This window comes from Mycolicibacterium sediminis, from assembly GCF_010731735.1.
Taxonomy (GTDB): domain Bacteria; phylum Actinomycetota; class Actinomycetes; order Mycobacteriales; family Mycobacteriaceae; genus Mycobacterium; species Mycobacterium sediminis.
The window spans coordinates 4,218,965-4,449,650 of record NZ_AP022588.1 but is presented as its reverse complement, the minus strand read 5'-3'; the positions used below and the strand labels follow the sequence as shown (position 1 = coordinate 4,449,650).

Below are 230,686 nucleotides of genomic sequence, written 5' to 3'. Positions count from 1 at the left end.
GTCGGGGTCGCGGCAGCGGTCACCCCCTACGTCGCGTTCTGCGACGACGACTCGTGGTGGGCGCCCGACGCCACCACTCGCGCCGAGGAGATCTTCGCCCGGCACCCGACGCTGGCGCTGCTCGCGGCGCGCACGGTGGTCCTGCCCAGCGGCCGCGTCGACGAGTTGTCCGACCTCCTCGCCGACAGTCCGCTCGGGCAGGATCCGGCACTGCCCGGCCCGTCGATCCTCGGATTCCTCGCGTGTTCGTCGATCGTCCGCAGGGACGCGTTCGAGGCCGTCGGCGGGTTCATCCGCATCCTGCACTTCCGCGGCGAGGAGGGATTGCTCGCGCTCGACCTCGCCGCCGCCGGATGGGACCTGTGCTTCTCCCCCGATCTGGTGGCCTACCACCAGCCGTCCTCGGTCCGTCCGCCCGACGCGGCGCAGCGGGCCCGGAGTCTGCGCAACGACGTGCTGACGACCTGGCTCCGGCGGCCGTCCGGCGAGTGCGTCCGCGCCGCCGGTCGACTGGCCCGGGCAGCCGCGCATGACGAGGCGCACCGCAGGGCGATGGCCGAGGCGCTGCGCCTGCTGCCCAGCGTGTGGCGGGGGCGGCGACGGCTCCCCCGCGACGTCGAACGATCGCTGGCGTTGCTCGCCGATACGTGACCACGGGGTCGCCCCCGCGGTGAGACTCGCCCGGTTCGACTCTGCGACGTCGACGGTGGGGCCGGTGCGGCCCTACGGGGGTTTGCGTCTCAGGGTCGTGGTTCTGCCGGCCAGTAGGTGATTCCACGACCATGACGCCCGTCTTCGCGTAGGGCCGTCGATGTTCACGCGATGAGACTGCGTCCAGGGTCGTGCTCGTCGCGCGACCACGACCCTCGGCGCAGTCTCGATGCAACGCGACGGGCTCAACGCCAACGAAGCCCCCTCCCCCCGGGGATGGTTTCGGGGAGGGGGCTCCGGTCCGAGGGGCGGCCGGCGTCAGCGGACGTCGGTGCCGGTGAGGTGGGCGATGTAGGCGGGGCCGTGGTTGCCGTGCCAGCCGGGCTTGGCGGTCGGCGCGGGGTGGGCGTGGGTCTGGGGCGCGTAGGAGTAGCCGGGGCCCGAGGGCTGCTGGCCGCCGGGGCCTGCGGTGGCGTTGGCGGCGCCGGCGAGGCCGAGGGCTGCGGTGCCGAGGATTCCGGCGGTGAGGATGGGCAGTGCGGCGAGGCGGATGAGGTTCGTCATGTCGAGTCCTTCTGTCTGGGTGGAAATTTGGTGTCGGTGGCCGGTGTGCTCCGGCGATGACTCAACTATTTCGCGGCGGGGGCCGGGAGTCTGTCCGGTGACCGGTGGATCGCCCGGATGAACGCGATGTCCACCGATCGGTGGATGAATCGGGGTGTCGCTCGCCCAGGTACTATGTATGATGCTCTACATAACGCCTCGCGAAGGAGGGTCGCACGTGGTCACCCCACGGGAACGCATGGTCATCTCGACCGCTCTGCTGATCCGCGAACGAGGAGCGCACTCGACGGCGATCTCCGACGTCCTCGAGCACAGTGGCGCCCCACGCGGGTCGGCGTATCACTACTTCCCGGGTGGACGCACGCAATTACTCTGCGAGGCAGTCGATTACGCGGCAGACTTCACGGCCGACAGGATGGCGACGGCAACCGACAGCCTTGGCGCCGTCGACGTCGTCTTCGAGGGCTTTCGCAGCCAACTCCTCAAGACCGACTATCGCGCCGGCTGCCCGGTGGTGGCGGTCGCGGTCGAGGCGGACAACCAGCCGGTGCTCGACCGGGCGGCGGCGGCGTTCGCCCGCTGGACCGCCCTGATCGAGCAGCGACTAAAGACCGACGGCGTCCCCGCGGAGCGCGCGGAGGAGATCGCGATGCTGGCGATGGCGTCCATCGAGGGAGCCCTCGTCGTCGCGCGGACGGCGCGCGACGTCAGGCCGCTCGACCTCGTCCACCGTCAGTTGCGGGCGATCGTCGCAGCAGCCATCAGCCTCGACGACGACCACGGGAGAACCTCGCCATGACCAGTGACCCGACCGCCGAATGGCAGCCGACCGCCTGCATCCTGTGCGAGTGCAACTGCGGCATCGTGGTGCAGACCCGCGATCGCACGATCGCCAAGATCCGCGGTGACAAGGCCCACCCGACGTCCCAGGGATACACCTGCAACAAGGCGTTGCGGCTCGACCACTACCAGAACGACCGGAATCGCCTGACCTCCCCGTTGCGCCGCCGATCCGACGGCAGCTACGAGGAGATCGACTGGGACACCGCGATCGCGGAGATCGCCGCGGGCTTCGCCGGCATCCGTGACGAGCACGGCGGCGACAAGGTCTTCTACTACGGCGGCGGTGGCCAGGGCAACCACCTCGGCGGTGCCTACAGCGGGGCGTTCCTCAAGGCCATCGGGTCGCGCTACCGCTCGAATGCCCTGGCGCAGGAGAAGACCGGCGAGCACCTGGTCGACCGGTACCTGTACGGCGGACACACGCGAGGCGAGTTCGCTCGTGCCGAGGTGTCGGTGTTCGTCGGCAAGAACCCGTGGATGTCGCAGAGCTTCCCGCGTGCCCGTGTCGTCCTCAACGAGATCGCCAAGGATCCCGGGCGATCGATGATCGTCATCGACCCCGTGGTGACGGATACCGCCAAGCTCGCCGACTTCCACCTGCGGGTGCGGCCCGGCACCGACGCCTGGTGCCTCGCCGCGCTCGCCGCGGTCCTCGTGACCGAGGACCTGTGCGACGAGACGTTCCTGGCCGAGCACGTCAGCGGAGTCGACGAGGTGCGCGACGTCCTGCGCGAGGTCCCCATCGACGAGTACGCCCGGCGGTGCGGGGTCGACGAGTCCCTCATCCGTGCCGCCGCCCGGCGGATCGGCGCGGCGGCCAGCGTGTCGGTGTTCGAGGACCTCGGCATCCAGCAGGCACCGAACAGCACGCTGTCCTCCTACCTCAACAAGCTGCTGTGGGTGCTGACCGGGAACTTCGCGAAGACCGGCGCGCAGCATCTGCATTCGATGTTCGCCCCGCTGTTCAGCGCGAGCGGTGTCGGACGGACGCCCGTGACGGGTAGCCCGATCATCGCCGGACTGGTGCCGAGCAACGTGGTCCCGGAGGAGATCCTCACCGACCATCCCGGCCGGATTCGCGGAATGATCGTCGAGAGCAGCAACCCGGCGCACTCGGTGGCCGACTCGGCCACGGTGCGCGAGGCGCTCGGCTCACTGGAACTGCTCGTCGTGATCGACGTCGCGATGACCGAGACCGCCCGGCTGGCCCACTACGTGCTGCCCGCGGCCAGCCAGTTCGAGAAGCCCGAGGCTACCTTCTTCAATCTGGAGTTCCCGCACAACACCTTTCACCTTCGCCACGCGCTGTTCGAGCCGCTGGCGGGAACGCTGCCTGAGCCCGAGATCTGGGCACGACTGGTACGCGCGCTGAACGTGGTGTCCGACGACGACCTGCGTCCGCTGCGGCAGGCGGCAGCCCAGGGCCTCGACGCGTACGCCGAGGCGTTCCTCGTCGCGGTCAGGACCAATCCGGCCCTCGGGCGGGTGCTGCCGTTCGTCCTGTACGAGACGCTGGGCCCCGCACTGCCCGACGGGCTCGCGGGTGCCGCGGCGCTGTGGGGGCTGGCGCAGAAGACGGCGATGCAGTACCCCGAGGCCGTCCGGCGCGCAGGCCACGTCGACGGCAACGCACTGTTCGAGGCGATCCTGGCGGGCCGCTCCGGGGTGACGTTCTCCGAGCACGAGTACGTGGACGACTTCGACCTGATCACGCACGAGGACAAGCGAATCCGGCTCGCGATGCCCGAAATGCTGGCCGACGTCCGCGCGCTGCACGCGGACACCCCGCTACTAACGAGCGACGAGTTCCCCATCGTGCTGTCCGCCGGCGAGCGTCGCGCCAACACGGCGAACGACATCATGCGGGACCCCGCGTGGCGCAAGGGTGACGTCGACGGTGCGCTTCGCATCAGCGTCGAGGACGCCGCGGCGATCGGTCTCGTCGACGGCGGTCGCGCACGCATCGTCACCGCAGCGGGGTCGGCGGAGGCGACCGTCGAGGTGAGTGAGGTGATGCTGCCGGGCCACGTGTCGCTGCCCAACGGCTACGGCGTCGACCACGTCGACGCCGACGGGCTCTCGCACACGCCGGGGGTCGCGCCGAATGCGCTGACGTCGACGCAGTGGCGCGACGCCCACGCGGGAACCCCGTGGCACAAGCACGTGCCGGCGCGGGTGGAGACGTTGCCGGCGGTCTGACCGCCGACCGGCTACGGCAGGGGCGGCGCGGGAACCGGCGCGGCCGGCGCGTCCGGTAGCACGGGCGCCGGGGGCGGCACCGGTGCGCCTGGCGCCGGCGGGGCGGCCGGTGCCGGCGGACCGGCGAGCTGAGGTGCGTTGCCCGGGGTGAGCGGAACGTTGGGGCCTGCGGCCTGCGTTGGGTACGGAGTGTTCATGCCGCGCTGCGCGAGGCCCATGATGAGGGCCTCCTTGCCGCTGATCTCGTGGTTCTGGACGGCCTGCCACAGGTCCTTCAGGTAGCTGACGTTGGGCCCCTCGGCGCCCTGCGTGGCTTCGTCGAGCGTGGCGCCCGGCGGCAGCGCGTCCGGGCTGGCGAGGTGCGGGGTGCCCTCGACCGGGGCGGCGGTCGGGTCGGGTGCGGCCGCCGGGGCCGCCTGACCGGGTGCCGCTGCGGTCTCGAGGGGCATCGTGACGGCCCTGACGGGTCCGGTGACGACGGCGACCGGCGCCCGGCCTGGCTGGGCGGGCTGAACGTTCTGGACGGGCGCAGTGGGCGACACGATCGCGGAGCCCACGACCGGCGGTGGCGGCGGGTCCGGCACGACGGGGTTCGCCGACGCGGGAGCGGCCACGCAGACCGCAGCGATCAGCCCGGACGCGCCGCACAGTGCGGCGGTCAGAAACCTGCGTGTGTCGTCAACCATCACGGTGGCCTCTCGGAAGGTGGTGCGGATGGGTCGAATGATAACGGTGCTTGCTTGGAGTGTTCCGAATCCGGCCCGGTTTCGTTACATGGCCTTCACGCCGAGCCCGGCGTGCACGGAACGAGAACACGTGTCACTCGGAAGTTTCACCAACCCGCCGCGGTGCCTGCGATCTGTGGTGTAGCAATGCCATACGCCACTAGACCACCTCGTGTGAGGAGCGTTTCGAATGCCGAGCAGTGCGACGAGCCCCAACCTTCCCGCCGGTTTCGACTTCACCGACCCGGACATCTACGCGACGCGGCTGCCCGTCGACGAGCTGGCCGAGATGCGCAAGGTCGCCCCCATCTGGTGGAACGACCAACCGAATGGCGTCGGCGGGTTCGGTGACGGCGGGTACTGGGTGGTGACCAAGCACAAGGACGTCAAGGAGGTCTCCCGACGGAGCGACGTCTTCTCGAGCCTGCAGAAGACCGCGCTGCCGCGGTACAAGGACGGCACGGTCGACTCGCAGATCGAGACGGGCAAGTTCGTCCTGCTCAACATGGACGCACCGCACCACACCCATCTGCGCAAGATCGTCTCGCGCGCCTTCACTCCGCGCGCGGTCGAGCAGTTGCGTGCCGACCTGGCCGAGCGGGCCCGGGCGATCGCCGACGAGGCCGCCGCCGAGGGCACGGGCGACTTCGTCGAGCAGGTGTCCTGCGAACTGCCGCTGCAGGCCATCGCCGGCCTGATGGGCGTGCCGCAGGAGGACCGGATGAAGCTCTTCCACTGGTCCAATCAGATGGTGGGCGACATGGATCCGGAGTTCGCCGGCAACGATGCGATCAGCGCATCGGTCGAGCTGATCACCTACGGCATGCAGTTGGCCGCCGAGCGCGCGAACACTCCGGGCGACGACCTGGTGACCAAGCTGGTGCAGGCCGACGTCGAGGGCCACAAGCTCAGCGACGACGAACTCGGCTTCTTCGTCATCCTGCTCGCGGTCGCCGGCAACGAGACCACCCGCAACTCCATCACCCAGGGGATGATGGCGTTCACCGACTTCCCCGACCAGTGGGAACTGTTCAAGCGCGAGCGCCCCGGCACGACCGCCGACGAGATCGTCCGGTGGGCCACGCCCGTCACGTCCTTCCAGCGCACCGCCCTGGAGGACACCGAACTCGCGGGCGTCCAGATCAAGAAGGGCCAGCGGGTGGTGATGATGTACCGCTCCGCGAACTTCGACGAGGACGTCTTCGACGACCCGTTCACCTTCGACATCCTGCGGGACCCCAACCCGCACGTCGGCTTCGGCGGCACCGGTGCCCACTACTGCATCGGCACCAACCTGGCGCGGATGACGATCGACCTGATGTTCAACGCCATCGCCGACGCGATGCCGGACATCACCTCACTGGCCGAACCCGAGCGGCTGCGGTCGGGCTGGCTCAACGGCATCAAGCACTGGCAGGTCGACTACACCGGCCACTCGGCCAACGGCGCGGCGCACTGAGTCCCCGCCACGGACGCACGTTCGGCGGCGGCACCTTCCGCGAAGCGACGAGTCCGCCGCGCGGTCAGGCCTGGACGATGATGGGATCCCCCACGCTGACGGTGTTGTAGTACCAGTCCGCGTTGTCCGCGCTGAGGTTGATGCACCCGTGGCTGACGTTGGAGTTGCCCTGGGCGCCCGTCGACCACGGCGCGCCGTGGACGTAGACGCCGCCCCAGGTCACCCGCACCGCGTCGTAGACGGTGAGCTTGTAGCCCTCCGGATCGCTGAGCGGGATGCCGATCGTGCGCGAGTCCATCACGACGACGTTCTGCTTCTCCAACGCAGTGAACGAGCCGATGGGCGTCGGGAACTTCGACTTGCCCATCGAGGCGGGCATCTCCCGCGCCGTCACCCCGTCGATGCTGACGGTGAACGTGTGCGCGTTGACGTCGGCCACGCCGAGCACGGCGGCGCCGGTCTGGAAGCTCGTCTTGGCGCCTCCGACGGACAGCGCGATGGTGGAGTGCGCGGGGAGGTAGCCCGCGGTCGGCTTCCACTGCAGGACGTCGTCGCCGAGCCACGAGAACTCGCCCGCGGGCATGCCCGCCGAGGTGAAGCGCACGCTCCGCTGCGCCGCCGCACGGTCGGCGACCGGCTCCGCGAAGGTGATGGTCACCGGATGGGCCACGCCGACGACGTCGCTGGGCGCAGGTGACACCGACGCCATGGGCGCGACCGGCACGGTCGCCTGCCCGGCATTGCCGAGAGCGCTCGACGTCGTCAACAGCAGCACGGCCATTCCAGACGCTGCAAGCACGCGTCGCACGGTTGTGGACAAGGTGATCCTTAAGGGTAGGCCGGTGTTCTTCATGGTAGATCGGCGCGGAGGCGCTAAGTGTTAGCCGAACCCCTGCGCGCCAGCGCCACCAGCAGGTAGCCGAGCACCAGGAACCCGCCGGCCATCAGCGCCACGTTGACCAGGACGGTCACTCCCCCGACGCTCGCCGGGTCCAGGAAGTAGTACGGCGCCCGCCTGCCGAGGCCGTTCAGCACGATCAGCGCCAGGGCACCATAGGCGGCCGGGTACGCCAGCCACGCGATCGGCTGCCACCAGCGCACCGCCGCATCGCCCCGGCCGACGGCCAGCCAGTCGATCACCGCGAGGACCGGGACGACGACGTGCAGCAGGAAGTTCGCCGGCGTGTACCCCATGCTGCGGCCGGTCAGGAAGAGGTTCCAGACCAGTCCGGCGACGGCGACGTAGAGCACCACGGCGCCGCGCAACCCGGTGCGGCGATCGGCTCCGGGCGACACCAGCGTCCACGCGTAGTAGGCGGCGGCCAGCAGATTTGCCTGGTAGGTGAAGGTGATCAGCCGCCACAGCACGCCGGACCTGGACGTGAGTTCGACGAGGACGACGGCGAGGAGCACGGCGAGCACGATCGTGACGCGCAGGGCGATCCGCAGGGTTCCGCCGGAGACCCGGTCGGGCGTGGTCACGGGCGGCGGCTACCGCATCGGGGAGACGTGTCGCGCCTCGGAGCTAATTGCCGTCACCGATCCGGAGCTTGTCGCGGATCCGGGTCAGGATGCCCGGCTTCTTCGTCTGGACCGGCGGCACGTACGCGGGCGGGGGTGCGGCCACGGGAGGCACGTAGGCGGGTGGGGCGTAGGCAGGTGGGACGTAGGCGGGCGGCGCCAGTGCCGGGTCGGCGGCCGGCGCGTCGGCCACCGGGTATTCGGGCACCTGATCGGTGGCCGGCGCCTCGGGGACGTATCCCCGATCGGGCAGCGGCGCGACGTCTGCGGGCGGCGCCTCGACGATCGGTGGCGTCTCGGCCACGGGAACCGTCTCGGCGACCGGCGGCAGCGCGGCGGGTGACGGCGGGACCGCCACCGGCGGCGCCAGGACGGATGGGTTGGCCCGCGCCGCGACCGGAGCCTGCGGCACGTCCGCGGCCGCGGGACTGGCCGAGGTGGAATCGTCGCGCGGCACCAGCTGCATGCTGAGTGCGACCGACGCGGACACCACGAACGTGAGCACGCCGGCGACGAGCACTGCGGTGACGCCCATGGACGTCCGGCTGCGCGGTGTTTCCGCGACGCGTGACGGTGCGGCGAACGCGGCGAAGTCGCCGCCGAGGTCCAGCGGGCCGTCGATGCTCTGCGCCGACGCGAGCGCGGCACCCCTGGCGAGGGCGAGCTGCGCCTCCTCGGGGGCGAACACCGAAACCCCGAGTGCGTCCTCGAGGCTGCCGACGATCGACTCGAAGCCGCCCGCGGAGCCGACCAGGACCAGTGCCTCGGGCTGCCAGTCCGCCTTGGCGAACACCACGCTCAACCAGCCGATCAGGCTCTCGTCGGAGTCGATGGCGTGGTTGAAGACCGTCTGGACGGCACCGTCGCCGGTGTGCACGATCAGCGCGATCACGGTGTCGGGTTCGATGACGCACACCGCGGTGGTCTCGTGGCCGATCACCGCGGCGATGCCCCGGGCCAGGGCCTCTGTCGCCTCGGGCATGCGGATGGGGACGACGTTGTCGAAACCGGAGTCCGAGAGCGACTTCATCAGCACCGACGCCTCGACGTCGGCGTCCTCGCTCCACGTCACGCCGATGGAGTGCAGGCGGACCCCACGGGTGGCCGCGAGTTCCTCGGTGCGCCGCACCGCTTCGGCGGCCTGTTCGGACGTCGTGAACGAGTGCACGTCGAATGCGTTGCCGTCCATCGTCGCGCCCTCGGCGTCCACGCCCTCCACCAGGACGAGGCCGACGGACGTGGGTGTCATCGACAGCCCGAGTACCGCGTCCACATGAATCCCTTCGACCCGCGCGGTGACCGCGCCTGCCGGCGCCGCTGCGGTCCATGGGACCCGGCGCCGCTCGAGGCACGCGCGAACGCGCCTCGTCGGGGTTGGCCAACCTTTCGGCCGACACTACCGCGACCGACCGGCGCGGGCTCGTCCGGGCAGGCGCGGGATCGCCCGCCGGGACCCGCGGTGACGGTCCGGTTCGCGTGGCATCGGGGCGCGGCGACCGCACCGGCGCGGAGCGTCAGCCGACGAGGATCTCCGCCATCAGCGCAGGTTCGACGTTGCCGCCGGACAGCACGATCACGGTGCGACCGCGCGGCGTGGCCGTGCTGCGGTAGGCCGCCAGGGCGACGGCGCCACTGGGCTCCGCGACGAGGTGCGCCCTCAGCGCCAGCTCACGCGAGGCGGCCCGAATATCGTTCTCCGACACGGTGATCAGATCGTCCAGCACCCGTCGGAGATGGTCGAAGGTCAACTCCGACGGCTGGGACCGCAGACCGTCGGCGATGGTGCGGTTGCGGTCCTGGATCGGCCAGTCCACCCGGTGGCCGACGCGCAGCGCCTCGGCGGTGTCGGCGGCCAGTTCCGGTTCGACGCCGATGACCCGGGCGCGGGGGCACAGCGCCCGCAGCGCCGTGCCGATGCCCGAGGCCAACCCGCCGCCGCTGACGGGTATCAGCACCGTCTCGACGTCCGGGAGGTCCTCGGCGATCTCGAGGCCGATGGTGCCCTGACCGGCGATGACGTCGGGATGGTCGAACGGTGGGATCAGGACGCCGCCGGTCTCGGTGACCAGTCGGGCCGCGACGCGTTCGCGCTCACCCGCGCCGCACAGGACCACCGTCGCGCCCCACTCCCGGGTGGCGGCCACCTTGACGTTCGGCGTCTCCTCGGGCATCACGATGTGCGCCGCGATCCCCCAGCGCGACGCCGCGTAGGCGACGGCCTGGGCGTGGTTGCCGCTCGAGTAGGCGACGACCCCGCGGGCGCGGGTGTCGTCGTCCAGCGCCGCGATCGCGTTGAACGCGCCGCGCACCTTGAACGCCCCGACGGCCTGCAGGCTCTCCGGCTTGATCCACAGCGGCCGTTCGGGATCACCCCAGCCCGCCGGGATCAGCGGCGTCCGCAACACCGAACCCCGGATCCGATCGGCGGCCGCTCGGATGTCCTCGATGGTCACCTGCTGCATGGCTCGAGCCTAGTGTCGGCCGACGCGGGGTCGATCGGCGCCGCCGGACGGCGGGAGGGCACAGTGACGGGCGTGAGTGAGCCGTTCTCGTTGCCGGTGGTACCGCGTTACGCCGAGATCGACCAGCAGGGCGTCGTGTTCAACGGCCACTACCTGACCTGGTTCGACGAGGCGTCGACGGCGTACTTCGAGGGGCTCGGGATCTCGTTCGCCGACCTGAACGCCGACCACTACGACCTCAAGGTGCGGAGGGCCGAGGTGGACTACCTCTCCTCGGTCCGCTGGCGGGACGAGGTGCGCGTCGCGGTGAGCTGCGCGGCGGTCGGGACGTCGAGCATCACCCTCGAGTTCGAGGTGTGGCGGCGCGGCTCCGAAGACGCGGACGTCGAGGTCTGCGCCGTGACGGGCCGCAACGTCTACGTCGTCGTCTCGACCCGGGACTGGGCGAAGCGCCCCATCCCGGACGCGTTGCGCGCGGCGATCACTCGCCCCTGAAGCCGCCGATCCCGTTGTCGTCCAACGGCTGCCGACAGGCGGTAATGTCGGCCCATGAGTCACGGGCACGAGCACGGTCCACAGCGCGACCTCCCGCCGGGCATGGCCGAGCAATTGGACCTGCCCTACTCGGGCCTGGCGACCTTCGGGCACCGCCCGTTCCTCACCGAGACCGAGCAGCTCGACGCGTGGCAACCCGACGTCGCGATCGTCGGCGCGCCGTTCGACGTGGGGACCACGAACCGGCCCGGCGCCCGATTCGGCCCGAGGGCGATCCGGGCCACCGCCTACGAGCCCGGCACGTACCACATGGATCTGGGTCTGGAGATCTTCGACTGGCTGGAGGTCGTCGACTTCGGTGACGCCTACTGCCCGCACGGCCAGACCGAGGTGTCGCACGCCAACATCAAGGAGCGGGTGGCGGCGGTCGCCTCCCGCGGCATCGTGCCCGTCGTCCTCGGCGGCGATCACTCGATCACGTGGCCGTCGGCCACGGCGGTCGCCGACGTGCACGGCTACGGCAACGTCGGCATCGTGCACTTCGACGCCCACGCCGACACCGCCGACATCATCGACGGCAACCTGGCCAGCCACGGCACGCCGATGCGCCGGCTCATCGAGTCGGGCGCGGTCCCCGGAACGCACTTCGTCCAGGTCGGTCTACGGGGCTACTGGCCGCCGCAGGACACGTTCGAGTGGATGCAGGAGCAGGGCATGGTGTGGCACACCATGCAGGAGATCTGGGACCGCGGGTTCAAGGCCGTGATGGTCGACGCCGTCGGGGAGGCCCTGGCGAAGGCCGACAAGCTCTACCTGTCGGTCGACATCGACGTGCTCGACCCCGCGCACGCGCCGGGGACCGGCACCCCCGAACCGGGTGGCATCACCAGCGCCGACCTGCTGCGCATGGTCCGCCAACTCTGCTACGAGAACGACGTCGCGGGCGTCGACGTCGTCGAGGTGTCGCCGGCCTACGACCACGCGGAATTGACCGTCAACGCCGCCCATCGGGTGGTGTTCGAGGCACTTGCGGGGATGGCCGCCAGACGTCGCGACGCCGCGGGCGCCAAGGCGGGTCCGCCGGCATGGCCGGGGTCCTGACCAGGGCGGGGCCGGTCAGCCCTTCTGCATCGTGAACTGTGCGATGTCGGTGTAGCCCTCGTTGAACAGCTCAGCGCAGCCGGTGAGGTAGCGCATGTACCGGTCGTAGACCTCCTGGGACTGGATCGCGATGGCCTCGTCGCGACGTGCCTCCAGGGCGGCGGACCAGATCTCCAGCGTGCGGGCGTAGTGCAGACGCAGCGGCTGGACGCGGCTGATCTCGAACCCGGCGGCCGTCGCGTGCTTCTCGACGCCGGCCACCTGCGGCAGGTCACCACCGGGGAAGATCTCGTCCATGATGAACTTGAAGAACCTGATCTTGTTCATCGTCAGCGGCAGCGCGCGCTCCGCGAACTCCTCGTTGCTCGGCTTGATGATCGTGTGCAGGAGCATCGTGCCGTCGTCGGGCAGCACCGAGTACGCCATCTTGAAGAAGTCGTCGTAGCGGGCGCGGCCGAAGTGCTCGAAGGCGCCGATCGACACGATGCGGTCGACGGGCTCGTGGAACTGCTCCCACCCCGCGAGCAGGACGCGCTTGCTGCGCGGGCTGTCGGACTGGTCGAGGAGCTTCTGCACGTGCGCCTGCTGGTTGCGGCTCAGGGTCAGGCCGACGACGTTGACGTCGTACTTCTCCAGCGCGCGGTTCACCGTGGCGCCCCACCCGCAACCGATGTCCAGCAGCGTCATCCCCGGCTCGAGGCCGAGCTTGCCCAGCGAGAGGTCGATCTTGGCGATCTGCGCCTCTTCGAGCGTCATGTCGTCGCGCTCGAAGTAGGCGCAGCTGTACGTCTGCGTCGGATCGAGGAACAGACGGAAGAAGTCGTCCGAGAGGTCGTAGTGCGCCTGCACGTCTTCGAAGTGCGGCGTCAGGTCGGCGTTGTCGCTGGTCGTGTCTGGCAAGTCCATGGCCTTCGGCGTCGGTGGTACTCGTTGTCTCGTGGGCTCCGCGGGGCGTGGCGAAGCCCCTCCCGTACGTCTGGAGCGATCACTGCAGACTACCGACCGGCAATATCGGAACCAAAAACGGTCGCGATCGCGTCGGCCGGGCGTCCGGTGGTCAATTCTCGCGGGGCACGAGTTCGACGGCGAACCGGTCGACGAACTCGTCGAGGCGCCCGTCCCCCGCCAGTCGGACGACGAACTTCGACAGCCCCTCGGCCACGTAGCGGTCGATGCGGCGGTGCAGCTCCTGCCAGCCGTCGGCGACCAGTTCGGTCGGGTCGACGTCGGGACGGCGCCGGCGCACCGCTGCGGCGAGACCGTCGTCGAGCCCGTTCTCCGCCACCGCGAGGTTGATGCCGAAGTGGTCGTCCTCGATCTCCCGGCCTGCCTCGGCGGCGGCCGCCTGAATGCTGCGCCGCGCAAGCCCGGCCTCGTCGGGGGTGAGGAAGCTGCCGAGCCAGCCGTCGGCGTAGCGACCGATGCGTCGCAGGCCCGCGGGTGCGGAGCCACCCAGCCAGATGTCCAGCGGTCTGGCGGGACGCGGTTCCACCGCGGTCGCTCCGACGGTGAAGAACTCGCCCGAGAACGCCGCTCCGTCCCCGTCGAGTGCCGAGCGCAGCAGTCGCAGCGACTCGTCGAACACGGCGGCGCGTCTGCCCTCCGGCACGACGAACACCTCGCGCTCGGCGGGTAACGCCGAGCGCAGGCCGAAGACGGGAAGCACCCGACGCGGTGCGAGCGCGGCCAGCGATGCCAGCTGCTTGGCCACCAGCACGGGGTGACGTCCGGGCAGGACGACGACCGACGTGCCGACCTTGAGCCGGGTGGTCCGCGCCAAGGCGTACGACATCCCGACGAACGGATCGACGGCCTGGCTGTACACCAGCTCGGAGAACCAGAGGGAGTCGATGCCGAGGGACTCCAGCCGGTCCACCAGCCCGGGCAGCGCGTCCGGTGCGGTGTCCCCCGCGAGACCGACGCCGAAGCGAATCTTCATCGCTTCAATTCTGCGCGCATCTGCGTGAACCGGAACAGACCGGGTCGGCCCGCGACGGGTTCGTAGGCGTCGACGAGGTCGGTGACGAACTGCTCGCGGTCCGCGCCGTCGAGGCGGTCCGTCCACGCGGTGCAGCCGACGGCGCACCAGCGCAGGAAGTCGTCGCGCGAGCCGAAGTCCCACTCCCGATCGGTCACGGAGAGCCGCCGCACGGTGAGCCCGGCGGACCGGGCGAGATCGCCGAAGGCGTCGGGGTCGACGTGCACGAACGGCGGCTCGAACCCGTCGAACCACCGCCGCCAGCGCCCACTGGCCGCCACGTCCATCGCGACCGATTCGAGGCTGCGTCGCGGTCCCGCGCAGACGACCTGGATGGTGGCGCGGCCCGCCGGCGTCAGCGCCGCCGCGATCTGCGCGAGCGCCTCGTCCTGCCGCGGCACCCAGTGCAGCGCGTTGAACGAGACGGCCACGTCGAAGGCCGCCGTGAACGGCAGCGCGCGGGCGTCGGCCGCCACGTAGCGCGGCTCGTCTGGGCCCCGATCCACACCCGCGTCGGCGGTCGCGACCATCCGCGGTGACGCGTCGACACCGACCGCGAGGCCCCCGGCGAGCCGCTCCGCAATGATCCGGGTCAGATAGCCGTCGCCACAACCGATGTCGAGGACCCGCTCCCCCGGCTCGACCTCGAGGTCGGCGAGCGCGTCGACGATCATCGCGCGCTGCAGGCCACTCACCTCCGCGTAGTCGCGGCCACTCCAGTCCACCACGCGTCACAGTCAACGCCATCGCGGACCGCGCCGCAGCCGCTCGGCGACTACTCCACGACGAAGTCGCCCGGGTCGAGGGTCCGCGTCCACGCCCAGTAGTCGACCAAACGCCACGGGCTCAGCGTGTAGACCTCGCCGTCGGCGTTCTTGTAGAAGGAGTGCTCGACCGACGGGTGCGCCCACACCATCGTGGCCATCTCCTCCTGGCTGCGTCGCACCCAGTCGTCGCAGCGCTCCTGGCGCGGCTCCATCGCTCGGTGACCGCCGCCGACGAGATGCTCGAGACACTGTGCGATGTAGCGCATCTGGCACTCCGAGTGGAAGATCAGGCTGCCGCCGCTGGCGAGGTTGGTGCCGGGGCCGTACATGCAGAACAGGTTGGGGTACCCCGGAACGGTGATGCCGAGGTAGGCGACCGGCCGTTCCCCCCACCGCGCGCCGAGGTCCACGCCGTCGCGGCCGACGATCGACATCGGCCACAGCACCTTGTTCGCCTCGAAGCCGGTGGCGTAGACGAGGACGTCCACCGGATGGCGCCGGCCGTCGTCGGTCACCACCGCGTCCGGCTCGATCCGCGCGATGGGCGTGCGCACCAGGTCGACGTCGTCACGCGTCAGCGTGGTCAGCCAGCTGCCGTTGTCCTGCAGCGTCCTCTTGCCGGTGGCCGGATAGTCCGGCACCACCTTGGCTGCCAGCTCCGCGTCGTCGCCGATCTGGCTGGTGATCCAGTCGGTGAACATCAGGCGGGTGATCTCGTTGATCTCGCTGACCGCCCGCGTCTGGTCGGGATAGTCCGGGTCGACGCGGGCCGCAGCGAGCCCCTTGTCGCAGCCCGGCCAGAACAGCAGGAAGCGGTTTCACCTGCCGTAGAACGGAAGGTGGCGCAGCGCCCATCGCACGCCCGGCCCGACGTCGGCGTGGTAGTTCGGGTTGGGGAACATCCACTGCGCGGTCCGCTGGAAGACGGTGAGATGGGCGACGTCGTCGGCGATGGCGGGCGCGATCTGGAAACCGCTCGCCCCGGCGCCGATCATCGCGACCCGCTTGCCGCGCAGATCCACCGAGTGGTCCCACTCCGCGGAGTGGAACGCCGGACCCGCGAACGTCGCCCGGCCCGGCAGATCGGGCACCTTCGGCCTGTTCAGCTGGCCGACGGCGCTGATCACCGCCCGCGCGGTGAGGTCGGCGACCGTGCCCTCACGATCGACGGTCGTCACGGTCCAGGCGGCGCTCGCGTCGTCCCACCGCGCTGCGGTCACCTCCGTCCCCCACCGGACGTGCGGGCCGATGCCGTGCCGGGTGAGCACGCCCTCGAAGTACGCCTGCAGTTCGGGCTGCTCGGCGAAGTAGTGGGTCCACTGATCGGTGGGCTCGAAGCTGTAGCAGTAGAAGTGATTTCCGACGTCGACGCGGGCTCCGGGGTAGGTGTTCTGGTACCAGGTGCCGCCCACGCCGTCGTTGCGTTCCACGATGGTGAAGGGAATCCCCGCCTCCTTCAACCGGATTCCGGCCAGCAGGCCGGATTCGCCGCAGCCGATGACGACCACCGGGAAGTCGGCGCGCGCACCTGCGTCCGGCGGCTGGGACACCGCTCGTTCGTCGCGGCCGTCGAGCTCCATCTCCTCGAGCAGCATCGGCACGTACTCGTCGGGCACGGGTTCACAGACCAACCACTCCATCATCTCCTTGAGCAGCTCTGGGCCGACCGGCGCCGGTTCCGGGCAGCCGCGGTCGCGGTAGTCGCGGAGGACGTCGAGCGCCAGCAGGCGGGCCGTGGCCTTGTCTTCCTCGGACATGTAGCCCTGCACTTCGTTGAGGAAGAGACCGGCAGGCTTCAGTGCACCGCGGATCAGTTCCGGATCGCCGGACACGTGCACCAGCGACAGCAGCAGCGTCGGGATGCTGACGTCGAGCAGCGCCTCGACGATGGCCTCGTCGGAATCCGTAAACGGTTGTCCGGCATGTGGGTTGCGCACCGCTTGAGTGCTACCACGTTTTCAGGGTCCCGGGGCGGGTATCTCGCATCGGTGACCGAGTCAGCCCGCGACGATCAGCCCGCCGACCACGACCGCACACTGCCCGACGACGTCACCGACGAGACGGTCGAGGCGGTCGGCGCGGTGTCAGAGGCGCTCGAGTGGGTCGAGCGGGCCCGCGGGCACCTGTACTCCTTCCACCAGCTGATGGGCCACGCCGACCTCGCGCTGGGCGACGCCTGCGACAAGCTCCGGGACGCCGGCCACCCCGCGGTGGCGGACCGGCTCGAGACCGAGCTGGTGGGACGCAACGTGCTCACCGGGCGATGGACGTTCCAGATCGTCGAGGAGTTCGACGACGGGTACTGGAGCGAGTTCCGCGACCACGAGCGGCGGGTGCGCGACGAACTGCAGCACGGCCATCGGCACGTGTTCGAGGCCCGGATGAAGGAGGACCGTCGCACCCACGGTCGTGCCGGACACGAAGGGACGCCCTGACGAGCGCTACGCTCGTCGCATCTGGTCCTTCGACGATGAAGGGGGCAACGTGGAGATCGCGGCCCGGGTCAACGGCGCACCGCCCCCCGACGTCACGCGCTCGGAGATCGACCTCGGCTCCTGGGACTTCTGGGCCCTCGACGACGACCTGCGCGAGGGGGCCTTCGCGACATTGCGCCGCGAGGACCCCGTCTCCCTGCATCCCGAGTTCGTGCAGGACGGGTTCGAGGGCGGGCGCGGACACTGGGCGGTCACCCGCTACGACGACGTGTTCTACGCCAGCCGTCACCCGGAGATCTTCAGCTCCGCGCAGGGCATCACGATAGGCGACCAGACCCCGGAGCTCGCCGAGTACTTCGGCTCGATGATCGCGATGGACGACCCGCGCCACACCCGCCTGCGCAACATCGTCAGGAGCGCCTTCACGCCGCGCGTCCTGTCGATGATCGAGGACTCCGTGCGGGATCGGGCGCGCCGACTGGTCGCCGACATGGTCGCCAACCACCCCGACGGCCGGGCCGACCTGGTCGAGGAACTCGCGGGTCCGCTTCCGCTGCAGATCATCTGCGACATGATGGGCATCCCCGAGCAGGACCACGACCGGATCTTCCACTGGACCAACGTGATCCTCGGTTTCGGCGACCCCGACATCACCAGTGACTTCGACGAGTTCTTCACGGTGGCGATGGACATCGGTGCCTACGCGACGGCGCTCGCGGACGATCGCCGCGGGCGCCCGGGCGAGGACCTGACGACCAGTCTGGTGGAGGCCGAACTCGACGGCGAGCGGCTCACCTCCAGCGAGGTGGCGTCGTTCTTCATCCTGCTCGTCGTCGCGGGCAACGAGACCACGCGCAACGCGATCAGCCACGGCGTGCTGGCGTTGAGCCGGCACCCCGAGGAGCGCGACGCCTGGTGGGCCGACTACGACGCCATCGCCCCGACCGCGGTCGAGGAGGTGGTCCGCTGGGCGTCACCGGTGAGCTACATGCGGCGAACGGTGACTAGGGACGTCGAACTCAGCGGCGTCCGGCTCGGCGCCGGGGACAAGGTCACGCTCTGGTACGGGTCCGCCAACCGCGACGAGTCCAAGTTCACCGACCCGTGGACCTTCGACGTGCGCCGGAATCCCAACCCGCACCTCGGTTTCGGGGGCGGCGGTGCGCACTTTTGCCTGGGCGCGAACCTCGCCCGCCGGGAGATCACCGTGGCCTTCGAGGAGGTGCACCGGCAGGTCCCCGACCTCGTCGCGATCGGGGAACCGGACCGTCTGCAATCGGCCTTCATCCACGGCATCAAGCGCCTACCGGTCGGCTGGACGCCCCGGCGCTAGCGACGGTCAGCGGGCGGGGCGCTCGTCGGCTCGGTGCCCGTGGACGTCCTGCACCCGAACGTCGTTGGCGTCGACACCGTCGCGCACCTGGTTGCGATTCGTCTCGTCGAACCGGTCGCCGTCGGCGACGTCGGTGGACTTCACCCGCGGATCCAGGGAGTCGGCGTGCTCGCGGCGCTCGTCGAGGTCCGAGCGCGTCGCATCGACGACCTCGCGGTGACTACTCGCCCGATCGCGGAGACGTGCCGCCTCCGCGGCCTTGGCCTCGGCCTCCGCCGCGGCCGCGCGGGCCTTGGCCTCGGTCTCGGCGGCGATCGCCTCACGCTTCTCGAGCCCTTGCCCCTCGACGTGCACCTCTTCCCGGATGCGGTCGGCCTCGGCGGCGCGCTTGCGGTGAGTGGCCTTGCGGGCGACGAACGCGGCGACGAGGATCACCGCCAGGACGACGACGGCGAGGATGATCCAGGTGGTGGTCGTCATGGCGACTCCTTCGCTCGGTGGCGCGCCAGCGGGTATTGACGCACCGGACATTTTCGAGTGCCCGAACCGCACGTCGTTCAAACGTCGGCGTCACGACCTGCTCAGGTAGCGCTGCCTCTCCCAGTCGCTGACGTGCCCGGAGTACTCGACCCACTCGCTCTGGGCGATCGCGGCGAAGTCGAGGACCGACTCGACGCCGAGGATCTCGCCGATCGTGTCGTCCTGGGTGGCCAGCGCGATGGCGACGCCGAGTGACTCGGGCAGCGGCGTGCCGACGCCGTAGAGGTTGCCGCCCTCCGCCAGCGGCGGCCGGCGCCCCGCCTCCAGTCCCGCGATCACCGCGGCGAGCGCGCTCGCGACGAGCCAGTACGGGTTGGCGTCCGCGCCGCCGGTGCGCAACTCGATGCGGGTGGCCTCGGGGGCGTCCTCGATGAGTGACCGGACGGCGGCGCTGCGGTTGTCGCGGCTCCACGTCACCGTGGCCGGCGCGAACGAGTCGGCCACGAACCGGCGGTAGCCGTTCACCGAATGTGCGCCGAACAACGTGATCGACGGAAGGTGTTCCAGGAGACCGGCGATCGCATGCAGGGTGACGTCGTTCTCGTTACCCCCGTCGGCGGCGAAGGCCGGCTGATCGCCCCGCCACAGTGAGACGTGCAGATGCCCGGAGCTCCCCGAGTGCTCAGAGAACGGCTTGGGCATGAAGGTCGCGACCTTGCCGTGCCTGCGTGCCACCTCCTTGGCGGCGTACTTCAGCCGCACGCTGTCGTCGGCCGCCTCGAGCGCGTCGGTGTAGACGAGGTTCGCCTCGACCTGCCCCGGCCCGTACTCGGTCTGCACGCCCTCCAGCCGGGTGAACGCCCCGAGCGTGTCCTGCAGGTCGGAGAGGATCGGGTCGAGGGCGTTGGCGTTCTCCAGCGAGTAGGCGTGGATGTCCTCCTGGAACGGCGTGCCGTCCGGGTTCAGCAGGTAGAACTCGAGTTCGACGCCGATCTTCGCGGTGTAGCCGAGTGTTTGCAGGCGGGACAGCACGCGCTTGAGCACGCCTCTGGGGTCCAGCGGCGACGGGTGGCCGCCGTGGCGCAGGACGTCGGAGATGACGTGTCCGACCCCGGGCCGCCAGGGCAGGGTGCGGAACGTCGCGAGGTCGGGGACTGCGCGCACGTCGGGATAGCCGCTCTCCCAGTTGGTCTGACGCAGTGAGTCGATGACGGTGCCGTCGACGTTCCACCCGAGCGCGGCCTCGCAGAACGCGAATCCGGTTCCGCGGGCGCGGGCGAGGAAGGTCGACGCCGGTATCCGCTTGCCGGCGGCGTGGCCGAACGGGTCGCTCCACGCCACCTCGATCTCGCGCAGGGCGCCCTCGTCGAGGAGGCGGAGGAGTTCGAGTTCGGCGGCCGACGGGTTGCGCCGGTCCACGGTCTGGGTCACGACGACCCGACCCGGGGGCCGTGCTCCATGGTTCCGGACATGACAGGACCGCCCTTCGTCGACGCCGACCTCGGCTCGACGCAATGTATGGCCGGTCCGGGCACCGGCACCACCTCTTGGGTCAGCACGAGCGGAAGGGCGGGCGGCACCTCGCATTCGGACATGTCGATGGCGACGACGATGACGTTGCCGGTCTGCCCGGTGGCGAACACGCCACCCCGCACGTACGACGGGGGGACGGGAGTGCGCGGCGGCGCTAGCCGACGTGCGCGGCGAGCCAGCCCTGAACGCGCTGCCACGCGTCCGCGGCGGCGGTCGGGTCGTACCGCTCCCCCGTGTCGTTGAAGAAGGCGTGGTCGGCGCCCTGCTCCACGACCAGCTCGTGCACGTTGCCCGCCTCGGTCAGCGCCCGCTCGGCCGCCTCCCGGGTGGCGTTGACGCGGGCGTCCTTCTCGCCGTAGAAGCCGAGCACTGCCACGTCGCGCGAACCGCGCAGGTCCGCGCCCTCGGGCAGCGGGCCGTAGAACGGGAACGCCGCGGCGAGCTGGGGTTCACCGGCGGCCAGGAGCTGCCACACCAGACCGCCGCCCATGCAGAAGCCGATCGCCGCGAGCTTGACGCCCGGTGCCCGCCGGGCCACCTCGCCGACGCCGGAGCGCAGGTCGGCGACGAACTGCTCGGGGGTGATCTTGCTCAGCGCGGCGGTGGCCTGGGCGGGGTCGTCGAACGCACCCGTGCCGCCCTGGCCCGACAGCAGGTCGATGGCGAGCGCGGAGTAGCCGATGCCGGCGAACCGCCCGGCCACCGACGTGGCCCACTCGGTGAGGCCCTTGTTCTCGTGGATGACCAGCAGCGCGCCCTTGGGGTTCGGCGCGGCGGCCCAGGCCCCTCGCAGTTCGCCCGCCGGGCCGGCCCACGTGACCGGTTCGGTGTCCAGCTGCGTGTCGGAGCCCGGGGCGTTCCGGTCGACGGGCGCGGCTGTCGGCGACGGCGTCGTGGTGTCGCTCGAGGCGGCGGTCTGGCCGCGGTCCTCGCCGCACGCGGCGATCAGGGCGCCGGCCGCGGTGGCGCCGACGCCGATCAGCGCCATCCTGCGCAGCGCCTCGCGACGCGACATCAGCCCGTCGACGTGGTCGGTGGCGATCTCCTCGGCGATGTAGCGCTGCAGCGGGGTCACCCCCGCGAGTATGCACGGGTCTGCTCAACTGCTGCTGAAAACGCCGGTCGACAGCGAATACTGTGCGCATGGCCCATCCCGCACTCGTCGCGACGACACCGGACCTCGGTGGCCGCGTCGCGGTGGTCGCCGGTGCAACGCGGGGGGCGGGCCGGGGCATCGCCGCAGCGCTCGGCGAGGCGGGTGCCACGGTGGTGTGCACGGGCCGCACCAGTGAGACCGTCGCGATGGCGTCCGACTACGACCGCCCCGAGACCATCGAGGAGACCGCGCGCCTGGTCACCGAGCTCGGCGGGACCGGCATCGCGATGGCCGTCGACCATCTCGACGTCGCTCAGGTGAAGGCGCTCGCCGACCGTCTGCGCGCGGACTTCGGGGTCATCGACGTCCTGGTCAACGATCTCTGGGGCGCCGAGATCCTCAAGGGACCGCCGCTGTCCTGGAACCGCCCGATCTGGGAACACGACCTGGACGACGGTCTGCGCATCCTGCGGCTCGGCGTACACACCCACCTCATCACGTCGCACTGCCTGCTCCCGCTGGTGGTGACGCGGCCCGGCGGACTGCTGGTCGAGGTGACCGACGGAACCGCCGAGTTCAACGCGAACCACTACCGGGTGTCCGCGTTCTACGACCTGGCGAAGGTGTCGGTGAACCGGCTGGCCTACAGCCAGGGTCACGACCTCGCGCAGTACGGGGCGACGGCGGTGTCGGTCACCCCGGGCTGGTTGCGGTCGGAGATGATGCTCGCGAACTACGGTGTGACGGAGACCAACTGGCACATGTCTATGGACCACGGCCGCACCGACGGGTATCCCGTGGCGCCACCCGGATTCGAGGCCTCGGAGACACCCCGCTTCGTCGGTCGCGGGGTCGTCGCCATCGCGGCGGACCCGGGCCGTGCCCGCTGGAACCAACGCTCGGTCTCGTCGGCCGACCTGTCCCGGGTCTACGGGTTCACCGACACCGACGGCCGCCGGCCGGATGCGTGGGCGGAGCAGTAGCGGACCCGCCGTCGACCGGCATGTAGACAAATCGTCGAATCTGTTCACGATGTCGTTGACACCGTGGGGCCGGGCGCGGTTCCATGGCGTGGTGACCCACGCCACGAGCTACGACACCATCATCCGCAACGGCCTCTGGTTCGACGGCACGGGTGGGCAGGCGGCCGTGCGCAACCTCGGCATCCGGGACGGCCACGTCGTCGCCATCTCACCCGACGACCTCGACGAGACGGGGTGCCCCAACGTCGTCGACGCCTCCGGCAAGTGGGTGCTGCCCGGCCTGCTGGACATCCACACCCACTACGACGTGGAGGTCCTCGTCGGCCCGGCGCTGACCGAGTCGCTGCGCCACGGCGTCACGACGATCATGCTCGGCTCGTGCTCGCTGTCCACGATCCACGTCGACGGAACCGACGCCGGCGACCTCTTCGGCCGCGTGGAGGCGATCCCGCGCGAGCACGTCATCGACGCGGTGGACACGCACAAGACGTGGTCGTCGTGCGACGAGTACGTCGAGGCCCTCGAGGACCGGCCGCTGGGCCCGAACCTGGCGGCCTTCATCGGGCACTCCGACATGCGGACCGCGGTCATGGGCCTGGACCGGGCCACCCGCAAGGACGTCCGCCCGACGCGCGGTGAGCAGACGCGGATGGAGCAGATGCTCGCCGAGGCGCTGCGGGCCGGGTTCGTCGGACTCTCGTCGCAGCAGCTGCTGTTCGACAAGATCGACGGTGACGTCTGCCGGTCGCGGACCCTGCCGTCGACGTACGCGAAGGCGCGGGAGCTGCGCCGCCTGAAGTCGTTGCTGCGCAAGTCCGGTCGCGTACTGCAGTCCGGGCCCGACATCCAGAATCCGGTCAACCTGGGCTCGCAGCTGCTGCAGTCCCTCGGCATCGTCCGCAACCCGCTCAAGACCAGCCTGCTGTCGGCCGCCGACGTGAAGTCCAACCCCTACGCGATCATGCTGATGGGTCCGCTGTCCCGGTTCGTCAACACCCTGGGCGGTAATTTCCGCTGGCAGCACCTGCCGGTCCCGTTCGAGGTCTACGCCGACGGCATCGACCTCGTGGTGTTCGAGGAGTTCGGCGCCGGCGCGGCGGCGCTGCACCTCGCCGACGAGGTCGCGCGCAACGAGTTGATGCGCGACGAGGGCTACCGCCGCCGGTTCCGGAAGGACTACGAGAGCAAATTCGGCCTGCGGGTCTGGCACCGCGACTTCTTCGACGCCCACATCTCCGAGTGCCCCGACGCCGACCTCGTCGGGTTGTCGTTCGGCGAGGTCGGCGAGCGCCGCGGTCTGCACCCCGTCGACGCGTTCCTCGACCTGGTCCTCGAGCACGGTCGGGCGTTGCGGTGGCACACCACCATCTCCAATCACCGGCCCGAGGTATTGAAGAAGATGGCCCGCGAGCCCGGGATCCAGATGGGGTTCTCGGACGCGGGCGCGCACCTGCGCAACATGGCGTTCTACAACATGGGGTTGCGGCTGCTTCGGCACGTCCGCGACGCCCAACTGGCCGGCCAGGAGTTCATGACGATCGAGGCCGCGGTGCACCGGCTCACCGGTGAACTGGCGGACTGGTACCGCCTCGACGCCGGGCACCTGCGCATCGGGGACCGGGCCGACATCGCGATCATCGATCCCGAACGGCTGGACGAGTCGCTCGACGCCTACTCGGAGGCACCGGTCGAGGAGTACGGCGGCCTGTCCCGGATGGTCAACCGCAACGATGACACCGTGACCGCGGTGTTCGTCGGCGGTCGGCAGGTGTTCGCCTCGGGCGTGCCGAGCGATCTGGTCGGCAAGCAGCGGACGGGCCGGTTCCTGCGCGCGGCGCACCGAGCCCCCGCGCTTCCCACGCAGAAGGACGAGCTGACCAGTGTCGGCTGACACCATGACCGTTCAAGACGTGGTGCTCGGGCTCTGGCAGGCGCTTTCTGCCCGCGACTGGGACGGCGTCAAGGCCCATCTGTCCGACGACTGCATCTACCTCGACGTCCCGGTGGGTCCCGCCGCGGCCGCCAAGGGTCCCGACGACATCGTCAAGCGGCTGAAGATCGGGCTGGAACCGTTGGCGTCCTACGAGAACTTCAGCGGCCTGATGGTCGACGACGGCAGCAACGCGATGTACGAGCACCACGAGGAATGGCATTGGGCCACCGGTGAATCGGCGGTGCTGAAGTTCGTCTCGGTACACCGCGTCGTCGACGGCAAGGTGTCCCTCTGGAAGGACTACTGGGACATGAGCGCGCTGGCCAACCACGCACCGCCCAGCTGGCTCGAGGACTTCGCCACCGCCGACATGTCCTGGGTCTACGACGCCACCGGCGAGGTCTGACTGCGCCGACCCGCGGGGTGCCGGGTGAATCCCTAGACGCTCCAGGCCATCCGGAACCTGTCCGCCAGCTCGTCGGGCGTCGACTCGCCGTAGGTCTCGAACTCGTACCGCCGCACCGCCACGGTCGCGTCGACGGCCGGGCTGCCGAGGATGGTGCGCAGGGTCGCGGACGCCGCGAGCGCGTCGAGGATCTCCGGCTGCGACGAGGGCAGTTCCCTGACCCCGGCCGTCTCGCGCTGTTCGTCGGTCAGGTCGGCGGGGTCGACGTCGACCTCCGCCGGGATGGGCAGCGCGCGTTCGATGCCGTCGAGAGCGAGCCCGAGGATGGCGGCGGAGGCGAGGTACGGATTCGCCGACGGGTCGACGATCTTGACCTCGACGTTGGCGCCGTGTGGGTTGCCCGGGCCGCCGGTCAGGAACCGGATGGCTGCCTCGCGGTTCTCGGTCCCCCAGCACAGCGTCGCGCCGGACCAGTGACCCGGCTGGATGCGCTGGCCCGACAGGATCGAGCCGCTGAGTACGCCCTGCGCGGCGGGAAGTCCGTCGAGGAGGCCCGCGACGGCGGACTCACCCTCCGGCGTCATCCCGCTGGCGCCGGTGCCGCCCGAGAACACCGGCTCCTTTCCCCGCCGGAGCGAGAAGTGCTGATGCGCACCGGAACCGACGGAACCGGCGAACGGAACCGGCGACAGGCTGACGCGGACGCCGTGCGCGCGGGCGACCCGTGCGACGACGATCTTGGCCAGTACCAGGGCGTCGGCCGCGGCGACCGGCGTACGCGGCGCCAGCGACATCTCGAACTGGTTGGCGCCGTACTCCGGATGCAGCTGCTCGATGAGCACTCCGGCCGATGCCGCCGCCTCGGTGACGTCGCGCACGAAGCCCTCGAACTCGAGGACACCGGCCAGGCCGTACTGCGCCCACAGGTGCGACGGCAGCCGGCTGCCGTCGGGTGCGACGAGGACGAACTCCATCTCGTGGCCGACGAGCGCGGTGAATCCTGCTGTCGCCAAACGCTCTTCGATGCGCCGCAGGACGCCGCGCGTGCAGTACGGATCGGGCGCGCCGGACTGGTCGAAGAACGAGCCGGGCGCCCAGGCCAGGCCGTCGCCGAGCACGTGCAGCTCGTCGAGGTCGATGCGGATCCTGCGGTCCCCCACCACGCCGGTGTCGGGGCCGAACACGATGCCGCTCTGGTCGACCGCGAAGACGTGCCAGACCGGGCTCGCACCCAGGCCGGGGTCTGAGAACGCGTCGATGCGCTGCACGGGAACGGTCTTCGCGTGGATCAGGCCCGCAGGGCTGACCACCGTGCCGAGGATCGTCGAGACGTCGTGGGCCGCGAGGTCGGAGACGCGATTGGCTGACATCCGGCCATTGTGCCGGTTGCGGTGGTCGGTTACAGCGTGATCTTGCAGGCTTGTCCGATGTCGAGGGTGCGCAGCATCCGGCCCATGCCGATCCACATGGCACACGACAGGGCGAGGTCGGTCAGCAGTTCGTCGCTGAACTGCCGGCTGCAGCGGTCCCAGAAGTCCTCGTCGTCGCGCAGCGCGGTGTGGTCGGCGGCGAAGCGCTCGGCGAACTCCGCGGCGATGCGCTCCTGCTCGTCGTAGCCGGGCCAGGTCCGCCACTCGGCAGCGTGGTCGTAGAGGTCCTCGTCGACGCCGGCCGCGGCGCCTTCGGAATCGCGAGTGTTCTGGCAGACGACGCACTCGTTGTCCAGGGCGATCACCATGCGCGCCAGTTCGCGGACCCGCATCGGCAAGCGGCTCTTGGTGTAGACCGCGTGGGTGAAACCGGCCATCGCGGTACCGATGTCGGGTGACTTGACGATCCAGGCGGCGGCATCGTCGGCGGCGAAGGATCCAATCCGGCTCATGCTCGGATGGTACGCCCGCCGCCGCGAAAGTGGAACACGTTCTAGTTCTCGGTGGGCACGCCGACCTGCCGCGGTCGCGTCCTAGGTCTCGGTGCGCTCGAGTGAGCGCACCGAGACGTCAGGAGGCGAAGCGAGGGGCCTACGCGCCGCCCTCGCTGTTGCTGCCCGGGGGGCGCGAGACGCACTGCGCCGCGTACAGCTGGTCACCGAGCTTGTCCATGAGCTGCAGCTGGGTCTCGAGGTAGTCGATGTGCAGCTCCTCGTCGGCCAGGATCGTCTCCAGCAGCTTCGCGCTGGTCTGATCCTCCTTGGCGCGGCACATCGTCACACCCGGCCGCAGCCGCTCCACGACCTCGTATTCGATGGCGAGATCGGACTCGAACTGCTCGCGCAGCGTCTGGCCCACCCGCAGCGAGAACAGCCTCTGGTAGTTCGGCAGCCCGTCGAGAAGCAGGATGCGGTCGGTGACGGCCTCCGCGTGACGCATTTCCTCGAACGATTCATCGCGCGTGTGACTCGCCAATTCGGTGAATCCCCAATTCTCCTGCATCTTCGAATGGAGGAAATACTGGTTGATCGCCGTGAGTTCACTCGTCAATTGCTCGTTGAGTAGCTTCAGGACTTCGGGATCGCCTTGCATGAATCGCTCCTTGGGCGCGAGCCGGACTGGGCTCCGACGCCGAGATCGTCGGTACGTCAGAGGCTGTCTGACGCCCCCAATCTAGTGCACCCGCGTGCCCGCGACAGCGCGGATCGCGGGGCATTTTCACCGTTTTACGTGCAGCGTTGGTTAGGCAAACCTAGGAATCGGGCCATCGGCGTGTGACCCTCTGGACTGGCTACCCTTAGTAAGGTTAGACTGGGCTAACTTCACGACCGCGGTGTCGCCGTCCGGCGGCATGCGCGCCCGACCCGAGGCGGTGACGGTGACCGAAAGCGGAATTCCCGTCGTCTCCATTCGGTCCCGGCAATTCCACGTGGTCGCGCCGTCTACGACGTCCGGAATGGCGGACCGGCACGCGTCGCGGCGCCATTGCATCGCATCGCAATGCGCCATTTCCGACGAGCGGATGCACTGATGTTCGTCTGCCTGTGCACCGGTGTGACCAGCCAGGTGGTCACCGATCTGGTGGCGTCGGGTGCGTCGACGTCGCGTCAGATCGCCGACGCCTGCGGCGCGGGCTCGGACTGCGGGCGCTGCCGGCGGACCGTGCGCGCCATCATCGCCGCGTCGGCGACCCAGAAGTGCCCGATGCACGCCGCGAGCTGACTCAGTCCGACTTCCGGTCGGCGAACTCCGCGAGCGCCTCGGCGTTGGCGATCCCGCCGAGAAGCACCTCGAACTGCGCATACTCCCGTTTCGCCGCAGCGGCGATCTCGTCCCGCGTCGGGTCCACGATCGTCTGCTTGACCGCCATCAGGCTCGGAATCGACCGCGACGCAAGCACTTTCGCGTGTCGATCGGCCTCAGCCAGAAGATCGTCGGGTTCGCATACCTTCCACGCCAGGCCCATGCGCAGCGCCTCCTCGGCCCCCACCCACTCCGACGACAGCAGCATCCACGCCGCGTTCTGGCGACCGATGAGACGGGGCAGCAGGTAGGACGACGCAGCCTCCGGTGCCACCCCGAGGCTGGTGAACGGGCACTTCAACCGGGCGGTCGAGGACATGAAGACGAGGTCGGCATAGCCGAGGATCGTCGCGCCGATGCCGACGCCGAGGCCGTTGACCGCGAGGATCAGCGGCTTGCGCAGCGCCGTGAGCGCCTCGATCATCCCGGGGAAGCCGTGCTCGCCCGACGCGAAGTCCGGATCGGTGATGCGGGCCTGCATCTCGACGAGGTCGTTGCCCGCCGAGAACGCGCGGCCGGTGCCCGTGAGCACGACGACCGCCACCGACGGGTCGGCGTCCGCCTCGAGCAGCGCCACGGTCGTGGCGTCGTAGAGGGCCTCGTTGAACGCGTTGAGCGCTTCCGGGCGGTTCAGGGTGAGGGTGCGTACGCCGTCGGCGTCGTCGATCGCTACGAGCACGCCACGACATTAGGTCACGAACGCCCCGGGTCGTGGGTTCACGTGCCGTAGATGCGCGTGGGGGCGACGAGCACGACGGTGCGGCGCTGCTCGGCCATCGTCGCGTCGTAGGCGTCCCAGTCGTCGTGCGTGCCGCCCGCGGCACGGAACACCTCGCGCAGCAGCAACCGCAGCGCATCGGGGTCGGTGAGCCAGGGCTGCGGATCGTCGGGTCCGACGAGTTCGGCCGTGCCCTCGACGGTGGCGAACCGCCAGCCGCTGCGGAAGGTCACGGCGGTCTGCGGACGCGCCCGCAGGTTCGTCAGCTTGACCCGCCCGTAGGTGACGTAGGCGAGCACCTCGGCGCCCGACACGGGATGCGGGATGACCCCGGCGTTGATCAGCGACGACTGGATCGTCTGGTCGCCCCGAAGCGTCGCGACCACGGCGAGTCCGCTGTCTGCGGCGGCCAGCGCGTAGGCGTCCTGAAGTGTCGTCACGGGGATCGCTCCTGGGAGAAGGGGGTGCGGAGGAGGTAGCGGCTGGTGGGCACCGTGTCGACGTTCTCGTTGGCGCCGAAGGCCGTGGTGCTGGCGATCATGCGGGTCATCCGGTCGCTCAGGTCGGCGTCGTCGGCGGCACCGAAGAAGGCGTGCAGATCGCCGGTGGCCTCGATCGGGAAGTTCTCCTCGACGATGGCGGAGACGACGGGGGCGTCCGGCGTCAGCGCCCGCACCACGGTGTTCTGGGTGTACCCGAACGTCGACTGCGTGGCGAGGGCGACCGGGGTGTGGTCCACATGCCAACGCGCCAACCAGGTCTCGACGTCGAGCGACACCGGCCGCCGTAGCAGGGCGACGTTGGCGAAGCCCGCGGTGCGCTCGCCGAGCACGTCCGGAGGTGGCAGCGGGACCGACTCGGTGACCAGATACGCGGCCGGCGAGTCGGCCTCGCGGCCGAGGAGGTCGAGCGCCGCGGCGGTCTGGTCGCCGTAGTACTGCTGCGTCCACAGCGTCACCAGGGCCACCACGGGCGGGTCGAGCGTCGTCAGGGTCATCAGCGAATCCCGCACCGCGCCGTCGCGGACGTTGACCGCGAGGCCCGGCACGCCGAGCGCGAGCAGCTCCCCCGCGACCTCGCCGCGAAGACGCGCACACCATGCCTCGTCGGCCTCCGAACGGCGCAGCGTCACGATCACCTTCTCCACGACACGAACCTACTCACCTCAGAAGATGGGCGACGGCGCGCGGTCGGGGTACAAAAGGGGCGTGTTCAAGGCTCTGGCGGTCCGGCCCGCCGCACCGGACGTCGGCGCGGTGGTGCGGAGCCTGCTGGGCGTCCTCGTCGCCGCCGGACTCGGCCTGTATCTGCTCGGTCCCTCGGCGGCACTGGCCGCGGGAGGCGCGGCGGCGATCGCCGGCGCCGCAGCGCTGCAGGACAGTCCGCACGGTCGCTTCCCGATCGTCGTCGGGGTCTCGGTCGCGATGGGTGCGGCCGTCCTCCTCGGTGCGTCCACCTCCGCCTACTGGCCGGTGTTCGTCGTCGCGGTCGCCATAGGCTGCTTCCTCGCCGGGCTGGCGTGGGCGGCGGGACGGAACGCCGGCCTGCTCGCCGCCGCGGGCTGCGTCCTGCTCGTCATCGCGCCTCCGACGCCGCCGTCCTGGGCGGGCGTGGTGGGATCCGCGGCGCTGGCGGTCCTCGCCGGGCTGGCCCAGGCGGCGATGATCGCCCTGTGGCCGCGCCGGCGGTGGCAGGTGCAACGCCAGGCGTTGACGGTCGCCTATCGGTCGCTGGCCGCGGACGCGCGTGCCCTGGCCGAGGATCCGAGCGGCGAGATAGCCGCCGCACCGCTGCGGCGCCTGCGCGAGGTCTTCACCTTCACTCCCGAGCAGGCCGTCCGCCACCCGCTCGCCTACCGCGCCTGGTACCGGCTGCCGGAGCGGATCGGCGTCACGCTGGCCGCGCTCGCCGGCCGGTCGAACGTCGACCACGGGCTGTCCCCCATCCTGGCCGCGGCGGCCGACGTGCTCGATGCGGTGGCTCGCCCGACGCGGGCCAACGCGAAGGTCACCGGCTACGCGATGGGCCGCTTCGACGCGGTGGCGGCCGGTGCGTCGGACCTCGAGTCGCCCCTGATCCGCAGGCTGTCCGCCCAACTGCGGGACGCGGCCGCGCTGCGCTACGGCGAGGCCGCACCGGACACCGCAGAACTGGCGCAGCGCCGCCGGCCGGGCCTGGTCGGCACCGCGGCCCAGGCCGCCGCGCTGATCCGTGGGCAAGTGGACGCCGATTCGCCGGTGATGCGCCACGCGATCCGGCTGTCGGTCGCCGCGGGCTGCGGTGTCGCCATCGCACGGGTGGCCGACGTCGCGCAGGGCTACTGGATCCCGTTGACCATCGTGATGGTGCTGCGGCCCGAGACGGCCCACACCTACACGCGGTGCGTGGGACGCGTCGCGGGCATCGCGGCGGGGGTGGCGGTGGCGACCCTCATCACCCTGGTGCTGCATCCGGCCGGACCGTTCGCGGCACTGTGCGGCGTGCTGCTGCTGGGTGCGGTGTACGCGGTCGCCGGCCGCGGATACGTGATGGTGACGGCCGCGCTCTCGGCGGCCCTGGTGTTCCTCGTCGATGTCTCGGGCGTCGCGGGTCTGGTGACCATGGGCGACCGGGTGATCGCGGCACTGATCGGCGGCGTGCTCGCGATCCTCGCCCACGTCGTCCTGCCCGACCGGACGTCGGTTCGACTGCGGCAGCGCGCCGGAGAACTGCTCAAGGCCGAGATCGACTACGCGGCAACCGTGCTGCGCGCGTCCGTGCACGACGTCGAGCGGCCGGGTGAGCAGATGGCGGCGGCGTGGGACAGGGCCCTGCGCGCCCGGGCGGCGTTCGAGGCGTCGGCGGCGACCGGTCTGATGGACGATCGGCAGCTTCGCCGGTGGCTGAGTTCCTACCGCGCCGGCCTCAACGCCGTCACCGCGTCCTGCGCGGCGCTCGAGGCGAACCTCCCAGCCCGGCGCGCGGCCGAGACGTCGACCGCGCTGGCCAGTGCGGTCGACGAGTACGTCGAGGCGCTGCGTGGTGATCCGCAGACGGCCGGCCTCGCGTGGACGCTCGACGTCACCACACTCGTCGCCGCTGCGGGTCGCGTGCGGGCCGAACTCGCCGGCGTCGACGACGGGTCCGCCCGGGTGCTGCTCACCGAGATCGAGGCCGTCACCGGCCATCTGGTGCAGATCGGGTCGCTGCAGCGCGTCAGCGAGCCCACTTCGGGCTGATGAACACGCCCTCGGCCTCCACCGTCACCCCGGACGCATCCGAGAGATGCCCGACGGCGTAGGTCTTGATGCCCTCGCTGCGGACGATCCTGGCCTCGACGTGCAGGTCGCCCAGCGGCGTCGTCCGTAGGTAGCGCATGGAGATGGTGCCGGTGAGCCGGGGATGGTCGGCGCTGCTGGCGGCCTCTCCCAGGACGTGGTCGAGGATCAGGGCCGACATCCCGCCGTGAACGTGCCCGGGTGGGCCCTCGTAGGCCGCGCCGAGATGGAAGTCGGCGTACTTGCCGCCGTCGGGCGCGCGGTGCAGGACCAGCGGTGGCGCCACCGGATTGCGCAGCCCGATCACCGGGTTGCCCCACGGCATCTGCCCGCCCTCGGAGAGCCGCACCCCGAACGCTCCGTCGAGCTGTCGGCTGCGCAACCGGGCCGTCGCGGCGTCGATCTCGGCCTTGGCGACCGCGACGACGTCTGCGTCCACCTCGGTGCGGATGGTGGCGTCGATCAGGTCGCGCACCGACTCGGTGAGCGGCCCGAAGATCCCGCGCAGCCGCTCGACGTCGGCGGAATCAAGGCTCTCGATGGTGAACTCGACCACGGCTGCACTAGAACACGTTCTAGTGCTCGGTGTCGAGTCGTCGACGGATCACAGCGCGGTGGGCGCCTCGTCGAGGAGGAGCTGCCGGACGACGGGCCGCGCCCAGCGGATCAGTTCGTCGTGGCTGAGCATGACGACCGCGGGGTTGTTCAGCACGTAGCGGGTGGTGGCCAGCCCGATGATGAACGCGCCCATGAGGCCTGCGCGTTGGGCGGGGTGGTCGGGTGTGACCGCAGCCAGCGTGGGTGCGACCTGGGTGGCGAACACCTTGCGCATGGTGTCGGCGGCGGTCGGGCTGGTCATCGCCGCGCGCAGCAGGGCGACGAACGTCGTGTCGTCCTCCCACACGGCGAAGAACTTGGGCAGCAGGACGTCGGCCACCTCGTCGGGGTGCACGCCCGTGAGGTCCGGCAGGTCGAGGGTGAACTCGGCGGCCGCGGCGAAGAGGTCCTGCTTGCTGCCGAAGTACCGGATCACCAACGCGGCGTCCACGCCGACGTCGGCGGCGATGGCACGCAGCGTGGCGCGGTCGTAGCCGTCGCTGCCGAAACGCGAACGCGCGGCGGCGAGAATCTGGGCTCGAGTGTCCGCGGCATTGCGGGCTCTGGTGGTGGCCATGCCCTCCAGGGTAAGTCACCCATCGTTGACACCCTCGGAGGACGAGCCTAGGGTTCAAGTCATCAACTGTTGACTTACTCCCGGAGGCCGCGATGACCATGCACCCCGTCCTCGTCGTCGGTGCCGGCCCCACCGGCCTCACCGCCGCGTTCGAACTGGCCCGGCTCGGTGTCGACGTCCGGATCGTCGACCGAGCGACCGCGCCGTCCACCACGTCGCGCGCCCTCGGGGTGCAGGCCCGGACCCTCGAACTGCTGCGCCCCCGCGACGTCGCCGACGCGATGCTGCTCGAGAGCAACCGCGTGTACCGCACCGCGCTGCACGCGGACGGGAACCGGATCGCCGGCATCCACTTCGACGGCATGCCCAGCGAATACGACTTCATCCTGATGCTCGCGCAATCCGAGACCGAGCGGCTGCTCGCGTCGCGTGCCGCCGAACTCGGCGTCACCGTTGAGCGCGGCGTCGAGTTCGTGGCCCTCGAGCAGGACGACGACGCCGTGCGGGTGACGTTGCGGCACAGCGGCGGTCGGGTGGAGATCGCGACGGCCTCCTACGTCGTCGCCGCGGACGGTTCGCACAGCCCGGTCCGCAAGGCGCTCGGCGTGTCCTTCGAGGGTCGGTCGCTGCCGCAGAACTACGTCCTCGGCGACGTACACCTCGCCGGAGCGATGCCCGAGGACCAACTTTCGATCTTCCTCGCCGCCAACGGCTTCCTCGCCGTCTTCCCGATGGGTGGCGGCCGGTTCCGCTTCATGGCCACCGACCCGGACGGCGTCACCGGCGACGACGCCGAGCCGACGCTTGCCGACCTCCAGACGCTCTACGACCGGACCGTCCACGTCCCGGCCCAAGTGCACGGGCTGAACTGGAGTTCGCGCTTCCGGATCAACAGTCGGGTCGCCGGCACCCTGCGCCGCGGGCGGGTGTTCCTCGGTGGCGACGCCGCACACGTGCACAGTCCGGCGGGTGGGCAGGGCATGAACGCCGGCATCCAGGACATGATCAACCTGGCGTGGAAGCTCGCGCTCGTCCTCGACGGGACCGCCACGCCCGACCTGCTGGACACCTACGAGGCTGACCGGCTCCCGGTGATCCGTGCGCTCGTCGCGATGACCGAACGGGCCACCGCGGTGTTCAACTCGACCAATCCCCTCGCGCACGCCGCGCTGACCAGGTTCGCGCCATTCGTCCTGTCGCGGCGGGCCGTCCGGCGCACGGCCCCGGCGCGACTCGGTCAGCTCAGCGCGACGTACCGGCTCGGGTCGCTCGCCGCAGGCGGCGGTGGGCTCGGCGGCCTGCGGGCGGGCGACCGGGTTCCCGACGTGGCGCTACCCGCCGGTCGTCTCTACGACCTGGTCAACGGAACCAGGCCGACGCTGCTGCTGGTCGGCGAAAACCCGGCGATCGAGGCGGTGCGGCGCGACTGGGCGGGTGTCCCGGTCGTCCGGGTGGCCTCGCTCGCCGACCTCGCCCCCGCCGGCGGCTGGCTGCTGATCCGGCCCGACGGGTACGTCGCCGCGGCTGGGACCGATCGCGACGGACGCCGGCTGACGGCGTGGCTGGACCGCTGGCTCCTACCCGTGTTGTCCCGCGAGCAGACGCAGAGTCCCCTCTTTAGCAGGAAATAAGGGGACTTCGTGTCTGCTCGCGAGAAAGATCGGCGGGCGTGACCTAACACGATCGACACACGACCGTCCCGAGATCGGCATCAACGTGTCGACAATCAACGGGTATGAGTCGTGACGCCCGTGGGCCGTCCATAGGTCCCTCGGTCGCCGAGATCCTGACCTCCCATGCGGGCGGCACCGGGTCGCCGACGAAGACCGCGACGCGGGTGGCCGACGCGATCGCCGCTCGCGGCGACGACGGCACGTGGCTGTCCACCGTGCCGCGCGACCAACTGCTCGCCGCGGCCGCCGAGATCGAGGACCGGCCCGGTGCGAGGACGCTGCCGCTCTACGGAGTTCCGTTCGGCGTCAAGGACAGCATCGACGTCGCGGGCGTTCCGACGACGCTGTCGTGTCCGGACTACGCCTACGTCGCGGAGTCGACGGCGCCGGCCGTCCAGCGACTGCTCGACGCCGGTGCGCTCTACGTCGGGAAGACCAACCTCGATCAGTTCGCCACCGGCCTCAACGGGACGCGGACCCCGTATACCGTGCCGCGCAGCGTGTTCGGCGGTGACATGATCTCCGGCGGTTCGAGCTCCGGCTCCGCGCTGGCCGTCGCGCTCGGTCAGGTGCCCTTCGCCGTCGCCACCGACACCGCGGGATCGGGCCGGGTGCCCGCCGCGCTCAACGGCGTCGTCGGGGTCAAACCGTCACGCGGCCTGATCAGCACCGTGGGACTGGTCCCGGCCTGCAAATCGCTGGACTGCATCAGCGTGATGGCGGGCAGCATCGACGACGCCGACCGCGCCCTCGACGTGATGATCGGCCGTGACGACGCCGACCCCTGGTCGCGGAATCGGGGTCCGCGCTACGACGGCGCGACCATCCGCGTGGGCCTGCCACCGGTCGGCGACCTGGAGTTCTTCGGCGACACCGACATGCGCGACGCGCACCTCGGGTTCCGCGAGCATCTGGCGAAGCTCGTGTCGCCCACCGAGGTGTCACTGCAGCCGTTCCTGGCCGCCGGGACACTGCTCTACCAGGGGCCGTGGGTGGCCGAGCGACTCGTCGAGTTCGGCGACTTCCTCGCCGACCACCCGGCCTCCATCCATCCGGTGGTGCGCGACATCCTCCGCAGCGGCGAGAAGTACACCGCCGTCGACGCATTCGCCGCGCTGCAGCGACTGAAGGAACTCACCGCCGAGGTCGGGCGCATCTGGGACCACCTCGACGTGCTCGTCGTCCCGACGATTGGCACCACCTTCACCGTCGGCGAGGTACTCGCGAACCCCATCGGCTGCAACACGATGCTCGGCCACTACACCCACTTCGGCAACCTGCTCGACCTGATCGGCGTCGCCGTGCCACTCGGCGTCACCGCGGGCGGTCGTCCCTACTCGGCGATGCTGCTCGGCCCGGCGCTCGGCGACGACACCGTCCTGCAACTCGCCGCGCAGATCCTCGACGAGCCGCGCTCCACGACGTCCGCACCCCTCCCCGCCACGGCTCAGTCCTCCAACCTGTTTCAGGAGCACCAGTGACACCGACCATCAGCGTGCCCGCCGAACCGACGCCGTTCACACTCGTCGCCGAACGGACGGCGCTCATCGTGATCGACATGCAGCGAGACTTCTTGCTGCCGGGCGGATTCGGGGAAAGCCTGGGCAACGACGTCGACAGGCTGCTCGCGGTGGTCCCGCCGCTGGCGGCGCTGATCGCGGCCGCCCGCGAGGCCGGCGTGATGGTCATCCACACCCGCGAGGGGCACTCCCCCGACCTGTCCGACTGCCCACCCGCGAAGCTCAACCGCGGCGCGCCGTCCCAACGCATCGGCGACGACGGGAAGTACGGCCGGATCCTCATCCGCGGCGAGTACGGCCACGACATCGTCGACGAACTCGCTCCCATCGACGGCGAAGTCGTCATCGACAAGCCGGGCAAGGGCGCGTTCTACGCGACCGAACTCTCCGAGGTCCTGACCGCCGCGGGCATCACCTCGCTGATCGTCACCGGCGTCACCACCGAGGTGTGCGTCCACACGACCACGCGTGAGGCCAACGACCGGGGTTACGAGTGCCTCGTCGTATCCGATTGCTGCGGTTCGTATTTCGCCGACTTCCACCGCGTCGGTCTCGAGATGATCGCGGCGCAGGGCGGCATCTTCGGGTGGGTCGCCGACAGCGCCGCCGTCATCCCCGCACTGCACCAGCTCGCCACGTCTCCGTCACTGCCCTGAGAGGACCCGCCATGTCGACCGAGATCAGCGACCCGCCGGTGGAACCGGCCGCCGACAAGCCCACGTCGATCCCCTGGTGGACGCGCGGCGACACCAACGCGTTCTTCGGGCTCGGCTTCAACATCCTGGTCAACGTCCTCACGCTGACCGGGTTGATGATCGGCGTGGTCAACGTGCCGGCGGGCGACGTGCTCGGCACCGTGCTGCCCGCGCTCGGCGTGGCCCTGATCCTCGGCAACCTGTACTACACGTTCCTCGCCCGTCGACTTGCGTCGCGCGAAAACCGTTCGGACGTCACGGCTCTGCCGTACGGGCCGAGTGTGCCGCACATGTTCATCGTCGTCTTCGTCGTCATGCTGCCGGTCTACCTGAACACCGACGACGCGATGGCGGCCTGGCAGGCGGGCCTCGCATGGGCGTTCATGATCGGCATCATCGTGATGATCGGCGCGTTCGTCGGCCCGTACGTCCGCAAGCTGACACCCCGTGCGGCGATGCTCGGCACCCTGGCGGGCATCTCGATCACGTTCATCTCGATGCGCCCGGCCGCCCAGATGTGGGAGGTGGCCTGGATCGGGCTGCCGGTCCTCGCGATCATCCTGATCGGCTTCTTCACCGACGTGAAGCTGCCCTTCGGCATCCCCATCGGCCTCGCCGCGCTGCTCGTCGGCACCGCCATCGGGTGGATCGGTGGCTACATGTCGGCACCCGACGTGAGCCAGGCCGTCTCCGACATCGCCATCGGAGTCCCCGACCTCCGCATCGACATGCTGCTGTCCGGCCTGTCCAACCTCGCTCCCCTGCTCGGCACCGCAATTCCGTTGGGCGTGTACAACTTCACCGAGGCGATGAGCAACGTGGAGAGCGCCGCGGCCGCCGGTGACGACTACAACCTGCGCAGCGTGCTGCTCGCCGACGGCGCGGGGGCCGTGATCGGCTCGGCATTCGGGTCGCCGTTCCCGCCCGCGGTGTACATCGGGCATCCCGGCTGGAAGGACGCCGGAGGTCGCGCGGGGTACTCGCTCGCCAGTGGCGTCGTCATCGGGATCCTCTGCTTCGTCGGGTTGTTCGGCGTGCTCGACGCGCTGCTGCCGGTGCCGGCGATCGTGCCGATCCTGCTCTACATCGGCCTGCTCATCGGCGCCCAGGCATTCCAGGCGGTGCCGCGACTGCACGCGGTGGCGGTGGTCGCGGCCATCCTGCCCAACCTCGCCCAATGGGCGCACGGGCTGATCGACAACGCGCTCAACGCGGCGGGGACGTCGGCGACCGAGGTCGGCATGGAGGCACTGAACGGGGCGGGCGTCGTCTACGAGGGACTCAAGACGCTCGGCGAGGGCGCGGTGCTCGTCGGCCTGGTGCTCGGCACGATGGTGACGTTCATCTTGGAGAAGAAGTTCCTCTACGCGGCGATTGCCTCGGTCGTCGGTGCGGCGCTGTCGTTCATCGGCCTCATCCACGCCCCCGCCGTCGCGTGGGCCGCCAACCCCGCGGTGGCGCTCGGCTACCTGTTCTTCGGTCTCGTCTGCGTGCTGTTCTGGTTCTTGCCCGGCGCCCGCCTGCCCGTCGTGGTCGACGAGGCGGACGTCGTCGCCGGCCACTAGGGGGTCAGTTCCTCCCCGGACTTCTCCGCGCGAACAGACGCGAACTCCCCTCTCGGGTTGTGAATAAGGGGATTTCACGTCTGCTCGCCGGGTTGGGGGCCGCTCACCGGCGACGGGGGTCACACGCGCCCGAACACGTGCCATAGATCATCTATGTTTTCGTGGTCATGTGTCTACGAACGGTCGTAGACTCATCGCATGGCAGCCAGGACGAACAGCGTGGACCCCCGCGCCGAACGCGTTCGCGCGCTGTTGCGCGACGCCGCGTTCGACCTCGCGCACGAGCGACCCGTCGACCAGATCACCGTCGCCGACGTGGTGGCCCGTGCAGGTGTGAGCCGCCAGGCGTTCTATCAGCACTTCGCCGACCGCGACGATGCGGTCGGCTCGGCGTTCGACGTGGCCTTCGCCGCGGCGACCGCCGACATCGACGGCGCGCCCCGCGAGCGCATCCTGCGTGTCTTCGACCGGGCCGCCGAACACCGCGCGATGTACCACAACGTCGTGCCCAGCGCGGTCACGCAGCGAGTGGTGACGGCGTTCCGCGCCGCACTCCTGCCCGCCTGCGAGGAGATGGCACGGCGGGCGATGCCCGTCCTCGGCTCCGTGTCGGCGCCGGGACCGGACGCCGTCAGCCGGTTCCTCGTCGGCGGCTTCCAGGAGGTGCTGCGCTCCTGGATGGCCGAGGACGACGCCACCGACCTGCGTGCCCGGGTGACCGCGGCGCTCGACACCGTCGACGCGCTGATCGGCCGTCCGGTCAGCCTCGACCACCCCGACACGACCAAGTAGAGAGGCCCCACCATGGGCAAGCACCACACTCCCCAGGACGTCACCCCAGCGACGCCGAAGAAGCCGTCGCGCACCGACGTTCGCAACATGGCGCTCGTCATGGCGGCGCTGGCCGTGTTCGTCATCGCGATGATCGCGAGCTACTCCGGCGCCTTCGCCAAGCCCACGCTGCACCACCTGAACGTCGCCGTGGCGGGACCGCAGCAGCTCGTCGACGGGCTCAGTGGACAGGATACGCTGACGGTCACGCCCGTCGCCGACGAGGCCGCCGCCCGCGCCCAGGTCTACGAACGCCGCGCCGACGCCGCGTTCGTCGTGTCGGCGCCCGGACACCTCGACGTCCTGGTCGCGGGCGGCGGTGGGCGCAGCGTCGCCAACGCCGCACAGACCGTCGGGCAGGGTGTGGCCGAGAAGGCCGGCCTGGTCGCCACCGTCACCGACGTGGCCCCGCCGACGGCGGCCGATCCGCAGGGCACGGTCGTGTTCTACGCCGTCATCTTCCTGTCGATCGGCGCATCCGTCGGAGCGACCGTGTTCAACCGGATGATGGGCAGCGTGCGGCATGCCTCCACGCTGGCGTGGCGGACGTTGAGCCTAGCCGCCTACTCGGCCGCGCTGGCCGGCGGCGTCACGCTGTACGTCGACGTCATCCTCGGCGCGCTCACCGGGCACACCTGGCAGGTCTTCGGCGCACTGTTCCTGTACGCGTTGGCCGTCGCGGGCGCCGTCACCGGCGTCGCCGCGGCCTTCGGCACCATCGCCTCGGCGGCGCTGACGGGGTTCCTGGTCATCGTCGGCAACGCCGCCGCGGCGGGCCCGGTGGGGCTGCCGCTGCTGTCGGGCTTCTACGTGACGTTCAACGCGATCGTCCCGCAGGGCTCCGGCGTCGCGCTGCTGCGCAGCGTCGAGTACTTCGGCGGCCACGGCGCGGTGACGCCTCTCGTCACGCTCGCCGTCTGGGCCGCCGCCGGCTGCGTTCTGGCGATAGGCGCCACGGTGATCCGATCGGGAGCGTTGCGGTCGGCGCTCAATTATCGTGCTCGACGTGACGACACCGACGGCTTCGACCGAGCCGTACTACGACCTCGGGTCACATCACCGGCCGGTTGACACCCCTGCGCCCGACGCGCAGACGTGGTTCGACCGGGGACTGGTGTGGGCGTACGCGTTCAATCACGACGAGGCGATCGCCTGCTTCGAGCGGGCGCTCGACCTCGATCCCGACCTCGCGATCGCGCGGTGGGGCATCGCGTACGCGATCGGACCCAACTACAACAAGGCGTGGGAGGCGTTCGACCCGGCAGACCGCGCACAGTCGCTGGCCCGGGCGCGCCAGGAACTCGACCTGGCCGGCCGCGGCCGGACGTCGGACGCCGAGCGCGACCTGATCGCGGCGCTGGGCGCCCGCTTCGCGACCGACGACCCGTCCGACGTCGACGCGCTGGCCGCGGCACACAACGGTTACGCCGATGCGATGGTGGCACTCGTCGACCGCCACCCCGGTGACGTCGACGTCCAGGCACTGGCCGCCGATGCCCTGCTGAACGTCACCGCCTGGGCGCTGTGGAACGCCACCGGCGATCCCGCGCCGGGCTCGCGCGTTCTGGAGGCGAAGGCGATCCTCGACGCGGCGCTCGGTACGCCCGCGGGCCGCCAGCATCCCGGCGTGCTGCACCTCTACGTCCACGCGATGGAGATGTCCGCCCACCCCGAGGAGGCACTGCCCGCGGCGGACCTGCTGCGCGGCCTGGTCCCCGACGCGGGCCACCTGCAGCACATGCCGAGCCACATCGACGTGCTCTGCGGTGACTACCGGAGCTCGATCGTCGCCAATCAGACGGCCGTCCGCGCCGACCGCCGGTTCGTCGAGCGCTCCGGCCCGCTGAACTTCTACTCCCTCTACCGCGTACACGACCTGCACTTCATCGTCTACTCCGCGATGTTCGAGGGGCAGTACGCGACGGCGCTGGCCGCCGCGGGTGAACTGTCGGCGCAGCTGACGCCGGAGCTGCTGGCGATCGAGGCGCCTCCGATGGCCGACTGGCTCGAGGCGTTCGTGCCGCTGCGGATCCACGTGCTGGTCCGGTTCGGCCGGTGGTCCGACCTGATCGCCGAACCCCTGCCCGACGACACCGACCTGTACTGCACCACCGCCGCGACCATCCACTACGGCCGCGGCGTCGCTCACGCCGCCACCGGGGACCTCGCCGCCGCGCGCGCCGAGCGGGACGCCTTCGCCGCCGCCTACGAGCGCATCCCCGAGTCCCGCTACCTGTTCAACAACACCAGCCGCGACATCCTGGCCATCGCCGCGGCGATGCTCGACGGCGAGATCGCCTATCGCGCCGGTGAATTCGACGTTGCGTTCCACGCGCTCCGGACGGCGATCGAGCTGGACGACGCGCTGCCCTACGACGAACCGTGGGGCTGGATGCAGCCCACCCGCCACGCCTACGGGGCGCTGCTGCTCGAGCAGGGCAGGGTGGAGGAGGCCGCGACGGTGTACGCCGCCGACCTGGGGCTGGACCCGACGCTGGCCAGGTCGTGCCAGCATCCCGGCAACGTGTGGAGCCTGCACGGCTACCACGAATGCCTCACCCGCCTGGGCCGCGACGCGGAGGCGGTGATCATCGGCAAGCAGCTGGAGATCGCCTCGGCACGCGCCGACGTCCCCGTCGTCGCGTCCTGCGCGTGCCGCATGGACGTCACCTGAGGAGTCGGCAGGGCATCGCCGCGTCGACCCGACCACCCGCCTGCGTAAACTCGCGCTGGTGTCGATCACCGCCGACGATCTCCAACACCTGCGCCGCTGCGTGGAACTGGCACGCGAAGCACTGACCGACGGCGACGAGCCGTTCGGATCGCTGCTGGTGGATGCCGACGGCGCCGTGCGCTTCGAGGACCGCAACCGCACCTCCGAAGGCGACGCCACGCGGCACCCCGAGTTCGCGATCGCGCGGTGGGCGGCGACGAATCTCGCTCCGGTGCAACGGGTCCGGGCCACCGTCTACACCTCCGGGGAGCACTGCCCGATGTGTGCCGCGGCGCACGCCTGGGTGGGGCTCGGCAGGGTGGCCTACGCGGCGTCCTCGGAGCAGCTGATCGCGTGGCAGACCGAATGGGGCACCACCCCGGCGCCGGTGCTGCCGCTGCCGATCACCGCCGTCGCCCCCAAGGTTCCGGTCGACGGACCCGCGCCCGAACTCGAGGCGGAGATGAAGGCGCTCTACGAGGAGAAGTTCAAGCCATGAGTCCGTCTTCGCACGAACCCGACTGGGTCGCCCACGCCATCTGGTGGCAGGTCTATCCGCTGGGCTTCGTCGGCGCCTTCCCCGCCGAGCCCGCACCGACCGCCGACGAGCATCGGCTGAACCGGGTGACCGACTGGCTCGACCACCCCGTGGCTCTCGGCGCGTCCGGCATCGCGCTCGGGCCGGTGTTCGCGTCACGTACCCACGGCTACGACACCACCGACCACCTCCGCATCGACCCCCGCCTCGGTGAGGACGCCGACTTCGACCGGCTGGTGGCCGAGGCGCGCGGACGCGGGCTGCGCGTCCTGCTCGACGGGGTGTTCAATCACGTCGGCACCGACTTCGCGAAGTACCGCGAGGCGGTCGACGGCGGGCCCGACCATCCCTCGTCGTCGTGGTTCCGCCTGCGCGGCAAGCAGTCTCGCTTCGAGACGTTCGAGGGCCACGACGGCCTCATCGCCCTCAACCACGACAGTCCCGAGGTCGTCGACTACGTGGTGGACGTCATGTCGCACTGGTTGGACCGCGGGGCCGACGGCTGGCGGCTCGACGCCGCCTACGCGGTGCCGGACCGGTTCTGGGCGGCGGTGCTCCCCCGGGTGCGGCAGGCGCATCCCGACGCCTGGTTCGTCGGCGAGGTCATCCACGGCGACTATGCGGCGATGGTCGACGCCGCGACCTTCGACTCGGTGACGCAGTACGAGTTGTGGAAGGCGGTGTGGAGCAGCCTCAACGACGGGAACTTCCACGAGCTGGACCACGCCCTGCGGCGGCACGACGAGTTCCTCGAGACGTTCGTGCCGATGACGTTCGTCGGCAATCACGACGTGACGCGCATCGCGAGCAAGCTGGACGACCCGCGCCACGTCGAGCACGCACTCGCGCTGCTGTTCACGATCGGCGGCACCCCGAGCGTGTACGCGGGCGACGAGTGGGGCTACCGCGGCGTGAAGGAGGACCGCTTCGGCGGGGACGACGCCGTCCGCCCCGAGTTCGACCCGGTGCCGCCGGAGACGAACCTCGGCGACGACGTGCGCCGCACCCACCAGCACCTGATCGGCCTGCGGCGGCGTCATCCCTGGCTCCACGCCGCGCGCACCACCGCGCTGACGCTGACCAACGAGCAGTACCTGTACCGGGTCGGCGACGGCGACCACGCCCTCTACGTCGCCCTCAACGTCGGCGAGGAACCCATGCGGGTGGCACCTGCCGAGCACGGCGGCCGCAACGGGCGCATCGTCGCGGGTTCCGGAGCGCCGGCCGACGACGTCGTGTCCGAGACCACCGTCGCACCGCACGGCTGGGCGATCGTCGAACCCGCGGACTAGTCCGGGAACGCCTCCCAGATGCGCACGGTCCGTTCGTCGCGATCCCCGGCGTAGAACCGGTCGAGCACCGCGACGAACGCGGGATCGTCACCGGTGGCCAAGGCGAACAACGTCATCGACGACTTGAGCTTGAGGTCGTCGGGGGTGCCGAACACCTCGCGTGCCGAGGCATCGCGGATCGCGTCGACCAGACCGGCACACTCCAGCAGCCGAGCGCCCAGCACCGGATGGGCGACGTAGGCCGTCGCCTCCGCGCGCGACGCGATGCCGTAGTGCACGGCCGTCGGGCTGCTGCCGAGTCCGCGAACCTGCGGGAACGTGAACCACATCCAGTGACTGCGCTTGCGCCCGCGGCGCAGTTCGGCGAGCACCTCGTCGTAGGAACCTTCCTGGGCGGCGACGAAGCGGTGGAGGTCGTGGGGATCGTCCGGGGTCACGTGAACACGGTCGCACCGCAGGTGGCGTGATGGCAACGATTCACCTACAGCACTGCCGCCGTCGTCGTCCGCGGGATATCGTTCGCACTTCCATGACCACGACACTGCAAAGACCGTGACCAGCACCGAGCCGGAGCCCGCGGACGACCCGCGGCCCGCGCCGCGGCAGCGGCGACTCCCCCGTCGCGTCGCCTCCCGGATCAGCATCCAGTCCAAGCTCCTGATCATGCTGCTGATGACCAGCGTCCTGTCGGCGGCCGTCGTCGGCGCCATCGGCTACCAGTCCGGGCAGTCGTCGTTGCGGGCCTCGGTCTTCGATCGGCTCACGGAGATCCGCGCGTCGCAGTCCCGGCAGCTGGCGGCCCAGTTCGACGACCTGAAGAACTCCCTGGTCGTCTACTCCCGCGGCGCGACCGCGACGCAGGCGCTCGAGGCATTCACTGCGGGCTTCGACCAGCTGGCGGGAGCGACGATCGCACCGGCACAGCAGCAGGCCCTCGTCGACTACTACACCAACAGGTTCGCGCGTGACGAGTACGCGCAGACGGGCATGCGGGTGGACGTGGCCTCCGTGCTGCCCACGTCGAACGCCCAGCGCTACCTGCAGGCCAACTACACGGCCCCGTTCACCGACTGGACGAAGGCGATCGCGTTCGCCGACGCCGGCGACGGCAGCGCCTGGTCGGCGGCCAACGCCCGCTACAACGACTTCTTCCGGCAGATCGTCGAGCGCTTCAGCTACGAGGACGCCCTGCTCCTCGACACCCGCGGCAACGTCGTCTACAGCGCCTACCGGGGAGTCGACCTCGGCACGAACATCCTGACCGGGCCATTCAAGGGCAGCAACCTCGACGAGGCGTACCAGAAGGCGCTCGACACCAACGCCCTCGGGTACGTGGGCGTCACGGACTTCAGCGACTACGAACCGGCCGACGAACCCACGGCGTGGCTGGTCTCCCCTGTCGGGCCGGAGGGGCGCGCCGAAGGCGTTCTGGCGCTGCAGTTCCCGGTGTCCAAGATCAACAACCTGATGACCGCCGACAAGCAGTGGGAACAGGCCGGCATGGGTGCGACGGGTGAGACGTTCCTCGTCGGTCCGGACAACCTGATGCGTTCGGACTCGCGGCTGTTCCTCGAGGACCCCGAGGCGTTCAAGCGCGACGTGGTCGACGCGGGGACGCCGCCCGAGGTGGCGGAGGACTCGATCCGTGAGGGCGGCACCACACTCGTCCAGCCCGTTGCGACGGAGGCGACGCGGGAGGCGCAGCGCGGGCAGACCGGATCGCTGATCGCGCTCGACTATCTCGGCCACGAGACGCTGCAGGCGTACGCCCCGGTCGACCTGCCGGGGCTGAACTGGTCGATCCTGGCCAGCATCGACACCGACGAGGCGTTCGCGCCGGTCTCGGCGTTCACCCGCACGCTCGTGCTGTCCACGGCCGGCATCATCTTCGCGGTCTGCGTCGCGGCGATGCTGCTCGCCCGGTTGTTCGTTCGGCCGATCCGGCGGCTCGAGGCCGGAGCCCAGCAGATCAGCGGCGGTGACTACACCGTCTCGCTGCCCGTGCGCACCCGCGACGAGTTCGGCGACCTCACCGTCGCGTTCAACGAGATGAGCCGCAACCTCGCCATCAAGGAGGACCTGCTCGAGGAACAGCGGCGCGAGAACGACCGACTGCTGCTGTCCCTCATGCCCGAACCCGTGGTGGCGCGCTACCGCGAGGGCGAGGAGATCATCGCCCAGGACCACCAGGACGTGACGGTGATCTTCGCCGACATCGTCGGACTCGACGAACTCTCGACCGACATGTCGTCCGACGCGGCGCTCGCGATCGTCAACAAGTTGATGCGGCAGTTCGATGCCGCCGCAGAGAATCTGGGCGTCGAGCGCGTCCGCACCCTGCGCAACGGCTACCTGGCGAGCTGCGGGTTGAGCGTCCCCCGACTGGACAACGTCCGGCGCACCGTCGACTTCGCCGTCGAGATGCAACACATCGTGGACCGCTTCGCCACCGAGTCGGGACACGATCTGCGCCTACGGGCCGGCATCGACACCGGTACCGTCAGCAGCGGACTGGTGGGCCGGACCAGCCTGGCCTACGACATGTGGGGCGCCGCGGTGAACGTCGCCTACCGCGTGCAGAGCGGATCGGCCCAGCCCGGCGTCTACGTCACCTCCCGGGTGTTCGACGCCATGCGGGACACGCGCAGGTTCACCGAGGCGGGCGAGGTGGGCACCGACGACGACGCCGAGACGATCTGGCGGCTGGTGGAGCGCCAGCAGTGACGGGCCTACTGGACTCGCCCTGGTTCTACTGGGCCGTCGGGGTCGCCATCGGATTCCCGATCCTGCTGATCGTCCTGACCGAGGCCCAGAACGCGCTGCGGCGGCGCAACAGCTTCCTGGTCCGTCCCGTCTACCTGCTGCGGGTCTACATCCTGCCGCTCGGCGCACTGCTCCTGCTGCTGGTGCAGGGCATCCAGGTGTCCGGCGAGACCACACCGGTCCGGATCGTGGCGACGGTGTTCGGGTTCGTCGTCCTCGTCCTGCTGCTGTCGGGGTTGAACGCCACCCTGTTCCAGGGCGCGCCGGAAGGCACGTGGCGCAAGCGGATTCCGTCGATCTTCCTCGACGTGGCGCGCTTCGCACTGATCGCCATCGGCGTCGCGCTGATCTTCGCCTACATCTGGGGCGCCAACGTCGGCGGACTGTTCACGGCGCTGGGCATCTCGTCGATCGTCCTCGGCCTCGCGCTGCAGAACTCGGTGGGACAGATCATCTCCGGCCTGCTGCTGCTGTTCGAGCAGCCGTTCCGCCTCGGCGACTGGGTGGACACTCCGTCGGCGCGCGGCCGGGTGGTCGAGGTCAACTGGCGCGCAACGCACATCGAGACGGTGTCGGGTCTGCAGATCACGCCGAACTCGGTGCTCGCCGGCGAGTCGTTCACCAACCTCAGCAGGCCGCCGGGGGCGCACGTCATCGCGATCTCGACGGTGTTCGCGCTCAACGACCCGCCCGACGACGTGTGCGACCTGCTGACCCGTGTCGCGGCGACGCTGCCCCACCTGCGTCCGGGTTCCGAACCGTCCACGCTCCCCACCGGCGGGACGAACTACACCACGACGATCCCGGTCCGGTCCCCCGCCGACGACGCGTCGGCACGGTCGATGTTCCTCCGGTGGACGTGGTACGCCGCGCGCCGCGCCGGCCTGCACCTCGACGAGGCGGACGACGACTTCGCGACCGGTGAGCGGCTGACGTCGGCGCTGCGGGTCATCGCGCCGACGCTGCGGCTGAGCGCCGGCGACGAGTCGCACGTCCTGGGCCACGCACGGCTCGCGCGCTTCGCCGCCGAGGAGACACTGCAGTTCGCGGGAGAACTGCCGACCAGGATGTCGTTCATCGTCGACGGTCAGGTGAGGCTCTTCGTCAGCGCCGACGACGGGGCCGTCATCCCGGTCCGGACGCTCGGCGAGGGCGACTTCATCGGGCAGACCGCGTTGACGCGCGAGACGGTGTCGACATCGGCACGCGCCGTCGGCGAGGTGACGATGGTGCACATCGACCGGGAGTGCATAGAGGAGCTGGTGGCGCGAAATCCGTTGCTGCTGCAGGACATCGGCCGCACCATCGAGGAGCGTCGCGCCAACGCCCGCAAGGCACTGGCGGCCGCCGGCGAATAGTGGCCGCTTCGGCGGCTACAGCCGCAGCGCGTCGGCGATCAGCGCGGCCTGGGCGATGACGGCGTCCTGCCAGGGCTGGAGTTCGTGTGCGGGTGAGGCGTCGAAGCTCTGGCCGAAGGGATCCACCACGCCGGTGTCGTGTCCCGTGAGCGCCTCGAGTACCGCCAGCCCGCAGAACGGTACGTGCACCGGCGAATAGCCGCCCTCGTGGGAGAAGACGATCCTGCCGCCGCAGGCATTCTCGGCCAGCTCGACCAGCCGTGCCGCCATGTCCTTGAAGCCGCCCGAGGTGACGGTCATGCACCCCAGCGGGTCGACGGGGCTGGGGTCGAATCCGCTGGACACGAACACGATCTCGGGAGCGAACGCGGTGACGGCGGGCACGGCCACGCGTTCGATCGCGGCCAGGTAGGCCCCGTTGCCGGAGCCGGCGGGCAACGGCACGTTGATGTTCGTGCCGTCGGCGGTGTCGGTGACGGCACCGGTGTCCTGCGGGAAGAGTCGGTCCTGGTGCAGGGAGACGGTCAGGATGTCCGGGTCGTCCCAGAAGATGGATTCCGCGCCGTTGCCGTGGTGGACGTCGTAGTCGACGATCGCGACGCGCCGTACGCCGAGGTGCGCGCGCACGTATTCGATGGCGACACAGACGTTGGAGAAGATGCAGTAGCCCATGCCCATCTCGCGGCGGGCGTGGTGCCCCGGTGGGCGCACCAGTGCGTAGGCGTTGTCGACGTCTCCGGTCAGCACCGCTTCGGCGGCGGCGATGGTGCCACCGGCGGCCAACCGGGCGATGTCGTAGGAACCGCGACCGAACGGGGTGAAGCCGTCGCCCCCGTCTCCGCCGCGATCGGCACTCTCGCGTTCGATGCGGTCCACGTGCTCGGCGGTGTGCACGCGCAGGAGGTCCTCGCGGGTGGCCATCCGTGGTCTCACCCGGACCAGTTCGTCGACCATGCCGGACACCTCCACCAGCCCGGCCATCCGCGACTTCGACTCTGCGCTCTCGAACGTCATGTGCGGCTGGTTGAAGCCACCGGCGGGGAAGATGCCGACGTGGGTGCCGGTGTCGTGCCAGGCGTACCGCTCGTGCCAGACGTACCCGGTCCGTCGTCGTGCGCTCATCGTGGTTCCGCCCTCTCGGTGATCTGCAGGGAATCGAAGAGTTCGTCGACCCGGCGCGTCTCGTCGGCGCCCGGCGAGACCGCGTAGGACACGGCGACGTAGACGACGACGTTCACGGCGAGTGCCGCCACCCCGGAGGTCATGCCGCCCAGTGCCGGGATGGCGATCGGGTACAGGACCTGGAGCACGCAGGCCGTGGCGAAGCCCGACACCATCGCGGCGCACGCGGCGGCGGCGGTGCCTCTGCGCCAGAAGATCCCGAGGAACACCGTCGGCGCCAACTGCACGATGCCCTGGTAGGACACCTGCGCCAGCGCGACCATTCCCGATGAGAGGACGTTGGTGGTGGTCACCGCGACGGCGCCGGCCAGCAGCGTCAGCACCCCGACGGAGACCTTGCCCCACCGCGGGTCTTCGACGCGGGTGCCGCGGGCCACCCCGACGACGTCGTTCGCGATCTGGGCGCCGAGGGCCTGCAGGTTGGCGCCGACGTTGCCCATGGTCGCCGCCAGCACGCACAGCCCGGCCAGGGTCAGGACGACCGGCCCTCCCACCGAGGCGGTGATGAACCAGACCTGGTCGGGCGCATCGGCGACACCGGGCAGCGTCGATGCGGCCACCGCCAGCAGACACAGCGACGAGCCGAAGATCAGCAGCAGCGGTGATGCCATCACAGCAGCCCGCTTGATGGTGTGGGTGCTGTTGGAGGCGAAGAGCCGCACGAAGATGTCCGGCCAGCACCAGCCTCCGAGCGCACCGGTGGCGATGAGCGAGAAGAGGTAGAGCGGCCCGTCGACGCTGCCCGGGCCGGGCAGGGTGAAGAACGCCGGGTCGACCTCGCCGAAGCCGTGCCCGTTGGTGAGCAACCACGTCAGCAGCCCCAGGATCAGCACGGTACCGAACAGGTAGGCGACGATGCCCTGCACGAAGTCGCTGATCACCAGGCCGCGAGCACCGAGTCGGACGGTCCACCACTGCCGCACCACGAGGACGCCGATGCCAATCAGCGCCGCGCCCGCGGCGGGAACCGCGCCGAAGGACAGGTATTCGAAGACCAGCGTCAGCGACTGCATTCCGAGCACGATCCAGGGGAACGACGCGATGACTCCGATGAGCGCGGCGACCACGCGCACCGGGGTGGAGCCGTACCGCAGGCCCAACAGGTCGGCCTGGGTGCGCAGGTCGAACCGGCGACCCCATTCGTGCACCGGCTTGGCGAGCAGGAACATGAGCACCACGGCGAGGATCGAGTAGGCGACGAAGTAGAACCCGATGGCGCCTGCGCTCGCGGCGTAGCCGGCGAACGCGATGAAGATGGTGCCGGGCAGCCACGTGTTGACGAATGCCATCGCCGAGAACATGGGGCCGAACGAGCGTCCGGCGGTGGCGTATTCGCTGAAGTCGGCGCTCGCCTTGGTGCGCTGAAGCACGACGAACAGCACGATCAGGAAGACGACGACCCCGCCGTATCCGATGAGGATCTCCACCTCAGCCCTCCCCGGACGAGCTGTCGACGCGGTACATCACCAGCAGTGAGACGACACCGATGACGCCGGTGACGAGGAAGAACCAGACCCCGCCCTGGCCGAGGTACCACGTCAGCGGAGGGAACAGCAGGATGGCGAAGTTCAGGATCGCGAGCGCGACGACGATGGTCGCGTTTCGCCGCGTCGGTGGACGTGGGGCCTCGTCGGGCATCAGCCGTCTCCTGTCGTGCCGGAACGTTCCGGCACAACTGAGACTGAGGCCACACCGCGGCCTTGTCAAGACGTGGGACGCCGGCCGGGCGCTGGCTACGATGACCGGATGTCGGCGCGACGGGTGACGATCGTGGAGATCGCCCAGCACGTCGGGCTGTCGAAGACGACGGTGTCCGATGCGCTGCACGGCGGCGGGCGTGTCTCCCCCGCGACGGCCGCGAAGGTGGCCGCCGCGGCCCGCGAACTCGGCTACGTCACCAACCGCGCCGCCCGTCAGCTGCGTGGTCGCAGCGTCGGCGCGCTCGGGATCTACATCCCGCCCATCGCCCGCAACTTCAACTTCTACATGGAGTTCGCGTTCGGCGCGGCGCACGGTTCCGCCGAGCACGACGCGGATCTCGTGCTGTTCGCGCGCGACGCCGACGTGGGGCCGCGGCACTTCCAGGTCGACGGGGTGATCGCCGTCGATCCACTGCCGGGCGATCCGATGCTCGAGCGTCTCGTCGATGCCGGCATCCCGATGGTGACGGCTGGCCGTCCTCCCGAGGCGTTGGCGGATGCCGTGTCAGCGGTGATCGAGGCCCCGCACGGCGACCTCACCCGCCTCGTCCTCGACCATCTGTGGGAAAGTGGCTACGCACGACCGGCTTTCGTCGGATCTGATCGGCGGTTCTACTCGTCGTGGGCCGACGACGTACGGCGGACCTACGTGGAGTGGTGCGGTGCCCACTCGGTCGCGCCGTCGGCATTCGACTGTCCGCTGGACGCGACCGCCGACGAGCTGAGCACGGCGGTTCGGTCGGCGGTTCGGCCGTCCGACGTCGACGCGCTGGTATGCGCGCCACAGGGTTTCGCCGGACGGTCGATCGGTATCCTCGAGTCCCTGGGCGTCCACACCGGAACTGCCTTCGGCCTGGCGTCGTTGAGTAGCGATCCGACGACGGAACTGGGAAACCCGCGCATCACCGCGGTCGATCTCGCGCCGTGGACCTTCGGCCGCGAGTCGATCGTTCTGCTGGCCGCGGTGCTGGGCGGTGACCAGCACGACCACCTGAACCGGTTCGCCGACGTCGGCGTCCGGATCGCCGGTGAGACCACCACTCGGTCCTGGGAGTCGTTGCAGGCCTGAGGTTCTTCCGCACACCACGTCGCCCGGGGTGCGGTCACGGCGGCGAGTCCCGATCGTTAGCCAACCGCGACGTGGTCGCACGGCGTTGAGTCGGGGGTCGAATCACATCGACGTGATTCACTCGTCCGTGATGAGCGATGGAGATCGCTCGAAGGACATGGGAAGGCAGGTCGGCCGTCATGAAGGTCATCGGAAGGATTCGTGGGGCGTGGGTGCGTCGGATGGCGGTTCTCGCCGTCACCGTCGCCGCGCTGCCCGCGCTGATCGGTCTGGCGGGAGGGTCGGCAACCGCTGGGGCGTTCTCGCGACCGGGCCTCCCCGTCGAGTACCTCGAGGTGTTCTCCCCCTCGATGAACCGAAACATCAAGGTGCAGTTCCAGGGTGGCGGCCCGCATGCGGTCTACCTGCTGGACGGTCTGCGCGCACAGGACGACTACAACGGCTGGGACATCAACACCGCCGCCTTCGAGTGGTACTACGACTCCGGTCTGTCGACGGTGATGCCCGTCGGCGGCCAGTCCAGTTTCTACACCGACTGGTACCGCCCGTCCGAGGGCAACGGGCAGGACTACACCTACAAGTGGGAGACGTTCCTGACCCAGGAGCTGCCCGCCTACCTCGAGAGCAGCAAGGGCGTGTCGCAGAACGGCAACGCCGTGGTCGGCCTGTCCATGGCCGGCGGCACCGCGCTGACGTACTCCATCTACTACCCGCAGAAGTTCATCTACGCCGCGTCGCTGTCGGGCTTCCTCAACCCCTCCGAGGGTTGGTGGCCCATGCTGATCGGTCTGGCGATGAACGATGCCGGCGGGTACAACGCCGAGAGCATGTGGGGACCGTCGAGTGACCCGGCGTGGAAGCGCAACGACCCCATGGTCAACGTCGGTCAGTTGGTCGCCAACAACACTCGCGTGTGGATCTACTGCGGTACCGGTACGCCGTCGGATCTCGACGGTGCCGGTGACGGCGGCAACCTGATGGCCGCGCAGTTCCTCGAGGGGTTCACGCTGCGCACCAACCTCAGCTTCCGCGACAACTACGTCGCAGCGGGTGGCACCAACGGCGTGTTCAATTTCCCGCCGGCCGGGACGCACAGCTGGGGCTACTGGGGTCAGCAGCTGCAGATGATGAAGCCCGACATCCAACGAGTGCTCGGAGCGCAGGCCGTCGCCTAGGCGCACCAGCACGACCAGGGAGCCTGCCGCATCCCCCAGCGGCAGGCTCCCTTCGGTGCGCCTACCTCAGCCCTGCACCGTCGGCCGGATGGTGACGTCGCCGATCTCGACGTCGTCGGGCTGTTCGATGGCGAAGGCGATCACCCGTGCGACCGCCTCGGGGGGCAACCCGAAGTCGTCCATGCTGGAACGGATTTGGCTCCGCAAATCCGGGTCGTCGATCGAGCCGTCGAGTTCGGTGCGCACGAACCCCGGTGAGACCGAGGTGGTCCTGACGACGCCGTCGGTGGACTCCTGCCGCAGCGCCTCCATCACGGTGCGGACCGCGTTCTTGGTCGCCGCGTAGACACCCATGTCCGGCACGATCTTCAGACCCGCCGTCGACACCGTGGTCACGAAGTGACCGGAGCCCTGCCGTCGGAACACCGGTGACGCGGCGCTGATCCCGTACAGCACGCCGCGGACGTTGACGTCGATCATCGCCGACCATCCGTCGACGTCGCCGTCGCCGAGTGGTCCGATCTTGCTGATCCCGGCATTGCTCACCAGGACGTCGAGGCGGCCGAACTCCTCGACGGCACGAGCGACCAGGCCGTCGAGGTCCGCCCGGCGGGTGACGTCGGTAGCCACCGTCACGACCTCCGCCCCCCGGCGGCGGAGGTCGGCGGCGATCCCGTCGAGCCGGTCGGTACGGCGGGCGCCTATGACGAGGCGTGCGCCCCGGTCGGCCAGCAGGCGTGCGGTCGCCTCGCCGATGCCGCTGCTGGCGCCAGTGATCGCCACCACCTTGCCGGTGATGCCGGATGTCGTTGCGTCGTCGGTCATGTGGCCTACGACACAGGCGACCCACTGAGTATTCCCTGACAGCGAAACCACAGACCCCGGCCATACCGTCGGAGGGGTGATCGAACCGGACCGGAAGCCCCGCAGGTCGCTGTCGCCCGTCGTCCACACGGTGCTGCTCGACGTGGCGCCTCCGCTGGTCGCCTACTACGGTCTGCGCGCGGCGGGGGCGTCCGAGTACGTCGCGCTGATGAAGGCCACCGTCGTGTCCGGGGTGCGCGTGGCGTACGGCGTCGTGGCGACGCGGCGGCTCGATCCCTTCGCCATATATCTGCTGTGCACTTTCGGACTCTCGCTGGCCGTGGGGTTGGCCACCTCCGATCCGACCTCGATCCTGGTGGGCAACACCCTGGTCAATGGCCTCGGCGGCCTCGTCTTCCTCGGCAGTTGCGTGGTCGGCACTCCGCTGACCCAGGTCGTGGGCGCGCGCTTCCGGGATCCCGCGGACCAGCCTCCTACCGCCAACGAGGCCGCCCGCACCCACCGCGTCCACGTCGGGCTCTCGGCGATGTGGGGCGTCGGCCTCCTCGTCGAGGTGGCCGTTCGTCTCGTCGTCATCGCCCATCTCTCCGTGGACGCCGCCAACGCGGTGAACTCGGCGGTCACGCTGCCGGTCATCGGCGCGCTCGTCCTCGCGACCATCGTCGTCGGCCGCCGCAGTGCGACACCGGCGGCAGCGACCGCGTAGGCCGGGAACAATCCGGCTTCCCCGAAGGTTGAGCGCATCAGGTTCAACTTTGGAGGATTGATGGCTGAAGCTATCTCAGTGCCGGTGCTCTTCGTCAGCGAGCCGATCGTGCTGCCCGGAATGGTGGTGCCCGTCGAACTCGACGACGCCGCCCGCGCCGCAGTCGACGCCGCGCAGGCAAGCGAGTCCGGAAAGCTGCTCATCGCACCGCGTCTCGACGACCGCTACCCCACCTACGGTGTCCTCGCCTCGATCGTCCAGGTCGGGCGGGTCCCCGGTGGCGGTGCGGCCGCCGTCGTCCGCGGTGAGGTGCGCGCACACATCGGGTCGGGGACGACCGGACCCGGTGCCGCCCTGTGGGTCGAGGTGACCGAGGTCGAGAACGCCCCGGTCGACGACACCGTGAAGGCGCTCGCCGCCGAGTACAAGAAGCTGCTCCTGGCGATGCTGCAGCGCCGCGAGGCATGGCAGATCGTGGACGTGGTCAACAAGATCAGTGACCCGTCCGCGCTGGCCGACACGGCCGGCTACGCCGCCTACCTGACCGACGTGCAGAAGCGCCAGCTCCTCGAGACCGAGGACGTCGCTGAACGGCTGCGCGTCCTGGTCGAGTGGACCGGCGAGCACCTGGCGGAGACCGAGGTGAACGACAAGATCGCCGAGGACGTCCGCGCCGGAATGGACAAGCAGCAGAAGGAGTTCCTGCTCCGTCAGCAGCTGGCCGCCATCCGCAAGGAACTCGGCGAGGGCGAGCCCGAGGGGTCCGACGACTACCGGGCCCGCGTCGAGGCCGCCGACCTACCGGAGAAGGTGCGCGAGGCGGCGCTCCGGGAAGTCGGCAAGCTGGAACGCTCCAGTGACCAGAGCCCCGAGGGCGGCTGGATCCGCACGTGGCTCGACACCGTCCTGGACCTGCCGTGGAACGTGCGCACGGACGACTCGACGGATCTCGCGGGAGCCCGCGAGATCCTCGACGCCGACCACCACGGGCTGGACGACGTGAAGGACCGCATCGTCGAGTACCTCGCGGTGCGGGCGCGTCGCGCCCAGCGCGGCATGGCCGTCGTCGGTGGGCGTGGTTCCGGTGCCGTCATGGTGCTGGCAGGCCCTCCCGGCGTGGGCAAGACCTCGCTGGGCGAATCCGTCGCCCGCGCACTGGGCCGCAAGTTCGTGCGCGTCGCCCTGGGCGGCGTGCGTGACGAGGCCGAGATCCGTGGCCACCGGCGGACCTACGTCGGCGCGCTGCCGGGCCGGCTGGTCCGTGCGATCGGCGAGGCCGGCTCGATGAACCCCGTCGTGCTGCTCGACGAGATCGACAAGGTCGGGTCGGACTACCGAGGTGATCCGAGCGCGGCGCTGCTGGAGGTCCTGGACCCGGCGCAGAACCACACGTTCCGCGACCACTACCTGGACCTCGATCTGGACCTGTCCGACGTGGTGTTCCTGGCGACGGCCAACGTCATCGAGAACATCCCGCAGGCGCTGCTGGACCGCATGGAGCTGGTGCAGATCGACGGCTACACCGAGGACGACAAGGTGGCCATCGCTCGGGACTACCTGCTGCCCCGGCAGACCGAACGCGCTGCGTTGACGTCCGACGAGGTGACCGTGACCGACGCTGCACTGCACGAGATCGCGGCCAACTACACCCGCGAGCCGGGTGTGCGGCAGTTCGAGCGGCTGCTGGCCAAGGCGTTGCGCAAGGCCACCACCAAGCTGGCCGAGGGTGGCGAGTCGTTGGTCATCGACGAGTCGGATCTGGTTGCGTACCTGGGTCGTCCGAGGTTCACCCCGGAGTCCGACGAGCGCACCGCGGTGCCGGGTGTGGCGACCGGTCTGGCCGTCACGGGTCTCGGTGGCGACGTGCTCTTCATCGAGGCGAACTCGAACGAGGGCGACGCCGGACTGCAGCTGACCGGGCAACTGGGTGACGTGATGAAGGAGTCGGCGCAGATCGCGCTGTCCTACGTCCGTGCGCACGCCGAGCAGTTGGGCGTGGACCCGACGGCGCTGGATCGCCAGATCCACGTGCACTTCCCCGCCGGCGCGGTGCCCAAGGACGGCCCGTCCGCGGGTGTCACGATGGTGACGGCGCTGGTGTCGATGGCAACGGGCCGCAAGGTGCGCGGTGACGTCGGCATGACCGGTGAGGTCACGCTCAACGGCCGGGTGCTGCCGATCGGCGGCGTCAAGCAGAAGCTGCTGGCGGCGCAACGGGCCGGGTTGAAGACCGTCTTCATACCGCAGCGCAACGAGCCCGACCTGGACGAGGTGCCCGCCGAGGTGCTCGCCGCGGTGGACGTCCGCCCGATGACCGACGTGGCGGAGATCGTCGCGCTGGCTCTGGAGCCGGTGGCCGAGGCCGCGACCGTCGCTGCCTGACAACCGAATACCGCGAACAGTCCGCAAGCGGCTCCAGTGAAGTTCCCTCAATCCGCCAGATTGAGGGAACTTCGCTGGAGCCACGAAGTGGACTGTTCACCGAGGAAGGGTGACCAGTTCCATGCCACGACGCGGAGAACCGTTGCGCAAGCTCGGCTTCCTGACGATCGGCCGGTTCGACGCCGCCGACCCGAGACCGGGGATCGAGGAGACGCTTCAGACCATCGTGCGCGCCGAGGAACTCGGCTTCGACAGCGTCTGGCTGCGTGACCGGCACCTGCAGCCGGGCATCTCGTCACCGGTAGCGATCATGGCCGCGGCGAGCCAGCGCACCAGCCGCATCGAACTGGGCACCGCGGTGATCCCGCTCGGCCTGGAGAACCCGTTTCGCCTCGCCGAGGACCTCGCCACCGTCGACGTCATGTCCGGCGGACGCGTCAACCCCGGCGTTTCGGTGGGCACGCCCATGATGTACGACCACTACAAGACCGCCCTGTACCCGGAATCCCATGACGTGCAGGACTTCTCGAAGGAACGGGTGCTGCGCCTGCTGCGCTGCCTGCGCGGCGAGCCGGTCAGCGACTTCTCCGGCACGGTCGGCATCGAACAGTTCACCGACCACGTTCAGCCGCACTCCCCCGGTCTTGCCGACCGCGTCTGGTACGGCGGTGGCCTCGAGTCCGCGAAGTGGGCGGGCGAGCAGGGCATCAACTACCTCACCAGTTCGGTGGTCAGCACCGAGGGCAGCCAGTCCCGGGACTTCGCCACCATCCAGGGCGAGCAGATCGACGCGTTCCGCGCCCACCACCCACGTCCGGATCGGGCACGGGTGTCGCAGGGCCTGGTTGTGATCCCCACCGACTCGGCGACCGACGACCAGATCCGGCGCTACCGCGAGTACGCCGCGAGCCGCTTCGAGCGCACCACGGCGCCGCAGGGTCCCCGCGGCATGCTGTTCTCCCCCGACTACGTGGGCACGTCCGACGAACTCGCCGACCGGCTCTTCGACCACGCGGGCTTCCAGCGCGCCGACGAGGTGGCCTTCGCCCTGCCGTTCTCGTTCGGGCCCGACGACTACACCCAGATCATCGACGACCTCGCCCAGCACCTCGGCCCGCGACTGGGCTGGCAACCCGCCGGGTGAGAAACGCCGCCGAACGGGTATGGCGGCGCCGTGAAGTTCTCCCTCGAAGTGGACCTGCCCGAAACCCCGGACGCACACGCCGAACTCGGCCGCCTGCTGCGCGGTTGGGGTGACGAGATCACCGACCTCGGCGAACTGGTGCCCGGCGACAAGCAGGACGTCTACGACACCGAGTACAACCGGATCGGGTCGTGGTCGGTGGACGCCGTGGCGGAGTGAGCACCACGCCGTCGACGGAGTTTGTCGGCCGTCCGCGCGGGTAGGCACCGGCGGTGCCGACCAAAGAGACCAATGCCAAGGACGTCGTCAGGCGGCTGCTGAAGGAGGCGGGCACCACCTACGCCGACGAGGCGGGCATCACGCTCAAGGACAGCCCGATGCCCCTGTTCCAGCTGCTGACGCTGTGCATGCTGGCCAGCAAGCCGATCGACGCGGGCATCGCCGTCGCCGCAGCCCGCGAGCTGTTCCACTCGGGAATCCGGACCCCGGACTCCGTGCTCGATGCGGATCGCAAGACCATGATCGACGCGTTCGGCCGCGCGAGTTACGCACGCTACGACGAGAGTTCGGCCACCCGGCTCGTCGAGATGGCCCAGGCCGTCCGCGACGAGTACGGCGGGGATCTCCGCAAGCTCGCCGAGGCGGCCGACCACGACGCGGCGACGGCCGCGAAACTCCTGCAGCGCTTCAAGGGCATCGGCGAGACGGGCAGCGACATCTTCCTGCGCAAGGTGCAGGACACGTGGACCTGGGTGCGTCCCTACTTCGACGACCGCGCCACGACGACCGCGAAGCAACTGGGTCTGCCCACCGATCCCACGGAACTCGGCTCGCTCGCCGGGCGTTCGAACGCCGAACTGGCCGCAGCACTGGTGCGCGCATCGCTGGACGACGACGTCCGCGACGCCGTCGCCACTTGAGCGCGGACGCCGGTGACCGTCCGGATCGGTACCTCCGGGTGGTCCTACGACCACTGGGACGGCGTGCTGTACCCGACCGGCCTGCCGGTCGCCGGACGTCTCGCACGCTACGTCCAGGAGTTCGACACGGTGGAACTCAACGCGAGCTTCTACCGGTGGCCCAGGGATGCCACCTTCGAGGGGTGGAGCAGGCGGCTGCCCGACGGCTTCACCATGACCGTGAAGGCGCACCGGGGCCTGACGCACTTCCGGCGGCTGCGCGACCCGGAAGCCTGGGTCGAGCGGTTCGAACGCTGCTGGCGCGCGCTGGGCGAGAGGCGCGAGGCCATCCTGGTGCAGTTGCACCCGGCGATCGACCGCACCGACGACGCCGTCGGACTGCTCAACCGCTTCCTCGCCGACATGTCGGACTGGATCCCCGTCGCCGTCGAGTTCCGCCACCCGTCGTGGGATGCGGCGGACGTCTACGACCTCCTCGAACGCCACGGTGCCGCCTACGTCGTGACCAGTGGGCACGGCCTGCCGCTCGTGCCGAGGGCCACCAGCCGGCTCGTCTACGTCCGGATGCACGGCCCGGACGACAGGTTGTACGCGGGCTCCTACACCGACGACGCGCTCCGGTGGTGGGCCGACCGCATCGGCGAGTGGCAGGACGAGGGCCGCGACGTGCTCGTCTACTTCAACAACGACGGCGAGGGTCATGCGGTGCGCAATGCGCGCACGCTGAAGGGGCTGCTCGCCGGCGTGCCACCGGCCTAACATGCTTGATCGTGGCGTACGACGAGGACCTGGCCAACCGCATCCGGGAGCTGCTCGCCACCGAGCGCGGCGTCGAGGAGAAGCGGATGTTCGGGGGGCTGGCCTTCCTGGTCGCCGGGCACATGGCCGTCGCGGCCAGCGGACGGGGCGGGCTGATGGTCCGCGTCCCGCCCGCCGACGCCGAGGAACTGCTGTCCCGGGAGCACGTCACGCAGATGACGATGGCCGGCCGCCGGACGCGGGGGTGGTTGCTCGTCGGCGACGACGGGGTACGCACGACCCGCCTGCTCAGCGCGTGGGTGACACGCGGAGTGCAGTGCGCGAAGGCCCTCCCGCCCAAGTAGCCGACCCGTTTCGGTACGCGGGACGGGGGTAGCCGACAGGGGATGAGTGACTCGAGACATTCCGCGCGACGGCGCTTCGGGGAGGCGGGCCGGACCTTCTCCGAGGAGGCCGGCGTCCGCCTGAGGGACAGGCCGGCGCCGCTCTTCCGACTTCTGGTCCTGGCCATGCTCGTCGGCAAGCCGGTCGGCGCGGACGTCGCCGCACGCGCCGCACGCTCGCTGTTTCGGGCCGGCTTCCGGTCACCGCGCGCAGTCCTCACCGGAGACCGAGACCGGGCGGTGTCGGTGCTGAATCGTGCGGGATGTGCGCCCGAGGACGACGGCTCGGCCGCCGATCTGTGTGACGTCGCGAGGCGAGTCCAGGACGAGTACGACGGCGATCTGCGCAACCTCGGCGTGCGATCAGGCCAGGACCCCGCTCGACTCGTCGACGAGGTGATGAAGTTCGCAGGCGTCGGACGGCGAGGCGCGCAGGTGTTCGTGCGCGAGATCGCTGCGGTGTGGCCGTGGTTGCGGGGACGGTTCGACGACGACGTGACGGCCGGCGGATCGGACTCCCGATCGCGCGGACACGACGCGCTTCGATAGGTCCGGGTGCGCGGTCCACAGGTGCTTCCGGCAGGCTTGACCGCACGATGGGTGCCTACACACGCGTTGCGACGGTTGCCGCCACTCTGCTCTGTCTGGGATGTTCCGGTCCGGTGGTCGACACCGGTGAGAAGCCACCGGCCACCAGTACCAGCACCACGCCGGCGCCCCCGCCGCCGCAACCGAGCCTGGTCCACCTGGTGAACAACTTCGACTACGCCGCGGCGCAGGCCGACGGCACCACCGCCTACTACTTCACCAGTCCGAGCGGCCGGTGGCGGTGCGCGATCGTGCCGCGGGTGACGGCGGGCTGCCAGACGGCGAGCCAGTCGGCGCTCGGGATCACCGGTGCCCCGTCGACCGTGCCGGGCACGGACGGCGAGGCCTCGACCCCTAACGTCATCGAGGTCCCCAAGGAGGGTGAGCCGCGGTTCAGCGCGGTGCCGGGACCCGCCTTCGCGCGCCCCGACGGGACGCCCGTCGTGCTGCCGTTCAACCGGGTGCTCTCGGTCGCCGGCTTCCGCTGCAACGTGCAGGAGGAGTCGGGTGTGTCGTGCATGTCGGACAAGACGACCCGCGGCTTCACGTTCTCGCCGGAGGCGTTCACGTGGCAGTACGTCGACGTGCCCGCCGATGCGCCGTGAGCGCGCGCTGACGGGGAGCGACGCCCCGATTCCGACCCACCTGCCCACCAGGCGGGTGATCAGGCTCGCCGGTCTGACCGACCAGCAACTCGCGGTGGCCCTCGATCCGCTGCCCGACGGCGTGCCCGTGACCCTGCGATACGACCCGGCTCCCGACCGGCACACGGCGCAGGACGTCGTCGACGACGTCCTGGACCGCATGGAGGCCGTGGCGCTGGACCTGTTCCCCACCTGGCTGCCCGGCGCCGAGGGGATCACCCATGGCGGCGACTTCGACCGTCGCGTCGCCCGCGAACTGGCCCATCGGCACGCCGGGTCGAGCGCCCACTTCGGGCCGTTCCTCGCCGACGTCGCCGAGGCGGCACTGACCGGGAGGACTCCCGACCGCCGCCTGCCGCGAGAGGCTCGGGCGGACGGGCTTACGCGGATCATCGCGGACGGGTACGGGCGCGACGGCGTCATCCTCGTGGTCGCTCCCACCGACCCCGTGGACGACGACGTCCAGATCGCCCTGGCGCTCGAGTGGCTCGTCGGCCACGCGGCGATCGGGGTCTGGCTCGTGCCGGGCGCCCTGCCCGGCGTCGACCGGTACCCGACCTGGTCGCTGGCGGTCCCGCCCTACGTCGGCGCGATGAGACCGGCGGCACCCACCGTCGCGAGGACGCTCGAGTACCCACCGGTCGCCGGGATGCCGCACCCCGCGAGCGAGGCCGAACAGGCCCTGGAGCGGCGACTCGCCCAGTGCGACTGGGCGGTCGGCCGCAGGTGGAACCAGGTGTATGCGAGTCACTCGCTGGCTCCCCCGATCCGCGTCGACCTGATGTGGCCCGCCGAGCGATGCGCCGTGGAGATCGACGGACCGGATCATCGTGGCAGTCTCAAGTACGCGGCGGACAGACGGCGCGACAACGGCCTGGTGCTCGACGGCTACGCGGTCCTGCGATTCACCAACGACGACATCGCCGACGACCCCGTGCGGGTGATCGCGGACATCGAACGCCTGCTATCCAGGAAGAGAATCGACGAAGGGAACCTGCGGTGAGCGTGCCCCCGGACGAACTGACCGGCACCCAACAGGCGGTGTTGCTGGTTCTGATGGCCGAAGCGCGGGCCGTCCGCAACCCCGAGCTGGCCGAACTCGGACCCAAGCTGGACAAGCCCAACCGCGACGAACTGGTCCGCCGCGGCCTCCTCGAGGTGACCGTGGAGAGGCCCGCCATGCTGCTCGAGCTGACGGACGCCGGGTGGGTGACGTGTGCGGCGATCATCGGCGCCGACACGCCGGATCGGCCGTCGGGCCAGGGCAAGGCCCTGTACACCGTGCTCAAGGCGTTGCGCCGCTACGTCGATCGCCACGACCTCCCGATCAGCGACGTCTTCGGCCCGCCGGACGAGGACCCCGTCGTGCAGACCACCGGCCCGAACTCCGACGACGCCGTGAACCGGCGCGACCAGCCCGATGCGCCCGCAGGCGACGTCGAGGCGAGGGTCCGGGCCGCCTACGCCACGCTGGTGACCCGCCCCGGCGGCTGGGTCGACCTGGTGCGCCTGCGGCGAGAACTGGCCGACGTCGCCAGGCACGACCTCGACGCCACGCTCTCCCGGATGTACCGCATCCCCGGGGTCAGCCTGGTGCCCGAGGCCAACCAGAAGACGCTGAGCGCGGAGGACCATGCCGCCGCGATCTCCATCGGCGACCAACCCAAGCACGCGATCGCGATCGAGGACTGATGGAACCGTTGGAGAGGGAAGCTCTCAGCTCGCTGCGTCTGTCGTGGGCACCCACGGCAGACGACCTGTGGCACTCCCAGGGCGCACTGCACGTGCCGGGATTCAACGACAGGGCCCTCGACGAGGTCATGTCGGCGTTTGCCGATGCTGGCCGCGAACCGCAGTCCAGCCCGCTGGGCGTCGTCGTGCAGGGGCCCGCGGGTTCCGGCAAGACCCATCTGCTCGGCCAGGTGCGGGAGCGCGTCCAGGCCGCAGGCGGGTTCTTCTTCGTCGTCGAGCTGCTCGACGCCACGAGCTTCTGGGAATCCGCGCGCAGCAGCATCCTGCGCAGCCTGAACCGTCCCGCCGAGGGCCGCGAGACCCAACTCAAGGAACTGCTGTACCAGCTGTGCTCGGTGGCGCCGGTCTCCCGGGTGGACCGCAAGGCGATCATCGGCGACGACCCGTTGACCCCGGAAGTCCTGAGCCGCTTCATCAATGCCCTGCGCACCGCCGATCCGGCGACGGTCGGGCAGACGCGACACACGCTGCGCGCGCTGGTGCTGTCCGCAGCCATGGACTTCGACGTCCAGGACGTCGGACAGGCCTACCTCAACAACGCCGAGGACGTGGACGACTCGGGACGCAGGTTCTGGTCGATCGGCGTGTCGACGCTGTCCGCACAGGAACTCGTCCGCGACATCTCGTGGCTGGTCTCGCTGGCCGGTCCGGCGGTGCTGGCGATCGACCAGATCGACACGCTCCTCGCGCAGGGCGCGGACCGGATCGACTCCACCCGCGCGGATGGCACCACCAGCAACAGCGACGTCGAACACGTTGCGCACGGGCTGATGTCGATCCGCCAGAACATGCGACGGACCGCCGCCGTCGTCGCGTGCCTGCCCACGGCCTGGGAAGCCATCCGGCACCGCGCCACCGACACGGTTGCCGACAGGTTCCGGGAGGCGACGAAGCTGCAGGGCCTCCCCAGCGCCGACGTCGGGCGCGCGATCCTCGAGCGACGGTTCACGGCCAGCTACCGCGCCGTCGAATTCGACCCGCCGTACCCGAGTTGGCCCATCCTCCCGTCGGCGTTCGACGACGCGCCGGACTACACCCCGCGAATGTTGCTCAAGCGGGCCGACACTCACGTCCGCGCGTGCCTGGACCGCGGCGTCGTCGAGGAGCTGGCGCAGCTTCGCTCGTCCGCGACGGACGACCCCTACGAGCGCTCAGGCCGGGGCGAGGACGTCCCCGGGGACAGCACCGAACTGGACCGCAGATTCGCCGACTACCGGCGGCGCGCCGTGGGAGCCGCGGCGCTCGATCCCGAGGGCGAGGACACCACCGTGCCCGTCCTGCTGTCGGCCGCACTCGACGCGTGGATCACCGAACGGGGCGACGCCGAGCAGACGTTCCGGCTCGATCCGCCGCCACCGACCCGCCAGGCCCACCTGCACGGCAGGCTGCGGCAAAGCCTCGACGCCGGCGGCGACGACGAACGGCACTGGGGCTTCCGCGCCATCGCCAGCACCAACGCCGTTGCCACGCAGAGCCGCATCAAGAACGCGTACTCCGCCGCGGGCTTCGGGACGAACGTCGACAAGCGCAAGCTGTTCCTCCTGCGCAACATCCCGTGGCCGACCGGTGCGAAGACCTCCGCGCTGCTCGCGGACTTCGAGCAGGCCGGTGGCCGGACGCTCACCCTCACCGACGACGACCTCCGGACGCTGTCGGCTCTGCGGGACCTGATCGCCGACAACCACCCGGACCTGCCGGCCTGGCTGCAGGCGCGAAGGCCCGCGCACGGCTTGGCGTTCCTGCGCGACGCACTCGGCGACGTCGCCGGTCCTCCGCCGCCCAAGGCCCCGGATACTCCGGTGGAGGACATCGAGGAGGAGGACGAGCGGGACGACTCGGGCGACGACGGCCCTGAGGACGTCTCCCCCACCGCCATCCCGCTCGGCGTGGACGACGCATCGGGTGAGCGCCTGAACGTCGACCTGCTCGCGCTCCGCAAGCACACCGCCATCTTCGCCGGTTCGGGTTCGGGCAAGACGGTCCTCATCCGGCGGCTGGTCGAGGAATGCGCCCTGCGTGGTGTGTCGTCGATCGTGTTGGACGTCAACAACGATCTGGCACGACTCGGACTGCCGTGGCCGGAGAAGCCGAGCGGCTGGCGGTCGGCCGACACCGCGCGCGCCGAGGACTACCTGACCAACACCGAGGTCGTGGTGTGGACCCCCGGTCGCGGTGGTGGCAGGCCGCTGTCGTTCCGACCGCTCCCCGACTTCGCGAGCGTGGCCGACGACCCCGACGAGTACCACGAGGCCGTCGAATTCGCCTTCGCCGCAATGGAGTCGCACGCCATGATCGCCGGCAAGACGCCGAAGGCGAACCAGTCACGTGCGGTGCTCCGCGAGGCGCTGCAGTGGTACGGGCGGCAGCCGTCGCCCACGCTGCCCGGCTTCCTCGCCGCGCTCGCAGACCTGCCCGACGGCGTCAGCGTGATCAGCAACGCCAGGGACCGGGCCGGTGAGCTCAGCCAGAATCTGCGCGCCGCCATGGTCAACGACCCGATGTTCGGTGGCCGCGGCGCGTCGGCGGATCCGGGGGCGCTCATGACGCCGTCCCCTGGCTACCGGGCCCGGGTCTCGGTCATCAGCATGGTGGGGCTCCAGAACGACCAGCAGAAGGCCGGATTCGTCAGCCAGCTGCAGATGGCGATGTTCGCGTGGATCAAGCGCAACCCCGCCGGCGACCGACCGCTGGGCGGTCTCCTCGTCATGGACGAGGCGCAGAACTTCGCCCCGTCCGGTCGCAGCGTCGTGTCGCTGCAGAGCACGCTGGCGCTGTCGTCGCAGGCGCGCAAGTACGGCCTGGGCCTGGTGTTCGCGACGCAGTCCCCCCGGGGCCTGCACAACAACATCCCGGGCAACGCGGCGACGCAGTTCTACGGGCTGTTGAACTCCCCGAATCAGATCGCCATCGCGAAGGAGTTCGCCCGCGTCAAGGGCGGCTACGTGTCCGACATCAGCAGGCTGCGAGCGGGCAACTTCTATGCGGCGCTGGAGGGCAGCGCGTTCCACAAGATCACGACGCCGTGGTGCCTCTCCCATCACCCGCACAGTCCCCTCACCACCGAGGAGGTGCTGGAGCTCGCGCGTCGGCCGTTGCGGCCGCGCACCTGACCGCGAGTGCGGGCTCGAGACACGGATTCTGCGGAATCGGGTGTATCGACCCGCACACTCGGCAGCAGAGGCGTCAGTACTCGACGCGGAAGCCGCCGATCATGCGGACGAGGTTGCCGTCCGGGTCGGTGAGCGTCGCCAACTGGACGCCCTTGTTCACGTCCTCGACGTCGCCGACCCCCAGGCCGGCGGAGCGGGCCCGGTCGACGTGGGCCGCCAGATCGTCGACGGCGACGTTGACCAGGCCGTGACCGGCACGCTGCTCGTCGACGAACACCTGCACCCAGCCACCGGGGACCACCTGCCACTCGACGAGCGGTGGCATGGGGTTGTTGTCGGCCGGGCGGCCGAACAGCTTCTCGTACCACGCGCCCGACACCTCGATGTCGGACACGGGGACGACGGCCAGTACGTGTTCGAAGGACACGGTCCATCCTCTCGTCGGGTTCTGCACGGGTAGACCGCCGCAGGCGGCGGAACTCATCGCCAGACGAGTGTGGGCCCCGTGTCCACATCCTGGATCGAATGCGTACACGGGGCCCACCGTCGCCCCGGCGAGAGCCTGCCGGAACTCTCGATCAGGGCTGTTTCTGCCCCGGGATGCCCTCGTAGGCGATGTCGCCGGTCTCGAGGTTCTTCTTCGTCAGGTCCACCAGGCCGTCGAGGAACTTCTGCCGATCGGTCACCACGTGCTGGATCGCGACGTCGACGTTGTCCTTGGTGATCGCCGGCATCACGTACACCGGCTCGGTGTTCACCTTCTCGCCCTTGACCAGCGCGTTGGCCACGGCCAGGCCGGCCGACAGCTCGACGGTGCCGTTCTGCAGCGAGGTGCCGATGAACTCACCGCTCTTGACGGCGTTCAGGCCGTCCTCGATGCCGTCGATGCCCACGATCGGCACGTCGGTCCGGTTGGCCTCCTTGAGCGCCTGCAGCGCGCCCAGGCCCATGTCGTCGTTCTGGGCGACGACGCCGTTGATCTGCGGCCCGAAGCTGGAGATCCAGTTCTTCATCTTGTTGACGGCCTCGTCGCGCTTCCAGTTGGCCGTGTCCTTCGCGAGCACCTTGATGTCCGGGTACTTGGCGAGCACGTTGTCGATGCCCTTGCCGCGGTTGATCTCGCCGGAGCCGCCCAGCGGTCCCTGCAGGACCACGATGTTGCCCCGTCCGCCCAGGCGGTCGGCCATCATCTGCATCTCCTGCTCGCCGGCGGCGACGTCGTCGGGCTGCACGTTGCCCGCGAGGTCCGGGGTGTCCAGCGCCGCGTTCACGGCGAGCAGCGGAATGCCCTTCTCCTTGGCCGCGGCGACCTGGGGTGCCAGCGAATCAGCCTGCACGGGAACGACGATGATCGCCTTGACGCCCTGATTGATCAGCGAGTCGACCTGGCCGGCCTGGGTCGACACGTCGTTGTTGGCGGAGTTCCAGACCAGCTCGATGTCGTTGGCCTTGGCATAGGTGTCCATGCCCTCCTTGCCCGCGGTGATGAACGAGCTCATGTCGTACACCGTCACGCCGATGCGGGTGGTGTTGCTGTTGGCCTCGGTGTCGCCCGCACCGCACGCCGTCATGGTCAGTCCGAGCACGCCTGCCGCGGCGATCGCCCCGACCCGGGTGGACAGTCTCATCTGATGGTTCTCACTCTCTGCTTCGTGGAATCGGTTGCGTGACGCGGTGTCACGGTTGCTTCTGGCCGGGGATGCCCTCGTACGCGATGTCGCCGGTCTTGAGGTTCTGCGTGGTCAGCTCGGTCAGTCCGTCGAGGAACTTCTGCCGTTCGGTCACGACGTGCTGGATCGCGACGTCGACGTTGTCCTTGGTGATCGCCGGCATGATGTACACGGGCTCCTTGTTGACCTGCTCGCCCTTGGCGAGGGCGTTCGCGACGGCCAGGCCGGCGGACAGCTCGACGGTGCCGTTCTGCAGCGAGGTGCCGATGAACTCACCGCTCTTGACGGCGTTGAGCCCGTCCTCGATCCCGTCGATGCCCACGATCGGCACGTCGGTGCGGCCGGACTCCTTGAGTGCCTGCAGCGCACCGAGACCCATGTCGTCGTTCTGGGCGACGACGCCGTTGATCTGCGGCCCGAAGCCCGAGATCCAGTTCTTCATCTTGTTGACGGCCTCGTCGCGCTTCCAGTTGGCCGTGTCCTTGGCGAGCACCTTGATGTCGGGGTACTTGGCCAGGGTCTGCTCGATGCCCTTGCTGCGGTCGAGTTCGCCGGACTGACCGAGCGGGCCCTGCAGGATCACGATGTTGCCGCGACCGTTCAGCCGGTCGGCCATCATCTGCATCTCCTGTGCGCCGGCGGCGACGTCGTCGGGCTGGACGTTGCCCGCGATGTCGGTGCTGTCCAGTGCCGCGTTGACCGGCACGAGCGGGATGTTCTTGGCCTTGGCCGACGCGACCTGCGGCCCGAGCGAATCAGCCTGCACGGGAACGACGATGATCGCGTCGACGCCCTGGTTGATCATCGAGTCGACCTGGTTGGCCTGGGTCGACACGTCGAGGTTGGCGGAGTTCCACACCAACTCGATGTCGTTGTCCTTGGCGTACTGGTCCATGCCCTCCTTGCCGGCGGTGATGAACGAACTCATGTCGTACACCGAGACGCCGACGCGGGTGGTGTCACTGTTGGCCTCGGTGTCACCCGCCCCGCACGCCGTCATGCCGAAGCCCAGCACGGTGGCCGAGGCAACCGCGAACATCTTCGTTCCCAGTCTCATTGTGTTCTCTTTCCTTGGGTGGGGTTGAATCCGAAACTTCGGTGGCCCGCCGGGCGGGCGGTCACGTTCGTCGTCGTGAGGACCAGACGTCGACGGCGACGGCGGCGACGATCAGCACGCCCTTGATGACGTCCTGCCAGTAGGCGGGCACGACGAGGATGTCCAGACCGTTGTTGAGGGTCTGGATGATGAACAGGCCCAGCACGGTTCCCCAGATCGTGCCGCGACCGCCCATGAGGCTCGCGCCGCCGATCACGACGGCGGCGATGGCGTCGAGCTCGTAGCCCTGACCGAGGTTGGGCGGGCCGGAGATGACGCGCGACGCCAGCATGACGCCGGAGATCCCGGCCAGCAGGCCCGACAGCGCGTAGACGCTGAACAGCACGTTCTTGGCGTTGATGCCCGCGATCTCGGCGGCGTTGCGGTTGCCGCCGACCGCGTACACGCGCATGCCGTAGGTGGTCCGCTTCATGACGACCGCCAGCACGACGATACCGAGGATCATGACGAGCACGGGGATCGTGAGGCCGAGCACCTTGGTGTTGGCGATGGACCCGAACTCGGCGGGCAGACCGTTGATCGGGGCGCCGCCGCCGATGACGTACGCCAGTCCCGACCCGGCCGTCAACGTACCCAACGTCGCGATGAACGGTGGAACGTTGATGCGCGAGACCAGGATCCCGTTCACCGAGCCGACGACCAAGCCGACCAGCATGGCGACCGAGACCGTCATCCACACCTGTCCCGGGTTGGCCTTGGCGGTCGCGGCACCGGCCATCGCCGACACCGCGATGACGCTGCCCACCGACAGGTCGATGCCGCCGGTGAGGACCACGAGCGTCTGCCCGAGCGCAATGAGCGCGAACGGCGCCGCGGCGACGAGGATCGTGACCAGGTTGTCGACGGTTCCGAATCGCGCACTGCGGTAACTGAAGTACGCGATGACCAGCAGCATGATGATGACCATCGAGTACCGCAGCGCGATGCCGCCGAGCCATTCCCGGGAGAACAGCTTGACCGGTTCCCCGGTGATCGGCGACGTCACGACGGTCTTGGACGACTCCGGTGCGTCCTCGGTGTCGAGTGGGGTGCTCACTGTGCTGCCTCCGGTGAATCGGGCCGAGCCTCGGCCGTCGGGGTTGATGTGTCATGGCCGGGTTTCGGCCCGTCCAGGGCGGTCGCCATGCGGAACACGGATTCCTGAACCGTCGGATGATCGAGTGCGTCGCGGTCGAGTTCGCCGACGAACGCGCCGTCGCGCATGACGAACGCCCGGTGCGACAGCCCGATGATCTCGGGCATGTCCGAAGACGCCATCACGACGGCCATGCCGGCCTCGGCGAATTCGGTGATGATGCGGTAGATCTCGCTACGGGCCCCGACGTCGACGCCACGCGTCGGCTCGTCGAGCAGCAGCACGTTGACCTCGCCGGTGAGCCAGCGGGCCAGCACCACCTTCTGCTGGTTGCCGCCCGACAGCGTGCCGACGAGCTGGCCCAGCCCGCTGCTGCGCAGCCGGACCGACGTCATCACGTCCGACACGGCCTTCGAGCGCGCCTTGCCGCGCAGCCAGCCGGCCACGCTGAACGACGACAGCCGCGGCAGCGAGCCGTTGTCCAGCACGCTCATCGACAGCACGACCCCGGAGATCTTGCGGTCCTCGGGCACCATGGCCATGCCCTCGGTGATGGCGGCGGCGGGTGAATTGCGCTTCACGGCACGGCCGCGCACCACGATCTCCCCGGCCGAGGTGTGCCTGGCACCGAAGATCGCCTCGAGCAGCTCGGTACGGCCCGCGCCGACGAGCCCTGCCAGACCGACGATCTCGCCGGCCCGCACCGAGAACGACACCGGCTCCGATGCGCCGTCGACCTGCAGGTCGCGCACCTCGAGGACCGCGTCGGACTTCGGAGGGACGCGAGAGGGGAACAGTGCGTCGAGTTCGCGGCCGATCATCGCGGTGACGATGTCGTCGTCGCTGACGCGATCGATGGTCTCGTCGAGGATCAGCCCGCCGTCGCGCAGCACCACCACGCGGTCGGCGATCGCACGGATCTCGGCCATCTTGTGGGTGGTGTACACCATCGCCACGCCGTGCTCGCGGAGCCGACGGACGATCTTGTAGAGACCCTCGACCTCGCGTTCGGAGATCGCGGACGTCGGCTCATCGAGCATGACCACGCGGGCGCCGGTGCGTGCGGCCTTGACGATCTCGACGATCTGGCGCAGTCCCACGGGCAGGCTGCCCATGCGCGCGGTCGGCGGGATGGAGACGTCGAACACCGCGAGGGTGTCCTCGGCCTCGCTGATCATGGCCCGGCGGTTCAGGAACGGCCCGACCGTCAGTTCCCGCCCCACGAAAAGGTTCTCGTAGACGGTCATGTCCTCGATCGAGGCGAGCTCCTGGGGCACGATCGCCACGCCGTGCCGGACGGCGTCGCGGGTGTTGCCCGCCGCGAGGTGCGCACCCTGCACCGTGACGGTGCCCGAGTCGGCGGTGTACTGGCCGCTGACGATCTTCATCAGCGTCGACTTGCCCGCACCGTTCTCACCGGCGAGTGCGGTGACGGTGCCCGGCGCCAGGTTCAACGAGATGCCCTTGAGCACCGGGACGCCGCCGAAGCTCTTGCTGATGTCGGCGCATTCGAGCACCGTTTCGGTCACGACGAACCTCCTGCGCGGATGAGCACCTTGACGTTCTCGGGGTCCGCCGACGCGGCGAACGCCTCGGGGGCGTGATCGAGGTCGAACTCGGCGCTGACGATCTCGTCGACCGGGACCGTGCCGGACCGCAGCAGGTCGATCGCCGCCGTGAAGTCCTCGCGCACGTACATCAGGTTGCCGACCAGCGCGAGCTCCCGGTCCTGAATGAGGTTGAGCGGCACGCTGGTCGGGCCCTCGGCCACGCCGACGATCATGATCGCGCCACCCTTGTCGACGAGGTCGACGGCCTGGGCGACGGAACTCTCGAGGGACACGCAGTCGATGACCACGGCCGCGGGGCCGCCGAGCAGGTCGAGTGCGAGGGCCACCGCATCGTCGGCGGTGGGGTCGAAACTGCCGACCGCACCGAGGCGTTCGGCCCGTTCCCGCTTGGAGGCGAGCAGGTCGGCCACCACGACCCGCGCGCCCGCGTGCCGGGCGGCGAGCAGCGTGAACAGGCCGATCGGACCGGCGCCGATGACCACGACGGGCCGGTCGCGCAGGTCGCCGACGAGTTCGGCGGCACGGCGCACGGTGTGCACCGGGGTCGCCAGCGGCTCGATCAGGATGGCGTGGACGTCGTCGAGGTCGTCGGGGATCGGAACCAGGCGGTCGGTGGCCACCGTGAAGGAATCGGCCAGCGCGCCCGGGGTCTGACACCCGAACACCAGGAGCTCGCGACAGATGTTGTAGCGACCCGCCACGCACTGCGTGCAGTGTCCGCACGCGAGGTTGGGCTCGAGCGCCACGCGGCGGCCCACCCACTCCGGGTCGACGTCGGCACCGACCGCCTCGACGACCCCGACGGCCTCGTGGCCGGGCCGGTAGGGCAGGTCGATGAACGGGTGCCGGCCGCACGCGGCGTGCAGGTCGGACCCGCAGACACCCACCAGCGTCGTGGAGACCCTCGCCTCCCCCGCTGCGGGTTCGCCGCGGGAGACGGTCTCGAACACCACGTCGTCGAGGGCGTTGACGACGACGCGCCTGATGGTGGTGACGTCGTCGACGGTGGGCGTCACCATGCGGTGTACCCGCCGTCGGCCACCAGCACGGAGCCGGTGATGAACGACGCGGCGTCGCTGGCGAGGAAGACCACGCTCGGCGCGATCTCCTCGGGCATCGCGTACCGCTGCTGGGGTGCGTCGTCGATCCAGTGCCGCTTCAGGTCGGGGCGGTCGACCGGCGCCATCTCGGTCTTGCAGTAGCCCGGCGCCACGGCGTTGACCCGGATGCCGAGCGGGGCCCACTCCGCGGCAAGGGACTTGGTGAGGTGGTGCACGGCCGCCTTGGAGGCGTTGTAGGCGGGCTGCATCTGCGGGCGGTTGACGATGAGGCCCGACATCGAGCCGATGTTGACCACCGAGCCGCTGCCGCGCTCGCGCATGTGGGCGCCCACCGCGAGCGAGCACGCCCACAGCGCCTTCACGTTGAGGTCGAACACGTCGTCCCACTGCTGCTCGGTGACGTCCCAGGACTCGGCGTGGTAGCAGGTCCCCGCGTTGTTGACCAGGATGTCGACGTGTCCGAGGGCCGCGATGGCTTCGGCGGTCATCCGCGCGACGTCGTCCGCGCGGGTGATGTCGGCGGCGATCGGGTGGAACTCGTGGCCCTGCTCCGCAGCCTCGGCGACGACGACGTCGTTGCGTTCGGCACTGCGGCCCGCGATGGCCACGGTGGCGCCGGCCTCGGCGAGGCCGAACGCGAATGCCTTGCCCAGGCCCTGATTACCGCCGGTCACCAGTGCGGTGCGGCCGGTCAGGTCGAAGGGGGACGTCTTGGTAGCGCTCGCGGCGCCGGTCTGTGTCACTGGGGGCTCACTCAATTCGGACGGACGATGGACTTGAGGCTGTCGGGATCGGTGTCGCTCTCGAGGGCGTCGGCGGCGTGCTCGAGGTCGTAGCGACCGGTCACCATGGCGTCGAGGTCGACGGCGCCGCTGGCCACCAGATGGATTGCGGCGGGCCAGGTGTCGGTGTATCGGAACACCCCGGTCACGGTGATCTCCAGGTTCTGGATGTGGCTGACGGGCAGGGGGTACTCGTCGGCGCCCATGCCGACGAGCACGACGTGTCCGGCGGGACCGACCGCCTTGATGCCGGCGACGACGGCCACAGGGACGCCGCTGGCGTCGATGAAGGCGTCGACGGGGTCGATCGCCGAGACGTCGTCGGTCATCGGGTCGAGGACCTCGGTGGCGCCGAACCGCAGCGCGCCCTCGCGTCGCGAGGCGACGGGATCGCTGACGACGATGCGGGCCGCACCGAACGCCCGCGCGGCCTGCGCGCAGATGACGCCGATCGGTCCGGCACCGGCGATCAGCACCGAGGTGCCCGGCGCGACGCCGGCCTTGCGCATCGTGGTGATCGCCACCGACAGCGGCTCGAGCAGTGCGGCCGCCTCGTCGGACATGGAGTCCGGGACGGGGTGGGCCATGTCGTCGTCGATGGTGACGAAGCGGCAGAACGCGCCGTCGATCGGCGGCGTGGCGTAGAACTTCATCTCCGGGCACAGGTTGTAGCGGCCTGCCGTGCACTGCGTGCACCGTCGGCACGGGTGCTGCGGCTCGACGGCGACGCGCTGGCCGATGCGGCCGGGGTCGACGCCGTCGCCGACGGCGGCGATGCGCCCGGACAGTTCGTGACCGAGGATCATCGGGTCGTCGACGACGAAGTCGCCGATCCGGCCGTGGCGGTAGTAGTGCACGTCGGAGCCGCAGACGCCGACCGCGGCGACCTCGACGAGGACCTCGCGCGGTCCGGGCGTCGGCACGGGACGATCCTCGATGCGCAGGGTCTCGACCCCCGTCATGACGCTGGCCCGCATGGTGTCGGGCAATGTGTCGGTCACGTGGCTTCCCTTCGGTTGGAGTTCAGTAGTGCGCGGCCGACGACCATCTGCGTGACGCCGGCCGTGACGCACAGTGGCGCAATGACTTCGGTGACGCCGCCGTCGACCATCACCGGCAGCTCGGGGTGTCCGACGGTGCAGGCCGTGACCAGGTTCAGCCGCGCGATGCGGCAGCGGTCGGAGGTGCCCGGCTCGATGAGCATCACCAGGACGCCGTCGGGTGCCGCGGGCCAGTGCGGACCGTCGGTGACGCCGTCCCACTCGTCCCACACCGTGATCCACGCGCCGGCGTCCGCTGCCCGGATCGCTGCGGCGCGGCCATCGGTGAACGCGTCCCACGGCAGGATGACGCGCGCCGGCCCGGTGGCCAGGACGTCGTCGAGCACGTCGTCGACGAAGTCGGCGGACCCGATCAGGTGGACGTCGATCCGGGCGGGCAGGACGCGGTCGGCGGCGGCCCTGAGGTCGTCGAGGGCGACCCCCTCGGGCAGCCCCTCCCCGACGGCCATCAGGTCGGCGTGGATCGTCATGCCCGCGTGGGCGAGTGCGGTGGCTGCGGCGAGCCGGTCCCCGGGGGCGGCGGCGTACATCGACCCGGCGATCAGGCCGGGGTAGTCGCGGTGCCACGGTGCGAGCACGGCGGGTGCGGTCACGGTCGCCCTCCGCCGTCGAGCTGGGTCATGCGGGCGAGTTCGGCCCAGCGTCCGCGCAGCGCGGCGAGGTCGCGACCGGTGGTGCGGGGGGAAACCTGTTCGCGCACGGCGGGTTGCCAGCGCTTGGCGAGGTCGCGCAGACCCGCGACGTCGGTTCCGGCGGCGACGGCGGCGGCCTGGACGCAGGCGCCCCGTGCGGTGGCCTCGTCGGCGTCGAGCACGGTGACCTGCTCGCCCAGGAGGTCGGCGAGCAGTTGCAGGGTGGCCCGCGACCGGGTGCCGCCACCGACCGCGACGGGGCTGCCGTCGAGGTCGACGCCGCACGCGCGCAGATCGTCCCGAGCGCTCATCAGCGACAGCAGCGGGCCCTCGACGAATGCGCGGGCCAGTTCCTCGCGGGTCGTGTGGGAGGTGAGGTCGGCGACGGTGCCGTGGGCGTCGGGACGGTTGGGCTTGCGCTCGCCGTCGAGGTAGGGCACCAGGACCGGACCCCGTCGGTCGCCCGCGGCGAGGGCGAGGTCGGCGAGGGTGGCGAGGTCGGTGCCGAGCAGTCGGGCGGCGACGTCGCCGACGCGGGCGGCGTTGAGCGTGCTGACCAGCGGCAGGTACCCACCCGTCAGATCGGCGACCCCGTCGACCATGCCGGTCGGGTCGAAGATCGGCGCGCGGGTGGAGGTGGCGACGACGCCGGACGTTCCGATGCCGATGTACTGGTCGCCGTCGTCGAGTCCCAGTCCGAGGTAGGCCGCGTGCTGGTCGCCGCCGCCGGGTCCGACGAGGACGTCGGCGTCGTCGATGCCCAGGGCGTCGGCGGCCTCCGCGCGCAGCGTCCCGGCGGCCTCGCAGGGACCGAGCACGGTGGGCAGCATCGCGGGCCAATCACGGTGTCCTGCGGCCAGACTCAGGTACTCCGGAACCCACTGACGCGCCGCGGTGTCGAAGTAGCCGGTGCCAGAGGCCTCCGAGCGATCGGTGACGAGGGCTCCGGTCAGCCAGTACGTCAGGTAGTCGTGGGGCAGCACCATCGCCGCGGTCCGGTCGAACATGCCCGGTTCGTGCTCGGCCATCCACGCGACCTTGGCGATCGTGAACGCAGCGGTGGGCAGCGAACCGATGCGGCGGATCCACGGCTGGGCGCCGATGTCGTCGACCAGGCGCGCGAGGTTCGGCGCGCCGGTGGTGTCGTTCCAGAGCTTCGCGGCCCGCAGAGGGCGGCCGTGCTCGTCGAGCAGCACCAGTCCGTGGCATTGAGCGGCCACCGAGATCGCCCGCACCGCGGGGCGGCCGGGGCACCGGTCCAGCGCCTCGCGTGCCGCGGTCGTGAAGGCGGCCACCCAGTCTCGTGGATGCTGCTCGCTGCTCGGCGGATACGCCGGCGGGTGCGGCGCGGCGCCGGTGGCGAGGAGCCTTCCGGTGGCGAGGTCGCGGACCTCCACCTTGCACGACTGGGTCGAGGAGTCGACCCCGAGGACGCACGCGTCGGTCATGCCGACACCACCGGTGCGGCGTCGCCGGGCCTGCGGCCGCGGAAGCCGACGCCCCCGGCCGGGTGGCTGTCGACGACGTCGTCGAGGGTGTGACCGCGCAGCGCCATCGCCACCACCGAGACCGCGTCGCCCCAGGCGCCCACCACCAGCGTGCTGGCGGTCGCGATCATGTCGCCGGGGTCCGCACCCGACGGCGTCGCCGGCAGCGCGGCGACACTCGTCGCGGCCGCGGCGAACGGCGACTCGGGCGACTCGGTCACCGCGACGACGTGCACGCCCCGGCCGACGAGCCGGTCGACGAGCCGGGTGAGTTCCTGGGACTGGCCGGTCTTGGAGATGGCGAGGACGAGGTCGGTGTCGGTGATGGCGCCCATGCCGCCGTGCAGCGCATCCATCGCGGGCAGGTAGACGGCGGGCGTGCCGCACACCGACAGCAGGTGGGCCAGTCGTTCGGCCATGATCCCGGAGGTCCCGGAGCCGGTGGTGACGACCTTGCCGGCGATGGCGACCAGGCGCTTGGCGACGTCGACCACGCCGGCCTCGACGGTTCCCACGAGGGCGGCCACGGCGGCCGACTCACGTGCGAGGACGGCGCCCGCGACGGTGACGAGCGCCGTGTCGTCCATGCCCATGCGTGTCAGATCTCCGGGGTCCTCGGTGCGCGCGAGTCGCGCCGAAAGGTGTCAAAAACGTTGTGACGAGGATCATGCAACGCCTATGCTCATATGTCAACGCCGCTGCACATATGTGCAGTGGGCCGGTGAAGTGCTGGTCAGCAAGGGTGAGAGGGGGCCGCCATGGGACCCGATGAGCTGTTCCAGCGCGCGGTCATCGCGCGGCGCTACTACCTCGAGGGTCGCACCCGAATCCAGATCGCGGAGGAATTCGGGCTGTCCCGGTTCAAGGTGGCGAGGATGCTCGACGAGGCACTCGAGTCGGGGATGGTCGAGATCAAGATCAACAATCCCGGCTCCATCGACGTCGACCTGTCCACGGCACTGCAGCGCCGCTACGGTCTCGAGCACGCCTACGCCGTCGCGGCCGACTCGACGAGCGCGGCCGATCGCGTGGACGCCGTCGCCAAGGCGATGGCCGAGCTGCTGCAGTCGATCCTGCGCGACGGCGACGTCATCGGCGTGGACTGCGGTCGCACCCTGACCAACATCGCGCCGCACCTCACCTCCCTGCCCCGCTGCGACGTCGTCCAGCTCACCGGGATGGCGGGTGCAATCACGCACAGCGGCGTCGACCTGGTGCGCCGGATCAGCGAGGTCAGCGGGGGTGAGTCCTGGCCCCTCTACGCACCGCTCGTCGTACCGGACGCCCGGACGGCCGAGAGCCTCGGCGACAACCCGCAGATCCGCGAGACCGTCGCACACCACGGCAAGGTCACCTGCGCCATCGTCTCGGTGGGTGCGTGGGTGCCCGGCGCGTCGCAGGTGTACGGCTCGCTACCGCCCGCGGAGGCCGCCGAACTCGAGGCCGCGGGCGTGGTCGCCGAGACCTGCGCGCTCCTGCTCGACGACGACGGCGCACGCGTCGCCGGCCTCGATCAGCGCCGGATGGGCATCGACGAGACCCTCCTGCGCGCCATCCCGACCCGCATCGCCCTGGCCACGGGCCCCGAGAAGATCACCGCGACGCGTGCCGTGCTGCGCTCCGGTCTGGTCTCGTCCCTGGTCACCGACAGCGACATCGCAGCCGCGGTGCTCGCATGACCGAAAGGACACCACACGTGTCAACCCCGCAGGTGGACTTCGACTTCCGGCTCGACGGCAAGGTGGCGATGGTCACCGGTGCGGCCTCCGGGATCGGCGCGGCCATCGCACGCGCGTTCGCGACGAAGGGGGCGCGGGTCGCCGTCGTCGACCTCGACGGCGACGGCGCTGAGGCCACCGCGCGGGAACTGCCGGGTTCGGCCGGGTTCGCCTGCGACGTCGCCGATCCCGCGTCCGTCGACGCCGCGGTCGACGCGGTGGTCGGCCACTTCGGTGGGATCGACGTGCTGGTCAACTGTGCGGGCATCGCCGCGTTGGCGCCCGCGGAGGACCTGCCGCTGGACATGTGGACGAGAACCATCGCCATCAACCTCACCGGCACGTTCCTGGTCTGCCAGTCGGCGGGCATGCACATGCTCGCCGCCGGGCGGGGATCGATCGTCAACATGGCCTCTCAGGCCGCGTCCGTGGCTCTCGACGAGCACGTCGCCTACTGCGCATCGAAGTTCGGCGTGGTCGGCGTGTCGAAGGTGCTGGCCAGCGAGTGGGCCGGACGTGGCGTGCGCGTCAACACCATCTCCCCCACCGTCGTCCTCACCGACCTCGGGATCAAGGCGTGGGACAACCCCCGTGGGGAGGCGCTCAAGAAGCTGATCCCCACCGGCCGCTTCGCCCTCCCCGACGAGGTCGCGGCGGCCGCGGTGTTCCTCGCCTCCGACGCCGCGGGCATGATCAACGGCGCCGACCTGCTGGTCGACGGCGGCTACACGATCCGCTAACGCTCAGCCGAGCGCGGCCGTGCCGTCCGCCGCGACCGTCACCTTCGCGCCTGCGATGTCCTCGGTGACGCTGGCCAACGCGTCCGACGGGTCGGTGAGCACCGCGAGCGCACGGGTGTCGGCCGGTGTGCGGACGGCGACGAACGCCTTCTCCGGCGCGCCTTCCCGGGTGAACGGCGTCGTCCACGTCTCCACCGTCCCGGTGCCCGCCCAGTCGTCCTCGGCGACCCGCGTGAGCTCGGCGTCGACCTCGGACTGCACGTCCTGCCAACGGAATTCGCCCGTCGGCGGCTGGGCGCCGTACAGGCCGAAGCTGTGCTTGGTGAGATAGCCGCCGTTGGCGGTGATCAGGCCGACCGACTCGGGCTGCGCGGCGAGGCGCTCCGCCATCGTGGCGATCGAGTGCGAGACGTAGTCGTTCCAGGGCCCCCCGGCGAACGTCAACCCGCCCGTCACGGTGAGCGGTCGACGCGGATCGTCCAGCGGCAGACCGAGTTCGCGGGCGGCGACCTGCACGGCCGACGGGAAGCACGAGTAGACGTCGACGAGGTCGACGTCGTCGATACCGACGCCCGCGAGTTCCAGTGCACGCCGCCCGGCGATCCGGATCGCCGGCGATCGGTGGAACTCCGCGCGCTCACCGATCAGGTAGGTGTCGTGCGCGTCGGTGCCCGCGTACGGGAAGATCCACCGGTCCCGCGGGACGCCCAGCCGAGTCGCGTTCTCAGCGGACGTCAGCACCAGCGCGGCGCCCTGGTCCACCATGTTGTTCGAGTTCATCAGCTTCGTGTACGGCCAGCTGACCATCCGGTTCTTCTCCGACGGCTGCCAGATGTCCTCGGCTGCAACGGCTTCGGTGCTCCAGGCGTGCTCGTTGCCCGCGGCCACCTCGCTGAAGCGGGCCCACAGCTCGCCGATCCGCCTGCGGTGTGCGTCCGGGGTCTCCCCCGCGTCGATCCGGACGGCCTGCTCGAACATTGGGTACACGTACGACGGCCGATCCAGCTTGATGCGGATCTCGACCTCACCGGCCATGAGGAACTCGTCGTCGCCACCGGGCGGCACGGGCACCGAGTCGTCCTGCATGGTCCAGTCCAGGTGCTCGCCTGCGGACTTGACCCTCGTCCTGGTGCGCCACGTCTCGGCGCCGGCGATCAGGACGGTGTCGACCCGGCCGGCCTGGATGTCCAGGCACGCCTGGTTCACCAGGGACTGCGGCACGTTGCCCCCGATGCTCGTGTACCGGCCCTCGGCCCCCGACGCGCCGATCCGTTGCGCCAGAAGCAGTCCCGGGTTGCGGTACCGCCAGGACAGCAGGTTCACGATGCGGACCGAGTCCACGGCCTCGAGCACCCGCGGATCGGCGGCCGCGCGTGCGGCCGACTCCATCAGGTCGACGGGCTCGGTCGAGGGGTCGACGTCGCGCTGGTTCACCTGGCCGTAGCCGACGAGGACCGGCGTGCGGGGATCGATGGTCAAGGGGTGACCTCTCTGCTGGTGTGACCGGCTGGCCGGGTCACGGGGTGGACTCGAGGAGCGGGTGCTCGGAACCGGCCCAGGCGAACACCGCACCGGTGGCGGCCAGTGCGGCGACCTCCTCGGCGCTCATCCCGAGCACGTCGCGGCAGATCTCGGCGGTGTGCTCGCCGGGCATGGGTGCCGGACGGAGGTCCGCGTCGGGGACGTGGCGGAACGGTGCGGGGTGGATCTCGGTGGGCATCGGGGCGTCGAACAGCGGGTGGTCCATCCGGCCGAAGGCGGCGCGGGCCTCGAGCTGCGGATCGGTGAGGACGTCGACGGCTCGATTCATCGGCCCGGCGGGAATCCCCGCGGCCTGCAGCACGCGGGTGGCCTCCGACTTGTCCAGCGCCCCGGTCCACGTAGCCGCGGCGTCGACGAGGTCGGCGTCGTCGGCCGGCACCTCGGCGAGTCCGAGAAGGGTGGCCAGCGTGCTCCGGTGTGAGGCGTCGGTCAGCGAGACGACGCACCACTCGTCGTCACCCGCGCAGGGCAGAACGGCGTCGACCGCGTCGTCGGGCCGGACGTCGGCTCCGCCCGCGCGCGCCGCGTCGGCGACGAAGGACGCCGCAAGTTGGTTCACCGCCACCTCGGCCTGGGACACGTGCACCCGCGAGCCGACGCCGCGGCGGCCGATGAGCGCGGCCAGCGCGGCGATGGCGGTCAGCTTCGCCGCCACGTGGTCGGGGAAGATCGTGGTCGCGTCGCGGGGTTCCGACGACCCCGAGGCCACCCTGCCCGGATGGCGGTCCGACCACAGCCTGCTGACGCCGGTGGTGGCGCGCACCAGCGGGCCGTACCCCATCCGCTCGCTCCACGGTCCGGTCGCGCCGAAGGCGCTGCTCTCCGCGAGCACGATCCGGGGGTTGGCGGCGCGCAGCTCGTCGAGCGAGAAGCCGAGCGAATCCAGCGTCCCGGGCTTGAAGTTGGCGAACACCGCGTCGGCGGAGGCCACCAGACGTCGGAAGACGGCCGCGCCCAGAGGGTGTCGTAGATCGAGGCCCAGGCTGCGTTCGTTGCGGTGGGTGAGCGCCCACGACCGGCTCATCTGCTGGCCCGGGGCCGTCTGGCGCAGCCCGTCGGGGTACGCGGCGCTCTCCACCTTGATGACGTCCGCCCCGAGGTCGGCGAAGAGCCTGCCGAGTTCCCCGCCCGCGACGATCACCCCGAGGTCGAGGATCCGCAGTCCGGCGAACGGCCGATCCGTCTCGTCGGCCGTGCCGACGTCGGGTGCGGGGTGCGGCCTCGGTAGCCACTCGGTGCGGTCCCCGGCCGCGGCGGGTGCGGGGTGCCGCAGACCGGCGTGGGCGCCGTCGATCACGAAGGCCCCGACGGGCACGTCGAGCGGCGGGCCGTCGGCCAGGCGAACGGACCGCAACGCGCCCACCGCTCGGAGGTGTTCGCTCGCAAGGGCTTCCGTCGGAGACAGAACGGCGGCGATCGGTACGCCGCGTACCCGTCCCTCGGCCACCAGATCGTCCATCGACGCGTCGGCGAAGCGGGCCGCGATGAGGGCGTTCAGTTCCGCGGACGCGGCGTAGCGTGCCCCGATGGTGTCGAACGCGGGGTCGGCGAAGCGGGCGGGTTCACCGAGCCAGGCCCGCATCCCGCGCCACTGCCGAGCCGACAGCACGCAGAGTCGGACGTGTCCGTCGCGGCAGCGAAAGGTGGGGTAGATCTGCTGGTTGCGCGGTCGGCCGCGCCACAGCTGGTTTGAGGCCTTGAGCCCGACGGCGGCCTGGCCCTCGGAGCCGAACGGCGGGTCGAGGGTCTGCACGACGGCTTCGAAGCGCGCGAGGTCGACGGAGTCACCCCTGCCGGAGCGCAGGCGGTGGAAGTACGCGACCAGCACCGCCCAGGCCGCCTGTGCGGCCGCGGTCGTAGACGCGATGCCGTGCGGTGGCAGGACGGGACGGCCGACGGTCGGGCCCGACCGCGACAGCGCCGTCGACATCGCATAGAGCACCGAGTCGGTGGCCTCCCAGGAGGCGTACGGGCCGTCCGTGCCGAAGTCGGTCACCGACAGTGCGACCAGATGACCGAATCGATCGGCGAGTTCGGCTGCCGAGGTCCCGAAGGCCGACAGTCCGCCCGGTCGCCCGCCGTCGACGACCACGTCGGCCTCGGCCACCAGGTCGACCAGGCGGTCGCGATCCTCGGCGACCGCGGCATCCAGTTCAGCGCAGCGCTTGTTGGCGTTGTCGAGGGCGAACGGGATGCCGACTCCGGCCACCGCCGGGGGATGTCGTCGCGCCGACGACCCGCCCGGCGGCTCGATCTTGAGCACGTCGGCGCCGAGATCGGCCAACAGCCGACCGACGCCGTCGGATTCGGCTCCGCCGACGTCCAGCACGCGTAGCGACGCCAATAGCTGACACGTGTCAAGCATGATGATCAGTATCGTCCAGCGTCCGGCGCGACGACGTACGGGGTGGTCGCCGGACCGCGTTCGACGCGTCGACCTGCGACGTCCCCGCGCACCCCTACACTTGAGCGGTCATGATCGAGTCCAGCGCCGCCGTCGCGCCACCGCCGCACCCGCTGGTCGAGCAGCTCTCGGTCCTGCACCACTACCGCATGTACGTCGACATCGGCGTCGTGGTCACCGTGCTCGTCCTCACCAACCTGATCGCCCACTTCACCACGCCGTGGGCCAACGTCGTGACCGTGCCGCTCGCCGCCCTGGGACTGGTCGCGCTGGTCCGCTCCCGCGGGCTCGGGTGGACCGAGCTGGGGCTCGGCCGCGAGCACTGGCGGTCCGGTGCCGGCTACGCCCTGGCCGCGGTGGCAGTGGTCGCCGCCGTGATCGCGATCGGCATCGCGCTGCCCTGGACCCGGCCCATGTTCATGAACGATCACTACGCCACGCTCTCCGGTGCGCTACTGGCGTCGATGATCATCATCCCGCTGCAGACGGTGATCCCCGAGGAGCTGGCGTTCCGCGGGGTGCTGCACGGAGCGCTCACCCGGGCGTGGGGGTTCCGTGGCGTCGCCGCCGCGGGTTCGCTGCTGTTCGGGCTCTGGCACGTCGCCACCTCGCTCGGATTGACGAGCAGCAACGTCGGCTTCACCCGCATCTTCGGCGGCGGCGTCGCCGGGATGGTCGCGGGTGTCGTCCTCGCGGTGATCGCGACGGGCGCGGCCGGCTTCGTCTTCACCTGGCTCCGCGGCCGCAGCGGCAGCCTGATCGCGCCGATCGCCCTGCACTGGGCCCTCAACGGCCTCGGCGCTCTGGCCGCGGCGCTGGTCTGGCACGCGTCGACCTAGGTCCCCGCCCGGCGGCGTGCCCTGAACTCCCGGTTCTTCACCTTGTTCCCGCAGGTCGACATGTCGCACCACGTCCCGCCGTGGTTCCGGGAACGGTCGTAGAACACCCAGCGGCAGTCCTCGTTGGCGCATGCCTTGAGATGCCCCCAGGTGCCGTCGCGCTGCGCGTCGGCGACCACCGCCAGGAGGCCGGCGAGCCGATCGGCCACGGACTCCCCCGCCGGCGCCACCGTCACGGTCCCCGTGGGGTCGAGGTCGGCTCGCAGCCGCGCAGTGCGGGCGACGTCGCGCAGCGGACGCAGGACGGCGGCGTCGTGATTCGCACTCCCGCCCATTACGAGCGCGTGCAACGCCTCCCGGACCCCCACGACGAGCGCGAGGTGGTCGGCATCGAGCGTCGCACCTGTGGTCAGCAGCCCGGTGTCGGTGAGCCACGGGGTGGCGGAGTCCACGGTCGAGAGCCGGTCACGGCCGGACTCCCGGTCCACCGAGTTGATCAGTGCCTGGACCAGGCGCAGTCGACCCGGTGCGGGCTTGGCCTCGTCGTCGTCGACCGTCACGCCTCCACCCTAGCCGCCATGACCGCCTAAATCTCTTGACTGGTCACGCGTGACCACCGTAGCGTCGAAGGAAGTCACGACGACAGGAGAAGAGATGTCCGAGCACCTGCTCACCGACGAGCGCATCGCCCGCGCGTCCGTCGTCTCGCCGTCCTGGTGGTCCAGGACCCGGGCTCGCGTCGGGGCCCTGCGATACGACCGCGAACTCGAGGAGGGCCGCCGGGTCACTCCCGGGACGCCGCTGTCGGTGCACGCGGCGCGGTTGGCGTCCGTCCGGGAGCGTCGGGAGTTGGCGGCGTCGCTGTTCGCGGTCATGGACGACGCACACGACGGCCGACCCGAGCGGAACCGCCGGGTCCCGGTCGACGTAGCGGCCGTTCGACGCGCCGCCGACGTCGTCGACGCCGTGCTGGTGAGGCTCGAGCCCTCGCACCCGGCACGGATTCGCGGCGTGGCACGCCTGCGCATCCTGCTCGCCGACGGTCGGGGACCCCTCTACCGAGCGGGTGCGGGGAGCCTGGACGCCGCGATGCGCGGCGTCCTGGCCGCCCTGTGACCTAACGCTTGCGCACGGCTCCCACGATCGCCAGGAGGATCACCGAACCGAGGATCGCGGTGAACAGCGTGAACCACCAACCGCCGCCGGCCGTGTCGAGGAAGAAGCTGAGCAGGAAGCCACCGATGAGCGCACCGACGATGCCGATGACGATGTTCATCAGGATGCCCGAGCCACCGCCCTTGACGATCTTTCCCGCGATCCACCCGGCCAGCGCGCCGATGATGATGTAGCCGATCCAGCCGACGCTGGTCTGCGTGGTCGACCGTGCAAGGAACTCGGTAGCCGCGAACAATTCCATGAAGACTCCTGCCTCAAACCGGCCAGCGGGGCACTGGCTCGGTTCCGGTATACCCACGGCGGGTAACGGTTAAGGCAACGAAAGGGGCACGAACGGCGACCCGTTTACGCGCCACGGGTCAACGCGGCTGCATCTCCGGCGGTGCGTCGGTGACCGGAACCGGGACGCCGATGGCGGGACGGGCCGGCGGTGCGTTCGGGTCCGGCGGGGGCGCGTTGGGGTCCGGCGGTGCGTTGGGGTCCGGCGGCGGCGGAGGCGGCGGCGGGGTGTACGGCCTGATCGACTGGGCCAGCGTTGCGGCGGCGCCCTTGTCGACGGGGTTGTTGGCGGTGCCCAACCACACGACGAACCAGCGCTCGGGCGCGCGTTGCCCACGCGGCGCTCCCGGCGTCGGCGCGTTTCCGACGACACCGGCCCAGATCTGCCCGTTCGGCTTCGCCGCGTCGGTGAACTTCACCTCGTAGGACGAGAAGGCGCCCGGCATGCCCGCTGCGTCGAGCGCGCCCGACTCCTGGTTGACCCGGGTGCCCGCGAACGGCATGAAGAACTCACCCATGTCCGACGCGAGTCGGGTTGCGGCCTTGCCGTTGTCGGCCTCGGCGCCCGCGAACAGCTTGAGGTCGAGGCGGCCGAGCAGGACGCTGGTGTCGCTCGGCGACTGCTCGGTCCCCGGCGGCGGGATCTTGGTGAGAAGTGCCTGGCCGTAGGACAACTGGGTCTGATCGGAGATCTTCCACCCGGCGGGCACGACGTAGCTGAACCCGCCGGACGCGTTGTCGACGCGGCCGGGCTCGGGTGGCGCGGGTGCAGGCGCCGGTGGCGGCGCGTTCGGATCCGCGGGAGGCGCCGGCGGCGCGTTCGGATCCGCGGGCGGCGGGGCGGCCGGCGCCGGGGGTGGCGGCGCGTTCGGATCCGCGGGTGGGGGCGGCGCGGCCGGAACCGCCGGCGCCGCCGGAACCGCCGGCGCCGCCGGAACCGCGGGTGCGGGAGCCGGCGTCGGAGGAGGTGGTGCGGGTTCGGCGTTGGCGACGCCGGGCAGCACGAGGGTCATTGCCGTTGCGCTCGCGATGGCCAGCGCCCGGGACAGGTTCTGGCGCCGTCGGCTGCGTGGGTGTTGCATGGGGAAGAAACTACCGTGTTACGGCCGTGACGCAAGTGTGAGTTGCTCTTAGAGTGCCAAACGTGAAGGTTGCTGTCCGCGGCATATGCACTGCGGGCGACCTGTCGACTGGATTGCTCGCACGGCGGCACCCCGGTGGTCCCATGGCACCGGGTGGCGGACGTGTCACAGGGTTGATCGCCCGCCCGCGCCGGACCGTTACGCCCAGGTCGGCGCAACGGTGCGGCACACCCGACGTGCCCGCGAACCTGGCCCGTCGCGGCCCGCGCTCACCCCTCCGACGACACTCCCCCGCCTGCCCTGCGACACCCACGCGGATGCCCGCGTGGCGAATTTCGCGGCCTAGCTACCGTCCAGTAACATCAGGCACGACTCGCTGGGTTCAGCGTCGAACACGAGGAGGTCGTCATGTCCACCGCTTCACAAGAGGTGCTCGTCACCGGCGGCGACACGGATCTGGGCGGCATCATCGCCCGAGGTTTCCGCGACGCCGGCCACCGGGTGGTCATCGCCGGAGCCCGGCGGGACGATCTCGAGGTCGCCGCGAAGGAACTCGACGTCGACTACATCGTGGTCGACAACACCGATCCCGCGTCGCTGGAGTCGGTGCGCGGCGAATTCCCGCAGCACCTCGACACCATCATCAACGTGCCGTCCCCGCGCCACCCCGTCACCGGCGACCCGCGCACGTACAACCTGAGCGACCAGGCCGCCGCGTGGCGCTCCCACCTCGACGCAACGGTGCTGTCGGCAGTACTCACCGTGTCGATACTCGGGGACCAACTCAGCTCCGGCGGTGCGATCGTCAACGTCGTACCCGCCAACCCCGCCGAGAGCACCCCCGACGCCGCCATCAAGGCCGCCATGTCCAACTGGACGGCCGGCCAGGCGACCCACTTCGGCATCCGCGGCATCACCGTCAACACGGTGGCCGCGGGCAAGGGCATCGAGCCCGGCTACGACGGCATCGCCGACACCAGCCCGTCGGTCGCCGCCGAGATCACCCGTCTCGCGCTGTTCCTCACCACGCCCGCCGCACGACACATCACGGGCGAGACCCTGCACGTCAGTCACGGAGCGCTCGCGAACTTCGCCTGACCGCGGTTTATTCCGGCTTCGCGCCCAGCGAAACGGCGCGCGAGGCGCATCGCGGCGTGGTTATGGTCGGGTCCGTGACGATTCGACTCGGACTCCAGATCCCCAACTTCTCCTACGGCACCGGCGTCGCCGAGATGTTCCCCACCGTGATCGCTCAGGCGCGGGAAGCCGAGGCCGCAGGTTTCGACTCCGTCTTCCTGATGGACCACTTCTATCAGCTGCCGGGACTGGGCACGCCCGACCAGCCGATGCTCGAGGCGTACACCGCCCTCGGTGCGCTCGCGGCGGCGACCGAGCGCGTGCAGCTCGGCACGCTGGTCACCGGCAACACCTACCGTCAGCCCACGCTGCTCGCCAAGGCCATCACCACGCTCGACGTGATCAGCCAGGGCCGGGCGGTGCTCGGCATCGGCACCGGCTGGTTCGAACTCGAGCACGACTCACTGGGCTACGAGTTCGGCACCTTCACCGACCGCTTCAACAAGCTCGGCGAGGCCCTCGACATCATCCTGCCGATGCTCGCCGGCGAGCGCCCGACGGTGTCGGGCAAGTACTACAGGACCCAGGAGGCGATGGCCGAGCCCCGCTTCCGCGACCACGTTCCGCTGATGATCGGCGGCAGCGGTGAGAAGAAGACGATCCCGTTGGCCGCCAAGCACTTCGACCACCTCAACATCATCGCCGGCTTCGACGAGCTGCCCCGCAAGCTCCAGGTCGTCAAGGAGCGCTGCGAGGAGATCGGCCGCGACCCCGCCACCCTGGAGACCAGCATGCTCGTGGTCGCGATGATCGACGAGAACGTGACCGCCGACCTGATCCCGGAGGACTTCCGGCAGCAGGCCGTCTTCGGCAGCCCCGAGCAGGTCGCCGAGCAGGTCAAGGAGAAGGTCCTCGACGCAGGCGTCGACGGCGTCATCCTCAGCCCGGTGACCAGCATCAACGGCTACCAGCCGGGAGGCGCGACCGCCGTCGCCGAACTGCTGAAGCCGCACCTGGGCCTCTAGGCACGGGTGACCCGGGAAGAGGATCGGGCGCGGTGTGGCATCTCACCGCGCCCCCGGGATGTCCGCCGACTAACCTGAACGTTGTATTGGTCGTCAAAGCGGAACATCCGTCTAGGAGCAGAAATGAGCCACCCCGGAGCTACGGCGTCGGATCGGCACAAGGTCGTCATCATCGGTTCGGGGTTCGGCGGGCTGAATGCCGCGAAGGCACTCAAGCGCACCGACGTCGACATCAAGTTGATCGCACGCACCACGCACCACCTGTTCCAGCCGCTGCTGTACCAGGTCGCCACGGGCATCATCTCCGAGGGCGAGATCGCTCCGCCCACCCGCCTCATCCTGCGCAAGCAGGAGAACGCGCAGGTGCTGCTCGGTGACGTCACCCACGTCGACCTCGCGAACAAGACCGTCGACTCGGTGCTGCTCGGGCACACCTACCGCACGCCCTACGACAGCCTCGTCATCGCTGCGGGCGCCGGACAGTCCTACTTCGGCAACGACCACTTCGCGGAGTTCGCGCCCGGGATGAAGTCGATCGACGACGCCCTCGAGTTGCGCGGACGCATCCTCGGCGCCTTCGAGCAGGCGGAACGCTCGAGCGATCCCGAACGTCGCAAGAAGCTGCTCACGTTCGTCGTGGTCGGCGCAGGCCCCACCGGCGTGGAGATGGCGGGCCAGATCCAGGAGCTCGCCGACCAGACGCTCAAGGGCAGCTTCCGGCACATCGATCCGACGGAGGCGCACGTCATCCTCCTCGACGCGGCGCCGGCCGTGCTACCCCCCATGGGCGAGAAGCTCGGCCTCAAGGCGAAGAACCGGCTCGAGAAGATGGGCGTCGAGATCCAGCTCAACGCCATGGTCACCGACGTTGACCGCAACGGCATCACCGTCAAGGACAAGGACGGCAGCAGCCGTCGCATCGAGGCGGCGTGCAAGGTGTGGTCGGCCGGCGTGCAGGCGAGTCCGCTGGGCCGCGACCTGGCCAACCAGTCCGCCACCGAGGTCGACCGCGCGGGACGCGTGAAGGTCAACCCCGACCTGTCGATCCCCGGTCACCCCAACGTGTTCGTCGTCGGCGACATGGCGTTCGTCGAGGGCGTGCCCGGCATGGCGCAGGGTGCCATCCAGGGCGGCAAGTACGTGGCCAAGATCATCGACAACGAGGTGAAGGCCCGCGAGCACGGCACCATGCCGAAGCCGCGCGAACCGTTCAGCTACTTCGACAAGGGCTCGATGGCGACGGTGTCGAAGTACAACGCCGTCGCGCAGGTGGGCAAGCTCGAGTTCGGCGGCTTCATCGCCTGGCTGGCGTGGCTCGGACTGCACCTCATCTACCTGGTCGGGTTCAAGACCAAGATCGCAACCCTGCTGTCGTGGGCGGTGACGTTCCTCAGCCGTCAGCGCGGCCAGCTGACGATCACCGAGCAGCAGGCCTACGCCCGTACCCGCATCGAGGAACTCGAGGAGATCGCGGCCGCCGTGCAGGAGGAGAGGGCGAGCTAGCGGCACCCCGCGGGGCGGGCGGTCACAGCCGCTCCCCCTGCCAGGTCGCGATGCACCCGCCCGCCGCGAGTTCGAGCAGCGTGCCCGCTGCCTCGAACGTCGTTGCCGGATAACGCAATTCGCTGACGCAGGCGCGCGGCGCCCCCAGGGCGTCGTCGGCCACCGAGTCCGTACCGAGTTCCACCCGGTGCCGGAGCAGGGGCCCGCCGTCGACGTCGGCGTGCAGCGCCGCCGACCAGAAGCCGTGCCGTTCGAACGAGCGGCCGATCTGTGCCCGCTCGCGCAGCCGTACCGTCCCGTCCCCCGTGACCGCCAGTCGCGTATGCGTCACGTGCCGCGACCCACCTGCCACGATCGTCGGCTGCGGGTCCACGTCGAGGTCGCCGTGGACCTCGACGTCCCAGGTGGCGTGCGATTCCATGGTCCCGGTGCCGGGCAGCGCCATCGTCGCCGCGGCGCTGCGTATCCGAAGCCGCGCACCGCGCTCCACCACAACCCGGATCGCGATCGTGTCCCCGCCGAGCGGTGTCGCGGCCGCGGAGACGAGGTGCACGGTGTCGGTCTCGGTGCGCCGCGCGGCCAGCCCTCCGGCGCACTCGATGTGCGGTTCGCGACCGGGCCGGGCGACGAGGAGGACGTCGGAGCGCATCTACACCGGCACCCGGAGCTGGGTACGGACCCAATCCAGGACCGGACCCGCCGTCGGGTCCTCGGTCAGCGAGACCAGGACGAATGGGCGGTCGCCGCGGACCTTCCCGGCGTCGCGGCGCATCACGTCGAGGTCGGCGCCGACCATCGGTGCCAGGTCGGTCTTATTGATCACCAGCAGGTCGGAGAAGGTGACGCCGGGCCCGCCCTTGCGGGGCACCTTGTCGCCACCGGCCACGTCGATGACGAAGATCTGCACGTCGATCAAGCCGGACGAGAACGTCGCCGTCAGGTTGTCGCCACCGGACTCGACGAGGATCAGGTCGAGACGTGGGTTGCCCGCGACGAGGTCGTCGATCGCGTCCAAGTTCGCGGTGATGTCGTCGCGGATGGCGGTGTGCGGGCACCCACCCGTCTGCACCGCGGCGATCCGCTCGTCGGGAAGCACCGCGTGCCTGCGCAGGAAGTCGGCGTCCTCGGTGGTGTAGATGTCGTTGGTCAGCACCGCCAGCGACAGCTCGTCGCGCAGCTGACGGCACAGCGCCGCCACGAGCGCGGTCTTGCCCGAACCGACGGGCCCGCCCACGCCGATGCGCAGCGGCTCGCCGGGCAGGCGCTGCCTGCGCGGCCGGTCGACGTGCACGTGTGGTTCACCGTCGATGAGATGTGGTGGCACTGGCCCTCCTTCAGGACACGAACAGGGGACGGTCGCGTTCGACGTGTCGCTCGGCGAGCACGTCCAGCAGCGGGTCGGACAGGTCGGCGAGCTCCTTGGCCGCGGCGGACGCGGTCCGCTCGCACAGCGGCGACAACTCGAACGTCAGGGCGGCCACGTCACCGGGGTCCAGGGCCAGCAGTCGCTGTGCCGCGGTCGCGGAGCCGGTCATCGTCGTGTACGTCAGCGACAGCGCGGTCTGCTCGGGAGGCAGATCGGCCGCGGCGCCGACCGCGCCGGTGGCGACGGCGAGGTGCGGCTTGGCGCCCAACGTCGACCAGTCGTGGTCCGGCCACACCCGTCGCGCCAACCTGGCCAGTCCCCTGCCCTGCGCGCGGGAGGCGGTCCTGGCCGCCGGCGAGGGGGTCCGCGCGTCGGTCTCGGCGTCGGCCTCGGCGACGGCGAGGGTACCGCTGCACACCGCGGCCGCGATCGACGCCGAGACCAGACCGTGGGTGCGGACGCGACGGATCAGGAACGCGCGCAACGTGATCAGGTCGATCACCAGACCGCCGGTGATGGCCTCCTCGACGCCACCCGAGTGCACGTGGCCACCGGTCGGCAGACGTGAGTCCGACAGCACCAGCAGCGTGGCGAGATCGTTCATCAGAACAGGAAGTAGCGCTGCGCCATGGGCAGTTCCACGGCGGGCTCCTCGGCCCACACCTCGCCGTCGACGTGCACGGTGAACGTGTCGGGGTCGACCTCGATGCGGGGTAGTGCGTCGTTGAGCGGCATGTCGGCCTTGCCCACCGCGCGGACGTTCCCGACGGGTACCAGGCGACGGTTCACCGCCAGCCGGTCGGCCAGCCCGTCCTCGATGGCCTGCGGCGCGACGAAGTGCACCGAGGTGGCGGCGGCCGCGGCGGGGCTCGCCCCGAACATCGGCCTCGGCAGCACGGGTTGCGGTGTCGGGATGGACGCGTTGGCGTCGCCCATCGCGGCCCACGCGATCATGCCGCCCTTGATCACCACGTGCGGGCGCACGCCGAAGAACGCCGGCTCCCACAGCACCAGGTCGGCCAGCTTGCCCACCTCGACCGAGCCGATCTCGCGCTCCATGCCGTGCGCGATCGCCGGGCAGATCGTGTACTTGGCGACGTAGCGCCTGGCCCGGTTGTTGTCGGCGCGCCCGTCGCCCTCCAGGGCGCCGCGCCTGCGCTTCATCACGTGCGCGGTCTGCCAGGTCCGCATCACCACCTCGCCGATGCGGCCCATGGCCTGCGCGTCGCTGCCGATCATCGAGATCGCACCCATGTCGTGCAGCAGGTCCTCGGCCGCGATCGTCGACGGCCGGATCCGGCTCTCCGCGAACGCCAAGTCCTCCGGGACCGCGGGATTGAGGTGGTGACAGACCATCAGCATGTCGAGGTGCTCGTCGAGGGTGTTGATGGTGTGCGGACGGGTCGGGTTGGTGGAGCTCGGCAGGACGTTGCCATGCGAGACCACCGTCACGATGTCGGGCGCGTGACCGCCGCCGGCACCCTCGGTGTGATAGGCGTGGATCGCCCGCCCGCCGATGGCCGCGAGGGTGTCCTCGACGAAGCCGGCCTCGTTGAGCGTGTCGCTGTGCAGGTTCACCTGCACGCCCGCGGCCTCGGCCACGGTCAGGCAGGCGTCGATCGCGGCGGGGGTGGTCCCCCAGTCCTCGTGCAGCTTGAATCCCGCTGCGCCGCCGCGCAGTTGCTCCCACATCGAATCGGCCGACACCGTGTTGCCCTTGCCGAGCAGCGCCACGTTGAGTGGCCAGGTGTCGAGCGCCTCCAGCATGCGGGCGAGGTGCCACGATCCGGGGGTGACCGTGGTGGCCTTGCTGCCCTCGGCGGGACCGGTGCCGCCGGCGACGATCGTGGTGATCCCGCCGCCGAGCGCCTCCTCCATGATCTGCGGGCAGATCAGGTGGACGTGGCAGTCGATGGCTCCGGCGGTGAGGATGCGGCCGTTGCCGGAGATGACCTCGGTGGACGGCCCGACGACGAGATCGGGATGCACGCCCGACATCACGTCGGGGTTGCCCGCCTTGCCGATCCCGACGATGCGGCCGTCGCGGATGCCGACGTCGGCCTTGATGATTCCCCAGTGGTCGAGGATGACCGCCCCGGTGATGATCGTGTCGGGGGCGCCGTCGGCGCGAGTGGCGCGCGACTGCCCCATCGATTCCCGCAGCACCTTGCCGCCGCCGAACACGGCCTCGTCGCCCGCCAGACCCGGCCCGCCGCTGCGGTCCTCGGTGATCTCGATCAGCAGGTCGGTGTCGGCGAGGCGGATCCGGTCGCCGGTGGTCGGTCCGAACAGGGCGGCGTAGCGCTCGCGGGTCAGGTCGGTCATCGGCGTCGGTTCTTCGCGCAGGCGGTCATCGGGGGTCCAGCCTTCCCGGTGGGTTCAGTGACAGTCCGTACACCTCGCGGGTACCGCCCAGCGGAACCAGCGAGACCTGTTGCGCCACACCGGGTTCGAAGCGGACCGCGGTGCCCGCCGGGATGTCGAGTCGGTGACCGTGTGCCGCGGCGCGATCGAACTCCAGTGCCGCGTTGGCCTGGGGCAGGTGCACGTGGCTGCCGACCTGGACGGGCCGGTCCCCGGTGTTGACGACGCTCATCTCGATGCGGGCCGCACCCGCGTTCAGGGTGATGTCGCCCTCGCCGAGCAGGATCTCGCCGGGCACGATCGATGGTCGATCCGCACTGGTCATCGCTGCCTCACGGGATCGGGTGGTGGACGGTGACGAGCTTGGTGCCGTCGGGGAAGGTCGCCTCGACCTGAACGTCGTGCAGCATCTCGGGAATGCCGTCCATGACGTCGGCACGGGTCAGCACCCCGCGGCCGCTGACCATCAGCTCGGCCACCGTCCGGCCGTCGCGGGCGCCTTCGAGGACGTGATCGCTGATGAGGGCGACGGCTTCGGGGTGGTTGAGGCGCAGGCCCCGTGCCTGCCGTCGGCGCGCCAGTTCCGCCGCGTACGACAGGAGCAGGCGTTCCTGCTCGTGGGGGCTCAGACGCATAGTGGGCGATCCTGCCACGGCATCGCGCAGTCGGCAGCGCGTCCGGATCGGCAGGCCGCCGGGGCCCGGGTCAGCGCGGCGTGGACGCGGAAGTCACGCCCCCGGGCGGCAAGTCGCGCCAGGACCGCGCGAGGTCAGGCCTCGGGTGCGTCGGCGGGGAGGTTCTGCAGCCGCACCTGGCCGCGGGCGACGAGTCGGCCGTCGGCTCCGGCGATCTCGACCATCCACAGCTGCTGGCGGCGGCCACGGTGGATGGGCGTGGACGTCGCGGTCACGACGCCCGCGGTGATCGCGCGCAGGAAGTCGGTGTTGTTGTTGACGCCGACGACGTTGCGTCCGCCGCCCGCCGACTCCAGCCACACCCCGGCCGAGACGCTCGCGACGCTCTCCACGATGGAGCAGTAGACGCCGCCGTGCACGATGCCGTGCGGCTGGAGGAGCCCGTCGTGGATCAGCAGTTCGGCGCGGACCTGGTCGGGCGTCGCCTCGAGGTACGTCAGGCCGAGCACTTCGCTGAATCCGGAGTCGAAGGCGTTCATGTCCGAAGTCGTCACGACCATGGTTCTACACCGCTTCCCGTCGGTCCGGAAACGTGGGTCGGTCCGGAAATGCGGAAGGGCCCCGCACCGAAGTGCGGGACCCTTCCTTCGAATGGACCGGGGGTCTCTGCAGCCCTCAGGACTCCGGCTCGGTCCGGTGGTTCGGTTCAGTCGACGCCGTGGCGTGCCATGAGCATAGGCAAGGCTGCCCTAATTTTGCAAGACCTTCGTCGACGTGGCCCTGCCGGCACCCCGCACCGGCGCGCCGAACCCGACGAGCGCATCGAGAACCGCCTGCCCGCGGCGCATGCTCGTCAGCTCACTGGAACCGGCGAGCAACGGCACCTGCGTGGACGCACTGACGACGGCGCCGCCGACCAGGTGCCACATCGCGCTGACGGAGATGGCGCCGGCGCTGACGGCATGCAGCGTCTCGAACAGCGGCTCGAGTGCCCGGTGGCTGCGGTGGGCCACCCACGTCGTCAGGGCGGCCTCACTGGGCAGCGCGACGATCCGGTCCTGGGCGGCACGGCGGCGGCGCATCCCCGGCCGGCCGCCGAAGTAGGGATCCTCCGGCAGCGCGCGCAGCGTCGGATCGACGACGCCGACCCAGTCGATGGCGCCCTCGGAGTCCACGTGCACCCAGAGGTTCTCCAGGCCGGTGTCCCACGCGCGGCCCTCGAGCGCCAGCAGTGGGATCACCCGTCCGACCACCACGTGGGCGAGCGTCGCGGCGAGCTGCTGGGTCACTGCGGCACGGCTGTCCGTCTCGGCGGCGGCGGCGTCGAACATCGTCTGGAGACGATCGGTGGTGAGGATCTCCGCCAGCGGCCACCAGCGACGACGGGACAGGTCGCCCATCACGGCGACGCCGTACACGCGCGGACACTCGGGATAGAGGTCCCGCAGTCGTCGGCTGGATTCGTGCAGTGGAAGCGTCCGCCTGATCGACATGCGGGCGATCAGCGGGTCGTCGACCACGACCGTCATGGAGCCTCCTTCAGTTAGGTTAGCCTTACTATAGTGTGGCTCAAGATCGAGGCCACCCCTTGTGACTGGACTCACAACGTCCGGCGAACTGGGTGTTCACCGGCGATCCGATCCGGCGCGACTGCCGTCGCGGCACGAACGCGAACCGGATACGACGCTCGGTAGTAACCCCGTAGTACGCTGAAACGACTGCTCAGGAGAGTGACGGAAGATGGCCAAAGTGACGCGACTCGGGGAACTCGAACGCGAGGTGATGGATCACCTGTGGTCCACCCGCGAACCCCAGACGGTGCGCCAGGTGCACGAGGCGCTCGCGGCGAGGCGCGACCTCGCCTACACCACGATCATGACGGTCCTCCAGCGTCTCGCGAAGAAGAACCTCGTCGTTCAGCACCGCGACGACCGGGCCCACCGCTACGCCCCCACCCACGGCCGAGACGTCCTGGTGGCGGGGCTGATGGTCGACGCGCTGGACCAGGCTGCGGACTCCGGCAGCCGCGAAGCCGCCCTCGTCCACTTCGTCGAGCGGGTGAACGCCGACGAGGCCGCGGCGCTGCGCCGCGCGCTGGCGGAACTGGAGACCAAACACACCGCCGATTCGGCTGGTAATTCGGGCCTTCGCTAGGGAAGACTGGACGTGTGTCCGCGCTGGCCTTCTCCCTCGTGGCGCTGGCCCTCGTAGGCCCGGTGCCCGCACTCCTGGCGCGCGCGACGTGGCCATTGCGTGCACCGAGAGCCGCGATCGTGCTGTGGCAGAGCATCGCGCTGGCCGCGGTCCTGTCCGCGTTCAGCGCCGGCATCGCCATCGCGAGCAGGCTCTTCGTCCCCGGCCCCGACGGCAGGCCGACCGCCACCATCACCAGTGAGATCGCAGCGCTCGGGCTCCCGCTGTGGCTGCTCTACGTGGTCGTGCTGACGCTGACCTTGGTGGTCGGGGCCCGTCTCGTCGTGGCCGTGCTCCAGGTGGCCATCGCCACCCGGCGGCGGCGCGCCCACCACCGGATGATGGTCGACCTGCTCAGTACCTCGCGCTTCGCGGCGCCCGACGTCTGTACCAGGGCCAGCGGGCTGCGCATCCTCGACGTCGAGCAGCCGCTGGCCTACTGCCTGCCCGGAGTGCGCAGCCGCGTCGTCGTCAGCCACGGCACTTTGACCGCGCTGAGCGACGACGAGATCGCCGCGATCCTCAGCCACGAACAGGCCCACCTGCGCGCGCGCCACGATCTGGTGCTCGAGATGTTCACCGCCGTGCACGCCGCGTTCCCCCGCTTCGTCCGCAGTGCGAACGCCCTCGACGCCGTCCGTCTGCTCATCGAGTCACTCGCCGACGACGCCGCGGTGCGCACCTCGGGTCCCCGCCCGCTCGCCCGCGCGCTCGTCGCCTGCGCGGCGGGCCGCACACCCCGGGGTGCCCTCGCCGCAGGAGGCCCCACCACCGTGATCCGCGTGCGTCGGCTCGGCGGGAAGCCCAACAGCGTCGTGCTGGCCGTCGTCGCCTACGTCGCCGCCGCCGGAGTGCTGGTGGTTCCCACCATCGCGGTCGCGGTCCCCTGGCTCAACGAACTGACCCGTCTGTTCGCCGCACTGCCCTGACGCTCGTCCGGGCCGGTACCTTCACAACACCACAACGAAAGGCTGCCCGTGACCAGCTCGGATTCGAAGTCGGACACCACCGCTACAGCACAGATCGGCGTCACGGGGTTGGCGGTGATGGGTTCCAACATCGCGCGCAACTTCGCCCACCACGGCTACACGGTCGCCGTGCACAACCGCACGACCGCCAAGATCGACGCACTGCTCGAGGCACACGGATCCGAAGGAAACTTCGTGCGCGGCAACACCATTCCGGAGTTCCTCGCCACGCTGGAGAAGCCGCGCCGCGTCCTCATCATGGTGAAGGCGGGCGACCCGACCGACGCCGTCATCAACGAACTCGCCGACGCGATGGAGGAGGGCGACATCATCATCGATGGCGGCAACTCCCTGTTCACGGACACGATCCGTCGCGAGAAGGCCATCCGCGAGCGCGGCCTGCACTACGTCGGCGCCGGCATCTCCGGCGGCGAGGAGGGTGCGCTGAACGGGCCGTCGATCATGCCCGGTGGACCCAAGGAGTCCTACGAGTCCCTCGGACCCCTGCTCGAGGAGATCTCCGCCCACGTCGACGGCGTCCCCTGCTGCACCCACATCGGCCCCGACGGGTCCGGCCACTTCGTGAAGATGGTGCACAACGGCATCGAGTACTCCGACATGCAGTTGATCGGCGAGGCCTACCAGCTGCTGCGCGACGGGCTCGGCAAGTCCGCGCCCGAGATCGCCGACGTCTTCCGCGACTGGAACGAAGGCGACCTCGACAGCTACCTCATCGAGATCACCGCCGAGGTGCTCAAGCAGACCGACGCCAAGACCGGCAAGCCGCTGGTCGACGTCATCCTCGACGAGGCGGAGCAGAAGGGCACCGGCCGCTGGACGGTCAAGTCCGCGCTCGACCTCGGCATCCCGGTCACCGGCATCGCCGAGGCGGTGTTCGCCCGCGCGCTGTCCGGATCGGTGACGCAGCGCAAGGCGACCGTCGGTCTCGCGTCCGGCGACCTGGGCGGCAAGCCCACCGATGCCGACCGCTTCGTCGACGACGTCAGCAAGGCGCTGTACGCGTCGAAGATCGTGGCGTACGCCCAGGGCTTCAATCAGATCCAGGCCGGCAGCAAGGAATACGACTGGGGCATCACGCCCGGCGACATGGCGACCATCTGGCGCGGCGGCTGCATCATCCGGGCCAAGTTCCTCAACCGCATCAAGGAAGCCTTCGACGACGAGCCCGAACTCGCGACGCTGCTGGTGGCGCCGTACTTCCGCGAGGCCATCGAGGCGGCGATCGACAGCTGGCGCCGCGTGGTCATCACCGCCACCCAGCTCGGCATCCCGGTGCCCGGCTTCTCGTCGGCGCTGTCCTACTACGACGCGCTGCGCACCGAACGCCTGCCCGCCGCGCTGACCCAGGGTCTGCGCGACTTCTTCGGGGCGCACACCTACGGGCGCATCGACGCCGATCCCGCCGCGCGGTTCCACACGCTGTGGAGTGCCGACCGCACCGAGGTCGAGATCTAGTCCCCCTCGCCAACAGTCGCGAACTCCCCTCGTTCGCGAGAAATCAGGGGAGTTCGCGACTGCTCGCGCCAAGGAGGGGCGCCACGGAAACTAGGCTTGGGTCATGCGCTTCCTCGACGGTCACCACCCGCCGCACGACCTGACCTACAACGACGTGTTCGTCGTGCCCGGCCGGTCGAACGTCACGTCCCGCTTCGACGTGGACCTGTCCACCGTCGACGGCTCGGGCACCACGATCCCGGTCGTCGTCGCGAACATGACCGCCGTGGCCGGCCGTCGGATGGCCGAGACCGTCGCGCGCCGGGGCGGCATCGTCGTCCTGCCGCAGGACCTGCCGATCAGCGCCGTCCAGGAGACGGTCGACTTCGTCAAGAGCCGTGACCTGGTGGCGGACACCCCGGTGCTGCTGTCCCCCGACGACTCGGTGTCCGACGCGGCGGCGCTGATCCACAAGCGCGCGCACGGTGCGGCCGTGGTCGTCGCCGACGGCCTGCCGGTCGGGTTGGTCACCGAGGCGTCCTGCGCCGGGGTCGACCGCTTCGCCCGGGTACGCGACGTCGCGCTGAGCGACTTCGTCACCGTTCCCGTCGGCACCGACCCCCGAGAGGTGTTCGACCGGCTCGAGCACGCGCCGGTCGACGTGGCGGTCGTCACGAAACCGGACGGGACGGTGTCGGGCGTACTCACCCGGACGGGGGCGATCCGGGCCGGCATCTACTCTCCCGCCGTCGACGCCTCGGGCCGGTTGCGGATCGCCGCGGCCGTCGGCATCAACGGTGACGTGGGCGCCAAGGCACGGGCGCTGGCCGAGGCCGGTGCCGACCTCCTCGTCGTCGACACCGCGCACGGACACCAGGAGAAGATGCTCGACGCCATCAAGGTCATCGCCTCCCAGGACCTCGGGCTGCCGCTGGCGGCGGGCAACGTCGTCTCGGCGGAGGGCACCCGTGACCTCATCAGCGCCGGCGCCTCCATCGTGAAGGTCGGCGTGGGCCCCGGCGCGATGTGCACCACCCGGATGATGACCGGCGTCGGCAGGCCGCAGTTCTCCGCGGTTCTCGAATGTTCGCACGCGGCAAGGCAACTCGGCGGCCACGTGTGGGCCGACGGCGGCGTGCGGCATCCGCGTGACGTCGCGCTCGCGCTCGCCGCGGGTGCCTCCAACGTGATGATCGGGTCCTGGTTCGCGGGTACGTACGAGTCCCCGGGTGACCTGCTGACCGACCGCGACGGCCGGCTCTACAAGGAGAGCTACGGCATGGCCTCCAAGCGCGCCGTCGCCGCCAGGACCGCCTCCGACGGCGCGTTCGACCGGGCCCGCAAGGCCCTGTTCGAGGAGGGCATCAGCACCTCGAGGATGAGCCTCGACCCCGCCCGCGGCGGTGTCGAGGACCTGCTCGACCACATCACCTCCGGCGTCCGCAGCACGTGCACCTACGTGGGCGCCGCCACACTTCCCGAGCTGCACGAGATGGTGGTCCTGGGCGTGCAGTCCGCGGCGGGCTTCGCCGAGGGCCATCCGCTGCCGACCGGCTGGTGAGACGGCGAATGCTCGGCCGCTGAACGGGGTACGTCTCGGTTAACATGGTCCGACTCGTCCTCCACGAAAGGGAACACGTGCCACAGGCACCTGCCGAGGCCCCTGGCACTGAACCGGACGCCGGCTGCGAACCGGCGGCCCAGCAGCCCAGCGACGCCGAACCCTCCAGTAGGAGGCCGGGCCACGTGCCCGGCGCCCAAGGGGTGGGTCGCACGTGAGCCTCACCCTCACCCTGCTCAGCATCCTCGCGATCGTCGCGCTGACGCTGGGCACGGCGGTGTTCGTGGCCGCGGAGTTCTCCCTGACCGCGCTGGAACGCAGCACCGTCGACGCCAACGCGAAGACCGGTGGCTGGCGCGACGGCGTCGTGCAGAAGGCGCACAAGTCGCTGTCGTTCCAGCTCTCCGGCGCCCAGCTCGGCATCTCGATGACCACGCTGGCCACCGGCTACCTGGCCGAACCGGTCGTCGCCCGGCTGCTGCGTGGGCCGCTGACGGCGATCAAGGTGCCCGAGGGCATGCTCGACGGCGTAGCCCTCGTCCTGGCGCTCCTGATCGCCACCTCGATCTCCATGGTGTTCGGCGAACTCGTCCCCAAGAACCTCGCCGTCGCCAAACCCGCGCCCACCGCCCGCTGGGCCGCGCCGCCACAGTGGTGGTTCTCCCGACTGCTCACCCCGGCGATCAACGTCACCAACGGCACCGCGAACTGGATTCTGCGTCAGCTGGGTATCGAGCCCGCCGAGGAACTGCGCTCTGCCCGTTCCCCGCAGGAGCTGGTGTCGCTGGTCCGCAACTCCAAGCAGAGCGGATCGCTCGACGCCGGCACCGCCGACCTGGTCGACCGGTCGCTGAAGTTCGGTGAACGCACCGCGGAGGAACTCATGACCCCGCGGCCGAAGATCGAGTCCCTGGCCTCCGACGACACCGTCGCCGACCTGCTGGTCAAGGCGATGGAGACCGGGTACTCGCGCTTCCCCATCATCGAGGGCGACCTCGACGAGACCATCGGCATCGTCCACGTCAAACAGGTGTTCTCGGTGCCGGTCGCCGAGCGGTCCCGGACCCAACTGGCCGCGGTGGCGCTGCCGGTCGCCACAGTGCCGTCCACGCTCGACGGCGACTCGGTGATGACCGAGATCCGCGCGAACGGTCTGCAGACCGCCCTCGTCGTGGACGAGTACGGCGGCACGGCCGGCATGGTGACCGTCGAGGACCTCATCGAGGAGATCGTCGGCGACGTGCGCGACGAGCACGACGACGCGACACCCGACGTCGTCACCATCGAGGACGGCTGGCGGATGTCGGGCCTGCTGCGCATCGACGAGGTGCGTGCAGCGACGTCGTTCCGCCCGTCCGAGGGTGAGTACGAGACGATCGGCGGCCTCGTCCTCGAGGAACTCGGTCACATCCCCGAACCGGGCGAGACGGTCGAACTCACCGAGTTCGATCCGGACGGCCCGCTCGACGATCCGATCGTCTGGCAGGCCAAGGTCATCCAGATGGAGGGCCGCCGCATCGACCTGCTTGAACTGACCGAACTCGGCCGTCGCAGCGACCTCGCCCAGGACGAGGACGAGGACGGGAACGACGACGACGCGGACGGGGGTGGCCGGTCGTGACCACCGACCTGCTCGGCGTGCTGCTGACCGCCGTACTGCTGGGCCTCAACGCCTTCTTCGTGGGCTCGGAGTTCGCGCTGATCTCCGCGCGGCGCGACCGTCTCGAGGCGTTGGCCGAACAGGGCAAGAAGAGTGCGGTCACCGTGATCCGCGCGGGCGAGAACCTATCCCTGATGCTCGCCGGCGCACAGCTGGGCATCACGATCTGTTCCATCCTGCTGGGTCGCGTCGGTGAACCGGCCGTGGCGCATCTGCTGGAGAAGCCGTTCAGTGCCGTCGGGATCCCCGACTCCGTGCTGCACACCGTGGCGTTCCTCATCGCACTCGGCGTCGTGGTGACGCTGCACGTCCTGCTCGGCGAGATGGTGCCGAAGAACATCGCCATCGCCGGACCCGAGTCGACGGCCATGCTGCTGATCCCGGTCTACCTGGTCTACATGCGGCTGGCGAAGCCGTTCATCGCCTTCTACAACTGGTGTGCCAACAGCACGTTGCGTGCGCTCGGAGTGGAACCCAAGGACGAGCTCGACGTCACGGTGTCGACGGTCGAACTGTCCGAGATGATCGCCGAATCGCTGTCCGAGGGGCTGCTCGACCCCGAGGAGCACACCCGCCTCACCCGCGCCCTGCAGATCCGCAACCGAGTCGTGCGCGACGTCGCGATCCCCCTGGCCGACATCCGCGCGGTTCCGGTGTCCGCGCCGGGCGCGGGCCCCACGGTCGCCGCGATCGAGCGCGCGCTCGCCGACACCGGCTACTCCCGGTTCCCGGTGACCGAGGCCGACGGCGCCTTCATCGGCTACGTGCACATCAAGGACGTGCTGTCGCTGATCAACGACCCGGAGGCGGTCGTCGAGCCGGCCATGGTCCGCGCGCTGCCCACGGTGTCCGCGTCGCTTCCGCTGGCCGTCGCGCTCTCCCGGCTCCGCCGCGACAACAGCCACCTCGCGCTGGTGACGACCGACGACGAGGTGACGGCGATGGTCGCCCTGGAGGACCTGGTGGAGGACCTCGTGGGGACGGTCCGCGACGGAACGCACCGTGTCTGACGTCCTCGCCCGCGAGGTCACCGTCCTGGCCGAACCGGACTGGACCGCCCGCCAGGAGCGGCACGAGGTGCGGGCCGACCGCTTCGTCGGGCCGCACCGGGAACGGGCCGCCCGTGGCGTTCCCCACCCCGTGTGGGACTTCCTGTTCACCTACTACAGCCTGCGACCGCGCCAGGTGCGCCGGTGGCATCCCGGGTTCGGCACCCACCTCGACGGCCCGTCGGCGGCGTCGTTCCTGCGCCGCGGCGGGTACGTGCGCAGCGCGGCCGGGGTCGGGGTGTCCATCGAGTACGTCCGCTCGCGGATCGACGCGATCGCGTTCATCGGCGAGCTGCTGCGCGCCACGGCCGCACGACCGGCCCGGTTGAACTGCTTCGGCCTCCACGAGTGGGCCATGGTCTATCGCGCGCCCGAGGTCCGGCACGGTCGGGTACCGCTGCGGCTCGGTGCCGCGGACACCGATGCGGTCGTCGAGTCGGTGCCGTTGCGCTGCACGCACTTCGACGCGTTCCGGTTCTTCACCGACGCTGCGGCACCCAGGAACGCGCTGCCGCTGAGCCGTGCCGACCAGGTCGCCACCGAGCAGCCGGGTTGCATCCACGCCTCGATGGACCTGTACAAGTGGGCCTACAAGCTGGGGCCGCTGGTGGACGCGGCGCTGGTACTCGACTGCCTCGAGGTGGCCGCGAACGCCCGTGAGGTCGACATGCGGGCCAGCCCCTACGACCTGACCGACTATGGTTTCGACCCGATCGCCGTCGAGACGCCCGCGGGCCGGGCCGAGTACGTCCGGGCCCAACAGGACGTCGCCGACCGCGCGGAGCCGCTGCGCGCCGCGCTCGCAGACGCGTGTGACCTGCTGCTGCGGGCCGCGCACGGCGGTTAGCTGCGATTACCCACGGGTAAGCTTGATCGACGCTTCAGGAGGAGAGAGATGAACGAGACCACCGCTCCAGGAACCGACCGCGTGTCCGTCGGCAACCTGCGGGTTGCCAAGGTGCTGCACGACTTCATCACCAACGAGGCCCTGCCGGGCACCGGCCTGGATCCCGACAGCTTCTGGGCCGGCGTCGACAAGGTGGTCACCGACCTCGCGCCGAAGAACCAGGACCTGCTGGCCCGGCGCGACGACCTACAGGCCCAGATCGACAAGTGGCACCGGCAGCGCGTCATCGGACCGTTCGACGCCGCCGAGTACCAGCAGTTCCTGACCGACATCGGGTACCTGCTGCCCGAGCCCGAGGACTTCTCGGTGACGACGTCCGGCGTGGACGCCGAGATCACCTCGACCGCCGGTCCCCAGCTTGTGGTCCCGATCCTCAACGCGCGGTTCGCCCTCAACGCCGCCAACGCCCGGTGGGGATCGCTGTACGACGCGCTCTACGGCACCGACGTCATCTCCGAGGAGGACGGCGCTGAGAAGGGCACCAGCTACAACCGGGTGCGCGGCGACAAGGTGATCGCCTACGCCCGGAACTTCCTCGACGAGGCCGTCCCACTGGCCACCGGCTCGTGGGCCGACATCGACGGCCTGACGATCGACGGCGGCCAGGTCCTCGCCACCCTCGGTGACGACACGAGCGTCGGACTCGCCGACCCCGAGCGATTCGCCGGGTACCTCGGCGAGCCGGGCGCGCCGACCTCGGTGCTGCTCGTCAACCACGGTCTGCACGTCGAGATCCTGATCGACCCCGACTCCCCCGTCGGCTCGACCGACCGGGCCGGCATCAAGGACGTCGTGCTGGAGTCGGCGATCACCACGATCATGGACTTCGAGGACTCCGTCGCGGCCGTCGACGCCGACGACAAGGTGCTGGGCTACCGCAACTGGCTGGGCCTCAACCGCGGCGATCTGGCCGAAGAGGTCAGCAAGGGCGGCAAGTCGTTCACCCGCACGCTCAACGACGACCGCACCTACACCGGCCCCGACGGCGAGTCCGAGCTGAGCCTGCCCGGCCGGAGCCTGCTCTTCGTCCGCAACGTCGGCCACCTGATGACCAACGACGCGATCGTGGATGCCGACGGCAACGAGGTTCCCGAAGGCATCCAGGACGCGCTGTTCACCGGCCTCATCGCGGTGCACGGCCTGCGCGGTGCCGACGAGAACGACGGCGCCAACGGCCCGTATGCCAACAGCCGTACCGGCAGCGCCTACATCGTGAAGCCCAAGATGCACGGCCCCGACGAGGTCGCGTTCACCTGTGAGCTGTTCAGCCGCGTCGAGGACGTCCTGAACATCCCGCAGGGCACGCTCAAGGTCGGCATCATGGACGAGGAGCGGCGGACCACGCTCAACCTGAAGGCGTGCATCAAGGCCGCCGCCGATCGGGTGGTGTTCATCAACACCGGATTCCTCGACCGCACCGGCGACGAGATCCACACCTCGATGGAGGCGGGTCCGATGATCCGCAAGGGCGCGATGAAGAGCCAGCCATGGATCAAGGCCTACGAGGACGCCAACGTCGACGTCGGCCTGGCCACGGGACTGTCCGGGCGCGCGCAGATCGGCAAGGGCATGTGGGCGATGACCGACCTGATGGCAGACATGGTCGAGCAGAAGATCGGTCAGCCGAAGGCCGGCGCGACGACGGCGTGGGTCCCATCGCCCACCGCGGCGACCCTGCACGCGATGCACTACCACCAGGTCGACGTCGCCGAGGTCCAGCGGGAACTGGCAGGGAAGACCCGCACCACGGTCGACGAGCTCCTGACGATTCCGCTGGCCAAGGAGCTCGCGTGGGCGCCCGAGGAGATCCGCGAGGAGGTCGACAACAACTGTCAGTCGATCCTGGGCTACGTGGTGCGCTGGGTCGAGGCGGGCGTCGGCTGCTCGAAGGTGCCCGACATCCACGACGTCGCCCTCATGGAGGACCGCGCCACCCTTCGCATCTCCAGCCAGCTGCTCGCGAACTGGCTGCGCCACGGCGTCATCACCGAGGAGGACGTCACGGCCAGCCTGCGCCGGATGGCCGAGAAGGTCGACGAGCAGAACTCCGGCGCCAGCGACTACCTGCCGATGGCATCGGACCCCGAGGGCAGCGTCGCCTTCCAGGCTGCCCAGGAACTGATCCTGTCGGGCACCCAGCAGCCGAACGGCTACACCGAGCCGATCCTTCATCGCCGGCGCCGGGAGTTCAAGGCGCGTCACGCGGGGCAGTGACTAGACTTCGGCGGGACCGGATCACGAGTCACTCTGGTAACACCAAGGTGACCACCGAGCACGAGGAGTACAGGGGCTAGGGATGGGCAGGCACAGCGTTCCCGACCCCGACGACTCGGACGACCGTCGCCCACCGACCCCGGCGGGCGACGACGTCGGCGAGCCGGATCCGTCCGTCGAAAACCGCCCGGCCGACGATGATTTCGTTGCGCAGACCTACGGCGGCCCGGCCGAACCCGGTGCCGAGCCGGACTACCGTGACGACGCGTACTGGCACGGACAGCGCGATGCCCGCTACGAGGAGCCGACCGAGCGCCCCTCCGAGGACGTCGACGACTACGACGATCACGACGACGATTACGACGATTACGACGAGGACGAGGGCGATCACGGCCCCGCCGACGAGTCACCGACCCGGGCCTTCGCGTCCTCCCCACCCCGCCCACCGTCGGGTCCGCAACACGGCGGCGAGTGGGAGGGTGGCGAGTGGACGGGTAGCCACCGGGCCATCCAGCCCAAGCGACGCGGCGTCAGCGTCGGCGTCATCGTCGCGCTCGTCACGGTCGTCGTGGTCGTGGCCGGCGTCATCGTGTGGCGCTTCCTCGGCGATGCCCTCTCCAACCGGTCCCAGGTGTCGGCCGCCCGCTGCGTCGAGGGCGAACTGGTCGTCGCGGTGGTCGCCGACCCGTCGATCGCCGACCAGGTACAGACGCTCGCCGAGCAGTACAACGGCAACGCCGCGCCGGTGGGCGACAAGTGCGTCAAGGTCGACGTGCAGCGCGGCGACTCGAACCAGGTGATCGACGGCTTCGGTGCCGCATGGCCCGGCGACCTGGGCCAGAAGCCGGCACTCTGGATTCCCGCCAGCTCGGTGTCGGAAGCCCGCCTCGAGACCGCGTCGGGTGCGCAGACCATCAGCGACAGCCGTTCACTGGTGACCTCCCCCGTGATGCTCGCCGTCCGGCCCCAACTTCAGGCGGCTCTCGGACAGCGGACGTGGGCGGATCTGCCTGCTCTGCAGAGCAACCGGGCGGCACTGGACGGCCTCGGCCTGTCCGGCTGGGGTGGTCTGCGGCTGGCGCTGCCCACCGAGGGCGACGCGGACGCGACGTACCTGGCTGCCGAGGCGGTCGCCGTCGAGGCCGCTCCGGCCGGTGCACCCGCCACGGCCGGTGCGTCGGCGATCAACACCCTGCTCAACGGTCGTCCCGAACTCGCGGACGCCACGCTGTCCACGGCGATCGACGCCTTGCTGGCGGGCTCGAACGCCGCCGACTCCTCGGTGCACGCCGTCGCGACCACCGAGCAGCAGCTCTTCCAGCGGGGGAAGGATCTCCCCGACGCGAAGGACAAGCTGGCGGGGTGGTTGCCGTCCGGTCCGTCGGCCGTCGCCGACTACCCCACGGTGCTGCTGTCGGGCGACTGGCTGTCCCAGGAACAGGTGAGTGCGGCAAGCGAATTCGCCCGCTTCCTGCGCAAGCCCGAGGCGCTGACCGAGTTCGGGAACGCCGGCTTCCGCGTCGACGGCGCCACTCCGCCGGACAGCGACGTCACCGACTTCGGGACCGTGGGTGCGCCGGTGGCCGCCGGTGACGCCGCGACGCGCGCGACGCTCGCCGAGGCCGTCGCCTCCCCCGCCCAGAACCCGGCGGTCACGATCATGCTCGATCAGTCGATGAACGTCGACGAGGGCGGCCGCAGCCGCGTCGCGAACGTCACCGCGGGTCTGGCGGACAGGATCGGCGCGCTCCCGCCGACCGCCGCCGTCGGCCTGTGGACGTTCGACGGCGTCGCGGGTCGCAACGAGGTGGCGCTCGGCCCGCTGAGCGATCCCGTCGGCGGACAACCGCGGTCGACCGCGTTGACCGACAACCTGCGCGGCCAGGTCGCCTCGGGTGGCGGTGCCGTGTCGTTCACCACCATGCGCCTGGTCTACAACGAGGCGAACGTGAACTACCGCGAGGGCCAGCCGAATTCGGTGCTGGTCATCACGTCCGGCCCACACACCGACCAGTCACTCGACGGGCAGGGCCTGCAGGACGTCGTTCGCTCGGCCTTCCAGCAGGCGAAGCCCGTCGCGGTCAACGTGATCGACTTCGGCTCCGATCCGGACCGCGCCACGTGGGAGGCGCTGTCCCAGATCACCGGCGGCAGCTACCAGAACCTCTCCGCATCCACGGGTCCGGAGCTGCAGGCGGCGCTGACCAGCGTCGTGGGCTGATCGGCCGCCGTACTCCGTCTCCGCCGAACGTTGGTTACCGGCACGCGACACGCCGGTGAGGCGTGGCGGTAACCAACGTTCGCGGGCAGAGGACCCGTCAGGTCAGGCGAAGGCCTCGACCGGCGGGCACGAGCACACCAGGTTGCGGTCGCCGTAGGCACTGTCCACCCGACGAACGGGCGGCCACACCTTCGGCCGGAACGCCTTGCCGAGGGGGTAGGCGGCCTGCTCGCGGGTGTAGGGGTGGGTCCACTCGTCGACGAGCAGCGACGCCGCCGTGTGCGGTGCGCCGCGCAGCGGGTTGTCCTCCACCGGCCACGCGCCCGACCCGACCTGGTCGATCTCCGCGCGGATGGCGATCATCGCCTCGCAGAAGGCGTCGACCTCGTGCAGGCTCTCGCTCTCCGTGGGCTCCACCATCAGCGTCCCCGCGACGGGGAAGCTCATGGTGGGTGCGTGGAAGCCGAAGTCCGCCAGTCGCTTTGCGACGTCGTCGACCGTGACGCCGGTCGACTTCGTGATGCCGCGCAGGTCGAGGATGCACTCGTGGGCGACCATGCCGTTCTCGCCGGTGTAGAGCACCGGGTAGTACTCGTCGAGCCGGCGCGCCACGTAGTTGGCCGACGCGATGGCCGTCAACGTCGCCGCTCGCAGTCCCGGCGCGCCCATCATCCGGATGTACATCCAGGTGATCGGCAGGATGGACGCCGAACCGTAGGGCGCCGACGACACGGTGTAGGTGTCGGTGAGTTCCTCGGCCATGGGGTGACCCGGCAGGAACGGCGCGAGGTGCGAGCCCACCGCGACGGGACCGACGCCGGGGCCGCCGCCGCCGTGCGGGATGCAGAACGTCTTGTGCAGGTTCAGGTGACTGACGTCGCCACCGAACTTGCCCGGCCGGGCGAGGCCGACGAGCGCGTTGAGGTTCGCGCCGTCGACGTACACCTGACCACCGACGTCGTGCACCGCCGCACAGATGTCGGCCACGTCGTGCTCGAACACCCCGTGGGTGGACGGATACGTGATCATCAGCGCCGCAATGGAATCGGTGTGCTCGGCGATCTTGGCCCGCAGGTCGTCGAGGTCGACGTCGCCGTTCTCGCGACACGCGACGACCACGACGCGCATGCCCGCCAGGGCGGCCGATGCCGCGTTCGTACCGTGCGCGCTGGACGGGATGAGGCAGATGTTGCGCTGCTCGTCGCCGCGGCTCAGGTGGTAGGCCTGGATGGCGAGCAGGCCCGCGTACTCGCCCTGCGAACCGGCGTTCGGCTGCAGCGACACCGCGTCGTATCCGGTGAGCTGCGTGAGCCATCCCTCGAGGTCGGAGATCAGCCGTCGCAGGCCCGGGGTGTCCGAGGCGGGTGCGAACGGATGCTGACGGGCGAACTCGGGCCAGGTGATGGGCTCCATCTCGGCGGCCGCGTTCAGCTTCATCGTGCACGAGCCGAGCGGGATCATGCTGCGGTCCAGGGCGATGTCCTTGTCGGACAGCGACCGCAGGTACCGCATCATCTCCGTCTCGGTGCGGTAGCGCGTGAAGGCCGGGTGCGTCAGGAACGCCGACGTGCGCGTGTGGATCGACGGGCCGGGCTGGTGCTGTCCGCCGCGCGTGGCGCCGAAGGCCTCGAGCACCTTCTCGACGTGCTCGGCCGTCGTGGCCTCGTCGCACGCCACCGACACGTGGTCGGCGTCGACGACCCAGACGTTGATGCCGCGCTCCTTGGCGGCGGCACCGACCTCCTCGGCCCGGCCGGGGACCTCGGCGAGGACGGTGTCGAAGAAGGCGTCGTGCACCACCTCGACGTCCGCAGTGCGCAGTCCGGCGGCAATGCCCAGGGCGTTCCCGTGCACCCGGTGGGCAATCGCGGTGAGGCCGTCGGCGCCGTGGTAGCTGGCGTACATCGCAGCCATGACCGCGAGCAGCACCTGCGCGGTGCAGATGTTGCTGGTGGCCTTGTCACGCCGGATGTGCTGTTCCCGCGTCTGCAGGGCGAGGCGGTAGGCGGGCGACCCGTCCGCGTCGACGGAGACGCCGACGAGGCGGCCGGGGAGCTGGCGGGCCTGCTTGGTGTGCACGGCGAGGTACCCGGCGTGCGGACCGCCGAAGCCCATCGGCACGCCGAAGCGCTGGGTGGTGCCGAACGCGACGTCGGCGCCGATCTCGCCGGGAGGCGTGATCAGCGTCAGCGACAGCAGGTCCGCCCCCACCGCGACGAGTGCGCCGCGGTCGTGGGCCTGCCCGATCAGGGTCGACCAGTCGACGACGGCACCGCTGGCGCCGGGGAGTTGGACGATCACGCCGAAGAAGTCACCCTCGGGCAGGCCGTCGCGCAGGTCTGCGGTCACGATCTCGATGCCGAGCGGCTGCGCCCGCGTCTCGATGACCGCGGCGGTCTGGCGGTAGACGTCGGCGTCCACGGCGAGGCGGTTCACCGAGCCCTTGGCGGCGCGGTACATCAGCGTCATCGCCTCGGCGGCCGCGGTGCCCTCGTCGAGCATCGACGCGTTGGCCACCTCGAGGCCGGTCAGGTCCTCCACCATGGTCTGGAAGTTGAGCAGCGCCTCGAGCCGGCCCTGGCTGATCTCCGGCTGGTACGGCGTGTAGGCCGTGTACCAGGCGGGGTTCTCCAGGATGTTGCGGCGGAGCACGGCGGGGGTCAGCGTGTCGTAGTAGCCCTGACCGATCATCGACACCGCGACGGTGTTGGTCAGCGCGAGCGCGCGGAGTTCGGCGAGCGCCTGCTCCTCGGTCGCCGGCGGCGGCAGCTGATCGAGGCCCGGCGCCATGCCACCGGGGCTCAGCGCGTCGAGGATGCCGACCGGCAGCGCCTTCTCGGCGAGGACGTCGAGCGACTCGACGCCGATGACGTCGAGCATCGTGTCGATGGCGGCCGCATCGGGTCCGATGTGACGGTCTGCGAATCGTGGCTGGTGGTGCTCGTTGGCGGGGTGGACGGCGTTACCGGACACGTGGGCCTCATTTCGACAAGGGCAGGGGGATTGCCCAGAACCGCTCGCGGCCCTCCCCCTCTGTCGTCGACCCGAGACCGGGCGCCTGAGAGATTCGGCGACGGAGGCGGCTGTGCCTCGACGTTGCGTCGCCTTTCCCCATGGGCGGGCGCACCGGCCGTGGCCGGCGCACCGCTTTCCAGAGGCATCGGGGCCCCAGGCGGTCCTTGTGCCTGAGAGGTTGATGGAGAGGTATTGCTCCTTCGGCGTCCGCAGCTGGCAACCACGGAACTCTCCCGCAAGGGGACGATGCAGTTGCCAGTCTAGCGGCAGCGCGCAGCGGAGGTGACGTCAGCCGATCTTGCGGTCGCGATGCTTGCGGCGCGACGCCAGTTCGTCCTCGGGCGCGGCGATCGATTCGCCGCCGTCGGCTCGTTCACCTGGGAAGTCCGCAATGGCGCCGGTGAGTTCGCGCATGGCACCCGACACTGCGATGCCGAAGACGCCCTGGCCGCCCTGCAGCAGGTCGACGACCTCTTCGGCTGACGTGCACTCGTACACGGTGGTGCCGTCGGAGAACAGCGTGATGTTCGCCAGATCCTTCACGCCACGCTGCCGGAGGTGGTCGACGGCGACGCGGATGTTGTGCAGCGAGATGCCGGTGTCGAGCAGTCGCTTGACGATCTTGAGGACCAGGATGTCCTTGAACGAGTACAGCCGCTGGCTGCCGGAGCCGGCCGCGCTGCGGATGGAGGGGACGACGAGCGAGGTGCGTGCCCAGTAGTCCAGCTGCCGGTAGGTGATGCCCGCGATCTGGCAGGCGCTGGGCCCGCGGTACCCGACCAGTTCGTCGGGGACGGAGTCGTCGGGGAACAGTCCGCCCTGCACGGGTTCGGTGGCTGCCACCGGGGCCGCCGGTGTGTCACCGGAGGAGAGATCCAGTCGCCCTTGCCGTGGCGTGTCGCCCACCGTGCATCCTCTCGCCGAATTCAAGTCGCTTTCGTGCGCCGCAGCTTCAGACGCAGCGCGGTGTGCTCCAAGCTCGAGTGTGTCGAGCATACGCTTCCGGCCATGTGCGTGGCTGGCTGAATACCCTCGAATTATGGCTGCCCTGATCGCCGATCACGCAAACCTGACCCGCGTGTCGACACGTGGTCGACAGTTGAGACGCATCCGTGACACACCGGACCGAGGTCAGGTCGCCTTGAAGTCGTCGGGCGACACGCTGTCCAGGAACTCCTTGAACTTCTCGACCTCGTCCTCGCGGACGGGGCCCGAGCTGTCCTCGTCGCCCTCGTCGGGGATCAGCAGGCCGGCCTCGGCCAGCACCGCCTCCTCGACGTAGATCGGCACGCCCACCCGCAGCGCGATCGCCACGGAGTCCGACGGCCGAGCCGAGACCGTGACGTCGCGGTCGAACACCAGGTCGGCGTAGAAGGTGCCCTCCTGGAGGTCGACGATGCGGACCTCCTTGAGCGAATGGCCCAGGGCGGCAATCAGATCTCGGATCAGATCGTGCGTCTGCGGCCGGACCGGCTCGACACCCTGCTGCTCCAGTGCGATGGCACTGGCCTCACCCTGCCCGATCCAGATCGGCAGATACCGGTCGCCATTCGACTCGCGCAACAGCAAGACCGGCTGGTTCTGCGGCTGTTCGATGCGAATGCCGACCACACGAACCTCACCCATCTGTGTCTGCCCTCCGCAACCTCAAGATAGTGATCGCAAGTCTAGTCCTCAGCGTTCGAGAACGTCGCGCACGGCGGACTTGATCAGCGACGTGTGCAACGTGATCGCCAGTGCGGCGACCTCTCTGGCGAGATCGTCGGCACGGTCCTTCGCGCCTTCGCGTCTGGCCTTCTCGACCGGCCCGGCGATCTGGGCGATGAGGTCGGACTGGCGGTCGGCCGCCGATCGGAACGCGCGCAGGTGGCGCGGCTCGACGCCGTAGTCGGCGAGGGCCTTCGCGCACTGCGCGGTGACGACGGCGAACTCGTCGAAGAATCCCGCCGTCCCCGGTTTGATGACGCCGGCCTTGACCAGTGCGGAGAGGAAGCCCTCGTCCACACCGGACCGGACGAGCAGATCCTCGCGGCTCAACCGCACCTGCGTCCGCGGCACCACCGCGCCGACGTCGTCGGAGTCGTCCGGCACCGGGACCAGCCGCGGTGCGACGTAGGCGGATCCGATGGCAGGCAGTTCGCCGTCGGGTTGTTCGTCGAGTTGTGCCTTGATGACCTTCAGCGGCAGATAGTGATCGCGCTGCGCCGTCAGGACGAACCGCAGGCGAGCGCAGTCATAGGCGGTGAAGCGCCGGTACCCCGACGGTGTGCGTTCCGGCGTCACCAGGCCCTCGGTCTCCAAGAACCGGATCTTGGAGATCGTCACGTCCGGGAAGTCGGGTCGCAGCAGGTCCAGGACCGCCCCGATCGACATCCCGGCCAGCGCAGGGGTGTCGGGGGCGGTCATTACCCGGCCGAGCCGCCGTCGTCGGTCTTGGGTCCGGTCAGGAAGACCAACCGGAACTTGCCGATCTGAACCTCGTCGCCGTTGGCGAGCACCGCCGAATCGACGGGCTCCCGGTTGACGTAGGTGCCGTTCAGGCTGCCGACGTCGACGACCTGGAACTCGCCCGTCTCCAGGCGGAACTCGGCGTGCCGACGGCTCACCGTGACGTCGTCGAGGAAGATGTCGCTGTCGGGATGCCGGCCGGCCGAGGTGGTGGCCTGGTCGAGCAGGAAGCGCGAACCCGCGTTCGGGCCCCGCTTCACGACGAGCAACGCCGATCCCGTGGGCAGGCCCTCGACGCCCGAGACCGAACCCTCGGTACTCGTCGCGGCCGGGGCGTCCAGCTCGTTGAGGAAGTCGGCCCGGAAGACCGACGTGGTCTCGACCGTCATCTCCGTGGAATCGTCCGCCGAACTGGTGTCGTTGTCCGTCACCCGCTGCTCCTCACTGGCTGCTGTGGCGATGTCTGCCTGGCCGCCCGACGCTGCGGACGACCCTCTTTCGATCTACTCGACCGTACCGCGCGGCCCATGCCGCTGTGTTCACCCCCGCCGGATTCGGTCATTCGTCGAGGGTGGCGCGGTAGGCGTCGGCGTCCAGCAAATCGGCGGTGGCGGCCTCGAGGGAGTCGCCGCCGATCTGCAGGTCGATCAGCCAGCCGCCGCCGTAGGGGTCGGAGTTGACCAGTTCCGGCGAATCGGACAGGTCCTCGTTGACCGCAACGACTTTCGCGGTGATCGGGGCGTACAGCTCGGACTGCGACTTGGTCGACTCGACGTTGCCGAATTCGCCGCCGGCGGTCACCTCGTCGCCGACCGACGGCAGGTCCACGAACACCACGTCGCCCAGGGCCGCCTGGGCGTAGTCGGTGATCCCGACTCGCACGGTGTCGTCCCCGGTGACCCGGACCCATTCGTGGTCGGCGGTGTAGGACAGGTCAGACGGGGTTTCGCTCACGGCGCTCCTAGGTCGTTTCGCTCGGTGTCCGCTGCACGGCCGGCGGTATTCACTTGCCCGGCTGAGCGTATTGGCGGGGTTTCGGTTGCCGCAAGGCGGTCACGTTCACGGTGTCGGTCTGCTGCACGGTCATTGTGCCGCCGACGCGTTCGACGCTGTCCATCGCCCCGCCGGGGATGTTCATCGCGGCGGCCAGCGTCGGCGGATCCCCGATCGCGAGTACGGAATACGGCGGGGTGAGCGTCGTGCCGTCGACGATCAGCGCGCCGGGCGTGCCCACCACCCATGTGTCGACGCCCACCCTGATGGCGGCGCCGGTCGGGTCACTGATCTCCATGGCCTCGGCCCCGGCCGCCCGCAGCTCGTTGATCACGTCGAGCATGGTCTCCGGCGCCACCCCGGGCGCGGTGTCGGCGATGGTCAGCGTCACGCCCGGCCCGGTCGCGCCGACGGTGCCGATCAGGATCGACAGCGCGGCGAGTCGGTCGCGGGCGTTCTGGATGGCGGCTTCGTCATCACCGCCGGAGGCCTGCAGCGCGGTGAGGGTGCGCTGCAGATCGGCCACCTCGGTGTTGAGCGCGGCCTCCCGCTGCTGCAGGGAGTCGAGCAGTATCAGCAGGTCGGCGGGCCGCGCTGTCTCCAGCGAGTCGCCCGACTCCGTCTGCCGTGCCTGCGTCACGATCGCGACGCCGAGCACCAGGCACAGCAGGATCGCCAGGACGGAGAACCCGATCTGCGAGCGGCCGCGCCGGAGCATCCCACCGACACCCGCCGGTTGCAGGTCCCCGATCGGTCGGGCGTGCTCCTCGGGCGGGAGTTCGTGCCTGCCGTGCGGCTCGTTCACCCTCAGGCCCCGAACAGCCTGCGCCGCAGCGCTGCGGCGTTGCCGAAGATGCGGATGCCGAGCACCACGATGATGGCCGTGGACAGCTGCGTGCCCACCCCGAGCTGGTCCCCCACGTACACGATGATCGACGCCACCAGCACGTTGAAGACGAACGAGATCACGAACACCTTCGAGTCGAAGATCCGCTCCAGGTATGCGCGCAGCCCGCCGAACACGGCGTCCAAGGCCGCGACGACCGCGATCGGCAGGTAGGGCTGGATCGCGTCGGGGACGCTCGGGTGAAACACCAATCCCAGCGCGATGCCGACGACGAGCGCGACGATTCCGATCATGTACGTCCGATCCGTTCCGGTCTCACGGGTTGCATCATCATCGTCTCCCGATCACGGTCCCATCGGTCGGGCGAAGTTCAGGTCCCGCACCGGCCCGGCGGGGACGGACAGGTCGTCGCCGGCGGCGACCTCGACTCCCACGCCGTAGGACGCCTCGAGAAGCCTCAGCCGCTGCAGTCCCGGGCTGTGGTCGAACACGTCCTGCATGGCTTGGGGCGGCCCGATCGCGAGGACGACGTAGGGACTGGTGACGGGTTGATTGTCGACGAGGATTCCTCCGCCCGCGTGCCGGATGGTCACGTTGGGTCCGATCCGCACGCCGCCCACCGCGATCGCCTCGGCGCCGCTCACCCACAGCGAGTTGACCACCAGCTGCAAATCCCGGTCGAGCACGACCTGCGTGCTGCCGGCGACGCGCTGCGTGGAGACGTCCGAGAGGTCGCGGGCAGCTCCTGGCTCCGTGGCGGTGACGGTGAGTCCGGGCCCGTGGACGGGGGTTGCCGCTGCGGTGAACTCCGCGCCGTCGAGGTTTGCGAGCAGGGCGCGGCCCGCCGCGTCGCCCTCGAGCCGGCTTCGGCGCTCCGCCTCCACCTCCGAGGCGAGGCCGTCTCGACGCGTGACGGCCGCGCCGGTGGCCGACTCCGCGGCGCGGACGCCGTCGGCGAGCACCTGCTGGGTCTCCCGGGTCGCCGGGGCCACCGACCGCGCCTCGACGACCGCCGTCGACAGGACCGCGGCGATGACCAGCCCGGCCGTCACCTGCCAGGCCCAGTCGAGACGTCTCGGACGGACGCGTTTCGCCGCGGCGGCGTAGCCGGGATCGAGGTGGTCGGTCAGCAGCGAACGCAGCAGCGAGGGCAACGGGATCAGCGTCGGGGCGTCGGCCTCGTGGGCGTTGCGGCCCGCCTCCGGGCTGTACCCGCCGAGGGTCCGTTCGTGGTCCGCCACCGGGGTCACCCCCTCGGGGTGGCCGAGACTCGGGGCAGCACGCGCACCACCATGCCGACCTGGATCAGGTACAGCACGCCCGACCACAGGTACATGGCCATGCCCCAGATCGCGAAGGCCCATCCGATGGCCAGGATCACGCGACTCCACATCGCGTCCCACTGCCCGAGCAGGATCAGTGGGAACCCCGACATCAGGGCGAACGTGGCCGCCTTGCCGATGTAGGTCACCGGCAGCGCCGTCAGGCCCCGCCCGCGCAGCACGGGCAGCGTCCCGCCGAGGACGAGGTCGCGCCCGATCAGCACCAGCACGAACCACCACGGCACCATGCCGGCGAGGGCCAGCGCCACCGGCACGGTGATCATGTAGATGCGATCGACGGCCGGGTCGAGGAGCGCGCCGAGCCGAGAGGACTGATTGTCGAACAGCCGGGCGATCTTGCCGTCGGCCCAGTCGGAGAAGCCGCTGAACATCAGCACGGCGACCGCGGGGCCGTAGTCCTTCGACATCAGTAGGAGATAGAGGAAGACCGGGACCAGGATCAGCCGGAGCACGCTGAGCCCGTTGGGGATCGTCAGGATCCGGTCGCCCCGGGCCGGATCGCCGGGCCCGGGCGTGCGCGGACCGCCGTCGGGGTGAGACTCCCCGGTCGCTCCAGTCCCGCCCGCCGAGGCCACCATGGCCATGAACCTAGCGGAACACCCCGGGCAGGCTCAGCGCTGCCATCGAGTCGTCGGCGAGCGGGTTGTCGTGAATCATGTAGGTCCACGTCGACGTGGGCCGGGCGAGCTTCGACAGGTCGAGACCCTGCTCGTCCTCGGCCACGTTGGCGGTCTCGAACGTCTGCTGGGCCGCCTCGATCGCATCGGCTGCCAGCGAGGCGAACGCGTCGACGGCGAGCCGGTGGAACTCGTCGAGCGGGTCCTGCCTGCCGAGTGCACGCAGGTGGATGCTCTCCCGGATGTCGGCCAGGTACGCCTGGTGGTCGGCCCAGCCGCGGTCGAGGTGGTACAGCATGATCAGCCTGCTGATCCGCACCAGCGGATCGTCGCCGATCTGCTCGACGAGTTCCTCGTACCGCTTGGGTGAGCGTTCCTTCAGCTCGTCGCGGGCGGTCTCGGTGCGCAGCAGCGTGTCTCGGCGCTCGGAGATGATGGCGCGCTGCTGCGCCACCAACTGGTTGTAGCGCCAGGTGTTCGCGTGCACGTCGAGGAGCTTGCCCTCGGCGACGCGCTGCGCGTGGCCGAGGAGTTGCGCGGCCTTCTCGTTGACGATGCGGCCGTCCTCGTCGGTCTGCATCGGCAGCTTCTGCGGCTCGAGGTTGGCGACCACCACGTCGTCCTCCCAGCTGGCGAAGAAGACCGACGAACCGGGGTCGCCCTGACGTCCGGCGCGGCCGCGCAACTGGTTGTCGAGGCGCTCGGTGTGGTGGCGGCCCGTGCCGATGACGTGCAGGCCGCCGAGTTCGGCGACGGCGTCGTGATCGGCCTCGTCGGATCCGCCGAGCCGGATGTCGGTGCCGCGGCCCGCCATCTGGGTGGACACGGTCACCTTGCCGAGCATGCCCGCCTCGGCGATGACCTCGGCCTCCTCGGCGTCGTTCTTGGCGTTCAGCACCACGGCCGGGATGCCCGCCTTCACCAGGCGCTCGTGGAGTTCCTCGGACTCGGCGACGTCACGCGTGCCGACCAGCACCGGTTGGCCGGTCGCGTGCCTCGACTCGATGTGCTCGACGATGGCGGCGTTCCTGGCGGCCGCGGTGATGTACACGCGGTCCTCGTCGTCCTCGCGGATGTTCGGCGTGTTCGGCGGGATCGGCGACACGCCCAGTTTGTAGAACTGTCGGAGCTGTTCGCCGGCGGCCAGCGCGGTGCCGGTCATCCCGCACACCCGCGGGTAGCGGTTGATCAGCGCCTGCACGGTGATGGTGTCGAGCACCTCCCCCGTCTCGGTGGTCTCGATGCCCTCCTTGGCCTCGACCGCGGCCTGCAGGCCGTCGGGCCAGCGCTGCAGCGCGGCGATGCGACCGCGCGAGGCGTTGATCAGCTGCACCCGGCCGTCCCGGACGATGTAGTGCACGTCCCGCTGCAGCAGCACGCGGGCGTGCAGCGCGACGTTGACCTCGGTGAGCGTGGTGCTGACGTGCTCCTCGGAGTAGAGGTCGATGCCGCCGAGGGCCTTCTCCAACCGGCGCGCACCCTGGTCGGTCAGGTGCACGTTGCGGCGGTCGGCGTCGGTGTCGAAGTCCGTGACCGGCGTCAGACCGCCCACCAGCTCGATGAGTTCCAGCCGGGGCGTCTCGCGGTGCGACGTGCCGGCGAGGACCAGCGGGACGAGTGCCTCGTCGACCAGCACGGAGTCGGCCTCGTCGATCAGCGCGACGTCGGGGTGTGGGGACACCAGGTCGTCGACGTCGGTCACCAGCTGGTCGCGCAGCACGTCGAAGCCGATCTCGTTGACCGAGGCGTAGGTGACGTCGCAGGCGTAGGCCGCGCGACGCTCGGTGGGGGTCGACTCGGCGGTGATCCAGCCGACGGTCAGGCCCATCGCCTCGAGCAGCGGTCCCATCCACTCGGCGTCGCGTCGGGCCAGGTAGTCGTTGACCGAGATGACGTGCACGCTGCGCCCGGCGATCGCGTAACCCGCGGCGGCCACGGCGCCTGCGAGCGTCTTGCCCTCACCGGTCGCCATCTCCACGACGTCACCCGCGAGCATCCGCAGCGCACCCAGCAGCTGGACGTCGAACGGTCGCAGCGTGGTCGCCCGCTCCGACGCCTCGCGCGCGATGGCGAGGAACTGCGGGATGTCGGCCGACTCCGCGAGATCGTCCAGGTCGAGGAGCTTGGCGGCCTTGCGGAGCTTCTCGTCGTCGAGTGCCTTGGCCTTGTCGTTGAACTCCGCCGACGCGGTCACCTGGTTCAGGGAGGCGGACTGATCCTTGTCGGTGCTGGCGCCGAGGAGTTTCCAGAATCGGCTGCTCACGCGTCCCGACGTGCGGGTCTTCGGCTTGGGTGCTGTCTTGGCCACGTGTTCAAGGTACGCGGCTCAGCGGTCGGTCGATCCGACCCTCGGCGCGAAGTCGGCGACCAGCCAGTCCGACACGGGACGGAAGCCGATGGCGCGGTAGATCTTGTTCGACACGGGGTTGGCGAGGTCGGTGAACAGCACCACGTCCGCCGCGCCGAACTCCAGGGCGGTGGCGGCGGCCGCGGCGGTGACCGCGGAGCCGTAGCCGTGTCCGCGCTCGGCGTCGGGGGTGTACACCGGGCCGATCCGTGCGACGCCGGAGACCGGGCGGCGCACCATCGCCATGCTGACCGGGGTGGCGTCGTCACGGCACCACACCACGAAGCGCGCACCCGACCGCAGATAGTTCGTCACGAAGGCGCGATGGGCGATGGGCTGCGGGGTCACGCCGAAGGTCTCGACGAAGAACCGGCCGGACCAGTCGCCGAGCAGGTCGGTGTCCGAGTCGGCGTGCGCTCGGGCGCTGCCCGCGACGGCGGCCGGGGCGGCCAGGTCGCCGAGGACGTGCAGACGCTCCTCGGTGACGGTCCCGACGGCGGCGCCGGTGCGACGCTCCCACTCCGCGGCGAAGGCCGCGGCCACCTCCCGCGGACCGCGCACCGAGCGCAGGTCCGGGACGACGCCGGCCAGGGCCGTCACGGCGGGCTCGACCGCGGCGCGCGGGAGGCCGCCGCACACCAGCGGGTAGGGCGGGGTCTGGACGGCCGCCCCGACGAGGACTCCCCCGTCGGTCACCGTGACGAGGACGGCGTCGGCGGGCAGTTCGTTTGCGGTGAGCCCGGTCAGCTCGACGGTGTGCCCGATGGGGTACCGCCGGTAGAGCGGTTCGGCGAGCGCCCGGAACTCGGCCGCCGAGTCGTGGATCCGCACCTGCACCACGTCAGCTTGGACCCCGGGTGGTCGACGCGTCCACCGGGATCCGTCGACCGCGCCCATCAGCGAATGCGGTTCAACCCTCCGCGCGGCTGTCGGTGCGATGTCGGAGTACCTTGCCGGGGTGGACATGTTCACCGCGACGCTCGACTGGCGTACCGAAATCTGGACCTCGCTGGTGTGGATCGTCAAGGGTTGGGCCATGGCGTCGGTCGCGACGCTCGTCGTCCTCTTTCTGATCGGCCGCTTCACCAACTGGGGTAGGCAGTTCTGGCGCATCACCGGCGCCTTCTTCACCGGCCCTGACAGCGTGCGGATCTGGCTGTGGCTCGCCGGCCTGATGCTGTCGGTGATCGCGGGCGTGCGGCTGTCGGTGCTGTTCAGCTACCAGGGCAGCGACATGTCGACCAGCTTCCAGGTGGTCGCGTCCGGCCTCGCTGGCGGCGACGACGCCGTCCGGCAGTCCGGCGGCGACGGGTTCTGGTTCTCGATCTCCGTCTTCGTCGTGCTGGCCATCCTGCACATCGCTCGGATCATGCTCGACCTGTTCATCACGCAGCGCTTCATGCTCGCGTGGCGCGCCTGGCTCACCGACCGGCTGACCGGCGACTGGCTCGACGGCAGGGCCTACTACCGCGGCCGCTTCATAGACGACACCATCGACAACCCCGATCAGCGCATCCAGGCCGACATCGACAGCTTCACCGCAGGCGTCGGTTCACTGCCCAACACGCCCAACAACACCTCGTCGGCGACCCTCCTGTTCGGTGCCGTGCAGGCCGTCGCATCGATGGTTTCGTTCACCGCGATTCTCTGGAACCTGTCCGGGTCGCTGACGCTCCCCTTCGTCGGGGTCAACGTGCCCCGCGCCATGTTCTGGTTGCTGATCGGGTACGTCCTCTTCGCGACGGTCATCGCGTTCTGGATCGGTCGGCCGATCATCTGGCTGTCGTTCAACAACGAGAAGTTCAACGCCGCCTTCCGCTACGCCCTGGTTCGCCTCCGGGACGCCGCCGAGGCGGTGGCCTTCTACCGCGGCGAGACGGCCGAACGGTCCGCTCTGCGGCAACGCTTCTCGCTGGTGGTGGGCAACTACAAGCGCTACATCAACCGGATGATCGGGTTCTACGGCTGGAACCTGTCGATGGACCAGGCCATCGTGCTGCTGCCCTACCTGGTGCAGTTCCACCGCTTCTTCAACGGGGAGATCAAGCTCGGCGACCTCAGCCAGACGGCGTCGGCCTTCGGCAGCATCCAGGACGGACTGTCCTTCTTCCGCAACGTGTACGACCAGTTCGCCGGGTACCAGGCGGTCATCATCCGCCTGCACGGCCTGGTCATCGCCAACGAGGAGGCCCGCGAACTGCCGGAGATCGAGCTGGAGAGCTGTGTCGAGGGCACGGTCCAGCTGAAGAACGTCGAGGTCCGCACGCCGGACGGCAGGCAGCTGATCAACCCGCTGAGCCTGCACCTCGATCCCGGTGAGTCACTGGTGATCACCGGCGCGTCGGGCAGCGGCAAGACGACCCTGCTGCGCAGCGTCGGGCGGCTGTGGCCGTTCGCCACCGGCACGATGAAGTGCCCGTGCGAGACCAACGCGACGATGTTCCTCTCGCAGCTGCCCTACGTCCCGCTGGGAGACCTGCGCGCGGTGGTGTCCTACCCCTGCGAGGAGGGCACCCTCACCGACGAGCAGATCCACGACGTGCTGAACAAGGTGGCCCTGCCCCATCTGATCGAGCGGCTCGACGAGGTGCTGGACTGGGCCAAGGTGCTGTCTCCGGGTGAGCAGCAGCGCATCGCGTTCGCGCGCATCCTGCTGACCAAGCCCAAGGCCGTCTTCCTCGACGAGTCCACCTCGGCGCTCGACGAGGGGCTCGAGATGACGCTGTACCGCCTGGTGCGCAGCGAGCTGCCCAACATCATCCTGGTCAGCGTCAGCCACCGCAGCACCGTGGAGCAGCATCACGGGCGCCGGTTGCGTCTCCTCGGTGGCGGCGAGTGGTCGCTCGAGGACGTCGGGCAGGAATCCACGACGACCACGTCGTGACGCCTGGCCGGGAGTAGCTTCCCGGCATGGAGATGTTCACCCCGTCGCTGGACTGGGGTAGCGAGGTCCTCGGCTCGCTGCGGTGGGTCGCGAAGGCCTGGTTGATCAGCGCGGTCGCGACGACGACCGTGCTCGCGCTCGTCGCGCGGTTCACCACGTGGGGCCGGCAGTTCTGGCGGACCACCGGGGCGTACTTCGTTGGGCGGCAGAGCATTCCGGTGTGGGCGCTCCTCGGCGTGCTGCTGCTGTCGGTGCTGGTGTCGGTCCGGATGGACGTGCTGTTCAGCTACTACGCCAACGACCAGTTCACCGCCCTGCAGGTGGCGTTCGAGGGCGGCGGGGCCGGCGACGACGCCGTCCGGGCATCGGGCGTGCGCGGCTTCTGGCGGTCGATCGCGATCTTCCTGGTGTTGGTCACCGCAGACATCGTCCGCACCGTCGGGGACGTCTACCTGATGCAGATGTTCATCGTCCGGTGGCGGGTGTGGTTGACCCGGCGGCTGACGGGCGACTGGCTCGACGGCGGGGCGTACTACCGCGGCCGCTTCCTCGACGCGCCGATCGACAACCCGGACCAGCGCATCCAGCAGGACGTCGACGTGTTCACGACCGGCACGGGCCCGGAGACCAACACCCCGACCGTCGGGACAGCGCAGACGCTGCTGTTCGGTTCGGTCTACGCCGTGGTCTCGGTCGTCTCGTTCACGCCGATCCTGTGGAACCTCGCCGGGCCGTGGACGATCCTGGGCATCACCGTCCCGAAGGCGCTGTTCTGGATGGCGCTGCTGTACGTCGCAGTCACCACGGTGGTCGCGATCTGGATCGGCCGGCCGATCATCGGGCTCAGCTTCCGCAACGAGTCGACCAACGCCGCGTTCCGGTACGCGCTGGTGCGGGTGCGCGACGCCGCGGAGTCCATCGGGTTCTACCGCGGCGAGCGGGTCGAGCGCGTCACGCTGGCGGAGCGGTTCGCGCGCGTCATCGCGAACTACCGTCGACTGGTGGTCCGCGGCGTGGCGTTCCTCGGCTGGAACCGCTCGGTCAGCCAGCTCATCGACCCGCTGCCGCTGATCGTGCAGGCGCCGCGGTTGTTCGCGGGTGAACTGAGCCTCGGCGACGTCACCCAGTCGTCGAGTGCCTTTGCGTCGGTGGCGAGTTCGCTCAGCTTCTTCCGGGCGGTGTACGACGCGTTCGCCGGCTACCGGGCAGCCATCATCCGGCTGGACGGACTGGTCACCGCCAACGAGGCGGCCAGAGCGCTGCCGCGACTGACGGTGGAGGCGAGCGACGACGGCGTGGAGTTGGCCGACGTCACGGTGACGTCGCCGACGGGTATGCGGCTGGCCGACGACCTCGAACTCGTTCTGCCGCGCGGGGATTCGCTGGTGATCACGGGCCGGTCGGGGACGGGCAAGACGACGCTGTTGCGCAGCATCGCCCAGCTGTGGCCGCACGCGACGGGCACGGTCCGGCTTCCCGGGGACGGTCCGGATTCCGCAGGCTCCATGTTCCTGTCGCAGCTGCCGTACGCCCCGCTGGGCGAGCTTCGCGACGTCGTCTGCTACCCGGCCGCGCGAGATGCGTACGGAGACGACGCGATTCGCGACGCGCTACGCGCCGTGACGCTCGGCCACCTCGCCGGCCGGCTCGACGACCGCGCCGAGTGGTCGTTCGTCCTCTCCCCCGGCGAACAACAGCGAATCGCCTTCGCCCGCGTCCTGCTCGCCGCGCCGCGCGCGGTCTTCCTCGACGAGGCGACCTCGGCACTCGACGAGGGCCAGGAGTTCGAGCTGTATGAGACGTTGCGCCGTCGGCTGCCCGACTGCGTCGTCGTCAGCGTCGGTCACCGCCCGGCCGTCGAGCGCCACCACCGCCGCCGGCTCGAGCTGCTCGGCGACGGCGCCTGGAACCTCACCTCCCTCTCGCCGGTCACCGACCCCGGCGAGCAGACGTGAACTCCCCTGTTTCGAGACAATCGAGGGGAGCTGACGTCTGCTCGGCAGAGACTCGACCCCGGCGAGCAGACGTAAGTGTGCAGTCCGACCCGGCGTGTCGTGCACGTTTGCGTCTGCTCGGCGGAGAAGCCAGCCCGCGGGAGCAGGAAACCTACTGCGCGGGGGTGGCGTCCGCCCGTGCGCGAGTGGCGGCGTGCGCTCCCGCGCGGCGGCCGAAGAACGAGCCCTCGCCGAGCTGGGTGCCGCTCGCGTACCCCTTGCCGTCCTGTGCGATGTTCGCCGCGCAGGCGCCCGCGGCGTACAGGCCGGGCACCACACTGCCGTCGCTGCGCTTCACCTCGCCGTCGACGGAGACCGTCAACCCGCCCATCGTGAAGCCGGAGTACATGGCCACCCCCAGCGAAAGGTCGAAGGCAGCCCACGGTCCGGTGTCCTGTGCCGCAACGTAATCCGGCTGCTTGTGGAAGTCGGGGTCCTCGCCGGCGGCGGCATGGGCGTTGTACCTGTCGAGCGTCTCGGCGAGGCTGCCCTCGGGCAGGCCGAGCGCCGTCTCCATCTCGGCGATGGTCTCCCAGCCGTCGATGAACTTGATCAGCGGCATGTCGGGCATCTGCATGTGGGCCTCGTCGACGACGAGGTACGCCTGCTGGTCGGGCTGCTCGAGGACGAACGCCGACGTCCGCGAATGATAGGAGTCCTCGGCGACGAAGCGGTTGCCCCGGTTGTTGACGATCACCCCGGTCAGCAGGACCTCCGGCGGGTACGCCGCGGCGGTGATGAACAACCCGTCGAGGTTCTTCGCCTCGCCACCGGCCGAGACGCCCAGCCGGATGCCGAGGCCGTCGTCGTGCGGGTTGCCCAGGATGTAGGGCTCGACCTCGCCGTGGTGCTTGGTCTTCCGCTTCTGACCCAGGGCGGGCGTGTGCTCGGCCACCATGTCCGGGTTCATCGCGAAGCCGCCCGCCGCGATGACGACGGACCCGGCGCGGATCGACCCCGTCTCGCCGAACCTCTTCCAGCGCACGCCCACCACTGCGCCGGTGTCGTCGGTGATCAGGTGGGTGACGCCTGTCTCGTACCGGGTCTCGACGCCCAGTTCGGCGGCGCGCGCGACCAGTAGCTGGATGACCATGTCGGCACCGCCGAGTTCGCCAGGCACCGGCACGGAGTGTCCGCGCGGTGCCGGAGCGGCCTGTTCGGAGAACGGCCACACCTTCTCGTTGCCGGTGTAGGACAGTCCCTCGGTGCCGGGCGGGACGACGACCTTGCCCTTCCAGTACGTGCGCTCGAACTGGAACCCGAGCCCCTCCAGCCAGTCGAAGTGCTCGACGCTCTGGTCGCAGTACAGGCGGATCTTCTCGTGGTCGGGATCCTGGGCGACCGCGACGAGGTAGTCGTACATCGCGTCGGCGGTGTCGTCGTGCCCGGTCGCCCGCTGGACGGCGGTGCCACCACCGAGATAGAAGTGCCCACCCGCCATCGACGACGTGCCGCCCGCGGCGGCGGCGCGTTCCAGCACGAGGACGTTCGCGCCCGCCGCGGCCGCGCTGACGGCCGCGCAGCCGCCGGAGATGCCGAAGCCGATGACGATGACGTCGGGCCGGTCCTCGGACCAGTCCTCGACCGCGTCGACGTCGATGGTCGTCGGGATGTCAGTGCTCACAACTGCTCCTGCTTCACGTGGTCGAAGAACTTCTGGACGTCGGGTGGGATGTAGGCCAGTTCGATGCACGGGACGCCGGCGTCGGCGGCCGCGACGTAGGCGAACCGCATGCCGCCGGGCATGGTGCCGCGGCCGATGACGTCGATGCCGTCGCGTTCGGCGCCGACCACCATCGCCTCGAACGCCTCGGCATCCGGTGCGGCGAGGCAGACGTGGTGCAGGCCCGGGCCGGATGCGGCGAGGAAGTCGGAGTAGACCCCGCGCCCGGCGACCGGCTGGATGACCTCGAGCTGGGTGTCTCCCGCGTAGGAGAACGACACGTGCGCGGTGAAGTCGGCGGGCGCGCCGAGGTAGCTGCACGCCTCGGGCGCGAAGTGCACGTCGTTCATCCGCACCCACGAGCGAGCACCGAGCATGGCGCTGAGTGCGCCCTCGGTGACGTCCAGGTCATGGGTCACCCACGCAATCTGGACAGGTGTCTGATCGAGCATCACTGCCGAGGATATCGCCCAGCCGTTCCGCTGGCTAGAACGTGTTCTAGTTCGGTGTCGTCAGCCGGTCGCGGTCAGGAGGTCGATCAGGAGCCCGACTTGACCGTCGAACACCCGGCCGGCATCGCCGAACGTGTCCGCGCCGTATTGGCCGAACACCTCCAGGCTGATGGCACCGACCAGGCCGCCCCACAGCGTCAGACACTTCATCACCGCGGCGTCGTCGCCCGAGAAGCCGAATTCCGTGCGAATGCCGTCGAAGTCCGTCGCCGTCGATGCGGGAAGATCGATGGCGGACGGTGAGATGTCGCCGGCCGCAATGCCTTCGGCGATGGTCGCGAACAGCGACCCGACCACCCGGGTGCCCGGACCGACCGTCCGCTCCGACGGCGCGTGGTATCCGGGGACCGGGCTGCCGTACAGCAGTGCCCACCGGGCGGGATCGGCGACGGCCCAGGCGCGGGCGGCGCGAGCCTCGGCGGTCAACCGCGCGCGCCAGTCGGGGGCGCCGTCGCCGGCCTCGTCGACCGCGTCCGCGAGGTCGGTGTACGCGTCGATCAGCAGCAGGGTCAGTAGGTCGTCACGGCTGGCGACGTAGCGGTAGACCGCCGACGACACGAGGCCGAGGTCGCGCGCGATGGCCCGCAGGGACAGGCCTGCCGCACCGTGGGTCACGAGATGGGCGCGGCCCACCTCGACGATCTGGCGCTCGGTGCGCTCGCGCGCGTCCTGTCGCTTGCCCACGGACGGAGTCTGCCACATTCGAGAGCACCGCTCTTGCACTTCGTCGACAGACGTGCCAGGCTCGTAACGAGAGCAGTGCTCTCCAAAACCGAAGGAGCCACCATGCCCGACACCGTCAGGTACAACCGTCCCAATCGCGCCGCGCGGGCGTTCAACGAGGTACTCCGCTGGTTGGCGGAAGCCGGGATCAGCGTTGCCGGGTCGTGCGCGATCCGCGTTCGGGGACGGACGAGCGGTCAGATGCGCGGCGTCGTGGTGAACGTCCTCGAGGTCGACGGCCGGAGGTACCTGGTGTCGCCGCGGGGCAACACCCAGTGGGCCCGCAACGCCCGGGCGGCCGGCCAGATCGAGATGGGCTCCCGCCGGCGATCCCGCGTCGTCAACGTCACCGAACTCGCCGACGACGCGAAGCCCGCGATCATCGCGCCGTACGTCGACCGGTGGCACTGGGAGGTCAAGGGTCACGTGGCGGGGCTGACGCCCGAGTCGAGCGCGGCCGAGATCCGGGCGGCGGCGCCGTCGATCCCGGTGTTCGAGCTGACCTGAAACGGGACCGTCAGGAGCCGTCGCGCAGCAGCTTCGCGATGGTGTCCGCGGTGTCCTTGGTCATGTCGCCGGACAACTGGATCGACTGGCCGTCGATGGTGTCGGTGATGGACGGCGCGGCCAGCACCAGGCCATCACGCACGAACGCCACCTGCTTGCCCACGTTGGCCGTCGTGTACTTCGCGAACGCCGCGCTCGAGGGGCCGTCCATGACGATCTGGACGCCGTAGGTGTCCATCGTCGGCAACTTCAGCGCCTTGGCATTGGTCAGACCGATCACGATGGACACCGGCTCGAGTTGATAGTGCGCCTTGCGCGCGACGTCGCACGCAGCCTGCGGCTCGTTCGGCGGCAGCGGAGGCGGCGGCGGGTCGCACTGGCCGGGCTGCGCCTGGAACGCCTCGGTCACCATGCGGACCGCGAGCGGCTTGATCACCAGACGCGGTTCCGTGGCGGTGGGGGTCGCGGACGCCCTCGACGGCACGTCCGGCCGGTCGTTCTGCAGGAACGGCATCAACATGGTCGCGACGGTGGTGCCCACCAACGCGAGGATGCCCACCAACGCGAGGACCGCGATGGTGATCTTCCGGCGGGACCACCGGCTCGTTGACATCCCCACCTGCGCATCCTAAGAGCGCACGCGCGCAATTGGTTTCGCCGACACGCTACTCGGGCGCACCGGCCGAGGCCGCCGTCACGACGGACCCGCGGGCCTGCTGTTCGATCGTCGACCACGACACCGCCGCGGGCAGGGCACCCCAGGTGCTGTTGAACATGCCGACGATCACGGCACGACCGTCGTCCATCGGGACGTAGACGGGCCCGCCGGAGTCACCCCGTTGACTCACGACGCCATTGGTCATGGTGAACCAGCCGTTGTTGACCGACTCAATGGTGCCGCAGCTCTCGCCGGTGACGACGCCGAAGTGGCACACCCGCTGCCCCTGCGTGGGGGCCACGCCACCGTCGACGACCAGGGGCCGCCCACCGGGGAGCACGTTGTTGAGCGCAGCGTCCGGCGCGAACGAGATGGTCTCCCAGTCCGAGATCACGTGGTCGGTCGACACCGTGGCGCCGTTGGGGGTGTTGTCGGAGAACGCCGTCTGGCTGCCGACGAAGCCGCCGCCGCTGTTGGTCACCGCGCCGGATCCCCGGCAGTGCCCGGCGGTGTAGCCGGTGCGGGTCGCCACGTCGACGAAGCCGAGTGTGCAGAGGCTGGTGTCCTGTCGGATCTCCATGCCCGGGAACACCGGCGAACCGGGATCGGCGGCGGCCTGGGGGAGCGGCGCACACACGGCGGCGGTCACTGCTGCGGCGGCAAGTGTGAGAACTCGCAAACTCGGCTGACCCATCGCCGGCTCCGATCCGTGAGGTAGGGGGCATTACTACCCTACCCATACGCAAACGAGACCGAAGCGTTACATCGAAGCAGTAGGAAGTTCGCCTCTGCCGTATCAGGAATCGAAGCCGAGTCCTAGGGAGTCGAGGGTGCGCAGCAGGAGGTTGCGCCGTCCGGCCGAGTGGTCGGCGCGGTCCAGGGACCAGCGAGTGGCTTGAATGCCGATGGAGGCCAACGGTTCTGGCGGGAACGGCAGGGGCTTGCGCCGGACCATCTCCAGTTCGGTCCTGGCCGTCGGTGTCCCCGCCAGCAGGTCGAGACAGACGTCGGCGGCGAAGCGCGCCGCGCCGACGCCCAGGCCGGTGAACCCGTTGACGTAGGCCACCCGGCCCTCCCTCGCCAGACCCCAGTGCGCGCAGAACCTGGTGTTGGTGTCGATGGGCCCCGCCCAGCGATGACTGAACCGGACGTCGTCGAGTTGCGGGAAGGTGAGGAAGAAGTGCTCGGCCAACCTCCGGTAGGACTCGTCCCTGTCCTCGTAGGCGGAGTCCACCTTGCCGCCGAAGTTGTAGATCGCGTCGTATCCACCCCAGACTATGCGGTTGTCCATGGTGCGGCGGTAGTAGTGGAACTGGTTCGCGGCGTCGCCGATCCCCTGGTGATTGCGCCACCCCACCCGATCCATCTGGGCGTCGGTCAGCGGCTCGGTGGCGACGACGTAGTCGTAGACGGGAACGGTGTAGAGCCGGTTGCGCCGCAGCAGGCTGGTGTAGACGTTGGTAGCGAGGACGGCCTGCCGCGCGGTCACGACGGTGTCGGCGGCCTCGATGCGCACCGATCCGCCGTTGGTGTCGAGGGAACGGGCGTTGCTGTGCTCGAAGATCCGGACGCCGGCGTCGACGCACGCGCGGGCGAGTTCGAACGCCAGTTTCGCCGGATGGACGATGGCACACGTGTCGGGCTCGAACAGGCCGGCGCGGTAGGTCGGGGAGTCGATCTCGCCCCGCAGTTCCGCCTGGTCGAGGAACTTGCCGTCGCCCTCCTCGGCGGACGACTGGAGCCACGGCACCTGGTGGGGCTCGGTGGCGACCAGGAGCATGCCGCTGCGCTGCCACTCGACGTCGAGACCCAGTTCCGCGATCTCGGCCTGCATGCCGTCGAGGTTCTCCAGGCCCATCGCGGTGAGCGTGTCGAACTCCTCGGGCCACCGCGTGCGTCCGTTCTGGGCGCCGTGGGTGATGCTCGCCTCCACGAATCCGCCGTTGCGTCCCGAGGCCGCCCAGCCGATCCGGTTGGCCTCGAGCAGCACGACGCTGCGGCCGGGATCGCGGCGCGCGGCATGCAGTGCGGTCCACAGCCCGGCGTATCCGCCGCCCACCACGACAAGGTCGCAGGTGATCGGCGCGTCGAGTGCGGGATACGTCGGGCGGGGGACGTCGAGCCACACGGCCCCGGCGGCGCTGCCTGCCAGGGAGCGATCGACGAGACCGGGGTCGACATCGTCGTCGAAGACGGTTTTCACACCCCCAACCCTACTGGCACCTGCGAATCGGGGGTCGAAAAGGGGCTTAGGCGACGGAATCCGTCGTTCTAGTGGGTGGTGGCGGGTGCCGCGATGTCGGGCTGCACGGCCGCCGGCGGCGCCCATCCCGGCGGTCCGAACACGTAGCCCAGCCGATCCCGCCAGCGCGTGGCACGTCGGACGTCGCGGGCGATCGCCGCGTACTCGTGGGTCTGCAGCGTCCACACGTTGAAGGTGTCGACCTGCTTGGTCAGCCCGTAGTGCGGTCGGAACAGTTCGTCCTGGTAGGTGCCGAAGAGTCGGTCCCACAGGATGAAGATGCCGGCGTAGTTCTTGTCGAGATACTCCGCATCCATCCCGTGGTGCACCCGGTGGTGCGACGGAGTGTTGAAGACGAACTCGATCGGACGCCACATCAGCCCGATGCGCTCGGTGTGGACCCAGAACTGATAGATGAGGTTCACCGAGAAGCTCGCGAAGACCATCCACGGCGGTATGCCCAGCAGCGGCAATGGAATCCAGATCAGGATCTCGCCGCTGTTGTTCCACTTCTGGCGTAGCGCGGTGGCGAAGTTGAAGTACCGGCTGGAGTGGTGGGCCTGGTGGGTGGCCCAGATCAGCCGGACGCGGTGGGCGATGCGGTGGTAGGCGTAGAAGAGCAGGTCGACGCCGACGATGGCGAGCACCCACGTGTACCAGGCGGTCGACGACAGGTGCCAGGGCGCCACGTAGGCGAAGAGCGCGGCGTATCCGAGGAGCGCGACGAACTTCCAGAGCCCCGTCGTGGCGATCGACACCAGACCCATCGACAGGCTCGCGACCGCGTCGCGGCGCAGGTAGGCCCCCGACGGCGCGCGGTCGTCCTCGAGGTGGTCGAGCTTGCGGGCGGCGGTCCACTCGACGATCAGCAGCAACAGGAAGAAGGGGATCGCGAACAGCACCGGATCCCGCATCTGCGGCGGCAGCACGTCCAAGACGTCTCGTACCCGTGTCAGAGTGTCCACGCCGTCACCTCCCGGGGGCTGAGTTTAGCGGCCCGGAACTCAGCGGAAGCTCAGAACGTCCTCGCCCCAGGCCGTCCGGAGGAGTTCGTCGAGGTCGTGTCGAACGGCTTCGCGCTTGTCGATGACCAGCGTCGCGCGGTCCTCCGGCCGATACGGTCGCCACACCGGGTCGTCCTCCGAGCCCGACGGTTCTCCCGTGGCCGCGAAGCTGATCCAGCGTCGGCGGATGCGTTCGGACAGCGCCGTCCCGGCCTTGAGTCCGCCGAGCTTGAACGTCGGGTCCCGCGGACCCATCGTGAGATTGCCCCAGACGTAGGGCAGTTCGGTCGCGTGTGCCGCGCCGAGTCGGACCAGCCGCAACATCGGTGTCGCCCAGTCGAACCGGTAGAGGTAGACGGGAGCGACGGCGGCGTGGCCCTCGGCGAACCAGATCGACGGCATGCGGAAGCCGATGTCGCGTGCCACGCCCATCCCCGGTGTCTTGCCACGACCCCGGTAAGTCGATCCGAGCTGAGCCTCGGTGGGCAGCCGTAGGTCCGGCTGCTCGGCACCAAGCTGGTCGAACATCCGCTTGATCGCCTCGGGCGTGATCGGCATCAGCGGCGACTTCATGAACCGGAACAGCGCCGCCTCGTTCTTGTTGGTGCCGATGACGAGCGGCACCGGATGGGTCCGGCCCGCGCGGGCGGCGTCCACGGGATGCTCCGGAACCAGATCGCCGTCGACCGTCGGCGCGAAGCCCAGGGTGCCGGGTGTCTCGACGGGGACGTCGTCGAAGACCCGCTTGCTGGCCGCCAGCACGTCGGCCATGGGGAGGTCCGGAAGCCGGTCGACCTCGTCCTCGCCGATCCCCAGCGCGTCGAGGAACCGGCGGCCCACGGTACGGCCGCGCGCCGCGTCGTAGATGGACGTGACCGGGGAACTCTGCGCGATGGCGCCGTGGAACAGTCCGGCGGCCGCGGGACTCGCGAGCAGTGTCGTCACCGCACCACCGCCCGCGGATTCGCCGAACAGCGTGACGCGGCCGGGGTCTCCCCCGAACGCCGCGACGTTGTCCCGCACCCACTCGAGCGCGAACACCACGTCCCGCAGGCCGAGGTTGGTCTCGAACGTGGTCTCGGGCGTGCTGAACGCCGACAGGTCGAGGAATCCGAGGGCGCCCAGCCGGAAGTTCACGGTCACGACGATCACCTCGCCGCCCCGCGCGAGAGCGCCGCCGTGATACAGCGATTGGGCCGCGGACCCCAGGATGTACGCCCCGCCGTGCACCCACACCAGCACGGGCTTGGCGTCGCCCGGTCGGGTGTCCGACGACGCCCACACGTTGAGCGTCAGGCAGTCGTCGCCCTGTGGCGCACCGAGATCCAGCGGGATGCGGGGATCGGTGGGTTGCGGGCAGGCCGGGCCCACCTTGGTCGCATCGGCGGGCTCGGTCCAGGGTTCCGGTGGCCGGGGCGACCGCCAGCGCAGGGCGCCGACCGGAGGGGTCGCGTACCTGACGCCCTTCCAGACCTTGACCGTGCCGTCGTCGACGCCGCGCACCGGTCCGTACGCGGTGTCGACGACCGGGCCGCCCGTCACCGATTGCGACCCAGCGACGCCTCACGCTCATCCGGCGAGAAGCCCGGCGCGGCGAGCCCGGCGCGGCTGCGCCGCTGGCGCGAGACGTAGGCAGTGGTCGCGCTCATCGCCGACGCCACGCCCTCGTCGTTCGCCCCGTAGGTCATCGAGCGGGCCTGATCGAAGCCCATCTTCGAGGCGACGGCGACCGCGTCCATGTTCGCGCCGAGGAAGACGAAGTACCAGGAGTACTCCTTCTCCTGCCGCTTGATGGCGGCGCTGATCGCGTCGTGGGTCCACTCGACGCTCGAGTTCTCCATGCCGTCGGTCATGACGACCACGATCACGTGGCCGGGCCGCACGTCCTCGGGGCGGGCGGCGAGTTCGGCGCCCACGTCGGTGATCAGCTTGCCGAGCGCGTCGTACAGCGCCGTGCCGCCCCGGGGCTGCAGTTCGAGCGGCGGGACGTCGGCGATGGGCCGGTTCTGGTAGACGACGTCGTAGTGCGTGTCGAACTGCGCGAGCGTCACCAAGGCCTCCCCCGGTTCCTTGCGCTGCTCGGCGATGAAGGCGTTGAAGCCTCCCTCGGTGTCGGTCCTGATGGACTCCATGGACCCGGAGCGGTCGAGTAGAACGGCGACGAGGGTGCGCTGGGGATCGGTCATGTGGACTCCTTCGCAAGGCCGGAACGGGGTGCCGTTCACTGTGGTCCAGGTTACCCGTCGGCACTGACAACCCCGCTGAACAGCGGGTTCGCCGGGAGCGGCCGGGCAAACACCTGACGGCCGACGGCGATGCGTGCCGACCCGTCACCTCGACCGGGGACTAGGTTGGGGCGGTGCGGAAGTGGGTGCTGTTGGCTGCGGCCATCGTCAGTGAGGTCGCCGCGACCCTGTCCCTGCGCGCCTCCCAGGAGCAGAGCGCGTGGCTGGTCGTGGTGGTCGTCGGCTACCTCGCGTCCTTCGCCTTCCTGACCCTGGTCCTGCGCGCGGGCATCGCGATCGGCGTCGCGTACGGGATCTGGGGCGCCGCCGGGACGGCGGCCACAGCCGTCCTCGCCGCGCTCGTGTTCGGCGAGGCGTTCACGTGGGTGATCGCCGCAGGCATCGGGCTGATCATCGTGGGCGTTCTCTTCGTCGAACTGGGTTCGCACCCGGCGACGGAGGAGTCGGCGCCGTGACGTGGGTCGTGCTGTTCTGCGCCATCGGCATCGAGGTGTGCGCCACGCTGGCGCTGCGCGCGTCGGACGGCTTCCGCAGGAAGGTCTGGATCGCACCGGTCGTGCTCGGCTACCTGGCATCCTTCTACCTGCTGTGGCTGACGCTGTCGCTCGGCTTGCCGGTGGGCATCGCCTACGGCGTGTGGACGGCCTGCGGCGTCGCACTCGTCGCGGTCGTCGCGCGCTACCTCTTCGGCGACCCACTGACGGTGAAGATGCTCGTCGGCATCGGGTTCATCGTGGCGGGCGTCCTCGTCATCGAACTGGCGAGCGCCGCCCACTGAGGGCCCCGGAGGCCGCGACGACGACGAGGCCGACCACGGGCACGATGAGCAGCGCCGCCCGCAGGCTGGTGGCGTCGGAGAGCGCGCCGACCAGTGGCGGCGCACCGACGAAGCCCACCCGCATCAACCACGCGACCACGGTGAGCCCGCTCCCGGGGCGCAGTCCGGGTAGCCGGTCGGCGCCGTGCATCGCCGCGGGGATGACGGTGGCGATCCCGATGCCGGCCGCGGCGAACCCGGCGATCGTCGACGGCACGCTGGGGAACAGCAGCGCCGCGCCCATCCCGATCGTCACGATCAGGCCGCCCGCACGGGCGACGGCACGCTCGCCGAAGCGGTCGACCACCCGGTCCCCCACCATCCGGCCCACGAACTGGAACGACAGCAGCGCGATGTAGCCCAGCACGGCGACGGCGCCCGCCGCGCCGAGGTCGTCCCGTAGGTAGAGCGTCGCCCACGAACTGCCGGCGTCCTCGACCACCGCGCCCGCCATGGCGAGCAGCACCAGCAGCACCAGGATCCCGTAGACCCGCCGCCCTGCCCCGCCGGCCCGAGCGGCGGCGGCCGTCTCCTCCCCGTCGGCGTCGGAGCCCTTCAGCAGAAATCGGTAGCCGACCGCGGCGACCGCGGTGAACAGCACCGCGGTCACGGCGAGGTGTATCTCGCGCGGCACGGCCAGCGCGATCGCGGCGGCCGCCATCGCGCTGCCCAGCACCGCGCCGATCGACCAGATGGCGTGCAGCGAGTTGATGATCGATCGGCCGTAGCTGCGCTGCACCCGCAGTCCCTGCGTGTTCTGCGCGACGTCGGTGATGGCGTCGCAGGCCCCGCCGAGGAACAGCGCGACGGCCACCAGCACCGCAGACGGCGAAACCGCCGCGACCGCCGTCATCACCGCGATTCCCGCGGTGCCCGCGAGCGCCATCCGCGCCGAGGTGAACCTGCGGATCAACGCACCGGCGGTGAGCCCGGCCGCGAGCGCACCGGCCGGGAACGCAGCGACGACGATGCCGTAGGTCGTGTTCGACAGCGCGAGGTCGGTCTTGATCTCGGGTAGGCGCGGCGCGAGGTTGGCGAACAGTGCGCCGTTGGTGAGGAACTGGGCGGCGGTGGCCATCCTGGCCCGACGGGTCATCCTGTCCTGCGTCGCGTCCATCCCGTCGCCGGCCACGTCCGCCGACGATACTGGGGAGGTGACGAATCAGTTCGCCCCGGCCGACGACGACCTGCTCAGCCTCTTCCCGCCGGGTTCGCGGCTCGCCGACGACGGCACGCTGGTCGTGGGCGGGTGCCGCCTCGACGACGTCGCCGAGGAGTTCGGCACCCCCGTCATCGTCGTCGCCGAGGACGCACTGGAGCAGCGGGCTCGGGACTACCTCGGCGCCTTCCGTGGCCGCTGGCCGCGCGCCGACGTGGCCTTCGCGTCGAAGTCGTTCCCCTGCACCGCCGTTCAGCGGGTGATGGTGGGCCAGGGGCTGCACCTCGACGTGGCCGGCGCCGGAGAGGTGCTCAGCGCGCTGAAGGCGGGGGCCGATCCGGGCCGGCTGATCCTGCACGGCAACGCCAAGACCGACGAGGAGATCGCCCTGGCCGTCGAGGTCGGGGTGGGTCTGGTCGTGGTGGACAACTTCGACGACGTCGACCGGCTGGAACGCACCGCCACCGCCGACCGACCGCAGAGCTGTCTGGTCCGCGTCATCCCCGGGGTCGAGGCGAGCACGCATTCCTCGCAGGCCACCGGCCACGCCGGCTCGAAGTTCGGCCTGTCGCCGGCGCAGGCCCGCCGGGCGATCGACCGGATCGAGCGCAGCCCCGTACTGCGCATGGCCGGAGTGCACACGCACGTCGGGTCTCAGCTGCTCGACGTGGACGAGCTGGCGGCGGCGGTCCGCCCGATCGCCGAACTCGGCGAGTTCGACACCTACGACCTGGGCGGCGGGCTCGGCGTGCGCTACACCTACGGCGAGCAGGCTCCCGACCTCGATGCCTACGCCGACGCCATGATCACGCAGGCGCGCGAGCTGCTCCCGGCGGGCTGTCGCATCATCGTCGAACCGGGTCGCAGCATCGTCGGCTCGGCGGCGTGCACCGTGTACCGCGTGACGACCGTCAAGCGCGACGTCATGACCCACGTCGCGGTCGACGGCGGCATGGGAGACAACCTGGAGGTGTCGCTGACCGGCCAACGCTTCGAGGCGGCCATCGTCAACCGGGTCCGCCCGGCCGGCGAGACCGTCTCGGTGGTGGGCAGGCACTGCGAGTCCGGCGATCAGCTCATCGACGGCATCGCGCTGCCGGACCCCGCGGTCGGAGACCTGCTCGCCGTCCCCGTGACCGGGGCGTACGTCTACACGATGTCCAACCAGTACAACGGCGCGCGGCGCGTCCCGGTGGTGTTCGTCCGCGACGGCGTCGCCCGGCTGGTGGTCCGCCGCGACACCTGGGAGGACCTGCTGTCCCGCGACGTCGAGCCCTAGGCTCGGACTCCAGACGACGCCTCCGTGGCGATGAACCGGCAAGATCATCTCCCATGAGCGAGCTGCCCCCGGCATTGGTGGAACTGGCGAACCGGTACGGCGTGGCCACCCACTTCGACGACTGGGTCGGACGGCGGTGCGTGGTCCGGCAGTCCACCCTCGTCGCGGTGCTCGGGGCGCTCGGCGTTTCGGCGGCCGACGAGGACGAGTGCACGGCGTCGCTGGCAGCGCACGACCGTGCGCACTGGCTGCGGTGCGTGGCACCCACGATCGTCACCCGATCCGATCGGACGTCGTCGTTCTGGGTGCACGTCGATCACGGCGCCGCGGTGGGCGTGTGGATCCGGCTGGAGGACGGGTCCGTGCGCACGGGGCTGCGGCAGCTGGTGAACGACACGCCGCCCTACGACCTCGACGGGCGGGCGATCGGCGAGGCCACGTTCGAGCTGCCCGCCGACCTGCCGCTCGGCTACCACCGGCTGCACGTGCGTGCCGGGGACCGGGAGGAGGCCGCCACGCTCGTCGTCACGCCCTCGACGGTGCGTATGCCGCCGCGCCTGGGCGCAGGCCGGGCGTGGGGACTGGCCACCCAGCTCTACAGCGTCCGGTCCGAGAGGTCCTGGGGCATCGGCGATCTCACCGACCTGACCGACCTGGCCACGTGGTCCGCCGGGGTGCACGGCGCGGGCTTCGTCCTGGTGAACCCGCTGCACGCCGCCGCGCCGACGGCACCGATGGAACCGTCGCCGTACCTGCCGACGTCCCGCCGCTTCGTCAACCCCATCTATCTGCGCGTCGAGGCGATCCCGGAGTACGCCTACGCCCGCAACCGCGGCAAGTTCCAGAAGTCCCGCATGGCCACCCAGGCCCGCGCGGCGGCCCGCGACCTGATCGACCGTGACACGACCTGGAAGAGCAAACGACGCGCGCTGGCCAACGTGCACCGGGTTCCGCGTTCGGCAGGTCGCGAGCTCGCCTTCGCGGCGTACCGCGACCGCGCCGGCAGCAGCCTCGCCGACTTCGCGACCTGGTGTGCGCTCGCCGAGCGGCACGGCAACGACTGGCACCGCTGGCCGGAGGCGCTGCGGCACCCGTCGAACCCGGCCGTGGCGGACTTCGCGGCCGCACACGCCGACGTCGTGGACTTCCATTGCTGGCTGCAGTGGCAACTCGACGACCAACTGACCGCCGCGCAGGCCACCGCCCTGCAGGCCGGGATGGCGCTAGGTGTCATGCACGACCTCGCCGTCGGCGTCGACCCGAACGGCGCCGACGCGTGGGCGCTGCAGGACGTCCTCGCCCTCGGAGTGGCCGCCGGCGCCCCGCCCGACGAGTACAACCAGCTCGGCCAGGACTGGTCGCAACCCCCGTGGCGGCCGGACCGGCTCGTCGAGACGTCCTACGAACCGTTCCGCGCGGTGGTGGGCGCCGTCCTCCGCCACGCGGGCGGGGTGCGCATCGACCACGTGATCGGCCTGTTCCGGCTCTGGTGGATCCCGCGCGGCGTGCCGCCCACCGAGGGCACCTACGTGCGCTACGACCACGAGGCGATGATCGGCATCGTCGCGCTCGAGGCGCACCGCGCGGGGGCCGTCGTCGTCGGCGAGGACCTCGGCACCGTCGAACCCTGGGTGCGGGACTACCTCCGCGAGCGCGGCCTGCTCGGGACCTCGATCCTCTGGTTCGAGGAGGACGGTGACGGCTCGCCGCTGCCCGCGGACCGCTGGCGGGAGTACTGCCTCTCCTCGGTCACCACCCACGACCTGCCGCCCACCGCCGGGTACCTGGCGGGCGAGCACGTCCGCATCCGCCGCGAGCTCGGCCTGCTGACCCGCCCGGCCGAGGAGGAACTCGCCGACGACCGGGTCGAGCAGGCGGCGTGGCTGGCCGAACTCCGCCGGACCGGCCTGCTCGACGCGTCGGAGGCACCGTCGGTGGACGACGTCGTGCGCGCGCTGTACGCCTACCTCGGGCGGACCCCGTCACGGCTGTTGGCGCTGGCGCTGCCCGACGCAGTCGGGGACGTCCGTGCCCAGAACCAGCCGGGGACGGTGGACGAGTATCCGAACTGGCGGGTTCCGCTGGCCGGGCCGGACGGCCGGGCGATGCTGCTGGAGGACCTGTTCGCCGACGCCCGCGCTGCGGTTCTGGCGCACGTGATGCACGATCAGGTAACGGCTGCGGGTGAATGACCGAAGTTCCCGTTGGGACTCGACTGCGATAGGTTCGCAGCGCACCGCGATACCTGGAGGTCACGTGAAGAAACTCGCCGTCATGGGCGCAGGCGCCATCGCCGCCGCCACGGTAGCCCTGATCAGCCCCGGCGTCGCGGACTCCCAGCCCGCGAGCGCCGCGTCGCTCAACGTCGTCGGCGAACCCTTCGGAAAGGCCGTGGCGATCCTGCGCAGCCAGGGCGTCAAGGCGTTCTTCGGTGGCTCGGTGGGCAGCGACTACCCCCAGCAGGAGTGCATCGTCTCCCAGCAGAAGATCACCAAGAACAACCGCGTCCTGCTCAACGTCGACTGCACCGAGACCGCCGTGCTCAACGCCACGGACAACACGCCGGCTGGTGCCGGCGGCGGCGGTGGACCGCGCGTCGGCGGCAACGGCGTCACGACCGTGACGGCCACTCCGGTCGGCCCGCAACCCGGGATGCCCTGACGCCGGACACGGCGTTACCCGCTACCCGCGGTCTCAAGTAGCGCCGTAGACTTCTCGGATCCGCCCGTCCGACGAGGAGTCTTGTGAGAATGCTGCGTCCCCAGCGGTTCACCACCGAGATCGATCCCGGCCCCGTGCAGATCCAGGCCCGGCAGGTCGACTTCGACGTCACGGCCACCGAACTCGACTGGATTCCCGGTCACCCCGTGGCCTCCCACATGATCAGCCTGCTCAACATCGTGCTGCCCGCCGCCGAGCGCTGGTTCGTCGCCACCTACAACGAGGCACTGCCGCTGGTGAAGGACCCGAAGCTCGCCGAGGACATCCGCGGCTTCATCGGCCAGGAGGCGATGCACGCCGAGACGCACGACCGGGTGCTCCACGAGTTCATGGAGGCCAACGGCGTCGACGTCGCGCCCATGCTGGAACTCGTCGACTACATCTTCGAGAAGATGCTCGCGCCGACGGACTCCACCGACCCCAAGCGCAAGATGAACGACCTGTGCGACCGGCTGTGGATGATCGCGGCGATCGAGCACTACACCGCCGTGCTCGGGGACTTCTCGCTGAACTGCACGTGGGACGACCACGGCGCCGACCCCACCCTGGTTGACCTGTTCCGCTGGCACGGCAGTGAGGAGGTCGAGCACCGGATGGTGGCGCACGACGTCGCCGCCTACTTCCACGACAGCTACGTCGACCGCATCCGCGCGATGGCGATGGCCGTCGTGATGATGGTCGCGTTCTTCCAGCGAGGCACCTGGTACCTGGTCGAGAACGACCCGAAGGCGCGCATCGGGTGGTGGCGCACGCAGCGGGAGCGGATGCGCGACTCGAAGTTGGGCCTGCTGCCAAAGTACCGGGAGTTGTTCGGCTCCAACACCTTTGCGTACTTCCGACCTGGCTTCACGCCGGAGCGGATGGGCTCGACGGCGCAGGCGGTGGCCTACCTGGCCAGTTCGCCCGCGGCCCGGGCCGCACACCTCTGATGGGCCTGCGCGACCGGGTGCGTGAACTCCCGTCGGCGCCGGGTGGGCGGGGCCGGGCGTGGTCGATGGGTTTCGCCCACGCCGCCGTCCACGGACTCTTCGCGCTGTCCGGTGCCATCCGGAACATGGCTCCCCTGCCCGAGGTCGACCGGCGGATCCCGCTGATCGTGGCGGACCGCACGGTCGTCGCCCACGACCAGGACGTGATCGCCCTGCGGCTGACCGCACCCGACGGCGGGGAGCTGCCGCAGTGGCATCCGGGTTCACACATCGACGTCCACCTGCCCAGCGGCCGACTCCGGCAGTACTCGCTGTGCGGTGATCCTGCCGATCGACGGGCCTACCGGATCGCCGTGCGACGGATCCCGGCCGGCGGTGGAGGGTCGGTCGAGATCCACGACGAACTCTCCGTCGGCGCCCGTGTCACCACCAGCGGGCCGCGAAATGCATTCCCGCTCAGCGTGCCCGGCTACGGGTCGCCCGCCCAGCGGGTGCGGTTCGTCGCCGGCGGCATCGGCATCACGCCGATCCTGCCCATGCTCGCCGCGGCCGAAGCCCTCGGCGTCGACTGGTCGATGATCTACGTGGGGCGCAGCACCGACAGCCTGCCGTTCCTCGACGAGGTTGCCCGGTTCGGCGATCGCATCCAGATCCGCACCGACGACGACCACGGCGTGCCGACGGCCGCCGACCTCGTCGGTGACTGCCCGGACGGCACGACCATCTACGCCTGCGGGCCGGCCGCGCTGCTGACGAGCGTGCGTGCCCACGTGGCCGGCCGCGACGACGTCGAACTCCACTTCGAGCGGTTCGCCGCGCCACCGGTGGTGGACGGTCGTCCGTTCGCCGTGACGGTCCCGTCGATGGCCGCCCCGGTGGACGTGGCGGCCGACGAAACGCTGCTGTCCGCGCTGGTGCGGTCGGGCGTGCATGTGCCCTACTCCTGTCAGCAGGGCTTCTGCGGAACCTGCCGCACGCGTGTGCTGGCCGGCGGGGTCGACCACCGGGACACCCTGCTCACCGACCCCGAACGGGACGCAGGTCTGATGCTGGTCTGCGTGTCCAGGGCGTCCGATCGGGACGGTCTGATCCTGGACCTCTGACCGTCGGCGGCGGTCTACTATTCGCCCATGCCGCTGGCCGAAGGTACCTCGTTTGCCGGCTATACGATCGTGCGGCGACTCGGTTCGGGTGGCATGGGCGAGGTCTATCTCGCCCAACATCCGCGTCTCCCCCGCCAGGACGCGCTGAAGATCCTGCGCGCCGAGGTGTCCGCCGACCGGGAGTACCGCGAGCGATTCCACCGCGAGGCCGACATCGCCGCCTCACTGTGGCATCCGCACATCGTCGGCGTGCACGACCGCGGTGAGTTCGCCGGGCAGCTGTGGATCTCCATGGACTACGTCGACGGCACCGACGCGGGCAGACTGCAGCGCGAGGAGTTCCCCGACGGCCTCCCGCCGGAACGGGTCGCGGAGATCGTCATCGCGGTCGCCGGAGCGCTCGACCACGCCCATCAGCGCAACCTGCTGCACCGCGACGTCAAGCCCGCCAACGTCCTGCTGACCACTCCCGACGACGGAGAGCCCCGAATACTGCTGGCGGACTTCGGGATCGCACGATGGGTCGACGATCCCAGCGGTCTGACCGCCACGAACATGACCGTCGGCACCGTGGCCTACGCGGCGCCGGAGCAGCTGATGGGCGAGGCGCTCGACGGCCGGTCCGATCAGTACGCGCTCGCCGCGACGGCGTACCACCTGCTGACCGGGGCGCCGCCGTTCTCGAACTCCAATCCGGCGGTGGTGATCAGTAGGCACCTGACGTCGGCCCCGCCACCGGTGGGCGACCGGCGCCCGGATCTGGCCGCTCTCGACCCGGTGCTCGCCAAGGCCCTGGCGAAGGATCCGCGGGATCGCTTCGAGCGGTGCGCCGACTTCGCCCGCGCGCTGGCCCACCGACTCGACGGCGTCACCGACCCCGACGAGACGCGTCTGTCACGTGTCACCACACCGGCACGACGCTCACCGGTGCGAGCGGGCGTCCTCGTGCCCGCGATACTGGCCGTCCTGCTGGTGGTGGCGGTCGCCGTGGCCGCCGTCGAGTTCACCAGGGCCGACGACGAGCGCAGCGCCGCCCCGGCCTCGTCCACCGAACCGGTGCCGCCGCCGACGTCTGCAGCAGCTCCACCGACCACCACCGCGGCACCTACCACCACCACCGCGCCACCGACCACCACGGCGGCACCGTCCACCACGGCCCCACCCAGTACGGCGGCCGCCGCGACCACGGTGGTGATCGGTGCGAACTGCACGCCCCAGGGGTCCACGGCCACCACGGAAAGCGGTGCCACCGCCTACTGTTCGCCGCTGGAGGGCAGTGGGACGACCATCTGGTCGCTCGTTCAGGGGACGGTGTCGAGCCCCACGGTGACCACCGAGTCCACCGATCCACCGCTGCCGGTCGCCGAGGAGAACCCCGTGCGCGTCTGCATGGAACAGACCGGTCAGACGCGGTTCCGGTGCCGGGAGGACATCCGGCGCGGCAACGCCGTCCCCTGACCGTCTTCTCGGTGACTCACCGCTGATCGAGGCGCTCGAGCAGTCCGTCGAGCAGGAGCAGCTGGCCCTTCAGCAGCTTCACCCGCGCCGCGTCGACGGAAAGCCATGCCACGCGGTCGATTTCGGGGAACTCGCGGAACCGTCCGGATCCCCGCGGCCACTCCAGCTCGAAGGTGTTGCTGACGCTCTCGGTGACGTCGAGGTCGCCGAGCACCGCGAACGCCGTCACCACCTTGCCGCCTGCCTGCCTGACCGGCGGCAGGTCGATGCGCGGCCCGTCGGGAGCGTCGAAGCCGATCTCCTCGCGGAACTCGCGCCGGGCGGCCGCCCATGGGTCCTCGGCGGGGTCGTACTCACCCTTCGGGATCGACCAGGCGCCGTCGTCCTTGCGGGCCCAGAACGGCCCACCGGGATGTCCGAGGAGCACCTCGACGCCATCGTCGACGATCCGATACAGCAGCAGCCCCGCACTCAGCTTCGGCACGTCGAGCCACTCCCTTCCTCGTCCCCGAGACTGCGGTGACACCGGGTTCTCGGCCCTGCCGCGCGACGCCCCATCGGGGTCGGCGTCCTCACCTGCACGACTTGGCGCTCCCCCGAGGATGCCGGATGCTGGAACGGTGACGCGTCCCGGCCCGTCCCGTCGCCGGGATTCGCTCCGCGCACTCGACGTCCTGACCAACACCGGGGTCGCCGCAGCTCATCTCGGCGTCTTCGCCACCCTGCGCCGCCTGGTGATCGGCAGGCGGCTCGTGGTGCGGACGGCCGACGGGGACCTGACGCTCGTCGTCGACGAACTGATGTCGCGGCCGGGAATGCGCAGCATCGCCGCGGGCCGGCTCGGCGACGTCCGGCTGAGCGCGCGCGACGTCCGGTGGCAGGGGCATGGCTTCGACCGCGCGACCGCACTGCTGCACGACGTTCGCCTCCGCGCCACGGTGCCCCCAGTTCTGGTCGCCGGGCCGGTCGAGGTGACGGTGGACGTGCCCGCACCCACCCTCGCGAACCTGATCCACGGGGCCGCGCCGCGGTGGTCCGGCCGGGTCGACGACGACGGGATCGCGACGGTGGGGTTCGCCCGCGGAGCCACCGGCAGTCGGGTGGAGATCGAGACGCGTCTGGAGGGCACCACGCTGTGGCTGATCCCGCGCGCCTTCGTCCGGCGCCGGCGTTGGGCCCTGCCCGCCCGCACGCCTTCCTATCCGGTTGCGCTGCCGGACTTGCCGCGCGGCACGACCATCTCGGGGGTGGAACTGCTGCCGGGGACGGTCCGCGTCAGCGGGGTCCTGCCGCAGTGGCAGGCCGACGTCCCGCGGGCCCGGCTGGACGACCTCGTCGCCCAGTTGAGCGCGGTGGGGCGTCCGCTCACCCTGATCTGGCCCGCCAAGGAGCGATGACGCCCGCTGCCGTCAGAAGCCGAACAGGCCGAACGGGATGGGGTTCTGGCCGTTGCCGAGTGCGGCCACGGCGCCGGGGCAGAACATCGAGATGGCGAGGCCGGTGAACATGGTCGCGGGCCCCATCGACATCCCCGCGGCGTCCGCGACCTGCGCGGCCGCGTCGGCGGTGGTCTGACCGGGCTGCGACAGCATCGGGCACACCGACTGCCCGAGTGCGACGGCGTCGCCCGGATTGGTGTCCGTCATGGCGACCCCGGCGGTGCCCAGCGCGTCGAGGAACGCGTCGTCGACCGGGTCGGCGTGCGCGGGGGCCGCGGCCAGGATCGCGGTGGCGGCGATGCCGAGGGTGGCGACGGTCAGGCGGGCGGGTGCGAAACGGCGAGACACGAGGCGAGCGTACGGGGAGTGCGGCGCACCGCCCAATCAGACGCCGGTCCAGGTCTGGTCCAGCTGCTCGGCCACGTCGATGACCTTGGCCCGGTGCGACTCCGGGCTGTCGATCTCGCCGGACACGTGTGCGGCGATGAAGCGCTTGATCTCGGCGTCCACGCCTCCGACGATGCGGACCACCTCGGCCCGCAGCGACTTCGACGTCACGTGGATGGAGATGTCGGCGGCGCGCGGCTTGTGCACGTCCAGGATCAGCAGCAGGGGTTCGGCGGCCAGCGCCTCGGCGCGCAGGGCGATCTCGCCGAAGACCATGAACCGGGGCTTGTCGATCCGGAGGTCCACCACCATGTCGATCTCGAGCGGGATCCGGATGGCGAACGTGATGAGTTCGCTGACGTGCCGGGTGACCTGCGGGGTCTGGATCTTCACCCGCGCCGTGACCTTCGCGATCTTGCCGGGCCCCTGGGCGATCGGACCCATCTCGAACTCGTCACCGGCGATCGCGGCGATGGCGTCGCCGACGCGCTGCTCGGACACGGCGACCTCGAAGAACCTGCGGCCGAATTCCTCGTAGGTCACGTACTGGTGGTCAGGCATGGTCCTGCTACGTTCTCACGTCCGCGTCGCCAGTCAACACAACCCGCCGGAAACGTCAGCCGGCCGGGACGAAGAGCCGGACCGAGGTGATCGTCGCGGGTCGGGTGCCCACTTCGACGAACAGCACGCCGCGCCGGCCGTCGGCCTCGACGGTCGCCGCGACCCACCGGCCCGCGACGATGGGGCGCGACCACCGTCCACCACGGAGTCGCGCCACCAGACCCGACGTCCCGATCCGCGTCGCGTCGCCGAGCGTCACCGATCCTGCGTCGGGGACGCGGCGCCGCACCGCCACCTCGTCCCCCGCGCACACGTCGTCCAGGAACTCGGTGACGGTGCGCCGGCCCCGGGCGCCCACGCGTCGGAAGCCGCCTGCGAAGCCGGCCGCTCCCGCGAGTCCCTGGTTGGCGAGCAGGCTCCGGGTCAGCGCCAACCCCACCGGCAGCGCCGCCGGCCCGCCGCGTGCGAATTCGAGCACCATCGCCGGCAGCTCCCAGTGCGCCCGCAGACGGTCGACGGCGAGATCTCCGCCAACCAGGTCGTAGCGCAGGTAGGCGGGGATGGTCATGGAGATGGACGACGACATGGTGACCTCGAGGTCGAGGGCGCGGACGACGGTGAGCCCGTCGACGACGTCCAGGTCGCGGTGGAAGACGATGTCGCGAGGTCCGATGAACGTGTCGTAGAACCGGCCGATCTCGGCGTGCCCGCGGTGCGGCCGCGACCCGACGGGATCCTCGACGCTGCCCGTGCGCGCGAACAGTCCGACCCAGCCGGACCGGTCGTGGGCGCCCGCGGCGGCGGGCGATCGTTCGACGGCGGCGAGGACGTCCTCGGGGTCCGCCGCGGCATGGTGGGGCACGGCCTCATCGTCCCTCGTGGCCGGGTGCGGAAGGTGGGTCGTGGCGAACTTCGCCGTACACGCGCACACTGGGAACGACGTCCACGTGTGCTGGACGATCCGAACCAGGAGGACGGCGATGGCTCAGAACGGACCGTTCGGCATCAATCCGGAGGACTTCGACCGGGCGATCCGCGAGGCCGGCGAGGGTCTGCGGGATGCGATGGACAAGATCGGTCGCGGCGCGAACTGGGCGACGCTGATCGACGACTTCACCCGTACGTCGCGGCCGAAGGCCGAACCCGAGACCACGGGCGACAAGGGCGACGGCGTGTGGGCGATCTACACGATGGACGGCGAGGGCGGCGCGCACATCGAAGAGGTGTACCCCAACGAGCTGGAAGCGTTGCGCGCCAACAAGAACAACACCGATGCGGCGCGCAAGGTGCGGTTCCTCCCCTACGGCATCGCGGTCAGCGTGCTCGACGCGAACGACTGACGCGGGCGAAACCACGCGATAGTCCGCGATACTCCTCACCGGCAACGCCCACCCGTTAGGCTTTGCCACGACGTCGAGGAGGCACCACATGTTTCGCGAATTGACCATTGCCGTTGCGGCCGTGGCCGCGGCCGTCGCGCTGGCACCCAGCGCCTCCGCAGACCCGGGTCCGATGTACCCGGACAACCCGGGTCGGTACCCCACCGATCCGCCCGGAACGGTGTACGGCGCTGCGCTGAGCGGACCGTGCGACAACTACCAGCTGTTCACGTTCGGCCGCGGCCGCGGCGGACAGCCGATGGTGTGCCACTACATTCCCAACCAGTGGCCGCCGGTCTACACCGGGTTCTGGGTGAACTCCTACCCGCTCTTCGGCCAGCAGGACATCGGTGCGCCGTGTCCCGGTCCCAAGTCGGCGGCGCAGGCGCCCGACGGTCGGCCGATGGTGTGCCTGGGCGCGCAGGGCTGGCAGCCCGGCACGCTCACGGGAGCAGGGTTCTTCCCGGGCTGAGCGATCCGACCATACAGCGATCCTCGGGATGTATGGTCTACTCCCGTGAGCGGTGACGTGACATTCAACCTGTCCGACGTATTCGGCTCGGTCGCCCGAGCCCTGCCGGACGAGACGTTCCTGGTGTGGCGCGACCGCCGGATGACCTATGCCGAACTCGACGCGCGGGTGAGCGGGTTCGCCCACTACCTGACGTCGGTGGGACTCGGCGCCCACGCGGAGCGTGACGGGCTGGCCGGGCACGAGTCGGGCCAGGACCATCTCGGCATCTACCTGCGCAACGGCAACGAGTACCTCGAGGCGATGATCGGGAGCTTCCGCGCCCGCGTCGCCCCCTTCAACGTCAGCTACCGCTACGTGGAGGAGGAACTGCTCTACCTGCTGACCGACTCGCGGGCACGGGCGCTCGTCTACCCGTCGGAGTTCGCGCCGCGGGTGGCGGCCATCCGCGACCGGCTGCCCGACCTGTCGGTCCTGATCCAGGTCGCCGACGACTCGGGCCACGAACTGCTTCCCGGCGCAGTCGACTTCGAGTCGATCCTCGGGACTCCCGCGCCGGCGGAGGGCATGCCGACCCCCACGGGCGACGACCTGTACGTGCTCTACACGGGCGGCACCACCGGCATGCCGAAGGGCGTGCTGTGGCGCCAGCACGACATCTTCCTGTCCTCGATGGGCGGCAGACCGTGGGGCAGCGACCAGCCGCTGCGGTCCTACGACGAACTCGTCGCCAAGGCCGGCGCCTCACCGGGCGCGATGTCGCTGCTCATGATCCCGCCGCTGATGCACGGTGCGGCCCAGTGGGCGACCTTCAACATGGTCACCATGGGTGGCCGGGTCGTCATCCCCGACGACGTCGAGCGGATGCGTCCCGAGGCCGTGCTCCGGCTGGCGGAGCGGGAACGCGTGCTGAGCATCCCCGTCGTCGGCGACGCCATCGCCCGGCCGCTGATCGACGAGATCGAGAAGGGCGACTACGACCTCTCCGGTCTCGTCACCATCTCCAACGGGGGCGCGCCGATGTCGCCGACGGTGCGTGCGCGCATCCTCGCCGCACTCCCCCACGTGATGGTCATGGACGCCGTCGGCGCCTCGGAGTCCGGCGCGCAGATGAGCACCTTCAACGCCGCTGGCGCCGAGTCGGCACCCGCCACCTTCACCCCCCAGTTCGACACCGCGGTGGTCTCCGCGGATCTCGACAGAGTGCTGAACCCGGGCGAGGGCCCGGGGTGGCTGGCGCGCCGCGACCTCATCCCCCTGGGTTATCTGGGCGATGCCGACAAGACCGCGCGGACCTTCCCGACCGTCGACGGCGTGCGATGGTCGGTACCGGGCGACCGGGCCAACGTCCTCGACGACGGCCGGATCGAACTACTGGGCCGCGACTCGGTGACCATCAACTCCGGCGGCGAGAAGATCTTCGTCGAGGAGGTCGAACGTGCGGTCGCCGCCCACCCGGCGGTCTACGACGTCGTCGTGGTCGGCAGGCCCTCGGAGCGGTGGGGCAGCGAGGTCGTCGCCGTCGTCCAGTTCGCCGACGGCGCGTCGGCCACCGACGACGAACTCGTCGAGGTGTGCCGGACCGCGATCGCGCGATACAAGATCCCGAAGGCGTTCGTCCGGGCCGAGGCCATCGTGCGGTCGCCGGCCGGCAAGGCGGACTACCGGTGGGCCAAGGCAGTGGCGACCGACGCCGGCGCCGGGTCCGGGTAGCGCCGCCCGCACCCACGCGACCGCCGTCGGCGCTAGGCGAAGTGCCTACGGATGCCCGCGAACATCTCGGCGTGGGCTGCGACGGCCCGCCGCGCGGTTGTCCCCGCCAACGGACGCGGGGCGTGGACGGTCAGACGCTCGGTCACCCGGGTGCCGCCGCCCTCCGCGACGAACGACACCGTGCCGTCGAGACGCACCGCGGGGAACTGCCGCGCCTGCGTGTGGACGTCGCCGTCCCGGTGGATCAACACCCGCGCGCTGTAGGAGATGGGAACCGTCAACGGGCCGAACGGAATTCGGTCCCGCACTCGATAGGTGCGCTCATGGCCGTCGGCGACGTCACGGCGGTCGACCGACCGCACGGACACCACGAGGGGGTGCAGTTCCCGGATGTTGTCCAGGTCCGCGTAGAAGTCCCGCACGACGTCGGGATCGGCGGGGACGACCTCCTCGACGACGTGGGCGGTGCTGCTCGTCCACCAGCTGCGCGTCACCCGCCGAATGTATCGGTGGGTTGGATAACGTGTGGCGATGACGGAGTTCTCGCATCCTGCGTCCCTGGCCGGCAAGGCCGCCATCGTCACCGGCGCAGCTCGGGGCGTCGGTCGCGGCATTGCGCAGGCGCTGCTGGCGCGCGGCGCATCGGTACTCGGCATGGACCGCGACGAGGACGGTCTGACCGCCACCGTCGAGAGGTTCGCCGCCGACGGGTGGACGATGGAGCCGCTGGTGGCCGACCTGCGCGATCCCACCACGCCGACCCTGGTCGTCGAGGCCACCGTGGCGGCGTTCGGTCGCATCGACGCGCTGGTCAACAACGCCGTCGCCACCAACGAGCCCAAACCCCTCTTAGACATCACCATCGACGACTACGACCTGGTGTTCGACACCGCGCCCCGGGCCACCTTCTTCATGATGCAGGCCGTCCATCCGGTGATGGTCGCCACCGGCGGCGGGGCCATCGTCAACCTGGGATCGGCGTCCGGAACGGGTGGACAGTCCAGGTTCGCCGCCTATGCCGCCGCCAAGGAAGCGGTGCGCGGCATGTCCAAGGCTGCCGCTCTGGAGTGGGGCCGCGACGACGTGCGGGTCAACGTCGTGTGCCCGTTCGCGAACTCCGAGGGCGTGCAGCTCTGGGAAACGTTGGCGCCGAGGGACTTCGAGCGTGCGGTGCGATCCGTACCATTGCGGCGCGTGGGGCGGACCGTCGAGGACGTGGGTTCGGTGGTCGCCTTCCTCGTCAGCGACGACGCCGACTACATCACCGCCCAGACCATTCACGTCGACGGTGGCAGCGGCGTGCATCGCTGAGAAGCCCATGACCTCGTCGATGTGCGGGCCGCGTAGCGACTTCCGGCGTCGGCGCACACACGGCCGACGCCGGCGCCTCCGCAGACCTGGAACTTGATCGATTCACCGAGCAGCGGTCACGCGCATGCCGCCAACCAGTGCCGATTCGACCCGGCCGGGTGGGTGACCAGCTCGCCGCAGGCGGACTACGTTCGAATGCTAAGCGGCCTAAGTTCGCGTTCAGCAGCGCTTTACGCGATGATATCGACGCACGCGTCGAAAGATGCCATTTGGCATGCTCATCCGCACGCGTCGCGAACTCGGATCGCGAATCATCAACGCGGCGAGCGCTTTTTGTCGGTCAGCACACTGACGTGGTCAAACGTGACCGTAGACACAGATTTTGGTCTGCCTCGACGGCGATTGCTAGCGTCCGCCTACATGATTGGAATCGCGACCGCAGCGTTGATGACGCTCGTGAATCAGGTCTCGGGCACGCCGTACGTCTCCGGCGGCGACTCGCCCGCGGGCACGGACTGCTCGGGTCTTGCATCCTGGGTGGCCAACGCCGCGACCGGGCGGCCCGTCTACGGCGATCGGTTCAACACCGGCAACCAGGAGTCGGCCCTGCTGGCCCGGGGCTTCAGATACGGCTCCGAGCCCGGCGCGCTGGTGATCGGCTGGAACGGCCGCCACACGGCCGTCACGCTGCCCGACGGAACGCCCGTGTCGAGCGGAGAGAGCGGCGGCGGCGTCCGCGTCGGCGGCGGTGGGGCCTACCAGGCGCAATTCACCAAGCACATGTACCTCCCGGTCGAGAACCTCGATGCACCGGCCGACGCACCCCCGCCCCCGGTCGACCCGTTCGCGCCGCCCCCGCCCCCGCCCCCGGCCGACGCAGTGCCGTTCGGCGCGCCGGCGCCGGACCCCGCTCTCGCACCGCCTCCCGCGCCCGGTCTGGAACTCCCGCCGGCACCGCCCGAGGGAATCCCCGCTCCCGCGCCGGAATTGGCGCCGGCGCCCGAACTCCCGCCTCCCCCACCGCCGGCCGCGATCTGACGTCTGCGGTGCCCAGGCACACGCCGGGGGTGCAATGCCGAAACTCCTTGAAGCGCAGGGGTTCTCACATCCGTGACGACCGCCTGCGCCGCCGTGACGTCTCGACGCCGACCTCGGAGCAGCCCACGGCTGACTGGACGTGGGTCGAGGTCACGGTGCCGCGATCCCTCGACCTCGGCGACACCGCCGGTTTACACTCGGGCCCTCCCGGGTAATCCGGCCGCGCAACGGCGCACAGGAGGGCCATGACTTCATGACGTTCATCGACTTCATCCGAGATCGATGGTCGGTCCTGTCCTTCCTGGCCTACCAGCACATGAGCCTCGTCGTCCAGACGCTCGTCGTCGCCACGCTCGCCGCTGTCCTCGTCGGCGTCCTCATCTACCGCTCCCGGTGGGGTTTGGCGTTCGGCAACGCGCTGACGTCGGTCGGCCTCACGATTCCGTCGTACGCCCTGCTCGGCGTACTGGTGGGCATCGTCGGCATCGGCGTGCTGCCGTCGGTCATCATGCTGGTCTTCTTCGGCTTCCTCCCCATCCTGCGGAACGTCGTCGTGGGTCTCACCGGCGTCGACCGCGCCCTAGTCGAATCCGCGCGCGGGATGGGCATGAGTCGTCTGACCACCCTGGTCCGCCTCGAGATCCCCCTCGCCTGGCCCGTGATCATGACCGGCGTCCGGATCTCCGCCCAGATGCTGATGGGCATCGCGGCGATCGCCGCCTACGCACTCGGCCCCGGTCTCGGCGGCTACATCTTCTCCGGCATCTCGCGCACCGGCGGCGCGAACGCCACCAACTCCATCGTCGCCGGCACCGTGGGAATCCTGATCCTCGCCGTCGTGCTCGACACCGTCTTGAACTTCGTCACCCGGCTCACGACCCCGAGGGGGATCCTTGTCTGACTCAGCGACCGTCGCACCCGACCCCGCGACGGAGGACGCCGGCACGGGCGGCGCACGGATCCTGCTGGAGGGCGTCACCAAGCGGTACGGCCCCAAGGACGACCCCGCCGTCGACGACGTCACCATGGAGATCGCCGCCGGTGACATCGTCATGCTGGTCGGCCCGTCCGGGTGCGGCAAGACGACGACCATGAAGATGATCAACCGGCTGATCGAGCCGACGAGTGGGCGCATCCTCATCGGCGACGACGACGTCACCCGCCGCAACCCCGACGAGCTGCGCCGCCACATCGGCTACGTCATCCAGGGCGCGGGCCTGTTCCCGCACCTGACCGTCGGGGACAACATCGCCATCGTCCCGCGGCTCCTGAAGTGGGACAAGAAACGGATCGCCGCGCGCATCGACGAACTGCTCGACATGGTCAACCTGGACCCCGCGCAGTACCGCGACCGCTACCCGCGAGAGCTGTCCGGTGGCCAGCAGCAGCGCGTCGGGGTGGCGCGTGCCCTCGCCGCCGACCCGCCGGTGCTCCTGATGGACGAGCCGTTCGGCGCCGTCGACCCCATCACGCGGCAACGGCTGCAGGACGAGTTGCTGCGCCTGCAGGACGAGCTGCGCAAGACCATCGTCTTCGTCACCCACGACTTCGACGAGGCGGTGAAGCTGGGCGACAAGATCGCGATCCTGGACAAGGGGTCGAAGATCGTGCAGTACGACACCCCCGAGGAGATCCTGGCCAACCCCGCGAACGACTTCGTGCGCGGGTTCGTCGGACACGGCGCGGCACTCAAGCAGCTGACCCTGACCCGGGTCCGCGACGTCGAGCTGAACGAGGCCGCGGTCGCCCACGTCGGAGGCGACGCCGCCGAGGCCGTTCGTGCCGCCGAGGCGATCGGACGCCAGCACGTTATCGTGCTCGACGACCAGGAGCGGCCCCAGCGCTGGCTGTCGGTGGACGAGCTACGGGCGCCGGACGCGCTGCGCGACGTACCCCGGGACGAGGGCGTCGAGGTGGTCAGCCTGGCGTCGACGCTCAACGACGCGCTGGACTCGATGCTGACGTCGTCGCACGGCGTCGTCGTGGTCACGGGACGGCGCAACGCCTACCAGGGCGTGATCCGGGTGGAGACGATCATGGACGCGATGGCCGACCTGCGCGGCGCACCGGCCCGGGAGGTGTCGTGACCGCGGCGCTGCCCGACGTCGCCACCGTCGACGCGCCGGCCGTCCGCGCCGCCCCGGGCCGGCTTCGCTGGTTGCTGCAGCCGACGCTGTGCGTCGTCGCCGTCGTCGCCGCGCTGCTCTACGTCCACACCGCCGACGTGTCGGAGTCCGAGAAGCGGTCGCTGGCCATCCCGTCCCTGCTCGCGCTGCTGCGGGAGCACATGGAGGTCAGCCTCGCCGCCACGATCCTCACCTGCCTGGTGGCGATCCCCGTCGGCATCGCGCTCACCCGCGGACCGATGCGCCGCTTCTCCAAGCCGATCATCACCGTGGCCGGCTTCGGGCAGGCGGCCCCGGCCATCGGGTTGATCGCTCTCGGCGCCGTGCTGTTCGGCATCGGCAAGGTCGGCGCCATCGCGGCACTCACCATCTATGGGGCGCTGCCCATCATCGCGAACACCGTGGTGGGCCTCGACGGCGTCGACCGCCGGCTGGTGGAGGCGGCGCGTGGGATGGGCATGTCGTCGGTCGCCACGCTCGGGCGCGTCGAACTGCCCCTGGCGTTGCCGGTCATCATCGCCGGTGTCCGGACCGCCCTGGTGCTCATCGTCGGTACGGCGGCACTCGCATCGTTCACGGGTGCGGGCGGCCTCGGCCAGCTGATCACCACCGGCATCAAGCTTCAGCAGAGCACCACGTTGATCGTCGGCGCCATCCTCGTCGCCGCGCTCGCCCTGGCCATCGACTGGCTGGCGCGCGTGGTGGAGATGGTCGCCTCGCCGAAGGGGCTCTGATCACCGTGCGGCCACCCGGGGAGAACCGAATGACGTTGCGCCGCATCATCGCAATGCTGGCCACACTGGTCGTGGCGACCACCGCACTTGCCGGCTGCGGGCTCCGCTCCGCCAGCGGCGCGGTCCTCGACGCGAGACCGGGCAGCATCGAGCACTACCAGTCGCTCGACGGGGTGAAGATCACCGTCATCGCGAAGGACTTCACCGAGCAGTTGATCCTCGGCAACATGGTGTCGATCGTCCTGGCCGCCGCAGGAGCCGACGTCACGAACCTGACGAACACGCCCGGCAGCTTCGGCGTCCGGCAGGCGATGCTGACCGGCAAGGCGGACGTCTCGCCCGAGTACACCGGCACGGGGTGGATCAACTACCTCGGCAACGAGCAACCGGTCAAGGGTGCCCGCGAACAGTGGCAGGCCGTCAACGAGGCCGACCGGGCGAACCATCTCACCTGGCTGCCGCCGGCGCCGATGAACAACACCTACGCCTTCGCCATCCGCGAGTCGGAGGCGGAGCGGCTCGGCGTGACCAAGCTGTCCGACCTCAAGCGCCTCGCCAAGCAGGAGCTGTCGTTCTGCGTCGAGAGCGAGTTCGCCTCTCGCAACGACGGTTTCGTGCCGATGCTGGCGACCTACGATCTGACGCGGGCCGATCTCGGACCGGTGACCAACCTTGACACGGGGGTCATATACACCGCGACCGCCAACGGGGACTGCAACTTCGGCGAGGTCTTCACCACCGACGGGCGCATCCCGGCCCTCGGACTGAGGGTGCTCGAGGACGACCGTCAGTTCTTCCCGCTGTACAACCTGACCGAGGTCATCCGCACCGAACTCCTCGACGCGCACCCCGAGCTGGGCGAGATCTTCGGTCAACTCAACCCGAGGATCACCAACGACGTGATGCTGGCGCTCAACGCGAAGGTCGACAGCGACGGCGACGATCCGGCTCTCGTCGCCCGCGACTGGCTCATCGACGAGGGCTTGCTGAGCTGAATCTCAGGTCGGTGACGGAAAGTTCACGAACTCGGGAGACGTGACTCGGACGGGTAGGATCGGTGCCGTGCCCGACAGGTCAGAAGAGGTTCGCCCCAGCCTGCGCGAGCGGAAGAAGCAGAACACGCGACGGATGCTCGTGGATGCGGCCGTAGACCTCTGCCTCAAGCAAGGATACGAGAGCACGACCGTCGAGCAGATCGCCGCGGCCGCCGAGATCTCCACGCGCACGTTCAGCCGCTACTTCCCCACCAAGGATGCGGTGTTCATCGCCGTGCTCGACGATCTCGTCAGCGAGGTCGTCGCCGAGTTGGACTCGTCACCGTCCGACCTCACGCCGATGGAGGCCTTGCGGGCGGCGCACATGGCGGTCCTGACGCGCGTGGCGAAGCGACCACTGGCCGGGCTGACCACCGAACGGATCGCTCTCATCCTGCGCGTGGTGAACTCGTCGGACGTGTTGCGGCAGGCCGCGATCGACTATCGCAGCCCCGCGGCCATCGACGCCCTCGCGCGGAAGATGGGCGTCTCACCCGACGATCGCGAACTCGACCTCGCGGTGGCGTTGTTCTCGACGACTCTGGTCAGCGCCTGCCGAGACCTCGTCGAGGACCGGGACGGGGCTCAGCTCGGCCCCGAGGTCGTCATGGAGCGCCTCAACCATGCGATGGCTCAGGTCGCGCACTTCGCGGCCGACATCGACGTGGACGAGCAAGGCTGACCGCGGGTCACGACCTGCGGATGCGCCACCCGATCACGGCCACGACGAGACCGCCCAGCAGGATCAGCGGCCCGAGTACCGACCAGGTGGTGGTGTTGCTCATCGGGCTGCCGCCCACCATCCCCACGCCCTGCAGGGTGAACAGCAGGCCGAACAGCGCCACGACGACGCCAACACCGATGATCGCAGCACGCATGACGTCACGGTAGCCGCCGGCCTTCGGGGCGCCGCAATGCGCCCCACACGCCGACGCCGATCCCGACGACCGCGCCACCGAGGCCGATGACCCGCTGGCCACGAGTGAGGTCGCCGTGCACGCTGGCACCGCCCAGCAGATCCGCGGCGTCGGCGCCACCCGAGGCGAGGAACCACCCGCGGGTGTCGTCGCCGCGCAACGCTGCCCCGAGGAGCAGTCCGCCGATCAACGCGTCGCGATACCCCATCGATCGCAGCAGGAGGCGCGCCGACGGACCCGGATCCTCCGGCTGGCCCCACAGGCGGTTCGCGCGCAGCGGGTCGACGAGGAACGAGATGCCCGAGGCGAGGCGGATGCTGCCCGCGACCAGCGCGGCGCGATCGGTCGGCATGGCAGGCAGCCTAGGTCGGCGCGGCGCGGCGCCGGGTGGGATTCCGCGAGCAGGCGCCGCGACCTGAGAGGTCGCACAGCGGCCCTCGCACCCGAGTTACCTAGTCTGCTTTACTAAGGACGTCCTAACCCCGTCGCCGAGGAGTTCAACGCCGTGAGCGCTCCGACCGTCGAGCCCTCGGCATCACCCGAACGACGCCACCGCAGCGGACTCGCGCGATGGATCCGCCGGCTGGCCATTCCGATCATCCTCGGCTGGGTCCTGCTCGTGGCCGTCCTCAACCTCACGGTGCCGCAGCTCGAGATCGTCGGCCAGGAGCGGTCGGTGTCGATGAGCCCGGACGAGGCGCCGTCGGTGATCGCGATGAAGCGCACCGGGCAGGTGTTCGAGGAGTTCAAGTCCGACAGCTCGGCGATGATTGTGCTCGAGGGCGACGAGGCGCTCGGTGACGACGCGCACCGCTTCTACAACGACATGGTCGCCAAGCTCGAGGCCGACACGACGCACGTCGAACACGTGCAGGACTTCTGGGGTGACCCGCTGACGGAGGCGGGCGCCCAGAGTGACGATCACAAGGCGACCTACGTGCAGGTCTACTTGGCCGGTAATCAGGGCGAGACGCTGGCCAATGAATCGGTCAAGGCCGTCCAGGACCTCGTCGAGGGGCTGACTCCCCCCGACGGCGTGAAGGTCTTCGTCACCGGCGGTTCGGCGCTGGCCGCCGATCAGCAGATCGCCGGCGACGACAGCGTCCGCATGATCGAGTTCGCCACCTTCGGCGTCATCATCACGATGCTGCTGCTGGTCTACCGGTCGCTGAAGACGGTGTTCCTGACCCTCGTCCTCGTGGTCCTCGGGCTGGCGGCCTCACGCGGGGTGGTCGCGTTCCTCGGCCACCACGAGTTGATCGGTCTCTCGACGTTCGCCACCCAGCTCCTGGTGACGCTCGCGATCGCGGCGACCACCGACTACGCGATCTTCCTCGTCGGGCGGTATCAGGAGGCCCGAACCCTCGGCGAGGACCGGGAGTCCGCCTACTACACGATGTTCCACGGCACCGCCCACGTCGTGCTCGGTTCGGGCATGACCATCGCAGGCGCCACGTTCTGTCTGTCGTTCACCCGGCTGCCCTACTTCCAGTCCCTCGGCGTCCCCCTCGCGGTCGGCATGACCGTCGCGGTCATCGTCGCGCTCACGCTGGGGCCTGCCCTCATCACCGTCACCACCCGCTTCGGCTGGCTGGAACCCAAGCGCGCCATGCGCATTCGCGGGTGGCGCAAGATCGGCGCCGTCATCGTCCGCTGGCCCGGCCCGGTGCTCCTCGGCACGATGGCGTTGTCCCTCGTGGGTCTCCTCACGCTGCCCGGATACGAGCCCAACTACAACGACCGCAACTACCTCCCCGCGAGCCTGCCCGCCAACCAGGGTTTCGCCGCCGCCGAACGCCACTTCGACCCGGCCCGGATGAACCCCGAGCTCCTGATGGTCGAGACCGATCAGGACCTCCGCAACTCGGCGAGCTTCCTGGTGATCGACAAGATCGCCAAGGCGGTCTTCCGGGTTCCCGGCATCGGCAGCGTGCAGGCGATCACCCGCCCCGACGGAAAGCCCATCGAGTTCAGCACCATCCCCGCGCAGATGGGGATGGGCGGCGTCAGCCAGGACCTCAACCGCAGCTACAACCAGGACCGCATGGCGGACCTCCTCGCGCAGGCCGACGACCTCGAGAACACCATCGGCACGCTGACGAAGATGAACTCGCTGATGGGCGAGATGAACGCCGTCACACAGCAGATGGTGATCAAGACCAAGGACATGTCCGTCGACGTCGCCGAACTCCGGGACAGCATCTCCAACTTCGACGACTTCTTCCGGCCCATCCGCAGCTACTTCTACTGGGAGCCGCACTGCTACGACATCCCCGGCTGCTGGGCCATCCGGTCGGTGTTCGACACGCTCGACGGCATCAACACCACCAGTGACGACATCCAGGAACTCGTCCCCGACCTCGAACGGTTGGCCGAACTCCTGCCGCAGCTGCAGGCGCTGATGCCGCAGCAGATCGAGACCATCAAATCCCAGAAGACGATGCTGCTCACGCAGTACGCGACGCAGTCCGGCATCCAGGATCAGCAGGCTGCGGCGGGCGAGAACCAGTCCGCGATGACCGATGCGTTCAACGACGCGTGGAACGACGACACGTTCTACCTGCCGCCGGAAATCTTCGACAACGCCGACTTCAAGCGGGGCATGGACAGCTTCATCTCCCCCGACGGGAAGGCGGTGCGGTTCATCGTGTCCCACGAGGGGGACCCGCTGTCGGCCGACGGCATCGACCGCATCGAGGCGATCAAGCAGGCCACGACCGAGGCCATCAAGGGCACGCCTCTCGAGGGATCGCGCGTCTACCTCGGTGGCACCGCGTCGGCGTTCAAGGACATGCGCGACGGCAACGGCTACGACATGCTGATCGCCGGCATCGCCGCGTTGTCGCTGATCTTCATCATCATGTTGCTCATCACCCGCAGCCTCGTCGCCGCGGCCGTCATCGTCGGCACCGTCGTGCTCTCACTGGGTGCCTCGTTCGGCATCTCGGTTCTGGTGTGGCAGCACGTCCTCGGCATCCCGCTGCACTTCATGGTGATGGCGATGGCCGTCATCGTCCTGCTCGCCGTCGGCGCGGACTACAACCTGCTGCTGGTGGCGCGCCTGAAGGAGGAACTGCACGCAGGCATCAAGACCGGCATCATCCGTGCGATGGGCGGTACCGGCTCGGTCGTCACGGCCGCGGGCCTGGTGTTCGCCTTCACCATGATGGCGATGATGGTCAGCAAGATGACCGTCGTCGCCCAGGTCGGCACCACGATCGGCCTGGGGCTGCTGTTCGACACGCTGGTGATCCGCGCGTTCATGACGCCGTCGATCGCCGCGCTGATGGGCCGCTGGTTCTGGTGGCCGCAGGTGGTGCGGGAGCGGCCCCTCTCGGCGTCGCTCCTGCACCGGTAGCTAGCGCCCGAAACCGGCGTCGCGCAGCGCCTGGGCCATCGAGCCCGCCGTCGGCGCCTCGTTCCGACGCTCGGTTCGCTTGCCGCCGTTGGTGTTCCGCTTGTCCGGTTGACCCTGGTGGGGTTTGTCGCCACGGGGTGCGCCGGCGGCGCCTCCCCCGCGCTCGGACTTGCGGCCCTGCTCGCGCGGCGGCGCGTCCTTGAGGCGCAGGGTCAGCCCGATGCGCTGCCGATCCACGTCGACCTCGAGCACCTTGACGCGCACCACCTGACCGGACTTCACGACCTCGTGGGGGTCGGAGACGTAGCGGTCGGCCATCGCGGACACGTGGACCAGACCGTCCTGGTGCACGCCCACGTCGACGAACGCCCCGAACGCGGCCACGTTGGTCACCACGCCCTCGAGGATCATCCCGACCTTGAGGTCGGACACCTTCTCGACGCCCGCGGCGAAGGTCGCGGTGGTGAAGGCGGGCCGCGGGTCGCGGCCCGGCTTCTCCAGTTCGGCGAGGATGTCGGTCACCGTCGGGATGCCGAACCGGTCGTCGGCGAATTCGGCGGGGCGCAGTGACCGCAGCGACCGTTCGTCGCCGATCAGCTCGGCGAGCGTGACGCCGGCCCGGTCCAGGATGCGGCGCACCACGGGGTAGGACTCCGGGTGCACGCCCGACGCGTCGAGCGGGTCGTCACCGTCGGTGATCCGCAGGAAGCCGGCGCACTGCTCGAATGCCTTGGGGCCCAGACGCGGAACTTCGAGGAGGGCCTTGCGGCTGGGGAACCGTCCGGTCCGCTCGCGATGCGAGACGATGGCCTCGGCGAGCGAGTCGGTGACGCCGGAGACGCGCGCGAGCAGAGGCACCGAGGCGGTGTTGAGGTCGACGCCGACGGCGTTCACGGCATCCTCCACCACGGCGTCGAGGCTGCGGGCCAAGGTGCCCGGTGTGACGTCGTGCTGGTACTGCCCGACGCCGATCGACTTTGGTTCTATCTTGACGAGTTCGGCGAGCGGGTCCTGCAGTCTCCGCGCGATGGACACCGCGCCGCGCAGCGTGACGTCGAGGTCGGGAAGTTCGTGTGCGGCGTAGGCCGACGCCGAGTACACCGACGCGCCCGCCTCGCTGACCATCGCCGTGGCGGGTGCCTGCGCGCCGGCGGCGCGGATCTCGGTGACGAGTTCGGTTGCCAGAGCATCGGTCTCGCGTGAGGCGGTGCCGTTGCCGATCGCGATCAGCTGCACGCCGTGGCGGGCGACCAGCGCGGCGAGCGTGGCCTTGGCCGCGTCCCACTGCCGCTGCGGCTGGTGCGGGAAGATCGCGCAGGTGTCGAGCACCTTGCCGGTGCCGTCGACCACGGCGACCTTGACGCCGGTCCGGAAGCCGGGGTCCAGGCCGAGCGTGGTGCGCGTCCCCGCGGGTGCGGCGAGCAGGAGGTCCTTGAGGTTGCGGGCGAACACCGCGACCGCGTCCTCCTCGGCGCGCTGCCGCAGCCGGATCCGCGCGTCGACCGATGCCGAGACCATGAGCTTGACCCGCCACGCGAACCGCACCGTGGTGGCCAGCCAGGCCGTCGCGGCGCCGGGACCGCTCAGGTCGATGCCGAGGGCCTGGGCCACCATGGCCTGGTACACCGCGTCGTCCCCGCCGTCGAAGGTCAGGGACAGCACCTGCTCCTTCTCACCGCGCATCACCGCCAGCACGCGGTGCGACGGCATCTTCTCCAGCGGTTCGGAGAAGTCGAAGTAGTCGCGGAACTTCTGGGCCGCCGCGCTGGCGGCGACGGCGTCCGAGGCCGGGGCGGTCCGCACGGCGCCGTCGGCCCAGAACTTCGCCCGGACGGAGCCGACGAGTTCGGCGTTCTCGGATGCCCGCTCGATGATGATCTGCCGTGCACCGTCGAGGGCGGCCGCGGTGTCGGCGACACCGTCTGCGAGGAAGCCGGCCGCCACCTCCTCGGGCACCAGCGTCGGGTCGGCCAGCAGTCGATCGGCGAGCGGCTCGAGGCCGGCTTCCCTCGCGATCTGCGCCTTGGTCCTGCGCTTCGTCTTGTACGGCAGGTACACGTCCTCGATGCGCGACTTGGTCTCGGCGGTCAGCAGGGCGGTGCGCAGGTCGTCGGTGAGCTTGCCCTGCTCCTCGATCGAGGCGAGGACGGCGGTCCGGCGGGCGTCGAGTTCACGGAGATAGGTCAGGCGTTCCTCCAGGGTGCGGAGCTGGCCGTCGTCGAGGCTGCCGGTGACCTCCTTGCGGTACCGCGCGATGAACGGAACCGTCGATCCCTCGTCGAGCAGGCGCACCGCTGCGGCCACCTGGGACTCGGCCACGGCGAGTTCCGCAGTGAGACGGGCGTTTACGGTCTTGACGGCGGGGCTCGAAGTCACGCGGGAACCCTACCCAACGACCCCGACGCGGCGACGCGCGCGGATCGGGCGTGTCCGGTCGGCGACCCGTGCCGGGAACCTCGTCGGCGCGAACCGGGCGATCGGTCCGAAAACGCACTCGAGCACCGCCCGCGGTGTTAGCCTACGGCCGTTAGTGAGCTTGCCCGTGACGGTGCCGGTCGATGTCGACCGGACCAGCGGACACGGCATCGCAGCACCGGAAACGGGGACACCATGAGCACTGCAGCCGAGCGCGCCGCACAACTGGACCTGGTTGCCCGACTGAAGTCCGCCTACCCGGAGCTACCCGACGCGCCGACGCCGGATCTCCTCGACCACGACCGCTTCGTCGCCTACATGAAGCCGGTGCACGACGTGGGCGGTGAGCCCGACGTCCCGATGAAGTACGAGAACAAGGACTACGAGTACTGGGAGCACATGACCTACGTGCTCTCCGAGGTCCTCGCGTGGCGCGGCATCTGGCTGTCCGAGGAGCGACGCCGGATGGGCAACGTCGACGTGGGCCGCGCGATCTACCACGGCCTGCCGTACTACGGGCGGTGGCTGTGGGCCTGTGCGCGGATCCTCGTGGAGAAGCACCACATCGGTCTCACGGAACTCACCGAGCGGATGGCGGAGGTCGAGGAGCGCTACCGGGGTGGGCTCGACGGCAAGAAGCTGGAGGCTCGGCCGAAGGGTGAGGGAGACGGCTCCGACGTCGTGCGCAACGCCCACCACCTGCATGCCGTCGGCAAGGGCGATCCGCAGGTCTACGCGGGGAAGGCCGGGACGCCGCGCTTCGCGATCGGCGACGCCGTGACCGTGCGGGAGCTCCCCGTGCTGTTCTACACGCGCACTCCCGAGTACGTCCGCGGGGCGACGGGCGAGATCGCTGCCGTCTCCTACGAGAGCCCGGCCGCCGAGGACGAGACCTGGGACATTCCCGACGCGCCGCCCGAGTGGTTCTACGTCGTCAGCTTCAAGCAGGCCGACCTCTGGCACGGCTACACCGGAACCGCGAGCGACACGTTGCGCACCGAGATCCCCGAGCACTGGCTGACCCCGGCCGTCTGAGCCGCGCCCACGACGACGATTGGAACCGACGGACATGTCAGACCACTCCCACGACCACGACCACGACCGCACGGTGAAGCCGATGGTCGACGAGGTCACCGACTTCGAGGTGCTCGAGATCGCCGTGCGCGAGCTGTGCATCGAGAAGGGCATCTTCACCGCCGAGGAGCACCGCCGCTTCACGGAGTTCGCCGAGCAGATCGGTCCCACCCCGGCCGCGCGCCTGGTGGCGCGCGCCTGGCTCGACCCGGACTTCAAGGCGCTGGCCCTGGCCGAGCCCATGACGGCGAGCAAGGAGGTCGGCGTCGACTGGATGGAGCCGACGGGCTTCGGGACGCCGAGCGACTTCACCGCCTTCCAGATCCTGGCCGACACCCCGCAGGTCCACCACGTCATCGTCTGCGCGCTGTGCTCCTGCTATCCCCGCCCCATCCTGGGGAACAGCCCGGAGTGGTACCGCACGCCCAACTACCGCAGCCGGCTGGTCCGGTACCCGCGTCAGGTGCTGTCCGAGTTCGGGCTGTACCTCTCCGACGACGTCGAGGTCCGCGTGCAGGACTCGAACCAGAAGCACCGCTTCATGGTCATGCCGATGCGTCCCGAGGGCACCGACGGGTGGACCGAGGACCAGCTGACCGAGATCGTCACCCGCGACTGCGTCATCGGTGTCGCGCTGCCGAAGCCGGGGGTGACGACCAACGTCATCGTCGACACCAGGCGCGCCGTCCACCCGGTCGGCGAATGACCGGGCACGCTCCGCTCACCGACATCGTCGCGCGGAACCAGGTGTGGTCGGAGATGGCGGCCAAGTACGGGGTGGAGAACCCCGTCCCGCCGTGGAAGACCAGCCTCGACGGGCTGTGCGACGCGCTCGACCACGCGTCCTGCGACGCCGACGTACCCAGCTTCAAGGAGCGGCGCGACGAGGAGGACGCCCTCGCGGCGACGGTCTACGCCGACCTTCCGTATCCGGAGAGCCAGCTGGTCTCCCTCGCCCACTCGCTGATGGAACGCGGTGTGATCACGGAGTCGGAATTGCGGGAACGGCTCTCGGCGGTGCGGGCTCGACTCGAAGCCTGACCGGCTCCACCGTCGCGGTCAGTGACACGATGAGACGATGGCACGACCCAGGACCGCGACCCTCACCAGGGACAAGGTCGTCGATGCCGCGATCGAGCTGATCGGCGCGCACGGTCTGGAGGCGTTCAGCCTGCCGAAGCTGGCCTCGACGCTCGGCGTCCGCGCGCCGTCGCTGTACCACTACTTCACCGACAAGGACGATCTGCTGGCCTCGGTCGCGCGGGTCGTGGCGACGCCGACCGTCGACCCCGACGCGCCGACCGGCGACTGGATGGACGTCCTGGTCGGACAGGCCGTCGCCCTACGGAGCAGGATCGTCGCGCACCCGCACTGCGCACCCCTGCTGGTCCGCTTCATGCCGCGCGACGACATGTTCGGCGAGTACGAGCAGACCTGCCAGTTCCTGTCTGCCGCCGGCGTCCCCGCCCACCTGCACGTCTCGATCGTGGACGGGCTCACGGCGCTCACGATCGGGGCCGCCTTCCTCCGCGAGAACGCCGCGGACTACGCCGACAGCGGCCCGGGTCCCTCGCCGGACGCGGCCAGCCATCCCGCGCTGCGCGATGCCCTTGACGCGGTCGAGGGCCAGAGCGCCGACGAGCTGTTCGCGGGCTTTCTGCGCTGCTATCTGGCCGGCGTGCTGCTCGGCGCCTGACCCGCGCTGACCCGCGCGGCGGCCGCTGCGGCGACGAAGCAGGCCAGCGATGACCACCCCTCGACGCCGTCGAGGCCGTTCTTCGCCATCAGCACCAGCGCCACCCCGGCGACGCACACCAGCGCGCCCGCGGCGGCCGAGCGCGCGCCGGTCGACGTCACCGACGCGTCCCACCACGGCAGGCTCAGGTGCTCCAGCGGTGAGAGCGCCCAGAACGCGACGGCCATGACCACCGCGAAGACCACTGCCCGCAGCGCGAGCAGACCCCAGAAGTTCGGGGCGTCGACGTCCCACGCATCGAGGCCCACCGCGTGCAGGGCGAACGTGGCGACGGCGATGGCGGGGATGTGCCACAGGTAGATCGTCATCGCTCCCCCGTTTCCGACCTTCACCACGTGCCAGACGCGCGGGCGCCCCGCCCACCGCCGGATCGGGTCCGCGGCGGCCACGAACAGGCACGACATCCACGTGCAGTGCAGGGCGAGCAGCAGTGTCGGCGGGGAGACGTTGGACAGGCGCTCGACGCCGGTCACCACCAGGGACACCTCGTAGGGGCCCGCGACGACCAGCGCCACCGCCGCGGCCAGAGCGCACGCCGCGACGACGAGCGCCATGCGGCGGCTGATCAGGGAGTGCGCGTAGGCCACGCCGATCACCACCGGGATGAGCCAGACCACCACGAAGTTGAGCGCACCCGCCTCCGGGGTGCCGACCGCGATGCGGACCGCGTCGATCGCCGCCGCGGCCACCAGCAACCCCGACACCACGGCGACCACCGCCCTCCCGGTCCGCAGTCGGGTCAGCACGGGAACGAACGCGAGGACCACCAGGTACACCCCGAGGAACCACAGCAGCGCGACGGACTCCCGGCCGACGCCGGCCGCGGAGTCGGCACCGAGGACCAGACGGACCACCAGCAGGCCAAGCGACCACGCCGCCAGGTACCAGAACACCGGCCGGCACAGTCGTTGCGCCCGGGCGAACAACCAACTGCCCCAAGCGGTTCCGGTGCGCCACCCGTAGGCGCCTGCGGCGCCGCCCGCGAGGAAGAACAGCGGCATCACCTGCACCACCCAGGTGATCGGCGCGAGCGGCGGCAGTTCGCCCAGGAGGTTGCCGATGCGCAGCCCGCGGGAGTCGATCGTCGCGAGCAGCAGTGCGCAGTGCCCGAACATCACCACCACGAGGGCGGCGAGCCGGGCGACGTCGACGGCCCGGTCGCGACCCAGTCGCGTGCCGTCCGCGGCGACGCGCGGATCCGAGGAGGTGTCAGTGAGCGGCATGGTTCCAGCATGCCGGGTTCGCGGGCTGCTGCCCACGAGTAGGACTACGCGTCCGTGACGCTCCTCACCCGTCGCTCACCTGGGAAAACGATTTTTGGGTAGTGCCGTTACCCAACTGTTATCGTGCTGAACATGGGACGGCATTCGATGGCCCCGCCCCGGCGCCGCCGCCGCTGGTCGGTCGCCGTGGCCGCCCTCGTCGTGCCCGCCGCTGCCTTCCTGTCGTCGGGGGCCGGAACCACGAGCCCACCCATGGGCGCATCGTCGGTCGCCGGGTCCGCCGGCGCCGAGCTGGTGGCGGTCGCCGCGCCGTTGCGCGAGGTCCGCAGCGCCGGCTACGCCTACAGCCCCGAGCCCGGTGAATCGGTGGTGCTGAGCGCGAGTTCGGCGAGCCGCAGCGTCCGTCGCGTGCTGCCCCAGGGTGTCGCCCCGGAGACGGGCCTGCAGGTCAAGACGATCCTCGCAGCGCGCGCCATCAGCGCGGTGTTCCCCGAGGTCACGGCCATCGGCGGAGTCCGCCAGGACTACCTGAAGTGGCATCCGAACGGTCTCGCGATCGACGTGATGATCCCCGGCTGGGACACCGACCAGGGCGAAGCCCTCGGCAACGAGGTCGTCGCCTACGTGCTGGCCAACAAGGAACGCTTCGGGCTGGACCACGTCATCTGGCGGCAGATCATCTGGTCCAAGAGTCGTTCGGCGCCCCACGTCATGACCCACTTCGGCTCCGCCGACGCGGACCACTTCACACACGTGCACGTCGCCACCGAGGGTGGCGGCTACCCGACGGGGCTCGAGACCTACTTCGGGTAGTGCGCCCGTCCTCGGCATTCGGGGACACCGCGGATGGTGCGCTACCTTGCAACCGATGCGTTACTCCATGATCTTGTCGGCCGTCGTCCTCGCAGCCGGGTTGTTCGTGCCGGCGCCCACGGCGAACGCCCAGCCGCCGATGCCCGATCTCAGCGGATACGACGAGGTGGCCCCCGAGCCGTTCGTCTCCGGCGACGAGGCCTTCTTCCAGACACCCGACGGTCTGCTCTGCGCCATGCAGCCGAGCCGCGGCACGGCCGGATGCGACGGACAGCTGCCGGCCACCCTGCTCGGCGTCAACGAGATCGTGCTGGCCTCCGACGTCAACGCCCGCGGACTGCGCGCCACCGCCAACTCGCGCTTCGTCAAGACCTCCGGCGACGCCGCACCGGTCCTGCACGACGGCCAGAAACTCGTCCTGGGCGACTTCGAGTGCGCCGTAGGGCCGGGCCCGCGAACCGCGTGCACGAAGGGAACTCCCGTCGCCCAGTGGATGGTGATCTCCCCGGGCCGAACCGGCATCGGTCCCGCCACCAGCGGGCTCCCCGACGGCTTCCCCGACCCCAACGACTACGTCGTGGGCGACGACACCTACGTCGTCGGCAGCGGTGCCAAGAACCTGTTCCCGGTCTTCACCGTCGACGGCGGGCTGACGTGTTCGATCATCGTGTTCAGCGGCGGCGAGATCGGCTGCGACGGACCACTCCCGCGGGTCGGGGGTGGCGAGAACGAGGTGTTCACCCAACTGCCCGGTCCCAGCGGGATCCGGCGCGTCGACGACGGCAGGTTCGACACCCCGGCCTACCCGGGGAACATCCGGCGGCTGCCCGTCGGCTACCGGGTCAACGGGATCAACTCCACCTGCATGTCCATCACCGGCGGCGTCGCCTGCTACGCCACGATCGACGGTCTCCCACAGGGATTCAAGGTCACGCCGGAGGGCACCACGACGTTCGGCGGATCTGTGTTGCCAGAAGCAGCCCCGACCCCTCCTCGCTGACGGACGACCGTGGACGGGTACCGACCTCGTCCGCGTGACGTCCCTATCGTGCAATCGGCGGACTCAGACGTACCAGTGATGACACTGTGGGTGCACTGCCCAGCGCACGGAGGGGTCGGAGCAGATGCGCACCGAGCACGCGATCGTCCACGGCGCGAGCTTCGCGGGTCTCCTCGCGGCAAGAGTGCTGTCGGACGTCTACGGTTCCGTCACGGTGGTCGAGCGAGACACATTGCCGTCCGGCACCTTTCAGCGGCGCGGGGTCTCGCAGGGCCATCATCTGCATCAAATGCTCAGTGCCGGCGTACGACGTCTCGACGACCTGTTCCCCGGCATCATCGACGAACTCGAGTCAGTCGGCGCCGTCGTGACGAGGGGGACCGGCGATCCCTCGGAGTTCCATCTCGGCGTCGGTGACGTCGTCTTCTGTCAGTCGGGACGGTTCACGCGGTCCGACGACATGGTCATCTGCCTGGCCAGTCGCCCGCTGCTCGAGGCGGTGGTGCGGGCGCGAGTCCGCGGGATCGCCCACGTCCGCGTGCTGGACGGCCACGACGTCGTCGAACCGGTCATGGGTCCGCAGGGACGCGTCATCGGCACCCGGGTGGTGGCTCGCGCCACCGGCGACGAGCGGCTTCTCGAGGGCGACCTGGTCGTCGACACCACCGGTCGCGCGGCTAGCATCCCGGCGTTCCTCGAGTCGCAGGGGTTCGACCGTCCCGGCGAGACCAGGTACGACGTCAACCTCAGCTATTCCAGTCAGTTGTTCGGTATCCGTCCCGGCGACCTCGATGAGAAAGTGGTCCTGGCCGTTCCGACGCTGCGCCGGCCCGAGGGCATCGGGATCATGGCGTACGAGGACGACACCGTCATCGTCACGCTGATCGGATTGGCCGGGCGCACGACACCCACCGAGTCCACCGCCTTCCTCGAAGCGGTCGAGCGCTTCGTCCCGGCGCACGTCATGGCGGCGTTACGGTCGGGCGAAGCGCGCGGTGAGATGCGCACGCAGCGATATCCGGTGAGCATCTGGCGGCGCTACGACCGTCTCGGCAGGTTCCCCGACGGCCTTCTCGTCATGGGCGATGCGCTGTGCAGCTTCAACCCCGTCTATGGCCAGGGAATGACCTCGGCCGCGCTGCAGGCCGTGGCGCTGAGGAGCTGCCTGCGCGACGGGCCGGAAGGGTTGAGCCGGCGCTTCTTTCGAGCGGCCGCGACCAAGCTGTCGCCGATCTGGTGGTCGAACCGCTTCCTCGACTGGGCCATCATCCCGTCGGCCGCCGGGCCGACGTCGCTGCAGAAGGCGGTGAACGTCGGGATGGACAGAATTTATGCGGCCGCCGGATCCGACGTGGGCGTCGCGGAGACCGTCTATCGGCAGATGCAACTTCTCGGACGACCCACCGACGTGCTCCGCCCGTCGATTCTGACGCGGGTGGTCTCGGGCAACCGACGGGCTCGCACTCCCGGCTAGGCCCGTCGCCCGGCGGGGCTCGTCGACGGGCGTTGTCGGTGACCGCTCCTACCCTGATCGCCACGGGGAGATTCGGGGTGGTGCGTCGTCGTTCGTCACGGCGGTCGTCGTCACCCGACGAGGGGGGACGAATGGCCAGGAACAACCAGGACGACGGACCGGTCAAGGCGGTCTCCGCTCTCATCGTCGGCGTCATCTTCGTGGTGTCGCTCGTGCCCAAAGAAGTGTGGATCACCCTCGGCATCCTCGTGGCGGTGGCACTACTCGCATGGGGCACGGCCCACGTGGTGTCCGAAACCCAGCAACGCCGCGCCGCCGCGGAAGCGCGTGCAGAGGTTCAGCGGAAGGCGGAGGTGGCCGCGGCCAAGCGTGCCCGGGAAGCGGCGGCGCTCAGGGAGAAGCAGGAGCGGGTCACGGCCCTCGGCACTCAGAACGCATCCCGTGTGGAATCCGCCCTGGCCGCGGCGATGCGCGTCGCCGAATCGGAGGCAGCTCGAGCTGGCTGGCTGGGTGACGTCGACTTCTCCGCCGACATCCGGGAGATCACCGAGGGCTTCCGGCAAGCGCGAGCCCTGCGGGACACCGCCGGTCAGTTGTCCGCGTTGACGAAACCCGGACCCGACGACCGCCGGATGGTCGCGGAGGCGACGACCACCGCGGCCACGCTCGAACGCGCCGCACTCGAACGGGCGGAACTCATCGGTCAGTGCTCCGCGGAAGCGCGCCGCATCGATCAGACACTTCACGAGCGACGTGTCGACGCCAGGACCGCGGAGCAGCGCGCTGAGTTGCACGGACGCCTGGGCGCCATGCTGTACGGGATCGAGGCCGCTCCCGGTCCGCAGCCGGAGAACTCGGCGGCCGACGCGGTGCTGGCGCGAGTTAGGGCCTACCGGGAGATCGAGAGTCGAATCCACCAGGCCCGGGAGTCGTGATGGCCGTCAGCGCGCCGCAGCCTCCGTGGCGGGTGCGAGGATCCTGCCGGACAGCTCCAGCAGCGCGCGATGCAGATCGGCGTCGTCGATGTCGGCCAATTCGGGATCCGCGGCCGCCCTGCCGACCCCGGACAGGAACACTGAACAGTTGATCCGCTCGGTCGTGTTGCGTTCCGGCCCTTCGACGATCTCGCGGAGCCCGTCGGCCACGGCCTTGAAGTCGGGCTCGTCGTTCATGATCTGGTCGATGGCGGGATCCCCGTGGAAGATGACGGCCAGCTGCCGATTCCGCACCAGCATTTCGACCAGTCCGCTGACGGCGACGACGCGGCGCTGCTCCGGATCGGGTAGCGCTCCGGCGGTCCGGATCACCCGGGCCATGTCCTCGATGGTGGGCCGGATGACCTCCAGGACGATGTCCTCCTTGGAGCGGAACTGGTAGTAGACGGCGGCCTTGCCGACGCCGACGCGGTCGGCGATCATCTGCAGCGAGGTGCCGTGCACCCCGTGCTCGGCGAACAGGGCGAGCGCGGCCTCGAGTACCCGCCCACGTGCCAGGCCTCGCGGTGCTGCAGGTTTCGCCACGTCGCCCCTTCCGGGTGCCCTGAATGAGCAGTCACCGTAGCCCGCGCAATCGGCGCCGGGGTCGACGTCCAAACGATCGACTAGGTCAAGTTAGCCGGTTGGCTTGCCGAATGGGCATCAAACCCTTAATGTTCGCTCAGCTAATCAAAGCGCGGTGCGGCCCTGTGCCGGCGGCTGCGGAACGGCTCGGCACCTCGCGGTGAGCGGGTCGAACAGGAAGGGCCTCAGTGGTCGGGATCGTCAAGCGGGCCTGGATTCCGCTGCTCATCGTGGTGGTGGTCCTGCTCGCCGGCGTGGTGGTGTACCGGATGCACGGTCTGTTCGGATCGAACAACGAGATCACCCGGCCGGGGGCAGGTTTGGCCGACGACGCCGAACCGTTCAATCCCAAGGTCGTGACCTACGAGATCTTCGGAATGGCAGGCGCCGTGGCGACCATCAACTACCTCGACCTCGACGCAACGCCGCAGCGAGTCGACGACGCCCCCCTGCCGTGGACGATCACGCTGCGCACCACCAAGCCGTCGGCCAGCGCCACCATCATCGCCCAGGGTGACGGTGACAGCATCGGCTGCCGCGTCGTCGTCGACGACGAGGTGCGAGACGAGCAATCGTCGAGCGGGGTCAACGCTCAGGTCTCGTGCTTGGTGAAGTCGGCATGAGCGATCTCCGAACCGACCGGCGCGCCCGGGTGCCCCGCTTCCTGCGGCTGTTCTGCGTGCCGGTGCTGTTGGCCTGGCTCGCTCTGACGGCGCTCGTCAACGTCATCGTGCCGCAGCTCGAGGTCGTGGGAGCGGCCAACTCGACGTCGCTGACCCCGAACGATGCTCCGTCGCTGCAGGCCACCCAGCTGGTGGGAAAGCTGTTCGACGAGTACGACTCCAACAGCTCCGCGATGATCGTCCTGGAGAGCGACAAGCCGCTCGACGCGCAAGACCACGAGTACTACGACGGCCTGGTTGCGGACCTCCGCAAGGACACCACCCACATCCAGCACATCCAGGACCTGTGGGGCGACCCGCTGACGTCGTCCGGCTCGCAGAGTGCGGACAACCTGTCGGCCTACGTCCAGCTGTACATCGCCGGCAACCAAGGTGAGACGCTCGCCAACGAGTCCGTGGAAGCGGTGCGCGACATCGTCGCCGCTCACCCGCCGCCACCGGGGCTGACGGTCTACGTGACCGGAGCGGGACCGCTGAACTCCGACCAGCAGCATGCCGGTGACAAGAGCCTGCAGCTCGTCACGGCGCTGACCTTCGTGGTCATCGTGACCATGCTGCTGCTGGTCTACCGCTCCATCGTGACGGTGCTCATCGTGCTGCTGACGGTGGTGCTCGAGTTGGCCATCGCGCGTGGAGTGGTGGCATTCCTGGGCTACCACCACATCATCGAACTGTCGACCTTCGCGGTAAACCTGTTGACGCTGTTGGCGATTGCCGCGGCCACCGACTACGCGATCTTCCTGGTCGGTCGATATCACGAGGCGCGCAACCTCGGCGACAGCCGAGAAGACGCGTTCTACGTGATGTACCACGGCACCGCCCACGTCATCATGGGATCGGGCCTGACGATCGCCGGCGCGACACTGTGCCTGCACTTCACCCGACTCCCCTACTTCCAGAGCCTCGGCATCCCCCTGGCCATAGGCATGTTCGTGGTGACCATGGCGGCGCTGACGCTGGCGCCGGCGCTGATGACCATCGCCTCCCGGTTCGGACTGCTGGAACCCAAGCGGGAGACCCGCAATCGGGGATGGCGGCGGATCGGCACGGCTGTGGTTCGGTGGCCCGGCCCGATTCTGCTCGCGTCGCTTGCCGTGACGCTGGTCGGTCTGCTCGCACTGCCGTCGTACGCCACCAGCTACGACGACAAGAAGTACCTGCCGGCGGACGTCGAGGCGAACATCGGGTACGCCGCTGCGTCGAAGCACTTTCCGCAGGCGCGGCTCAATCCCGAGGTGCTGATGCTCGTGGCCGACCACGATCTGCGCAACTCCACCGACATGCTCATCGTCGACCGGGTCGCCAAGGACGTCTTCCACCTGCCCGGCATCGCGCGGGTGCAGACAATCACCCGGCCGCTCGGCACGCCCATCGAGGGCAGTTCCATCCCGTACATCGTCGGTCAGCAGGGTGTGAATCAGAAGCTCGGCCAGTCCTATGCCCAGCAGCGCACGGCCGACCTGCTGGTGCAGGCCGCCGACATCAACAACTCCATCGACATCCTGCGCCAGCAGTTGACCCTGCAATCTCAGAGCGCCAACGCGCAGCAGGAACAGACCGACCTGTTGAAGCAGACCGTGGTAGTCACCAATGACCTGCGGGACAAGATCGCCAACTTCGACGACTTCTTCCGGCCCATCCGGAGCTACTTCTACTGGGAACCGCACTGCTACGACATCCCCGTCTGCTACACGATTCGATCGCTGTTCGACGCGCTCGACGGGATCAGCGAGCTGTCCGACCTGCTCGGTCAGACGACGGCCAGCCTCGACAAGATCAATGCGCTGCAACCGAAACTGCTTGCGCTCCTGCCACCGCAGATCGCCACACAGGAACGCAACCGCGACCAGATCATGACGAACTACGCGACGCAGGAAGGTCAGCAGAGCCTGCAGGACAGGCAGCAGTCCGACCCGAACGCCATCGGCAGGGCCTTCGACGACTCCAAGATCGACGACTCCTTCTATCTGCCACCCGAGGTGTTCGACAACCCCGACTTCAAGCGTGGCCTCAAGCAGTTCGTCTCCCCCGACGGAAAGGCCGTGCGGTTCATCATCTCTCACCAGGGTGATCCCGCGACGCCCGAAGGCATCTCGCACATCGAGCAGATCAAGAACGCCGCGTTCGAGGCCATCAAGGGAACACCGCTCGAGACGTCGAAGATCTACCTCGGCGGTACCGCCGCGACGTACAAGGACATGCGCGACGGCTCCAACTACGACCTCGTCATCGCGGCGATCTCGGCCATCTGCCTGATCTTCATCATCATGCTGATCATCACCCGCGCCGCGGTCGCCGCGCTGGTGATCGTCGGTACCGTCGTGCTGTCGCTCGCCGCGTCCTTCGGATTGTCAGTCTTGTTGTGGCAGCACATCATCGGCCTCGAACTGCACTGGCTGGTGCTCGCCATGTCGGTGATCATCCTGTTGGCGGTGGGGTCGGACTACAACCTGCTGCTCGTATCGCGGTTCAAGGAGGAACGCGACGCCGGTTTGAACACCGGCATCATCCGCGCGATCGCCGGCAGCGGCAGCGTCGTGACGTCGGCCGGTCTGGTGTTCGCGTTCACGATGATGTCGTTCGCGATCAGTGACCTGAAGGTGATGGCCCAGGTGGGCACCACCATCGGCCTCGGCCTGCTCGTCGACACCCTGGTGATCCGATCGTTCATGACACCGTCGATCGCGGCGCTGCTGGGCCGCTGGTTCTGGTGGCCGCTCAACGTCCGGCAACGCCCCGATCGCCGGACCCGCGAACTCGCGCTCGCCGCCAAGGGCACGCCGAGTGGACGGCACACCGCGCAGGACGCACCCGACGAACGGGATCCCCTGGAGTAGAGGGGTTGTTCGGCTACGGCGTTCCGAGGCGGGGCTGCTGCTGGGTGATGCAGTGGATGCCGCCGCCGCGGGCGAAGATCGGCCGCGCATCGACGGTCACCACCCGCCGGCCCGGGTAGGCCTCGCTCAGCAGTTCGGTGGCGCGCCCGTCGGCCACGTCCTCACCGAAGCCGCAGGCGATCACGCCGTCGTTGACGACGTGGTGGTTGACGTAACTCCAATCCACGAAACCGTGGGCGTCGCGAAGGGTGGCGGGTGCGGGGACGTCGATGACGTCCCAGGCGCGTCCCGCAGCGTCGGTCGTCGCCTCCAGAGCGGCTCGCACCTCCCGGGTCACGTCGTGGTCGGGGTGCGCCGGATCGGGTTGGGCGTGGACGAGGAGACGGCCCGGCGACGGGATGGTCGCCACGATGTCGACGTGGCCGTTGGTACCCAGGCTCTCGTAGTCCCGTGTCAGGCCTCGCCGCAACCAGATGGCGTGCGTCGCTCCGATCGTGCGCGCCATCTCCGCCTCGACCCGCAGCTTGTCCGCGTAGGGGTTTCGTCGCGGGTCTAGCTGCACCGTCTCGGTGAGCAGCACCGTCCCCTCGCCGTCGACGTGGATGCCGCCGCCTTCGTTGACGAGCGTCGAGCTGACGATCTCGGCGTCGACCAGCGGGGCGACCGCCCGGACCACCTCCGCCGACTTCGTCCACTCGGCCCAGTCCGGCGACCCCCACCCGTTGAAGGTCCAGTCCACCGCGCCGAGTACGCCGGGGCGGTCGTCGTCGACGACGAACGTCGGCCCGAAGTCGCGCATCCAGAATTCGTCGAGCGGTACCTCGACCAGTTCGACGTCGGCGGACAGCATCCGTCGGGCCCGATCCATCTCGGACGGGTCGACCACCATGGTGACCGGCTCGAAGTCGATGATGGCGTGTGCCACCTCGGTCCACGCGGCGTAGCACTCCTGACGGGCAGCGGCGGTGTCGCCCATCGTGTAGCCCTCCCGCGGGAACGCCATCCACGTCCTGTCGTGGGGGGCAGTCTCTGATGGCATGCGCCAAGACATCGGTACCGTCCTTCTCGAGAAAGTCATGCGTGCAGCCGATGTGCACGCATCGTGCGTCATCGCTTGCGCGTGGCACGACCCTTACTGCGGGTCGGTCGGGCCGACGCGACGAGCATCGCGAGGCCCCGCTCGAACGCGCGCGTCGCGATGGGATCGTCGGGGTCCTCGTCCCGAAGCGTTCCGTAGGCGGCGGCCAGACGCGGAAAGCGCTCCTCCTGCCCTGCCGGATCGAACACGACGCTCGGCCCCGACATGTCGAGCACGCTGCCGAGGATGAAGGACTCGAATGCGGTCAGCAGAGGCAGAACCTCCGAAGCCGCCCACCCGACCGTCTCCGCCGCGACCGCGAAGTCCTCGTACTCCGCCAGTAGTACCGGCGCGGATGCGCGCGTCGTCATGAGCAGGGGCACCGCACGGTGGTGCCGGGCGAAGGCCAGCCGGTAGGACCGCGCCCAGGCGACCAGCCCGTCCTCCCAGGACATTTCGCGCAGCGGCGCCGAGTCGATGTGGGCGGACACCAACGCTCGCACGTCCTCGATCATCGCCGCCCGATCGGAGACGTGATTGTAGAGCGAGGTGGGGTTCACGCCCAGCTTCTGCGCCACCCGCCGCATGCTGGCGCCCTCGACCCCGTGCCGGTCGACCAGTGCCAGGGCGGTGCGGGCGATCAGGTCGCGACTGAGGATCGCGCGAGGTGGTCGTGCGATGGCCGTCTCCTCTCGGGCGATCGTCAGCGTACAGGCGACATCGCACCGCACTTCGCGAGACGATGCACCCCATTCCGTAAACCTACAGCGTATGTTTTAGTGCTGTCATGAACTTCGCCCACTTGACCGTCGCCGAGGCCGACGTCGAGCGCCTGAGCGACGCCCTGGAGACGGGCGCGGTGACGAGTGTCGAACTGGTGGCGCGCTATCTGAACCGGATCGGCCACTACGACCGTTCGGGGACGGCCCTGAACTCGGTGCCGGTGCTAAACCCCGCGGCCTTCGACGAGGCCCGCGAATCGGATGGCCGCCGAGCGCGCGGGCAGGGACTGGGCCCCCTCGACGGGATCCCCTACACGGCCAAGGCCAGCTACATGGTCCGCGGCCTGCCCGTGACCGCCGGCTCGCCTGCCTTCGCGGACCTCGTCGCCCACGACGACGCGTTCGCGGTGGGCCGGCTGCGCGGTGCCGGCGCAGTCTGCCTGGGCCTGACCAACATGCCGCCCATGGCGGCCGGGGGCATGCAGCGCGGACTCTACGGTAGGGCCGAAAGCCCCTACAGCCCGGACTATCTCACGTCGGCCTTCGGATCGGGGTCGTCCAACGGCTCGGGCACGGCGACGGCGGCGAGCTTCGCCGCCTTCGGCCTCGCCGAGGAGACCTGGTCCTCCGGCCGCGCGCCCGCGTCCAACAACGCCCTCGTCGCCTACACCCCGTCCCGTGGTGTCATCTCGGTCCGGGGGAACTGGCCGTTGGTGCCCACGATGGACGTCGTCGTGCCACACACCCGCTCGGTCGACGACCTGCTGCGCCTCCTCGACGTTGTCGTCGCCGACGACGCGGTCACCGACGGCGACCTGTGGCGCCGGCAGGAGTGGATCACCCTACCCACGGCGTCAGCGGTGCGGCCCGCGTCGTTCGTCGACCTCCCGCCGCTGCGCTTGGACGGTCTCCGGTTGGCGGTCCCTCGCCTCTACGTCAACGGCGATCCGGCCAGCACGCATCCGATTCAGACCCGCGACTCGGTGATGACCCTGTGGCAGCGGATGCGCGACGATCTGATGGCCGCCGGCGCGGAGGTCGTCGAGACCGACTTCCCCGTCGTGGAGAACTACGAGGGGCTGCATCCGGAGTCCCGGACGATGGTCGAGCGCGGTGTCGTACCGGCGGAGTTCCTCGAGCGGGAACTCGGCGAGCTGTCGGCCTGGGCACTCGACGACTTCCTACACTCCATCGGCCAACCGGGCCTCGCCGGGATGGCCGACGTCGAAGCCGAACTCGTCTTCCCGGCGCCGACGGGTGCGCTGCCCGATCGGTATGGCGTCTACCCCTTCGACGTCGCCTACGACCTCGCGGACTACGTCGGACGCGCCACCGAGGGGTTGGCGGCGTGGCACGACATCCCGTCCGTCGAGGCGGGGATGCGCGGACTCGAGGAGACCCGACGCGTCGACTTCGAGGACTGGCTGCGCGCCAACGGTTTCGACGCGGTGGTGTTCCCCGCGGCGGCCGACGTCGGTCCCGCCGACGCCGACGTCGACCCCTCCTCCGCGGACGTCGCCTGGCGCAACGGGGTCTGGGTGTCGAACGGCAACCTGGTCCCCCGACACCTCGGCATCCCCACGGTGACGATCCCCATGGGAGCGATGCACGACACCGGGATGCCGGTCGGCCTGACCCTGGCCGGCGCCGCGTACTCGGACACCACGCTTCTGCGCCTCGCCCGTTCCATCGAGGCGACCCGCGCGCGGCGCGTCGCTCCCCCACGCACGCCCGCGCTCACCGACGAGCAGGTGTTCGACCACCCCCGCCGCCCCGCCGACTGCGACCTATCCGTCACCGTGGTCGACGTGGACGCGGGCGACCTGGACTCGGGCGGCGAACTCACCTTCCGCGTCGAGGTGACCGCCGGGGCCGTCGAGGACATCGAGGCTTTCGTCGACGGGGTGCGCGTGCATCTCGACGTCACCGAAGGGGTTGTCCGCGGTAGCTTTCCGGTTGATCGCCGAGGTCCTTCGCACAGCGAGTGGCGATCTTCCTACGGACCACTCGTCGTCGTCGTCGCGCGCTGTGCCCACGGTGCGGTGGCCGGGGCACTCGCCACGACCGATGGGGCGCCGCTGTGAGGGTGGTGCGGCCAGCGCCGCCATACGTCTTCGGTCGTTAAACCGACAGTGTATGTTTTATGAATCCGGGCGACGTCTTCATGAAGGTCACCGTGGCACGCACGATCGTCGGTGGCCGCACCGTCTACGAGAAGGAGTGAACGACATCCCCATGGCCGAGCGCTACTTCGACTTCTTCGCACACCTCGAGTTGCCCACGCCGACCCTGGGAGTCGACGAGGTACGCGGGCTGATGCAGGCGACGTTCGGGATGTCCTGCGCAGTCCGCGAACTCGGCAGTCAGCAGGATCAGAACTTCGTGGTCTCCGACATCGAGACCGCCGCGCCGATCGGCGTCCTCAAGCTCAGCAACCCCGCCTTCACCGAGGCGGAGATCGACCTGCAGGACCTCGCCGCCGCCACGGTCGCCGAACGCGAGCCGACGCTGCGCATCCCCCGGGTTGTCGAAGGCCCGCGGGGGCCGATGTCCGCCTGGTGGGTCACCTCACAGGGACGCATCCACGCCCGCGTCATCACCCACGTCTCCGGCACGACGCTGATGGGGTCGAACTACGTGTCGCCCGCCACGGTGTCCCGGATGGGAGAACTCGCCGCCAAGGTCAGCATCGCGCTCGCCGACCTCAGCCACCCGGCGTCGGTGCGCGTACTGCAGTGGGATCTGCGCCACGCCCAGCGGGTCATCGCGACGCTGGCGCCCGACGAGACCGATATCGAAGTGCGCGAATTCGCCTCCGCCATCGCCGAATCAGCGCAGAGCCGGCTCGACGTGGTCTCCTCGCGCCTGCCCCGGCAACTCGGGCACTTCGACATCACCGACGACAACGTGATCGGTCTCCCCGGAGCGCTGCCCGATGCGGTCATCGACTTCGGAGACGTCGTCGAATCGTGGGCCGTCAACGAGATCGCGGTGACCGTGTCCTCACTGCTGCATCACGACGGGCTCACACCGGCCGACGCGCTGCCCGCCATTCTCGCCTTCCACTCGATCCGCCCGCTCGGCGAGGACGAGGTGGACGCACTCTGGCCGCTGGTCGCCCTTCGCGGTGTGGTGTTGGCGCTCAGCGGCCGTCAGCAGGTCCGGCTGGACGCGGGGAATGCCTACGCCGACGCCGCGTTGGAGCGCGAGTTCCTGGTCCTGCGGCAAGCGGCATCCGTGCCGTTCGAGGTGATGGGCGCACGCATCCGTCACGCACTGGGTTTCGCCCCACGCCGGCGTCCGGTGTGGACCGCCGCTGCCCTCCTCGCCGGTCTGACGAACGCGGCGCACCTCGATCCGGGTACGACCTCCCCGCTCAACGACGAGGGCCGCTGGCTCGACCGGACTGCGCTCGCCGACGCCGCACTGGCAGCCCTGGATGGCGGTGCACCCGCCGCGGTCGTGCCCGCCTGGCGACCACGGCTCACCGGCGCCCCGGCGCGCACCCCCGCCGCGCCGGCGACCGTGCCCACCGCACTCACCCTGTGGCTCGCAGCGGACACCACCGTCACCGTCCCGACCGACGGCCGCCTGGTGCCGACCGACGGGGGCTTCGACGTCGTCGCCGGCGACCAGGTCGTGCGGTTCACCGGTGTTGCGGGACCGGCTCGCGACCGCGGGGAGTTGCCGGCCCGCACCGAGGTGAACGTTCAACTGGTGGGAGCGAATTCGAGTGAAGTACCGCTTCGTGTCGAACCCCCGTACACCGCCGGCTGGCAGTGCCTCGCCGGTGATCCCGGACCGAGCCTGGGCCTGCCGGCGTCGGTCGTCGAACCCAAGGACGACACCCTCGTCCTGCGTGATCGCGTGGTGGCCGACGTGCAGGAGCACTACTACGCGCGCCCACCGCGGATCGAGCGCGGGTGGCGCGAGTTCCTCGCCGACGTCGACGGCCGCGTCTACCTCGACATGGTCAACAACGTCGCCTCCGTCGGGCATGCCCACCCCCGGGTGGTCGAGGCGGCCCACCGACAGATGCACCTGCTCAACACGAACTCCCGCTTCAACTACCGCGTCATCGCCGAGTTCGCCGAACGAATCTCCGCGACGCTGCCCGAGGAACTCGACACCGTCTTCTTCGTCAACTCCGGGTCCGAGGCCACGGATCTCGCGATCCGGATCGCGATGGCGGCGACGGGCCGCACCGACATCGTGGCGATGCGCGAGGCGTACCACGGCTGGACCTTCGCCAGCGACGCCGTCTCGACCTCGATCGCCGACAACCCCAACGCGCTCGACACGCGACCGGATTGGGTGCACACCGTCGACGCGGCGAACTCCTATCGCGGGGTGCACCGCGGCCCCGACGCCGCCCGGTATGCGGGTGACGCCGTCCAGGTCATCGACGACTTGGCCGCCGCGGGAACGCCTCTCGCAGGGTTCATCTGCGAGTCCTACTTCGGCAATGCCGGCGGTGTGGCGCTACCCGACGGGTATCTCAGGCAGGTGTACGCCGCGGTGCGCAGGCACGGCGGCATCGCGATCTCCGACGAGGTGCAGGTCGGCTACGGCCGGCTCGGCGAGTGGTTCTGGGGGTTCGAGCAGCAGCAGGCCGTGCCCGACGTCGTGGCCGTCGCGAAGTCCGTGGGCGGCGGGCAGCCGATCGGCGTCGTCGTCACCCGCCGCGACATCGCCGAGCGGTACCGCAACGGGGGATACTTCTTCTCATCCACGGGCGGCTCACCGGTCTCGTCCGCCATCGGCCTGGCCGTGCTCGACGTGATCGAGCACGAGGGTCTGCAGGAGAACGCGCGGGTCGTCGGCGCGCACCTGAAGGCGCGCCTCGTCGCCCTGGCCGACGAACACCCGATCGTCGGCACCGTGCACGGCTCCGGGCTCTACCTCGGACTCGAATTCGTCCGCGACCGCGCCACTCTCGAGCCCGCCACCGAGGAGACGGCCGCGATCTGTGATCGCCTGCTCGAGCTCGGGGTCATCATGCAGCCCACCGGCGACTTTCAGAACGTCCTCAAGATCAAGCCGCCGCTGTGCGTGTCGAAGGAGTCGGTGGACTACTTCGTCGATTCCCTCGAGCGGGTTCTCGCAACCGGTTGGTGACGTCTGCGCCGAAGGCGCCTCTGGTCGGTCGACGGTGCGGCATCATGACGTGGCGCGGCGGACCAGTGGCGCAGCCGGACCAGCCGAAGGATGTCATGCCCGACGAGGAACCCCAGGACCACGGTGACGTCGAGAACCTCGCCGACGCGCTCCTGGCAGCGATGGAAGAAGGCGCCGAGAACGACGTCGGGACCGACCTCCTCACCGGTGCCGCAGTCGCCTTCCGCCGTCTGGCGATCGAGTTCGTCCGCCGGTACAACCGCCTCGAGGTGACCACCGAGCTGACGGCTCCCGACGGACCCGTCCTGTTCGTGGCCAACCACGGGTTCGGCGGGATCTTCGACCTAAACGTCTTCGCCGTGGGTGCCACGCTGGAGCAGCTGGAGCTGGAACGCGAGGTGATCATCCTGACCCATCAGCTGGCGTGGACGCTGGGAGTCGGCAGCCTGATCGAACCCCTCGGTGCGCGGCCCGCCAACGAACAGTCGGCCCAGGAGGCGTTCTCCCGGGGCGACCACGTCGCCGTGTTCCCCGGCGGCGACATCGAGTCCGCCAAGCCGTGGGACGACCGCAACCTCATCAAGTTCGGCGGACGCTCCGGCTTCGCCCGGCTGGCCATCGATGCCGGCGTGCCCATCGTTCCCATCGTCACCGCCGGCGCCGGGGAGTCGCTCCTCGTGATCAGCAGCGGCGAACGCCTCGCGCGGGCACTGCGACTCGACAAACTCCTGCGCCTGAAATCCGCCCCGATCAGCGTCTCCCTGCCCTGGGGCCTCAGCATCGGCGCCGTCGGACTACTTCCCTACCTCCCGCTGCCCACCAAGCTCGTCACCCGCGTACTGCCCGCCATGCCGGCGACCGACGGCGAAGGGGCCGACGAGTACGCCGCGCGGGTCCACACCGCGATGCAGGACGCCCTCACCGACATGACGGCCACGCGGATCCCGCTGATCGGGTAGCCGGTCGTCACCCCGGTAACACCGTCAGATGCAGCCGATCGACGATCCGCAACGCCTGCTCTGAGTCGCAGCCATCGAACACCGCGGCGTGGATCCCGCGCATCGCGCCCGTAATGGCCTGGGCGGCCGCGGGAATGTCCGTCTGCGGGTCGAGCGATCCGTCTCGGCTGCAATTGGTCAGGAGCTGCGCGACTGCGTCCTCGAACGTCGAGTGCCATCGTTCGGCGAAACTGTCCGACCGCGGAACACCGAGGTCGCGAAAGAGAACGTGCGCAGGCGGCGTGGCGTAGATCGCCTCGGCAGACAGGCGCAGGAAGAGGCTCACCTGCAGCACGGGCTCGGCCGGCCATTCAACGGTTCGGAAGCGGTCACGCATGGCATCGGTCAGCGCGGTTGCCGCATTGTCGACCGCGGCGCGGAAGAGTTCACGCTTGCTCTCGAAGTGGTGAAACGCCGTACGGAGCGCTACGCCACTGATCCGGGCCACCTCGTCGACGGTGATCTGGCCGTAATCGTGATCTCGGAGCAATGCCTGCGTGGCGTGCATCAGTCGGACGTCCGTGGAGACCGACTGTGTCGCAGCGCGCGACGTCTCGCTGACCCACCGGTACAGCGTGGCCGGGTGCACACCGAGTTCTCTCGCAACCGTCGACGCCCGCTGGCCGCTGAGGACGCGCTCCACCGCTGCTCGCCGTTCCGAGTCACTCCGACGCGATGTGGTGACCACCCGGAGAGTCTAAGAGGAACACACTTGCGTCAGTTGCATTTCAAATGCAATAGTCGCATTAAGCGTCTGGTGGGTCCGCCCCGCATCCGGGGACGCCGGCGACGACGAGCTGACGGAGGCCAACGGTGGGCACGAAGTACCAGACATCACGAGCCCTCGTGACCGGCGCCAGCAGTGGTATCGGGGAGGCCTTTGCAAAGGCGCTCGCGGCGCGCGGGTGCAACCTCGTGCTGGTCGCCCGTCGGCAGGAACGGCTCGACCTCCTGGCCGAACGACTTCAGGCCGAGTACGGCGTCTCATGCGTCGGTGTCGCCTTCGACTTGTCCGTCGACCGGCCGGGACGCGGGTTGTGGGAACGCATTGACGAGGACATCGACCTGGTCGTCAACTGCGCCGGCTTCGCCGTCCAAGGCAACTTCCTCGACGGCGATCCCGATGACTACGCCCGCGTGCTGGCCGTCGACGTCGGCGCAGTCGTGGACGTCTGCCATGCGTTCCTGCCGGAGATGGTTCGACGTGGCCGCGGCGCGATCATCAACGTCAGCAGCACCACTGCGTTCCAACCGGTCCCCACCCTTGCCGTCTACGCGGCATCGAAGGCGTTCGTCCTCAGCTTCAGCCAATCCCTCTGGTACGAAGCGAAACAGCACGGCATCAAGGTCTTCTCCCTCGCCCCCGGACCCACCCACACCGAATTCTTCGAGGTGATCGGCGACACCGCGACGGCGGTGGGCAGCGTCCAGTCCGCCGATCAGGTCGCCGCGGCGGGCCTGAAGGCGCTGGACCGCCGATGGACCCCGCCATCATCTGTCTCCGGTGCCCGCAACGCGCTGTCCGCAGCACTCGCGTCACTGACTCCCCGACGCGTGCTCTTGCCCGCCTTGGCGCACGCCTTGCGACCGGTCACGAGCCAGAGCTGAACCCCACCCCGTTCGCCGACCGCGGCGGAAAGCCAATGGCGCTGAATACCGCTGCAGCACAGCGGTACCCATCGTCATCACTACATACGAGGGAGCCACCATGATCCTAGTCACCAGCGCCGCAGGCGGTGTTGGACGTCCGCTGATCCGAGAACTCTCGCGCAACGATCTCGACGTCCGTGCATTCGTCAAGAACCAGGAACAAGCCCAGGGAGCCAGAGCCGACGGCGCCACCGAGATCGCGATCGGAGACCTCCGACGACCGGGTGACCTCGAGACCGCGCTCCGCGGGGTGAGTCGGATCTATCACGCGGCCCCGACCCAACTCGTCGACGAGTTCCCAATGGCCCAGCGATTGGTCGCGGCCGCCCGAGCCGAACGACTTCAGCACGTCGTCTTCCACTCCGTCATTCATCCCGACATCGCCGAACTACCCCACCACCGGCAGAAGCTCCAGGTCGAGACACTCCTGGAGGACTCCGGTCTGCCGGTGACCGTTCTGCGACCGTCGCACTACATGCAGAACGTTCTGGACTTCTGGGACTTCTTCGGCGCGGGACTGCTGCCCTACCCCACGTCTCCGGACAGCCGCATGGGTGTCGTCGACGTCGAGGACGTCGCCGGCGCGGCAGCCAACGTGTTGACCAACCCCGACATCCACATCGGTATGACGTACGACCTGTCCACCGTCGAACTCAGCCGCCACGAGATGGCGCGCATCTGGAGTCGCGTGCTCGGTCATCCCATGACAGCCGTTCGGCTGCCGCCGCAGGCGTTGAACCAGCCGCAGGCGGCCGTCGCGGCCTTCGCCCCCGGGATCGCTCGATCACTGGTGTCGACCAGGCTGCGGTCACTGCCCCACATCGCCCGCGGGCTGCGGGCAGCACCGAACACCCGGGGATTTCGTGGCTGGCCGAAGGACGCCCAGGACACCTACGTGCAGATGATGGCGTACTACGACGTCCACGGACTACCCCCCGGCGACTTCGGCGACCTTGCCACCGTATTGCACAGGCCGGGAACCGATTACGAGACGTTTGCGCGCCGCGTCGCAGTGGCGCGCGGAATTACCGCGGCATGAGGCCTGACACCACGACCCGACCGGCGAGACGCCACCGGAGCGGAACGGCGATGGGATGATCCGACGGGCATGGCTCCTGGATCTCGAACCCACCGACCGACGGAGGTATCCGGATGCAGCCCTCCTTGCCGATCGCGTCGATGAGCTCGCCGCTCTGTTGGGATCTGGCCCCGCGGGCTGGGCGGTCGAACTCGGTGCGACGATGGCCGACCGCATCACGGCCGCGGTTCCGGAGTTGGCTGTCGACGCGGTGGCCACGGAGGTACGCAGGGGTTGTGAGGCGGTGGCGCTCGGGGCGCTGGCTGCTCTCGCCCACGACACGGACGTGACGTTTGCGGCGATGCCCGAGGTGTTGGCCGGACCGGTCGAGGTGGTCGCGCGTGGGATCGGCATCGAGCACATGTTGCGCAGCATCCACGTCGCCCACGCGACCGCGACCGAGGTGCTGCTCGACGCTGCAGCACGGGTGATTCCGGCGACACACCGATTCGCCGAGATGCGGTGGATCAACGGCCTGCTGTTCGGCGTGGTCGAGGTGGTGAATGCGCGGATGTCCCATGAGTACACCCGGGCGCACGAGGCGTGGCTGACGAGTTCGATGGCGCTGCGGATGAAGACCATCGAAGACATCCTCGTCGGTACCGAGGTTTCAATCGGTCGGGCCACCCAGGTCCTGGGATACGACCTGAGCCGGTGGCATCTCGCGGCGATCGCGTGGACCGACGGGCGCGCGCCGGCCGACCCGACACACGTGCAGCGCACGGCGTCCGGCGTTCTGGCCGCTGCGGGCTGCGTGTCCACCCTGGTGCTTCCGGTCGGGGCCCACAGCGTCTGGGCCTGGGGCTCGCGCACCGCCCACGCGCCGACACCGAGTGCCGCGTCCGAGGTCGCGCCGACACCGAACGTGTGGGTCGCGACCGGGATGCCCGGCGTCGGCGTCGACGGATTTCGGCGCAGTCACCGGCAAGCCGGTGACGCGGCGCGGATCAGCAGCACGTCCACCCGCCAGGGGTGGCTGCTGCCCTACGACGACGTCGACCTCGTCGCGATGCTCAGCGTCGATGTCCCGGCGGCAGGCGAATTCGTCACCCGTGAACTCGGCGCGCTGGCGGGTTCGAGCGCCGGCGTGGCCGTGATGCGCCGCACCCTGAAGTGCTACCTCGACCGCGATCGCAGCCTGGTCCGAACGGCCGACCACCTGCACGTGGCTCGCAACACCGTCGCCTACCGGGTGCGTCGCGCCGAGCAACTCCGGGGCCACCCGGCCACCCATCGCCGCCTACAGCTACATGCCGCCCTCACGTTGGTCGAGGAACTCGGAGACGCGGTCCTTCCCAGGGAGGGGTGACCGGCAGGTCGACCCACCCGCGCAGGACGCGGGTGCCGCGATTGGTATCGCAGTCCAACTTCGGTGACCACTGTCTGTGGTTCGAGCCGAACCACCGCGGGCCATCGCCGTCTTGACTCGATGAGGTCCGTAGAGCATCCACGAAGGGAGATCCGGTGGTCGTCAACCTCGTCCGGTACCGCCGCGACCAGCGCGCCGAGTGGGGCGTGCTTCGCGGCGAGACCCTCTCACCGTTGACGGAAAACTACGACCGCACCTCGGACCTCATCGAAGGCGGCGAGTCGGACTGGCGCTCAGCCGCAACGAAGGACGGCACGGTCGCATTCGCCGACGTGGAGCCGCTATCCCCGGTGACCACCCCGTGTCGGGTCATGTGTCAGGGCGCCAACTACCGCCAGCACGCCATCGAATCCGGCATGAACCCCGACGAACGGGCCTTCAACCTCTTCTTCGACAAGACCGACGCCGCCATCACCGGTCCGCACGCCCCCGTCACCCGCCCCGACCACGTCTCACTGCTCGACTACGAGATCGAACTGGCTCTGGTGCTGCGCCGACACGTCACCACACCGACCAGGATCACCGAGGACGACCTCCACGACTACGTCTTCGGCGTCACCATCGCCAACGACCTGTCGGCCCGCGACGTGCAACTGCCCCAGGGCCAGTTCCTCAAGGGCAAGAGCTACCGCGGGTTCTGTCCCATCGGACCGGTACTAGCGGTGCTCGAACCGGGCGACGTCGCACTGCTCGAGGACCTCGACCTGCGGCTCGACGTCAATGACGAACCCCGCCAACGCGACAACACCGCCAACATGCTCTACCGGCCCGCCGAGACGTTGACCGAGTTGACCGAGTTCTGCAACCTCAGTCCCGGCGACGTGCTGCTCACCGGCACCCCGCACGGGTGCGTCGCAACCTCGCCGCCGCCACTGGTACGCCGACTGGCCACCGCACTGCTGCCCGAGGACAAGCTGTGGGCGTCGTTCATCTCGATGAACAAGCGCAAGCCCTATCTACGGCCTGGCGACGTCGTCAGCGCCTCGATCGGCAACGCCAGCGGTTCCCTCGACCTGGGCACCCAGCGCACCCTCATCACCGCACCGCCGGAAGGAGACCGCCCATGAGCGCAACCCCCAGCCCACTGCAACCGTCGAACCCACACGGGACCGAAACCCGGTCCACCGCGCCCGACCTGAATGGACTGCCCGACCGCCTCGTGCCCGAGTTCATCGCCCACTGGGTGGTCAAGACCGCCCGCAGCGCCGAGATGATCAGTTGGTACGGGCGAGTGTTCGGCGCCCGGGTCGTGCACGAAGACTCCAAGATCGTCTTCCTCACGTGGGATCACGAGAGTCACCGACTCGCCCTGGTCAAGCTCCCACCTCCACTGCGGTACGTCTTTCCCCTGGCCCGGTTCCGCCGCAAGACCTACGGCATCGACCACCTCGCGTTCACCTTCCCCTCGCTCACGCATCTGCTGCGGACCTACGAACGACTGAAGATCGCAGGCATCACCCCCGTCTGGTCGATCAATCACGGTCCGACCACCAGCCTGTACTACGAGGACCCCGAGGGCATTCGGCTTGAGTTCCAGGTCGAGAACTTCCCGACGGCGCAGCAGACCGCCGACTACTTCAACAGCCGGGAATTCGCCGACAACCCCATCGGGGTCGACACCGATCCCGACTACCTCCTGCAGCGACTGCGCTCGGGCGCCGCGGAATCCGATCTGCTCACACGTGGCGCCGGTACCCGCCCAGGGACCACACCGCGGTCCAACAAACGCGCCATCACCTGGAAGACACTGTGACACATGACCACTGACGACGTCGTCATCGTCGGCGCCGGCGCCGCCGGGTCCACCTTGGCGCTGCTGCTGGCCCGCCACGGCATCCCGAGCACCATCGTCGATTCCCGTAATGACACGCGTCTCCACCCGGCCGCGCACGTCGTCAACGCCCGCAGCCTGGAGATCTGGACTCAGGCCTCCCCCACACTGGTCGGCGCACTGGCGGCGATGACTCCGCCGATCGACACGGTCAACGTGATCCGATGGTGCACCGACGTCCGCGGCGCGCCACTGGGCGAGATCGACCTGCTCTCCCAACCCGACCGACTCGTCGAGGTTCGTTCGCACAGCCCGCATTTGATCTCACACATCGGTCAACACCTACTCATGCCGGCCCTGTGGGAAGCACTCGACGCCGAGGCCCTCGTCGACTTCCGGCGCGGCTGGCGCGCCGATCACGTCGACGGCAGCCTGCTACTGCAACCGCCCGGGGCGCCGCCCACCGCGGTGGTGCCAAGGTACGTCGTCGCGGCCGACGGCGCCAACAGCATCCTGCGCGAGCGTGCCGGCATCGCGATGCGCGGTCCGATCCTGGCCAACATGGGCAGCGTCTTCTTCCATGCGGCGGGGCTCTACCCCGACGGTCATGACCGTCCGCTGCTCAGTTGGATCTACCACCCGGACTTCAGCGGGGTGATGATCGCCCACGCCGATGACGACTACGTACTGATGACCCCGTATCTGCACCCGGCCCAGCCGGTCGCGCGCCGCAGCGAGCAATTCTGGAACGACGTGCTCCCCAAGGTGATCGGCGCGGCTGACTACCGGATTCGGTCCACCGGGACGTGGACGATGACCTCGCAACTCGCCGAGACCTTCCGACGCGGCCCGTTGTTGCTGATCGGCGATGCCGCACACCGCTTTCCGCACACCGGTGGCTTCGGACTCAACAGCGGCGTGCAGGACGCCCACAACCTGGCCTGGAAGCTCGCCGCGATACTCCGCCACGGTGCGTCCGACTCGCTGCTGGATACCTACGAGACGGAGCGTCGCCCCGTCGTGACCCGGTTCGCCGAGCAGAGCACGACGAACCACTTCAATCTCGACGTCGTCACCGCGCCACTGGGAATCACCAATCGGTCACTGCACCGGGCAACCGAATTGATGGCCATGCCGTGGCTGGCACGGATACCCGACCGAGTCATGGCCACCGTCGCCGACCGTCTGACCCATGCGCAGACCTCGCGGACGAGGCGACTCTCGAAGGACGACGCGCGCGGTCGGCGTCTGCGTCGCCACATGGCCGACGCCATTCCCACCCAGGAGGAGCACTTCGTGGCCAGCGGTCTGGAATTCGGCTACGCCTACGACGGTCCGCTGATCGACACCTCCACCGAGGGGCCCTGCCTCGACGGCGACGTGGCGCACTACCACCCGACGACGCACCCGGGTGCTCGGCTGCCTCATACGCCGGTGTGCGACGGCGACGGGAACGTCCGTCCCGTGCACGACCTCGTGGAGGCGCACGGGTTGACGTTGTTCACCGCTGCCGTCGTGGACTGGTCGGCGATCGTGGAGGACGCCGCACTGGCCGTTCCGATCACGGTGGTGGCGCTGACGGCCCCCGTCCCCGACGACCACGTCCACGTCATCGAATCGATGCAGGTCGGCGAGCGCGGAGCCGTACTGGTGCGACCCGACGGACACGTCGTCTGGCGCAACCGCGGGGGAAAGGACTCATCGAACCAGCTTCGGCGGTTCCTCGAGTCCGCCTGGGCCGGGGTGTATCCCGCCGGCGGCGACCTCGAACCGGCACGAGCAGCGAATTCCACGTCGGCGCTCGACTGACGCCCCACCTCAGGGCGACAATCATCGGGTTCTTCGACACCGCTGCAGGGGACGACGCTGCGGCGGCAATCGGAAGGGCCATTCGACCAGAACCACCGCAGGGAGCGCCGATGAACCCCTCTCCGACGAACTCGTCCACCGCGCACGGGAATGTCGATGGCGAAGCGCTCGAACAGATCCGCGATGCGACGCTGTGGCTGTCCACGGCGATCGTGCATCACGCCAACCGAGTCCGGTCCAATCCGACGGGGATGAAGGTCGGTGGACATCAGGCGTCCTCGGCGTCGATGGTCTCGATCATGACGTCGCTGTGGTTCGAGCACCTCCGGCCCGAAGACCGTGTCTCGGTCAAGCCGCACGCCTCCCCCGTGCTGCACGCCGTCAACTACCTGCTGGGCGAACTCGACGAGAAGTACCTGACCACGCTGCGGGAGTTCGGCGGTCTGCAGAGTTATCCGAGCCGATCCAAGGACCCCGACCCCGTCGACTACTCCACCGGCTCGGTTGGCATCGGCGCGACCGCCCCCATCTGGGGTACCATCGCCCGCCGCTACGTCGACACCACCCTCGCCGACTCCGGTGCCGGTCGTCAGTACTCCCTCGTCGGTGACGCCGAACTCGACGAGGGCGCGGTGTGGGAGGCCATCCTGGACCCCTCGGTGAGCCATCTCGGCGAGATCGTCTGGATCGTCGACATGAACCGGCAGTCCCTGGATCGCGTCGTCCCCAACATCGCGGCGGGACGACTGGAATCGATGTTCTCCGCCGCCGGCTGGCAGGTCGTCACCGTCCGGTTCGGCAGGCTGCTCGAAGAACTGTTCACTCGTTCGGGCGGAGAGGCGTTGCGCCGCCGCATCCTGGACATGCCGAACCCCGAGTACCAGCGTCTCCTGCGGTGCAGCGCCGCCGAACTTCGGGAGCGGCTACCCGGCAGCGGTCCCGACGTCGATCAGATCAACACCCTCGTAGACGGTCTGGACGACGCCACCCTGATCGCCGCGATCCGCAACCTCGGCGGCCACGACCTGGATGCACTACGCGAGGCGTTCGCCTTGATCGACGACACCCGTCCGACGATCGTCATCGCCTACACCATCAAGGGTTACGGCCTTCCCACCGTGGGACATCCGCAGAACCACTCGTCGCTGCTGACCGACGAGCAGTACGGCGAACTCGCCACGTCCCTCGGCAAGGACGTCGCCCGACCGTGGGTCACCTTCGACGCGCAGAGTCCCGCCGGCCGGTTGTGCGCTGCCACTGCCGCACGGCTGCGCCGTGACGATCCGACGCCGGTGCCGCCGCCCGCGGTGCCCGCCGACCTGGGCCGGACCCCGCCGGCGGTGTCGACGACGCAGGCCGCCCTCGGCCGGGCCCTCCTCGACCTCAGCCGAGATGCGCCCGAGGTGGCGCGACGCGTGGTCACGGTCAGCCCGGACGTCAGTTCGTCGACCAACCTCGCCGGCTGGCTGAACAAGGTGGGGGTCTGGTCCACGGACGAACGACGCAACTGGTTCGACGACGACCGCGAGACCATCATGCACTGGCGGGAGAACCCCGCCGGGCAACACATGGAGCTCGGCATCGCCGAGACGAATCTCGTCGGCTTGATCTCCGAACTCGGTGCCACCTGGAGCCGTTGGGGGCAGCCGCTGTTCCCGATCGGGGTGCTGTACGACCCGTTCGTCGAGCGAGCGTTGGAACCTTGGTCCTACGGCATCTACGCTGGCGGCCAGTCGATTCTGGTCGGCACCCCGTCGGGGGTCAGCCTCGCCGCCGAGGGCGGTGCACATCAGTCGATCAAGACGCCGTCCATCGGTCTCGAACAACCCGGATGCGTCGGCTTCGAACCCGCATTCGCGGTGGAAGTCGAATGGACGCTGATGGATTGCCTGTCACGGCTGGGCCGTCCCAATGGCACCTCGTCCTACCTGCGACTGTCCACCAGACCGGTGCGGCAGGAACTCGCCGACGTCCCCACCGACACCGCCGCGCGGGAACGCCGTCGCCGCCAGGTCGTTGCCGGCGGCTACGCACTGAGGCGAGCCGACGGTCGACCGGCCATCACTCTGGTCGCCATGGGCGCCGTGGTCACCGAAAGCTTGTTCGCCGCAGATCGATTGGCTCAACTCGGCATCGCGGCCGACGTCGTGTGCGTCACCAGCCCCGGATTGCTGTACGAGGCGCTGCAGGCACGCCACGGCCTCGGCGAGGGCCCGTCGTGGATCCTCGACCAGATCCTTCCCGCCGACCGTGCTGCCCCGATGGTCACCGTCCTCGACGGGCACCCCCACACGCTGACCTTTCTGGGCACCATCAACCGGGTACCCGTCGCGTCGCTCGGCGTGAGCGGCTTCGGACAGGTCGGATCCCTCGACGCGGTGTACGAGTACCACGGAATCGACACCGACGGCATCGTCCGCGCCGCGCTCGACCTGGTGACCTGACGCGGAGCCGCCAGGGCGGGTGCCCCTCCTTCGCGTGCTGGCACTGTTCCGCCGAACTGGAGAGTCACGTCGCCACACGGGCGCGATCGCGACACTGGCTTCCGTTTCGACGGGTGGCGCCTCGCGCACCGGCGAATGTGGGCGTAATGCACGCAATCCGGCGCGTTCGCGTACGCACGTCCCACACTCGCGGGTTACATATCGCTGACAGGGCGTCGCCGCTTCGGGTGCGGGGGTACCGCGTGTCGCTCAGGAGCGGTCCGCGGCAACGACTCCATTGGTCAGCGTTCCAATCCCCTCGACGTCGACCTCGATTCGGTCGCCCGCGTGGATGGCCTCGGTGCCCCCTGGGGAACCGGTGAGGATGAGGTCCCCTGGGTGCAGGGTCGAGAATCCGCTCAGGTACTCGATCAGGAATGGGATGTCGTACGTCATGTCCGCCGTCGACGCGTCTTGGCGGAGGGTGCCGTTCACCCGGCACCGCAGTCGAACCCCCGAGATGGCGTCGAGGTCGGTCTCGATCCAGGGTCCCACCGGACAGAAGGTGTCGAAGCCCTTCCCGCGGGTGGGGTGTGGGTCGCTTCGTTGCAGATCGCGTGCGCTGACATCGTTCGCGCAGGTGTATCCCAGGACGTACGTGAGCGCGTCTGCGGCACTGACGAAACGAGCGGTCCGACCGATGACGACGGCCAGTTCCGCCTCGTGCTCGACGTGGTCGCTCAGACTTCTCGGGGGCAGCACGATGTCGTCTCCAGGACCGATGATCGTGGTGAGCGGCTTCATGAAGACCGACGGTGCGCCGTCGTGGGTGAAGCCCATCTCCGAACGATGCGCGGCGTAGTTGCGTCCGAGGCAGAAGATCTTCGACGGCGCCACCGGCGCCAGGAGTCGCGCCTCACCCCGATCGATCGTCGCCGCGCCTGGACGGACGTCGCCGCGGGGTGGCCCCGCCAGTTCCTGGAACCCGTCCTCGGTGACCAGGGCCCACGTGGTTCGTCCCTTGGCTTCGATGCGTGCGTATCTCATTGGTGTCCTCGAGGGTCTTGAGTTCGTCGTGTCGCGGAACATTCCGTCCGAAGAATCGTCACGCGTACAGGGACTCCGGGTTGTCGCACAGCGTCGACCCGTACAGGTCCGCGCCGAGCCATCTTTCGAGCATCTCGAGACGGGCGCGGTCGTCGACGGCACGGAAGGGTTCGGTCTCCTCGACGGGCCGGTCGTGGGTCAACGCGCTGTGCGGCCAGTCGCTGCCCCACACGATGCGGTGCGGTGCGAGCGTTGCGAACTCCTCCACGACCCGACGAGCCTCGCCCCCGTCAGGCTGGACACCCATCCGCTCTGGGGCGGAGAGCTTGATCCAGCAGTCGTGCTCGCAGAGAGCCCGGATGACGTCCATCGCATCGCGGTGTCCGTTTCCGTGCAGAACCATTCCCATGTGGTCGACCACGATGGGGACGGACCGGTCGAGCTGCGGAACGAGTTCGACGAGTTCTGATCCAGGTGCGAAGAGCTGGAGGTGCAGACCGGACCCCTTGAGCATCTCCACGATGCGATGCACTTCCGGCACCGCCATGGACGAGCGCGCGGTGTGAACGTTCACCCGGACGCCGCGGATGCCCTGTCGACGCAGGTCCGTCAACTCGTCGACCGACGTCGCCCCGGGATCCACGACCGTGACTCCCCTCGCCCGACCGCCAAGCACGTTGAGAGCGGCCATCATCGCTTGGGTGTCCGTGCCGTGGGAGTGCGGCTGGACGAGAACCACCTGCTCGATGCCCAGCGCGTCCAGGTGGGCCTGCAGGTCGGCGACGGAGGCCGGCGGCGGCGTGTAGCTCCTGTTCGGGTCCAACGGATACCGGTCGTACGGGCCGAACACGTGGGTGTGACAGTCCCAGCTGCGAGGAGTCATGTTCGAGCCCGCACGAGCTCGCGGAGGGCAAGAACGTCCTTCTCGTCGAGGGTGATTCCGTCGCGACGTTGGTGGTGGTAGCGCGCCATCTCCATCTCGCCGGGCAGTCGTACCGGCTGGCCGGGATCTGCCGCCGGTACCGCGTGCAGGCGCTCACCGAAGTCGTTGACTCGCTCGCCGAGGACGTCCGGGGCGGCCAGTAGCCGCGTGTTGATGAGGATGAAGAAGTGCCCGAGGTTCTGCGGACGTTCAGGTGCGACGCTCCACGAACTCACCTTGTCGAGATACGCTGCACCGGAGAGTAATCCGGCGAAGAGATCGACCATGACCGCCAAGCCGTACCCCTTGTGGCCGGCGATCGGTTGAAGGAAGCCCTCCAGCGCTGCATGCGGATCCGTCGTAGGACGCCCGGATTCGTCGGTCGCCCAGGAGTCGGGTATGTCGCGACCATCTGCGGCTGCCGCGCGAATCTTGGCCCGCGCAGCCACACTCAGCGCGATGTCCAGGAGGATCGGATCCGAACCGGGGTTGGGCATGCCCATGCCCAGCGGATTGTTGCCCAGTCGAGTTGCTCTACCGCCCCAGGGTGCGATGGTGGTGGTCGCGTTGCTCGCGATGATCGCCGCGAACCCCTCGGACGCAGCCTTGAACAGGTAGGGCATGACGGGACCGAAGTGGTTGCTGTGTCGCGCGAATGCGGCTCCGACGCCGGTGTCTCTCGCGGACTTGAGGGCAGCGTCGAGGGCCGCGTTGGCTACCAGGGGGCCGACGCCGTTGTCTCCGTCGACCAGGGCCAGAGCAGGAGCGACGTGTGTGGTCGTGATGTCGGCGTGGGGATTGATCCCCCCGATACCGGCACGTTCGAGATACTGCGGAACACGCAGCACGCCATGGGTGTGGATGCCGAACAGGTCGGCCAAGACGAGGACGTCGGCGACGACGTCTGCCGAGGCCTGGGTCAATCCGACCGTGGTGAGGGCCGAGGCTGCAAGATGGGTGAGTTCGTCGACTGGGATCGTCGTGGTGGACATGGATGTCACTTCCTGTCGCTGTGCTGGTCGGTCACACGGGCTTGTATGGCGTCGGTGTCATTGGCGAAGGTGGAGCGGGCCGCGAAGGCGGTCACGGCGGTGATGGCCGCCAGCGCCGCCAGGTACAGCGCGAATCCATTGGGCCCGTCGGTCAATTCGTTCAGCGTGATGCCGATGGCGGGCCCGGTCCCGCCGAAGACGGCTTGGACGACGTTGTAGGCGAGCGCGCCCGCCGTTATCCGGACCGCGATCGGGAACAGCTGGCTGAGCGCCACCAGGGCCGGGACGGCCAACAACCCCTTGCAGATTCCGATGCCTACGCTGCCGAGGAGCCCGCCTACGAAACCGTTGGAGGCGAGCACCAGCGTCGGGACGGCGACCACGGCCACCACACCGCCACCGATCATGAACATCTTGCGCAGTCCGATTCGGTCGCAGAACGATCCGGCGACCAGGGTGGCGACGATAACCGCGACATTGCTGACGATCGTCGCCGTATACGCCTGGTCAGCCGTCAGTTTCGTCGTCTCCTTGAGGAACGTCGTCAGGTAGGAGGTGATGGTGGTGCTGATGAGCGCGTAACTCGCGGTGAGGACGGCGAAGACCAACATCAACTTCCACGATGAGCGCAACGCGTCCGACAGCGGCCTGGCGACCTCCTTCGCCTTGGCACGTTCTGCCTTGAGCTGCTCGAACTCTGGCGTCTCGTCGGCTCGAGCGCGCAGATAGAAGCCGATCGCAGCCAGCGGCAATCCCAGAAGGAACAGGAAACGCCACCCGTAACTCTCGAATGCGTCCTGACCAATGACGGCCGATGTGAGGCGCGCCAAGACCGAACCCGCCATGATCCCGACGAACGTGGTGGCGATCAGACGCGAGACGTTCTTTGCGCGATCGTGGGTGGAACTGTGCTCGTAGACGAAGCCGATGGCGCTGGCGTACTCACCACCGGCGCCCATGGATTGGGCGAGTCGGCATACCAGGAGCAGGCCCGGGGCGAGCAGGCCGACACTGTCGTAGGTGGGAAGTAGGCCCATGGCCGCGGTGCCGCCGCAGGTGAGCAGGATCGTCATCGACAGGGCGCGCTTGCGGCCGAACTTGTCGCCGATGCGTCCGAAGATGATTCCGCCGATGGGGCGGGCGATGTATCCGAGGGCGAACACGGCGAATGTGTTCAGTAGCGCTGCGGTGGGGTTCCCCGGTTCGAAGAACTGGGCGGCGATGATGGTCGCCACCACGCCGTAGACGCCCCAGTCGTACCATTCCGCGAAGTTCCCGGCTGCAGCGGCGAGCAAGATCTTCCTCCGCCGCGCCCCGGTGAACTCGGGTCGTTGGGTGTCCATGTCATCGCCTCCAAGTAAGGGTATGGCCGGATCCGGGACGTCGAGTGTTGCCTCAGTGGCGCTTTCGACCCCGATGGGGTGCGTCGTCGGCTGCTTTCCTCACTATGGCAGCGCAGTTGCGTAAGATCTAGTTACGTCTGCTTGAACACAAAGTAAGTTTTGCTAATGTCGAGCAATGCGGCCCGATCTCATCCGTCTTCACATCCTCGCCGCGGTGGAGCGCCACGGATCGATGGCAGGCGCCGCGTCGGAACTCCGGTACACCCCCTCTGCGGTCTCGCAGCAGATCCGCAAGCTCGAGATGGAGCTTCACGCCACACTGGTCGACCGTCATCCCAAGGGGGTTCGCCTCACTGCGGCAGGACATCTCGTGGTCCGGCGGGTCCAGGCCATCGACCATCAGCTCGACGCACTGAGCGCCGACCTCGAGGAACTTCAACGTGGTTACACCGGCACCGTGCGCTTCGGGGTCTTCCCTACGTTCGCCGCAGCGCTACTTCCCGACGTCGTCATCGGACTGCGTACGGCGTATCCGCGTATCCGCCTCGCGGTTCACTCGAGCCGGATCAGCCCACTGCGGGAACTACTCGACGAACACCAGCTCGACCTCGCACTGACGTGGGACTACCCCTGGAATCAGACCCCCGACGCGGACGTCGTCCGCCGGGAATTGCTCTTCGACCCCACCGTTCTCATCGTCGCCGCCGACCACCCGTTGGCTCGCGTCGATCACATCGACCTCGCCGATGTCGCCGCCGAGGAATGGATCGTGCGTGCCGGGGGGCACCCCACGGCTGAGTTGCTCTTCCGCTGTGCGCACGCCGCGGGATTCGCGCCGAAGATCGCGATCGAGGTCAGCGACTACCAGGAAACGCAGGCGATGGTCGCAGCCGGTCTGGGAATCACGCTGTGCCCCCGTCTGGCCGCGCATCAACTCCGCGGCGACGTCGTCGTCAAACGGCTCGCTGGGCCCATCCCGACACGGCGGATATGCTCCGCGCGCATTCGTGACGCCGAGTTCACGACCGCAGCACAGAGGTTGGAAGGGATCCTGCAGACCGTCGTCGACGATTACTCGGCCATCTGATCACACTCGGTGGTAGGTCACCCAGCCCGATCGTGTGCCGAAGTCACGCACTGAGGCGTTCCACTTCGGCGACGACGGTGTCGGCGAACGCGTCGGTGTGAAGGGTTCCACCGATGTCGTGGGTGCGGGTCGCGGGGTCGTCCAGCACGTGGTCGACCGCACGTGAGATGAGGTCACCGCCCGCGATCAACCGATCGTCGTTGTGACGCTTGCCGATCCAGTCGAGCAGCATCGCCGCCGACAGGATCAGCGAGGTCGGGTTGGCGACATTGCGACCTGCGATGTCGGGGGCACTCCCGTGCTGCGCCTGTGCCACGCAGATGTCCTCACCCGCGTTGATCGCCCCACCGAGTCCGAGGCTGCCGCAGAGTTCGGATGCCTCGTCGCTGAGGATGTCGCCGAACATGTTGGTGGTGACCAGGACATCGAACCGGGAGGGATGGCGGATCAGCAGCGCCGCCGTCGCATCGACGATGAGTTCCTCGAGTTCGACGCCGGGATACTCGGCAGCGACCAGCCGGACCTGCTTCAGGAACAACCCATCCGACATCTTCAACACGTTGGCCTTGTGCACCGCGGTCACCTTCCGACGACGGCCGGCAGCCAACTGAAACGCGGTGCGTGCCACCCGTTCGCACGCCTTCGCCGTGATCTTGCGGATCGACAGTGCCATGCCGTCCTCCGGCATGAACTCCGCGGTGCCGGCAAACATGTTGCGGTCAGAGTAGAAACCTTCGGTGTTCTCGCGGACGATGACGAGGTCCATCGGATCGCGAAGTATCGTCAGGCCCTCCCGGGATCGGCAGGGCCGGATGTTGGAGTACAGCTCGAACCTTGTTCGGAGTTCCGCCGAGGGGTTGATCCCACCCTCCGCGCGAGGCGGGTAGTCATAATGCGACACCGGTCCCAAGATGACGCCGTCCACCTCCGGGACCCGCGCGAGCGTGCCGTCGGTGAGGGTGGTGCCGTGTTGCGCCAGGCTCGCGAACCCGATGTCGTGAATCTCGAAGCCGAGGTCCAGTCCGAGGGCGCGGTCGGCTGCCTGGAGCACCTGCAGGGTCGCAGGTGTAATCTCCGGACCGATTCCATCGCCGGGAAGTACCAGGATCGTGGCGCTCATCGCGTGTTCTCCTCGCGGTCTACCGCTTCGCCTCGAACCCGCGACGAAAGTCGTTTGTGTTCGATACCCAGTTCTCGGTGTTCCACCTCGCGTGTGACGGCACGCTGGCCCAAATAACCAACCAGGTGGCCCTTACTGCCACCCGCCACTCAATCACTGCCACCGGAAGTTCTTTCCCTGACCTGCCGGTTATGCCCACCAGAACGCTCAGCCAGAGCGAGTAGAGGGAAAGAGGAAGACCATGAAGAAACTCGGATTCGTCGGCACCATCGCCGCAGGTTTCGCCGCCGCCACATTAGCTCTGGCAGCCCCGGCGTCGGCTGGCATCGACCACCACACATGGGTGCACGACATCCAGCAGCAGGCCAGCGTCGGCTCCCCCCAGTCGACGGTGGGCAACGGCCGCTAAGCACTCAATTCTTGGAGGGGCACCCGCTGCGGCGGGTGCCCCTTCGTCGTGCAGGGCTGTTGCGCCGAACTGGAGAGTCACGTCGCTCTGCGCGCCCGATCACGACACTGGCTTCCACCTCGGCGGGCACTCGGCGGTCCGCATCAGCGAGAGTCGCATTCTGCAGACGCCCACTCGCACTTCCGCGCCATTACGCAACTCTCGCGTGCCGGCACTCCTAGGAGTCGCCCAGTGTGGGCCTCAGGTACGCAATTCGCCCGATCGCCGCGCGAACGGCCCGCCGACCGAAAACGCCGAGCGGGCGAATCGTTCGGCGATCAACAGATGTGTCGCGGCGTCGGGATGCAGGTTGTCCGGCAGTGGGTGCTCGGCCACGTCCAAGGGGCCGTACAGCTCGTGTCCGTCGAGGTAGTGCAGGTGCGGATCGTCAGCGGCCCTGGCGGACATCACGTCGGCGAGTTGCTCGCGAATGACCCTCAGCGCGAGCCGGCCGGCGTTGACGTCGGAGGGATCGCCCGTGGCGATGAAGCGCACCGTACCGGCACGAAGCGCCGCCGGGTCGAAGGCTCCGGGGCCCGGGGTGTCCTCGTGGATCGGACAGTGCAGGGGTCCGACGACGAGCAGCGGCACCTCCGGATGCCCGTCGCGGACGGTGTCCAGGAAGCCGTGCACCGCGGGGCCGAAGGCACGCTGCCGCATGACGTCGGCATTGACCAGATTGATGCCGATCTTGACGCTCACGAAGTCCGCCGGCGTGTCTCGCATCGTCCGTGCCGTGAACGGATCGAGCATGGCGCTTCCCGCCAGGCCGAGGTTGATCAGCTCCACCCCTCCCAGCGCTGCGGCCACCGCAGGCCACGTCGTGCTCGGGCTCAGGGCATTCGACCCCTGACTGATCGAGCTTCCGTGGTGCAACCACACCGGCCGATTCCCCGTCCGTGACGGCGCGATCGGCGCATCGGTACGCAGCGCGACGATCTCGGTCCGCTCGTGGAAGGGCAGCCAGACTTCGACGTCCTTGTCCCCCGCGGGTAGACCGTCGAAGCTCACGGTCCCGGGCGCTCCCCTCTCGACATCCGTCCGCCCCGTCGCCATGTCGATGCGGACCACGTTCCCGCCCGTCGTCGTGGCCTGACCCACCAGCTGGCCGCCGATCGTGACGTCGACCGTTCCCGGCGGCCGGTCGGGCACCCCGGACAGCGTTACCCGCGTCCGGAGGAGGTCGAGTTCCACCGTGGTGGAACGAGTCCGGAACACGAGCCGAACACCGGATGGCTGCGCCTCCGCCGACGCCAACTGGGGATCTGCGCATTGCGCGCGGGCTCGCGCAGGGAGTCGATGGGGCAGCCAGCCCAGCTCGGTACGCTCCAGCTCGGCCAAACCGCGGAAGAGGTCGGCACCGATGGTGCGCGAGTGCATCTCGGGTGTCATGTTGTGGCCCTTGCTATCACGCTGCGCCGCAGGCACCGTTGATGGCGTCGACCACCTCTTCTGGGCGGTCGACGGTGATCACCAGGCGGTCGAACCGTTCAGCGGCGTCCAGCGTGACCACGACCGCGCGGTCGTACCCCGAGATGTTCCAGAATTGCTTCTTGCCATCCGAGTGAAAGGTGCCCGAGAGCTTGCCGGGAATGCCGAGCCCCGGGCCGCGCCACCCCTTGGGTTCGTCCCTCATGCCTGGGTCGAAGGTCGCTCCCCGCACATGGGCCAGTGGAAATCTGAGACGACGGGTGAAGGACCACAGTTTGTCGAATCCCACTGGCTCGACCACCAGGCTGCCTTCGGTGACGGTGACTCGGTTGCTGCTCACTTCGACTCCTTCTCGTCGTGGGAGATCGCCCGCGCCAGCAGGCGCTCTCCCAATTGCTGTGCCGTGACGTCGTTCTCGCTGATGATGCCCGTGACGCGATCGCAGACTCGCCGGTCGACGGCCGCAAGTTCGAGCAACGCGACCATCAGGACATCGAGCCGTTCAGCGGGGTCGGCATCCGGCGCCTCCGCAGCGTCGAGGACGCGGAGGAACAAACCGTGCTTGCTCCCGAAGACGTTGTACAGGCTGCCACGATGCATTCCCGTTGCCTCGACGAGGTGGTCGATGGACGCCGCGGCATACCCTCCCCGTCGGAACACCGCCGAAGCGGCCTCGACGGCACCGGCCTCGTCGAACCGGCGCGGGCGACCCATGGGTTTGAGAATAAACGTTCAAGAACGATCGGTCAAGAATGCCGCTACACCTCAGTGCTGCTGCTCCCGCACCGGCGGCGCCTGACCCGGTGGCGGCGGGCCCGGGAACCACTCCTCGGGTTCGGGCCACACGAATCCCGGAGGGATCGAGTAGGTTTCGAACGTGGTGCCGGTGGCAGCCTGGGTGTCGAAGAAGGCGAATGCGTTCGCGTCGACGAACCGGCCCGACTGGATCAGCGGGAAGCCCCGCCGCTCGAATTCGTCCGCCCGCTGCCCCCACGGCTTCTCCTCGCAGTCGAATGCGACGTGCTGGATGCCCTCGCCGCGGGTGTCGAGGAACTCCTGGAAGATCGACGGACCGTACAGCGGTTGCATGATCTCGACCGCCAGGTCGCCGACGTCGGCGAAGCAGACCTTGATCCCGTAGTCCGCGTCCTCGCCGCGGTAGGTACGGCCCGTGACCGTCGTCGAGTCGAAGGTGTACACCCGCCAGGGTCCGATGCCGAGACGCACCAGGCCCTCCATCGTCCGCCGGTGGTCGGCGGTGACGAAGCAGATCTCGATGAGCTTGCCGAGGAAGCCATTGGACAACGTCGTGGAACTCAGCACGGTCGGAAACGCGGAGTCGTCACTCACGAACGCACCGCCCGCCGCGTCAGCAGGAAGTACAGGCCACCGGCGACGAGACTGCCGGACAGCCAGGAGAAGTCGGTGTTGCCGAACGCCTTGGCCAACGGACCTTGCATGGCGGGCACCAGCCCATACTGCCACGCCCAGGCCGCGATCAGTCCCGCTGCGAGACTCAGCAATCCGATCGGATTGAACGCCGATCCCGCCGATGCACCCGCGCCCGGGTACAGCGTGGCGACGTCCAGTGCGCCACGCCGGACCGCGAAGTAGTCCACGAGGACGATCGCCGCCCACGGGCTGATCCACACCAGGATCGACACCATCCACTGATCGAAGGCATGCGCGAAGCTGTCGGCGTTGACGAAGACCGCCAGCACGCCCGCCGCGACCAGGCCCGCAACCATGGTCACCTTCCAACGCGCCGCCCGCACGCCGATCGAGAGCGCGGCCAGCGAGCAGGAGTAGAGGTTGAGGATGTTCGTGGCGATCGGCCCGTGCACGAGGAGCAGCAACACCGGGATCGCCATCACGCCGAAGGTGCTCACGACCAGAGTCGACGGGTCGCTGCCGTGTCCGGCGCTGGCGAGACACGCGCCCAGCGCGGCGAGCCAGACGGTCGGTACGTACATGCCGAGCGACGACGACCAGAACACCGCGCGGGTGGACGCGGTGACGCGGACGAACCGGCTGTAGTCGGACGCGTACGGGATCCACGTCAGGCCCCAGCCGATGCCGATGGCGGTCAGCAACTGCGTCACCGCGGTGACCTTGTCGCCGCCGTCCATCGGAGCCCCGTTCAGATTCCAGTTGACGTCGGTGGTCGCCATGGCCATGACGGTCATGATCGCCATCACCAGGACCGTGGCGGGCACGGTGTACTTCTCGAAACTCCGGATGGCATAGAACCCGTAGAGCGCCAGTCCGAGCTGGACCGCCATGATGCCGGCGGCGACGGCGACCTCGAGCCAGACACCGCCGGTGACGCCGAGTTCCCTCAGCATCGCCAGAGCGAGGTCGAGGACCACCCATGTGTTGACACCGACCCAGCCCACCGCCAGGGCGAGCTGTACGAGCCCCGGCACGATCGCGCCCCTTCTCCCGAACGGCGCCCGGCTCAGCACCATCTGGTTGACGGCGGTGCGGTGGCCGATGACGTTGAATACGCCGAACACGGCGCACCCGACGAGGTTGCCGAACACCACCACCAGCAGCGTCTCCGTCAGGCTGAGGCCCAAGGTGATGCCGAGCGCCCCGAGCACCCAATTGATGGGTGCGATGTTGGCGCCGGCCCAGATCCAGAACAACTCCCACGGCGAACAGTCGCGACTGTCGTCGGGAATCGGGTCGATTCCGTGGGCGTCGAAGGGCACTGCGGCGTCCTCCGTTGGGCTTTCGGTGGTCGGTGCGTCAAGCGGACTGGTCGACATCGCAGGCTCCTTGGTTGCTGGCACGATCATCGAAACACCGCCGACAGCACCTGGTGAGTGGATAAACGTCCACCGTCGGGCCGTTCGAATGGATGATGAGACACGTGCTCACGCTTCGTGCCCTGCTCGACGATGCCGCGCTGGAACTCGACCTTCTGGTGCCAGGCGCCCCCGGCGACGTCGACCGAGAGGTGCTGTGGCTGCACAACACCGAACTCCCCGATCCGTCGCCCTACGTCCGGGCCGATGAACTGGTGCTGACCAACGGTCTGTGGCACGCCGACTCGGCAGCCGCGGACTTCGTCGCTGCGTTGCAGCGGGCGCGGGCCTCGGGCCTGGTGTTCGGGCTCACCGAGACGACGCCGACGGCGCCAAGGGACTTGGTCGAGGCGTGCACGGTGGCGGGGCTGCCATTGGCATCGGTGTCGATCGCCGTGCCGTTCACCGCCGTTACGGAGGCGGCGGCACGAATCCAGGGTGCGGCGCGCCACGAGGCACTGGCCGGCCTGGTGCGTCGAGGCAACGCGCTCGCGACGGCCATCTCGCGCGGCGGTGGCGCGGAGGGCGTGCTCGACGTCCTTCGGCGCGACCACGACCTGCCACTGGTCGTCGTCGACAGGATGGGCCGCCGACTGGCCGGCATTCAGACACGTCCCGACTTCGACCGGTCCGCGGCTCGGGCCCTCGCCCGCAGGCCCCCGCCGCTCGAAGTCGAGGTGCCCGAGGGCGGCCATGCCTCGCTCTTCCTCGTCGAGGGGGCGATGGGCGAGGTGGATGCAGGCCTGTTCTGCCTGCGCCCCCTGGCCGATCTCACACCGGAGGAGCGGGGTGCGGTCGACCAGGCGGCCCGGTTCCTGAGCCTGGAGGTCACCAAGCAGCAGGCACTCCAGGCGATCGAGTCGCGCTTCGCCGGCGAACTGCTCGAGATGATCCTGTCCGGTGCGCCGCGGGCCGGTGAAGTCCGAGACAGGTTGCGGGCGTTCGGCATCGACCCCGCGGGCCGATTGGCCGTCATCACCATCGTCGTCGGCGACGGGCCGCGACGGCCTCCGGGATCGACCGATGTCGTGGAGGACTTCTTCGCTCGCAGAGGGGTTCCGGCAGTCGTCGTCGCGGGCAGTCAGGACACCGTCGTCGTCTTCCCGTGGCACGAATCCGTCATGGCGATCGCCGCGTTGGCCGAGGAATTGGTCAACGCGCTGAGCGCGCGGTACCCCGAGGATCGGACGGTGGTCGGGATCGGCGACGTCGCCGTCGGTTCGGCGGCGCTGCGGGAATCCCTGATCGGGTCGCGGGAGGTCTGCCACGTGCTCTGCCGCCGCAGTGCCGGATCCCGCGTCGGAACCTTCGCCGACGTCGGCACCCACCGGATGCTGCTCGGATTGCACGACCGAACGGTGCTAAGGCGGTTCGCCGACGACCTCCTGGGTCCGCTACGCGCCCACGACTCGGCCCACGGCACGGAACTCGAGGTGACGCTGCGATGCTTCCTCGGCAACGACGGGCAGTGGTCGACCACTGCGGCAGAGTTGTACGTCCACGTGAATACCCTGCGGAACCGCGTCGCAAAGATCGGCGAACTGACCGGGCGGGACGTCGCCCGCCTGGAGGATCGCGTCGACCTGTTCCTCGCGATCGAGGCCGACGCCCTCGGCTGAGGCTCGGGGCAGCGTTCGAGGTCCTCAGCCGACCCGCTGGGTGGCAGACCACTCCCGCGTGTTGGCGATCGTGGCCATCGGCTGAATCATTGCGTGGTCGAACGGGTTCAGCTCCTCGCCCGAGGCGAGTCGCCCGGGCAGGTCCGGGTTGGCCAGTGCGCCGCGGCCCACCGAGAGCAGATCGGCATGCCCTCCATCGAGCACGTCGGCCGCCTGGCCACGGTCGTGCATCCCACCGTTGGCCATCACGGGGACCGCGGCGACCTCGCGAGCCAGCGCGGTGATGGTACGGCCGTCCGAAAGCCTTGCCGTGTCGATGAAGTCGCGGCCCTCGCTGGCGATGTGCAGATAGTCGACACCGGCACGAGCGAGTGCGGCGAAGACGACCTCGGCGTCGGCAGCGCCACCCGGCCAGCGATAGGTGAAGTCGTTGACCTTGGTCTGGGACAACCGCACGCCGATCGGGAAGTCGGCGCCGACGCGGTCGCGGATCGCCATCACGACCTCCGCGGTCAGCCGGATGCGGTTGGTCACGTCACCGCCGTAGTCGTCGTCGCGCTGATTGGTGTAGACGGTGAGGAACTGGTCCAGCAGGTAACCGTTGGCGGCATGGACCTCGACCCCATCGAACCTTGCCTCACGTGCGCGCACGGCGGCGTCGGCGATGCCGTCGACGACGCTGCGGAGGTCGTCGGCGGTCATGGCCCGCGGCGTGGGCCAGTGATCGGATCCGCCGTACTCCCCCAGGGGGCGCCCGATCGGCGTGACGGCCGACGGTGCGATGGTCGCGGCGCCGAAGGAGTTGCCCTGGGACAGTGCGCCCGCGTGCATCAACTGGGCGATGAAGGGCACGCCATGGGAGTGCACGGCGTCGGTCACCGGCTTCCACGCCTGGACGTGCGCCTCGGTCGCCAGGCCGGGCTGATTGGGGTAGCCCTGGCTGTGGGTCGTGTCGGTGTAGATGCCCTCGGTGACGATCACGCCGAAGCCGCCACGGGCGAATGCCGCGTAGTAGTCGGCCATCTCGGCGGTGGCAAGGCCATCGGGCGTGGCCGAGACGCGGGTCATGGGTGCGACGGCGAGCCGGTTGCGCAGCGCGATGGCGCCGATGAACGAGGGACTCAGGGCGGGGTGCGGGTACTGCATGGCTTCCTCCTGCTGTGTTGGTGCCGGGGTGGGTGCTAGGTGCGGGGTGTTACGAACTCGATGGCGAGCGAGGTCGGTCGCTCGCCGTTGATGGGATTGAGGTCCATCGGGCATGCCGATACGACGACCACGCTGTCCATGTGGGCCTCGAACGTCACCGCGTCTCCGGGCCGGCTGGGCGCTGGCAGCCAGGTCAGGTCGCCGTCGGTGCCCACCGGGATGTTCATGAAGACGTTGACGGGTTGCGGGACGAGGTGCGTGGTCATCGCCAGGCCGGACAGGGCGATTCGGAGGTTGTCCGCGCACGAGGCGTGCTCGGCCTCTCCTAGCGCGTCGTAGCGGGCAGCGTCACAGGCGGCGATGAGCATGTCGTGCGCACCCGGTGACGTGTCGGCGACGAGGGTCAGGATCGGCCGCCGTCGATTCGTCGCGAAGTGCTCCCCGATGCGAGGGAAGAGCCTGCTGACCGCCGTACGGGTGTGGGCGGCGGAGAGATACTCGCCCGGGTCGTCTGCGGCGAACGCGAAGAGGTCGCCGACCTGGCCGCCCTCGGTGTCGACGAGTCGGAAGCGGTCACCCGTCCGGATGCGGAACGCCAGCCCTTGGCCGGCGGGGATCATCATGCTCGCGGTGTCGTGCGTCAACTCCATGTCCACAGTCAACGTCGTCGACGTGTGGACTGCTCATGGCGTTTCGCCCAGCGACGTGGCGGATCGGTGTGCGTTCCTCCATGGCGCCTCGACCACCGACATCACTGAGGGCGCCGCACCTGGTAGGGCTCGAGCAGCTGATCGACCGGCGCGTGGTCGTCCGTCAGTGGCTCGACGTCGTCGCCGATCCACGCTGCGAGGTCGGCGCCGGCAGCAGTCGTCCAGTCCGTTTCCCGGGCATCCAGTGCCGTGTGGATGGCGGAGGGGTCGATCGGCCGGTCGGACGCCGCGACCACGATGTTCCCGCCATCGGGTGCCGCGACCGGGTCCATGCCGAGGTCTTCGGGTTCACCGGCAACGACGACGTAGTCGAAGACCTGCCGCAGGGTTGCGACCTCCGCACGCGCGAACGCGAGGTCGCCGTGATCGATGAGGTTGGCGACGTAGACACCGTCGGGTGTCAAGACGCGGCGGACGTCGGTCATGGCCTCCACCGTCGTGAGATGCCACGGCACGCTCACGCCTCCGAAGGCATCCCCGACGACGAGGTCCTGGCCTTCCGTGGGCAGCCGCGTCAAGCCGAGCCTGCCGTCCTCGACCCGTACGGCGATGCCCGCGTCCGGCGTATCGAGTTCGTCGCGGTCGATGCGCACCACCCCGGCGTCTATCTCGGAGACCAGACCCCGGGTACCGGGCCGGGTGCTCGCGAGATACCGGGGGAAGGTGAGGCCGCCCCCACCGAGGTAGTAGGCGTCGAGCGGTTGACGGGCGGGAAACGCTACGTCGACGACCGCGGCAAGTGCTCGGACATAGGTAAACTCGAGGAAGGTCGGATCGTCGACGTCGACGTACGAGTGCCGCACTCCATCGAGGATCAGGGTGCGTCCGCCATCGCGCTCGGGATCGGCGACGACCTGGGCGCAGTGATACTTCGTCTCCGCATGACAGCTGCCAGGCGCGAAGGAACTGACGAGACCGGCCGTGACCATCGCCAGCGCCAACGCCGCGGCACTCAGTCGGCGCACGCCGCGGGTCCGCCATTCGAACAGGGCCGCGCCGACGACCAGGAGCGTCCCGAGTCCGACGAGGATCGCGGTGATCGGGAACCTCGACAGCAGGACGAAGCCCGTCACCACGGTGCCTGCGATGGCGCCGGCAGTCCCCAGGCCCGACAGTTGCCCCACCACGGTTCCGGTCTCGGCGAGCGTGCTCAAGCGCAACTTGGTCACCATCGGCGTGACCGCGGACAGCAGCGCACCGGGGACCAGGATCGTCAGCGATGCGATGAACAGCAGGAGCGGCGGTGCCCACTCGGCAACGCTTCGGAGTACCGCAGGCGTGAACGCGACGACGATGCCGGATGCGGCGAGTGCGGGTCCGATCAGCCGACGCGGATCCGCGCGGTCGGCAATGCGTCCACCCGCCCAGGAGCCGAGAGCGATTGCGCTGAGCGCAATTCCGATCACCAAGGTGCTGGTCTCGAGCGTCAAACCGAGGTACGGAGCGAGTAGTCGCAGCGCGGTGATCTCGACCACCAGCACCGCCGCCGACGACGCGACGACGAGAACCGCTGCGGCGCGGAACCCCATCCTGGCCCGCTGTGCCGACTCCGAGTGTCCGGACGGTGGGGGATCTGTTTCGGTCACGCGGCCCATACTCCCAGTCCACCGGCAGCGGCCTTGAACGATCTCCGCATGGGCCCTGGACCGGCGTTCAGACGAACGGGTAGGGGCCGTCGAACACGCCGATCTGACTGGTGTGGCTCACGAGGCCGTGCCGCTCGTTCCACAGGTGCAACATGCACCCTCGTGGTCCGGCGTGGCTGGACGGTGATGCGCCGGCCGACAGCCGCAGGTCTATCTCGGTGACGGTGCTCGGACAGGCGCAGAGGACGGTGTCGGCCCACCGGGTGAGCATCGACCGATGCACGTGTCCACAGAGCACGATCTCGACGTTGCCGACGCGTTCGACGACCGCCCGCAACCCGGCGCCGTCGACGTAGCGGTACTGGTCCATGACGTCGATGCCGCTGACGATCGGCGGGTGGTGCAGCATCAGCAGAGTCGGCTTGGTCGTGTTCGCCGCCAACGTATCGGCGAGCCAGGTGAGGCCATCGGGGTCGACGTGTCCGTGGTGGCTTCCCGGAACGGTGGAGTCGAGTCCGATGATGCGAACGGGATGGTCGTCCACGCAGTAGTGCAGCGGTCCATGCGCAGGTAGGTAGCGGTGGTCAGAGAACGCGGTTCGGAGGTTCTCTCGATCGTCGTGGTTGCCGGGGATCAGGAGGAACGGAATAGTCAAGCGCAGCAATATCTCCCGGAGATACTCGTACTCCTCCGGCCTACCCTCGTCGACGAGGTCGCCGGTGAGCAGGACGAGATCGGGACGGCGGTCCATCGCTAGCAGATGGTCGATGGCGTCCACGAGCGCGCCGTTGGAGTCCACCACGCCGTGATAGAGCATTCCGTGGGGACAGACGTGCAAATCCGACAGTTGCGCGATGAGCATCGGGCCACTCTTACACGCGGCGGACAGACTAGCTACACGACGCCCGGCCAAAAGTGGACCGTAGGCAACACCTTGTCACGATGGGTTCAGCCAGGCTCCTCGGTGGGCGCCGGTGGCGCGAGTACTGACGGCACTGCGGATTGTGTCTGGAGAGTCGAAGGAGTCGTCGACTTCTTGGTCGTCTCCCCGTACTCGGCTGACGGAGCGTTCGACAGGCTCGTCATCCCCTCCGACTCCACCGCGTTGAGCGTCAGGGCGCCCGCTGCCAGAATGGCACCCACGCTCATTGCCGCGAGTAACGAGTTGCTCCTGTTTCGTCTGCGCGAATCGTTGGTCACCGTTGTCGCCTTCCGTCTGGGACCCGACCTTCGATGTGCGTGTCGAGTTGGTCGGGTACCTGAAATCAGATGATAATTCGTCGTCTTGCAACGTCATTCGCACCGTGTCACGCGAATATCTATTCCCAGGACGACGAACGCCGGGTATCGCTGTACCCATGTCTGCCCCAGCAACGAGGATGCGGCCCGCAGGGTCGGCCTCACGAGGACAGGCCGCCTGGGTGACGATGCAACCGGTGCATCGTCGAGGGAAGCGGCCGCCCCAAGACGGCTCAACCGGTCCGCCGGGGAATCAAAACCCGGTGCGAACCGCTGAGAGGAAGTGGTGTCGCACCGACACGACTCGAGCCACCTGATGCACGCGAAGGAGCAGCCCATGCCGGAGCCCATTGACTTCGACGAGATGAATCGCAAGGTAATCGCCGAATTCCGCGAGTCCGGTGGGACCGCCGGCGGCGTCTTCGAGGGCAAGCCGCTGGTGCTCGTGCACCACACCGGCGCCAAGTCCGGCACCGAGCGCATCGCCCCGCTCGTTCCGTTGGTGGACGGCGACCGCCTCTTCATCTTCGCCAGCAAGGGCGGCACCGACACGAATCCGGACTGGTACCACAACTTGGTCGCACACCCCGACACCGTCGTCGAGTACGGCAGCGAGACGTTCGGTGTCAATGCTCGACTGCTGACCGGGGACGAGCGGGACGACGTCTACGCCAAGCAGGTCGAGGTCGAGCCCCAGTTCGGCGATTATCAGCGCAAGACCGCGCGCGTGATCCCCGTCTTCGAACTCGAAAGGGTGGGAAACTGACTCGTGGCGATCACCGTGTTACTGGAACTCAAGTTCAAGCCCGAATCGGTTGCGGAGGCACGCGAGTTGATGCGGCGAGAGCTGCAGACCACTCGCGACTTCGACGGCAATCTGACCACTGACGTCATCGCCGACGAAGACGACCCCGGTCACTGGATCATCTACGAACGCTGGGACTCGGTGGAACAGGACGAGGCGTACCGCGCGTTCAGGGCCGCAGACGGCAAGATCGAGGCGCTCCCTGCTCTGCTCGCGGCCCCGCCGGTGAAGATCCGGTACCTCGACACCGACGTCTAGCGGTCAATCGAGGTCCGGATCGGGTGCGGCTCGTCCTCGCGGGGACGACTGCTCGGTCTCGGTTCGGACCCGCAGCATCCGCTCGTATCCGTGCTGCCACAGTTTCGCCAAGACCATCCACTCGGGGGCGTACGGGTTCCGGTCGCCGGGATCGGCGACCGACCCCGAGTACAACGCGAACATGTACTCCGCGCGCTTCGACATCGGCCAATCATGCGGGCGCGCGGGTCCGGTCAGCCGGAGCCCACGCCGATGACGGGTTGCCGGAATGCGCCGTCGAGGTCACGGACGGCGCCCCGGTCGGCCGACGTGGCCAGCAGGGCGTAGGCGCGCAGCGCGGCCGACACCGGGCGCTGCCGACTGTGCGGTCGGTAACCGCCGGACTCGCGGGCGGCGCGGCGGATGGCGAGGTCGGCGTCGTCGACGTCCAAGGTGATCCTGCGCCCGGGGATGTCGATCGTGAGGATGTCGCCATCCTCGACCAGCGCGATCGGGCCACCCGCGGCGGCCTCGGGTGAGACGTGTCCGATGGACAGGCCGGAACTACCGCCGGAGAAGCGGCCGTCGGTGATCAACGCGCACGACGTCGCCAGTCCGCGGCCCTTCAGAAACGACGTCGGATACAGCATCTCCTGCATCCCTGGCCCGCCGCGCGGCCCCTCGTAGCGCACGACGAGCACGTCCCCGGCGGACACCCGCCCACCGAGGATGGCGTCGACCGCCTCGTCCTGGGACTCGACGACCACTGCGGGACCTGTGAATTCGAGCAGCGCGTCGTTCACACCCGCGGTCTTCACCACACATCCGTCGGGGGCGAGGTTGCCGGTGAGGACCGCCAGACCGCCGTCGAGGCTGTGGGCGTGCCCGACGTCGCGGATGCACCCGTGGGCGGCGTCGAGGTCGAGGCCCTCCCACCGTTCGGACTGGGAGAACGCCGTCGCGCTGCGGCGCCCTCCGGGGGCGGCGTGGAACAGGTCGACCGCCTCGTCGGACGGGGCCGGCCCTCGCACGTCCCAGGTGTCGAGCCACTCGCCGAGGGTGGCGGCGTGCACGGCGTGGACGTCGGGCCGCAGCAGCCCGGCGCGGTGCAACTCCCCCAGGATCGCCGGGATGCCGCCCGCCCGGTGCACGTCCTCCATCAGGTGGGGACCGTTGGGCGCCACCTTGGACAGACACGGGACGCGCCGGGACATCGCGTCGACGTCGTCGAGGGTGAAGTTCAGCTCGGCTTCGTGCGCTGCGGCGAGGAGGTGCAGCACGGTGTTGGTCGAACCGCCCATCGCGACGTCCATCGCCATCGCGTTCTCGAACGCCGCTCGCGATGCGACGGCCCGCGGCAGCACCGAGGCGTCTTCCCCGTCGTAGTACCGCAATGCGAGATCGACCACCGTCGCGCCGGCGTCTTCGTACAGCGCGCGACGGGCGGTGTGCGTGGCGAGAACCGAGCCGTTGCCCGGCAGCGCGAGGCCCAGCGCCTCGACGAGACAGTTCATCGAGTTGGCGGTGAACATCCCGGAGCACGACCCGCACGTGGGGCAGGCGGCCTCCTCGATGCGGGCCAGGTCCGCCTCGCCCACGTCCGGGTCGGCGGCGCCGCTCATGGAGTCGATGAGGTTCAACCCGGTGCGGACGCGACCGTCGACCATGGTCGCGCGGCCACCCTCCATCGGCCCACCCGAGACGAACACCGTCGGGACGTTGAGCCGCAGTGCGGCCATCAGCATTCCCGGAGTGATCTTGTCGCAGTTGGAGATGCACACCAGGGCGTCTGCCCGGTGCGCCTCGACCATGTACTCCACCGAGTCGGCGATGAGGTCCCGGGACGGCAGCGAGTACAGCATCCCGGCGTGTCCCATCGCGATGCCGTCGTCGACGGCGATGGTGTTGAACTCGCGTGCGATCCCGCCCGCGGCGTGGATCGCCGCGGACACGATGCGCCCCACCGGTTGAAGGTGAGTGTGACCGGGGACGAACTCGGTGAAGCTGTTGGCCACCGCGATGATCGGCTTGCCGAAGTCCTCCCGCGCGACGCCGGCGGCACGGAGCAGTGCTCGCGCCCCGGCCATGTTGCGGCCGTGGGTGACGGTGCGAGAACGCATGGGGATGGGCATGACTCCACCATGCGGGTCGGGGGCGATGATGAGAAGACGGTGTCACCACTAGTAGTGGGACTACTAGGTTCACTACCGTGCCCACACAGGACGACCGGCGCGCGGAACTCGGTGCCTATCTGCGCCGCCGACGTGAAGACCTGATCCGCAGCGACTTCGGTCTGCCGCCTGCGGGACGCGCCCGCACCCTGGGCCTCCGGCGGGAGGAGGTGTCCTATCTGTCGGGGGTCAGCGTCACCTGGTACACCTGGCTGGAACAGGGCCGCGACATCAATCCCTCGCGCCAAGTGCTCGACGCCGTCAGCCGGACCCTGCGGCTCGGCGTCGCGCAGCACCGGTACGTGCTCGCACTGGCCGGCTACGCGCCGATGCCCGCCGCGGCCGCCGACGAGGTGGCCGCGGTGCCGGCACACGTGCAACGGCTCCTGGATGCCATCGGCGACAATCCCGCCTACGCGTTGACGGCCGAATGGGGTATCGCCGGCTGGAACGCCGCGTACGAGCGCCTCTACCCCAACGTCGCCACCACTGCCTCCGCCGACAGGAATCTGCTGTGGCTGGTCTTCACCGACCCGTTCGTGCGGGGATTGCTGGCCGACTGGGAGGACACCAGTCAGCGCTTCCTTGCGGAGTTTCGGGCGGAGGTCGGATCGCGGCTGGGTGACCCCTCCCTGCTCGAGTTGGTGGCACGCCTCGTCGACGCGAGTCCCGAGTTCCAGGCGGGCTGGGAACGGCACGACATCGGCGGCTTCGAGTCCCGCGAGCGGGTGTTCCACCATCCCTCCGGCAGCACCGTGACATACGAACACCACCAGCTACGCCCGTCGGACCAACCCGAACTGCAGGTGGTCGTCTACACGCCGATGTGATCGGCCGATTCCATCGGATCGGGCTCCCCGCCACCGCCAGTGACCGACGTTACCCAGGGTGTCCAGAATCCGAACACACACGTCGCTCGGTACACGCCACAGTCGAGGCATGAGACATGCATCGTCACCCACCCTGCTGAAGAACTCGAGCGTTCCCGAGCCGGAATGGTCGGCCACTGCTCGCCACGGCCTGCGACCCGCCCCGGGCGGGTTGGCCCTGGTGCAGGACTTCCTCAATACGCGTGCATTGTCGGAAACCGGAATCGATCTGCTGGGCAACACCAGTGGCGCCAACGAGTGGGCCGCCAAAGCAGTGCGGGCATGGAATGCGAGGCGCGGGTCGGCAACTCGGCCACCGACGATGTCGACCCACGACGCCGCCGAGTTGAGGTCGATGCGGGACCACCTCGTGAACCTGCTCGCCGGGCGCGGCCCCGCGACAGACGTCCGCCCTGCCACCGACGCAATCTTGGTCACCACCAGAACCGGCGACGTGCACTGGGCGCCCGCGGGCCACGGTTGGCGATGGCTCGACGCCGCCATCTCCGGTGAGGTCCTCCTCAGCCAGCAGAACGGAACCTGGCGGCGACTGAAGCAGTGTGAGAATACTGATTGTCGTGCGACGATGTACGACAGCACCTGGGACAACCGTGCCGTCTGGCACGACCGCTCGACCTGCGACCCCTCATTCGGCAGGCCCTATCCCTTCCACAGCTGAAGGCTCCGATGCCGCAGAACCCGTCCGCCCGATGACTGCGGATGCACTTGCCGTCGCCGCCCGCCGCATGGCGCTGACCGGACTCGATTCGCAGGGTCCTCGAGACACCACGGTGTCTCCGGTCGACCCAGGGAGCCGACTGCTGGCCGCGGCGCGACCCGTTCTCGATCGGATGGCGTCGATCCTCGAGGGAAACGACGTCTGCATCATCCTCGCCGATCGCGATGTGCGTCTGGTCGACCTGCGGCCGGGGACCACGTCCATCGGCGACGCGGTGGGCGAGAACGGCGCAGCGGTGGGAAACCTCTTCTCCGAGGCGTCTTCCGGAACCAATTCCGTGGCAACCGTTCACGAGATGCGGGCGCCACTCACCGTCATCGGTGATCAGCACTTCCTCGAACCGATGAAGAAGTTCAGCTGCCACGGGTATCCCGTCATCCATCCGCTGACCCGCCGCCTCGAAGGCGTCCTGGACCTCACCTTCTTCGTCGACGAGGGGAACCCGCTACTCCACCCGATGATCGAGTACGCCGCCCGTGACATCGAAGCGCAACTCCTGGCGCAGTCACCTCGCGACGAGCAGACGCTCATCGAGACGTACCAACGTGTTTCGGCCCGTCGTAGAGGAAGGCCGGTCGTCGGGCTCTCCGGTGACCTCGTTCTGGCGAACTCGGCTGCCACCGCGCTACTCGACTCGGTCGACTACGCGGCGCTCGGAACCATCACCGCGGAGGCGCCGGTGGCGTCGCACGTCCTGAGTTCAGGCGTCCGTGTCGGCCTTCGACTGACACGTGCGACGCCCGGTGCCGGCATCGTGTTCGAAATCGAGCCCCGGGAGAACCGTGCGCCGACGACGCGTCTCGATCCGACGTCGAGGAGCCGCTCGCGGGTGGAGCGCGTGGAGAATCAGCTCACCGACGCGCGGGCACACAGACGGTCCCTGTCCGTCGTCGGCGAGCGCGGAACGGGTCGGTCTGCCGCTCTGACGCGCTTGATGGCCGACACCGATCCGTTGACGTTCAACGGCCTCGACCGGGTTCACGAATCCGAAGTCGACTGGCTGCAGCGGGTCACCGACGCACTGCACGACGCCGCGCGTCCGGTGATCATCGAGAACGCGCATCTGTTGTCCCCGTACGCCGCGCGTGCGACCCGTGCCGCGCTGGAGACGACGTCTGCATGGTTCGCACTGTCGAGTGACCCCCTGAATCTGTTGTCTCCGGACGCCTTTGCGCTCATCGACTGCTCGGCGGTCCGGCTCGCGCTGCTTCCGCTCCGGCTCCGCAAGCACGAGATCCCGGCTCTGGTCCAACAAACGATGGACGAATCGCCATCCGCGGCTCGCTTCACCCCCGCCGCACTCCGCACCTTGCTCGCGTACGACTGGCCCGGCAACGATTCCGAGTTGCGGGCCGAGGTGGTGGCCGCTGCCCGACGTCGCTCCACGGGGGACATCGCCGAAGGGGACCTCGTTCGTATCCAGGACCGCGCCGAAGGCCCGAAGCTCGGGGCGATCGACACGGCCCTGCGCGCCACCGTGCAACACGCACTTGCCACACACGATGGCAACAAGCTGGCCGCGGCACGCAGCCTCGGCATCAGCCGCACGACCCTGTACAAGCGCATGCGGGCCTTCGGCCTGAACGTCTGACCCCAACGTCGGTCTTCGTCCGCGAAACATGCTGGCACCTTTGGTGTATCACACCCCTGGAGCGATCGTCTCGCAGTGAGGAGTGCCACACCACCTGTCCAGGAAGTGAACATCTCGGCCGTCGCACCGACGGCACCATGAGGGACGTGAACCAGTCAACAGCAACCCCGACGACCATGACCGACCCCAACGACGACATGAAGGCCTCCATCGACTACATCGTGATCGGGGCAGGAACCGCGGGCAGCGTCCTCGCCGCGAGACTCAGCGAGGATCCGCACACCAGCGTCCTCCTGGTCGAAGCCGGGTCCGCAGAGAAGCTCCCCGCGATGGCCGTCCCCTTCCGATGGCCCGAACTGATGGCGACGACCGCCAATTGGGGCGACAGCACGAGCGTTCAATCTTTCTCCGGGACATCGGTACCTGCACCACGGGGAAGGGCCGTCGGTGGATCGTCGAGTACGAACGGGCTCACCTTCGTCCGTGGGCATCGCGCCAGCTATGACGCCTGGGTCGACCAGGGCGCCAAGGGATGGGGATTCGACGACCTGCTGCCGTACTTCCAGCGATCCGAGACCACCGAGGGCCGCGACCCCGACGTCCGCGGAACCGGCGGCCCGCTGACGGTCGGACCCACCGCACAGCCCAGCCCCGTCGTGGTTTTTGCACTCGACGCCGCGGCTGACCTGGGTTACGAAACCGCACGCGACATCAGCAGCGGTGTCGAGACCGGATTCGGCCTGGCCGACAGCAACATCAAGGACGGTCAGCGCCAGAGCGCATCCGACGCCTACCTCGACGAGGAGACGCTCGCACGCCCCAATCTGCGGATGGTCACCGACGCGACAGTTCAGCGCATTCTGGTGACCGATGGCGTTGCCGTCGGTGTCGAGTATCTGCTCGACGGTGAGACGACGCGCGTTGACGCCGCCTGCGAGATCATCCTCACCGCAGGTGCCATCGGTTCGGCACACCTGTTGCTCGCCTCGGGAATCGGGCCGGCCCATCACCTGCGCGAGGTCGGCATCGACGTGATCCTCGACCTACCGGGAGTCGGGCAGAACTTGCACGACCACCCCATGTCGACCGTTCTGTACGAGGCGACGGCACCGCTGCCGCACGAGCCGCACAACCCGATGGGCCAAGCGGTCGGGCTGATCGAAACCGTGCATGCGGAGGCCGGACCGAACCTCCAGATCCTGGTGATCGCTGCGCCCATGCGTGCCGCCACCCTGCCCGGACCCGAGAACGGGTATGCCGTCGCGTTCTCCGCGATCACGCCGTTCAGTCGGGGCCGGGTGCGTCTCGCGAGTGCCTCCATGGCGGTTGGACCGCTGATCGACCCGAACTACCTCGGCGACGAACGCGATGTCGCCGTGATGGAGGCCGGCCTCGAGATAGCCAAGCAGATCGGTGAATCAGCCGCCATGTCCGAGTGGCGCGGAGAAGAAGTCCAGCCCGGGCCGACCGTTCAGGACAAGTCGTCCGTGCGTGACTACCTCGGGCGCAGTCTGCTCGTCTACTTCCACTACGCCGGCACCTGCCGGGTGGGTACCGACGAGATGGCAGTGGTGGACCTCGACCTGCGGGTGCGTGGCATCGACGCCCTCCGTGTCGCAGACGCCTCGATCATGCCGTCCCCCGTCTCGGCCAACACCAATGCCACCGTCTACGCGATTGCCGAGAGGGCGGCCGACCTCATTCGACTGTGACCGCCTCGGGCGCGCGGCCTGGAGGACGAACGGTGCCGTGGCGGTATTCACACGCCACGGCACTACCGTTCGACGCCGATGCCCTCGCTGAGGAGGATCTTGCGGATGGCATCGATCTCGCGGTCGACCAGCGGCAGCAGTGGATCGGCGCATCGGGGCACGTCGATCACACCGCGTAGGTACTGCGCGGCCTTGAAGGCGCCCAATGCCGCTGCGGTGAAACCGATTCGAGATCTGTCGGCGACGTCGACGATGGCGAACAGCCTCAAGAGTCGTTCCTGCTCCGTGTTGGCTGTGACCCAGTCACCGGCGGCGGCTGCGCGTCCGAGTCTGACGTATCCGTCGGGGTCGACGTTGCCCAGTCCCGGCACCTGCCCGTGCGCACCGAGCCGCAGCGCCAGGTCGGTGACCGTCTCGGAGCCGGTGAAGACGCGGAGGCCGGTGCCTGCGGTCGCGAGCAGGATCTGACGGAATGCGGTCAGGTCGCCGCTCGAATCCTTCAGTCCCGCAATCGTCGAGGAATCGGCCAGCTCGACGATGGCGCTCTGCGGCAGACGGGTGTTGGTGGCGCTGGGGATGTCGTAGGCGATGACCGGCACGTCAACGGCGCCGGAGATCAGCCGGAAGTGCCTGACCACCTCGGCCGGGTGGGGAGCGACGTAGAACGGCCCGGTGGACACGACGGCGGCAGCACCGCGCTTGGCTGCAGCGCGCGCGTGGTCGATCACGCGCGCGGTACCGGTGTCCACCGCGCCGGCGACCACTGGGACCTGGCCGCCGGCGACGCCGGTGGCCACCTCCACGACACGCTGCCGCTGCGAATCCGACAGCAGCGCAGTCTCCCCCGACGAACCGCCGACGAACAGACCGTCGACACCCGCCGTGACGAGGAAGGTGCACAGCCGTTCCAGCGATGCCGTGTCGACCTCGCCGTCGGCGTCGAGAGGGGTGGTCAGTGGCGGGATGACGCCGCCGAGGGCGGTTGGCGTGCTCATCGGTTCACTTCCGCATCGTCGGTGGTGGCGTCGGCACCCAAGCGACCGACTCGGCCCGCCACGTCGAAACCGACGAGAATGGCGACGAGGATGGTGAATCCGACCGTCAGCACCGTCAGCGCCGTGCCCAGACCCAGCGACGCTGCCACGGACGCACCCATGATCGGGGCGATCGCACCGCCGAGAGCGCCCACGTTGTAGCAGAAGCCGAGACCGCTGGCCCGAACGTTGACGGGCAGGTGGTCGGAGATGAACTTGGGTAGCAGGCCCGAGATTCCCTGGCTGAAGAACTGCAGCCCGAACAGCAGCACCCACAGCCACACCACGTGATCACTGCTCAGCGAGAAGACGGGCACGACGAATATCAGCGAGATGAGCAGTCCCAGAACGTACGTACGGTTCGTACCGAGCCGGTCGGCGACGACGCCAGACGTCACCGAACCCGCCGCGTAGCCGAGACCTGCCCACAGCAGCACCTGTGCCACCTGCGCCGGGTCGAACTGCAGCTCGGTCTTCAGGTAGGTCGGCAAGAGTGACTGCAGCGGCCAGGAATAGAGGAATGCGGTGAGCACGGTGATGATCAGCATCACGAACATGCCGGTCTTCCCGTCGGCGAGTTGCCGGGCGAGGAGGAAGAAGCAGGCGGCGGCGACGAGCGCCAAAGCCACGACCCATGGACCGGTCACGGTCCGGCTGAAGATGACCACCAGGTCGGCGGCCGCGACGATCGAGATGGCGATGTTGCCCATGCGCCGTGCGGGGTTGAAGAGCAATTGCATCGCGGTGTTCTCGGCGATCACGCCGCTCTTGACTCCTTCCTCCCATTCCGTCGCCTCGGGCAGTGCGCGTCGCATCCAGAGGGCGACGGCGGCCGGGAAGAGTCCGATGAAGAACATCCACCGCCATCCGAGGCTCGGTACGACCAGTGGATATAGCTGGCTCGCGAGGACGACGCCGATCGGGTACGCCGACAGCAGCGCACCGCTGGTGCGGTTGCGGAAGCGCTTCGGCCAGGACTCCATCGCGTAGGTGACGCTGCTGGCGTATTCGCCGGCCATGCCGATGCCGACGATGGCGCGAAAGACGAACATCGACCAGTAGCCCCAGGAGAGGCCGCAGAGGAAGCTGCCGCCGGCGAAGCAGAAGATGCTGATGATCATCGCGCCCTTGCGGCCGAAGCGATCGGCGACCGCCCCGAGTAGCAGGCCGCCGAACCACCGGGAGACGAATGCGGCGCTGACCAGGGTGGTGGCCTGGACCAGGCTGAGGTCGAACTCGCCTGCCAGCTCAGTGAGCACCAGGGTGATCAGGATGAAATCGAAGCCGTCGAGCAGGTAGCCGATCCACGCGGCCCAGAACTGTTTCCACTGCGTCCGTGTCAACGAAGTCCGAGCGTTCGAATCGTGGGGTGCGGTCGTCATCCCGGCACCTCCAATCAGATATCAGATATGTGTGAGCGGATATCTGGACGCTAGCGCATGACGCAGGTCACAGCAAGACCGAATCGGGAAGCAGCCGGCCTACGCCGGGTGGGTGTCGAGGCTGCGCTGCAGATCCTCGAAGTGACGCGCGACGGCATGCGTCATCGCAGCCCGGTCCCCCGACCGGAGGGCGTCAACGATCGCGGCATGGTCCTCGGCCGTGGGCCGACGCAGATCGAGCACGACGTGGTCGGAGGCCTTGCGAAAGATGGTCCAGAACACGTCGATCAGCTGCAGCACGAATGGGTTGCCCAGCGGTGCGAACAACGCTTGGTGAAAGGCCTGATCGACGTCGGCGGGGACCCTTCCGTGCCGGGCATTGGCACGCATCTCGCCGACCAGCCCGTCGAGCTCCGACAGGTTCGCGTCGGTGATCACCTTGGCGACCTCCCCGATGAGACCTTCTTCGAGGGCTCGGCGGGCTTGCAGGAGTTGCGCCAGCGGCACGCTGTCCGCCTGCAGGCCGTAGGGCAACTGTTCGATGAGGGGTCCGAAGCTGAACGCGCCGACGTAGAGGCCCTTCCCCCGCCTGACCTCCACGACGCCGTGGGCTTCCAGCCGTCTAAGACCCTCACGGACCGAGGTCTTGCCGACGTCGAGCAACGCGGCGAGCTCCGCCTCCGACGGCAGCGGGTCGCCGGGCTTGAGCTGCTTGTCGACGATGAAGGTCCGGATGGCGGCACCGGTTTCGTGTGACAGCAGCGTGCGCATCAGTCCTCCATCGGCTTTCAACCCAGAACTTCTCGGATATCAGGTACGCTACCGCCTTCGTCGTGCAGCCGGGCCTCGGCACACGGCGTCGACCGATGTCGGGGGGGTTCCGTCAAGCATGGCCAGCTGGTTGGATCGCTCCACACATCGGAGCTGGCTCGATGCGCACGCGCAGCACCTCCTCGCCTTCGGCAGGGCGACCGCCGACGAACGCGGCGGCGCCTTCTGGCTGACCACCGACGGCTCCCCCGACGCCGGGCAGCCAATCCACACCTGGATCGCGGCCCGGATGACCCACGTCTACTCCCTGGGAAGCCTTCTCGGCGTGCCGGGTGCCGCGACGATCGCGCAGACGACGATGGCCGGACTGGTCGGACGGCTCCACGACGACGAGCACGGCGGCTGGTTCTCCTCGGTCGATTCCGACGATCGCCCGGCTCCGGGCAAGTCCTGCTACGACCATGCCTTCGTCCTGCTGGCCGCATCCTCGGCGGCACGGGCCGACATCGACGGCGCGACAACACTGTTCGAGGATGCGCGGCGGGTCTTCCTCGAGAAGTTCTGGCGCGAGCCCGACGGACTGTGCGTCGATTCGTGGGATAGAACGTTCACAACGGTCGACGGCTACCGCGGCATGAACGCCAACATGCACGCGGTCGAGGCCATGCTCTCGACCGCCTCGGCGTCCGGCGACGAGCAGTGGATTGCACGCGCCGAGCGCATCTGCAGATTCGCCGCGGACTCCGCTGCTGCCCATCGCTGGCGCATCCCCGAGCACTACGACCAGAACTGGCGCCCCGACCTCGACCTGAACCGGGACCAACCGCGGCACCAGTTCAAGCCGTTCGGCGCGACCGTCGGACACGGCCTCGAATGGGCCAGGTTGATGGTGCACGTCGAGCAAGCCCTTGGCACCTCCGACGGTTGGCTCCTCGACGCTGCCGAGAACCTCTTCGAACGCGCCGTCGTCGATGGCTGGTCGGTCGATGGTGCACCCGGCTTCGTCTACACGACGGACTGGGAGGGCTCCCCCGTCGTCCGCGACCGGATGCACTGGGTCGTCGCCGAGGCGATCGGCGCGGCGGCCGTGCTCTACCGCAGAACCGGGAAGACCATCTACGCCCGCCGATACCAGCATTGGTGGGACTACGCCGACACCTACCTCGTCGACCACGTTCACGGATCGTGGCGGCACCAGCTCGACGCCACGAACGCCCCAGCGGACAGCGTCTGGCAGGGCAAACCCGACCTCTACCATGCGTTGCAGGCCGCCCTGATCCCCCGGCTACCGGCGTATCCCATGATCGCCACCGCGATCGCCGAAGGCCATCTGGTCTGACCAGCAGGCCAAGTGGCCGCGGGCAGCTGCTGACGCGATCGTCCATGCTGCGGCGCCGCTCAGGGGCGTTGTCTGAAATGGGGTTTCGCCGGGGCCACACGGGGAAGTCGGACGTCTAGGTCGCTTTGATGCGTTGGGTTTGCCGGAGGGCGGTGGCGAGTCGCGATGCAGGATCACTCAACGTTCGAACCCCATGAACGGATGGATCGCAATGCCTTTCACGTCGAGTTCCACCGCGCTGCGGTCCGAGGCGCCTCGTGAATGACCGTCTGTATCGCATCTATCTGCAGTTGTACGACGAGTTGTTCGCTGGCGAGCGCTGCACCCGAGGCGAATCGGCAGTGGCCGATACGGCGGCGTTCGAGGACGTCGTCCGCTATGTGACCGGGTTGACGAGACCGATCTGAGATGTGCGCCGTCCTGCGTGGCCGAAGTCCCGATTCACCGGCACAGCAAGCCGGTTCGCCAAGCTAGAGCGTCGCGACGATCTGCCGGGCGATGGTGCGCAGATTGACGTTCTGCGACTGCGACAACTCCCTCAACATGTTGAAGGCGTTCCCTTCGTCGATCTTGTAATGGTTCATGAGCATGCCCTTGGCCTGACCGATCACGTCCCTGCTTGACAGTGCGGCCGCGAACTGTTCCTGACTGTCGGCCACCATGAACGCAACGGTCGCCAGCGTGGCGAGTAGTGCACCGATCGCCTCGGCCGCCGGGTCCACGTCGCGCGGATCGAGGCCGAACATGTTGAGTGCCCCGATGCCATTGCTCGCGATGTTCAGCTGGAAGGACAGCATGCTGTGCACTCCGACTGCGACGGCCGCTGCGGCGTACTGAGGCCAGCGGGCGTCGTTCCGCAGATCGGTGCAACGCACCATGGCCTCACCTGCGGCGGCGTCCATGCAGGGGCCCTCCTGTAGTTCGATCTGGAGGGCATCGAGCTCGACGAGCAGTGGCAGCGTCGTGACCGAGCGCGTCCGTCCCTCGCCGATCACCATGACGTCGGCGAAGTCAACCCCGTCGACCAGTTCGACGGCACTACGGGTGATGCTGGTCAGGGCGCGCTCGATCGCGGTGTCTCTCGTCCGATTGCTTGTGAGATCGGCTATCGCCTTGCGGATGGAGTCGTCGTACGTGCCGCGAGCGGCCATGGGGCTTCTTCCCGGACGGAGTTGAATCAACATCCAGGTGCGCCCTAGTTGAGACCAGTATGCGCCTTCTCCAGCGGGATCCGTACCGGCGCCGTGCGGCGTCGAGCGGTCAGGCTGGAGGTCTGGCCATCTCGCTCGAGGACGTTCACCGGGTCTCGGGTTCCGCCGCGGTATGCGGCGACGTGCACGCGGATGGCATCGGGCAACTCGGCGAGAGGCAGCGTCACGTCCACCAGCCCGGTCTCGATGGCGGCGCTCGGCATGCCGAAGTGCTCCGACGTTGCCTCGTTCTGCGCGAACACGGTTCCGCCGCAATGTTGTATGGCACGAATCCCGGACTGGGCGTCGGTGCCCTTTCCCGTCAGGACGACGGCCAGGGCTCGAGGACCGCAAGTCACGGCGAGGGTGGCGAGTAGGAGATCCGCCGACGGCCGTGAGGGCGGCAGGCTTCCCGAGTCGATCAACCCGATGCGGGCCTCCGACGTGACGAGGAGATGATGAGCGGACGGGGCCACGAGCACCGTTCCGGGCTGCAGTTCGTCGTCGTCGACGGCCGCTCGCACGGTGAGGGCGGTCCTGTCGTCCAGGATGGCGGCCAGTGAACTCGGCTGATCCGGCGTCACGTGCTGTACGACGAGCCAGGCTGCTGGGACGTCGGCGGTCATGGATTCGAGGACTCGGCTCAGAGCGTTCAGGCCGCCTGCTGACGTCACCAGCGCAACGACCGGGAACTTGATGCCATACGCACTGATGTCCACGGGGCTCCTGTCCACCTCCGAGGCTATTCGACGGTGTGCCGCAGCGTGGCGACGGACACGGATCGCTCGCGTTCGTACTCGATGGAACGCTCGTCTCTCGGCGTCGCCCCGACGTACCAGTGGACTTCGCCCCCACGCGCCTGCTCCCCGGCATGAAACGACCCGTCGGCGGGCCGTCGTGCTTCCGACGACCCTCCGGCGGGTCAGTGGGCTTTCAGGTCAGGACGAGGACGCGGTCGCGAGTCGTGCCAACGTGTCGTTCAGTTGGTCCTCGGTGATCAGCGGGAACTTGAGCTTCTCGAGCAGTTTCTTGTCGGTGACCTTGGACCAATCGTAGGTGTGACGCACCAGCGTCTCCTTGGGTCCCTGAGATTCCAACTCCCACAACCACTCCCACCCGGGCGGTTCAGCGCCCTCGGGTGCGGTCTTCCAGGCCAGCAGTTTGTCCTTCGCGTACCCGGAGACGTGGTTGTCGGTCTTGTATTCACCGTCCATGTGGTCGCCCTGCATGTTCATGGTGAACTTCTGCCCCACCTCCTGAATGCGATCGGCGTGATCGACACTGCGGATGAAGCCGGAACCGTCTAGTTCCTGGTGGCGCTGCGGATTGGACAGGATGTCGAAGAGCGCGTCGACCGGCGCGTCGATGGTTCGTTCTACGGTCACTCTTCCGTCGTTGCTCATACCTGCACAGTGCCCCACAACGCACGACCGCTAAACCCGGACCCGTTCAGTCGTGGGTCGCCTCGTAGCGCAGCAGGACCGCGCCGCCCGGGAAGGTGCGGTTCTCCAGCAGTCGCAGCGACACCCACGACGGCAATGTCGGGAAGAACGGTGTGCCGCCGCCCACGGCGGTGGGCGCGATCACCAGCCGGTACTCGTCGACCAGACCGGCTCGCACGATCGGCGCGGCCAAGGTGGCTCCGGCGATCTCCATCTGGCCTTCGGTCTCGGCCTTCAGCTTCGCGACCACCTCGACGGGGTCGCCGCGTTCCAGCCGGGAGTTCCAGTCGACCGACTCCAGGGTGCGCGAGAACACGACCTTGGGCATCTCGCGCCAGGTGCGGGCGAAGTCCCTGATGAAGGGGGTGGCGTCCGGAGCGTGGTCGGCCGTCGGCCAGTAGGCGGACATCAGGTCGTACAGTCGCCGGCCGTACAACGACACGGCGGTCTCGCGTTCGAAGTCGTTCCAGTACTCGTGCAGTTCCTCGCTCGGATCGGACCAGTCGATGTTGCCTCGTGCGTCCGCGATGTAGCCGTCCACCGAGACGTTCAAGCCATAGATGAGTCTGCCCATGCCGATCAGACTGCACCGGCGGACGATTCTCATCGGGTTGGCCCACGGAAGACGCTCTAACCAGAACAGAAGAAACCCGCTCCGACACTGGTCGAAGCGGGTTTTTCGCTGTCGGGCTGACAGGATTTGAACCTGCGACCACTTGACCCCCAGGGAAGCAGCGGATGTGAAGGGGTTGTCTCCATTGTCCTGATTCATGCTGGTCAACTGCTCTCCGCGTCTCACCTGTTCCCGTCTGTCCGGTCTGTTTACGCATGTCTTGGGACACTGGGGGGACAACGGGCAGCGGATCGTCATGGTGGAACCGGCCGAGCCCTGTCGCCTTCAACTTCTCTCTGTAACGATTCCACCGACAGGGCTGCGGTAGTCAACTGATGTGTTTGCCAGGACCCGCACGACGCCCGCGCGGACGATTGCCGCTGCCATCGCTGGGTTATGAGCCGGCCGGTTGCGGTCTTGCACGTCTATCTACGTCGCTAAAGTGCAGGTCGGCCGCGATTTGGCGTCTCGTGTGTCACGCCGTGTCGAAGCGGTCGGCCCCGTTGCGCACGGTTTCGTTCACAAATCCGTTCACCTCGATTGCGTCGCCAAGGCAACCGTCTTGGCGTACCGAATCAATGGGTCGTCCTCAACCCCGCCACTACATGGACCCGTTCAGCACCGAGCAGTTCAACAGGGCTAGGTGTTATTCGACGATGTTGAAGGCTGCCGTGACTTTGTTCGGATGGATCCGGACGACAAGTTCTCCGGGCACGCCGTTGCGGCGTCCGAATTCGTCGGCTCGCTCGGCGCCCATGTAGCGGCCGCCGGCCCGTGTTGCGATGTCGAGCAGTTCGGGGGTCTTCGGAAAGGACCGCGATTCCTTGGATTTGGACGAACCCGTAGGGCGCGTGCGGTTCGTCGACGCAGAGCGTGGCGCGGGGATCGCGGGTCAGAGCCCGTCCTTTGGCTGAGGTCTTGCCTGTCATGAGCACGATTTCGCCGTTGCCGATGATGAACCAGACCGGCGCTACGAGGGGTCGTCCGTCGGTGGCGGTGTAGGCGAGCATGCCGGTGCGGGTGCCTTCGGAGAGGAATCGCTCGACCTCGGGAGTGATCTGGGGGTCAGCGCTCATTGTGCGGTCCTTTCGGGCGTCAGGTGCTACGCGGTCAGGCGCAGCGACAGGTCCCAGAGCCGTTCGGCGTTGTCTTCGTCGAGGGCGTAGGGCGCGACGCCGGTGATGCCGAATTCGTCGCGGTGGTCGACGACGGCAGCTTCACGGCAGTCCTCGAAGTAGCGGCCACTGACCCCGGCGACGTGCGGGGATGCGGCCAGCAGGACCGAGGTGGCTGCCCCCTGTTCGGGGGTCTTGACGCGGCTGCCGGCACGGCGGAAGCGTTCGTCGGCGCCGTCTTGAAAGTCCTTCCCGAGGTGGCGTTGCAGGGCGGTCATGATGCCGCCGGGCATGAGTGCGTTGGCGGTGATGCCGTCCCGGGCCCAGCGTTGGGTGACGCCGACGGCGAACAGGACATTCGCGGTCTTGGATTGGCCGTAGGCGCTGAAGGGGTCGTATTCGCGGAATCGGTAGTCGATGTCGTCGAAGATGACCGGGGAGCGCAGGTGTCCGCTGGAGCTGACCGAGACCACGCGGGCTCCGTCGGCGGCGGCCAGCGCGGCGTGTAGGCCGGTGGCGAGGGCGAAGTGGCCGAGATGGTTGGTGGCGAACTGCATTTCGTGTCCACTTGCCGAAATCTGCAGGTCTTGGATGGCCATGACTCCGGCGTTGTTGACCAGGATGTGCAGCGGCCCGTGCCAGGCGCGGACGAACGCGGTCACGCTGGCCGGATCGGAGAGGTCTAGCGGGGCGACGGTGGTGGATCCGCCGATGTCGGCGGCGACCTTCTCCCCGGCGGCGGTGTTGCGCACGGCGAGGGTGACGGTCGCACCGGCGGAGGCCAGGGCGCGCGCGGTTTCGATGCCGATACCGGACGCGGCGCCGGTGACGATCGCGCGCGCGCCGCGCAGGTCGACGTCGGCGATCACTTCCGCGGCGGTGGAGGTGGCGTCGAACGGTGTGGTGATGAGGTCGGTGGTCGTGGTCATGGGTTCTACGAACGCCATTCTGTGCAGATGTGTTCCAGCGTGGGCTATATCGAGACGAGCACGTCCGCCTTGGCGGCCGCATCGTCACCAGCACTACTCCCGCCGGCCCAGTTCGCCCTACCAAACCGCCTACTCAAGCTTCCGTCACACGACGATGTGGAGTGTCGCGGCCATTTGCTCGTCGAAAATGCTGCCGTGCCAGTAGGCGTGGCGGTGCCGAAGAACACGGTAGTTGCCGCGGTGGTCGAGCAGGCCCGCACGTCGCCAAACCCGGGGCAACCACGTAGCCCTCTCGTGGACTACGGGATTTGCGTGGTCCTTGGCACCTCGTTGCATGCAACTGTCAAGACATCACATGAGACAGAAGGGCACGGCGGTCATGAAGGACGCTCTGATACTTGGCGGCGGCTTCGCGGGAGTGTGGAGTGCGGCAAGTGCGGTGCGGCTGGCCCGATCAGCGGGCAGCGATAGGTTGCGGGTGCGGCTGATCAGCGCCGGTGATGACATGGTGATCCGGCCGCGACTTTACGAACGCAATCCGGACAAGATGCGGATCGACCTGGATCGGCTGCTTAACCCTATCGGTGTCGAGCGCCTCAACGCACGGGTGGAGTCCATCGACGCCGCCTCCCAGACTGTGATGGCCCACGGCGCCGATGGCGTGTTGGTGACAGCATCTTATGACCGGCTGGTGCTGGCCACAGGAAGCCAGCTGAAGCGGCCTGCTTTCCCCGGCGCCGCGCACGCATTCAACATCGACACTCTCAACGCCGCGGTCGCACTTGACATCCATTTGCACCATGTGTCGCAGCTGCCACCACGAGCTCGGTATACGGCGGTCGTGGTCGGTGCCGGTTTCACAGGACTGGAGATCGCCACGGAACTCGTCGGACGGTTACGCGATGTGGCGGCAGGCCAGGAAGTTCGGGTGATCTTGGTGGAGCGCGCCAAGGTTTTGGGTCCTGAGCTGGGAGATGTTCCGCGCCCCGTCATCGTTGACGCTCTCGACACGCTGTGTTTCGAGCGACGCCTGGGCCGCACCGTCGCCTCGGCCACCGAGACACAGGTGACTCTGGACGATGGTGAGGTCATCCCAGCCGCGACGCTGATCTGGACCGTCGGCATGTCCGCCAGCCCGCTGACGACACAGATCCCAGCCGAACGTGACCGGTTCGGCCGCCTGCTGGTAGACGAGTACCTGCGCGTGACACCCACCGTCTACGCTGCCGGCGACACCGCTGCCGCCGTTGCCGATGGCGGCCACCCGACCATCCAGAGCTGTCAACACGCGCAGCCGATGGGTAAGTACGCGGGCCACAACGTCGCCGCGGATCTGCTCGGTTTGCCGATGC

Annotated in this window: 219 protein-coding genes, 1 pseudogene and 1 riboswitch (2 of these 221 cut by a window edge); of the genes and pseudogenes, 109 read left to right on the top strand and 111 right to left on the bottom strand. The window is 69.3% G+C overall.

Annotated features, from left to right (window positions below; all coding sequences use genetic code 11):
- Positions 1-651, top strand: partial view of a glycosyltransferase family 2 protein gene (locus G6N64_RS21255; protein WP_163801989.1) — the 3' portion only. Its footprint begins 243 nt before the window's first position; the window shows 651 of its 894 coding nt (coding positions 244-894); its start codon lies beyond the left edge, outside the window; its stop codon occupies positions 649-651.
- A gap of 318 nt (positions 652-969) precedes the next feature.
- Here the strand turns inward: G6N64_RS21255 and G6N64_RS21250 are convergent, their stop codons facing one another.
- Positions 970-1,215 carry a hypothetical protein gene (locus G6N64_RS21250; RefSeq protein ID WP_163799516.1) on the bottom strand — a complete coding sequence of 82 codons (246 nt, stop codon included), beginning with the start codon at positions 1,213-1,215 and terminating at the stop codon, positions 970-972.
- Between the two features lie 217 nt (positions 1,216-1,432).
- Between G6N64_RS21250 and G6N64_RS21245 the strand changes: the two genes are divergently transcribed.
- Together G6N64_RS21245 and G6N64_RS21240 are read left to right on the top strand one after the other, a co-directional pair.
- Positions 1,433-2,014 carry a TetR/AcrR family transcriptional regulator gene (locus G6N64_RS21245; protein WP_163799514.1) on the top strand — a complete coding sequence of 194 codons (582 nt, stop codon included), beginning with the start codon at positions 1,433-1,435 and terminating at the stop codon, positions 2,012-2,014.
- Positions 2,011-4,257 (top strand): molybdopterin-dependent oxidoreductase, encoded by a 2,247-nt coding sequence (locus G6N64_RS21240; RefSeq protein WP_163799512.1) that lies wholly within the window; start codon positions 2,011-2,013, stop codon positions 4,255-4,257. Before G6N64_RS21245 ends, G6N64_RS21240 begins: the two co-directional genes overlap by 4 nt.
- Positions 4,258-4,268: 11 nt before the next feature.
- Here the strand turns inward: G6N64_RS21240 and G6N64_RS21235 are convergent, their stop codons facing one another.
- Complete coding sequence (locus G6N64_RS21235) at positions 4,269-4,943, bottom strand: hypothetical protein (RefSeq protein ID WP_163799509.1); 675 nt, start codon at positions 4,941-4,943, stop codon at positions 4,269-4,271.
- Positions 4,944-5,172: 229 nt separating this feature from the next.
- Here G6N64_RS21235 and G6N64_RS21230 point away from each other — a divergent pair, with 229 nt between their 5' ends.
- Positions 5,173-6,441 (top strand): cytochrome P450, encoded by a 1,269-nt coding sequence (locus G6N64_RS21230; RefSeq protein ID WP_163799507.1) that lies wholly within the window; start codon positions 5,173-5,175, stop codon positions 6,439-6,441.
- Positions 6,442-6,505: 64 nt separating this feature from the next.
- Here G6N64_RS21230 and G6N64_RS21225 read toward each other — a convergent pair whose 3' ends face one another.
- The 4 genes from G6N64_RS21225 to G6N64_RS21210 all read right to left on the bottom strand — a co-directional run bounded on the left by G6N64_RS21225 (position 6,506) and on the right by G6N64_RS21210 (position 10,424).
- Complete coding sequence (locus G6N64_RS21225) at positions 6,506-7,294, bottom strand: L,D-transpeptidase (RefSeq protein ID WP_163799505.1); 789 nt, start codon at positions 7,292-7,294, stop codon at positions 6,506-6,508.
- A gap of 20 nt (positions 7,295-7,314) precedes the next feature.
- Positions 7,315-7,923 carry a Pr6Pr family membrane protein gene (locus G6N64_RS21220; RefSeq protein ID WP_163799503.1) on the bottom strand — a complete coding sequence of 203 codons (609 nt, stop codon included), beginning with the start codon at positions 7,921-7,923 and terminating at the stop codon, positions 7,315-7,317.
- Between the two features lie 43 nt (positions 7,924-7,966).
- Positions 7,967-9,235, bottom strand: a complete 1,269-nt coding sequence (locus G6N64_RS21215) for a DUF7159 family protein (protein WP_163799501.1) — start codon at positions 9,233-9,235, stop codon at positions 7,967-7,969.
- 241 nt (positions 9,236-9,476) lie between these two features.
- Positions 9,477-10,424 (bottom strand): threonine ammonia-lyase, encoded by a 948-nt coding sequence (locus G6N64_RS21210; protein WP_163799499.1) that lies wholly within the window; start codon positions 10,422-10,424, stop codon positions 9,477-9,479.
- A 72-nt stretch (positions 10,425-10,496) separates the two neighbouring features.
- Here G6N64_RS21210 and G6N64_RS21205 point away from each other — a divergent pair, with 72 nt between their 5' ends.
- Both G6N64_RS21205 and speB read left to right on the top strand, forming a co-directional pair.
- The gene (locus tag G6N64_RS21205) at positions 10,497-10,919 is read left to right on the top strand and encodes an acyl-CoA thioesterase (RefSeq protein WP_246230742.1); all 423 of its coding nucleotides are present in this window, start codon (positions 10,497-10,499) and stop codon (positions 10,917-10,919) included.
- Between the two features lie 102 nt (positions 10,920-11,021).
- On the top strand, positions 11,022-12,020 hold the full coding sequence (gene speB, locus G6N64_RS21200) for an agmatinase (RefSeq protein WP_163801987.1): 999 nt from the start codon (positions 11,022-11,024) through the stop codon (positions 12,018-12,020).
- Positions 12,021-12,035: 15 nt separating this feature from the next.
- Here speB and G6N64_RS21195 read toward each other — a convergent pair whose 3' ends face one another.
- The 4 genes and pseudogenes from G6N64_RS21195 to G6N64_RS21180 form a co-directional block, all read right to left on the bottom strand.
- Positions 12,036-12,926 (bottom strand): cyclopropane mycolic acid synthase family methyltransferase, encoded by an 891-nt coding sequence (locus G6N64_RS21195; protein ID WP_163799497.1) that lies wholly within the window; start codon positions 12,924-12,926, stop codon positions 12,036-12,038.
- Positions 12,927-13,077: 151 nt separating this feature from the next.
- Positions 13,078-13,959 carry a TIGR03854 family LLM class F420-dependent oxidoreductase gene (locus tag G6N64_RS21190; RefSeq protein WP_163799495.1) on the bottom strand — a complete coding sequence of 294 codons (882 nt, stop codon included), beginning with the start codon at positions 13,957-13,959 and terminating at the stop codon, positions 13,078-13,080.
- Positions 13,956-14,726, bottom strand: coding sequence for a class I SAM-dependent methyltransferase (locus G6N64_RS21185; protein WP_163799493.1), 771 nt, complete (start codon positions 14,724-14,726; stop codon positions 13,956-13,958). Before G6N64_RS21185 ends, G6N64_RS21190 begins: the two co-directional genes overlap by 4 nt.
- 47 nt (positions 14,727-14,773) lie before the next feature.
- Positions 14,774-16,702 (bottom strand): annotated as a pseudogene (locus G6N64_RS21180) (flavin-containing monooxygenase).
- On the opposite strand from G6N64_RS21180, the gene G6N64_RS21175 reads away from it, so the two are divergent.
- Together G6N64_RS21175 and G6N64_RS21170 are read left to right on the top strand one after the other, a co-directional pair.
- Entirely contained in the window at positions 16,688-17,200 is a 513-nt protein-coding gene (locus tag G6N64_RS21175; protein ID WP_276018161.1) for a hypothetical protein, read from the top strand. The pseudogene G6N64_RS21180 and the gene G6N64_RS21175 overlap by 15 nt on opposite strands.
- Before the next feature lie 49 nt (positions 17,201-17,249).
- Entirely contained in the window at positions 17,250-18,533 is a 1,284-nt protein-coding gene (locus G6N64_RS21170; protein ID WP_163799489.1) for a cytochrome P450, read from the top strand.
- A 6-nt stretch (positions 18,534-18,539) separates the two neighbouring features.
- Here the strand turns inward: G6N64_RS21170 and G6N64_RS21165 are convergent, their stop codons facing one another.
- The 4 genes from G6N64_RS21165 to G6N64_RS21155 all read right to left on the bottom strand — a co-directional run bounded on the left by G6N64_RS21165 (position 18,540) and on the right by G6N64_RS21155 (position 21,621).
- Positions 18,540-19,013 (bottom strand): hypothetical protein, encoded by a 474-nt coding sequence (locus G6N64_RS21165; RefSeq protein WP_197748295.1) that lies wholly within the window; start codon positions 19,011-19,013, stop codon positions 18,540-18,542.
- A gap of 90 nt (positions 19,014-19,103) precedes the next feature.
- The gene (locus G6N64_RS21160; protein WP_246230741.1) at positions 19,104-20,444 is read right to left on the bottom strand and encodes a glutamine synthetase family protein; all 1,341 of its coding nucleotides are present in this window, start codon (positions 20,442-20,444) and stop codon (positions 19,104-19,106) included.
- Complete coding sequence (locus G6N64_RS30300) at positions 20,441-20,656, bottom strand: hypothetical protein (RefSeq protein WP_246230740.1); 216 nt, start codon at positions 20,654-20,656, stop codon at positions 20,441-20,443. Before G6N64_RS30300 ends, G6N64_RS21160 begins: the two co-directional genes overlap by 4 nt.
- A gap of 44 nt (positions 20,657-20,700) precedes the next feature.
- Positions 20,701-21,621 (bottom strand): dienelactone hydrolase family protein, encoded by a 921-nt coding sequence (locus G6N64_RS21155; protein ID WP_163799484.1) that lies wholly within the window; start codon positions 21,619-21,621, stop codon positions 20,701-20,703.
- 68 nt (positions 21,622-21,689) lie between these two features.
- Between G6N64_RS21155 and G6N64_RS21150 the strand changes: the two genes are divergently transcribed.
- From G6N64_RS21150 to G6N64_RS21140, 3 genes are read left to right on the top strand one after another with little or no spacing between them, the layout of a single operon-like run.
- On the top strand, positions 21,690-22,625 hold the full coding sequence (locus G6N64_RS21150; RefSeq protein WP_163799483.1) for an SDR family oxidoreductase: 936 nt from the start codon (positions 21,690-21,692) through the stop codon (positions 22,623-22,625).
- Between the two features lie 49 nt (positions 22,626-22,674).
- Positions 22,675-24,516: an N-acyl-D-amino-acid deacylase family protein gene (locus tag G6N64_RS21145; protein ID WP_163799481.1), complete on the top strand. Its 1,842-nt coding sequence runs from the start codon at positions 22,675-22,677 to the stop codon at positions 24,514-24,516.
- A 4-nt stretch (positions 24,517-24,520) separates the two neighbouring features.
- Positions 24,521-24,964: a nuclear transport factor 2 family protein gene (locus tag G6N64_RS21140; RefSeq protein ID WP_163799479.1), complete on the top strand. Its 444-nt coding sequence runs from the start codon at positions 24,521-24,523 to the stop codon at positions 24,962-24,964.
- 32 nt (positions 24,965-24,996) lie between these two features.
- Here G6N64_RS21140 and G6N64_RS21135 read toward each other — a convergent pair whose 3' ends face one another.
- The 3 genes from G6N64_RS21135 to bfr form a co-directional block, all read right to left on the bottom strand.
- Entirely contained in the window at positions 24,997-26,334 is a 1,338-nt protein-coding gene (locus G6N64_RS21135) for a type I glutamate--ammonia ligase (RefSeq protein ID WP_163799477.1), read from the bottom strand.
- Between the two features lie 29 nt (positions 26,335-26,363).
- Positions 26,364-26,846, bottom strand: a complete 483-nt coding sequence (locus G6N64_RS21130; protein ID WP_163799475.1) for a carboxymuconolactone decarboxylase family protein — start codon at positions 26,844-26,846, stop codon at positions 26,364-26,366.
- Positions 26,847-26,985: 139 nt separating this feature from the next.
- A complete protein-coding gene (bfr, locus tag G6N64_RS21125) occupies positions 26,986-27,486 on the bottom strand; it encodes a bacterioferritin (RefSeq protein WP_163799474.1) in 501 nt (166 codons plus the stop codon).
- A gap of 438 nt (positions 27,487-27,924) precedes the next feature.
- Here bfr and G6N64_RS21120 point away from each other — a divergent pair, with 438 nt between their 5' ends.
- A complete protein-coding gene (locus tag G6N64_RS21120; protein WP_163799472.1) occupies positions 27,925-28,116 on the top strand; it encodes a (2Fe-2S)-binding protein in 192 nt (63 codons plus the stop codon).
- Between the two features lies 1 nt (position 28,117).
- Here G6N64_RS21120 and G6N64_RS21115 read toward each other — a convergent pair whose 3' ends face one another.
- From G6N64_RS21115 to G6N64_RS21105, 3 genes are read right to left on the bottom strand one after another with little or no spacing between them, the layout of a single operon-like run.
- Positions 28,118-28,876 (bottom strand): enoyl-CoA hydratase/isomerase family protein, encoded by a 759-nt coding sequence (locus G6N64_RS21115; RefSeq protein ID WP_163799469.1) that lies wholly within the window; start codon positions 28,874-28,876, stop codon positions 28,118-28,120.
- A 38-nt stretch (positions 28,877-28,914) separates the two neighbouring features.
- Complete coding sequence (locus G6N64_RS21110; protein ID WP_163799467.1) at positions 28,915-29,355, bottom strand: TIGR03618 family F420-dependent PPOX class oxidoreductase; 441 nt, start codon at positions 29,353-29,355, stop codon at positions 28,915-28,917.
- Positions 29,352-30,062 carry a hypothetical protein gene (locus G6N64_RS21105; RefSeq protein WP_174266855.1) on the bottom strand — a complete coding sequence of 237 codons (711 nt, stop codon included), beginning with the start codon at positions 30,060-30,062 and terminating at the stop codon, positions 29,352-29,354. The genes G6N64_RS21110 and G6N64_RS21105 overlap by 4 nt, the downstream gene beginning before the upstream one ends.
- Positions 30,063-30,123: 61 nt before the next feature.
- Here G6N64_RS21105 and G6N64_RS21100 point away from each other — a divergent pair, with 61 nt between their 5' ends.
- The gene (locus tag G6N64_RS21100) at positions 30,124-32,133 is read left to right on the top strand and encodes an FUSC family protein (RefSeq protein WP_163799465.1); all 2,010 of its coding nucleotides are present in this window, start codon (positions 30,124-30,126) and stop codon (positions 32,131-32,133) included.
- On the opposite strand, the gene G6N64_RS21095 is transcribed toward G6N64_RS21100, so the two are convergent.
- Both G6N64_RS21095 and G6N64_RS21090 read right to left on the bottom strand, forming a co-directional pair.
- Positions 32,111-32,728 carry a PaaI family thioesterase gene (locus G6N64_RS21095; protein ID WP_163799463.1) on the bottom strand — a complete coding sequence of 206 codons (618 nt, stop codon included), beginning with the start codon at positions 32,726-32,728 and terminating at the stop codon, positions 32,111-32,113. The genes G6N64_RS21100 and G6N64_RS21095 overlap by 23 nt on opposite strands.
- 48 nt (positions 32,729-32,776) lie before the next feature.
- Positions 32,777-33,346: a TetR/AcrR family transcriptional regulator gene (locus G6N64_RS21090; RefSeq protein WP_163799461.1), complete on the bottom strand. Its 570-nt coding sequence runs from the start codon at positions 33,344-33,346 to the stop codon at positions 32,777-32,779.
- A gap of 92 nt (positions 33,347-33,438) precedes the next feature.
- Between G6N64_RS21090 and G6N64_RS21085 the strand changes: the two genes are divergently transcribed.
- From G6N64_RS21085 to G6N64_RS21045, 9 genes are all read left to right on the top strand, one after another.
- The gene (locus G6N64_RS21085; protein WP_246230738.1) at positions 33,439-34,977 is read left to right on the top strand and encodes an FAD-dependent oxidoreductase; all 1,539 of its coding nucleotides are present in this window, start codon (positions 33,439-33,441) and stop codon (positions 34,975-34,977) included.
- A gap of 104 nt (positions 34,978-35,081) precedes the next feature.
- Positions 35,082-36,500, top strand: a complete 1,419-nt coding sequence (locus G6N64_RS21080; RefSeq protein WP_163799459.1) for an allophanate hydrolase — start codon at positions 35,082-35,084, stop codon at positions 36,498-36,500.
- Complete coding sequence (locus G6N64_RS21075; protein WP_163799457.1) at positions 36,497-37,195, top strand: cysteine hydrolase family protein; 699 nt, start codon at positions 36,497-36,499, stop codon at positions 37,193-37,195. The genes G6N64_RS21080 and G6N64_RS21075 overlap by 4 nt, the downstream gene beginning before the upstream one ends.
- Before the next feature lie 11 nt (positions 37,196-37,206).
- On the top strand, positions 37,207-38,799 hold the full coding sequence (locus tag G6N64_RS21070; RefSeq protein WP_163799455.1) for a SulP family inorganic anion transporter: 1,593 nt from the start codon (positions 37,207-37,209) through the stop codon (positions 38,797-38,799).
- A gap of 198 nt (positions 38,800-38,997) precedes the next feature.
- Complete coding sequence (locus tag G6N64_RS21065) at positions 38,998-39,591, top strand: TetR/AcrR family transcriptional regulator (protein ID WP_163799453.1); 594 nt, start codon at positions 38,998-39,000, stop codon at positions 39,589-39,591.
- A 12-nt stretch (positions 39,592-39,603) separates the two neighbouring features.
- Positions 39,604-40,701: a hypothetical protein gene (locus G6N64_RS21060; RefSeq protein ID WP_163799451.1), complete on the top strand. Its 1,098-nt coding sequence runs from the start codon at positions 39,604-39,606 to the stop codon at positions 40,699-40,701.
- Positions 40,637-42,304, top strand: coding sequence for a tetratricopeptide repeat protein (locus G6N64_RS21055; RefSeq protein WP_163799449.1), 1,668 nt, complete (start codon positions 40,637-40,639; stop codon positions 42,302-42,304). Before G6N64_RS21060 ends, G6N64_RS21055 begins: the two co-directional genes overlap by 65 nt.
- Positions 42,305-42,362: 58 nt before the next feature.
- Positions 42,363-42,842: a nucleoside deaminase gene (locus G6N64_RS21050; protein ID WP_163799447.1), complete on the top strand. Its 480-nt coding sequence runs from the start codon at positions 42,363-42,365 to the stop codon at positions 42,840-42,842.
- Complete coding sequence (locus tag G6N64_RS21045; protein ID WP_163799445.1) at positions 42,839-44,173, top strand: alpha-amylase family protein; 1,335 nt, start codon at positions 42,839-42,841, stop codon at positions 44,171-44,173. Before G6N64_RS21050 ends, G6N64_RS21045 begins: the two co-directional genes overlap by 4 nt.
- On the opposite strand, the gene G6N64_RS21040 is transcribed toward G6N64_RS21045, so the two are convergent.
- Positions 44,170-44,610 (bottom strand): DUF1810 domain-containing protein, encoded by a 441-nt coding sequence (locus G6N64_RS21040; RefSeq protein ID WP_246230737.1) that lies wholly within the window; start codon positions 44,608-44,610, stop codon positions 44,170-44,172. The genes G6N64_RS21045 and G6N64_RS21040 overlap by 4 nt on opposite strands.
- A 115-nt stretch (positions 44,611-44,725) precedes the next feature.
- Between G6N64_RS21040 and G6N64_RS21035 the strand changes: the two genes are divergently transcribed.
- Positions 44,726-46,897, top strand: a complete 2,172-nt coding sequence (locus G6N64_RS21035) for an adenylate/guanylate cyclase domain-containing protein (RefSeq protein ID WP_409370769.1) — start codon at positions 44,726-44,728, stop codon at positions 46,895-46,897.
- Positions 46,894-48,294, top strand: a complete 1,401-nt coding sequence (locus G6N64_RS21030) for a mechanosensitive ion channel family protein (RefSeq protein ID WP_163799440.1) — start codon at positions 46,894-46,896, stop codon at positions 48,292-48,294. The genes G6N64_RS21035 and G6N64_RS21030 overlap by 4 nt, the downstream gene beginning before the upstream one ends.
- A gap of 15 nt (positions 48,295-48,309) precedes the next feature.
- On the opposite strand, the gene G6N64_RS21025 is transcribed toward G6N64_RS21030, so the two are convergent.
- Genes G6N64_RS21025 through G6N64_RS21015 form a run of 3 tightly spaced genes read right to left on the bottom strand, consistent with a single transcriptional unit; the run spans position 48,310 to position 51,114 of the window.
- Positions 48,310-49,416 (bottom strand): histone deacetylase-like amidohydrolase, encoded by a 1,107-nt coding sequence (locus tag G6N64_RS21025; RefSeq protein ID WP_163799437.1) that lies wholly within the window; start codon positions 49,414-49,416, stop codon positions 48,310-48,312.
- Positions 49,413-50,903 (bottom strand): sodium:solute symporter family protein, encoded by a 1,491-nt coding sequence (locus tag G6N64_RS21020; RefSeq protein WP_163799435.1) that lies wholly within the window; start codon positions 50,901-50,903, stop codon positions 49,413-49,415. The genes G6N64_RS21025 and G6N64_RS21020 overlap by 4 nt, the downstream gene beginning before the upstream one ends.
- 1 nt (position 50,904) lies before the next feature.
- A complete protein-coding gene (locus tag G6N64_RS21015) occupies positions 50,905-51,114 on the bottom strand; it encodes a hypothetical protein (RefSeq protein ID WP_163799431.1) in 210 nt (69 codons plus the stop codon).
- Positions 51,115-51,222: 108 nt separating this feature from the next.
- On the opposite strand from G6N64_RS21015, the gene G6N64_RS21010 reads away from it, so the two are divergent.
- Both G6N64_RS21010 and G6N64_RS21005 read left to right on the top strand, forming a co-directional pair.
- On the top strand, positions 51,223-52,245 hold the full coding sequence (locus G6N64_RS21010) for a substrate-binding domain-containing protein (RefSeq protein WP_163799430.1): 1,023 nt from the start codon (positions 51,223-51,225) through the stop codon (positions 52,243-52,245).
- A gap of 179 nt (positions 52,246-52,424) precedes the next feature.
- On the top strand, positions 52,425-53,420 hold the full coding sequence (locus tag G6N64_RS21005) for an esterase family protein (protein ID WP_163799427.1): 996 nt from the start codon (positions 52,425-52,427) through the stop codon (positions 53,418-53,420).
- Positions 53,421-53,486: 66 nt separating this feature from the next.
- Here the strand turns inward: G6N64_RS21005 and G6N64_RS21000 are convergent, their stop codons facing one another.
- Positions 53,487-54,245, bottom strand: a complete 759-nt coding sequence (locus G6N64_RS21000; RefSeq protein ID WP_163799424.1) for an SDR family oxidoreductase — start codon at positions 54,243-54,245, stop codon at positions 53,487-53,489.
- Positions 54,246-54,321: 76 nt separating this feature from the next.
- Here G6N64_RS21000 and G6N64_RS20995 point away from each other — a divergent pair, with 76 nt between their 5' ends.
- The 12 genes from G6N64_RS20995 to G6N64_RS20940 all read left to right on the top strand — a co-directional run bounded on the left by G6N64_RS20995 (position 54,322) and on the right by G6N64_RS20940 (position 66,633).
- Positions 54,322-54,951, top strand: a complete 630-nt coding sequence (locus G6N64_RS20995) for a VC0807 family protein (RefSeq protein ID WP_163799422.1) — start codon at positions 54,322-54,324, stop codon at positions 54,949-54,951.
- A gap of 60 nt (positions 54,952-55,011) precedes the next feature.
- Entirely contained in the window at positions 55,012-57,333 is a 2,322-nt protein-coding gene (gene lon / locus G6N64_RS20990; RefSeq protein WP_163799420.1) for an endopeptidase La, read from the top strand.
- A 121-nt stretch (positions 57,334-57,454) separates the two neighbouring features.
- The gene (locus tag G6N64_RS20985; RefSeq protein WP_163799418.1) at positions 57,455-58,477 is read left to right on the top strand and encodes an LLM class flavin-dependent oxidoreductase; all 1,023 of its coding nucleotides are present in this window, start codon (positions 57,455-57,457) and stop codon (positions 58,475-58,477) included.
- A gap of 30 nt (positions 58,478-58,507) precedes the next feature.
- The gene (locus G6N64_RS20980; protein WP_163799417.1) at positions 58,508-58,696 is read left to right on the top strand and encodes a hypothetical protein; all 189 of its coding nucleotides are present in this window, start codon (positions 58,508-58,510) and stop codon (positions 58,694-58,696) included.
- Between the two features lie 53 nt (positions 58,697-58,749).
- Positions 58,750-59,397, top strand: a complete 648-nt coding sequence (locus G6N64_RS20975; protein ID WP_163799414.1) for an endonuclease — start codon at positions 58,750-58,752, stop codon at positions 59,395-59,397.
- A 12-nt stretch (positions 59,398-59,409) separates the two neighbouring features.
- Entirely contained in the window at positions 59,410-60,156 is a 747-nt protein-coding gene (locus tag G6N64_RS20970; RefSeq protein ID WP_163799412.1) for a DUF72 domain-containing protein, read from the top strand.
- 11 nt (positions 60,157-60,167) lie between these two features.
- Positions 60,168-60,500 (top strand): TfoX/Sxy family protein, encoded by a 333-nt coding sequence (locus G6N64_RS20965; RefSeq protein ID WP_163799409.1) that lies wholly within the window; start codon positions 60,168-60,170, stop codon positions 60,498-60,500.
- Between the two features lie 42 nt (positions 60,501-60,542).
- On the top strand, positions 60,543-61,088 hold the full coding sequence (locus G6N64_RS20960) for a 3-hydroxyacyl-CoA dehydrogenase (protein ID WP_163799407.1): 546 nt from the start codon (positions 60,543-60,545) through the stop codon (positions 61,086-61,088).
- Positions 61,089-61,201: 113 nt separating this feature from the next.
- Positions 61,202-61,732 carry a hypothetical protein gene (locus G6N64_RS20955; RefSeq protein ID WP_246230736.1) on the top strand — a complete coding sequence of 177 codons (531 nt, stop codon included), beginning with the start codon at positions 61,202-61,204 and terminating at the stop codon, positions 61,730-61,732.
- Positions 61,722-62,774: an endonuclease domain-containing protein gene (locus G6N64_RS20950; protein ID WP_246230735.1), complete on the top strand. Its 1,053-nt coding sequence runs from the start codon at positions 61,722-61,724 to the stop codon at positions 62,772-62,774. Before G6N64_RS20955 ends, G6N64_RS20950 begins: the two co-directional genes overlap by 11 nt.
- Positions 62,771-63,463: a hypothetical protein gene (locus G6N64_RS20945; RefSeq protein ID WP_174266854.1), complete on the top strand. Its 693-nt coding sequence runs from the start codon at positions 62,771-62,773 to the stop codon at positions 63,461-63,463. The genes G6N64_RS20950 and G6N64_RS20945 overlap by 4 nt, the downstream gene beginning before the upstream one ends.
- Entirely contained in the window at positions 63,463-66,633 is a 3,171-nt protein-coding gene (locus tag G6N64_RS20940) for a helicase HerA domain-containing protein (RefSeq protein ID WP_163799404.1), read from the top strand. Before G6N64_RS20945 ends, G6N64_RS20940 begins: the two co-directional genes overlap by 1 nt.
- A 73-nt stretch (positions 66,634-66,706) precedes the next feature.
- Here the strand turns inward: G6N64_RS20940 and G6N64_RS20935 are convergent, their stop codons facing one another.
- From G6N64_RS20935 to G6N64_RS20885, 11 genes are all read right to left on the bottom strand, one after another.
- On the bottom strand, positions 66,707-67,060 hold the full coding sequence (locus G6N64_RS20935; protein ID WP_163799402.1) for a VOC family protein: 354 nt from the start codon (positions 67,058-67,060) through the stop codon (positions 66,707-66,709).
- A 151-nt stretch (positions 67,061-67,211) separates the two neighbouring features.
- The gene (locus tag G6N64_RS20930) at positions 67,212-68,261 is read right to left on the bottom strand and encodes a substrate-binding domain-containing protein (RefSeq protein ID WP_163799400.1); all 1,050 of its coding nucleotides are present in this window, start codon (positions 68,259-68,261) and stop codon (positions 67,212-67,214) included.
- A gap of 49 nt (positions 68,262-68,310) precedes the next feature.
- The gene (thpA, locus tag G6N64_RS20925; RefSeq protein ID WP_163799398.1) at positions 68,311-69,360 is read right to left on the bottom strand and encodes a sugar ABC transporter xylitol/D-threitol-binding protein ThpA; all 1,050 of its coding nucleotides are present in this window, start codon (positions 69,358-69,360) and stop codon (positions 68,311-68,313) included.
- Positions 69,361-69,421: 61 nt separating this feature from the next.
- Positions 69,422-70,456, bottom strand: a complete 1,035-nt coding sequence (locus G6N64_RS20920; RefSeq protein WP_163799396.1) for an ABC transporter permease — start codon at positions 70,454-70,456, stop codon at positions 69,422-69,424.
- Positions 70,453-72,024: a sugar ABC transporter ATP-binding protein gene (locus G6N64_RS20915; protein WP_163799394.1), complete on the bottom strand. Its 1,572-nt coding sequence runs from the start codon at positions 72,022-72,024 to the stop codon at positions 70,453-70,455. The genes G6N64_RS20920 and G6N64_RS20915 overlap by 4 nt, the downstream gene beginning before the upstream one ends.
- Positions 72,021-73,085 carry a zinc-dependent alcohol dehydrogenase gene (locus G6N64_RS20910; protein WP_163799392.1) on the bottom strand — a complete coding sequence of 355 codons (1,065 nt, stop codon included), beginning with the start codon at positions 73,083-73,085 and terminating at the stop codon, positions 72,021-72,023. Before G6N64_RS20910 ends, G6N64_RS20915 begins: the two co-directional genes overlap by 4 nt.
- Positions 73,079-73,870 (bottom strand): SDR family NAD(P)-dependent oxidoreductase, encoded by a 792-nt coding sequence (locus tag G6N64_RS20905; protein ID WP_163799389.1) that lies wholly within the window; start codon positions 73,868-73,870, stop codon positions 73,079-73,081. The genes G6N64_RS20910 and G6N64_RS20905 overlap by 7 nt, the downstream gene beginning before the upstream one ends.
- An 11-nt stretch (positions 73,871-73,881) precedes the next feature.
- Positions 73,882-74,871, bottom strand: coding sequence for an NAD(P)-dependent alcohol dehydrogenase (locus G6N64_RS20900; RefSeq protein ID WP_174266979.1), 990 nt, complete (start codon positions 74,869-74,871; stop codon positions 73,882-73,884).
- A gap of 35 nt (positions 74,872-74,906) precedes the next feature.
- Positions 74,907-75,563 (bottom strand): beta/alpha barrel domain-containing protein, encoded by a 657-nt coding sequence (locus G6N64_RS20895; RefSeq protein WP_163799386.1) that lies wholly within the window; start codon positions 75,561-75,563, stop codon positions 74,907-74,909.
- Entirely contained in the window at positions 75,560-77,050 is a 1,491-nt protein-coding gene (locus G6N64_RS20890) for an FGGY family carbohydrate kinase (RefSeq protein ID WP_163799384.1), read from the bottom strand. The genes G6N64_RS20895 and G6N64_RS20890 overlap by 4 nt, the downstream gene beginning before the upstream one ends.
- Entirely contained in the window at positions 77,047-77,682 is a 636-nt protein-coding gene (locus tag G6N64_RS20885) for an SIS domain-containing protein (RefSeq protein WP_163799382.1), read from the bottom strand. The genes G6N64_RS20890 and G6N64_RS20885 overlap by 4 nt, the downstream gene beginning before the upstream one ends.
- A gap of 165 nt (positions 77,683-77,847) precedes the next feature.
- Here G6N64_RS20885 and G6N64_RS20880 point away from each other — a divergent pair, with 165 nt between their 5' ends.
- Entirely contained in the window at positions 77,848-78,768 is a 921-nt protein-coding gene (locus G6N64_RS20880; RefSeq protein ID WP_163799380.1) for a sugar-binding transcriptional regulator, read from the top strand.
- 17 nt (positions 78,769-78,785) lie between these two features.
- On the top strand, positions 78,786-79,547 hold the full coding sequence (locus G6N64_RS20875) for a GolD/DthD family dehydrogenase (RefSeq protein WP_264002304.1): 762 nt from the start codon (positions 78,786-78,788) through the stop codon (positions 79,545-79,547).
- 3 nt (positions 79,548-79,550) lie between these two features.
- On the opposite strand, the gene G6N64_RS20870 is transcribed toward G6N64_RS20875, so the two are convergent.
- Both G6N64_RS20870 and G6N64_RS20865 read right to left on the bottom strand, forming a co-directional pair.
- Entirely contained in the window at positions 79,551-81,026 is a 1,476-nt protein-coding gene (locus tag G6N64_RS20870) for an acetyl-CoA acetyltransferase (RefSeq protein ID WP_163799376.1), read from the bottom strand.
- Between the two features lie 37 nt (positions 81,027-81,063).
- Positions 81,064-83,454: a CaiB/BaiF CoA-transferase family protein gene (locus G6N64_RS20865; protein WP_174266853.1), complete on the bottom strand. Its 2,391-nt coding sequence runs from the start codon at positions 83,452-83,454 to the stop codon at positions 81,064-81,066.
- Between the two features lie 110 nt (positions 83,455-83,564).
- On the opposite strand from G6N64_RS20865, the gene G6N64_RS20860 reads away from it, so the two are divergent.
- Positions 83,565-84,332 carry a CPBP family intramembrane glutamic endopeptidase gene (locus tag G6N64_RS20860; protein WP_174266852.1) on the top strand — a complete coding sequence of 256 codons (768 nt, stop codon included), beginning with the start codon at positions 83,565-83,567 and terminating at the stop codon, positions 84,330-84,332.
- Here the strand turns inward: G6N64_RS20860 and G6N64_RS20855 are convergent.
- Positions 84,329-84,892, bottom strand: coding sequence for a CGNR zinc finger domain-containing protein (locus G6N64_RS20855; RefSeq protein ID WP_163799374.1), 564 nt, complete (start codon positions 84,890-84,892; stop codon positions 84,329-84,331). The genes G6N64_RS20860 and G6N64_RS20855 overlap by 4 nt on opposite strands.
- Before the next feature lie 94 nt (positions 84,893-84,986).
- Here G6N64_RS20855 and G6N64_RS20850 point away from each other — a divergent pair, with 94 nt between their 5' ends.
- The gene (locus tag G6N64_RS20850; RefSeq protein WP_163799372.1) at positions 84,987-85,448 is read left to right on the top strand and encodes a hypothetical protein; all 462 of its coding nucleotides are present in this window, start codon (positions 84,987-84,989) and stop codon (positions 85,446-85,448) included.
- Between the two features lies 1 nt (position 85,449).
- Here the strand turns inward: G6N64_RS20850 and G6N64_RS20845 are convergent, their stop codons facing one another.
- Together G6N64_RS20845 and G6N64_RS20840 are read right to left on the bottom strand one after the other, a co-directional pair.
- On the bottom strand, positions 85,450-85,749 hold the full coding sequence (locus tag G6N64_RS20845; protein ID WP_163799370.1) for a GlsB/YeaQ/YmgE family stress response membrane protein: 300 nt from the start codon (positions 85,747-85,749) through the stop codon (positions 85,450-85,452).
- Positions 85,750-85,867: 118 nt separating this feature from the next.
- The gene (locus G6N64_RS20840) at positions 85,868-86,869 is read right to left on the bottom strand and encodes an APA family fibronectin-binding glycoprotein (protein WP_163799368.1); all 1,002 of its coding nucleotides are present in this window, start codon (positions 86,867-86,869) and stop codon (positions 85,868-85,870) included.
- A 408-nt stretch (positions 86,870-87,277) separates the two neighbouring features.
- Between G6N64_RS20840 and G6N64_RS20835 the strand changes: the two genes are divergently transcribed.
- From G6N64_RS20835 to G6N64_RS20825, 3 genes are all read left to right on the top strand, one after another.
- A complete protein-coding gene (locus G6N64_RS20835) occupies positions 87,278-87,967 on the top strand; it encodes an SDR family oxidoreductase (RefSeq protein ID WP_163799366.1) in 690 nt (229 codons plus the stop codon).
- Positions 87,968-88,041: 74 nt separating this feature from the next.
- The gene (locus G6N64_RS20830; RefSeq protein WP_163799364.1) at positions 88,042-88,971 is read left to right on the top strand and encodes an LLM class F420-dependent oxidoreductase; all 930 of its coding nucleotides are present in this window, start codon (positions 88,042-88,044) and stop codon (positions 88,969-88,971) included.
- 123 nt (positions 88,972-89,094) lie between these two features.
- Positions 89,095-90,474, top strand: a complete 1,380-nt coding sequence (locus G6N64_RS20825; RefSeq protein ID WP_163799362.1) for a type II NADH:quinone oxidoreductase Ndh — start codon at positions 89,095-89,097, stop codon at positions 90,472-90,474.
- Positions 90,475-90,496: 22 nt separating this feature from the next.
- Here G6N64_RS20825 and G6N64_RS20820 read toward each other — a convergent pair whose 3' ends face one another.
- The 8 genes from G6N64_RS20820 to G6N64_RS20785 all read right to left on the bottom strand — a co-directional run bounded on the left by G6N64_RS20820 (position 90,497) and on the right by G6N64_RS20785 (position 96,368).
- On the bottom strand, positions 90,497-91,123 hold the full coding sequence (locus G6N64_RS20820; protein WP_163799360.1) for an urease accessory protein UreD: 627 nt from the start codon (positions 91,121-91,123) through the stop codon (positions 90,497-90,499).
- Entirely contained in the window at positions 91,124-91,798 is a 675-nt protein-coding gene (gene ureG, locus G6N64_RS20815; protein ID WP_163799358.1) for an urease accessory protein UreG, read from the bottom strand.
- Between the two features lie 10 nt (positions 91,799-91,808).
- Entirely contained in the window at positions 91,809-92,444 is a 636-nt protein-coding gene (locus G6N64_RS20810; RefSeq protein WP_163799356.1) for an urease accessory protein UreF, read from the bottom strand.
- Entirely contained in the window at positions 92,444-94,165 is a 1,722-nt protein-coding gene (locus tag G6N64_RS20805; protein ID WP_163799354.1) for an urease subunit alpha, read from the bottom strand. The genes G6N64_RS20810 and G6N64_RS20805 overlap by 1 nt, the downstream gene beginning before the upstream one ends.
- 25 nt (positions 94,166-94,190) lie before the next feature.
- Positions 94,191-94,505, bottom strand: a complete 315-nt coding sequence (locus tag G6N64_RS20800) for an urease subunit beta (protein ID WP_163801979.1) — start codon at positions 94,503-94,505, stop codon at positions 94,191-94,193.
- 31 nt (positions 94,506-94,536) lie between these two features.
- Positions 94,537-94,839 (bottom strand): urease subunit gamma, encoded by a 303-nt coding sequence (locus G6N64_RS20795; protein ID WP_163799352.1) that lies wholly within the window; start codon positions 94,837-94,839, stop codon positions 94,537-94,539.
- 134 nt (positions 94,840-94,973) lie between these two features.
- Positions 94,974-95,378, bottom strand: a complete 405-nt coding sequence (locus tag G6N64_RS20790; protein WP_163801978.1) for a PaaI family thioesterase — start codon at positions 95,376-95,378, stop codon at positions 94,974-94,976.
- 210 nt (positions 95,379-95,588) lie between these two features.
- Positions 95,589-96,368 (bottom strand): iron reductase, encoded by a 780-nt coding sequence (locus G6N64_RS20785; protein ID WP_163799350.1) that lies wholly within the window; start codon positions 96,366-96,368, stop codon positions 95,589-95,591.
- Positions 96,369-96,579: 211 nt separating this feature from the next.
- Between G6N64_RS20785 and G6N64_RS20780 the strand changes: the two genes are divergently transcribed.
- The 9 genes from G6N64_RS20780 (at position 96,580) to G6N64_RS20740 (ending at position 109,067) form a co-directional block, all read left to right on the top strand.
- A complete protein-coding gene (locus G6N64_RS20780) occupies positions 96,580-96,993 on the top strand; it encodes a BlaI/MecI/CopY family transcriptional regulator (RefSeq protein WP_163799349.1) in 414 nt (137 codons plus the stop codon).
- Positions 96,994-97,007: 14 nt separating this feature from the next.
- Positions 97,008-97,961: a M56 family metallopeptidase gene (locus G6N64_RS20775; RefSeq protein WP_163799347.1), complete on the top strand. Its 954-nt coding sequence runs from the start codon at positions 97,008-97,010 to the stop codon at positions 97,959-97,961.
- A gap of 48 nt (positions 97,962-98,009) precedes the next feature.
- Positions 98,010-99,476: an NADP-dependent phosphogluconate dehydrogenase gene (gene gndA, locus G6N64_RS20770; RefSeq protein WP_163799345.1), complete on the top strand. Its 1,467-nt coding sequence runs from the start codon at positions 98,010-98,012 to the stop codon at positions 99,474-99,476.
- Positions 99,477-99,579: 103 nt separating this feature from the next.
- Positions 99,580-101,016, top strand: coding sequence for a GuaB1 family IMP dehydrogenase-related protein (locus tag G6N64_RS20765; protein ID WP_163799342.1), 1,437 nt, complete (start codon positions 99,580-99,582; stop codon positions 101,014-101,016).
- Positions 101,017-101,230: 214 nt separating this feature from the next.
- Entirely contained in the window at positions 101,231-102,637 is a 1,407-nt protein-coding gene (locus tag G6N64_RS20760) for a hemolysin family protein (protein ID WP_163799339.1), read from the top strand.
- Positions 102,634-103,686, top strand: coding sequence for a hemolysin family protein (locus tag G6N64_RS20755; protein WP_163799337.1), 1,053 nt, complete (start codon positions 102,634-102,636; stop codon positions 103,684-103,686). Before G6N64_RS20760 ends, G6N64_RS20755 begins: the two co-directional genes overlap by 4 nt.
- Positions 103,679-104,572 (top strand): 3-methyladenine DNA glycosylase, encoded by an 894-nt coding sequence (locus tag G6N64_RS20750; RefSeq protein ID WP_163799335.1) that lies wholly within the window; start codon positions 103,679-103,681, stop codon positions 104,570-104,572. The genes G6N64_RS20755 and G6N64_RS20750 overlap by 8 nt, the downstream gene beginning before the upstream one ends.
- Positions 104,573-104,620: 48 nt before the next feature.
- Positions 104,621-106,846: a malate synthase G gene (locus G6N64_RS20745; RefSeq protein WP_163799333.1), complete on the top strand. Its 2,226-nt coding sequence runs from the start codon at positions 104,621-104,623 to the stop codon at positions 106,844-106,846.
- 82 nt (positions 106,847-106,928) lie between these two features.
- Complete coding sequence (locus tag G6N64_RS20740) at positions 106,929-109,067, top strand: substrate-binding domain-containing protein (RefSeq protein ID WP_163799332.1); 2,139 nt, start codon at positions 106,929-106,931, stop codon at positions 109,065-109,067.
- A gap of 102 nt (positions 109,068-109,169) precedes the next feature.
- Here G6N64_RS20740 and gcvP read toward each other — a convergent pair whose 3' ends face one another.
- The 12 genes from gcvP to G6N64_RS20680 all read right to left on the bottom strand — a co-directional run bounded on the left by gcvP (position 109,170) and on the right by G6N64_RS20680 (position 121,514).
- Positions 109,170-112,040, bottom strand: a complete 2,871-nt coding sequence (gene gcvP / locus G6N64_RS20735; protein ID WP_163799329.1) for an aminomethyl-transferring glycine dehydrogenase — start codon at positions 112,038-112,040, stop codon at positions 109,170-109,172.
- Positions 112,041-112,230: 190 nt separating this feature from the next.
- Positions 112,231-112,328: riboswitch (glycine riboswitch) on the bottom strand.
- Positions 112,329-112,370: 42 nt separating this feature from the next.
- On the bottom strand, positions 112,371-112,988 hold the full coding sequence (locus G6N64_RS20730) for a MerR family transcriptional regulator (RefSeq protein ID WP_163799327.1): 618 nt from the start codon (positions 112,986-112,988) through the stop codon (positions 112,371-112,373).
- Between the two features lie 225 nt (positions 112,989-113,213).
- Positions 113,214-113,708 carry a bifunctional nuclease family protein gene (locus G6N64_RS20725; protein WP_163799325.1) on the bottom strand — a complete coding sequence of 165 codons (495 nt, stop codon included), beginning with the start codon at positions 113,706-113,708 and terminating at the stop codon, positions 113,214-113,216.
- 48 nt (positions 113,709-113,756) lie between these two features.
- Positions 113,757-114,488 carry a transcriptional regulator FtsR gene (gene ftsR, locus G6N64_RS20720; RefSeq protein ID WP_163799323.1) on the bottom strand — a complete coding sequence of 244 codons (732 nt, stop codon included), beginning with the start codon at positions 114,486-114,488 and terminating at the stop codon, positions 113,757-113,759.
- Positions 114,488-114,919 (bottom strand): glycogen accumulation regulator GarA, encoded by a 432-nt coding sequence (garA, locus tag G6N64_RS20715; RefSeq protein ID WP_174266978.1) that lies wholly within the window; start codon positions 114,917-114,919, stop codon positions 114,488-114,490. Before garA ends, ftsR begins: the two co-directional genes overlap by 1 nt.
- A gap of 169 nt (positions 114,920-115,088) precedes the next feature.
- On the bottom strand, positions 115,089-115,484 hold the full coding sequence (gcvH, locus tag G6N64_RS20710; protein ID WP_163799321.1) for a glycine cleavage system protein GcvH: 396 nt from the start codon (positions 115,482-115,484) through the stop codon (positions 115,089-115,091).
- Positions 115,485-115,533: 49 nt separating this feature from the next.
- Positions 115,534-116,334 carry a DUF881 domain-containing protein gene (locus G6N64_RS20705; protein WP_174266977.1) on the bottom strand — a complete coding sequence of 267 codons (801 nt, stop codon included), beginning with the start codon at positions 116,332-116,334 and terminating at the stop codon, positions 115,534-115,536.
- Positions 116,331-116,663: a small basic family protein gene (locus G6N64_RS20700; RefSeq protein WP_163799318.1), complete on the bottom strand. Its 333-nt coding sequence runs from the start codon at positions 116,661-116,663 to the stop codon at positions 116,331-116,333. The genes G6N64_RS20705 and G6N64_RS20700 overlap by 4 nt, the downstream gene beginning before the upstream one ends.
- A gap of 51 nt (positions 116,664-116,714) precedes the next feature.
- Positions 116,715-117,611: a DUF881 domain-containing protein gene (locus G6N64_RS20695; RefSeq protein WP_246230734.1), complete on the bottom strand. Its 897-nt coding sequence runs from the start codon at positions 117,609-117,611 to the stop codon at positions 116,715-116,717.
- A gap of 5 nt (positions 117,612-117,616) precedes the next feature.
- Positions 117,617-118,297, bottom strand: a complete 681-nt coding sequence (locus G6N64_RS20690) for a CDP-alcohol phosphatidyltransferase family protein (protein WP_409370768.1) — start codon at positions 118,295-118,297, stop codon at positions 117,617-117,619.
- 4 nt (positions 118,298-118,301) lie between these two features.
- Positions 118,302-120,638, bottom strand: a complete 2,337-nt coding sequence (secA2, locus tag G6N64_RS20685; protein WP_163799314.1) for an accessory Sec system translocase SecA2 — start codon at positions 120,636-120,638, stop codon at positions 118,302-118,304.
- 18 nt (positions 120,639-120,656) lie between these two features.
- Positions 120,657-121,514, bottom strand: coding sequence for a GNAT family N-acetyltransferase (locus tag G6N64_RS20680; RefSeq protein WP_246230733.1), 858 nt, complete (start codon positions 121,512-121,514; stop codon positions 120,657-120,659).
- A 127-nt stretch (positions 121,515-121,641) separates the two neighbouring features.
- On the opposite strand from G6N64_RS20680, the gene G6N64_RS20675 reads away from it, so the two are divergent.
- Entirely contained in the window at positions 121,642-123,561 is a 1,920-nt protein-coding gene (locus G6N64_RS20675; RefSeq protein WP_174266976.1) for an ABC transporter ATP-binding protein/permease, read from the top strand.
- A gap of 26 nt (positions 123,562-123,587) precedes the next feature.
- On the top strand, positions 123,588-125,516 hold the full coding sequence (locus G6N64_RS20670; RefSeq protein WP_163799308.1) for an ABC transporter ATP-binding protein/permease: 1,929 nt from the start codon (positions 123,588-123,590) through the stop codon (positions 125,514-125,516).
- 151 nt (positions 125,517-125,667) lie between these two features.
- Here G6N64_RS20670 and G6N64_RS20665 read toward each other — a convergent pair whose 3' ends face one another.
- From G6N64_RS20665 to G6N64_RS20655, 3 genes are read right to left on the bottom strand one after another with little or no spacing between them, the layout of a single operon-like run.
- Complete coding sequence (locus tag G6N64_RS20665; RefSeq protein WP_163799306.1) at positions 125,668-127,179, bottom strand: FAD-binding protein; 1,512 nt, start codon at positions 127,177-127,179, stop codon at positions 125,668-125,670.
- Positions 127,176-127,670: a VOC family protein gene (locus G6N64_RS20660; RefSeq protein ID WP_163799304.1), complete on the bottom strand. Its 495-nt coding sequence runs from the start codon at positions 127,668-127,670 to the stop codon at positions 127,176-127,178. Before G6N64_RS20660 ends, G6N64_RS20665 begins: the two co-directional genes overlap by 4 nt.
- Before the next feature lie 60 nt (positions 127,671-127,730).
- Positions 127,731-128,414 carry a TetR/AcrR family transcriptional regulator gene (locus G6N64_RS20655; RefSeq protein ID WP_163799302.1) on the bottom strand — a complete coding sequence of 228 codons (684 nt, stop codon included), beginning with the start codon at positions 128,412-128,414 and terminating at the stop codon, positions 127,731-127,733.
- Positions 128,415-128,516: 102 nt separating this feature from the next.
- Between G6N64_RS20655 and G6N64_RS20650 the strand changes: the two genes are divergently transcribed.
- A complete protein-coding gene (locus G6N64_RS20650) occupies positions 128,517-128,960 on the top strand; it encodes a PNPOx family protein (RefSeq protein ID WP_163799300.1) in 444 nt (147 codons plus the stop codon).
- A gap of 10 nt (positions 128,961-128,970) precedes the next feature.
- On the opposite strand, the gene G6N64_RS20645 is transcribed toward G6N64_RS20650, so the two are convergent.
- From G6N64_RS20645 to G6N64_RS20620, 6 genes are all read right to left on the bottom strand, one after another.
- Positions 128,971-129,573 (bottom strand): SecDF P1 head subdomain-containing protein, encoded by a 603-nt coding sequence (locus G6N64_RS20645; protein WP_409370785.1) that lies wholly within the window; start codon positions 129,571-129,573, stop codon positions 128,971-128,973.
- Between the two features lie 52 nt (positions 129,574-129,625).
- Positions 129,626-130,312 (bottom strand): Rv1815 family serine proteinase, encoded by a 687-nt coding sequence (locus G6N64_RS20640; RefSeq protein WP_163799296.1) that lies wholly within the window; start codon positions 130,310-130,312, stop codon positions 129,626-129,628.
- Positions 130,313-130,414: 102 nt separating this feature from the next.
- Complete coding sequence (locus G6N64_RS20635) at positions 130,415-131,821, bottom strand: NAD(P)/FAD-dependent oxidoreductase (RefSeq protein WP_163799294.1); 1,407 nt, start codon at positions 131,819-131,821, stop codon at positions 130,415-130,417.
- 68 nt (positions 131,822-131,889) lie between these two features.
- Entirely contained in the window at positions 131,890-132,774 is an 885-nt protein-coding gene (locus G6N64_RS20630; RefSeq protein ID WP_163801975.1) for a sterol desaturase family protein, read from the bottom strand.
- Positions 132,775-132,864: 90 nt separating this feature from the next.
- Positions 132,865-134,406, bottom strand: a complete 1,542-nt coding sequence (locus tag G6N64_RS20625) for a carboxylesterase/lipase family protein (protein ID WP_163799291.1) — start codon at positions 134,404-134,406, stop codon at positions 132,865-132,867.
- Positions 134,403-135,050 carry a vWA domain-containing protein gene (locus tag G6N64_RS20620; RefSeq protein WP_163799289.1) on the bottom strand — a complete coding sequence of 216 codons (648 nt, stop codon included), beginning with the start codon at positions 135,048-135,050 and terminating at the stop codon, positions 134,403-134,405. Before G6N64_RS20620 ends, G6N64_RS20625 begins: the two co-directional genes overlap by 4 nt.
- 173 nt (positions 135,051-135,223) lie before the next feature.
- Here G6N64_RS20620 and G6N64_RS20615 point away from each other — a divergent pair, with 173 nt between their 5' ends.
- Both G6N64_RS20615 and G6N64_RS20610 read left to right on the top strand, forming a co-directional pair.
- The gene (locus tag G6N64_RS20615; RefSeq protein ID WP_163799288.1) at positions 135,224-135,565 is read left to right on the top strand and encodes a DMT family transporter; all 342 of its coding nucleotides are present in this window, start codon (positions 135,224-135,226) and stop codon (positions 135,563-135,565) included.
- Positions 135,562-135,888 (top strand): DMT family transporter, encoded by a 327-nt coding sequence (locus tag G6N64_RS20610; protein WP_163799286.1) that lies wholly within the window; start codon positions 135,562-135,564, stop codon positions 135,886-135,888. The genes G6N64_RS20615 and G6N64_RS20610 overlap by 4 nt, the downstream gene beginning before the upstream one ends.
- Here G6N64_RS20610 and G6N64_RS20605 read toward each other — a convergent pair.
- Complete coding sequence (locus G6N64_RS20605) at positions 135,860-137,044, bottom strand: MFS transporter (protein ID WP_163801974.1); 1,185 nt, start codon at positions 137,042-137,044, stop codon at positions 135,860-135,862. The genes G6N64_RS20610 and G6N64_RS20605 overlap by 29 nt on opposite strands.
- Before the next feature lie 37 nt (positions 137,045-137,081).
- Here G6N64_RS20605 and lysA point away from each other — a divergent pair, with 37 nt between their 5' ends.
- The 6 genes from lysA (at position 137,082) to G6N64_RS20575 (ending at position 144,576) form a co-directional block, all read left to right on the top strand.
- Positions 137,082-138,365: a diaminopimelate decarboxylase gene (lysA, locus tag G6N64_RS20600; protein WP_163799284.1), complete on the top strand. Its 1,284-nt coding sequence runs from the start codon at positions 137,082-137,084 to the stop codon at positions 138,363-138,365.
- A gap of 53 nt (positions 138,366-138,418) precedes the next feature.
- Positions 138,419-140,557, top strand: coding sequence for a 4-alpha-glucanotransferase (malQ, locus tag G6N64_RS20595; RefSeq protein ID WP_163799282.1), 2,139 nt, complete (start codon positions 138,419-138,421; stop codon positions 140,555-140,557).
- 64 nt (positions 140,558-140,621) lie between these two features.
- Positions 140,622-141,026 carry a hypothetical protein gene (locus G6N64_RS20590; protein WP_163799280.1) on the top strand — a complete coding sequence of 135 codons (405 nt, stop codon included), beginning with the start codon at positions 140,622-140,624 and terminating at the stop codon, positions 141,024-141,026.
- 89 nt (positions 141,027-141,115) lie between these two features.
- Positions 141,116-142,015 carry a metal-dependent hydrolase gene (locus G6N64_RS20585; RefSeq protein ID WP_163799278.1) on the top strand — a complete coding sequence of 300 codons (900 nt, stop codon included), beginning with the start codon at positions 141,116-141,118 and terminating at the stop codon, positions 142,013-142,015.
- Positions 142,015-143,118 carry a PDR/VanB family oxidoreductase gene (locus G6N64_RS20580; protein ID WP_163799277.1) on the top strand — a complete coding sequence of 368 codons (1,104 nt, stop codon included), beginning with the start codon at positions 142,015-142,017 and terminating at the stop codon, positions 143,116-143,118. Before G6N64_RS20585 ends, G6N64_RS20580 begins: the two co-directional genes overlap by 1 nt.
- Positions 143,119-143,145: 27 nt before the next feature.
- Positions 143,146-144,576 (top strand): serine/threonine-protein kinase, encoded by a 1,431-nt coding sequence (locus tag G6N64_RS20575; protein WP_163799275.1) that lies wholly within the window; start codon positions 143,146-143,148, stop codon positions 144,574-144,576.
- A gap of 16 nt (positions 144,577-144,592) precedes the next feature.
- Here G6N64_RS20575 and G6N64_RS20570 read toward each other — a convergent pair whose 3' ends face one another.
- The gene (locus G6N64_RS20570) at positions 144,593-145,060 is read right to left on the bottom strand and encodes an NUDIX hydrolase (RefSeq protein ID WP_163799273.1); all 468 of its coding nucleotides are present in this window, start codon (positions 145,058-145,060) and stop codon (positions 144,593-144,595) included.
- 136 nt (positions 145,061-145,196) lie between these two features.
- Here G6N64_RS20570 and G6N64_RS20565 point away from each other — a divergent pair, with 136 nt between their 5' ends.
- Positions 145,197-145,973: a hypothetical protein gene (locus G6N64_RS20565; protein WP_163799271.1), complete on the top strand. Its 777-nt coding sequence runs from the start codon at positions 145,197-145,199 to the stop codon at positions 145,971-145,973.
- A gap of 12 nt (positions 145,974-145,985) precedes the next feature.
- Here G6N64_RS20565 and G6N64_RS20560 read toward each other — a convergent pair whose 3' ends face one another.
- From G6N64_RS20560 to G6N64_RS20550, 3 genes are read right to left on the bottom strand one after another with little or no spacing between them, the layout of a single operon-like run.
- Entirely contained in the window at positions 145,986-146,363 is a 378-nt protein-coding gene (locus tag G6N64_RS20560; protein WP_163799268.1) for a DUF732 domain-containing protein, read from the bottom strand.
- 36 nt (positions 146,364-146,399) lie between these two features.
- A complete protein-coding gene (locus tag G6N64_RS20555) occupies positions 146,400-146,963 on the bottom strand; it encodes a hypothetical protein (RefSeq protein WP_163799266.1) in 564 nt (187 codons plus the stop codon).
- 55 nt (positions 146,964-147,018) lie between these two features.
- Positions 147,019-147,825: a nuclear transport factor 2 family protein gene (locus tag G6N64_RS20550; protein WP_163799264.1), complete on the bottom strand. Its 807-nt coding sequence runs from the start codon at positions 147,823-147,825 to the stop codon at positions 147,019-147,021.
- Positions 147,826-147,943: 118 nt separating this feature from the next.
- Between G6N64_RS20550 and G6N64_RS20545 the strand changes: the two genes are divergently transcribed.
- The 3 genes from G6N64_RS20545 to G6N64_RS20535 all read left to right on the top strand — a co-directional run bounded on the left by G6N64_RS20545 (position 147,944) and on the right by G6N64_RS20535 (position 150,527).
- A complete protein-coding gene (locus tag G6N64_RS20545; protein ID WP_163799262.1) occupies positions 147,944-148,303 on the top strand; it encodes an Rv0313 family protein in 360 nt (119 codons plus the stop codon).
- Positions 148,304-148,391: 88 nt separating this feature from the next.
- The gene (locus G6N64_RS20540) at positions 148,392-148,814 is read left to right on the top strand and encodes a hypothetical protein (protein WP_163799260.1); all 423 of its coding nucleotides are present in this window, start codon (positions 148,392-148,394) and stop codon (positions 148,812-148,814) included.
- Positions 148,815-148,859: 45 nt separating this feature from the next.
- Complete coding sequence (locus tag G6N64_RS20535) at positions 148,860-150,527, top strand: acyl-CoA synthetase (protein ID WP_163799258.1); 1,668 nt, start codon at positions 148,860-148,862, stop codon at positions 150,525-150,527.
- Positions 150,528-150,559: 32 nt separating this feature from the next.
- On the opposite strand, the gene G6N64_RS20530 is transcribed toward G6N64_RS20535, so the two are convergent.
- A complete protein-coding gene (locus G6N64_RS20530; RefSeq protein WP_246230732.1) occupies positions 150,560-151,021 on the bottom strand; it encodes an SRPBCC family protein in 462 nt (153 codons plus the stop codon).
- A 37-nt stretch (positions 151,022-151,058) separates the two neighbouring features.
- Between G6N64_RS20530 and G6N64_RS20525 the strand changes: the two genes are divergently transcribed.
- The 7 genes from G6N64_RS20525 to G6N64_RS20495 all read left to right on the top strand — a co-directional run bounded on the left by G6N64_RS20525 (position 151,059) and on the right by G6N64_RS20495 (position 157,452).
- On the top strand, positions 151,059-151,838 hold the full coding sequence (locus G6N64_RS20525; protein WP_163799255.1) for an SDR family NAD(P)-dependent oxidoreductase: 780 nt from the start codon (positions 151,059-151,061) through the stop codon (positions 151,836-151,838).
- A 420-nt stretch (positions 151,839-152,258) separates the two neighbouring features.
- Positions 152,259-152,876, top strand: coding sequence for a C40 family peptidase (locus tag G6N64_RS20520; protein ID WP_163799253.1), 618 nt, complete (start codon positions 152,259-152,261; stop codon positions 152,874-152,876).
- 253 nt (positions 152,877-153,129) lie between these two features.
- Positions 153,130-153,777: an ABC transporter permease gene (locus tag G6N64_RS20515; RefSeq protein WP_163799251.1), complete on the top strand. Its 648-nt coding sequence runs from the start codon at positions 153,130-153,132 to the stop codon at positions 153,775-153,777.
- Positions 153,770-154,963 (top strand): ABC transporter ATP-binding protein, encoded by a 1,194-nt coding sequence (locus tag G6N64_RS20510; RefSeq protein WP_163799249.1) that lies wholly within the window; start codon positions 153,770-153,772, stop codon positions 154,961-154,963. Before G6N64_RS20515 ends, G6N64_RS20510 begins: the two co-directional genes overlap by 8 nt.
- Entirely contained in the window at positions 154,960-155,736 is a 777-nt protein-coding gene (locus G6N64_RS20505; RefSeq protein ID WP_163799247.1) for an ABC transporter permease, read from the top strand. The genes G6N64_RS20510 and G6N64_RS20505 overlap by 4 nt, the downstream gene beginning before the upstream one ends.
- Before the next feature lie 53 nt (positions 155,737-155,789).
- Complete coding sequence (locus G6N64_RS20500; protein WP_409370784.1) at positions 155,790-156,731, top strand: glycine betaine ABC transporter substrate-binding protein; 942 nt, start codon at positions 155,790-155,792, stop codon at positions 156,729-156,731.
- A 67-nt stretch (positions 156,732-156,798) separates the two neighbouring features.
- Positions 156,799-157,452 (top strand): TetR/AcrR family transcriptional regulator, encoded by a 654-nt coding sequence (locus G6N64_RS20495; RefSeq protein WP_163799243.1) that lies wholly within the window; start codon positions 156,799-156,801, stop codon positions 157,450-157,452.
- A gap of 7 nt (positions 157,453-157,459) precedes the next feature.
- On the opposite strand, the gene G6N64_RS20490 is transcribed toward G6N64_RS20495, so the two are convergent.
- Together G6N64_RS20490 and G6N64_RS20485 are read right to left on the bottom strand one after the other, a co-directional pair.
- Complete coding sequence (locus G6N64_RS20490; RefSeq protein WP_163799241.1) at positions 157,460-157,648, bottom strand: hypothetical protein; 189 nt, start codon at positions 157,646-157,648, stop codon at positions 157,460-157,462.
- 4 nt (positions 157,649-157,652) lie between these two features.
- Positions 157,653-158,039, bottom strand: coding sequence for a DUF4267 domain-containing protein (locus G6N64_RS20485; RefSeq protein ID WP_163799239.1), 387 nt, complete (start codon positions 158,037-158,039; stop codon positions 157,653-157,655).
- A 153-nt stretch (positions 158,040-158,192) separates the two neighbouring features.
- On the opposite strand from G6N64_RS20485, the gene G6N64_RS20480 reads away from it, so the two are divergent.
- The gene (locus tag G6N64_RS20480) at positions 158,193-161,045 is read left to right on the top strand and encodes an MMPL/RND family transporter (protein ID WP_163799237.1); all 2,853 of its coding nucleotides are present in this window, start codon (positions 158,193-158,195) and stop codon (positions 161,043-161,045) included.
- Here G6N64_RS20480 and G6N64_RS20475 read toward each other — a convergent pair whose 3' ends face one another.
- Entirely contained in the window at positions 161,046-163,421 is a 2,376-nt protein-coding gene (locus G6N64_RS20475) for a Tex family protein (protein ID WP_163799235.1), read from the bottom strand.
- 234 nt (positions 163,422-163,655) lie between these two features.
- On the opposite strand from G6N64_RS20475, the gene G6N64_RS20470 reads away from it, so the two are divergent.
- From G6N64_RS20470 to G6N64_RS20455, 4 genes are read left to right on the top strand one after another with little or no spacing between them, the layout of a single operon-like run.
- Positions 163,656-164,495, top strand: a complete 840-nt coding sequence (locus G6N64_RS20470; protein WP_163799233.1) for an SH3-like domain-containing protein — start codon at positions 163,656-163,658, stop codon at positions 164,493-164,495.
- A gap of 34 nt (positions 164,496-164,529) precedes the next feature.
- Positions 164,530-165,240, top strand: coding sequence for a thiocyanate hydrolase subunit gamma (gene scnC / locus G6N64_RS20465; protein WP_163799231.1), 711 nt, complete (start codon positions 164,530-164,532; stop codon positions 165,238-165,240).
- Complete coding sequence (locus G6N64_RS20460; protein ID WP_163799229.1) at positions 165,237-165,575, top strand: thiocyanate hydrolase; 339 nt, start codon at positions 165,237-165,239, stop codon at positions 165,573-165,575. The genes scnC and G6N64_RS20460 overlap by 4 nt, the downstream gene beginning before the upstream one ends.
- Before the next feature lie 37 nt (positions 165,576-165,612).
- Entirely contained in the window at positions 165,613-166,230 is a 618-nt protein-coding gene (locus G6N64_RS20455) for a TetR family transcriptional regulator (RefSeq protein ID WP_163799227.1), read from the top strand.
- Here G6N64_RS20455 and G6N64_RS20450 read toward each other — a convergent pair.
- Positions 166,200-167,513: an acyltransferase family protein gene (locus G6N64_RS20450; RefSeq protein ID WP_163799224.1), complete on the bottom strand. Its 1,314-nt coding sequence runs from the start codon at positions 167,511-167,513 to the stop codon at positions 166,200-166,202. The two genes, G6N64_RS20455 and G6N64_RS20450, sit on opposite strands and share 31 nt — an antisense overlap.
- A 132-nt stretch (positions 167,514-167,645) precedes the next feature.
- Here G6N64_RS20450 and G6N64_RS20445 point away from each other — a divergent pair, with 132 nt between their 5' ends.
- The 4 genes from G6N64_RS20445 to G6N64_RS20430 all read left to right on the top strand — a co-directional run bounded on the left by G6N64_RS20445 (position 167,646) and on the right by G6N64_RS20430 (position 171,735).
- Positions 167,646-168,326, top strand: coding sequence for a VldE C-terminal domain-containing protein (locus tag G6N64_RS20445; RefSeq protein WP_174266850.1), 681 nt, complete (start codon positions 167,646-167,648; stop codon positions 168,324-168,326).
- A gap of 55 nt (positions 168,327-168,381) precedes the next feature.
- Positions 168,382-169,326, top strand: a complete 945-nt coding sequence (locus G6N64_RS20440) for a hypothetical protein (protein ID WP_246230731.1) — start codon at positions 168,382-168,384, stop codon at positions 169,324-169,326.
- Between the two features lie 124 nt (positions 169,327-169,450).
- Positions 169,451-170,800: an FAD-dependent oxidoreductase gene (locus G6N64_RS20435; RefSeq protein WP_163799223.1), complete on the top strand. Its 1,350-nt coding sequence runs from the start codon at positions 169,451-169,453 to the stop codon at positions 170,798-170,800.
- Between the two features lie 131 nt (positions 170,801-170,931).
- Positions 170,932-171,735: a hypothetical protein gene (locus G6N64_RS20430; protein ID WP_163799221.1), complete on the top strand. Its 804-nt coding sequence runs from the start codon at positions 170,932-170,934 to the stop codon at positions 171,733-171,735.
- A gap of 6 nt (positions 171,736-171,741) precedes the next feature.
- Here G6N64_RS20430 and G6N64_RS20425 read toward each other — a convergent pair whose 3' ends face one another.
- Positions 171,742-172,320 carry a TetR/AcrR family transcriptional regulator gene (locus tag G6N64_RS20425; protein WP_163799218.1) on the bottom strand — a complete coding sequence of 193 codons (579 nt, stop codon included), beginning with the start codon at positions 172,318-172,320 and terminating at the stop codon, positions 171,742-171,744.
- A 227-nt stretch (positions 172,321-172,547) separates the two neighbouring features.
- On the opposite strand from G6N64_RS20425, the gene G6N64_RS20420 reads away from it, so the two are divergent.
- The gene (locus tag G6N64_RS20420) at positions 172,548-172,982 is read left to right on the top strand and encodes an MmpS family transport accessory protein (RefSeq protein WP_163799216.1); all 435 of its coding nucleotides are present in this window, start codon (positions 172,548-172,550) and stop codon (positions 172,980-172,982) included.
- Positions 172,979-175,879: an MMPL/RND family transporter gene (locus G6N64_RS20415; RefSeq protein WP_163799214.1), complete on the top strand. Its 2,901-nt coding sequence runs from the start codon at positions 172,979-172,981 to the stop codon at positions 175,877-175,879. The genes G6N64_RS20420 and G6N64_RS20415 overlap by 4 nt, the downstream gene beginning before the upstream one ends.
- A gap of 13 nt (positions 175,880-175,892) precedes the next feature.
- Here the strand turns inward: G6N64_RS20415 and G6N64_RS20410 are convergent, their stop codons facing one another.
- Complete coding sequence (locus G6N64_RS20410) at positions 175,893-176,930, bottom strand: agmatine deiminase family protein (protein ID WP_163799212.1); 1,038 nt, start codon at positions 176,928-176,930, stop codon at positions 175,893-175,895.
- Positions 176,931-176,986: 56 nt separating this feature from the next.
- On the bottom strand, positions 176,987-177,688 hold the full coding sequence (locus G6N64_RS20405; RefSeq protein WP_163799210.1) for a TetR/AcrR family transcriptional regulator C-terminal domain-containing protein: 702 nt from the start codon (positions 177,686-177,688) through the stop codon (positions 176,987-176,989).
- 56 nt (positions 177,689-177,744) lie between these two features.
- On the opposite strand from G6N64_RS20405, the gene G6N64_RS20400 reads away from it, so the two are divergent.
- From G6N64_RS20400 to G6N64_RS20390, 3 genes are all read left to right on the top strand, one after another.
- Positions 177,745-179,763, top strand: coding sequence for an amidase (locus tag G6N64_RS20400; protein WP_163799208.1), 2,019 nt, complete (start codon positions 177,745-177,747; stop codon positions 179,761-179,763).
- A 151-nt stretch (positions 179,764-179,914) separates the two neighbouring features.
- The gene (locus G6N64_RS20395; protein WP_163801971.1) at positions 179,915-182,797 is read left to right on the top strand and encodes an aminotransferase; all 2,883 of its coding nucleotides are present in this window, start codon (positions 179,915-179,917) and stop codon (positions 182,795-182,797) included.
- A 95-nt stretch (positions 182,798-182,892) separates the two neighbouring features.
- The gene (locus G6N64_RS20390; RefSeq protein WP_163799206.1) at positions 182,893-183,756 is read left to right on the top strand and encodes a 1-acyl-sn-glycerol-3-phosphate acyltransferase; all 864 of its coding nucleotides are present in this window, start codon (positions 182,893-182,895) and stop codon (positions 183,754-183,756) included.
- Positions 183,757-183,763: 7 nt separating this feature from the next.
- Here the strand turns inward: G6N64_RS20390 and G6N64_RS20385 are convergent, their stop codons facing one another.
- On the bottom strand, positions 183,764-184,483 hold the full coding sequence (locus G6N64_RS20385) for a TetR family transcriptional regulator (protein ID WP_264002302.1): 720 nt from the start codon (positions 184,481-184,483) through the stop codon (positions 183,764-183,766).
- A 125-nt stretch (positions 184,484-184,608) separates the two neighbouring features.
- On the opposite strand from G6N64_RS20385, the gene G6N64_RS20380 reads away from it, so the two are divergent.
- From G6N64_RS20380 to G6N64_RS20350, 7 genes are all read left to right on the top strand, one after another.
- Positions 184,609-185,403: an SDR family NAD(P)-dependent oxidoreductase gene (locus G6N64_RS20380; protein WP_163799201.1), complete on the top strand. Its 795-nt coding sequence runs from the start codon at positions 184,609-184,611 to the stop codon at positions 185,401-185,403.
- A 100-nt stretch (positions 185,404-185,503) separates the two neighbouring features.
- Complete coding sequence (locus G6N64_RS20375) at positions 185,504-186,484, top strand: NmrA family NAD(P)-binding protein (protein ID WP_163799199.1); 981 nt, start codon at positions 185,504-185,506, stop codon at positions 186,482-186,484.
- Between the two features lie 157 nt (positions 186,485-186,641).
- Positions 186,642-187,832 carry a PucR family transcriptional regulator gene (locus tag G6N64_RS20370; protein ID WP_246230728.1) on the top strand — a complete coding sequence of 397 codons (1,191 nt, stop codon included), beginning with the start codon at positions 186,642-186,644 and terminating at the stop codon, positions 187,830-187,832.
- Positions 187,833-187,987: 155 nt separating this feature from the next.
- The gene (locus tag G6N64_RS20365) at positions 187,988-188,959 is read left to right on the top strand and encodes a fumarylacetoacetate hydrolase family protein (RefSeq protein ID WP_163799194.1); all 972 of its coding nucleotides are present in this window, start codon (positions 187,988-187,990) and stop codon (positions 188,957-188,959) included.
- The gene (locus G6N64_RS20360; protein WP_163799192.1) at positions 188,956-189,645 is read left to right on the top strand and encodes a VOC family protein; all 690 of its coding nucleotides are present in this window, start codon (positions 188,956-188,958) and stop codon (positions 189,643-189,645) included. The genes G6N64_RS20365 and G6N64_RS20360 overlap by 4 nt, the downstream gene beginning before the upstream one ends.
- A 3-nt stretch (positions 189,646-189,648) precedes the next feature.
- Positions 189,649-191,472, top strand: a complete 1,824-nt coding sequence (locus G6N64_RS20355) for an FAD-dependent monooxygenase (protein ID WP_163799190.1) — start codon at positions 189,649-189,651, stop codon at positions 191,470-191,472.
- Positions 191,473-191,582: 110 nt separating this feature from the next.
- Complete coding sequence (locus G6N64_RS20350; RefSeq protein ID WP_163799188.1) at positions 191,583-193,916, top strand: thiamine pyrophosphate-binding protein; 2,334 nt, start codon at positions 191,583-191,585, stop codon at positions 193,914-193,916.
- Between the two features lie 249 nt (positions 193,917-194,165).
- On the opposite strand, the gene G6N64_RS20345 is transcribed toward G6N64_RS20350, so the two are convergent.
- From G6N64_RS20345 to G6N64_RS20330, 4 genes are read right to left on the bottom strand one after another with little or no spacing between them, the layout of a single operon-like run.
- Complete coding sequence (locus G6N64_RS20345) at positions 194,166-194,942, bottom strand: fumarylacetoacetate hydrolase family protein (protein WP_163799186.1); 777 nt, start codon at positions 194,940-194,942, stop codon at positions 194,166-194,168.
- A gap of 58 nt (positions 194,943-195,000) precedes the next feature.
- Positions 195,001-195,825: an amidohydrolase family protein gene (locus tag G6N64_RS20340; RefSeq protein ID WP_163799184.1), complete on the bottom strand. Its 825-nt coding sequence runs from the start codon at positions 195,823-195,825 to the stop codon at positions 195,001-195,003.
- Positions 195,822-196,856: an Ldh family oxidoreductase gene (locus G6N64_RS20335; RefSeq protein WP_163799182.1), complete on the bottom strand. Its 1,035-nt coding sequence runs from the start codon at positions 196,854-196,856 to the stop codon at positions 195,822-195,824. The genes G6N64_RS20340 and G6N64_RS20335 overlap by 4 nt, the downstream gene beginning before the upstream one ends.
- Before the next feature lie 5 nt (positions 196,857-196,861).
- Positions 196,862-198,199 (bottom strand): MFS transporter, encoded by a 1,338-nt coding sequence (locus G6N64_RS20330; RefSeq protein WP_163799180.1) that lies wholly within the window; start codon positions 198,197-198,199, stop codon positions 196,862-196,864.
- 175 nt (positions 198,200-198,374) lie between these two features.
- On the opposite strand from G6N64_RS20330, the gene G6N64_RS20325 reads away from it, so the two are divergent.
- Positions 198,375-199,286 carry a LysR family transcriptional regulator gene (locus G6N64_RS20325; protein WP_163799178.1) on the top strand — a complete coding sequence of 304 codons (912 nt, stop codon included), beginning with the start codon at positions 198,375-198,377 and terminating at the stop codon, positions 199,284-199,286.
- 43 nt (positions 199,287-199,329) lie between these two features.
- Here the strand turns inward: G6N64_RS20325 and G6N64_RS20320 are convergent, their stop codons facing one another.
- On the bottom strand, positions 199,330-200,406 hold the full coding sequence (locus G6N64_RS20320; RefSeq protein WP_163799176.1) for an isocitrate/isopropylmalate dehydrogenase family protein: 1,077 nt from the start codon (positions 200,404-200,406) through the stop codon (positions 199,330-199,332).
- 241 nt (positions 200,407-200,647) lie between these two features.
- Between G6N64_RS20320 and G6N64_RS29960 the strand changes: the two genes are divergently transcribed.
- Positions 200,648-200,815, top strand: coding sequence for a hypothetical protein (locus tag G6N64_RS29960; RefSeq protein ID WP_174266849.1), 168 nt, complete (start codon positions 200,648-200,650; stop codon positions 200,813-200,815).
- Positions 200,816-201,055: 240 nt separating this feature from the next.
- On the opposite strand, the gene G6N64_RS20315 is transcribed toward G6N64_RS29960, so the two are convergent.
- Genes G6N64_RS20315 through G6N64_RS20295 form a run of 5 tightly spaced genes read right to left on the bottom strand, consistent with a single transcriptional unit; the run spans position 201,056 to position 205,056 of the window.
- Positions 201,056-202,246 (bottom strand): GDSL-type esterase/lipase family protein, encoded by a 1,191-nt coding sequence (locus tag G6N64_RS20315; protein WP_197748294.1) that lies wholly within the window; start codon positions 202,244-202,246, stop codon positions 201,056-201,058.
- A gap of 16 nt (positions 202,247-202,262) precedes the next feature.
- On the bottom strand, positions 202,263-202,625 hold the full coding sequence (locus G6N64_RS20310; protein ID WP_163799175.1) for a hypothetical protein: 363 nt from the start codon (positions 202,623-202,625) through the stop codon (positions 202,263-202,265).
- Positions 202,622-202,999, bottom strand: coding sequence for a TetR/AcrR family transcriptional regulator (locus G6N64_RS20305; RefSeq protein WP_163799173.1), 378 nt, complete (start codon positions 202,997-202,999; stop codon positions 202,622-202,624). The genes G6N64_RS20310 and G6N64_RS20305 overlap by 4 nt, the downstream gene beginning before the upstream one ends.
- Positions 203,000-203,050: 51 nt before the next feature.
- Positions 203,051-203,635 (bottom strand): VOC family protein, encoded by a 585-nt coding sequence (locus tag G6N64_RS20300; RefSeq protein ID WP_197748293.1) that lies wholly within the window; start codon positions 203,633-203,635, stop codon positions 203,051-203,053.
- Positions 203,632-205,056: a cytosine permease gene (locus G6N64_RS20295; RefSeq protein ID WP_163799171.1), complete on the bottom strand. Its 1,425-nt coding sequence runs from the start codon at positions 205,054-205,056 to the stop codon at positions 203,632-203,634. The genes G6N64_RS20300 and G6N64_RS20295 overlap by 4 nt, the downstream gene beginning before the upstream one ends.
- 104 nt (positions 205,057-205,160) lie before the next feature.
- On the opposite strand from G6N64_RS20295, the gene G6N64_RS20290 reads away from it, so the two are divergent.
- Positions 205,161-206,714, top strand: coding sequence for a PucR family transcriptional regulator (locus G6N64_RS20290; protein WP_163799169.1), 1,554 nt, complete (start codon positions 205,161-205,163; stop codon positions 206,712-206,714).
- Positions 206,715-206,738: 24 nt separating this feature from the next.
- On the opposite strand, the gene G6N64_RS20285 is transcribed toward G6N64_RS20290, so the two are convergent.
- The 4 genes from G6N64_RS20285 to G6N64_RS20270 form a co-directional block, all read right to left on the bottom strand.
- Entirely contained in the window at positions 206,739-207,860 is a 1,122-nt protein-coding gene (locus tag G6N64_RS20285) for an oxidoreductase (protein WP_163799168.1), read from the bottom strand.
- Between the two features lie 35 nt (positions 207,861-207,895).
- A complete protein-coding gene (locus tag G6N64_RS20280) occupies positions 207,896-208,510 on the bottom strand; it encodes a DUF1989 domain-containing protein (RefSeq protein ID WP_163799166.1) in 615 nt (204 codons plus the stop codon).
- A 101-nt stretch (positions 208,511-208,611) separates the two neighbouring features.
- Positions 208,612-210,165 (bottom strand): fused MFS/spermidine synthase, encoded by a 1,554-nt coding sequence (locus G6N64_RS20275; protein ID WP_409370767.1) that lies wholly within the window; start codon positions 210,163-210,165, stop codon positions 208,612-208,614.
- 58 nt (positions 210,166-210,223) lie between these two features.
- A complete protein-coding gene (locus tag G6N64_RS20270) occupies positions 210,224-211,018 on the bottom strand; it encodes a phosphodiesterase (protein WP_163799164.1) in 795 nt (264 codons plus the stop codon).
- A 714-nt stretch (positions 211,019-211,732) separates the two neighbouring features.
- On the opposite strand from G6N64_RS20270, the gene G6N64_RS20265 reads away from it, so the two are divergent.
- Together G6N64_RS20265 and G6N64_RS20260 are read left to right on the top strand one after the other, a co-directional pair.
- Positions 211,733-212,161 (top strand): nitroreductase family deazaflavin-dependent oxidoreductase, encoded by a 429-nt coding sequence (locus G6N64_RS20265; protein ID WP_163799162.1) that lies wholly within the window; start codon positions 211,733-211,735, stop codon positions 212,159-212,161.
- 3 nt (positions 212,162-212,164) lie between these two features.
- Complete coding sequence (locus G6N64_RS20260) at positions 212,165-212,458, top strand: putative quinol monooxygenase (protein WP_163799160.1); 294 nt, start codon at positions 212,165-212,167, stop codon at positions 212,456-212,458.
- A 3-nt stretch (positions 212,459-212,461) separates the two neighbouring features.
- On the opposite strand, the gene G6N64_RS20255 is transcribed toward G6N64_RS20260, so the two are convergent.
- Both G6N64_RS20255 and ilvD read right to left on the bottom strand, forming a co-directional pair.
- Entirely contained in the window at positions 212,462-212,662 is a 201-nt protein-coding gene (locus tag G6N64_RS20255; protein ID WP_163799158.1) for a hypothetical protein, read from the bottom strand.
- 29 nt (positions 212,663-212,691) lie between these two features.
- Positions 212,692-214,569 (bottom strand): dihydroxy-acid dehydratase, encoded by a 1,878-nt coding sequence (ilvD, locus tag G6N64_RS20250; RefSeq protein ID WP_163799156.1) that lies wholly within the window; start codon positions 214,567-214,569, stop codon positions 212,692-212,694.
- Between the two features lie 77 nt (positions 214,570-214,646).
- On the opposite strand from ilvD, the gene G6N64_RS20245 reads away from it, so the two are divergent.
- The 4 genes from G6N64_RS20245 to G6N64_RS20230 all read left to right on the top strand — a co-directional run bounded on the left by G6N64_RS20245 (position 214,647) and on the right by G6N64_RS20230 (position 219,519).
- A complete protein-coding gene (locus G6N64_RS20245) occupies positions 214,647-215,438 on the top strand; it encodes a helix-turn-helix transcriptional regulator (RefSeq protein ID WP_163799154.1) in 792 nt (263 codons plus the stop codon).
- A 220-nt stretch (positions 215,439-215,658) separates the two neighbouring features.
- Positions 215,659-216,156, top strand: a complete 498-nt coding sequence (locus G6N64_RS20240) for a CGNR zinc finger domain-containing protein (RefSeq protein ID WP_163799152.1) — start codon at positions 215,659-215,661, stop codon at positions 216,154-216,156.
- Between the two features lie 31 nt (positions 216,157-216,187).
- Positions 216,188-217,807, top strand: coding sequence for a helix-turn-helix domain-containing protein (locus G6N64_RS20235; RefSeq protein WP_163799150.1), 1,620 nt, complete (start codon positions 216,188-216,190; stop codon positions 217,805-217,807).
- A gap of 146 nt (positions 217,808-217,953) precedes the next feature.
- Positions 217,954-219,519 carry a GMC family oxidoreductase gene (locus G6N64_RS20230; RefSeq protein ID WP_246230726.1) on the top strand — a complete coding sequence of 522 codons (1,566 nt, stop codon included), beginning with the start codon at positions 217,954-217,956 and terminating at the stop codon, positions 219,517-219,519.
- A gap of 62 nt (positions 219,520-219,581) precedes the next feature.
- On the opposite strand, the gene G6N64_RS20225 is transcribed toward G6N64_RS20230, so the two are convergent.
- From G6N64_RS20225 to G6N64_RS20215, 3 genes are all read right to left on the bottom strand, one after another.
- On the bottom strand, positions 219,582-220,514 hold the full coding sequence (locus G6N64_RS20225) for a dihydrodipicolinate synthase family protein (RefSeq protein ID WP_163799148.1): 933 nt from the start codon (positions 220,512-220,514) through the stop codon (positions 219,582-219,584).
- Entirely contained in the window at positions 220,511-221,935 is a 1,425-nt protein-coding gene (locus G6N64_RS20220; protein ID WP_163799146.1) for a sialate:H+ symport family MFS transporter, read from the bottom strand. The genes G6N64_RS20225 and G6N64_RS20220 overlap by 4 nt, the downstream gene beginning before the upstream one ends.
- Positions 221,936-222,034: 99 nt before the next feature.
- Complete coding sequence (locus tag G6N64_RS20215; protein WP_163799144.1) at positions 222,035-222,706, bottom strand: FadR/GntR family transcriptional regulator; 672 nt, start codon at positions 222,704-222,706, stop codon at positions 222,035-222,037.
- Positions 222,707-222,824: 118 nt separating this feature from the next.
- On the opposite strand from G6N64_RS20215, the gene G6N64_RS20210 reads away from it, so the two are divergent.
- Positions 222,825-224,045, top strand: coding sequence for an AGE family epimerase/isomerase (locus G6N64_RS20210; RefSeq protein WP_163799142.1), 1,221 nt, complete (start codon positions 222,825-222,827; stop codon positions 224,043-224,045).
- A gap of 257 nt (positions 224,046-224,302) precedes the next feature.
- The gene (locus G6N64_RS20205; RefSeq protein ID WP_163799140.1) at positions 224,303-224,452 is read left to right on the top strand and encodes a hypothetical protein; all 150 of its coding nucleotides are present in this window, start codon (positions 224,303-224,305) and stop codon (positions 224,450-224,452) included.
- Positions 224,453-224,515: 63 nt separating this feature from the next.
- On the opposite strand, the gene G6N64_RS20200 is transcribed toward G6N64_RS20205, so the two are convergent.
- The 6 genes from G6N64_RS20200 to G6N64_RS20175 form a co-directional block, all read right to left on the bottom strand.
- Complete coding sequence (locus G6N64_RS20200) at positions 224,516-225,196, bottom strand: GAF and ANTAR domain-containing protein (protein ID WP_163799138.1); 681 nt, start codon at positions 225,194-225,196, stop codon at positions 224,516-224,518.
- A gap of 44 nt (positions 225,197-225,240) precedes the next feature.
- Entirely contained in the window at positions 225,241-225,954 is a 714-nt protein-coding gene (locus G6N64_RS20195; RefSeq protein WP_197748292.1) for a chemotaxis protein CheB, read from the bottom strand.
- A 219-nt stretch (positions 225,955-226,173) separates the two neighbouring features.
- Positions 226,174-226,638 (bottom strand): SRPBCC family protein, encoded by a 465-nt coding sequence (locus G6N64_RS20190; protein WP_163799135.1) that lies wholly within the window; start codon positions 226,636-226,638, stop codon positions 226,174-226,176.
- A gap of 46 nt (positions 226,639-226,684) precedes the next feature.
- A complete protein-coding gene (locus G6N64_RS20185) occupies positions 226,685-227,251 on the bottom strand; it encodes a dihydrofolate reductase family protein (RefSeq protein ID WP_163799133.1) in 567 nt (188 codons plus the stop codon).
- 614 nt (positions 227,252-227,865) lie between these two features.
- Positions 227,866-228,300 carry a pyridoxamine 5'-phosphate oxidase family protein gene (locus tag G6N64_RS20180; protein ID WP_409370783.1) on the bottom strand — a complete coding sequence of 145 codons (435 nt, stop codon included), beginning with the start codon at positions 228,298-228,300 and terminating at the stop codon, positions 227,866-227,868.
- Positions 228,301-228,392: 92 nt separating this feature from the next.
- Positions 228,393-229,334, bottom strand: a complete 942-nt coding sequence (locus tag G6N64_RS20175; protein ID WP_163799131.1) for an SDR family NAD(P)-dependent oxidoreductase — start codon at positions 229,332-229,334, stop codon at positions 228,393-228,395.
- Positions 229,335-229,713: 379 nt separating this feature from the next.
- On the opposite strand from G6N64_RS20175, the gene G6N64_RS20170 reads away from it, so the two are divergent.
- On the top strand, positions 229,714-230,686 hold the 5' portion of the coding sequence (locus G6N64_RS20170) for an NAD(P)/FAD-dependent oxidoreductase (protein WP_163799128.1). 227 nt of this gene lie beyond the right edge of the window; 973 of the gene's 1,200 nt are visible here — the first part of the coding sequence; its start codon is at positions 229,714-229,716; its stop codon lies beyond the right edge, outside the window.

Excerpts from the sequence above, each read along its gene's own strand:
- G6N64_RS21250 (WP_163799516.1), bottom strand. The coding sequence starts at position 1,215 with ATGACGAACCTCATCCGCCTCGCCGCACTGCCCATCCTCACCGCCGGA.
- G6N64_RS21240 (WP_163799512.1), top strand. The coding sequence starts at position 2,011 with ATGACCAGTGACCCGACCGCCGAATGGCAGCCGACCGCCTGCATCCTG.
- G6N64_RS21235 (WP_163799509.1), bottom strand. The coding sequence starts at position 4,943 with ATGGTTGACGACACACGCAGGTTTCTGACCGCCGCACTGTGCGGCGCG.
- G6N64_RS21230 (WP_163799507.1), top strand. The coding sequence starts at position 5,173 with ATGCCGAGCAGTGCGACGAGCCCCAACCTTCCCGCCGGTTTCGACTTC.
- G6N64_RS21225 (WP_163799505.1), bottom strand. The coding sequence starts at position 7,294 with ATGAAGAACACCGGCCTACCCTTAAGGATCACCTTGTCCACAACCGTG.
- G6N64_RS21210 (WP_163799499.1), bottom strand. The coding sequence starts at position 10,424 with ATGCAGCAGGTGACCATCGAGGACATCCGAGCGGCCGCCGATCGGATC.
- speB (WP_163801987.1), top strand. The coding sequence starts at position 11,022 with ATGGCCGAGCAATTGGACCTGCCCTACTCGGGCCTGGCGACCTTCGGG.
- G6N64_RS21195 (WP_163799497.1), bottom strand. The coding sequence starts at position 12,926 with ATGGACTTGCCAGACACGACCAGCGACAACGCCGACCTGACGCCGCAC.
- G6N64_RS21190 (WP_163799495.1), bottom strand. The coding sequence starts at position 13,959 with ATGAAGATTCGCTTCGGCGTCGGTCTCGCGGGGGACACCGCACCGGAC.
- G6N64_RS21175 (WP_276018161.1), top strand. The coding sequence starts at position 16,688 with ATGTGGGTTGCGCACCGCTTGAGTGCTACCACGTTTTCAGGGTCCCGG.
- G6N64_RS21165 (WP_197748295.1), bottom strand. The coding sequence starts at position 19,013 with ATGACGACCACCACCTGGATCATCCTCGCCGTCGTCGTCCTGGCGGTG.
- G6N64_RS21150 (WP_163799483.1), top strand. The coding sequence starts at position 21,690 with ATGGCCCATCCCGCACTCGTCGCGACGACACCGGACCTCGGTGGCCGC.
- G6N64_RS21145 (WP_163799481.1), top strand. The coding sequence starts at position 22,675 with ATGTCGTTGACACCGTGGGGCCGGGCGCGGTTCCATGGCGTGGTGACC.
- G6N64_RS21140 (WP_163799479.1), top strand. The coding sequence starts at position 24,521 with ATGACCGTTCAAGACGTGGTGCTCGGGCTCTGGCAGGCGCTTTCTGCC.
- G6N64_RS21135 (WP_163799477.1), bottom strand. The coding sequence starts at position 26,334 with ATGTCAGCCAATCGCGTCTCCGACCTCGCGGCCCACGACGTCTCGACG.
- G6N64_RS21130 (WP_163799475.1), bottom strand. The coding sequence starts at position 26,846 with ATGAGCCGGATTGGATCCTTCGCCGCCGACGATGCCGCCGCCTGGATC.
- bfr (WP_163799474.1), bottom strand. The coding sequence starts at position 27,486 with ATGCAAGGCGATCCCGAAGTCCTGAAGCTACTCAACGAGCAATTGACG.
- G6N64_RS21120 (WP_163799472.1), top strand. The coding sequence starts at position 27,925 with ATGTTCGTCTGCCTGTGCACCGGTGTGACCAGCCAGGTGGTCACCGAT.
- G6N64_RS21090 (WP_163799461.1), bottom strand. The coding sequence starts at position 33,346 with ATGGCCACCACCAGAGCCCGCAATGCCGCGGACACTCGAGCCCAGATT.
- G6N64_RS21085 (WP_246230738.1), top strand. The coding sequence starts at position 33,439 with ATGACCATGCACCCCGTCCTCGTCGTCGGTGCCGGCCCCACCGGCCTC.
- G6N64_RS21080 (WP_163799459.1), top strand. The coding sequence starts at position 35,082 with ATGAGTCGTGACGCCCGTGGGCCGTCCATAGGTCCCTCGGTCGCCGAG.
- G6N64_RS21070 (WP_163799455.1), top strand. The coding sequence starts at position 37,207 with ATGTCGACCGAGATCAGCGACCCGCCGGTGGAACCGGCCGCCGACAAG.
- G6N64_RS21065 (WP_163799453.1), top strand. The coding sequence starts at position 38,998 with ATGGCAGCCAGGACGAACAGCGTGGACCCCCGCGCCGAACGCGTTCGC.
- G6N64_RS21060 (WP_163799451.1), top strand. The coding sequence starts at position 39,604 with ATGGGCAAGCACCACACTCCCCAGGACGTCACCCCAGCGACGCCGAAG.
- G6N64_RS21045 (WP_163799445.1), top strand. The coding sequence starts at position 42,839 with ATGAGTCCGTCTTCGCACGAACCCGACTGGGTCGCCCACGCCATCTGG.
- G6N64_RS21025 (WP_163799437.1), bottom strand. The coding sequence starts at position 49,416 with ATGAGCGCACGACGACGGACCGGGTACGTCTGGCACGAGCGGTACGCC.
- G6N64_RS21015 (WP_163799431.1), bottom strand. The coding sequence starts at position 51,114 with ATGCCCGACGAGGCCCCACGTCCACCGACGCGGCGAAACGCGACCATC.
- G6N64_RS21010 (WP_163799430.1), top strand. The coding sequence starts at position 51,223 with ATGTCGGCGCGACGGGTGACGATCGTGGAGATCGCCCAGCACGTCGGG.
- G6N64_RS21005 (WP_163799427.1), top strand. The coding sequence starts at position 52,425 with ATGAAGGTCATCGGAAGGATTCGTGGGGCGTGGGTGCGTCGGATGGCG.
- G6N64_RS21000 (WP_163799424.1), bottom strand. The coding sequence starts at position 54,245 with ATGACCGACGACGCAACGACATCCGGCATCACCGGCAAGGTGGTGGCG.
- lon (WP_163799420.1), top strand. The coding sequence starts at position 55,012 with ATGGCTGAAGCTATCTCAGTGCCGGTGCTCTTCGTCAGCGAGCCGATC.
- G6N64_RS20985 (WP_163799418.1), top strand. The coding sequence starts at position 57,455 with ATGCCACGACGCGGAGAACCGTTGCGCAAGCTCGGCTTCCTGACGATC.
- G6N64_RS20960 (WP_163799407.1), top strand. The coding sequence starts at position 60,543 with ATGAGTGACTCGAGACATTCCGCGCGACGGCGCTTCGGGGAGGCGGGC.
- G6N64_RS20950 (WP_246230735.1), top strand. The coding sequence starts at position 61,722 with ATGCGCCGTGAGCGCGCGCTGACGGGGAGCGACGCCCCGATTCCGACC.
- G6N64_RS20940 (WP_163799404.1), top strand. The coding sequence starts at position 63,463 with ATGGAACCGTTGGAGAGGGAAGCTCTCAGCTCGCTGCGTCTGTCGTGG.
- G6N64_RS20930 (WP_163799400.1), bottom strand. The coding sequence starts at position 68,261 with ATGAGACTGTCCACCCGGGTCGGGGCGATCGCCGCGGCAGGCGTGCTC.
- thpA (WP_163799398.1), bottom strand. The coding sequence starts at position 69,360 with ATGAGACTGGGAACGAAGATGTTCGCGGTTGCCTCGGCCACCGTGCTG.
- G6N64_RS20910 (WP_163799392.1), bottom strand. The coding sequence starts at position 73,085 with ATGGTGACGCCCACCGTCGACGACGTCACCACCATCAGGCGCGTCGTC.
- G6N64_RS20900 (WP_174266979.1), bottom strand. The coding sequence starts at position 74,871 with ATGACGGGGGTCGAGACCCTGCGCATCGAGGATCGTCCCGTGCCGACG.
- G6N64_RS20890 (WP_163799384.1), bottom strand. The coding sequence starts at position 77,050 with ATGACCGACGCGTGCGTCCTCGGGGTCGACTCCTCGACCCAGTCGTGC.
- G6N64_RS20885 (WP_163799382.1), bottom strand. The coding sequence starts at position 77,682 with ATGGGCATGGACGACACGGCGCTCGTCACCGTCGCGGGCGCCGTCCTC.
- G6N64_RS20880 (WP_163799380.1), top strand. The coding sequence starts at position 77,848 with ATGGGACCCGATGAGCTGTTCCAGCGCGCGGTCATCGCGCGGCGCTAC.
- G6N64_RS20865 (WP_174266853.1), bottom strand. The coding sequence starts at position 83,454 with ATGCTTGACACGTGTCAGCTATTGGCGTCGCTACGCGTGCTGGACGTC.
- G6N64_RS20860 (WP_174266852.1), top strand. The coding sequence starts at position 83,565 with ATGATCGAGTCCAGCGCCGCCGTCGCGCCACCGCCGCACCCGCTGGTC.
- G6N64_RS20850 (WP_163799372.1), top strand. The coding sequence starts at position 84,987 with ATGTCCGAGCACCTGCTCACCGACGAGCGCATCGCCCGCGCGTCCGTC.
- G6N64_RS20845 (WP_163799370.1), bottom strand. The coding sequence starts at position 85,749 with ATGGAATTGTTCGCGGCTACCGAGTTCCTTGCACGGTCGACCACGCAG.
- G6N64_RS20840 (WP_163799368.1), bottom strand. The coding sequence starts at position 86,869 with ATGCAACACCCACGCAGCCGACGGCGCCAGAACCTGTCCCGGGCGCTG.
- G6N64_RS20835 (WP_163799366.1), top strand. The coding sequence starts at position 87,278 with ATGTCCACCGCTTCACAAGAGGTGCTCGTCACCGGCGGCGACACGGAT.
- G6N64_RS20825 (WP_163799362.1), top strand. The coding sequence starts at position 89,095 with ATGAGCCACCCCGGAGCTACGGCGTCGGATCGGCACAAGGTCGTCATC.
- G6N64_RS20820 (WP_163799360.1), bottom strand. The coding sequence starts at position 91,123 with ATGCGCTCCGACGTCCTCCTCGTCGCCCGGCCCGGTCGCGAACCGCAC.
- G6N64_RS20810 (WP_163799356.1), bottom strand. The coding sequence starts at position 92,444 with ATGAACGATCTCGCCACGCTGCTGGTGCTGTCGGACTCACGTCTGCCG.
- G6N64_RS20805 (WP_163799354.1), bottom strand. The coding sequence starts at position 94,165 with ATGACCGACCTGACCCGCGAGCGCTACGCCGCCCTGTTCGGACCGACC.
- G6N64_RS20795 (WP_163799352.1), bottom strand. The coding sequence starts at position 94,839 with ATGCGTCTGAGCCCCCACGAGCAGGAACGCCTGCTCCTGTCGTACGCG.
- G6N64_RS20790 (WP_163801978.1), bottom strand. The coding sequence starts at position 95,378 with ATGAACGCCTTCGACTCCGGATTCAGCGAAGTGCTCGGCCTGACGTAC.
- G6N64_RS20785 (WP_163799350.1), bottom strand. The coding sequence starts at position 96,368 with ATGACGGTCGTGGTCGACGACCCGCTGATCGCCCGCATGTCGATCAGG.
- G6N64_RS20780 (WP_163799349.1), top strand. The coding sequence starts at position 96,580 with ATGGCCAAAGTGACGCGACTCGGGGAACTCGAACGCGAGGTGATGGAT.
- G6N64_RS20765 (WP_163799342.1), top strand. The coding sequence starts at position 99,580 with ATGCGCTTCCTCGACGGTCACCACCCGCCGCACGACCTGACCTACAAC.
- G6N64_RS20745 (WP_163799333.1), top strand. The coding sequence starts at position 104,621 with ATGAACGAGACCACCGCTCCAGGAACCGACCGCGTGTCCGTCGGCAAC.
- G6N64_RS20740 (WP_163799332.1), top strand. The coding sequence starts at position 106,929 with ATGGGCAGGCACAGCGTTCCCGACCCCGACGACTCGGACGACCGTCGC.
- G6N64_RS20725 (WP_163799325.1), bottom strand. The coding sequence starts at position 113,708 with ATGGGTGAGGTTCGTGTGGTCGGCATTCGCATCGAACAGCCGCAGAAC.
- ftsR (WP_163799323.1), bottom strand. The coding sequence starts at position 114,488 with ATGACCGCCCCCGACACCCCTGCGCTGGCCGGGATGTCGATCGGGGCG.
- garA (WP_174266978.1), bottom strand. The coding sequence starts at position 114,919 with ATGACGGTCGAGACCACGTCGGTCTTCCGGGCCGACTTCCTCAACGAG.
- G6N64_RS20700 (WP_163799318.1), bottom strand. The coding sequence starts at position 116,663 with ATGATCGGAATCGTCGCGCTCGTCGTCGGCATCGCGCTGGGATTGGTG.
- G6N64_RS20690 (WP_409370768.1), bottom strand. The coding sequence starts at position 118,297 with ATGGCCATGGTGGCCTCGGCGGGCGGGACTGGAGCGACCGGGGAGTCT.
- G6N64_RS20675 (WP_174266976.1), top strand. The coding sequence starts at position 121,642 with ATGTTCACCGCGACGCTCGACTGGCGTACCGAAATCTGGACCTCGCTG.
- G6N64_RS20670 (WP_163799308.1), top strand. The coding sequence starts at position 123,588 with ATGGAGATGTTCACCCCGTCGCTGGACTGGGGTAGCGAGGTCCTCGGC.
- G6N64_RS20660 (WP_163799304.1), bottom strand. The coding sequence starts at position 127,670 with ATGCTCGATCAGACACCTGTCCAGATTGCGTGGGTGACCCATGACCTG.
- G6N64_RS20650 (WP_163799300.1), top strand. The coding sequence starts at position 128,517 with ATGCCCGACACCGTCAGGTACAACCGTCCCAATCGCGCCGCGCGGGCG.
- G6N64_RS20645 (WP_409370785.1), bottom strand. The coding sequence starts at position 129,573 with ATGTCAACGAGCCGGTGGTCCCGCCGGAAGATCACCATCGCGGTCCTC.
- G6N64_RS20640 (WP_163799296.1), bottom strand. The coding sequence starts at position 130,312 with ATGGGTCAGCCGAGTTTGCGAGTTCTCACACTTGCCGCCGCAGCAGTG.
- G6N64_RS20630 (WP_163801975.1), bottom strand. The coding sequence starts at position 132,774 with ATGCGGGATCCGGTGCTGTTCGCGATCCCCTTCTTCCTGTTGCTGCTG.
- G6N64_RS20620 (WP_163799289.1), bottom strand. The coding sequence starts at position 135,050 with ATGACCGATCCCCAGCGCACCCTCGTCGCCGTTCTACTCGACCGCTCC.
- G6N64_RS20605 (WP_163801974.1), bottom strand. The coding sequence starts at position 137,044 with ATGGACGCGACGCAGGACAGGATGACCCGTCGGGCCAGGATGGCCACC.
- malQ (WP_163799282.1), top strand. The coding sequence starts at position 138,419 with ATGAGCGAGCTGCCCCCGGCATTGGTGGAACTGGCGAACCGGTACGGC.
- G6N64_RS20585 (WP_163799278.1), top strand. The coding sequence starts at position 141,116 with ATGCTGCGTCCCCAGCGGTTCACCACCGAGATCGATCCCGGCCCCGTG.
- G6N64_RS20580 (WP_163799277.1), top strand. The coding sequence starts at position 142,015 with ATGGGCCTGCGCGACCGGGTGCGTGAACTCCCGTCGGCGCCGGGTGGG.
- G6N64_RS20575 (WP_163799275.1), top strand. The coding sequence starts at position 143,146 with ATGCCGCTGGCCGAAGGTACCTCGTTTGCCGGCTATACGATCGTGCGG.
- G6N64_RS20555 (WP_163799266.1), bottom strand. The coding sequence starts at position 146,963 with ATGCCTGACCACCAGTACGTGACCTACGAGGAATTCGGCCGCAGGTTC.
- G6N64_RS20545 (WP_163799262.1), top strand. The coding sequence starts at position 147,944 with ATGGCTCAGAACGGACCGTTCGGCATCAATCCGGAGGACTTCGACCGG.
- G6N64_RS20540 (WP_163799260.1), top strand. The coding sequence starts at position 148,392 with ATGTTTCGCGAATTGACCATTGCCGTTGCGGCCGTGGCCGCGGCCGTC.
- G6N64_RS20525 (WP_163799255.1), top strand. The coding sequence starts at position 151,059 with ATGACGGAGTTCTCGCATCCTGCGTCCCTGGCCGGCAAGGCCGCCATC.
- G6N64_RS20520 (WP_163799253.1), top strand. The coding sequence starts at position 152,259 with ATGATTGGAATCGCGACCGCAGCGTTGATGACGCTCGTGAATCAGGTC.
- G6N64_RS20515 (WP_163799251.1), top strand. The coding sequence starts at position 153,130 with ATGACGTTCATCGACTTCATCCGAGATCGATGGTCGGTCCTGTCCTTC.
- G6N64_RS20500 (WP_409370784.1), top strand. The coding sequence starts at position 155,790 with ATGCTGGCCACACTGGTCGTGGCGACCACCGCACTTGCCGGCTGCGGG.
- G6N64_RS20490 (WP_163799241.1), bottom strand. The coding sequence starts at position 157,648 with ATGCGTGCTGCGATCATCGGTGTTGGCGTCGTCGTGGCGCTGTTCGGC.
- G6N64_RS20485 (WP_163799239.1), bottom strand. The coding sequence starts at position 158,039 with ATGCCGACCGATCGCGCCGCGCTGGTCGCGGGCAGCATCCGCCTCGCC.
- G6N64_RS20470 (WP_163799233.1), top strand. The coding sequence starts at position 163,656 with ATGAGCACTGCAGCCGAGCGCGCCGCACAACTGGACCTGGTTGCCCGA.
- scnC (WP_163799231.1), top strand. The coding sequence starts at position 164,530 with ATGTCAGACCACTCCCACGACCACGACCACGACCGCACGGTGAAGCCG.
- G6N64_RS20460 (WP_163799229.1), top strand. The coding sequence starts at position 165,237 with ATGACCGGGCACGCTCCGCTCACCGACATCGTCGCGCGGAACCAGGTG.
- G6N64_RS20455 (WP_163799227.1), top strand. The coding sequence starts at position 165,613 with ATGGCACGACCCAGGACCGCGACCCTCACCAGGGACAAGGTCGTCGAT.
- G6N64_RS20450 (WP_163799224.1), bottom strand. The coding sequence starts at position 167,513 with ATGCCGCTCACTGACACCTCCTCGGATCCGCGCGTCGCCGCGGACGGC.
- G6N64_RS20445 (WP_174266850.1), top strand. The coding sequence starts at position 167,646 with ATGGGACGGCATTCGATGGCCCCGCCCCGGCGCCGCCGCCGCTGGTCG.
- G6N64_RS20440 (WP_246230731.1), top strand. The coding sequence starts at position 168,382 with ATGCGTTACTCCATGATCTTGTCGGCCGTCGTCCTCGCAGCCGGGTTG.
- G6N64_RS20435 (WP_163799223.1), top strand. The coding sequence starts at position 169,451 with ATGCGCACCGAGCACGCGATCGTCCACGGCGCGAGCTTCGCGGGTCTC.
- G6N64_RS20430 (WP_163799221.1), top strand. The coding sequence starts at position 170,932 with ATGGCCAGGAACAACCAGGACGACGGACCGGTCAAGGCGGTCTCCGCT.
- G6N64_RS20415 (WP_163799214.1), top strand. The coding sequence starts at position 172,979 with ATGAGCGATCTCCGAACCGACCGGCGCGCCCGGGTGCCCCGCTTCCTG.
- G6N64_RS20410 (WP_163799212.1), bottom strand. The coding sequence starts at position 176,930 with ATGTCTTGGCGCATGCCATCAGAGACTGCCCCCCACGACAGGACGTGG.
- G6N64_RS20400 (WP_163799208.1), top strand. The coding sequence starts at position 177,745 with ATGAACTTCGCCCACTTGACCGTCGCCGAGGCCGACGTCGAGCGCCTG.
- G6N64_RS20395 (WP_163801971.1), top strand. The coding sequence starts at position 179,915 with ATGGCCGAGCGCTACTTCGACTTCTTCGCACACCTCGAGTTGCCCACG.
- G6N64_RS20390 (WP_163799206.1), top strand. The coding sequence starts at position 182,893 with ATGCCCGACGAGGAACCCCAGGACCACGGTGACGTCGAGAACCTCGCC.
- G6N64_RS20375 (WP_163799199.1), top strand. The coding sequence starts at position 185,504 with ATGATCCTAGTCACCAGCGCCGCAGGCGGTGTTGGACGTCCGCTGATC.
- G6N64_RS20360 (WP_163799192.1), top strand. The coding sequence starts at position 188,956 with ATGAGCGCAACCCCCAGCCCACTGCAACCGTCGAACCCACACGGGACC.
- G6N64_RS20355 (WP_163799190.1), top strand. The coding sequence starts at position 189,649 with ATGACCACTGACGACGTCGTCATCGTCGGCGCCGGCGCCGCCGGGTCC.
- G6N64_RS20350 (WP_163799188.1), top strand. The coding sequence starts at position 191,583 with ATGAACCCCTCTCCGACGAACTCGTCCACCGCGCACGGGAATGTCGAT.
- G6N64_RS20345 (WP_163799186.1), bottom strand. The coding sequence starts at position 194,942 with ATGAGATACGCACGCATCGAAGCCAAGGGACGAACCACGTGGGCCCTG.
- G6N64_RS20340 (WP_163799184.1), bottom strand. The coding sequence starts at position 195,825 with ATGACTCCTCGCAGCTGGGACTGTCACACCCACGTGTTCGGCCCGTAC.
- G6N64_RS20335 (WP_163799182.1), bottom strand. The coding sequence starts at position 196,856 with ATGTCCACCACGACGATCCCAGTCGACGAACTCACCCATCTTGCAGCC.
- G6N64_RS20330 (WP_163799180.1), bottom strand. The coding sequence starts at position 198,199 with ATGGACACCCAACGACCCGAGTTCACCGGGGCGCGGCGGAGGAAGATC.
- G6N64_RS20325 (WP_163799178.1), top strand. The coding sequence starts at position 198,375 with ATGCGGCCCGATCTCATCCGTCTTCACATCCTCGCCGCGGTGGAGCGC.
- G6N64_RS20320 (WP_163799176.1), bottom strand. The coding sequence starts at position 200,406 with ATGAGCGCCACGATCCTGGTACTTCCCGGCGATGGAATCGGTCCGGAG.
- G6N64_RS29960 (WP_174266849.1), top strand. The coding sequence starts at position 200,648 with ATGAAGAAACTCGGATTCGTCGGCACCATCGCCGCAGGTTTCGCCGCC.
- G6N64_RS20315 (WP_197748294.1), bottom strand. The coding sequence starts at position 202,246 with ATGACACCCGAGATGCACTCGCGCACCATCGGTGCCGACCTCTTCCGC.
- G6N64_RS20305 (WP_163799173.1), bottom strand. The coding sequence starts at position 202,999 with ATGGGTCGCCCGCGCCGGTTCGACGAGGCCGGTGCCGTCGAGGCCGCT.
- G6N64_RS20295 (WP_163799171.1), bottom strand. The coding sequence starts at position 205,056 with ATGTCGACCAGTCCGCTTGACGCACCGACCACCGAAAGCCCAACGGAG.
- G6N64_RS20285 (WP_163799168.1), bottom strand. The coding sequence starts at position 207,860 with ATGCAGTACCCGCACCCCGCCCTGAGTCCCTCGTTCATCGGCGCCATC.
- G6N64_RS20280 (WP_163799166.1), bottom strand. The coding sequence starts at position 208,510 with ATGGAGTTGACGCACGACACCGCGAGCATGATGATCCCCGCCGGCCAA.
- G6N64_RS20275 (WP_409370767.1), bottom strand. The coding sequence starts at position 210,165 with ATGGGCCGCGTGACCGAAACAGATCCCCCACCGTCCGGACACTCGGAG.
- G6N64_RS20270 (WP_163799164.1), bottom strand. The coding sequence starts at position 211,018 with ATGCTCATCGCGCAACTGTCGGATTTGCACGTCTGTCCCCACGGAATG.
- G6N64_RS20265 (WP_163799162.1), top strand. The coding sequence starts at position 211,733 with ATGCCGGAGCCCATTGACTTCGACGAGATGAATCGCAAGGTAATCGCC.
- G6N64_RS20255 (WP_163799158.1), bottom strand. The coding sequence starts at position 212,662 with ATGTCGAAGCGCGCGGAGTACATGTTCGCGTTGTACTCGGGGTCGGTC.
- ilvD (WP_163799156.1), bottom strand. The coding sequence starts at position 214,569 with ATGCCCATCCCCATGCGTTCTCGCACCGTCACCCACGGCCGCAACATG.
- G6N64_RS20235 (WP_163799150.1), top strand. The coding sequence starts at position 216,188 with ATGACTGCGGATGCACTTGCCGTCGCCGCCCGCCGCATGGCGCTGACC.
- G6N64_RS20225 (WP_163799148.1), bottom strand. The coding sequence starts at position 220,514 with ATGAGCACGCCAACCGCCCTCGGCGGCGTCATCCCGCCACTGACCACC.
- G6N64_RS20220 (WP_163799146.1), bottom strand. The coding sequence starts at position 221,935 with ATGACGACCGCACCCCACGATTCGAACGCTCGGACTTCGTTGACACGG.
- G6N64_RS20215 (WP_163799144.1), bottom strand. The coding sequence starts at position 222,706 with ATGCGCACGCTGCTGTCACACGAAACCGGTGCCGCCATCCGGACCTTC.
- G6N64_RS20210 (WP_163799142.1), top strand. The coding sequence starts at position 222,825 with ATGGCCAGCTGGTTGGATCGCTCCACACATCGGAGCTGGCTCGATGCG.
- G6N64_RS20200 (WP_163799138.1), bottom strand. The coding sequence starts at position 225,196 with ATGGCCGCTCGCGGCACGTACGACGACTCCATCCGCAAGGCGATAGCC.
- G6N64_RS20190 (WP_163799135.1), bottom strand. The coding sequence starts at position 226,638 with ATGAGCAACGACGGAAGAGTGACCGTAGAACGAACCATCGACGCGCCG.
- G6N64_RS20185 (WP_163799133.1), bottom strand. The coding sequence starts at position 227,251 with ATGGGCAGACTCATCTATGGCTTGAACGTCTCGGTGGACGGCTACATC.
- G6N64_RS20180 (WP_409370783.1), bottom strand. The coding sequence starts at position 228,300 with ATGCTCGCCTACACCGCCACCGACGGACGACCCCTCGTAGCGCCGGTC.
- G6N64_RS20175 (WP_163799131.1), bottom strand. The coding sequence starts at position 229,334 with ATGACCACGACCACCGACCTCATCACCACACCGTTCGACGCCACCTCC.